The organism is Shewanella sp. NKUCC06_TVS (assembly GCF_019345515.1).
Taxonomy (GTDB): domain Bacteria; phylum Pseudomonadota; class Gammaproteobacteria; order Enterobacterales; family Shewanellaceae; genus Shewanella; species Shewanella oncorhynchi.
Window position 1 is genome coordinate 173,015 of the sequence record NZ_JAHKQX010000003.1, and the last position, 171,687, is coordinate 344,701.

Consider the following 171,687-nt stretch of genomic DNA (forward strand, 5'->3'; position numbering starts at 1 on the left):
GAACGGTTTATCATTGGCAAAGGTGTTATGTGACATAAAAAGTAGGCCCGAAATAATTAAACTAAAGGTGGCTAATTTTGTTTTCATTCTTTACATCCCCTTAAAAAGTAGCGTCCTTTGTAACCATTTCATCGTGTAATTTCAATCATCTCCTTGCCTGTTGGTTTTATTCTGGCGACAATGATGCCAAATCACAGGGACTATAAAGTGCAGCCATTTTTGCAAATCACCTCACATTACATTCGTCTTTGCTTGTTTCTGAGTCTGATTTCAGTCACATCAGTCGCGGCAGCAGATGATTTTATCAAATTATCTGTTACAGGCGTGAATGAAGCGCTTCGAAGCAACATAGTTGCTCACTTAGGCGCTTTACCTGAATCTGAGGTGCAGCGCCGTGCCTTTTTGTTTAATGTCGATGACAATATCAGCACCGCCTTAGAATCCATGGGCTACTATCACGGTGAAGTAGAAGAAAAGCTGATTGAGCATGACAAGGGACCGTGGGAATTAAAACTTGAAATCAGCCCCGGCGAGCCAACCATTGTTCAGTGGGTCGATATTAATTTTAGTGGTGAAATGCTTGATGACCGAGCCTTCGATCAATGGCTCGCAAAGGTCAACATTAAACCCGGCGATGTGTTAAATCACGGTGTTTACAGCGACGTAAAATCGCAACTGGTCACCTTAGCCTTGGCACGAGGTTACTTCGATGGCGAATTTACTGAATCACAAATTAAAGTTAACCGCGATATTAATACCGCACAGGTAAGTTTGCATTTTGATTCAGGCAAACGTTACCGATTTGGCCAAGTCAGTTTCGATGGCCATAACTTAGAACCCGATATATTAGAGGATCTTATCCCCTTTAAAGAAGGTGCTTCATACTCAACTCGCCGTGTAAGCGCCTTGAATCGTCAGTTATTAGATACTGGTTATTTCGCCAATATCAAAGTGATCCCGCAAATCGATAACGTCGAAGATAACCATATTCCAATGCGAGTCGAATTAACACCTAAGGCAAGTCACGCAATTGAACTCGGTTTTGGTGGTGATATTGGCAAAACAGATCAAGCCTTTGATCCGAGGGTGCGCGTGACTTGGCGTACACCACAAATCAATAAATACGGGCATTCCCAAGAAACCAGTCTCGAATGGTCGCCCGATAGACCAAAGTTATTAACCACTTATACGATTCCGCTCACGCATCCCTTAGACGATCAATTGAAGATCCGCCTCGGTTTGCTGCGGGACAAATACGGTGTGACTCAGGTATATGATGCCGAGAATCGTGATTTTAGTAACACAGGCCAGCTCGAGTCGACTAAGTACCTTCTGGGACTATTACGTCAGCAAAGACTAGAAAATCAATGGCTAATGAGTTATTCGTTGGAGGCCATACGCGAAGAATATACTCAGTCTGACGTCGATTATATGCCGTCGTTTTATCTGGCAGGAATTAACTTTTCTCGGACTAGCCGGGGTGATAACTCACTGGATCCTAAATCCGGGTTTAGACAAATTTACAGCCTAGACTATGCCGATCCCTATTTAGGATCAGAAACCCGCCTAGCCCGCTTGCAAGCTAAATTTAAATGGATTGATACCTTCTTCGATAACCACAGAATCGTCGCTCGTATTGATTTAGCTGCCAACTTAGCTAACGAGAATGATCTTGCCTCTATCCCACCATCACTACGCTATTTTGCCGGTGGCGATCAGAGTGTCCGCGGTTATGGTTATCAAGAACTCGGCCCCTATTTAGACTATGTTGCTGACGATGGAAAAACCAATCGCGAGGTTATCGGTGGCCGCTATTTAATGGTTGGTAGTTTGGAATATCAATATTATGTGACACCCACTTGGCGGGTCGGCACATTTATCGATGCGGGTAACGCCTTCGATAATAATCAATTTGAACCTGTCGTCTCTGTCGGTGGCGGTATCCATTGGATCTCCCCGATTGGTCCAATCAAATTAGATTTAGGGGTCGGATTGAAAGAAACTGAGACCATTGAAAGATCATGGCGAATTCACCTAACCATGGGGACAGATCTATGAGCCAGCCCCCAGAGCATAATAAGCCAAGCGAACAAGATATCGTTGATAATCCCATCATTGAAGCCAATGAAGCCGAAGCCACTGAAACCATAGTGACCTCTGTCACCCCATCGGTGTCATTCATTCAAAGACTGTGGCGGCAGTTCAAACTCTGGACTCGGATTATTATCTATGTGCCATTGGGGCTTTTAGTGTTAATCGCCCTATTACTCGGCACTGAATTTGGCTCGCGCATTACCGTGGGTTTAGCCGATCAATTTGTACCCGATCTTGAACTGACTTATACCTCTGGTTCCATTAACAAAGACTTAGCCCTATCTCACGCGGCTTGGTCTATGGCCGGAATGAACGTGCAACTTGAGGATCTGCATTTACTGTGGCAACCCGCCTGTTTGCTGCAGAAACGCTTATGCGTGAATAGCTTATCTGCGGCTAAAGTCGATGTCACTATTGATACCCTAGCGCTTTCTGCAGACTCAAACGAAGCGCCAGTCGCGCCACTTGATGAAGAACCCAGCGAGCTCCTATTACCCTTTGATATTGTTTTAGATTCTGCTGAACTCAATGGTGTTAATATCCAAGTGGATGATATGCAATTTACCGCTAATCGTCTTAACGCAGAAGCACAATGGTTTACCGAAGGTTTGTCGGTTAAACAGCTATCCAGCGAAGGATTATTCATACTGATCCCTGCATCAACCGATGTAGCAACGCAAGCCAGCACGGCAGCGGTAACGAATGCAGCAAATCCCAACACTGCTAAGAATACTACACCGACACCATCGGCCAGTCCGTCGCTAACAAAAGAGGCTGAGGCTGAATGGGCTTTAGCACAATTGCCACAAGTATTTATGCCTTTCCCTGTGACAGTCAATGCCCTAACGTTAGACAACACCACACTGCAAATCGGCGATCGTAAAGATGTTTTTGGCCATGCAGAACTACAAGGCAGTTTCCGTGAATACCAATTGACCTTAGACCATCTTGCCATCAGCCACACCGATGGCAGCGTCGATATCACTGGCAGCCTAACACTTGATAAAGATTATCCACTCGATTTAGAGGCAAATCTCACCCTTAACCAACTAGTCGAATTGCCAGATCTCACTCATCAAGTATTAACGTTAAAGCTGAGCCAAAGTTTAGGGCAACTTCAGGTGAATGCCGTCGCCAAGGGCGATGCCGACTTTACGCTAGATGGCCAAATAACACTGCAAGACCCTAACCTGCCCTACAAGGTGAAACTTGAACAAACACGGCTTCAGTGGCCACTGAAGAACCCTGAATACTCGGTAAGCAATGCCACACTCGATAGCCAAGGCGACCTTAATCGGCAAGAGGCGAGTCTTACTGGCCAACTGATCACACCCTTTCACAAAGTGCTCGACATAGACACTGACATCCAACATCAAGATGCTAAGTTAACCATCAATAATCTTGATGTAATGGGCGCGATTGGTAAGGTCAAGCTCACGGGCGAACTCGATTATCAAAAAGCCATTAGCTGGAACGCCAATCTCTGGATCAATGACGTCAAATTACAAGAAATACAGCTGCCACAAACGGATACAGCGCAAAGTACAACGGGTTTACCGGACAGTTTGATTTCAGGAAAATTACGCACTAAAGGCTCATTTGCAGCCCCCCGTTGGCAAGTATCCCTGAGCGATACTGAGCTCACTGGCACTTTGCAAGGTTATCCCTTCGATATTACAGGGGATATCAGTGTGAATGATTCCCTGTATGTCAGTGCTAAGGGGCTGAACGCCAAAGTACTAGGTTCAACTCTGGCACTTAAAGGCGAAGCCAATGCCAACTGGGATCTCCAAGGTGAATTACAAGTGCCCGACTTTGGCCTGTGGTTACCTAAGGCCAGCGGCCAACTACAGGCGCAGATCAATGTCACTGGTGATGAGAAACACCCCCAGGTCGAGCTTACAGCGCAGCTGGCAGAACTTTACTATCAAAACATTAAACTGCAGGAATCTAATTTAAAGGCCTATTACAAGCCGCTAGATCAACATGAATTTGCTATCTCGCTAAAATCAAAAACCTTACAGATTGCAGAACAAAATTTAGATACAGTGACACTCGGGGCGAAAGGTACCATTAACGCTCAAAAACTCACCCTCAATGCCACGGGCGATCTTGGGCTCGATGCAACGATGAGCAGCCAATACGATGTGAAGAAGTCACGACTACAGCTCGATGTTGATCGTTTAAATCTCAACACGCCCGTAGGCCTATGGCAGCTCGATAACACCATTAATCTGGCTTGGGACCAAATCAAGAATCAAGGCAGCATTACGCCCTTTTGCCTCATGAATCCCAATAGCCGTATCTGCCTAAACAGTAATACACCAATAGGTAAAAAAGGCAGTGCACAGGTGAGCTACTCAGGTAATCCAGGGCAATTACTTGTCCCAATATTACCAACGAATATGCGTTGGAACGGCCCTGCATCGCTATTAGCCAATGTTGCATGGGCTGCTGGCCGTAAGCCTACTGCCGATGTGAACTTTGATTTTGCCCCCGGCAGCATTATGCTCAAACGGGATAAAAATCGTGAAGTCACCATTAATTACCAAAACCTGTCATTAAAAGCGACCTTAGATGCAAAACGGCTGGCGACGGTTTTAGATTTTGAATCAGAAGGCGTGGCCAGTTGGCAGAGTGAGATTAACGTCAATGTCACACCCGATCGCACCCTGTCAGGTTATGCCAATATCAAGCAAATCAACTTGCAGCCACTTGGAGAGTTTTTTCCTCAATTAAATACAGTGCAAGGTTTGCTGACGAGTCAACTTAACTTTGCGGGTAGTCTAGATGCGCCCGAAGTATCGGGGAGCATGGCCTTAACTGAGGGCGCCTTAGCCCTAACAGCAAACCCAACATTAATCGACAAAATTGACATGTCGATGTCATTTGCGGGTCAACAAGCGCAGCTTAAGGGACGCTGGATGATGGGCAATGGTTTAGGCAGAGTGAATGGTCAACTGCAATGGCCCCAAGGTCAATTTAGTGGCGAGTTAGCCCTCGAAGGCGATAAGCTCGCCGTGATCCAACCACCACTGGCTATTCTCGATGTCTCCCCCGAGATCAACTTAACCTTCAACAGTAAGCAACTAGCAGTAAAAGGAAAAATAGCGGTGCCTTCTGGCAACATTAAAATTGTGCCATTAGCGGAAGGCGGTGTCGCAGCCTCCGAAGACGTGGTATTTGACGATTCCATTGCCGCCACTCAGCCTAAAACTAGCCCCTACGCCATCGTTGCAGATCTGAATATCAGTGTGGGGAACGAACTCAGAATTGATGGTATGGGTCTCAAAGGTAAACTCCAAGGGACCTTAAAGCTACAGCAGCAAGCTTTCCGTCCTCCTTTGCTCTTCGGTAATATCAAAGTCAATCAAGGTAGCTACAAGTTTATGGGCCAAACCCTAAAAATCCGTACTGGTGAAGTGCAATTTGTGGGGCCAACGTCATTACCAAACCTGAATATTGAAGCGATACGGGAAATTAAGACTGAAGACTTAGTGGCAGGTGTACGCGTCACAGGCACGCCATCACGCCCAGTGGTGACCTTATTCTCCAATCCCGCCAAAGAGCAGGCCGAAATCTTGTCTTACATTATCAAAGGCAGTGGCTTTAACAGCGCCAACAATGAGCAAAATAACTCGCTGATGATGGGCGCGGCACTCGGTTTAGGCTCACAGGTGGGCGGTGGCGCAATTAACAACCTAGGGAATACTGCGACAGGACTCATTGAAGAATTTGGTTTCTCTAACGTGCAACTCGACACTAATGATGAAGGGCGTGTGGCGATCAGTGGCTTTATCGGCGATAACTTAATGGTGAAATACGGAGTAGGTGTATTTAACCCTGGTTACGAAATGACAGTCAGGTATTACTTGCTCTCACAACTCTATCTAGAAACCGTGTCAGGCACTTTAGGCCAATCACTTGATATCTATTACAACTTCAATATCAAATAACCATATGAATACCAAAATATTGATACTACAAAATTAGCATCCAATTACTCTAGCCAAACAACCTCAAAATACGAGTTACAGTATGTTGAGGTTGTTTGGGTAAAGCCTAAGTGTCTACCTATAAATACAAACAACTAAAAATCAGCCACAAAAAAAGCGCCCTTAGGCGCTTTTTGCTTCAGTTACGACAATTAAGCGTAAACGAAGTCAACATGTTCAATGATTGGCTTGAACACGTGGCGTTGCATAGCTTGTGCACGAACACCCACTTCTTTACCATCAACAACGATAGTCAGAGTAGAAGTGTAGAAGTCAGCATTAGCTTGAATGTTAATGATATCTTTGTGATCAAAAACAATAGAAACTGGCTCTTTGCCTTGGCCATAAATAACAGCAGGTACTTTACCAGCATGGCGTAGGCGGCGGCTCGAACCTTTCCCTATTTCAGTGCGGGTTTGTGCTTGGATAGTGTAAGACATGTGTTTCTCACTTAAATTTAGAGTAAAAAGTTGCCGGCATTTTCGACCAATGACGGCTCATATAAAGCGCGCGAATACTAACATAGATACCCAAAGCGCACAAGAATACCGCAAGCCCTCTATTTATCGGCGTCAGCGTTAGCAAAACAGACCGCTATTTATAAAATTGAGGAACTTGTATCTTGGCTGTTACGGCAGAGAAAAGGCTTTGATCTCAAACAAAAAACACGAGATCTAGATCACACTGGGAAATTGAGAAGCCTGTTAAGCTCGGGCAAATTTCGATAACTGCTGTGTCAAAAAATGCGTCATGCGCTATACCAGTTACAACAAGAAAATAGACTTTCATGCCAACTGGCCCGTGAACTCGTCTCTCTTATCGAAACCGTTCCTTATCAGCAAAATACCCTCGAATTAAAATTCTTAGAATTGCTTGCCTGCACCCAACAAAAAAACCGCAGCTTGATCTTACTTATGCAAATTATTGAGTCTGTCGATATTGAGTCGCAGAGGCAAAGACAATATCAATTTTCACAACGTCTCAGCCTATTGATCTGTGATTGGCAACAACATAGAGAAATGAACAAACTCAATCAACAATTTATCCCGCTGCTCAGACATTACTTGATCGAATCGCAAGCCTTGGAACAAGATTTTTATCAGCAGATCCAACAACAGATCATTGCTACCAGTGCCTTACCGGACCACAATCGACGTGCACAAAGCCAGAATTAGGATAATAACCCACACCACCGAGTTTCAGGGATAAAGCCGCCTCTCTGAGGGTTTTTAGTTTAACGCTAGGGATCGCTATGTCCATCGCCATGCCGCGCATGTGATAACTCTTCTTAGCAACTCCGCCACTGTGGCTCACGAGCATGGCATTGGTTTTTGGTGAACGGTAACCAGAAATTACATGGATTTCATCGTTGGTATTCAAGGTTGTTTTGAGCGAGTGGAGTAAATCAAATAAGCGCTTATCCATAGGCGCTGCCACATTCTGACGATGATCCCGCAGCAAATGATTAAAATTGTCTAACACCTTGCTCTGATAATGACCATCTACCCAGTAACTACCATCATCGCGCTCGCCAGTATGACGATTAAACAAACTTAACTCGCGGATCCCTTTGGTTGAACGGCTGGCAACTGCTTTTGAGGGAATAAAGGAACATAATGCCACACCACTAAGGCCTAACAATAACTGCCTACGGGCAGGACATATTAAAGTCACATGATCACCTTTTGTATGCTTTTCGGTCACTAGTAAGGCAAATTATACTGAATAAGCCCTAAGATCAAGTTTTGCCAACCCCATTCTGAGTAGGATTTCAAAATGCCAAGCGAGTTCAGATGGTTATCTTGCTCAGCTTTACAGCACAAAAACGTTAATGTTGTTCCAAAACCGTGGCAGGCACAGCATTCGTCAGCTCAGGTTCCAAATGATAAATATCGCGACGGTATTGCTCCTGCCCACTATCGTCTAACCATGCAGTCCAGTAAACCAGATGCACGGGCAACTTTTCGGAAAGTGAAAACCACTGGGGTTCAGTAATACCAGGGGCTAACTTGTCCCATAAACGTTTGTCTTTTACTAAATGCTCTTTAAACCACTGGGCTAATTCAGTGGCTTTTTCAATACGAATACACCCAGATGATAGTGCCCTATCGTCCTTTTTAAAGAGACTTGGCTCAGAAGTTCCATGTAAATAGACACTGAAACTGTTATCAAAGTGAAACTTATATTTACCTAATGCATTCTTCGCCCCAGGGCGTTGTACAAGCTGATAGGGAAACGAAGCGCTGGCTAATGCCTGCCATTCCTCTGGCATGCGTTGCACCCGTTGACCGTTATAATCGTACACATCAAATTGACGTTCATTAAGATAATGACCATTTCGCTGAATTTGCGGCAGAATGTCCCGCCGTAAAATGCTGCTAGGCACTCGCCAACTAGGGTTAAGCACCACGCTAGAAATCTGACTGTCCAAAATCGGTGTTTGCCGAGAAGATTTACCCACAATAACCTTGGAACTTAACACTGGCGTACCATTATCGACCAACGTCATCTCAAAAGCGGGCACATTAATCAGCAAATAACTCGGCTCTAATTTACGTTCAAACACTCTTTGTCGAATAGTGTTTTTAGCTAATAGTACCGCCCTCGCCCTTGGCGATTGGTTCACCCAAAATAAGGTCTGCTTACCTATCACCCCGTCCTGTTTTAGCCCATGCTTTTGCTGAAAGCGCTTAATGTCAATCATAAGTTCTTCGGTATAAACTTGATTCACTCTAGGCTCAGTGGCTAAGTCTCCCAATATCCACATACGCTTTGCTATGGTATCAACGATTTGATGACTCATTCCTAAGGTTAACTTTTCATCTAGCACTAAAGTTTCCCATGGTTCAATTGTGTCCAATTGCACTAAATGGGCGATTTGCTTAAGCACCCTTTGATATTGGGGATCCACTGGAATAACGGATGAAACCGTCCCTGGGGCTCCAGCGTTGTTACATTCAGCGGATGTCATCACATAATGCCAGTAACCGGTAACATCAGCTTGGATTCGTACTAAATCAGCAGTAGATAAGGTATTAGGAGAAAGTGTTAAGTCACGATAATGCTGGCCAAATACTGGATTAACGCCTGCGAGATCCAATAGCAACACCTGTGGCACTAAGGCCGCAATCGGCAGCACAGCAGTAAGATCTTCAGCTTTACCCTCAAGATTTGGCTGTGCAGCAATACTCGAATTTGATGTCAGGGATTGAGCGCCATCAGCTGCACCTACCTTTGGCACTAAAATTATTGGAATACAGAAAAAAAGGCTGAGTAATAGTTGCGCTAGATTACGCCTCGTCGGCATAGGGTTAATCTGCAATGCTTTCAAGTTCGCGATGTTGAACTCCTGCTCTATCAATTTGAGTTCTCTCACGTTTAGCGCTACACGCATGGATGGGGGCAAATAGCGAATGATCTTTTTCAATATCATAAATACTCCCTTAGCTATTTTTAAGGTCACCTGAGAGCCAGCGGTTATATCAGTTAACAACACTGTTATATGACTATTCCATGGAGATCAATTAATTACTAGAGGTTAACTCCAGATAATGAAAAGAAAAATGCCACTGAGGTCGTCAGTGGCATTGATATCAAACAAACTCGCATAAATATGCTGAGCAAGTGCTCGTTAGCAAAAAGACACGAGATCTTCTTCGACAAATTGCTCTGGTAATTTCTGTAGGCTACGTAACATCAAAGGATTTGCCAACACCATCGCCATTTCTTGACGATTGAGTAAAGCTAATGCGCTCTGTTGACAACGAGCTTCATGCACCTTCACATGCACTATGGCTTCCATCGCTTCAATTGGTGTACCCGCAGCACGCAAAGGCTGTTTATCCACCATGGCTAAATGCAATTCCATCAACGCAGGGTCTTTAAGTACCTGTGCTAACGTCCAAGGCTCAGCAATGTGTCTTTGGTAAGCGGCGCGCGCTTCTTGCGCTTGCAGACAAATTTGCGCAGGGTTACGTTCTTCTGGTGTTGCAAGAATACCGGCACGCTTGAACACTTCGCCAATTTTAACTGAACCTGTCCATGCCGAAATAGGCACAGCAATCCACAGACCGATCAACGCCGGACTCATCCAAGCTAACAAAGTCAAAGAATCCAAAATAGCCGCATAACCTAACATCACACCTGCCAGCATATGCCAGCGGTGACGATAGATTAACGTCATCCAAGGCATACTGCCGTCATCACGACGTTGCGGCGACCAACCACTGTCACGCCCCATCAGAATTGACATCACAGCACCACAATGGATAAACATCATGATAGGTGCAATTAGCGCTGAAAGTATGACCTCAAAGATCACACTGAATATCGCTTTAATTCGACCACCAACACTGCGAGCAAACTCACCGTCTTTAAGCAGCAACAAGACCCCAAAAACTTTAGGGCCAAACAAAACCCCCATAGTAATGTAGAACAATCTTAATGCCCTATCCGAGTCCATGATGGGCCAAGTCGGGAACAATGAAAATTGATCGGTGAAATATTCAGGTCGAATAAAGTGTGCCTGCAGGGCTAACATCAAACCAGTCAAAATCAACATCAACCAGAAAGGAGATGACAAATAAGCCATGATACCCGTCAGTAAATGTAAACGGCTTACCCAGTGCAAACCTTTAGTCGGCAAAATACGCGAATGCTGCAAGTTACCTTGGCACCAGCGACGATCACGCACGGCTAAGTCGATAATCGACGGTGGACATTCTTCGTATGAACCCGGTAAGTCATAGGCAATGACCACACTCCAACCCGCACGGCGGATCAGCGCAGCTTCAACAAAGTCATGGCTCATGATATGACCACCAAAAGGTGGCTTACCCTTAAGGTTGGGTAATCCGGCCGCGGTCATAAAGGCTTCGGTGCGGATTATGGCGTTGTGGCCCCAGAAGTTACCTTCTTTTTGTACCCACCAACCTAACCCGGTACCAATAACCGGGCCATAAATACGCGCCGCAAATTGCTGTAAACGGGCCATTAAAGTGGTGCCATTGATCAACGACGGAATCGTTTGGATCAAACCCGCATCAGGATCGGCCTGCATGCGCTGAGCTAAGCCAGTGATGGTTGAAGACTCCATCAAACTGTCGGCATCAAGCACTAACAAGTGATCATAACGCGACCCCCAACGACGGCAAAAATCGGCTACGTTACCCGCTTTACGGGCGACGTTTTTACGACGGCGACGGTAATACACCCGCGAATGCTTATGGGTTTCTTGGCGTAACACCAGAAACGCCTGCTCTTCGAGCAAAGCAATATCGGGATCGGTAGTATCACTTAAGATAAACCAATCAAAAGCATGACCATGACCCGTTTGCGACAAGGTTTCAGCCATTACTGAAACCGCCGAGAATACCCTATCAGGAGATTCGTTATAGGTCGGCATCAAAATCGCGGTTCGCGTATGCAGTTCAGTCACTTGCAAATCTTTTGCCCGTGGTTTTCGCAGTAAAATTAAAAAACCTGCAATACCGCTACAAAACGCCAAAGCAATCCAGCAGAAGTTAACCGCAAACAGCACTAGCACTAAATATTCCAGAGGAGTAATTCCGCCAATGCTAAATACCGCCCCCATTTCATAGATAGCAAACAAAGATAATAATAAAGCCCCACCCACCACAAACACACGACGGTAGGTACGCGAGCGTACCCCATCAGCCACAGTGCTACGGCGAGGGAATCCCTCTGGCATCTTACTTAAATTTTGGGGTTCCATAGCGCCAGGCCGTTCATTTGGCATAGCACTACCACCCACGAGGACTTCCGTCTCGAGTACCGAGTTATCGGATACAGTCATATCATGTTGCTCCGTCATGAACCTTACAGCGTCCAGCGATAGAGCCAGGTTTCAACCTGACGAGGAGTTGGGAACTTAAGTTCAGCGCGCAGTTCGATAAGATCTTTATCTTCTGGCTCTAATTCAAAAGCTAAGCGATAGCCATTTTTAGCGGCATTACGGGCAATCACCACGTTCGTGACCACACCACCAGAAGCTTCAACTTTAGCGACTGGCATTTCATCTGTCATCGGACCTTCAACTTGATAGTCGACCACAAATAAACGTCTTGGAGTCGCCTTAGCAATATCGGCACGACCACTGGCAGAGCGAGAAATATGTACGGCACCGACTTTCGCAGCAGGTTCTTCACCCCAACTCATGCGATAGGCAAAATGAAATTCACCGCCAGCAGGAATAGGCTGACGTGGTTTCCAATAACTAACAATGTTGTCATGAATTTCAGACTCTGTCGGAATTTCAGTCAACACCACTGAACCTTGCCCCCAATTACCCACAGGCTCAATCCATAGGCTTGGGCGACGTTCGTAATGGGCTTCTAAATCTTGATATGACGCATAGTCACGCTCACGTTGGATCAGACCAAATCCCTGAGGCGAGTTGTCAGAAAACGCACTGACTTGTAACTGACGTGGATTAGCCAATGGGCGCCATAAATGCTCACCACGACCATTTAACATCAATAAACCATCAGAATCATGTACTTCAGGTCTAAAATCATCGGTGTCGTGACGACCATTGAGTGAATGTAAGAACATGCTAGTGCTGGGTGCTAAACCGACTTTGCTCAGCTCAACTCGAGGAAACAGTGTCGCTTCTACATCAATCAAGGTGTTATCACCGGGACGGACAGAGAAAGTATAGGCACCTGCTACGCTTGGGCTATCTAACAAGGCATGCACAACAATCAAGTTGCTGTCATTGTGTGGACGCTCAACCCAGAAGGCGCGAAATATCGGGAATTCTTCCCCTTCAGCGTCAGCCGTTTTTAACGCCAAACCGCGGGAAGATAAGCCATAGGCGTTACCTTTACCTAAAGCACGAAAATAACTCGCACCTTGGAATACCATAAGCTCGTCAAATACACCGTTAGTATTCAATTGGTTATGAATACGGAATCCTGAGTAGCCAATGTCATCATTTGGTAGCGCTTGAGTAATCACTTCACCTGCGGTGAAATATTTAGGCTCATAGGCTAAGTGCGTTGCATTCTGACCTTCTACAATCGCAATCTCGATCAGATCTTGAAAATAGAAACCACGGTGGAACATTTGCATTTGAAATGGCACACCCTGATCACGCCAAATAGACGCAGTCGGGTTAAAACGAATATCTCTGTACTCATCGTATGACAGTTTAGCAAGGCCAGCTGGCAAAGGATCTTTGAGGGTCACATAAGGTTTCGCTGCCAAACGTTTTGCAATCTTCACGACAGTTTCGCTATCAAAAGCGCCTGTCTTAGTGAATCTGATTTGATTTTTTGTACTGGGCTGAGAAATCACTTTCGGTGGAGTAACCACAGGAACTGCCTCGGCGGGTTTTGTCTCTTCAGCGTACGCGACACCAGACAGGGCGACTACAGCGCCTAGCGTCAGTGAACATATGAGTGACGAATAAGGTTTGGACGATGGGCAACGCAACAAGCTAACCATAGATAGGTAACCTAAAAAATAAACTAAGAAATCAATGTTTTTTATGTATACAGTGAATTTTTTTCACTCTGATTTAGGGATGAAAAAAAACAGTTGCTTACATATCGCGAAAGATATCAGAAGGAGAAAAAAACTCATAAATAAAGATGCAGTTAACCCCTTCTACACAATACTATTTGAGAATAAGCTTATACCAAAAATGAATATTAAAATAACATTATCATGCTTATTTCTGTTTTCAAAGTTACAAAAACAAATTAAGTGATCCAAATGCTACATTATTGAAAGTAAAATGAGCCTTTTTACACCTCAACTAAGTGTTGATGATCATAGATGAAATATCACAATAAGCGAATCAATCCGTTGGTAAGCCTAAGGATTAACACTAAGACAGCAGGAAAATTCAAAATTTTACCCGCTTAAATGTATCAAAACAACTGAGCTGATGTCACTGAAACTGCGGATCTATTTTAACATTTCATTGCCTGAACTATTTTGGCAGAAAAAGTGTCACAGATAATCCACCTTGATCCCTAGGCGCAATCACTAAACGACCTTGGTGCAATTCTATGATGTGATAACAGATAGACAAACCTAATCCCGCTCCTATGCCTTCATTTTCATTCACACGATAAAAACGTTCTGTCGCATTGGCAATCTGCGGCTCTGTCATGCCTTGGCCTCGATCCGCGACACAAATACAGATTTCATCATCCAAAGCATGGGCCGACACTGAAATCTCCGATTCCTGTGGACTGTATTTACAGGCATTTTCGATAATATTCTTCAATACAAGTAGCAAATAAAAACGATCACAGGTCACAGTTAGATTGGATGCGATATCAATATTCCATTCATAATCTGTGATTTGTGGCATTAATTGATTAAGCGCATCTTCGACCATAGGCAAAATGGCGTGGGATGACACATTAAGCTCATTAATCGAGTCCACCCTTGCTAATACGAGTAATTGTTCAACGGTATGACTCATGTGCACTACGCCAGCATCTATCGCAGCTAAATGGAATTTCTGCTGCGGATCATCATCAATCAGACTCTCTAAGCCATGTTGATGTAATTTAATCACAGATAATGGCGTTTTAAGCTCATGGGCCGCATCGGCGCTAAAACGACGCTCACGGGCGATAAATCGCGCGATACTATTGATATATAAGTTCAATGCGCGCCGAACAGGGACTAATTCTTTAGGCAATGACATAGTCAACGGGGTCAAATCGTTGGGCGCACGTCCAATTAATTCTCTTTCAAAGGTTTTTAATGGCCGAAACAAGAGATAAAACAAGAAGCTAACAATAATTAATGTTAAAGGCACTACCATTAAAGGTACGATCACGGCGTTATGCATGATTTGCGATACGAGCTCTTGGCGTACTTCATCCTGTTGAGCAGTGACAATCCAAACATGATTTTTAACCGAAAAAAAACTGAACACATGCCAGAGTTCTCCTTCGAACACTTTCTTATGATAACCCTGTACGAATCGACTGATAGGTTGATGACCAATATTATCCGATAAAACTAAGGCTTCACCCGCCTCACTCCAGATTTGAAACGCCAATTTATGCTCATAGGCCAGTTTCAGCGCATCGGCCTTTTCGGCAAAGGAACTGATCTGGCTATCGGGAACGTGGAGCACTTGGGGTATGACGAGATCCTGAGCTGTTGCATCGGGCTCAGTATGATAGAACAACTCCAACATTTTAGCGGTTTGGAGCATTTGCGCATCGAAGAGTTCTTCGATTTGATGCTTAGAATCCCGAGTACTCAACCAGCTAGACACAGCGACGGATACTGAAATACCTGACAAAATTAATAATGTCAGTACCAAACGCAGTGAATACACATCTAGCCCCTTTAATCGAATCACTTCTTTTTCCTAACGACTATGCTTCAAGTCATCACTGCGTTATCAGTACCCAAAAACGTGGAGCTTGTCACTTAACTCTTCAAATTAATTTATTTCAATCAAGGTATAGCCTATTCCACGCACGGTTTTGATTAATTCATTGGCAAGTTTTTTGCGCAGATGGTGGATATGCACTTCTATTGAATTACTGCCGACTTCATCCCAGCCATAGGTTAACTGTTCTAACTGGCTGCGGGTCAATACACGCCCTGCCGACTGAGCGAGTTCGAGCAGTAATTGAAATTCACGCCGTGAAAGCAGCACATTTTGATCACGAAAGGTCACTTCACGGGTATTTAAATCGATACACAAAGCACCAATAATCAAACTGTTGTGATCGAGCCCATACTGACGTCTGACGATAGCACGAATGCGCGCGGCTAATTCACGCACATCAAAAGGTTTACCGAGATAATCATCGGCGCCCATGTCTAAACATTCGAGCTTAGTGTCAAAATCCGTATTAGCGGTCAGAACTATTGTGGGAATTGACACTCCCTGCTGGCGCCAAGCTTTAAGTAACTCTTTACCATTACCGTCAGGCAATCCCAGATCGAGCACTATGGCACTGAAGCTTTCATTTTTAACCCCCAACAAGGCTTGCTGATAACTATTAAGGTGATCAACTTGCATACCCAGCTTCGCCAAACTCAAGCAAATTCCTTGGGCTAATAACTCATTGTCTTCAACCAACATAATACGCATTCAATGTCCTTAACTGAGCCCTAACGGAAAATACTGAACTTAACATCTTGTTGCTGTAAAAAATCTTCCGCGTCTCGCCCCTGCAGCATAGCCATAGTGGCGAGCATACCTGCAGTCACGCAGTTTGGCCCTAACACAGTCACAGAGCGCGGCGCATGGATAACGGGATAGCCAGTGCGTGGGTCGACAATATGGCCGTAACGCTTGCCATCGACTTCAAAAAATCGCCGCGTATCGCCACTGGTCGCTAATGCACCCTGACTAATCGCCAGTACACTCGCAGCGTGGTCAAGGTGTCGTGGATCTTCAATTCCCACTTGCCATGGCGTCACTTTAGACACGGGACAAGCGATATCACCGCCAAAATTCACTAACACTGGAATGTCTGGATAACATTCGGCTAACTCATAGGCGACTCTGTCGACCGCATATTCTTTTGCGATACCACCAAAATCCAATTTCATACCTGTTGGCATCTCAATATGGCGCGAATCAAACTCGATGCGCTCAAACCCCACTAAGTCTTTCGCGGCAAGTATGCGGCCATGTTCGGGCAATTGGGCTTTGGGATCAAAGCGCCACAGTTCCATTAACGGCCCAGCAGAAATATCAAAGAGTCCATCACTGAGCTGAAAACATTGTTTAGCAAAAGCCAATAACTGCCAGGTTTCTTCATCGATAAGCTGCTTATGACCATTGGCATGGTTTAATTGGTACAGACAATTCTGCGCGATAAAGCGACTGTATTTATGTTCGATACGCAGCGCCTCAGTGACAGCCATATCCAACATATCGTCTGCAATATCAAATTGATCGCACCCAATGAGTATTTCACAGGGACTTGCCATGGCCCTAAATTCGCCCACATAACCCCAATCACGGCGCTGCAACGAATAAGGTGCGGTCTTTAGGGATGATGTCGACATCATAAATCACCTCTTCACATGGCATCCCACTGGGATTGCGATTGAATAAGTTCAGGGGTAAATTGAGTATGGGTAGCTAAGCTACCCATACAGTTTAACGCCTTGCTATCTGAGCCAGTAGCATTATTTCGTATTAAAAAGAATAACTAAACTGTGCTGTAATTGCCTTCTGAGTCGGAAATAGATCGAAGTTTTGCAGCTCTCCAGGAATTGTAGCGCCGTTATTTTTCGGGTCCTGTTGGTAATACTCTAAGCGATACGACATTTCATGACCGCCCGATAATCTATGGCCAAATTTAACCCCAATCGTATAAGCTGACATATCACCGATACGATAATCGGCACTGGCAAACTCTGGCAGTGCCGTATCCGCCATCAAGAAAGGTTGATAGAAGTTAGCCGCAGTTTGTTGGTAATAGCGCAGATGTAATTGTCCATAGAAATTGCCCGTAAAGTAATACCGATAATGGGTTTCTAAGGTATGCGATGTGAGGTCCCAGTCATCGGTATTATAACGATAGGAAAAATCCACCACACCCGCATCTAATGCGCCTTTGGTCATCACGTAAAAACTGTGCTTCAAGCGCGAATCGGGGCGGCTTTCATACAATAAATCCTGAGTAATGCCGTTGTTATCCACCACACTGAGCACCTTGTAGGGATCCGTTAAATAGCCATTCACACTCGACAAGCCGTAATTGGCCTGCAACAACCAGCGCTGACTAAGCACTTGGGTGATACCTAACATCACATCCGCGGTCTGCTTATTATCACTGCCACCTTGACGAGTCGCATCGAATGCGCTTCGATAAGCTTCCTCACTGGTGAAGTTATCGCGAATGACCATCGAAGATAAATCCACCGGACGACCGCCAACGGGGTCAACCACATCGAAACTATAAGCCGTACCTAAAAATAAAGTGGTGTTGTCTTTATTAAACCCTCGCTCAATTCCGGCATTGATGCCCATTGACATATAATCAAACTCTTTCGAGCCATATGCGCCAACACTGAGTTTCCAATCTGGTGTTAGCACTTCACTCCAACCGACATTGGCTTGTACGCGAGTATCGTGAAAGGTGTCATCTAACGGCGTTTCCCCCGCTGAAACATGATATTGCCCATTACCTGATGGTCGAGTAAACGTTTGGCTGGTACTTTGGGCCACAGCGCCCGATGCTGAAGGTCCCGTTAGACTGTCAACCACGAGTTTGAGATCCAGCACACTGTCATCGCCAAAGGCTTTTTGCGCTGTGCCTATGGCTTCGATGGCTTGTACTCTATCTTGCTCACCGTAATACATTAACGCAGCATCGATCTTCCAGTCGTCAGCTTTTTTAGATAATTCAGTCGCATGGCCACTTGTTGCAAACAGTCCACAACTGGCTAATGCGAGAGCACCCGCTATCTGCTTCGATTGTCTTGTATTTATTTGGTTCTTTTTTTGGGTCATAGCTGACAACACCTGTAGGTCACTTCCATCTATTCAATACCGCGGGATTTCGCCCCAGATTTTAGAACATCTGCTCGTCACATTTGTTTTAGTACATCTGTTCATTACATCTGTGCGTTACATTTATTCGTAACATCTAAAGGCAAATAACACCAACGGAGAGTTTAGTTACAGCCACATCCGCCACCGGCAAATGCACGACCGCCGCTACTGCCTTCTTTACTAAAATAAATATGATCATCGAGTGCAAGATCGAGCTTTTCACTGTCGAGCGCCATATCGCTGCGGGCCAACTGGCCTTTCTCCCACGGCTGCACTCCTAAACTTGAACATCCACTCAAACCTATGATGAGCGTTACTGCGACTAATGCGGGTTTAAGCATAAATTACTCCTTCAGTAAATTGACGAGCTCTTGCTCGTATTCAGCGGTTTTATCGGCATAAAAGCCAACATGATGCTGTACTAACTGACCTTGACGATTGAACATAAAACTGCTCGGCATGCCCAGCAAATCGAAACTGCGAGCGACATCACCTTCGGGGTTAAAACGCACTGAAAAATTGGCAGGGACTTGTTTCAAGAATTCCTGGGCTAACTCGTTATCTGTATCTAGGTTGATTGCCACGACAGCTAATCCCTGATCTTGATACTTTTTTTGTATTTCATTCATCCAAGGAAACGATTTACGGCAAGGGCCACACCAGGATGCCCAAAAATCGACATAGACGACTTTGCCTTTAAACTCACTCAGGGAAACGGCTTGGTTTTGCGCGTTAAACACTTGATAGTCCAGCGATGGCGCGGCTTGTACGCCTGCGGCCAATAAACTGAGTAACAATAATATTTTCTTCATAGCATATTCCGCGTTAACGATTACGTTCGAATCTATTAACTGAATCTTAAGGTTTTCTTAAACAAGCTTATATAAGTTTAATTAACCTACTCGCCCAGACTCACCACGCGAATGAACCATAGTCATCTGCATCGCCTTAATCACATGAGTGCTGATTAAGTGACCGATTTCATCCAAAATGGCAAATGTGAGACATTTTGTCCCATTAGAAAAAGTGAAATTAGATCTGTGTCATGTTAATTAAATGTCAAAATCAGTTCGGTCACATCTCTTAAAAATTCTTGATATACATCAATAATCTTTACACTCCAACGGCCTAAACTGACACTGTCAATTATGTAAACCCTTACCAATTTACATTTAAATAACAAAAAGGTTGACCCATGGACACACATGCAGCCCTATATGAACAGGGAAAGGCGCGCTTAGATGCGTTACGCCAATTCGCTCCCCGTCAACAACAATCGCTGATTGAGAAAATGCAACAGCACGGTATTAGTCGCCGTGATTTTATGAAGTGGAGTGCCATGGTGACGAGCATGCTCGCATTACCACTCCCCTTTAGTAACTTAGTGGCCGAAGCTGCCGAATTAGCCGATCGTGTACCCTTAATCTGGTTACATATGGCCGAATGTACTGGCTGCTCCGAATCTTTAATTCGTACCGATACCCCCAATCTAGACTCACTGATTTTCGATCATATTTCCTTGGAATATCACGAAACCTTAATGGCTGCAGCGGGTTGGCAAGCCGAAGAAAACCTCGAACATGCACTCGAAACCTACAAGGGCCGCTATTTACTGGCCGTTGAAGGGGCGATTCCGACTGCAAATAACGGCAGTTTCTTAACTGTGGGTTGTAAAGGCCACACGGGTTTAGAAATCATCAAGCATGCTGCAGAAGGCGCCGCCGCGATTATCTCTGTCGGCACTTGTGCGGCGTTTGGTGGGGTGCAAGCCGCTTATCCAAACCCAACGGGGGCGAAAGGCGTGCATGAAGTGGTCAGTAAACCCGTGATTAACTTAGGCGGTTGCCCACCGAGTGAAAAGAACATAGTCGGCACTTTGATGTACTTCATCATGTTCGGAAAATTACCTGCGCTGGATATGTTTAATAGACCTAAATGGGCTTACGGCGCACGGGTACACGATAACTGTGAACGCCGCGGCCGCTTCGATGCTGGTGAATTCGTTGAAGAATTTGGCGATCACGGTGCGAAAGAAGGCTACTGCCTTTATAAAGTCGGTTGTAAAGGTCCTTACACCTACAACAACTGCCCAACCGAGCGCTTTAACCATCACACTAGCTGGCCAGTACTCGCTGGACACGGTTGTATGGGTTGCTCAGAACCTAACTTCTGGGACGATATGGCTGACTTTGAAAAACCCCTTGGCCGTCAACTCCTCCATGGATTGGATGCGACCGCAGATACTATTGGTGCGGTGATTTTAGGCGCGACTGTGGTGGGCATTGGAGCCCATGCCGTTGCCAGTATTTTTGCCAAACCGCTGGAGGAATAACCCATGAGCAAGCGCGTTGTTATCGACCCTATCACACGTATCGAGGGTCACTTACGTATCGAAGTCGAAGTTGATGAAAATAACGTCATCAACAAGGCTTGGTCATCCTCCACACTTTGGCGCGGTATTGAAGTCATTCTCAAAGGCCGCACGCCTATGGATGTTGGCCTTATTGTGCAACGTATCTGTGGCGTATGTACCTATTCCCACTACCGCTGCGGTACTGAAGCGGTTGAAAATGCGCTAGGAATTCAAATTCCATTGAACGCGAGATACTTACGTTCATTAATGCAAACCTCTTTATACATGCATGACCATATTGTGCATTTCTACCATCTACACGGCTTAGATTGGGTTGATGTGGTTTCTGCACTGAGCGCCGATCCTGCTAAAGCGGCACAAGTTGCCCTGAAATACACAGACCATCCCATAGCGGCGGGTGAAGGTGATTTAAAAGCGGTACAAGAAAGAGTTAAAGGCTTTGTCGAAACGGGAAAATTAGGTCCATTTGCCAACGCTTATTGGGGCAACGGCACCTATAAATTTACCCCAGAGCAAAACCTTATCGCGCTATCTCACTACCTTAAAGCGCTTGAAGTACAACGTGTTGCGGCAGAAATGCTAGCCATTTTTGGTGGAAAATCACCACATCCACAATCCGTTGTTGTCGGTGGTGTGACTTCGGTGCGCGACATGCTCAGCCCTGCTCGCCTGCAGGAATGGAAGCAAAAACATGCGACCGTGACTGACTTTATCCTGCGTGCCTATCAAGCAGATATCGTGATGGCGGCCGAAGCCTTTGGTACTGAACCTAGCGTGTTGGGCGGCGTAAACGTGAAAAACTTCATGGCGACCGATGACTTTGTGTTAGCCAATGGCGAATACATGTTTAATCAAGGCGTGATCATGAATGGCGACCTTGCCGGCGTCAGTGATGTGAATCCAGATTTGATTGCCGAAGACGTCAGCCACGCTTGGTATAGCGCCGATGCACCGCAACATCCCTATGACGGTACAACGATTCCTAATTACACTGGTTTTGTTGAACGCGATACAGTCTACGGCAAATTGCCAACACTGGATGGTGATGGCAAATACTCATGGGTGAAATCTCCCCGTTATCAAGGTGAACCCGTCGAAGTGGGTCCACTCGCCTGCCTATTGGTGAGTTATGCCCGTGGTAACAAGGTGGTCGTGGATTCGGTTAATGGCCTGCTCGCTCGCACAGGTCTACCCGTTGCCGCCCTATTTACCACTTTAGGTCGCACCGCAGCCCGTATGTTGCAGACAGTTATCGTCGCCCAAGAAGGGTTAAAAACCTTTGATGCGCTGCTGACGAATATCCAGTCCGATGAATCTACCTATGTAAAACCCAATATTGATCCAAATAAAGAGTATGTAGGTCACGCCATGATCGAGGCGCCACGCGGCATGTTAAGCCACTGGATCCGCATTAAAAATGGAGTGATTGAGAACTATCAAGCCGTCGTACCAACGACCTGGAACGCAGGTCCTGTGGATGCCAACGGTAAAATGGGTCCCTATGAAGCCTCTTTAATTGGCTTGAAACTGGAAGATCCTACTAAGCCCCTTGAGGTGATACGTATTATTCACTCATTTGACCCTTGCATGGCGTGTTCTGTACACGTAATGGATTTCAAAGGCCAAGCATTGAGCGAGTTCCGTGTCAGTCCCAATGGTCAATAATCGAGGGAGGGAACGCAAAATGAACCATTCTGCAACCCGCATTCGGACACTGATTTTTAGTCCGGCAATACGGATTTTTCACTGGCTCAGGGCACTGTCAATTCTGGTGCTAGTGATCACCGGATTCTATATTGCTTGGCCGTTTCTGGTGGCGCCTGAAAGTACGGACGTACTCGTACAAGGCTGGATCCGCTTCGCTCATCTGATCTGCGGTTTTGTACTAACCGCAATCACTTTAGTGCGCTTCTACCTGTATTTTTTCAGCCGAAGCGACATTGAGCGGCGCTCATTTCGCGATGTCATGAGCGTAAAAAGCTGGATCACTCAACTGAAATCTTACTTATGGATGGGGCACTTACATAAAGCCGGTGTCTATGGACCGCTGCAATTTGTGACTTATGTAGCAATCTCACTGGTCGCTCTTGTGATATGTATAACGGGTCTGGTGTTGTACGCCAATGTGTATCACCAAGGTTTAGGTGGCATGCTTTGGGGCAGCGCCGCTTGGATCACGGCACAAATGGGTGGGCTGGCACAAGTTAGGATTTGGCATCACTACCTCACTTGGGCATTTGTTATCTTTGTAGTTATCCACGTCTATATGGCGGTTTGGTCAGGGATACGCTTCAAACATAACTCAGTTGACTCGATTGTCTCTGGCTATGACTACCCAAAGCCAGACTCACACCACTAGGAGTCCAATGAAGATATTGCTACTCGGTATTGGCAATGTCCTGTACGCCGATGAAGGCATCGGCGTACATTTTGTCAATTATATAGCTGATAATTATCAGTTTACCCATGAGTCCCACCAGCTAAAGCTGCTCGATGGCGGCACCTTGGCTCAGGGACTTATCCCTATTATTTGCCAATACGATTATTTAATCGTGGTCGATACAGTTAATGCCAATGGCGTAGAAGCGGGCGAAGTCTATTTCTTCGATTTTGATAAAGCGCCGAAGGAAATCGACTGGCAAGGCAGCGCCCATGAAGTCGAAATGCTGCAAACCCTCAATATGATGGAAATGGTTGGCGACAGACCTAAGACCTTTGTGCTGGGAGTCACCCCAACAGTGCTCGAACCTATGGTGCTAGGCTTGACCCCTAAAGTCGCCGCCGCGGTACCTTTAATGGAATCAAGCTTGTTATCCCACTTAGCCTCCCTTGGGTTCACTGCGACGCGTGTTGCCGAGCATAGTATCGACTCGCTGATCCCTGACTCTTATAAACGTGGCGTTACTACTGGTGAAAGTATATAGAAGATGAAAAACATCAGATTTGATTTTACCTGCTCACGTCAGGTGCCTTTGTACGCGCATTTATGTAATCAATATCTAAATTATGATGAACTAAATATCAGCATAGGCTGTGATGGTCAATATAGCTCAGGTCAATATAGTGCAGGCCAACATGACTTTGGCCCTCAAAGCTATTTTATTGAAGCTCAGGGCGAGCAAAACCAACTAGAACAATTGGCCGATGCCATTGCCGCGGATTTTTTGATTTCCGCTTGGTTGATTGACTCTAGTATTAAAGTCATCGACGAGCCCCAAGGCAGTAGAACCTTACTGCCCTTTCCACAGTCTGGATCAAGCCCTGCCATAGTGCCTTTTTGCCAGCATTGTTATCCGTTGATTGGCGATAATCAGTCGGCTAAGTTTGGCACACTCGATTTAATTTGCCCTTGCTGCAAGGGCGAAACACAATTAACGTCCGCACAAAAAGCGTTAACCTTGTCAGATATTAAAGCCATGGCACAGGGACTGCTGACACAAAGCCCACTGACATTAGCGGCCGCCGATAATCTGCAAATCAGCCTGACACCGTTTGAGCAGCCCTTAAGCGAGCGGCCACAACTGTTAATTTGTAATCCCAATACGCTGAACGCCCATTTCTGCCTGAACGATGCGCAGGTGCTCGCGCTTTCGAGTATTGAAAAGCCACTTATCTGCGCGAGACCCACGCAAGAACACGACAAACTCAGTGCGCCACTGTACGACATTTGTTTTGCCTACAGCCGAGTGATCTTAGTGCTCGGGGAAGTATTACGACAAAAAGGGGTCGATTGGGTTTACATTAAAGGGCCGCATAATAGGCCGAAGCTAGCTTGGGTCGATGGTGCTTGGGCACAAATCGCCAGTCACGATTTAAGCTCAACACAGGTTCAAACCAAGCACTTTATCGCTCCAGAACCCTTAAGGGAAAAAGTCAGTCTTCACGGTTATCAAGCCCAATGGCAGGCGGCGAAACGTTCACGATCGCACCAAGGTGAACTGAGTGTGGCAGTATTGACTCAAGTACCGTCAAGTGAAGACAGTGATATTCATTGCACTAGTATGCTAAGCGATAATAATCAAAATACAGTCAACACAGAAAATCACACCCTTGCAGACGCTGCGCTATTTAGTGCGCTGCTCAACGGTAAATTTACCAGTCATAAACAGGCAAAAAATGCCGCGGTCATTTACTTAAGCCATACCCACGCCAGTCAAATTGTCACCTGCGATAATAAGGGCGACACTGAACTTTTCTTCGCCCTGCCCGAGCTGCCCGATAACGGTTACGAAATCTTCCATCAACTGGACAGCAGTCCGCAAAAAGCCGTAGCGCAAAAATTTAAGAGCCTATTCCCCGAAGATTACCTAAAACTTTTAAGCCTAAAGCTTCACGGCAGACGGAACAACTTACAAAGCCTGTGGGCGATTGCTGCCATATTAATTGGCCTTAATACACAAGAAGAGACTCAAAGCCAAGCAAGGCTCAGCGATGCACTCATGGCCGCCGCCATGCGCTACCACGGTGCCAATGCACCGCGTATCGATTATCCGCTAACCAAAGGTGAAGCCCACCGCAGCCTAAATTGGTGTAAAACCTTAGGCACAGTGTTAAGTTTTCGTATTGCGGGTAATGACGATCCGAGTCAGCTCGCCTTTGCGATGCAAGACTCGCTGGCGGACTATTTATCTAACTGGATCGAGCATATCGACTTAAATATCGGCGTGCACAATATAGCCTTAGCGGGCAATGAATTAATCAATGAAACCCTGTGCAAACGCATCAGCTTGCGCTTAGGCAAAAACTTTCCATTGGTGATCAATCGCAGCCTAGATTTAGACGGCGATAACTTAGCCGTTGGTGCACTTTACGTTAAGCAGCGACAACTAAATGCCCATGATTAGGAGGCCAAAAGTTAAGTCACAACGCATGCAGCCACATAGGCATAATAGTCGCCACAAAAAGCACAGTGGCCTGCAGATAAAACGAAGGCTCGCGTTGGAATACCTTGTCCACAAGGGAGCCACGTTAAAGCGTTGTCAGTTGCACGTCACTGGCATAGTACAAGGGGTGGGATTTCGCCCCTTTGTCTATCGTTATGCCCTTGAGTTTCAACTGACGGGTACTGTGCTCAACAATGCCAAGGGCGTGACCATTGAGCTGCAAGGTAATGATGAAAACCTCACTCGCTTTGTCACTGTACTCAATACCACTCCACCGCCACTCGCCCGTATCGACAATATCAGTCAAATACCACTGCCGATTTTATTAAGCGAAACCACGTTTGAGATTATAAAAAGCGACAGCCATGAGGACGATGACCCAAGTTCACCGATAGGTGCGCAAGTGGCGGTATCGGCAGATAAAAGTACCTGCCAAGACTGCATGAACGATATACATAATCCTGATGACCGCCACTTTGGCTATGCCTTTACCAACTGCACTAACTGTGGCCCTCGATACACGATTATCAATGCTTTACCCTATGATAGACACCACACCGCCATGGCCGATTTTGACATGTGTCCCGAGTGCGCCAAAGAATATCAAAACCCACTCGACCGTCGCTACCATGCCCAGCCCGTGAGTTGCCCCGCCTGTGGCCCTAGACTCAGTTTAAAAACACCGCAAGGGGAATACATCCTTCCCAGTGCCTCAAATGTCAGCGCACCTGAATTGAGTACGGACCTTGCGGTACTGACAGCAGCGGCTGGCAGATTACGCCAAGGGCAGATTCTGGCAATTAAAGGATTGGGTGGATTTCACTTAATCTGTGATGCCCGAAGTGACAATGCCGTCAACGCACTCCGGCTGCGAAAACAGCGCCAAGCCAAGCCGCTAGCGGTGATGATGGCGGATATCACCATGGCGCAGCACTATGTCACAGGGACGGATGCCGAGTGGCGAGTGCTGAGTTCGCAGGAAAGGCCCATAGTGCTGATGAGCAGCCGAGCCGAACATGATCTCAGCTTAGCTGTCGCCCCCAATCTGAATAAACTCGGGGTATTTTTACCCTACACACCGCTACATCATTTGCTATTAGGTCTCTTCAAAGGGCCATTAGTTGCGACCAGCGCCAATGTTTCCGGTGAACCTATCATCACTGATTGTGATGAGCTTATTAGTCACTTAAGCCATGTGGTGGATGCGATAGTCGATCATAATCGGCCGATTATTAATGGCTGTGATGATAGTGTGATGCAAGTGATCCAGCCGCAACTGGATTCCTCCGCAGAGGTGCAAGTATTGCGCCTCGCCCGCGGCTATGCACCGTTAAGTTTCCCCTTAGAGATACCGCTGACCCAATCAATTTTGGCCGTGGGCGCACAACAAAAAAATGCCATCGCCTTAGGCTTTGGCAATAATGTGTTTTTAAGTCCCCATATTGGCGACCTGTTCAGTGTCAGCGCCGAGCAGTATTTTGAGCGCACCTTAGCCACTTTTGCTCGGTTGTATCACTTTACGCCAAATCTTATTATTCGCGATAAACACCCAGATTATGCCCCTTCGCGCTGGGCTGAAATGCACTCAAACTCGAGTGTAAAACTCAGCGATACCAGTCAAAATCAATGTTTATCGGTGCAACACCACCATGCCCATGTGCTCAGCGTAATGGCGGTTAATCAATATCGAGATCCCGTATTGGGCTTTAGTTTTGACGGTACTGGGCTTGGCGACGATGGCAGTTTATGGGGCGGTGAAGTGCTATTAACTACGCTCGATAAAGCGCAGCGACTGGCCCATTTTGAGCCCATAGCCCTGCTAGGCGGCGAGCAAGCCATTAAGCAACCCGTTAGGTTGTTACTGGCATTATTATTCGAGCAAATGAGCCTCGATGCTGTACTCGCATTGCAATTACCTATATTAAACAACATGCGCCCAAACACTCTGACTAACTTACATAAGATCTGGCAGAACGGCAGCGCGATAAAAACCTCCTCTGTAGGGCGACTGTTCGATGCCCTCGCCTGCGCCTTAGGTTTAATCGAAACCACACTGTTTGAAGGTCAAGCGGGCATGTCGATAGAAGCCGCGGCCAATCGCGCCGATGCATTAGCCCTTGAAGTCATTTCGCTTAACTTACCTCTTGACATCGACCAGTGGCGAAGCAGTGAGATGTTCAAGCAAATTGTTGAATTGATTACAGCACAACCGCTAACAGACAATAGATGCTATGCCATCGCCCGTGCATTTTTACACACCTTAGGTGATGCTATTTGTGATTATGCTGCCCAGTATCAACACCTCCCAACCGTGCTCTGCGGTGGCGTATTTCAAAATAAATACCTCCTAGAATACTGCCTGAGCAAGCTCAGCGCCCAAGGAAATAAAGTGTTATCCAGTAAACAGATACCCATCAATGATGGCGGCATCGCCCTAGGCCAACTTTGGTATGGCATTCATCAGAGTCAATAACCTTACTTATTTGATAACCCCTGATGTTCGCTCGCCATTTTTATCCCCATAAACCTGACGAACATCAAAGATCCGTAGCGCAATTTGTATCACACTCAACATTAGCGTAACCAAATTAACGATTCGTACATCAATCATTATTTGTCAGGCAAAGTCCTCGTACTCTGCCGATACAAGGAGAGGTAAAATGTGTAAAGACTGCGGCTGCTCCCTTACCCGCCACGACCATGATCATCTAGGCGCGCATGCCCATAGCCATGAGCATAATCATGACCATTCACATACTCATGAGCATAGCCATCAAGAGTTACACACAAATCCTCAGTTAAACGATAAAAAAACCTTGTCAGTCATCCACAAAATTTTAGATAAAAATGATGTCGAAGCAGGTCATAACCGCGCCCACTTTGAGGCACATAACATTACTGCCTTCAACATCATGAGTAGCCCGGGCAGTGGCAAAACCACCCTATTAGAAAATCTCAAAGAATACACTAAGCTCAACTATGCGGTGATCGAAGGCGACTTAGAAACCTCCCGCGATGCCGACCGCCTCATCGCTAAAGGCATTAAAGCCTATCAAATTCAAACGGGCAGCGCCTGTCACCTCGACGCCTTTATGGTGCACGGTGCCCTACATCATCTGCCGCTTGAAGGACTCGATATTTGCTTTGTCGAAAACGTCGGTAATCTCGTCTGCCCAGCCAGTTATGATGTGGGCACTCACAAAAATATCGTGCTGCTATCAGTGCCAGAAGGCGATGATAAGATTGAAAAATATCCTGTGATGTTCCGCCGCGCCGATGTAGTTTTTATCACTAAGTGCGATCTACTGCCCTATTTTGATTTCAAGATGGACGAAGCCAGAGCGCAGCTTAAAAAACTCAATCCAGCAACTCAAATTATTGAAGTCTCAATTAAAGATGGCGACTCCATGCAGGCTGTAGCCGCTTGGCTTAAAGACAATATTCGAGGTGCACAATAATGTGCTTGTCCATACCTTCCCAAGTGGTGGCGGTCGATATTGAGCGCCAGAGTGTCACCGTCGATACCTTAGGCGTGCGCCGCGATGTCAGCAGTCATTTAATGAATGAACCACTGGAGATTGGTGACTATGTGCTTATTCATATTGGTTTTGTGATGAACAAAATTGATAAGGAAGATGCGCAGCAAAGCATTGATCTATACAAAGAAATCGTCACTAAGCTTGAAAATGAAGCCATACACTGACCATCAGCAGTGCAGGATTAAGTCGCAAGGCGCACCCCTATCGAGTGCACCGAGGAAAAAGCATGCTTGAACTAAGACACCTCTATCAAGGCTTTCGCGATCCCCAAACGATTGCCAATTTAGCACGGGATATTCAGTTAACCGCTAAATTGGTTAAGCAACAAATCAATATCATGGAAGTCTGTGGTGGCCATACTCATACGATTATGAAATACGGCTTGCTAGATTTACTGCCGGATAATATTGAATTTATCCATGGTCCTGGCTGCCCAGTGTGCATTATGCCTAAAGAGCGCATCGACCAAGCCGCGGCGCTTGCCTCCCAAGAAAATGTTATTCTTGTGACCCTGGGCGATATGATCCGCGTGCCCGGTTCTCAAGGCTCTTTAGCCAGTTTTAGGGCCAAGGGCTGCGATATTCGCCCAATTTACGATCCCTTAGATACGCTCAAAATTGCCCGCGACAATCCCGATAAAACCGTAGTGTTCTTCGCCATTGGCTTTGAAACCTCAACCCCAATGACAGCAATTTTGTTACAACTGGCCGAACAAGAAAAACTCGAAAATCTACTATTTCATATCAATCATGTATTAGTGCCACCCGCAATTGATGCCGTGATGCACGATCCAAAAGCGAGGGTCAACGCCTTTATCGGCCCAGCCCATGTGAGCGTGATCAGTGGCGCAAAAATCTATCGCAGCACAGTCGAAAACTATGGCACGCCAGTGGTTGTCGCAGGATTTGAGCCCGTCGATGTGATGGAGTCGATTTTACGGATTGTGCGCCAAAAAGCCGCGGGCAAAGCTGAGCTCGATATCCAATACAGCCGTGCAGTATCGGAGGACGGCAACCTCACGGCGCAGGCCAAAGTAAATCAATTCTTCAATGTCAGACCGCAATTTCGCTGGCGTGGACTAGGCCCAATCCCCAATTCAGCGCTGCAGCTTAAACCCGAATATGCCCATAGAGAGGCCGAACTGCGCTTTAAAGACCGCCTACCTGTGAAGGAAATTGACGATCATAAAGCCTGCCAGTGCGGCGATATACTTCGTGGGCTTGCTAAACCAAAGGACTGTAAAGTTTTTGGCCGCGGCTGCAATCCCGAAACGCCCTTAGGCAGTTGCATGGTCAGCTCCGAAGGTGCCTGCAATGCCTATTACCGCTATCAAGGTATCGATATCAAGGAGCCACATCATGGCTGATACGCTTAAAGATAAATCCATTCAACTCAGCCACGGCGGTGGCGGCAAAGAAATGAATAAACTGATCCGTGATCTGTTTTTTGCCGAGTTTGATAACCCAATCCTTCGCAGCGAAGAAGACGCTGCTAAACTCGATTTGCACGGTGCCAACGCCTTTACCACGGACTCTTTCACCGTATCCCCTTTATTTTTTGCCGGCGGTGATATCGGCAAGCTCGCCATCGCAGGCACAGTCAACGATCTCGCTATGATGGGCGCAGAACCTCAGTTTTTGAGTTGTAGTGTGATCATCGAAGAAGGCTTTTCTATCAAGGATTTAACGACGATTGTCCGCAGTATGGCGAAAGAATTAAAACACAGTGGTGCACGGATAGTCTGCGGCGACACTAAAGTCGTACCCAAGGGGTGCGCCGATGGTTTATTTATTAATACCTCAGGCATTGGTCGCATCTTGCGTCCCAATATTTCCTCGGCGAATGTCACCGTGGGCGATGCCATTATTGTCTCCCGTGATATTGGCTGCCACGGTGCAGCGATTTTAATGGCGCGTGAAGGACTCACGCTCGAATCAGCATTACAAAGTGACTGCGCGACGCTCTGGCCGATAGTCGAGCAATTGATCGCCGCCAATATTCCCATTCATGCGATGCGCGATGCGACTCGCGGCGGCTTATCGGCGGTGCTCAACGAATGGGCCGTCGCCTCCAATGTCGGCATCACAGTGAATGAAGCCAGTATTCCCGTTAGCGATGAAGTCAAAGGTCTGTGCGAACTCTATGGTTTCGAAGCCATGGATCTTGCCAACGAAGGCACTTTCATCCTCGCTGTTCCCAACGACATCGCCTTAGGCGCGCTCGAGATCATGCAACGCTTTGGGCGCTGTGAGCATGCAGCGATAATCGGCACTGTGAGTGATGATTTAGTGGGGAAAGTCGTACTAAGAACGCCTTGGAATACTAAGCGTTATCTCGATCTTCCCCAAGGTGAACTGCTGCCAAGGATTTGCTGATGCACGAATATTCGATTGTGAGTGCCCTGATTGAGCAATGCGAACAGCACGCGCTGGCCAATCATGCCGATAAAATCACCCGAGTGGATATCAAACTGGGAGTCATGAGCGGGGTTGAACCTAGCCTGCTACAAACGGCCTTCGATACGTTCAAGCTCGATGGGATTTGCAAAGAAGCCCTACTCAATATGCAAATTCAGCCGCTAGTGATACTTTGCCAAGACTGCCAGACTGAATCCGTACTGAGTGAGCGCACGGTCGTCTGCCCTGCATGTCAAAGCTTTCGTACTCGCGTACTCGATGGCGAAGATATGTTACTGATGCAACTTGAGATGGAGCAGAACGAGGATTAATCATCCACGATACGCATTGTTAACGACAACGCTATTGATAAAACGCTCTATAAATAAAGAATGCTATCAATAAAGAACGCTCTTCAACACAAAAATGGCTTCGAGCACACAGCGCTCAAAGCCATTTTAAACCACACTATTTCAGTCACGCTACATCAGCTGTAGATAGAAGCTTCACCCTCTGGGCGCGTCTTGAGCACCCGCAGGAACCACATATACTGCTCTGGATAAGCTAAGATAACTTGCTCGACCACTTTGTTCAGTGCCAACGCCTCGTTTTCCTTGCCGACCATGTCTTCGGGCGCAACGGCCGTCATCACAGTGAGATCAAATTGGCGTGTCGCTTGGTTGTAGCCAATCTTTACTGGCAGCACTTGGGCATTACCCGCCTGCGCTAAACGCCCAACAACAGGTAGCGTTGCCTTCACTGTGCCTAAAAAAGGCGCAAACACGCTTTGTTCAGGACCTAAGTCTTCATCGGGAAGATAAAAGAAACTGTTACCGCGCTTAAGCTCAGCCAATAACGCCCGAATGCCCGCCTCGCGCATATACACATGGCCACCACAACTGCTGCGTACACGATTACTAAACCAATTGAATAACCCGTTTTTATGGGCTTTGGCCATAGTCACCATAGGCAACTCAAGGTTAAGGCGTAAACCAGCATAATCAATTGGCCACACATGGGGCATGATGAAAATGATCGGCTGCCCCGCAGCCTGCGCTTTAGTCACATGCTCAAAGCCGATTAAATTAACTCGACGACGTAAATGCGCTTTTGAGCGCACCAGCAATTCGCCCTGTGCTAACAACACCAAAACGAAGTTTTGCACGTTCTCACGGATTAACACTTCAATCTCGGCGGTGGATTGTTCTGGAAAGCACGCCCTTAAGTTGGCTCTTGCAACACTAATAGGCTTTTTGGCAATTGGCATCACTATTTTTGCCAATAATCTTGCAATAGGATCACGCAGCCATGCGGGCATGAGTCCGAAAATCACTAATAGACCAATCACTAACCAAGTGGCCCAGTATCTAGGGTGTAATAAGGCGAGTTTAAAACGACGGTCAAAATGTTTGGGCTGTCTTGACAAAGAATTCACCTCAGACAGTGGATAAAAACAATGGAGATATTGCACGAAAAAATAAACAGGAAAGCCACTCTCTAAGGAGTGGCTTTCCCATCAAACAAACGAAATTACTTACCCGTGTTTGCTGCTTCTACACGAGTTTTCAGCTTTTGGCCGGGACGGAAAGTCACGACACGACGAGCAGAAATTGGGATATCTTCGCCTGTTTTTGGGTTCCTTCCCGGTCTTTGATTCTTGTCCCTAAGGTCAAAGTTGCCAAAGCCAGATAACTTGACCTGCTCACCACTTTCAAGTGCGCCCCGAATCTCTTCAAAGAACGACTCAACCATCTCTTTGGCGACACGTTTGTTCATTCCGAGTGTTTCAAAAAGATGTTCTGCCATTTCGGCTTTGGTAAGTGCCATACTTTAATCCCTCAACGATGCGTTGAACTCGGACTTAAGGGCAGAAACGACTGAACCAACGGTCTCAGCAATCTCTTTTTCCTCAAGCGTACGAGTAGTGTCTTGTAATGTAAGTGCTATCGCCAGGCTCTTCTTGCCAGGTTCAACACCTTTACCTAAGTATACATCGAACAAGTTTATGCCAACCAACTGATTTTCGCCAACTTTTCTTATCAATTTCATTACATCACCTGCAGATACACTCTCATCTACTACGACTGCGATGTCACGACGATTAGCTGGAAACTTAGATACAGCTTGGGCTAGCGGCAAACTGGTATGCAATAAAGCATCCAATTCCAACTCAAAAACGATGGTTTTACCATTGAGTCCAAAAGGCTTCTCCAAACTAGGATGGATTGCACCTATATGACCGATCACTCGATCATTTCTCAATATTTCAGCACATTGCCCCGGATGGAGAGCAGAATGCGTCGCTCCTCTAAAGCTAAATTCTGATGCGGAAACTGTCAAGCCGATAATTGCTTCTAAATCACCTTTAAGGTCGAAAAAATCAACAGTTTTCGATTCCATAGCCCAATGTTCATCATTTTGGAGCCCAGTAATGACACAAGCGAGCATTGCTTGCTGTCTTACACCGGATTCTGCATTGATATCAGGAACAAAGCGCAGGCCAGTTTCAAAAAGTCTCACGCGACTCTGTTGACGACTTTGGTTGTAGCCAACGGCGGCCAATAAACCGGTGAACATTGACAGGCGCATGGCCGACATTTCACTGGAAATTGGGTTTGGTAACACCATAGCGTCTAAACCAGGGTGAACCAGATTTTGCAGTTTTGGATCGACAAAGCTGTAGGTTACCGCTTCTTGGAAACCACGAGCGACCAATAAGGCACGCACGCGTTTTAGGCTTAAGTCAGATTCTTTATGATCTGACATACGCAGTGCGGCAACAGGCGCCGTATTCGGGATATTGTTATAACCGTAAATACGGGCAACTTCTTCGATCAAATCTTCTTCAATCGCCATATCAAAACGATAAGTCGCGGTAGTGACCTGCCAACTATCTTGGCCAACAACCACACTAAAACCTAAACGTTGTAGGATTTCAACGACATCGCTATCAGGTACATGGTGACCTAAAATTCGATCTAACTTGCTGCGACGTAAAACGATTTGTGCAGGTTTGGGTAAATCAGCCTCTGATTTAGCCTCAACTACAGGGCCAGCTTCACCGCCACAGATATCCAGAACTAAACGCGTAGCACGGTCGATAACCTTGTGTTGCATCTCAGGGTCAACACCACGCTCAAAGCGGTGTGATGAATCTGTATGCAAACCTAAACGACGTGACTTACCCATAATGGCAAGCGGCGCGAAGAACGCACATTCAAGCAGTATGTCTTGGGTCGTGTCGCTCACGCCTGAATATTCGCCGCCAAACACACCAGCAAGGGCTAATGGACGCGCATCATCGGCGATCACTAAGGTATCGCTTGGGATGGTCACTTCGCTGCCATCAAGCAGGGTGATTTTCTCTTCGCCAGTGCCTAAACGCACTTGGATATCGCCTGTTAATTTGGCCAGATCGAAAGCGTGCATAGGTTGACCGAATTCAATCAACACAAAGTTAGTGATGTCTACGATAGGATCGATAGAGCGAATACCGCTACGGCGCAGTTTTTCCTGCATCCATAATGGCGTAGGCGCTTTCACATTGACGTTTTTAACCACACGGCCTAAGTAACGTGGACACGCTGCAGGCGCGTTAACGTTAATCGTGACCTTCACATCTGTCGTTGGCGTGACGGCTTGCCACTGTGGCTCAACCACAGCTTGGCGGTTTAACACGCCTACTTCACGGGCAAGACCTACCATGCCTAAGCAATCGGCACGGTTAGCCGTTAAATCTACATCGATAACGGCATCATTAAGTTGCAGATAATCGCGGATGTCAGTGCCAAGTGGCGCGTCCAATGGCAATTCGATGATGCCATCGCTTTCTACGTTAATGCCAAGCTCGCTGTATGAACACAACATACCTTCTGATGGCATGCCACGCAGCTTGGCTTTCTTGATTTTGAAATCGCCAGGTAATACGGCGCCAACCATAGCCACGGCCACTTTAAGACCCTGACGGCAATTTGGTGCACCGCAGACGATATCGATAAGTTCGCTACCACCAACGTTGATTTTGGTCACGCGCAGTTTATCGGCATCGGGATGCTGACCACACTCAACCACTTCACCAATCACCACACCGCTAAAATCGGCAGCTACGGCTTCAACGTCATCGACTTCGAGACCGGCCATAGTGATCTGGTGGGATAATGCTTCACGGCTGACTGAAGGGTTTACCCATTCACGAAGCCAAGATTCGCTAAATTTCATGCTATTACAGCTCCGTTATTTAAATTGCTTCAGGAAACGTAGGTCGTTTTCAAAAAACGCACGTAAATCGTTTACGCCGTAACGCAACATAGTTAAGCGCTCGACACCCATACCAAAAGCAAAACCAGAGTATTTTTCTGGATCTATGCCAACGCTGCGCAGCACATTCGGATGTACCATACCGCAGCCAAGCACTTCTAGCCATTTACCATTTTTGCCCATCACGTCCACTTCCGCTGAAGGTTCAGTGAATGGGAAGTAAGATGGACGGAAACGCACTTGCAGATCTTCTTCGAAGAAATTACGCAGGAAGTCATGCAAAATGCCTTTCAATTCGGCAAAGTTCACATGCTCATCAACCAAAAGCCCTTCCACTTGGTGGAACATAGGCGTGTGAGTTTGGTCGTAATCGTTACGATAAACACGACCAGGAGAAATAATGCGTAATGGTGGTTTTTCAGTTTCCATAGTACGGATTTGCACGCCCGAAGTTTGGGTACGCAGCATCAGTTTAGGATTGAAATAAAAGGTATCATGATCAGCACGCGCTGGATGGTGCTCAGAGATATTCAGTGCGTCGAAATTGTGGAAATCATCTTCAATTTCAGGGCCCTGCTTTACCGAGAACCCTAATTCCCCGAAAAAGGTTTCGATGCGCTCAATGGTTCGAGTCACAGGATGTAAGCCACCGATCTCTTGGGTGCGGCCTGGCAAAGTCACATCAATCTTTTCAGCGATTAATTTGGCTTCCAATTCCGAACTCTTCAGACCATCGATGCGCTCAGTTAATTTTTGTTGAATCGCCTGTTTAGCATCATTGACCGCTTGGCCAAAGGCTGGCTTTTCTTCAGGGCTTAAGCTACCCATCATTTTCATCATGTCGGTGATCTTACCTTTCTTACCAAGGTAATCGACACGGATATCATCCAGTGCTTTTAGATCACTGGCCTGGTCAATAATGACTAAGGCTTGTTCTACGATCTCAGTTAACTGCTGCATTTTCTCTTCCACTGCATAGTCGCGCTTGATAAACAAGTGCTATGGGCGCCAAACTTTCAGGCTATTTGGGTGCTCAGGTTATCGGGCGTTAATGCCAGACGCTTTGCTAGCTATAACGAAATAAAAGGATAGAAATTTTACGCGAGCGAGCGGCATATTACTAGGGCTTATTGGGGGTTTTTATCATGCAAATTCATGTGTTACCCCAGTTCAGAGCCTGAGTTTTGCTCAAGGGGAAACCCAAACCTCGATTCTGACGTAAACAACTTCCGCTTTCAGCCACTAGCAGCATTTGTAACTAAACTGTAAACTCACACCTGTACCTTGCCAAAATTGCAGCAAACAACACAATAACGACTGCAATTAGACTACATTAACCATATAAATCATTACAAAACAGAAAACTATAAAGTCTATGGCAAACTGACCGATATAAATTCGGTTTATAGCCCATTTTATCGAGGCACTCATGAAAGAAGTAAAATTTCGCTGGATAGATCAATATCTTATCCATATGACCTTAAAAACTAAATTCGCTATTCTCTCTATCGTTCCCATGTTAATGATTGTCGGACTGGCGCTTTTCCTAGATAACCAATCCCAGCAAACCTTAATTCAAGGACAGCTCAACAGTCTGCAAAATGCTTCACAACAAATCAACCAAGTCACTGGCAGCTTATATAACAAACTACCAGAGCCAGAACGCCAAACTATCCTTAGCCAGCTAAGTCGCGAAATCAAAGGTAATGTCAGCATTGTTTTGGTAAATGAAGCCGATAGCAAAGCGCAATCCATCGCTCGCAGCGGCGGTGGTATCGATGACAGCGGTAAGCAACCTAGAGCTGTGAGTCGGGTTAACGATCAAAATCTGATCACGATTATTCCCCTAGACGGCAAAGAAATTGATGCCTTGCTCGCCAACGATAACCTGCTGGTTTATGGCCTAATGGCGGCACTCTTGTTTGTGCTATTTTTGTTCAGCTATTACATTTCAACCTTCGTAGGCGGCGCACTTTATACGACAGTGATGGCATTAAAACGGGCCGCATCGGGTGATTTAACGGGGCGTTTAAACTTCTTCGAAGTAAAAGACGAGTTCAGTATCTTAGCCATCAGCATAGATACCTTAGTAGAACGTCAACATACCTTAGTCAAGCAAATCGCAGAATCGACCGCTAAAATACGCGAAGTTGTATCATCGTTTCGTAGCACAGCGCAGCAAGGTCAATCCTTGGCGGTAAACCAGAGACAACATCTGGACTCCTTAGCGACGGCAATGGAAGAAATGACTGCCGCAGTGAAAGAAGTTGCCCGCAATGCCGAACAATCCTCAGCCGAAACCCAAGAAGCCAATCAACAGGTTAGCGCAGGCGGGAAAGATATTGAAACCACAGTTAAGGCCATCGATGTGTTATCGGATGAAATCTCCGCGGCCTCAAATGCGGTAGGTGTACTCAATGACAACGCCAGTAAAATTGATGAAGTGGTGTCAACTATTAATGCGATTTCCCAGCAAACCAACCTACTGGCCCTCAACGCGGCGATTGAAGCGGCGCGCGCCGGTGAACAAGGTCGTGGCTTTGCCGTGGTGGCAGATGAGGTACGTACTTTAGCGGGGAGAACTCAGGCCGCAACGGTTGAAATCAAAACCATGATCGAATCACTTCAATCGGGTACTCGCAATCTGACACAAGTGATGTCGCGTACTGTGAATCAAGCCAATGAAGGTAAACAACACGTACTGCAAACGGGTAAAGACTTAGAGTTTATCGCCCACCACAGCAACAAAGTGTTTGAAATGAGTGTGCTAATTGCGACCTCGGCCGAAGAGCAATCGGCAGTGGCCAACGAGATTGCAACTAACTTAATGGAAATTCGCAACCAATCACACGATGTGGAGCAATCGGCCAACCAGTCGGTTTCAGGTTGTGATGAGCTGCAAGCAACAGCTGGTCAACTTGATCAGTTGATGGTGGGATTAAAAATCTAGTCGAGCATTATTTGATGGAATTTGAATTCACTTAACACCCAAAATGCACAAGGGAGCGATAATCGCTCCCTTGTTGTTTTCATTCTGACGGTCACTTTCCAATCAACAAGTGTCGTTTCAATTAATAAGTTAATTTTCAATCGATAACGCTACGGCAAAATGAATTCACGTCTGTTAATCCACGTCTTTAAGTGGCCATAGCACGATATGATCTTCAATATCCTTTACGCGTCTTTCATCCACCACCTTGCCTTGGATCGACATACCCGCTAAATGCATCGCTTCTTTGGAGCCTGTGAGCAGCGGGTGCCAGCTCGGTAGCTCACGCCCTGCCGCTAGGCGGCGATAGGCACAACTGTCGGGCAACCAAGTTAACTCATGGATATTATCAATCGTGATCACTGTACATTGGGGGACATGGGTGAAACGGTCACTGTAATGCAGACAGCCTGCCGTTTGATGATCAAGCAAAAGGCAAGCTGCATTGGTGTAATACAAGTCTTCGGTTTCATCATCTATCAACTTGTTTAAACAACATTTACCACAACCGTCACACAGGGATTCCCACTCGGTTGTGCTCATCTGCGCTAATGTTTTACTCTGCCAAAATGCCATGATTAACTGTATCTTCTTAATAAAAAACCCGCTCAATGCGGGCTATTTTACACTAATTTGTCGTCAGATACGCAATGCCACTGAGATTAACGAGTGTGGTTTGACGCGCCTGAGCTCATTAGCAGCGTCTTGATGCTACCTGGTTAATCTTTGATCCCAAGGCTCAGCTTATGCTCAGCCAATAAATTCACCTGAGGTGGTGGAATTTGTAAATAAAAGCCATTTTCTGCCATTGCTGCTCTGACTTTATGTATATCTGCCATTCCTAACGCGTCGCGTTTAGCGATAGGAAACACCATCACCAACTTTGGCACGCCAAACATTTCCATCAAAGGCACTGGAACATCGTCAAAACAATCTCTTTTCTTCACAAATAAATAAGTATCAGCCTTTCGGCTACTTTTATAAACGGCACATAGCATAAGAATCAAATATCCAATAGTTCAAACTTGCCAGTCAATGGGGCACACTATAACATGGTCGCCTAGTAATTTAATTGTAAAATCAGCGAACCGACTGATGATTTCTGGAGAATAGTGCCGGGATGTCAAAACCTAGCTTAGAGTTAAAAGGCGCTTCTTTTACTCTTTCAGTGCTTCATATTAATAGCAGCGATTTACAAGCTGTCATGACTGAATTAGACCATAAATTGGCACAGGCTCCTCAGTTTTTTCTGGGTGCTCCTTTAGTCGTCAATCTGAGTGCCATTCAGCACGACAGCTTGAATTTAAGTGCGTTAAAGGATCTGCTGATCTCACGTCAATTAGTGATTGTTGGTATAACGGGCGCCACAACCGTACTCAGTAAACAGGCTAAAGACTTAGGCCTTGCCATAGTCAAAGCGGGAAAACAGAGCAGTACCCCGCCGCCGGCCCCGCGCCAAACTAAAATAGTGAAGCAAAATATTCGTTCAGGCCAACAAGTCTACGCAAAAAATGGTGATTTAATCATATTTGGTGCGGTAGGCAATGGCGCAGAAGTCATCGCAGATGGTAGCATTCATATCTATGGCGCATTACGAGGGAAAGCCATGGCAGGCGCCGCGGGCGATACCAGCGCCGTTATCATTGCCCACTCTCTGGAGGCCGAACTCGTTTCAATAGCAGGGCAATATTGGCTCGCTGAAAATCTACAACAACATAGCTCAGATAAAAGCGGCTGCATTCGCCTAAACGGTGAGTCGCTTATGGTTGAATCATTGCCCCTCTAAATGGCAGAACAAAGGATAGAGAGAAACATGGCACAAATTATTGTTGTCACTTCAGGTAAAGGCGGCGTAGGTAAAACCACATCGAGTGCTGCAATTGCGACCGGTCTTGCCATGCAAGGACACAAGACAGTCGTTATTGATTTCGATATAGGTTTACGAAACTTAGACTTGATCATGGGTTGCGAGCGTCGTGTTGTTTATGACTTCGTTAATGTGATCAATGGTGAAGCCAATTTAAATCAAGCGCTGATCAAAGATAAACGCTGCGATAAGTTATTCGTTTTACCCGCTTCACAAACCCGTGATAAAGATGCACTGACCAAAGAAGGTGTTGGCCGTGTTTTAGACGATTTGGCCAAAGACTTTGAGTTTATTCTGTGTGACTCTCCCGCAGGGATTGAGCAAGGCGCTATGATGGCATTGTATTTTGCCGATATCGCCATTGTGACCACGAACCCAGAAGTCAGCTCAGTGCGCGACTCAGACCGTATTTTAGGTATGTTGCAAAGCAAATCACGCCGCGCAGAACTGAATCTAGAGCCGATAAAAGAATATTTACTCTTGACTCGCTATTCACCGAGCCGTGTAAAATCGGGCGAAATGTTGAGTGTTGACGATGTTCAAGAAATTCTGGCCATTGAGCTACTCGGCGTTATTCCTGAGTCACAATCTGTACTGAAAGCCTCTAACTCAGGCGTACCTGTGATTATCGACCAAGAAAGTGATGCAGGTTTAGCCTACAGTGATACAGTCGCACGCTTACTGGGTGAAGATGTACCAGTACGCTTTATTACGGAAGAAAAGAAAGGTTTCTTACAACGGATATTTGGTAGCTAATTATGTCTTTACTCGACTATTTCAAAAGCAAGAAAAAGCCTAGCACTGCGGTAATGGCAAAAGAGCGCCTACAGATCATCGTGGCTCATCAACGTGGACAAAGGGACACTCCCGATTATTTCCCACAGATGAAACAAGAGATCATTGCCGTTATTCGCAAATATGTGCCGATTTCTGATGATCAAGTTTCTGTGCAGTTAGATCAAAACGACGCCAACCTGTCGGTACTCGAGCTTAACGTCACTTTGCCTGACAGATAAGTCGATGACACAAAAAATGTCATCTTCAATTGAAGATGACATTTTGATGTGGATGTTTTTCAGCGATAGCTTCAAGTACGGAATATTAAGCACTAGACCTCAAGCTTTGCTAAAGCCTCAGTTGCCAATTCCCCTCGCCAACCGCATAACACTGCCGGTAAATCCCCTTGTTGCTTATCCCAACGCCATTGCAAAAACTCATGGATATGACGTTTAGAACCGAGCATTTCCTGCGGCACATCATGCTTTTCGCATAATTCGACCAAACAGCTTTTAATCGCTTTAAAGGCCGATTTGTAGCCTGATTTTAACGCCAATACATCCACTAACTCGGGTAAATTCACCAAATCCGCAGTTTGTAGCACACGTAATAAATCTTTGCCGTGAATGCGTTTTTCCTGTTCGGTCAAGTCATTGAGCTTAAACAAATCAGCCGAAGTTTTAGGTTGCTTCTTCGCTAATGCAATAAGACCATGATCTTTGATCACAAAACCTAAGGCTAAATCACGAACTAAGGCTTTTTCGAGGCGCCATTTGGCGAGCACTTTAAGGTAAGCCAATTGAATTTCAGTGAGTTGAAAAGCATTTTTCACTTTCAAATAGGCTGTATCGAGATCAGGATCGGCAAGCCTGCCCTGAGTCATCCTTTCCCCTTCCTCGTATAACCAAGCTAAACGCCCTTGGGCGCTGAGTTTCGCTTCAAGTTGAGGATAGAGCTGATACAAATACAGGACGTCATTGGCGGCGTAGCTTAACTGGGCTTCCGTTAAAGGACGACGGATCCAATCTGTACGCGATTCACCTTTATCGATTACTTCACCAAGGCAAGTTTCAACTAACTTGGCATAACCCACACCGTGGCCCATACCACACAAAGAGGCGGCAATTTGGCTATCAAACAAAGGCGTAGGCTGACATTTGCCATAGTGGGCAAAAACTTCTAAGTCTTCACTGCAGGAATGCACTAGCTTAACGATATTCGGGTCCGATAACAGCGCCCAAAATTGGGCTAAATCTGGTAAAGCCACCGGATCAATCAAAGCTAAGGTTTTACCATCATAGGCTTGGATCAAACCTAACTTGGCATAATAAGTACGAGTACGAACAAACTCGGTATCTAACACGAGTATCTTACTCTGTTTATATTGGGCAACGAGGGCATTAAGGCTTGCTTCATCACTCACATATTGAAACGCTGACAAATTCTTCTCCAGATCCTGTGGGTCAATCACAGTCCATAAAAACAAAAGCCGGCAAATGCCGGCTTCAATCTTACGCGCGCTTAGCTTCGTCTCTAAGCTCTCGTCGCAAGATTTTACCCACGTTGGTTTTAGGTAACTCGTCCCTAAATTCTACCAGCTTCGGCACTTTATATCCCGTTAAATGAATACGGCAGTGCTTAATGATGTCTTCAGCGGTTAAAGATTTATCTTTTGCCACCACAAATACCTTCACTAACTCACCACTGGCGTCGTTTGGCACACCAACGGCAGCCACTTCAATCACTTTTGGATGAAGTGCAACCACTTCTTCGACTTCGTTAGGGAATACGTTAAAGCCTGATACTAAGATCATGTCTTTCTTACGGTCGACAATATAGAAGAAACCTTTCTCATCCATGTAACCAATATCGCCCGTGGCTAACCAGCCGTCAGTGTCGATCACTTTGGCGGTTTCTTCAGGACGTTGCCAATAGCCTTTCATCACCTGAGGACCTTTACCAAAAAGCTCGCCGGTTTCGCCTTGGGCTAATACCTTGCCGTCATCATTACGGATTTGGATCAGTGTCGAAGGGGCAGGAAAACCAATTGAACCGTTATAACCGTCTAAGTTATATGGACAACAGGTTAATAAGGGTGAGGCTTCCGTCAGACCATAACCTTCAAGTAAACGGGTTTTAGTAATGGTTTGCCATTTATCCGCCACGGCTTTTTGTACCGCCATGCCGCCACCGATAGAGAGTTTTAAGCGTGAGAAATCCAACTGGGAAAAATCATCACTGTTCACTAAAGCGTTAAATAAGGTATTTACCCCAGTTAATGCGGTGAAAGGGTACTTTTTCAACTCAGCCACAAATCCTGGGATATCGCGAGGATTGGTGATGAGTAAATTCTGACTTCCTTTGTGCAAAAACAGCAGGCAATTCACGGTCAAGGCGAAGATGTGATACAGCGGCAAGGCCGTTACGACAAACTCACTGCCATCGTTTAAAGCGGGAGAATATGCACCATCGGCCTGCAATACGTTTGCGACAATATTGCCATGGGTCAACATAGCGCCTTTAGAGACCCCAGTGGTGCCACCTGTGTATTGTAAAAACGCTAAATCATCGTTAGTGACTTCAGGTTTGATGTATTGCATGCGACGACCCGTTGATAAGGTATCGCGCATTGATAAGGCATGGGGTAAATCGTATTTTGGCACTAACTTCTTGATGTACTTCACCACAAAGTTCACTAAGGTACGTTTTGGTGCACTTAATTGATCACCTAAACTGGTGATAATCACGCTTTCAACGGGAGTTTGATCAACCACTTCTTCTAAAGTGCGGGCGAAGTTTGACACCACCACAATGGCTTTAGCGCCAGAGTCAATCAACTGATGTTTAAGCTCGCGCGGTGTATAAAGTGGGTTAACGTTAACAACCACCATACCTGCACGCAAAACACCAAACAGTGCAATGGGATACTGCAACAGGTTTGGCATCATCAAGGCGACACGGTCGCCCTTTTCAAGCTTTAATTCATTTTGTAAATACGCAGCGAATGCTCGGCTGCGTTCTTCCAATTTACGATAGGTTAGCGTGGCACCCATGTTGATAAATGCAGGTTGATCTTCATACTTAGCCACCGCTGTCTCGAACATATCGACAAGCGATGAGTATTGTTCCACATTAATTTCAGCAGGCACATCTTCTGGCAAATGATTAATCCAAGGCTGATCCACTACTCTCTCCTAAATCCCCACAACTGCGGAAACAATATCCATACAAGCGTCAAGACTCGATAAATACCGAGTTAAAATACCGGCTTACATTTTATAGTTATTGATTTACTCGTCATAAATCATACGAGCGTTTTAATTTTGATCATCATCACATAAAAAAAACAAAAAACCTAGCGTCTTTTTTATACCCATATAAGCAACCTATTAAACGAATTTGCGGATCAAACGTGCAACGCCTTCGGCATTGTCCATATGCACATGATGATCGCCCTCAATTATGTGCTCAGACAAATGCTTAAACCACGTTCTGGCCTTAGGTATCGCGCTCTGCAACTGACTAAATCCCTGTTTGCCACAAATTAATAAGGTTTCGACATTGATGTCCTGCATCAAGGCATCAACTTGGGCGAAGGTTAATCGTTGGGGTGAATCTAATCTTAATCGAGGATCACTACGCCAACCTATGCCATCACCTTCGGGCTGCATATTACGATCGAGCAACAAACGACACCAAGGTTCGGCAAGTCCTGTTAAATGTGCCCTCGCCCGCACCGCAGTATCTATACTGTCGTAAATCTTTGCCTGCCCATGTTTCTGAGTTAAATACTTCTCATGCTGATAGAAGCTTTTTTTCAATCGCGCCTTAGCTTGCGTTGGCAACTCAGACAAGGGGCTTAACGCTTCGATCAATACCAGCTTGTTAACCTTTTCGGGAAACGTCGCCGTATAAGCAGAGGCAATAATACCGCCAAGCGAATGCCCAATCATTGCCGCTGGCTTTTGCGGTAATACCGTTAACAACGCGTCTAAATCATACAAATAATCAATCCAATGCAGCGGATAGTGTCCCGGCCTATGTGCAGAAAAGCCGTGTCCCGGCCAATCAATGGCGAGCACTTGATAATCGAGTAAATGCGCTGCTAAGGGTTCAAAACTGTTGGCGTTATCTAACCAACCATGTAAGGCAAGCAATAAAGGTTTATCCTTCGCCCCCCATAATCGGCCCGCGACCGTAATATGAGGTAATACAAATTCGATTTGATTTTTGGGGGCGAAAGATTGCCACATAATGCCTCTGATGTCAGGTAATTAAGATGATTTTTTGACAAATTTAAGTGTCATACGGTCACTTTCACCGATAGCTTGGTATTTTTCTTTATCGGTATCACCCAAGGCAAAAGAGGGCGGTAGCGTCCAAACACCTTTGGCATAATCTTTCGTATCTTTGGGGTTCGCATTGATTTCTGCACTTTCAACTAAGGTAAAACCTGCTTTTTTGGCTAAAGCAACCATAGCAGCTTGATCCATATAGCCAGTGCTGAAGTTCATTCCTTCGTTAGCTCTATGCTCTACCACGCCAAAGATACCGCCGTCCTTCAACACTTTATAAGACGCGGCAAACACGTTTTCCAACTGATCTGTTGATGCCCAGTTATGTAGATTTCGGAAGGTTAATACCAGATCAGCACTGCCATCAGCGCCTAAATCCATCTTATGTGGAGGATCGAAGGTAACAATCTTAGCATTGCCCATGACGTCTTTATTGGCCGTCATCCACGCAGCATACTTAGTACCCGCGTTCGCGCGATAACGATTTCCGGGAGTATCTGTCGCAGGAGCCGTTTCGAAACTGGCTGCGATATATTGGCCCTCTTTAGCAAGATAAGGCCCTAATATTTCACTGTACCAGCCATTGCCCGGCCAGAGTTCAATCACAGTCTGTTTTGGGGTAATGCCAAAAAAAGTTAAGGTTTCAGCGGGATGACGATAAACGTCACGACTGGCATTTTTAGCCTGACGAAAATCGCTTTTTAAGACTTTATCTAAGCTTTCATCGGCATAGGTAACACTCGAACATAAACCAGCAAGCAGCAGACTGGCAACTAAGGTGACTTTTTTCATTGTAATTCTCCATGGATACCGAAGGCTTAACCTAGCAGCCAATGGCCAAAAATCCAAGGAATAGAAGTCGGAAAACTAAGCTTTAAGCGACATAAGTGGTTATAGCTCAAAGTGATGAGCAAAATCACCTTTACCTAAATCAACAAAGTTCAAAGCAGAAAAACGATGGGGAAAACACTAGACGACTGAGGCCTTAAACAAGCTTGAGAACTAACGACTTGCGGCATTATCTACACGGCGCCACGCAAAATACAAAGCGCAGGCACTGGTTAATAACCATAATCCCACCCAAATCCACGCGGGGATCCAAGAACGCTCGGCCAACATCACTGCATCACCTTGACCATCAAGCCCGAGCAACACTGTCGGACTCGCAAGTGCATTAAGCATGATAATCAAGCCAATAATACGCAAAAACTGAGTCAACATTTTGTTTTGACTGAGTTTAAGCGGTAACAACAAAATAATAGTCAGCACAGCTAAAATCGCTAACGTGAGAATATCCCTGCCCCAAAGCAAGCCGCTTAGCACAACTAAGGCACCTAGCAAGGCAAAACTCACGCGGATCCCCTTTGGCCAAGTCGCTAATAAATAGATTAAATATCCCCAACAGGCTGCACCAAAATACCCAGCAAAGCCAATAAACATCGGCGAGCCGCCTTGGCTAAAACAAAATCCTGCGCCGTTCGGAAACAACTGAATATGACTGACCACGCCCGAGCTTAAAATCGTTGCAATGGCATGGGACAGTTCATGAAAATAGCTTTCAAGCCATTTAAACGGCACGCTCAAATAGGGAATTCGAGTTATCAATAAAGCTAAAACTAGCTCGATAATAAACAAACCACGGCTTGGTACACCGCTTGTGGCTAAGCCTGTCAGTTTAGAAGAGGAAAATCGCGAGGTTGAACTAGAAGACGTTTTTTGATGCTCAAGCATACAAGTCCACACCCACCATTTGCTGAATTTCATCGCGTTTGGCGGCATGTTGGGTTTGTAAATATTGGGCAATCGCTCCCTGATGGCCGCGAGTATCTTGCTCATACTCGAGGTGCGCACCAAGCCTTGACTGTAAATTTCCTGCTGCGCTTTTACTTTTAGGCTGAGTATCTAAACTAAGGGCTTCGACGGCATCTTGCTCAATCACTGGGCGTGACGATTCAGGCGCAGTCAGCCCCTGAGCGATAGCGGGTCTATTACTCGCTACAGCATTCGTCAAACTCATTTGATTCACATTAACTTGCATCAAGAAGCCTTAAGTTTGCACTATTCATCGTTAAGCCATTCATCGTAAAGCCATTCATCGTAAAGAATGCTTAGCATTAATTGCCTGAGATTCTATCGCAGATACTCAGGCAAAGAACAGCTTATTCACGACCGGGTAACTTTTTCCATGTGACTGTATCACGTAAGTACACAGGTTCAAGCTCATCGACCGAGGTTGTCAGTCCAGCTTTTATGCCTGCTTCAGCCAATATCAGCATAGCCTTTGCATCGGGATATTTCACGGCCTCGAGAGCTAAAATCCCCTTGCCGAGTGCCAGCAAATCGGGATAAGCATCAAAACCTGTGCCGCAGCCCACAATTGGCGCTTGAGTATCGAGCTGAAGTTGTACGTCCGCAGGTGAACTGACCACTTCTTTACCGACAAGCGTTGCAATACCGTCAACGGCCACAAACTGGCCCCAATACACTTCGCCCATGCGCGCATCAATGGTGCACAAAACTTGCTCGGCTTGATGCTCGCTAATCGCCATTTGTGCCATTGCCGCTAAGGTTGAAATACCAATCACAGGCAAATCTAACCCCAGTGCCAGACCTTGCGTCATGCTAGTGCAGATGCGGATCCCCGTAAAACTGCCAGGGCCTCGTCCGTAAGCAATCGCAGTCACTTTATCTAAGCGAATGCCCGCTTGCTTGAGCACTGAATCGACCATAGGCAGCAGACGTTGACTGTGTTCACGCGGTGCATCGGCAAGTTCAGCATAAATCTGACCTTGGTATTGCAGCGCAGCTGAGCAGGATTCGGTACAAGTGTCTAAGGCAAGAATACAAGCAGAGTGTTCATGTGTTATTGTCATTTCAAAACCGGATTAGCGGGCAAGATTTCGCATCAAATTTACATAATCTGTATTGCGCGAATATGCCATGAGAAAACTGGCGCAAATAATAACATCAAATGCCCGAAAACAAAGGGCTAAGCAAGCAACTCAGCTAAAATAGCGCTCGCATGATATTCAGTCGCAAATCTGGACGAGATGGATTTATGTGATCTAAGTCAATGATCAATAAACTCATTAATGAATATAGCTCGCTTGGGGAAACTTTTTCAACTTTGATTGTCAGAGCAGAAAAGTAAGGGGCGAATTTATCCCTTGCCATTCCCTTAGTATTGTACGATTGCTTTAACCCGCCTTCGATAAGGACATTTCATGTTAAACACGCCTCCATTGCGTCGCTTAAGACGCTTACGTAATTCAGAAGCAATGCGCGATCTGCTGCGCGAAACCCATATTTCGCTAAGCGATCTTATCCATCCCCTGTTCATTGAAGAGCACATCACCCATGCTGTGCCTATCTCCACGCTACCTGGCATCAGCCGTTTACCTGAGAGCGCACTGGCGAATGAAGTTCGCGAGCTTTACGCCCTTGGGATCCGTTATGTGATGCCCTTTGGGATTTCCCACACTAAGGATGATAAGGGCAGCGATACATGGGACGACAATGGTTTACTCGCCCGTATGGTTCGCACCATTAAAGCTACCGTGCCTGAGATGATGGTAATCCCCGACATTTGTTTTTGTGAATACACAGATCACGGCCATTGCGGCGTCGTACACAATAATGAAGTCTGCAACGACCTCACAGTCGAAAATTTAGTTAAACAATCAGTCACTGCTGCTAGAGCGGGCGCCGATATGTTAGCACCATCGGCCATGATGGACGGTCAAGTGAAAGCCATTCGCCAAGGGCTCGATGCCGCAGGTTTTGAACATGTGGCGATTCTGGCCCACTCAGCAAAATTCGCCTCTTCCTTCTACGGTCCTTTTAGAGCGGCGGTAGATTGTGAACTCAGCGGAAATCGCAAGGGATATCAACTGGATTATGCTAATGGTCGTCAAGCCCTGTTAGAAGCCTCATTAGATGAAGCCGAAGGCGCCGATATCCTGATGGTTAAACCCGGCACACCCTACTTAGATGTGCTCAGCCGTTTAAGACAAGAAACCCACTTGCCACTCGCCGCCTATCAAGTCGGCGGTGAATATGCGGGCATTAAATTTGCCGCCCTTGCGGGCGCGTTGGATGAGCGTGCTGTGGTGACTGAAACGTTTATCGGCTTAAAGCGGGCGGGTGCAGATTTGATTGTCAGCTATTACACCAAACAATACGCCCAATGGTTAACTGAAAGCCGATAGTTGCGTCGGTAGCTAATCAAAAGTTACGCTAACCGTTAAACCGATAGCTAAGCGGCTTGTTAAGAAAACAACTAGGTTTTGCATTTTAGAAACCCCATAAAAAACGCCACCTTTATTGGTGGCGTCTTTGTATTTAACACCCTGTGCTAAATCGCTTAAGCCTTCTGTAATCTTGCAAACAAGGCTTTTACTTTTTCCACTTTAGGACGCACGACCATCTGACAATAGGGCTGCTCACCGTGTAAAGCGAAGTAGTCGTTGTGATAATTTTCAGCGGGATAAAAAGTATCAAACGCTGAAACCTGGGTCACTATCGGCGCATCAAAAACCTTGGCTGCTGCTAACTGAGCAAGCATAGCGGTAGTTTGCTCTATCTGCTCAGCATTATGGGTAAACACCACGGAGCGATATTGTGGCCCCTTATCATTACCTTGGCGATTAAGCGTGGTCGGATCATGGCTCTCAAAAAAAACCTGTAATAGCGTCGTAAAATCAATTTCCTCTGGGTTGAACTCGATATGCACAACCTCAGCATGGCCGGTTTGGCCCGAGCAAACAGATTTATAATCGGCATCATGGGCTTCGCCGCCGACATAACCTGAAGTGACATTCACCACGCCCTTTAGGCTTTTAAAAATCGCTTCGACGCACCAAAAACACCCTGCACCAAAAGTCGCAAAGTGATTCGGTGCTGGTTCAACAGCATCATCCATCCCTTTGAAAACCATAGAAACTGAGTTAACACAGTGACGGATATTGTTAGGTGTTAACATTTCACCTTCAAAGACATGCCCCAAGTGACCGCCGCACTGGCTACAAACAATTTCAGTTCTGCGGCCGTCGGCGTCTATGTGGCGGGTTACAGCGCCGGCAATTTCATCATCGAAGGCTGGCCAGCCACAATGGGCATTAAATTTATGCTCAGAGCGATACAAGGGGGCATGGCATTTTTTGCATAAATACAAACCCTTAGCATCGTGCTCATAATACTCACCACTAAAGGGGCGTTCAGTGCCTTTCTCTTCGATAACATAGCGTTCAAAATCGGTCAGTTTATTCATATTAATGCCCTTTCGACTCACGTCGTTGTGTATTTCGATATTCTTTGATTAAGAAGCTGATTTATAAGGAAGCCAACATAAGACCCACTCCAAGCAAGATTTCTTGCACTCGGCTTCAAAATGCGGCTGACATCAATCCAATCACAACAAATCTAATGCCCATACTAACGGATTTAGTGACTAAAATCTTACCACTCAAGTAAGTACTAATATAAGTGCTCATATTAAGTACTCATATAAGCGACTGCATAAATGACGGAAAATACGGCAGTTGATCCAGATCACAGTCGCTGAGTATTTGCACCCACATCAGCGCACGGCTACACTTGCAGCGGGTCAAATTACAACTAAATATAACAAGTAGAAACCAAAATGAAATTAGAAACCATTGATTACCGCGCTGAAGACAGTGCCCAGCAATTCGTTGAATCACTTCGGGAAACTGGCTTTGGTGTTTTATCTAATCACCCGATTGATAAGCGCTTAGTTGAAGACATCTACACCGAGTGGCAAGCCTTTTTTAATTCAGAAGCCAAAAACGACTATATGTTTAAAAAAGAAACCCACGACGGTTTCTTCCCTGCGTCGATTTCTGAAACCGCCAAAGGCAACACAGTCAAAGACATTAAAGAGTACTACCACGTGTACCCTTGGGGCCGTATCCCCGATTCACTGCGTGCCAATATTCTCGCCTATTACGATAAAGCCAACGCACTGGCTGCAGAACTATTACAGTGGATCGAAACATACTCACCAGAAGACGTAAAAGCCAAGTTTTCGATGCCATTGCCAGAAATGATCGCCAACAGCCAAAAAACCTTGCTGCGCATTCTGCATTACCCGCCGATGACGGGCAGTGAAGAAATGGGCGCCATTCGCGCCGCAGCACATGAAGATATCAACCTTATCACAGTGTTACCTGCAGCCAATGAGCCTGGATTGCAAGTGAAAGCCAAAGATGGCACTTGGTTAGATGTTCCAAGCGATTTTGGCAACATTATTATCAATATCGGTGACATGTTACAGGAAGCCTCTGGCGGCTATTTCCCATCGACGTCACACCGCGTCATCAATCCTGAAGGTACGGATAAAACCAAGTCGCGGATCTCTTTGCCGTTATTTTTACATCCAAACCCTGCTGTAGTGCTATCGGATCGATATACCGCTGACAGCTATCTGATGGAAAGATTGCGCGAACTCGGGGTGATCTAAGCCTTAATTCAGCCTATTAATCCAAGCAACAATCGCAAGAGACAGTCAAGGATTAAGCGATTAAAGCGCCTTAGGGCGCTTTTTTTATGACATTCGCCACCTTCAAGGTAGAATAGCCGTTCTTTAAGTTATTTAGGACAAGGCGTTATCATGGCAATTCAGTGGTATCCGGGGCATATGCACAAGGCACGCAAGGAGATTGAAGAGGCAATGCCTCAAGTCGATCTTGTTATCGAAGTGCTGGACGCGCGTATTCCCTACAGTAGCGAAAACCCCATGGTGGCTCAGCTTCGAGGCGACAAACCTTGTATCAAACTGCTCAATAAATCTGATCTGGCCGATCCAGAGATCACCGCACAATGGATTGAATACTTAGAGCGTGAGCAAGGTGTCAAAGCCACGGCGATCACAACGCTGCAAGCGGCAATGGTGAAAAAAATCCCTGATCTCTGCCGTAAGCTAGTGCCAAGTCGCGATACAACCGAAAAAGACATTCGCACTATGATCATGGGGATACCCAATGTTGGGAAATCTACCATCATCAATACCTTAGCTGGCCGTGTTATTGCCAAAACCGGTAACGAACCTGCGGTAACCAAAACCCAGCAACGGATCAATTTACGTAACGGTATCGTGCTGTCGGACACTCCGGGTATTTTATGGCCCAAAGTGGATAACGAAGCGAGCAGCTATCGCCTTGCCGTCACTGGAGCGATTAAAGATACGGCGATGGAATATGAAGATGTGGCCCTGTTCGCCGCCAAGTATTTCTTAACCGCTTATCCAAAAGAGATTTGTGAGCGCTATAACTTAAGTGAATTACCCAAGGATGATGTTGCACTTCTCGAGGAAATCGGCCGTAAACGTGGTGCGCTGCGTCCCGGTGGTCGCATCGATATGCACAAGGCATCAGAGTTATTACTGCATGAATATCGCTCGGGGAAAATAGGCTTACTCTCGCTAGAAACGCCTGCGATGGCAGAGCTTGAAAAGATTGAAGTCGCCCGTATCATGGCCGAAAAAGAAGCCGAGAAAGAAGCCAAATTGGCAGCAGAGAGACTTAAACGTTCAGGCAAACGCCATAACGACTAGTCAGCCCGCCACTCTGCATTTGGAATATAAGGCGCAGAGTTTGTTAAAGACGTTAAAGACAAGACGCTGATGACTTTTATATTCCAGCTTAATGGCGCTCATTCATCAAGTTTAAAGTTAAAGCCAGTATATTGAATATACTGGCTTTTTATTATCAGAAACGGAAAGCTTGCGCTAAAAAACACTTTACGCCAATGACTTCTGCGTGCCTGGTATAAACTCTCAATATCCGCCAGTCATCCTCCTCTTGGCACAATACACCAAGGAGCCATCTTGGGTTTGACTGCACGGCAAAGGTGCTTTAGTCGCGGGATAGATCTACCACTTCTTTCAAGTTTTCTAATGGTACCCACCCTGATTCTTCACTGACAGCTTTTATACACCATACCCAGCCATTCAACATTCGTGTGCCAATGAGTTGTTCCCCTTCATGCACATTAAGTTCTCTTGCCGTATAGTCCTCAAGCGCCAGCCCGTTGGCATTTTTTAGGCGCTGAATCACTTGACCAGGAACCCAACCAGCATCTTGCCCTGGCGTAGTGCAAAGGAACCAGAGATCCCAGCCTTCAGGACCTGCATATTTTTCTCCAACGATAAGAGGATCACCTTTTTTGAACGTAATGGGGTTAGGAAACTCACTTTCATGTGGATTGACAACGATATATTTCTTAGTAGTCATGTATTCAGCTAACCTTTTGATAAATATTCGTAAAAATTAACTTTGTTCGCTTATTAAAGCACGCCCAATTAACGCTCGGTTTGAGTGAAACTTATCAGTTTTCTATCAGACATACTATCCGACAACACACGCATGCACAGTTTTCAAACTAATTATCAGCATAAAAAAACTGTAATATTTTGATTTTAAATACGATGACAATAAACTGCATTATGAGTAGGAAAATACCAGTTAGCGTAATATGAAGGTATATTCAGTTAGCCAAAAACCGCGCCAATTTGCACGCGGTTTTCAATGGAAATTAACGGCAAGCTAATGAATAATTACAACTTTTTTAACTTATTTTAAGGTCTTCCAAAACATGATCTGCAGCCTGGAATGCCAACGCTGCCAAAGTGAGGGTTGGATTACCCGTTGCAACTGTTGGAAACACTCCGCTACCGACTAAAAACAGATTGCTATGGTCCCAAGATTGCTGACGAGGATTCACCACCGACGTATCTCTGCAGTCCCCCATTCGATACGTCCCCACAATGTGTCCGGCACCGTAAAACGTAAAATTATGGCCCTGATATTCAAAATTATTCGACGTTACTTGACTCTTATCACCATAAAATACCGGCGCAGGCGGAGCCTTGGTATATTCCCGAGCATCAAGGGCGTCAAAGAGTTTGGTCGAAATATCTTTAGCCGACACGAACGCATTGCGCACATAATCCTCGCGTACACGATAGGTTAATTTGGGGCGCGGCAAACCTAAGTTATCTTTCAGCGTCTCCGACAACTCGACACGGTTTTCCGGATCAGGTAATTGTTCAATTAAATAGCCCATACGAATTTGCCGTGTGTAAATACCATTCAAGGTATTCACCAGTGAGGCACCAAATAAGGCGCTATTCGCAGACATGGCGGGATCAAACCGTAATGGAATCCCCTGCTGATTGACAGAATCCCCATTTAATTGCGAATTATTTTGCCCAAATACAAAATCAGCTAAGGTCGTGAATGGATCATTTGCTGCCCACTGCCAACCTTCATTGCCGATTTCAATACGATAGGCGGCACGGTCTTTACGAAAGGCGCCATCACGTAAACTTTCTATACCCGCAGTAGATAAAGGCCCCCGAAAACCATAGACAGGATCTTTCGCCAGACCCCAGGCCAAATACATAATGTGATCCATCAAATTACGCCCCACTTGATCGCTATGGTTGGCGACGCCGTTCGGACAGGCTTTATTACGTTTAGACATGAGCAATAATTTAGGCGTCTCAATCGCGTGAGCTGCAATCACATATTTTTTACCCGTAACGGTACCGCCGCCCGTCGCTATCCCCCCGTGAGTTTGATAGGTCACATAATCAATACCAACAACATCCTTTGTATTTTCATCCACTTGAACATTTGTCGCAACGTGACGATAAAACACATCTACATTGCCGGTTTGCAATGCTCGCCCGAGCGTCACAGTGGCATCGTATTTGGCTTGGATAGGGCAAATAGGAATACAATTTGTATTCCCCGCACATTGACGGCGTTCACCCGGTAATGAATTGCGCCCCTGAGGGGTTGGCGTGACTGACAATTGAATATTGTCGTACACCATATCGCTCACCGCTTGTTCATATTGTAGATCGACTAAAGATGAAACAATGCCAGGCATGGGATAATCGTAATTCGCGCCATAAACGCCATCCGGTGAAACATTAAATCCGCGATAGAGCTGATCCATCGCCTCTTTGTCACCGGCGACGCCAATCTCATTGGTCGCCTGTTCATAGTAAGGAACCAGCGCTTGGTAAAATTGTTTTCCACCGGGCCAATCCACGCCCTGCTTATACTGGGTTTGCAACTCAAAATCATTGGGCAATAAATGCAAACTGGTTCCTAGCCAATGCCAAGTTGTGCCGCCGCCAATACGCTCATAGGAACTAGCAAAAGCAAACTTTGCTTCAGGGCTGTCAGGTTTCAAATGTTCAGGCTGCGGCGTGTAGTCGAAATAACATTGCTTTGGATTACGCCATGCGCCAATTTGCAACACGGTATAACGCGGCACATTTTCCTTCGCAGGATCAGGCAGCCCGAGTGGATTATCCGCCGTCGATGCCGCTGGATTTTGCGTGGTTGGAGGATAAGGTGACTCAGGTGTTTTAGCATTGGCTTTAAAAAAGGTTTCCATGTAACCACTGCGGTCAACAGGCACTTCCTGCCCTGCTTCGAGGATTAATACTTTTTTCCCCGCCATCCCCAATTGATAAGCCATGATAGAGCCGGCAATACCTGATCCCACAATAATGACATCGTAATTGGTTTGAGTGCTCATACTGCACCTCCTTGATGACCCGTATATGCCGACAGTGCAGCGGGTGGTTTCGCCCAATAGCCATAGCGATAATTTGAATCCCCCATCGGATGCGCCTGCATAACTTGCCAGACTAGACCCGTGGTATAACTTTTAGCCGAAATCATATCGCTAACCGTGGTTTCCGGCTCTGTATCCGTCGCGGGAATAATGGTTGGCCATGCACCTGAGTACCACATAAAAATCAATTTACGACAGGCCAACACAAAATTAGCCCCGTTGTCTGGCACCAGCATTTGCGTGCCAATTTGTTGATCTGATAATTGCTGCGCTTTTAACGCCGCAAATTTTTGCAGAATAGTTGTAACTAAAGTTAGGTCCTTCGATTCTTCGGTTATTTTTTGCGTAAACACGGCTAAGTATTCGGATTTAATATCCACGGGATCCAATGTAGGGGCAATAATACTGGTAGCAAAGCCGGTTAATACCGCGCTCAAACCAATAAAATTATTCATAGTATCGGCAGTCGCGCCTGTAATATCAGTCATGATGAGTTCCTTTCGTAAATTATTGCGCGCGTTGCAGCAAGTAAGTGAAATCTGCAAAATTACCGTTAGTGGTTGCCGCATTATTGTGACAAGCCATACAGCTGCTTGATGTTTGCTTTACCGAACCTTGGATATAAGTTTCGAGCGTGGTGTTCGCTAAAAATGAGGGAGTAGGCACGCCCGTTGGATCGGTGGGATTTTTGGCATCGGTAGGCCATTGCGTACTGACCAATTCGTAATTCATCCATACCGATCCCGGCACTACAGCGTCGAGTACAGCGTGATAACTGGCATTTAAGGCTTTAGCGTCGGCAGTGATAGGAATGACGCGTTCCACTTGAGTTGGTTTAGTGTGCGGGTTTGCCGGATCCCACGGGCGTGCTGGTGGTTCATTCACTTTGCAGTCAGTACATTTAGCATCGTAAAAATTATATGCCGACAATGATGCTGACTCACCTTGGGTTGGCGCGTTAGCGACATGCTCAAAGGTAGACCAAATCCATTGTGGTTCACCCGTGGTTTTGTGAGCAATGTGAAACCCTACTAACCCGACTTGCTCAAGCGCACAAGCTGGCTTAACCCCGTGTTGCTCTTCGGGATTGTTATAAACTAGCGCGTAAGTTGTATAGTAATTCGTCGCATCAAACTTGCCGCCCATTTTTATCCATGAGGCCTTAAGCATGATAGAACCTACCTGCCCAGTTTTACTGTCGCTCGCGGTAAAGTCGACATCGGCATTAAACTGTTTCTGTCCTTTTTTACTGTAAAGGTTATTGTCCAAAATAAAATTGAACATGGTTTCATTGGTTAATATTTCATAACGGGTATAAAGCCCGTTTTGATCAATCAATGGACCCGTTGTAAAAGGCTCACCACTTTCATCCAACACATTCGGGGTCTTCCCTACTTGCGTTAAATAAATAGTCCCTTCAGGAATGGACTTTGGATCAATACTTTTGCAAACATCCGGCACATTATTGGACTGATCCCACCCAGGTGGTTTTACGCCATCGGGTAAAAAAATCTCCCGGCTTTCCTTCCAATGCAACCACACGACTGGCTGGTTAGTTTTTTGCCCAATGGTGGACGTGGTATTAGGTGTGCCATCGGCATTTGCTGGCCAGTTAAGTGCAATAAACGATTGCCAAGAAAAATCATCAAAATCATGTTGCAGGCTTTCGAGTGAGAACGGGGGGTTTGCTGTGATTTCCAGTGGCATAACAGGGCTTAACGTGGGTAGCGTTATAGCTGTTTTTGTCTCTACTGGTGCTTCTGCATGTACAGCAGCACTCATACACAAAAAAAGCGTACTGTAGCTAAAAGATTTGATAGACATGAAATTAACTCTCCTTGTTATTGGGACTTATTCAATGCTTAAAACGTTTACAACTCCACTTTCTTTAACGACTTAAAATCAGGGCTTTCACAACACTCGCCACTGCAGGCGTGATGTCACAATACAAATAGCGAACAAAACTTGACCTCAACCAAATCCCAATAAATGGGTTTCGATATTAAAATTGAAGTTTGCTGTTTTGATCGTAGTCTCTGGCTCACTGAGCAGGTCTGAACAGAATGATTGATACGGATAAATATTAACGTCTTTCATTGAAATTCCTTTTCATGATTGCGTTTTATCACGATACCTTGAGCCTAGATAATCCATTGAGGATCACCTCAAATGAAACCTAGTTATCTCAGTGGAAGGGTTAAACACTCCTGTGTTCCCGTAGTGAAAATAATTCTATTCTGCAGAAAGAAAAGTAACCTTCTGAAAATATTCTATGTTAAAAGATTGTTTACGTTTCACTTATTGTCAAGCGTGAGGCAGGAGGTTTATTTTATTTGCAAAAAAGCTCGCCGCACGACACGACGATAACAGCGGTAAAAAGCATAATGTGATATCAAGAGTTCAACATTGATCTGAAGTCTGCGAGGACCAAGCGTGGACAGGAACTAACTAAGCGATCGTAAAATCGGTCGCAACTACGCGCGGCCTATTCTTATTTGGTAGCCATTGATTCAACAATAACTGTCAAAGTTTGGAAGATTTCGACTCATTTTCATCATTAGATTCTGTAAAGAGTCACTCAGCATCTGATTATATGGCCTTGCTAATGACTTTATAAACACTTTGACTGAAACAGAACACAACTTGTTCTTACTGTTGAAACAGGAAATCTATTTTCTTGTACTGACGAAAACTCTAAGATTAAAAATGATGCCATTTGGGGATGCTTTGACCTACTTAGGTAGCCCTGTGAAATATGATCATATCGTTCCACTTGCTTCCCACAATTGAGCCGCAGTGTACCTTCACAAACTTGTTATTCACCGATGTTTGTGCCCATAACCAATACATTTATACCTTTATAATTCACTTGTTCTATAGGCTTAAACCCATGATGTAAGTACAAACCTCCAGTTAAATCTTCTGTTTGAAGATATAATTTTTTCACACCTATTTTATGTGCTAGCGATATTATCTCTTTCACAAGTTTTGAGGCGACACCCTGTCCCCTAGCCTGCTGAGTGACGTAAACACCACCAAGCCAAAATTCAAATTCTGGGTATATGTCCATTTCTCGAATTTTTAGCTCTGCTGAACCAGCAAGAACACCATTTACTTTTCCAATGATCAGAATAGGCGCGGTATCTCGATTTATTGATGCAGAGACTTTTTCAACGACTTCCTCCTTGGTATAGCTACCATTGTCTTGGCACCATTCGTTGAAATACCAACTAGCTACCGTGTCTATCGCAGAGGGATTATCGGCAAGTAATGAAATTTCCATATATGTCCTTAGATGTACAACGATTTGATTTTCTTTATGAACAACATCTTACCAACTTAACCTTGTAAGGCAAGCAGCCCACAACCATTGATGTTTGTAGTCAAACTATACTGATATCTATTAATGACTTTATGATGATGTTTACTTTGCTGTGGCTTTATTGAAAGTTCGGACTGGCATGACTTCTAGGTTGAAAGTAACCTCATCACATTAGCTTTTTTATAGCCACAACTTTATTCGCCCTACTTGCATTTTAAACTTTGAAACAAGCTTTGGGGCATTTTAGAGTTAACCGATTTTAAGCACGCCACGCTTTAATCGCTTCTGTTGCTAAACCAGCTAGCTGTTTTGAAACTTCACGACCTTTGTAAATTGACGTTGTGTCTTTTGCGATTGGAACAGAATAATGAATATCGTGAGCAAGATTATTTAGATACTCGCGGCCACCACCTTCATAATTTTGCAGTTCCTGACCATTGAGCTGGATCATATAGCTATAGCCAAATGCACTCATGTTGCAATTTGCATTCAAGTACAAGCGACCTTCATGCTCCAAAAAGAACCATACTCGGTTTTCAGAATCCATTACTTTCATCGTCATCTCGCATAAGGGGATTTACCCGAACTTATCATAAAACCCAAACCGTAAATGGAAATACGCATCTCAACGGAACTTTTCGGTTAATTGATCTAATAAAGCTTCCATACTCTGCTCGAGGAGATCGAGCACTAGTTCAAAACCCTGTGCGCCGCCATAGTAAGGATCTGGTACTTCCGTTATTTGCGTATCAGCATAGGACAACATTAACTGTAACTTGTGTTGATACTCAACCGGACAACGGCTAAGCATATCCGCCAAATTGGCATTATCCGCAGCTAGAATTAAATCAAAATGCTCAAAATCAGCATTCACCACCTGCCGTGCCCGCATGCCCTCGAAACTAAAACCCCGCTTTTTACCAGCCTCAATAGCGCGGCTATCGGGCTTATCCCCTTGGTGATAACCAATAGTACCCGCCGAATCCACCTCAATATTAAGCCTGCGCTCAGCAATCTTAAAACGACAAACCGCCTCTGCCGTCGGTGAGCGACAAATATTACCCATACAAACCATCAATATTCGCCGTACACTTTGATTTTTTAACATGAATACCTCATAGCTTAGTATTATCAATAATTTATCTAGTGTGCTTAAACCTAGATGTAAACTTAATATGATAAGCAGCTTAATACATTAATTATTTACCTATAAATACAACATGTTAAACCTAGAAACACAAAATATTCTTACGCCAAACCATTATCAAAAATAAAATGCGCGCTACGATCCGAAAGTTAAGGGTGTCACCTCAGCTAAAATATTCCCCTTGAGCCATATACATACCAAGCACACACAAAATTTAACCTAACCCGTAAAATATACGATAAACAGCACAGAAACAAATTAGCCTCCTTGCTAAGGATTTTTTATCGACTAGGTTTATATGTCAGAGTACGGTTTAAAATAAAACTGAATGTTCACCGCATACTCGCTCAAATAAAAAATACACCACAAAGTACAAGAAGAGGAAAAGTAAAATGGATTTTATTGAACGAATCGATGTTCTATCAAAACGCATCCCTCAAATTGCTAATAGCCTTCAAACTGAGGAAGCGACTAAGAATGCCTTAGTCATGCCATTTTTGCATACAGTTCTAGGATATGATGTTTTTAATCCTAGCGAAGTTGTCCCAGAATTTACGGCAGATACTATAGGTAAAAAAGGTGAGAAAGTTGACTACGCATTAATTAAAGAAGGTGAAGTGCAAATCCTTATTGAATGCAAAAAGTACAATGAAAAGCTGTCCATAAAGCATGCGTCACAACTATTTCGTTATTTTTCTGTCACAAACGCACGCTTAGCTATTCTTACAAACGGTACTGAATATCAATTTTATACCGATCTTGATGCTCCTAACAAAATGGATGAAAAACCATTTCTGATCTTAGATCTTGAAAATATTGATGAACACTTAATTCCTGAAGTTAAAAAGCTGACTAAAAACTCGTTCGACGTTAACTCAATAGTCAGCGCGGCAGGAGAACTAAAATACTTGAGTCAGATAAAACGTATTATTAGTGAGCAATTTAAAGAACCTGAAGAAGAGTTTATTCGCTTTTTTGCCTCAAGGGCTTATGATGGGGTTCTTACACCTAAAGTAAAACATCAATTTGCTGAAATTACTCATAAAGCACTAAGACAATTTCTCAACGACAGCATTAATGAACGTTTAAAATCCGCTATTGGCAATGATAAACCAACTGATGAAAACAAAAATTTAATCGATACCCCAATCCCATCCAATGATGAAAAAATTAAAGTAGTTACTACTGAAGAAGAAATTGACGGTTTCAATGTGATAAAAGCTATATTGAGGCAAAAAATAGAAGTTAATCGAATCATCGCAAGGGATACCCAAAGTTACTTTGGCATACTATTGGATGATAATAACCGAAAACCCTTATGCCGCTTACACTTCAATGCTAAACAAAAGTATCTAGGATTAGTGGATGAAAATAAAAATGAAACTCGTCATCCTATTAACTCTGTAGATGATATTTTTAATTTCAGTGAACAACTATTATCGACAGTCGCCTATTACGAATAACACTATCAAAATATCAATTGCGCATTACTCAGCGTAAAGACTTATGCGCAATTTGATTTACTAGGAACGGCTACTCAGTTTCAACATCGGTTCTTACCCGTAAAAAACTGGCAAACCGCGGTAAACCGTTAACGGTAAGCCCAAGGTATTTATAGGTGATGATAGTGCCCACTGCGGGGGGATGTTGGCGCTCTGCGAGACTAAAACCTGTGCCAATACTAAAAATTCGGCCGTCTGGCGTTTGCACTTTTAATGAGCCCATCTGCCCTGCAAATTGACCTTTACCAGGGATATAAGCGATAACAGTAGCTTCAGCATCATAATAAGGTTTTAGCTTCATCAAATGAGGATTGCGGCCACTGATATAAGTCGCAGAACTGCGATGCAGCATCAAGCCTTCGGCGCCTTTTGCAACTAAGGCATCGAGTTTTTGATACAGGGCTTCAAGGCTTTCTACTTGGAACTGCACTATGACTTCAAGATAATTCGATTTGCCACTCAGTTCAGTCAGCGCAAATTGATAGCGATGCTGAAAGTCGCCACTCGCCTTGGGGACATCGAACACCATAAATCGCACTTTGCGCCAATCATCATCCTTAGCCGAAGTTTGTCGAACTAAACTCGACATCGCTTCAAACTGGCCTCGCCCAAGCCATAATTCACCATCGAGGGGATAATTAGGAAAATTCGCAGTAAACCAAATGGGTGCGGCGATGGCATTTCCCTGCCGAGTGAATAATTCCTTGCCATTCCAGTAACCTCGAACCCCGTCGAGTTTCTCACTAATCAAAAAATTTTGAATATTAATATCTTGCGAAGTTCGAGTCGCATCAAACTCGGTAGCAAGTTGTATGGCAGGAGGTGAGGTGTGTGCGTTAACCGAAAGAGTTAAACCGCAAATTATAAGCAAGCTGAGCTTAAAAATACTAAAACGGATGAACTGATTAAATGTTAAATTTCGTAACGGGTTAGTATGAGTCATTCCCTTGCCCACGCTGCAATATATCCTTCATCAAGCTTAGGCCGCACGGCTAAAGTTGCACTAAAATAACCGCAAAAGTCACTAACTCCCTAAGTTAACAACGAATGTTGATGATCAAATTTGCTCAGTTAATTGTTTATGCACTTTTCATCTCAGGCTATACTGCGGCCAAATTTATGACTCAGTCAAATGTTAACAAAGACAACAGTAGGGTTTATTCACCCTGTTTTGAATGAGCAGAACCTCAGCGCTTTGTCGCTAACGTCAATTGGAAACACTATGAAACCAGCCAATAATCACGGTATTAAGCGCATATTCAGAGCGACGGGATTTTCGATGAAGGGCCTAAAGGCCGCTTGGATCCACGAAGCCGCCTTCAGACAGGAATTAATCTTGACGATAGTCATGTTACCCGTAGCCTTATGGGTTGATATCAGCACTATTGAACGCCTTATGCTGATTTTCACGTTGTTTATCGTGTTGATTGTTGAGCTATTAAACTCGGCGATTGAAGCTGTGGTTGACCGTGTCGGCAGTGAAATACACCCGTTAAGTGGCCAAGCCAAGGACATTGCCTCGGCTGCCGTCTTTATGAGTCTTGCGCTTTGTGGATTAACTTGGCTGGTTGTATTAACGCCGCTAGTGCTTTAATTCTTAGTTTCTAAACCGTTGTATGAGAAACCATTGAGCCATCGTCCCTTAAAAAGTCGATGGCTTGTTTGATCTGGGCTAAGCGGTCATTCTCAGCCCAATACGCAAGATACACATTTCGTGAAATGGCATTCGCGCCGCTGACAAGATGCAATTCGCCGCCGCGCAATGCATGTTGCACTAGATGCTCAGGTAAAAATGCGCAGCCGCCATTATTCAAGATGAAATCTAACGCAATACGTGCTGAACTCGTGTGCAGCGTTGGCACTGGCAGCGAGGCATATTCCTGCGCGTGAACAATATTGAACGCCGTACCCCAATCGACTTTTACATATTGCCCCGGCACAACCGCTTTTACCGTTTGACCTTTTAAGCTCGACACCAGCAACAAATTAATTTGCCCCAGTTGTACTATCTCAAATTGATCAAGCTTTGGCGGATCGAATGAAATCGCAATATCTAAGGTGCGGTCCATTAGCTGACGCGTCATTGCATTCGCGGGTAGCACTTCGGTGCGCAACGCCACGCCAGGTAAACCGACATGCAATCCCTGTAAATAACCTTGCAAGTAAGCGTCCCAAATATTCGGCCCTGCACCGATGGCAAGCTGCGTTGTCTGTAACTGGCTGAGGGAAACATCTTGCTTAGCCCGCTCCCATGCTGTTAACACCGCCTCGGCATGACCAAGCATACGTTCGCCTGCTGGCGTGGGCTGAATATTATTACGTTGCCGTTCAAATAAGGCGACACCCAAAATGCTCTCAAGCTGTTTCACCCTAAAACTCACAGCGCTTCGGGTGAGGTAAAGATTCTCAGCCGCTTTACCAAAATGGCGAGTACGGGAGACTTCGAGAAAGGTTTTTAGTAAATCGGTATCCATAAAAATTCTTGACCAACATAGGCAAATTTTTTTGATTTATAAATCAATAATACTAGCCAATACTCCAGTTGCAAATCTTTGTATATCAAAAACTAGAGGGTATCTGCCATGTCTGAACAGTCTTTTTTTAACGCTAACAAGGGTTCTGAGACGTTTAACGGCTCAGTTGCTGCCAGTTTTGTCTCTCAAAAACGTTTCTACGACGATGCTAATTTCCCCAAAGGCTTTAAACGAAGCGGCGATTTTACCAATAAAGAAGCTGAACTCCTTGAATTGCATGGTCATGCGATGAAGAATTTAGCGGAAGGAAAAACGCTGCCTTGCACCTCTGATGAAGCCCAATTTGTGGAAGTCGCCAAAGGAAATATCGCCCCCAGTAGCTTGTTAGAGCAGATCTGGGTAAAGTATCGCAGGCTCGCCATGGGGAAACCCTTTTATGCCGTGGTTGGTACAGTGCATTTGCCTGCAACCAAGCCCGAGATAGAAATAGAGACTGAGGCTGTATTTGATATTGAAGATGATGTTCAGGATGAACCTGAACCCGAGGATAAAGAATGAAGATTAAGGTTTGCTACTAAATGCGTGGTTGGATTTTATATAAAGAAACCGCGACTCAGCTAAAACCTGAATGGTATGAAATTGAGCGTCTACTGGCGGCAGCAAAAGCCGATAACATAGAGTTGGAAGTTTACGCACCTGATGAATTTGATCTGACTGTCACCAGAGAAGATAACAAGAGTATTTTATTGAATGGGCAAGCCGTCGAGCTGCCCGATTTTATCATTCCGCGAATGGGCTCAGGCACGACCTACTTTGCTTTAGCCATTATTCGTCACTTAGAAAGATTAGGGGTATATTGCCTCAATCCATCTAAAGCCATTGAAATCGTTAAAGACAAGTTATTCTCCCAACAATTGTTGGCCGAGAAAAATCTGCCTACGCCTAAAACCATGTTGGTTAAGTTCCCCGTCGATATCGCCCTCGTAGAACGCCATCTCGGTTTTCCTGTGGTGATAAAAACACTTTCAGGCTCACAGGGCAGTGGTGTGTTTTTATCCCATAAGGCGCGTGAATTTGACGATTTAATGCAGCTGATTGAAGCGACCAATAAAAACGCTAACATCATTCTGCAAGAGTTTATCGCTAACAGTCATGGGCGCGATCTACGCGTATTCACTATTGGTGGTCGTGTGGCGGGTTGCTATGAAAGGCGTGGTCAAGAAGACAGTTTCAAAGCCAATGTCAGTGCCGGTGGTTCAGCGCGTCCATTTCAGATCACTCCTGAAATTGAATGGCTTGCCACCCAAACAGCCAATATTCTCGATCTTGATGTTGCAGGTATCGATTTATTGTTTGATAACGGCCATTACAAAATTTGTGAGGCTAACTCATCTCCAGGGTTTGAGGGCTTAGAGTCCTGTTTGAATGTGGATATTGCCGCGCAAATTTTGCATTTTATTCGCATCCGTTTAGGCATGTTTAATAAAGATGAACCAAGTAGCCCAAAAATCGTGGCTGATAGCGTAGAGGCTGAGACTTCTACCCCGTCACCTCTATCGTCCTCTATCGAGACGAAATAGAAGTACTAGGACATATCAATATCTAGCGGGATCGTACCGCTAGATATTCTCAATATTGATGATTCTCCACCATGTTTGTGTCTATATCCATTTGTATCTCGCCCCATCAACAACGCAACAATCCTAAAGCCGTTCAGGAAGGAAACACTTGCCCTTAGTCTTTCAATCCACAATTGATGTGATCGCTCACTCAAATTTCATTCAACCTCACGAGAACCAGCCCTACTTTTGTTTTGAATCACAATTTTTTGCATTTTTTAAAACATTTTGTTCACATTGAAAAATTTGCTGTTAAACTCCAAATGTTGTTTTTTTATGGCACTAAATTCTGACCTTATCGCTAAACATAATAAGAATAATGCAGGAGTCACTCCTTAACATGTCGATCCGCCTATTACCCCTAATCATAGCGTCACTGCTCAGCACTCAAGTGCAAGCCGATGATTTTACTATTCAGTTAGGCGGCTTTTATTCGCAATCAGACACCAATATGGAAGTCACTAACCCTATTTCGGGTAATAATTTCACCTTAGATTATGAGTCCGATCTACAACTTGCAGAAAACGAATTTTTACCCTTTATCGAGTTAAATTATCACTTTAACGAACGACACAATATCTACCTAGACTGGAAACAGCTTCATCGTAACGCCGAAACCCAAGCCTTAACGAAACCCTTCCAGCTCGAGATTAACGACACCATTTATGATATCAAAGCAGGCGGTAATCTAAATTCAACCTTAAACATTGATGTACTGCGCTTCGGCTATGGCTATGATGTATTTCAAGGCAGTAACTATGATGTCGGTCTATCACTTGGTTTACATACTATGTTTATCAAGACAGGTTTTGAAGGGGTGATTGGTGTTTGCGCTTCATCGGAATTACTCAATAATGTCTGCGGTAGCCAAGCAATTCCGCGCATTGTTGACGAAAATGTCACTGCGCCACTGCCCGACATTGGCATATATGGTCAGTATGAATTTGTTCCCGGTTGGCAAATCACCAGCCATGCACAGTATTTTTACATCAAACTCAATGATGTCAAAGGCGAACTGGTTGATATTAAAGTGGGGGTTAATGCACAAATCACCCCAAACTGGCGTATGAGCGTGGCCTATAACTACTATAAAGTTGACGTTGATATCGCCCAAAATTCGCCGAATAAAGATACTCAAATCGCCGATTACAACATCTATTACAATTTTATTGGCCCTATGCTTTCTATCAGCTATTCCTTTTAATTCTATAAAAATCTCTTCCCATATTGTATTAAACACCCCTTCTCGCTCAAACAGTTGCCCGAACCCTAGCCCAAATTAGTGCTAAAAAATAAGGGCGCCTACTGGACGCCCTCATGATCCAACCCATTAAACCTATTTACGGCCATCCTGCTCACGTTTGGCTTTAAAGTCTGATGATTCAAGCCAATGGGGCCAATCTGAACCATTCGCTAAAGTGGTTATCATACTGGCGATCAAGTCTAGGTCTTGACTTACGCCCTCCAACGTCCAATTTGGATCATAATCATCGGCTCCTTGGTGATATTTATGCGCAATATAGTCAGGATCTGTATCCCCAAGACTCATAAATAACAATCCTGGTACACCTTGCTGGGCCAGCGCAAAATGGTCTGATCTAAACATCAATCCATTCTGTGGTCTTGGATCCGCTTTTACCGAACGGTCTTGGGCTTTGGCGGCTTTATCTAAGTATTGCTCCAACTCAGATACCCCTTCCCCATAGCGCAAAATGTAATCCACGCCTTTATTTACATTCATGCCATCGATATTTAAAAAGGCGACGATATTTTTGGTTGGCACACTGGGATGCTGAGCAAAATGCTGTGCACCAATCAGGCCCGTTTCTTCTGCAGTAAAAGCACTGAAGAGCACCGAGCGATCCAGTGGCGCCGTGCTAGCTTGCTGTTTGAAGTAACGCGCTAACGCTAAAACCCCCGCCACACCGCTGGCATTATCGACCGCTCCGTTTAAAATCTCTGACTTACCGTCTTCAATCACAGTGCCAAGGTGATCCCAATGGGCATGCATCATCACCACTTCCTCGGGGCGCGTTTTACCGGGCAGTAAAGCCGCAACGTTATGGGACTCGGCGCGTTCAATTTTATTGTTTAACGTGAGCTGCGCGCTCAGCTTAAGTGGGATAGCCTTAAAGTTTGGCTTGGCTGCTTGCCGTTTTAAGTTATCGAAATCCAATCCCGCTTTGGCAAAGATTTTTTGTGCGGTTTCGTGCTGAACCCAGCCCATCACGCCCACTTGACCTTGGTTATTATTGGCATCGACCAGAGTAAACTTAGTGCCCGTGTTGGAGTTTTGCACCACTCCCCAGCCATAGGCGGCAGGCGCTGTTTCGTGAACAATAAACACGGCCTCAGCGCCTTGACGCGCCGCTTCCTCATATTTATAAGTCCAGCGACCATAATAGGTCATAGCATTGCCTTTAAATATTGTTGGATCTTGGGTCGCAAAGCCGGGGTCATTCACGAGTACGATGACCGTTTTGCCTTTTACATCTAACCCTTGATAATCATTCCAGCCATATTCGGGTGCATTGATACCATAGCCAACAAATACCACATCGCTTTTATTCAAGCTGATTTTTTCGGCGATTCTTTGGGTTCTCGCGGTAAATTCACTGCCATTGGCAAATTTAAGTCCGCCGATATCAAGCTGCATGTTTTGATCGGCACTAATTTGCGCCAAAGGAACCGCCTGTAAATAGCTATCGCCAAATCCGGGTTTGAGACCCATATCTTTAAATGCTGTCACTAAATAGTCTAAAGTTAAGGTCTCACCTTCAGATAAGGGCGCGCGTCCCCCAAAAGCATCGCTCGCTAAGGTTTTCACATCGGTTCGGTATTGCACGAGATCGAGACTTTTCACAAATGCCGTTTCAGCAAAGACAGGTAATGAGATAGTGGCCAACAGACTTGTGGTTATGATTAAATTTTTCACAACTTTCTCCCAAGTTATTATCATTATTTGGTTTTAAGGATAGACTTTACCATATCATCTTTAATTTATGATGGAAGTCTTAGCGCAAACGGAGTCGCTGCATCCAAGAGTAAACGGTAATCATGTCTCCATCTGACCGATATTCTTGTCGTTGACCTAAATCTGACTGCAACAGAATAAAAAATAGCGAAAATTTTAAAATATCCGTGTATTTTCATTGAGTAAGGTAACAATATGTCGCTAGAGTTATTACAAGCTGCTGCACTGAACCTCAAAAAAGCAGTGCCTCTGATGCTCAAACATAAAATTCCGACCACACCCGTCAACTATGCGCTTTGGTACACTTATGTTGGTGAACAAAATCCCGAATTAAATCAACAACTCGATACTGTTATTGCCCAATACAACACTTGCCCTCCAGTCAGTAGCGAAATCTTGTATCGCCAATATGTTGCCGACCCAGTTGAACTCGATGTCAGAGAAATGCGCCAAAATCTGGATGCTATGGTGACTGAGCTTTCCCAATCACTCAAAGATACCAATCTAGATGCCAATGACTTCCAGTCGCGTATCGAAAGTAATTTTGAAAAGCTCAACCGCATCGAAGACGAAGGCTTTAGCGTCGAACAAGTACTCGATCTGGTCCGCAGCTTAGTGAAAGAGTCGGACAATATTCGCTCGAGCACAGAGTTCTTTACTGGTCAGCTGCAGAAGGCTCAAACCGAAATAGACGCACTAAAGAAAAAACTTGAACAAACAGAAAAAGACGTTCTCTACGATGCACTGACGGGCTGCTTTAATCGCCGCGCCTTTGACACTGATTTTGCAGGAATGATAGCCCAAGCCCCCTTAGGCACTTGTGTGATCTTGGCCGATATCGACCATTTTAAAGTGTTTAACGACACCTATGGCCACCAACTCGGCGACCAAGTGTTACGCGCCGTGGCGAAACGACTACAGGAATCCTGCCGCGATGGCACGAAACTGTATCGTTTTGGCGGTGAAGAATTTGCGATTATTGTCCCTAAAAGTCAGCTACGTATCGCAAGGCAACTGGCCGAAGCTATGCGCCGTGGACTCGAAAAACTCAGTTTAAAAGACAGACGCAAAGACGAACGCATCAATAATATCAGTGCTTCCTTTGGCGTCGCCCAATGGCAAGAAAAACAAACGGGTATGCAATTGATTGAAGCGGCAGACAAATTACTTTATGAAGCCAAACGCTTAGGACGAAATCGTGTGCTGCCTATCAGTAACTGATGGTTATAACTTAGCCTGAAGCCGATAATTCAGCTTCAGGCTAAGATGATTAACAAAATAGCATTTTTTTGAAAGCTAAGTGAATGATTTAAATTAGATTTCAGATTAATGTTTGAAACTGCGTGAAACAGTTCCAATATTCCCTTGCACGCCACTCCCTATTGAAACGGATGCATTCGTACCGTGTGTTTCCATCGACTCATTTTCGACGGGGATCGCCTGCACCACAAACCGCAGTTCAGCACCACCTTGAAGTGAATCGAAGGGATAACACGTAATTAACGTTAAGCGATTATCATCGGATGGCGCCATAAATTGAGTTTCGGTTTCATGTACGACCTGAGTCGCCACCACTTCATAAATAATGTGATTGCCTTTAAGCGTTTGTAACGATAATCGACGCCCCACCGCCATGCCATTAAGTATCGCAAAATGCGTGTCCCTGTGGCCGGCAATCACAGTATTGCCTTTTTGCCCCGCTGGCGCACTGGACAACACCAAACTCGGACCAAAGGCCAAATTGCGCCCAGAAGCCCCCGCAAGAACGTATAAACTGTCATTAAGCTCTGCTTCAATATTGTTGTTCGCCGCCACTTGCTCACGATGAATAGACAGCTTTGCCACGGGATAAGTATCCGCCCATGACCAAGGCTTATGGGATTGACCATCAGCCAAGGTTTTAGTCCACGCCTGTTCAATCAAATACTGGGCAAAGTGTGCTTTAGCTTGCATATAGAGTCCCTTTCCTAACAATGTTGCGCCAATTAAAAATAATCCCACCACTAAAAATCGCTGTGTTCTGCTTTTGCTCATCGCGCTTAACTCATCGTTCACTGGTAAGTGCCACCAAGGCCGCCTTCTCTTCCCGTCTTTGTCGAAGAATCGATCCCGTAAGAATCAAAGCGAGTAGCAAGGTCAGTGCACCTAATAACATATCCAAACGGCTTGACGTCGCGGTTTGCGGCAAGGCTCCAAAAGGTTGCCAACCTAAGGGCAAGTGTTGACGAACCACGGCATCACGGCTCATTGCAGTTGAGTCAATTGGGGTTAAGTCCACCGCCACTAAGCTGGTATAGGCGCTGACTAAGTGATAATTCATTGATAAGGCCGTCACTTGCTGTTTGACCTTGTCATCATTCGCGCCATTTTTACTCAACTCCAATGCACCAATCTGTTTACGCGCCCACAGTAAGTCTAAACCCGCACCTTGATGGGTCATCAATCCTGCAGAGTTATCCTGCAGCGAGAGCGACTGTTGCCAGTTTTGATGCCCTTGGCGTCCTGAAATCACTAACTCCTGTGGCTCACGGGCGCTGCGCTTTAAACTCACGAACACTGGCTCACCGCGGTACAGATCAGCAATCGGTGATGGCCAGTAATCGGGCACACTGCCATCATCAAAACGCACTTGAATATCGGTTAACACCGGATATTGAATTTTGCTCAGTAAGGCACTGATCTTCTCATCGACTTCATCCACTTTGCCAATATAGGTAAAAGTGCCACGACCGAGTTCAGCCGCCCTTTGCATAAAGTGAGAATTAGGCGCCGAACCTATGCCGACAGTAAATAGTCGGCTTTCACCTATTTGATAACGGATCAAATCAAATAACGCTTGTTCATTGCCCACAGAGCCGTCGGTCATAAAGATCACTTGGCGCAAAGGCTGCGTTGCATCAAGCGATACACTGCCCAAGGATTTTGGCAAGGCAGCGTCCAGTGCTAACGCCATTTCAGTGCCACCATCGGCCTGTAAACGGCTCACAAACTGACGGGCCCGTGACAAATTCGACGAAGTCCCCGGTAATGACACTGTTGAGAACTGAGACAAACTGGAGTTAAATTCGATAATGTTAAAACTGTCCTCCGGCTTCAGTCCTTTTAACGCGTATAACAGTGCATTTTTAGCTTGAACGATAGAATCCCCCGCCATAGAGCCCGAAGTATCAATCACTAAAATTAATTCACGGGGCAAACTCGGCTGAGTACTCTTTTCAACCTTAGGAGGCAACACCATGACGAGACTGTAATTATCATCATTTACGCCGCTGGTTTTACTTGTCTCAAGTGTATCCTGAGACAGATTTTCGCCATCAAGCTTATGGGTTTGACCTTGCTGATTAAACACCCAAGCCATTGGGCTAGTGCCCTGCTGTACTCGCCATTGCAGCACAAAATCACGATTAGCGGGCACACGTTGCGCCAGCGATACATCGACCGCGCCGCTGTTGTCTTGCTTGAGTTTGATGTCATGGTAAGGACTCTCAATGGACGCTTTATCAACCCCTTTTGCGAGTAAGACTTGAATGTCTGCCTTCAGCACAGGATCGCGTCCACTGGCGCCGTCCCGCACTGGTGCCACAATCCGGTCAGCATCAAACACCTGCGAACTTGTCACTCGGCTTGATTGGCGCACCTGTGCCATAGGATCATGTGAGTCGCTAGCACTTGAATCCGATGTTAATCCCGGAATATAACGGGGCGCGACCACCAGCGGAAAACGTAAACTAAACAAACCATCTTCATATTTAATGGTCTCCTGATAGCTGATTTCTACAATCAGCTCCTCTTGAGGTGCTAGGTTTGCGACTTCGGTCGTGAACATATTAGGCCGCTCTTGGCTCACTAAGCTGGCACGTTTGCCTTCAGCTTTCGCTTGCTCAAAAATCTGCTTGGCATCGGCCTTAGGATGAATTTGCCCTTCGATCACTCTCTGGCCTATATGTAATCGCAACGAATCCACCGCAGCCTCATTGGGCAGCGGGAACAAATATTGCCCATTCAACACAAATTCAGTATTGTTGCGAAAAACCTGTTTCACGCTCACGCGATTACTTAAGCCAGATACTTGCATCGACACTTGTGTATCGAGCGGCAAAGATGGCACCCAAGCACCGCTCGGCTGACGATAAAGTAATAATCCCTGAGTAATGTCATCGTAATTAATGATGTGTGACTCTGCCGTTCTGTGAGCACTATTTTGCCCGACCAATGCCGAAGCCATATTCTGTGGCGCAGATAATGTGCCGGTACTATTCGGCGAAGCCAATGCCACAAAGGGCAAACCCCAACACACGGCGGCACTAATCAGCAATACCGCTACCGCTTCACTCACTTCTTTTACCCTTTTCCCTGTGATCATCACAAAGGCTTCCTCTATTAACAAATATGAACTGATGTTGGTTGTCGTTAATATGAACGACATAAAATGGACTGCTTAAATTGACCGCTAGTCAGCAGAGTGCCTTGCCGTCAAGGCCAAATGAGGCTGTAGTGTTAATGTCACGCGGCGGTCGAACACATCTGATTCTCTGTCTTGGTCGGCTTGCAAAGGCGATAAAGCGCCAAAGGCTTGAGTGGTCATGCGCTCGGCAGTGACGCCTTGCTTAATCAGGTAGCCACGCACCTCCAGTAGACGCTGCTCAGAAAGGGCTTGGTTGTAACTCTCATCACCACGGCGGTCTGCATAGCCCTTCAGCTCAAGATTGAGTTCTGGTGACAAATTCATCACCTCAGCCACATCATCTAATTGAGGTAAAAAATGCGATTCAACCTCAGAGGAACCGGTACTAAACTGTACGCTAAGCCCCAAGGCGAGTTCACTGAGCAATTGACGTTGCGCTGACAGCAACTCATCAAGCTCTTGCTGCGCCTTGGTATATTCGCTCGCCCGTTTTTCGGCGGCTTGCTGTTTTACACTCCACTCGGATAACTGGGACTCTTGCAAATGGATCTGTCTTTGCTGAACGTGCAGTGTGTCTGTATCGCTGACTGATTTGCCAATTAAGGTGCCAGTGAACGCACCAATAATAGCCCCCACTGGACCACCGACTAACGCCCCTACTAAGGCTCCACCACCGAGGCCAATTAGGGCTTCCGGTTGTTCGTCCTCGCTTGCGTATTCGTCATCCATCGCGATACCGCTAGCATAGGCATCATTTTCTAGGGTGAGGTCTTGTCCTATCACTTGGTTTTGCAGTGAAACCCGCGCCGACACACTGGCTACAGGTGCGCTTAATAAACTCAAAACCAATAGATTAATTAGTGTCTTTTTCATCATCTCATTCCTTTTTGATTATTAGCTGAGCTTGGACTCGTACCTGAAGCAATCCACTCAACACCACATCAGGTCAAACGGGTACAAAACTGAATGGGGCTATTAAACACAAGTGGAATGGCATGAGCAGGGATGGAAGATGGCAATACAACTATCAATTGTGGCAACAAAATGGCAATTACATTTGTGGCCTTTTTTCTCGGGTAAAATCCTGTATAGTCACGAAAACTTACTCCCCCAAGTCAATAGGAATACGGCTCTATGAAGCGTATCGCCATAGTGGAAGATGAAGCGGCCATTCGCGAGAATTACAAGGACGTGCTGCAGCAACACGGTTACAGCGTGCAAACCTACGCCGACAGACCATCGGCCATGCTAGCCTTTAATACCCGTTTACCGGATTTAGCCATTATCGACATCGGCTTAGGTAATGAAATTGACGGCGGCTTTATGCTATGTCAGTCATTGCGCGCCATGTCGAGCACACTGCCGATCATCTTTTTAACCGCCCGTGACAGTGACTTTGATACTGTGTGTGGCCTGCGTTTAGGCGCCGATGATTACTTGAGCAAAGAAGTGAGTTTTCCCCATTTAACCGCACGCTTAGCCGCATTGTTTCGACGTTCTGAACTTGCGGCCAGCCAAACGGCGCAGGAAAACTTGCTCGAACGTGGCCCACTGACCATTGATGCCAACCGCATGCAAGTCTATTGGAACCAGTTACCAATCGAGCTTACCGTAACCGAATTTTGGATGGTGCATGCGTTAGCCAAACATCCTGGCCATGTACGCAGTCGCCATGAATTAATGCAAGAGGCTAAAATCTTTGTCGATGACAGCACTATCACCTCCCATGTGAAACGCATTCGCAAAAAGTTTATCGCTACCGCGCCAGAGTTTGATTGTATTGATACTGTCTATGGTATGGGTTATCGCTGGGACAGCTTAGCCTGATCTATGGCTTAACCAACCTTTAAGCGCGCGGTGTTGAACCAGATAACCTTGGATGAATGAACTTTTAAACCCATTAATGCTGATCCCTAACTTATGACACGTTTCCCCTTTGGTCTACGCACTAAAGTCATCGGCCTTAGCCTGTTCTTGCTCTGCCTTCCTTGGCTGGGGTACCAATATGTGTGGGAAATGGAAAAGTATCTTCGCCACGGCCAAGAACGCACCTTAGAAGGCACCACTCAAGCACTGGCCACTGCGCTGCACGAGCGGCCGAAATTGTTCGATGGGCAAGCGAGTTTTTTAAAGCAAGTGGAAAAAAGCCGCGATCTATACGCCTATCCACTGGCGGGGGCGATTCTACTCGACGGCAAACTCAACGAATGGCAGGAATATCAGCACAGATTTATCCAATACGGTGAGGCGCACCAAATTATGCGTGCCGATCCGAACGCTCCCCTGACCTTAAGCTTTACCCACATGGTCGGCCAATACGATGGTTATCTGTATGCTTTTTTTCAAGTCATTGATCCAACCGTGGTACTGCGGGGTAAAAATGCCCTAAGTGTTGATAGAAACGATCATCTCTCGATTGCGACACTCGCGCCCGACAATAAATTCAAACGCTATATCGTTGCCACGACTCAACCCGGCTGGATCAGCGCCTTCGAATTACCCGCTAATCCTAAGCAAACTGTGCCTGTTACACCTGAGGTGCGTATCCAAGGACAATGGGCAACGACAGATGTGGGCTACAATGTCGAGCTGCGTATTCCCTTAGACATGGTCGGCAGCAAACTCGGATTTGCCATTGCCGATGTCAACGACAGCAAATACCGTGATGTCGCTGCAGTTGTCGGCACCTCGGCCTTAGATACGGTCGACAATCTCGGCACTGTGCTGGTACCATCACCGGAAATTGAAAGTATTATCAAAGGCATGAGCCACTATAGCTCACGTATTTGGGTGGTCGATAAACACGGTCGCGTACTGGCAAAATCCGGTGACATTCGCGCTAATGACAGTGTATGGACCCGCACCTTAGAAGATGAAAAGAGCACCGCGCTGTGGGATACCTTCAAGCGTGATTATCTGCATCCGCTGTACTATAAAATTCTCACTAAACCGCCCAAAGACTTTATTGATTCCTTACAAGATTCCACCGAGCTTGACGGCAGTCATATCCAAAAAGCCCTCGCGGGTCAGCAAAGTTCGACTTGGCGGTTAACCCCAGACAACAAAGCTGTGGTACTCGCCGCTGCGAGCCCCATTTGGATTGATAACAATGTGATGGGGGCCGTCGTCGCCGAAGAAACCACCCACGGAATTCGAACCCTACGCAACCGAGCGCTGGAAAAACTCTTTAACGTGATTTTGACCATAATGAGTATGGGCACCTTGGCGCTGTTCTTCTTCGCCTCGAGTATTTCTAACCGCATCCGTAAATTGCGCGATGAAGCCGAAAATGCCATCGACAGCCAAGGCCGTGTGCGTAATCACCTCAAACCGTCGAAGGCTCGGGATGAAATTGGCGATCTGTCCCGTAGCTTCTCTAGCATTGTGGGGAGACTGGGGCAGTACACTCACTATCTAGAAAACATGTCGTCGCGCCTGTCCCATGAGTTACGTACGCCCGTGGCTGTGGTGCGTTCATCCCTTGAGCATTTAAACCTGCAGACCTTAGATAAAGACACGCAAAAATATGTCGACCGCGCCCAAGAAGGTGTCAGCCGCTTAAGTATGATTTTAAACAACATGAGCGAGGCAACACGCCTAGAGCAGAGTTTAACGCAGGCCGATATCACTAAGTTCCCACTCTCCCAAGTGGTCAGCGGTTGTATGCAAGGTTATCAAATGACCTATCCAGAACAAGGCTTTAGTGTGAAAGTGCCCGAGCAACCACTGATGATGCAAGGGGTGCCAGAATATATCGCCCAGTTAATGGACAAACTTATCGCCAACGCCATTGAGTTTTGCCATAAAGACAGTGCTATCGAAGTCACGCTCACCCAAGTGGGTAAGCAAGCAACTCTGCTTATCAGTAACTTAGGGCCTGAACTGCCCATTGATATGTCGGAGCAGATTTTCGATTCCATGGTGTCGGTACGGATAAATCAAGCCCAAGATAAACCCCACCTAGGCTTAGGTCTGTATATCGCGCGATTGGTCGCCGAGTTCCACCAAGGACAAATCCTTGCCCGTAATCGCAGCGAACATAATGGTGTGGATATCCTTGTTACCTTACCTTTAAATTAAGAACATACGGCCTTTAAGTTAAGCGTGTTACAGCTTTTAAGCCCTGCGTCATAATCTCAACAGCTAAAATACAGGAGGCCAATAACATGAGCCAAACTCATCACGCGCCTCCTGTCATTTATGCGTGCAGATGCTAAGATGACCGCCATAACAATCGATAAGAAACGCCAATTATTCTCCCAAATTGTTCAACCTATTCGTTCAACCTAAATGCCAAGGTAATGATCCAATGACAGATAAACATCATCAAGCCACCCAAATCGTCAGCTTAGGTCGAGACAAAAAATGGACCAAAGGCGTGATCAATCCGCCCGTCTTTCGCGCTTCGACTATCGTATTCGAAACCATGGATGAAATGCGCCACGCCGCGAAAAATAAAACCAATGGCGAGATGTTTTATGGCCGCCGTGGCACCCCAACCCATTTTGCCTTTCAGGCTGCGATTGCCGAACTAGAAGGCGGCGTCGGTACGGCGCTGTATCCTTCTGGCGCTGCGGCGATCAGTGCGGCGCTACTGTCATTTTTAAAAACGGGCGATCACCTATTAATGGTTGATAGCGTGTATGAGCCGACGCGGGATCTGTGCACCCATATTCTCGGCGGTTTTGGTATCGAAACCACTTACTACGATCCGCTGATTGGCGCAGGCATTCGCGACCTCATTCGCCCCAATACTAAGGTACTGTTTTTAGAGTCTCCGGGCTCCATCACCATGGAAGTGCAAGATGTACCGACCTTGTGCCGCATCGCCCACGAACATGGGTTGATCACTATGCTGGACAACACTTGGGCCTCGCCCATCAATAGCAAACCCTTTGAAATGGGTGTAGATATCTCAATTCAAGCGGCGACCAAATATATCGTCGGTCACTCAGATGTGATGATAGGCACGGCCACGGCCAACGAAAAATACTGGCCACAATTACGTGAACACAGTTATTTGATGGGACAAACCACATCGCCAGACGATGTGTACCTTGCTGCCCGCGGCCTACGTACCTTAGGCGTGCGTATGGCGCAACATGAAAAAAATGCCCTGCAAGTGGCCAACTGGTTGAAAACCCGGCCAGAAGTCGATCATCTACGTCATCCCGCGTTTGATACATGCCCCGGGCACGAATTCTTTAAACGCGACTTTAGTGCCTCCAACGGCTTGTTCTCCTTTATCTTAAAACAGGGCAATGACGATGCGGTCACCGCACTGGTTGAAAATATGAGTCACTTTAAGATGGGCTTTTCTTGGGGCGGCTACGAGAGTTTAATCCTCGGTATTTTCGGTATTGAAAAAATCCGCTCTGCAACTCAATGGGATGCGAGCAAACCTTTGATCCGTTTACATATTGGTTTAGAAGATCCCGCTGATTTAATCGCCGATCTCAGTGCTGGGTTTGAACGCTTTAACGCAGTATTGGCGGCCAAAGCTAAGTAACGATATTTAATGTGCTAAGTGCTAGCAGAATATAAAAAAAAGGGGCGGAATAAATATTCTGCCCCTTCTCTTATCGGTACTGATACAAATACGAATTTTTATTGCAATATCATTATGCTTATCGCAAATAAACCGCTAAACCATAAACTCTACAGCGATTAATTCGCTTTCGCTCCAATGCTTAATGCAGGATCGACCCAAGCCGCAGAGCCATAAAGCGGCACTGTTGAGAGCGCATGTTTATGGCTACCATTGGTCTCTTTCGTCGAATAGGACAAATACAACAGAGTCTGATTTTGCGCATCATAAATTCGGCGCACTTTTAATGACTTAAATAAAATACTCAGGGACTCAGTGAAAATCACTTCGCCGTGTTTTCCCATGTCTATCTTCGCCAGATCGGCCGCAGTAATTGGCCCAGTTTGACGGCAACTGATCCCCATATCGGACGGATCAGCAAAATCTAAATTGGCTTCGATACGACTGATATGGCAAGTCACCCCAGGTATTTTAGGATCGTTTTTAGCATCAATAATCACATCTTTAGTGGTAAAAAGCCCTAAGCTCACCTTACCCACATCGTCACCACAACCCGCAAGCAATAAACCTACAGAGGCCGCAAACGCACACTTCAACAGAGTTTTCATTATTACTTCCTAAATATTACGAACTAAGTAAAGTATAAAAAAACAAAACTATCTCTTACGGATTTCAAGTGTGACATCTGGCGCATCTTCCCAGTTAATGGGTTTAATATCAGTGACACAAGAAACGCCTGGACGAGTACTTTTATAGGAATTTACACCTGTAACTTTACCATCGAAAAACCAAAATATACGGTAATCATGATAACCAAAACCAGACCCAGTTTTACAAAATTGCCATGCCTCATTCTTTCCTTGGAACTGACGATCATCAGGTGGCCCCATAATATTAAGCACTTGTTCCTTGGTATCTCCAGCATTAACTAAAATAGATTGCTTATCGAGTGAACCACAACCTGAAAGTATGATGAAGATACCTAACAATAAAATTCGATACATAATAACTCCCTGTTATATATTTAAATTCTAAGCTAATTCATTTTGCAAATAGCTTTTGTGCCCAGCGGGTTAATCCGGCTGTCACTGAGCCAAAGTGATCGCCGACCACGACCGGAATATCGGGATAGATACCAGCGATTTTCGCATAAATCGCAGGGCTTCGTGCCGTACCACCCGTCACATAAATCACATCGGGTTTACACTCTGCTTCAGCGGATAAATCCTCTGTTGCTGAGCGGTTTACCGCGACATTTGTTGCAGCCAAAGTTTTTGCAGCTTGCGTGAGCGCTTGGTGCATCAGGGCTTCCACTTTCGTCAGCGACGGCTCAATGGCATTTTCAAACAATTCACGACTCACACCCGCGTGCAGCGCCGCTTCGATAAAATCCAGATTAACATCAGTATTATCGGTATCTGACAGCGCAATTTTCGCACGCTCGGCTTGGCGAACCAGTTGATAGCTTAACTGCTGCTGTTGCACCTTTAACAATCGCTTCAGTAACTGTGGCTGCTCGGCTTCTTTCACCAATTCATCAATCAATTTACGGCTACTTAAGGTACTGAATTCTCGCTGAGCGCTAATATCATTCACTGCTACCGCATTCCAAAAGGTTTTACTGGGCATAGGTTTGCCATTGATCATCAAGGAACCTAAACCAAAGTGCGGCATAAAGGCATTCATTGCAAGGGCGATATCGAGATCGTTACCGCCGATACGCTGACCACTATGGCCGAGGAAATCTTCACTGCGATCCGCTTTTTGTTTATGGGCGGGTCCCATTTTTACCACAGAGCAGTCTGTTGTACCGCCGCCTACATCGACGACCAATACCGTTTTGTTGTCGGTCAAGGTCGCTTCATAATCCATCCCCGCCGCTAACGGCTCGAACAGAAAATCAACATCGATAAAACCCGCGCGTTTTGCCGCTAAGGTCAAAATAGCTTCGGCCTGACGGTTACTCTCTTCACCGCCTATGCCTTGAAAGTTCACCGGACGACCAATAATCGCATGGGTGATCATCGCAGTGCTACCCTGTTTCACAAGGTCTTTTTCAACTAACACAGATTCGGCGCGCACTTTAATGTGCTGCATCATCAAGGTAACAATATCTTCAAACAGGGCAACTTGTTCGGGTCTAAGCCCTGTCGCGCCTAAAAAGGATTTTGGCGAACGGACATAGAATCCCTCCTCCGGCATCTCTAAATACGCGCTCACCGCCTGCTCGCCAACAAATACAGCCTGAACATCGGCATCGAGATCTAACTCATGGCGCACCATACGGGCACGACTCAATTGCGCGGCGCGCTTTTTGGCGTAATCGGCTTTCAATTCAGTGGGAAGGCCACGATAAACCGCCTCGGCGATCAGTTCTCTGTCCATCGCGTATAAGGTCGAAGGCAAATAAGCTGATTGCTCTGATAACGCCAATAACTGCACACCATCATCCAGCATGATCCCCACGGCGCAGTTAGCACTACCATAATCAAATCCAACAAACATACCTTCTACTCCCGCGATAAAAAAGCCGAGCAAGATAACATAGTTTGCGATAATGCCCAAGGAGTTAACACTGACGGATTTATTCTCAAGGAAGCCACGCTTACACAGTTTCTCAAGACTTAAATCGCAGTAACGCGAACAGAGTTTAAGCTCAATCCAAGATGATCATCATAAGGTCATATTTCTGTCACACTCGTCATCAAGTTGACATATTTCCCTCGTATCTTTATCCCAGATAAATCCCAGACTGATTTTGGCGTGTACGCAATATTTATCATTGAAATTCCTTCACTTGTCGGCAGTAAATCTGATTGCACAACGGCGGATGAATGCTATTGTATATTGCGCCATGACGCTTGCTTAAAGGAGCTGTGCAGTGTCCCCGAATACCGATAAACTTTCGATTGATAAAGAACTCTCTTGGTTGTCTTTTAATGAGCGGGTATTGCAAGAAGCCTGCGATCACAATGTTCCCTTAGTGGAGCGAGTGCGCTTTTTAGGGATATTTTCCAATAACATGGATGAGTTTTTTAGGGTGCGTGTGGCTGCGGTCAGACGCTCCATTTTGCTGTCATCCCTGCAGGAAGGTCGCAGTAATAGCCGCCATTTAATGGCCAAGATCCAATCGAAAGTGATGGCATTGCAAGAAAGGTTCGATGGCATATACACGGATTTAATGCGCGAACTTGTACGTCGTAATATTTTGTTAATCAATGAGAAACAATTAAGCGAATTCCACAGCGACTGGCTGAAAAAGCATTTTAGAGACCATTTCAAACGCCATATCGCGCCGCTTATGGTCAATAATAATCGCGATCTGATCAAGCAAATCAACGACGACGCCACCTATTTATGCGTGTGTTTATTCACTAAGGCGCGCCGCCAATACGCCTTAGTCGAAGTACCGACTAAAAATGTACCGCGGTTTATCGAACTCCCAGCCGAAAAGAGTAAAGCGAAAAAATATCTGATTTTATTAGATAACATTATTCGCCACTGCGTAGATGAACTCTTTGGTCCCTTCTTCGAGTACGATGCTATCGAAGTGTATTCGATGAAGTTAACCCGCGATGCCGATTTTGATATCACTGACGAGCTTGAACAAACCCAGCTTGAGAAAATGACCAAGGGATTGAAAAAACGTCTTACCGCCGAACCTGTACGCTTAGTGTACGACAAAGAAATGCCTGAACACATGTTGGTGATGCTCAAAGAAAACCTGAACATCAGCTCGACCGAATGTTTGATCCCAGGCGGGCGTTACCACAGCTTTAAAGACTTTATCGCCTTCCCCAACCCGAGCCGCGACTACCTCGAAAACGAAAAACTGCCGGCGCTCAATAGTGCAGGTTTTGGCCGCAGTGCCAACAGTTTCGATGCGATTCGGATGGGCGATATCATGCTCAATTATCCGTACCATAAGTTTTCCCACTTTACCGAAATGGTGCGCCAAGCGGCCTACGATCCGGCGGTGCGCTTTATTCGAATTAATTTATATCGAGTGGCGAAAAAATCCCATGTGATGCAATCGCTTATCGATGCAGTGAAAAACGGCAAACAAGTCACCGCCGTAATTGAACTCAGGGCCAGATTCGATGAGCAATCCAACATCGAATGGACCCGCATCTTGGCCGAAGCGGGCGTCAAAGTTCACCATGGTATCACCAGCTTAAAAGTGCATTCCAAGTTGTGTTTAATTGGCCGCGAAGAACAAGGGGAAATCAAACTCTATTGTCACGTCGGCTCAGGCAACTTTAACGAAGGCACGGCGCGGGTCTACACTGACTTGTCGCTGTTCACCGCCAATCAAGAAATTGCCCGTGAAGTGGAGCAAGTGTTTGACTTAATTGAGCATCCGTATCGCCGCGATAACTTCCAGCATTTAATCGTGTCGCCCTACGATGCCAGACAAAAACTGAGTCACTTGATTGATAATGAAATCGTCAATGCCCAAAGCCATATGAAGGCGGCGATTACCTTAAAACTAAATAACTTACTCGATGAATCCTTAGTACAAAAGCTCTATGAAGCCTCGGCGGCTGGGGTCAAAATCAAGTTACTTATTCGCGGCATGTGTTCGCTTATCCCGCAAATTCCGGGGATCAGCGACAACATCGAAGTCTATAGTATCGTCGACCGATTCCTCGAACACTCGCGGGTGATGCTGTTCCACGCGGGTGGAGAGAACAAACTCTTTATCTGCTCCGCCGACTGGATGAGCCGCAACATAGATAATCGCGTCGAAGTGAGTGTGCCGATTTATGATCTGCGCCTAAAACAGATGATAATGGATATTTTATCCTTACAGTTCAATGACAACACTAAAGCACGTGTCATCAACAAGGAACAAAGTAATCCTTATCGGAATCGCGGTAACAAACGAAAAGTGCGTTCTCAAATTGCCATTTATCAATATCTGATTAATTATGAGAAGCGCCAACTGCAAGAATTTAATGCCTTACGTATGTCCACCCATGAGGGTGACGCTGAGCGAGAAGTGAAAACTCAGCCTGACATAACACCTGAGTTACGGGCCAAAGCCAGCTAATCGCTGGCTTTATATCACTTTGATTGCCTAAGGATAATCCGATTGGTAACCACATATTCGCACACACAGTCACATGCTACGCCCTGCAATGTACTCGCAAACTCTAAATCGCGCCACTTTGTCGCCATCGATATGGGGTCGAACAGTTTTCATCTGGTCATTGCCCGCGAGCAAGATGGCAGTTTGCAGATTTTACATAAAGAAAAACAACAGGTTCAGCTCGCCACTGGACTCAATGCGCAAAATATTCTCGACAATGACGCCATAGAACGTGGGCTCAATTGCCTACGGGATTTTAACCAACGATTTTCCAATCTCGACCAAGCGCAAGTGCGATTAGTCGCCACCCACACTCTGAGAATCGCCAAAAACCGCGATCAGTTTATCGAGGCGGCGCTCGCCATCATGCCCTATCCGGTGGAGGTCATTTCGGGCCATGAAGAAGCGCGTTTGATTTATAACGGTATTGCCCAAAGCCAAGTGCTAGGAAAAAGTAATTTAGTCATCGACATCGGTGGCGGATCTACCGAAGTGGTGATCGGCCAGAAAAATACCCCAACTCAGTTATCTAGCCTGCGCTGCGGTTGTGTGAGTTTCAATGAGCGTTTCTTTATTGATGGGCTCATCACCCCAGCCTCATTTCGCGATGCCCAAAGTGCGGCCGATAAGCAGTTCGCGTCGCTCTCAAAGGAATATTTCGCGGGTGGCTGGGAACTCACCTTGGGTAGCTCAGGCACAGTAAAAGCCATCTGCGAAGCAATTCAAGAAGAGCACGGCGACGAAACCATCACGCTGCCACGACTCAAACAGCTCAAAATCAAGTTAATCAAATGTGGCCATATTAGCCAAATCCAATTTGCCAACGTCGATGATAAACGCATTCCCTTAGTGCCCGCCGGACTTGCCATTTTGATCAGCTTTTTTAGGCGCTTACCGATTCAAAAACTTGAGTTTAGCCCAGGAGCACTGCGTGAAGGCGTACTCTATGAACTGGCAAAGATTGGTCAATATCAGGATATTCGCCACCGCACCGTCGACAGTATTGCCCAGCTTTATCATATCGATATGGCCCACGCGGCTAAGGTACGCGACACTGCTATGGCCTTGTTTGAACAGGTCGCCGATGAATGGCAATTAAGGCCCCATGCGCGCTTGCTTGCCTATAGCGCGACTTTACATGAAATCGGATTACACATTAATTCAAAATCCCTGCACAAACACGGCGGTTACATTATCAGTAACAGTGACTTACCTGGGTTTAGCGAAGCATTACAGCTGGATTTAGCGCGACTTATCACCAACCACAGAAAAAAGCCTAACGAATTAATGCTCGCTGAACTCGATCCCAACCATAAGCTCACGCTCAATCGCCTACTCAGCCTGCTTAGGCTCGCTGTCTTGCTCAATCTTGGCCGTATCGCTAAGACGCTGACCTTAGATCATATTAAAGTGATCCCCGATGGACTCATGCTAGTACTACCAAGCCATAAGCGGAAAATCAGCTTGTTTATGAAAGATTTACAGCGAGAACAAAAACAAATGCTCACCCTTGGAATGAACCTGCGTTTAGTGTCTAGTCTGACTTAGCTGTTACGGCGTTAGCTCAGCCTAACGTGGCCGAGGCGAGTGTGGGTTAACTCTGTGTGAATACGTTTAGCGAAGAATTCAGCACTGAAATATGCCCTTAATCGAGGGCCATTATCTCGCCTAAAACAAGGTTAAGTTAGCTGTCAATCTGGCTAGGTAACCGGATTTCAACAGCATAGCGGTAGACTTAATCCATGCGCCACAACAGATTAAAGTTTAAAGGATTTTTAACCCTTCACTAAAGCACAAATTCCTGCTCGCGCGTTTGCCGCTGAGTGGGAATTTCTGCTATCATCCACGGCTGACTAATCATAATTCCACGAATTTAAAGATAATCAGAGTCAAACCCTTTTTATCTCGCGATATCAGCCCCATCGCCTGCAGGTACAAGTATGATTAACCACTTTAGTGTGCTTGGTATAAAACCCAGTGCCAAAGAAGACGACATTAAAAAAGCCTATCGACGGCTGTCAAACAAATATCATCCCGACAAGTTGTTAGGCGCCTCGGAAGAGGAAAAGCAGCAAGCCGCCGTACAACTTGAACGCGTTAAAAATGCTTATGATGTGTTGTCCGATCCTAAGCGACGTAACGCGTTTATCAAAGATTTCAATAACGTCATAGTGACCGATCCCGCGAGCGCTATGCGCGAGCTGTGGGATCAATTTTATCCTTGAGCGTTTTCTAGAGTAGTGTCAAATGGTCAAAAAACTGAATATCTCACGCATTAATGAGCTAAAAAATAATGCCTACGACAATATCGAGTCCTACGACGATCCCGATACACCTAAAGCGCTAGAGCAATTTACTAGCCAAATCAAAAAGGTGTTAGAAGCCGATCCTAAGATGCTCGATACTGTGCCTGAGTACCTGCCTGTCGCGCTTTACGGTCGAATTAAGTTTCCCGCCGAAGCCAAACTCAAGTGGGCACATTGGATAAACACGGCAACTCAACCCGAGTGGGATGAGTTTAAAGTCACGATTGGCTTTAACAATGCTGATTTACCTTTAGTGTTAGCCGTGCGTGGTTACTCGGAAACCTTACTAATTGAAAGCTGCGCCGTGCTGTATTTACTTGAAACTCAAGGTAAAGCAACGCCAGCAGCAAAACATCACGACGATGAAGATGATGACAACGATTATGTTGGCACCTCAGATAACGACGACGATGATGAAGGCGAAGAGGAAGATGGCTACTACGATCACTACGATGATGAGGACCGCTAATGAACACTAGTCTCATTGAGATTACCGTCGCCGAAATTAAAGAGTTGGCGGACGTAGAGCCAAAACAAGCGAGCAAACGCTTTGAAATCATTGCAAATACCATGAGCGACGAGCAATTAGTCGAAGTTATCGAACACATGGATATCGTCACGCTGACCCAAATCAACAGTCATCATGATATCTCTTGCCCTTCGATCATGTCTGAACTCATGACCCCAGAACAAATTCGCGACATCGTCTGTCAGCAACCTTTGTACTGGGAAGAAAAAATCAAAAACAATGCCGAAGAGCTTATTCAGCATACCTTTGATTTTTTGACCTATTTAATTCGCATCCAAGATAGCGAAGAAAAGCAAACTGCGATTCTAGAATGTATAGCCGAAGATCCTGCGGGCCTCTTCTACCTGTCGATCCCTTTCATCGAAATGATGTTAGGCGAAAAGCATGAAGATGAAGACGGCTACACAGATCTCTATGATGACGAAGAAGACACTGAAACCATCGGCTACGACAGCCGCGTCGCCAGTGAAGATGCACACAGCCTCAGCATAGACGACCCACGCAGCCTAATGGCCTTGATCCACGAGCTCGCGCCCGATGTGGAAAAAGCCATTAAGAGTCTGCTGCGTAACGAAAGCTCAGGTTGGGAAATGATCATCAGCAAGTTTGTCAACGAGCTGGTTATTCAAGCCAAAGAGAAAAACCAAGTGACGGATGAATACGCTGAAGTCGATGATATGTTTAGCTTTTTGGATTAAGGAATTATTTGATGCAACTGGTACTGCGTGATGTAGATCAAGGCCCCTACCTGAGCAAGGTATTGATCCAAGGCCAAGCAGACGAAACGCTGAGCGGTGAACAGCTGTCACAAATCAAATCCAAAGCCATTTTGATGAGCCTCAAACTGGCCGATAAGTTTTACAACAAGTACAAAATGCACCTGCTTGAACAAGCGGCACACGATGTCATTGGTGTGGTGAGCCTTGGTTTGATGGAGTTATCAAACCAGAATCCGCAGCAGGCAATACGCCTGTTGATCACCGCCGATGGCGTAGTCAAATGCTTTCAAAAAGGCTGGAGCATGCTCAGCACTGTCAGCAAGCACAAACTCGTCAACGGCAAGTCACTGTACGGCGATGTCGACAAGTTCTTGCTTGAACAAGTGTCTAGCCCGCCAGATGCGGAAGAATGGTTAGGCTATGAAGCCTATCAAGATGCCCTGCTTGAACATCAACGCCAACAGTCGATAGCGGCCCTATTGGCACAGTTTTACGCGCAATCGAGCTATGATCCGCTAGATTTTCTCAATCTAGAGAGTGTATTAGCCGAAGCGGTACTGTATCGATTGTTGTTTGATGGCGCCAAAGTCAGACAGGATTTGAAAAAGCGTATCGGCAAAATCACCTTAAAAGAGGAATGGTTTACCCGTGAGCATATCGAATTGGAAACCCAGAAAGCGTTAGCAGAATTACCCGCAGAACTCGCTGAAACCATCAGTAAAGATCTCGGTAAAAACTTTGTCCCCGCCCTACTGCGTACCCTGCACTTTGCGAAAAGCTACCGCGAACTCTTACTCAGCGACGCTTCACCCGAGCGCTTAGAAAGATTCGAACATAAAGAAGGTCTCGTCGGCCTCCTTGGCTGGCCACTCTACATAGTACTTTGATCGGTACTTTGATTGGGACTTTAATCAGTACTGTGTTCAGTACGTTAACGAGTACTTAAGTCGTTTTAAAATGAGTGCTTTATTGAAAAATAAAGCACTTTTTAATGTCTTGTTTCTCTATGTCCAATCCCATCAATCAGTATTTAGGTCTCAGCTTTGAGTGTTTTTAGCTTTAAAATAAGTAACTTACATAGATATAACTCTTCAGTTAGATAAATTCTGGAGATTCATCCCTCCTCAGATAACCCCAAATCCGAAACATACCATTTTCTATTGAATAAGGAATTGAATATTGGGCTAATTGTGCACTTACAACATCAGAAAAGTCCGTCAATCGATCCGCCACTAATCGGCCTAGCCATTCTCTTTTGAATGGATCAACTTCTAACCACTCAATGGTTTCTGCTATTTCAAGTAACTCATGCCACCACACAGCAGTAAAACCTGCATTTGGATTTTCATCATAAATCAATTTGTATCGCACATAGGGAATAAAGTCTTCAGATCCATTTAATGCCTTTTCAAGCTCGCACCACTTTGTTTTATTCATTACAGACGAAAGCTGATGCTCATTTACATACTTCAAAACTTCAGAATTCATTTTTTAGTGTCTCAAGCGACTAAGTGAAAAACTAAATGATATCGCTTTAATAGATATATATTGCCAATAAAAACTAATTAAAATGACAGATAAAATGATGGGTAATAAATTAGGCCATCCATTTTAAACCGTGGGGCGCTTATTGGTTTGACCTACTCATATAAGCTTGCCATAGCATTTGCTCGTCGACAGGGTGAATAGAAGCCTAGGGATTCTAAGTTTATGAACGAGAGCCATGGAGGTCAAACTGGCAGTTAAGCATGGATGTTGTTCCAGTCCATCCTAGAATGCCCGACCGCCCCATCCATGGGGCGGACGGTCGTATCGCAAATCACCACGGCTCACCTTTCGAGCATTCGCGTAACCTGTAGGTTTAAAAGGCATACGTAACATACTTTTGGACAAAACCTTGTTAGATAATTCACTCTGCTTAGTCAGATTCGGATTAGCTATTAGTAACGTCTCTGTTGACTGTAAATTAATCAACTCTCGATATTACTAGTCGGAATAGGCATAGCAGGGACATGAATCAATTCTATAAAGATTTGATTCATCTCAAGGGAAAAAAGCGCCCCAGAATAGCTGCAAACGGGGCATTGGGGATAGCGTGAATCAGTCTGATGTAGAGTGATTCACGGGCACGATTTTTAGTTAAACAACCATGAGGAAATCGATGGCTAATGCTCGACTCACCGAGCAGATTTAGTTGGTCGCTCTTTAGACGTGTTTTTTGCACTAAAGCTGACAACTACTATGCTTTTGAATTTATCAATCAACAAATATAGATTCTTCTGAAGAATCAGCATCAAGTAACATTTGAGCAAGGACTTTATCTACCCTTTTACCGTCCATATCCATAATTTCGAGTCGCCAACCTGCAACTTCAACAATATCTGTGGTTTGAGGTATTTTCCCTAATTCATACATTAAAAATCCATTTAGCGTTTGATAACGCCCATCCTCTTCATTTGGCAATTGCTTTATACCTAAAGCGTCTTTTAGGTCAAAAATAGGGATTAGACCATCTAGTAATAATGAGCCATCTTCCCTTTTTATCACCATCTGATCATTCACATCTTCCTGAAAAAACTCACCAGTCAGTGCATCCATCATATCTTGAAGCGTTACCAGCCCTTTCAAATCACCATATTCATCAACAACAAACACCATCTGCGAGCCTGTAGTACGAAAATGCTCAAGTAGCTCCATTCCAGATAAGCTGTTGGGTACAAAGTTACAATTCTTAACGAGATCCACCAATTCTAAACGTTCACCCGCGATAGACTGTGAAAGGAGTTGTTTAGCTGAAATAATACCCACCATATCATCGACATTGTTACGACAAACAGGAAATCGTGAGTGAGGAGACTGCATAACAGTTCGCAGATTTGCATCAAGAGGCAGGTTTAAGTCGAGAAATACAATATCAGACCGTGGCACCATCAATGAAGAAATAGTACGTTCATCTAATCGAAAAACGTTTTTAACCATCGCATGTTCATTGTGCTCAATCACCCCAGAAGATGAGCCTTCCTGCAACATTGCCTGAATATCTTCCTGAGTTACATTGTCGTCAAGTCTATGCGAAAATCCCATTAGACGCATAAGAGCATGAGTTGAACCGGATAACATCCATACAAATGGTTTGGTTGCTATTGCTAGAAATACCATTGGTTTAGCCATTAGACAGGCAATCCTTTCCGCACTAACTTGACCAATTCGCTTGGGAACTAACTCACCAATGACAATTGACACATAAGTGACAATGATAACCACTAGAACGGTTGAAAAGATGTTGGTTAAATCTGGACTTAGACCAAAAGTCTGAAGCCAAAGTGACAAAGGTTCGGCGAGGATGGATTCACCAAATATTCCGTTTAAGATCCCTATTGATGTTATGCCTATCTGAACAGTTGACAAGAATTGCGTTGGATCTTCTGCCAGTTTGAGTGCTGCTTTAGCAGTGCTGCTACCGCCATGAGCAAGGGCAGTTAGCCGTGACTTGCGAGCAGTCACAATGGCGATTTCCGACATAGCAAATAAGCCATTTAACACAATCAAACCAATAAGAATAAAAATTTCCATAGTCGTGGCTCTGGGTTCCGCTTTAAGTTGAACAAGAAAAAATGAATAGACAATTGATACTGAAACTCAATGAGCTCAGCTAAATATCGAAAGATAGCTTAGATACAACTCATGAAATAATCTTCTTAAAAAACAAAAGAATATAACGAAAGGACCTTTCCCAGAACGGGCTTGGGGTATGATTTGAAATTCTCAGAACAAACCATCTACTACCTGCTATCAACTTTTTGATTAGCCGTGTATTTGATTGTGTAGATACTTGTCTTAACTCATTGAAATAAATGGAAAGACAATGCTTATTGATAATGGCTGCAACAAATGAAGTTACAGCGTATCGTCGGTGAGGGTCCATAATCCTACATAAAAAAGTGATTGTAATTCGCATATTAAACGAAAAGAGAGAGTTGTAAAGTATTAGTAATTAACATAATTAGTACGAATACTTAAGCTCTGATATTAAAAAATTATAGCTTAAGTGTATGAGTAGTGAAGACTACTTAGGTCATCAGTTGTATGGAGCACTTACGTTTTTACCTTACTTAAGCACACTAAGGTTAACAAAAATTTAAGAAAAACACCTAAATTTTAATGAAGCTCTAGTTGATTAGAATAAAACCAAAAGGCATAGTGCGCACATAGATTTTAACCGTTATCACATTGAAGTGAATTTTTGCAAAGTGTCCTTATCCTATCTCCAATAACAGTGGCACTGAGTGAATGATCCATTTTGTGAGAGTGTAAAAATGCTATACATAAAAATTTTGGGCAATGGATGCACAAAATGCACAAGTACAGCAGCGTTAATCACTACTATAGCGACTAATCGTGGCATCAGTATTAACTTGATTATGGAATCAAATCCAGAAGTGATGATGGACTATAGAGTGGTGAGCTCACCAGCAGTTGTTATTAACGAAAGATTAATGCATTGGGGCTCTACTCCCCAACCATACATGGTTGAATCATGGCTAAACATTTTACGCTGAATTGTTGCATTATCACTGCTCAATAAATCAACAGATTACTTTCTTGTTTTACCGTCACCTCAGATCCCAATTAACGTTCTATACATATAGAAAACAAAGAAAAATCACACATTATTATTTGTTGATTTGTTACCTTATTTTTCCCAAATAGCTGTAAGCACAACAATACTCATTAACAAAGGTCAGTCAATATCCAAGCTTGATACGACGAGTCTACTGGTTTCAATTAAGAATGGGGCAGAAGCGCTTTAACCCAAAGCTAACGCCAAATACTAGATTTTGCTCCCGAGAATCACTTCAAAGTCTTATCAACTGTAACGGTTTATGAAATCCCTGATGGTCAGGCCTTACTTTTTGGTAGTCATTACTTTATGTATCTCAAATTATCAGACAACAAATGGCTGAACTTCAAGCTGTGGTAAACTTTGGGGCAATAGCTTTTTAGCTAAACGAACAGCAGAAGAGTTAGTTAAGATTGGCATTGTTGCACCTGTAACCTTCTAAAACAGGGATATTTTGTTAGAGCCCTCAGGGAGGCTTCTTGTTAAATAAAGAGGTGATGAGTCACTGGGGAAACAATGAAAATTGATGCGTCACAACTGACAACAACTTTATTTTGCTTTTGGGCAAAAAGAAAAGCCCGCGGCTGCGGGCTTGGCGTCACTTTAAATATCAGCGGAATAAAAGGACTGGCTTAACGGTAAGTCAGCGTTGTGGTATCCGTTAACTTGTCGTTATCTTTAACGGTCAGTTCAACAGTGTGTTGTCCACGGCGGGCAAGGCGCAATACCACTTGACCGTTAGCACGGGTGCCATTGTCGAACGTCCACTTATGTTGTTTGATCACACCATCGGTATCATAGCTAGTCGAGATAAACATATCGACTAGCCATAAATTAATACGCTGAATTTGCGCAACGGGTGGTTGTTTAACATTGCCAGCAACCACTGTCACCATTTGCGACGTGCTATGGGTTAGGCCGTCATTATCAGTCACAGTTAGCGTGACCAAATACTCGCCGCTTTGGCTGTAACTGTGGGTCACAACCTCACCCACTGCCACAGTGTTATCACCAAAGCTCCACTCGGCTGATACGATTTGTCCATCACTGTCGGTTGAAGTGGATGTCAGTTGCACCGCGGCGCCATTCACCACTTGAGTGAAACTGGCCACTGGCGCGACTTTTTCCGCTTCGAGCAAGAGTGAAATCACCACAGGATCGTGATCCGATGAGCGGTAAGCATCACTTGCGAATAAGTCTTGGATTTGAGCAGGCGTCTTAAACTCTTCGTTGTAATCCAAAACGCGTGGTTCGTCGGTATTGATATGCCACTGCGTCACATCCACCACTTTATCCACCAGGGCAGCGTTTGCTAAAGCATGGTCCAACTGACCCGATTCAGCCGAGAATACATAGGAATAAGGGTTCGGTTTTTCAAGTTTGGCAAACAGCTCACTAAAGCCTGCATTACCTAAGGCCGTTAATGGATCTTCCTTCGCATAGGCGTTCAAATCACCAATCAGCAGCACGCCTTGATCTGGATATTGCTCGCTAATCCATTGACCTGCAGCCGTCGCCGCACGGGTACGAGTGATATTACAGTTGCCTTGACCGTCGTTAAGATCAGGTTCGCCCGCACATTCACTGCCCTTAGATTTAAGGTGATTAACCGCAACAACCACGCCTTCTTCACTGCCGTTCACGCTAAAGGCTTGCGTCAGCATTGGACGGTTTTTGCTATCGTCAAACAGGGGCTGTTGATCGCTATCTAATGGCGAATTCGCACTGGATAAAATACGCGCAGCACCCTGCGGCGTAACTTTATCGCTGCGATAAATCAAGCCAACTGTGATGGCATCGGTGCCAATCGCATTCATGCCTGTTGGCGCAATATAAGCGTAACGTGCTTCACCCACAGCAGCATTCAAACCTGCGACTAAATCAGCAATGGCTGAATTGGCGCCAAAGCCATCGTTCTCGATTTCCATCAAACCGAATACGTCGGCACTAATGCCCACCATGGCGCTGACAATCTTCGCCTTTTGACGCTCAAACTCGCTTAAGGTATTGGCACCACGCGCGGTTGGGAAACCTGCACCTTGGCCATCACCATTGAAGTAGTTAAGCACGTTAAAGCTAGCGACTTTTAGATTACCACCCTCAACCAATGTGGGCGCAACTGGGCGTGGGTTTTCCGCCACAAAGTTCACCGTTTCGATTGGCATAATGCGATACAGATTAAAGCCATAGTGCATTACACCCGTAAGCGATGTGGCTTTATCGCCTACACGCACTGTGTTTGATGCGCTCAAACCAGGAGCGGGGAATTGCACAGGATCAGGATTCTGCGCCGTTAAACCGTCATCCAGTAAAATACTGTCACGTTGGTTGGCTGCACTCACCGCCAGCGCATCCGCGCCCGGTGCAGCCACCTGCGTACCAATAAAGTGGCGCTGACTGCCTAATGAAATCTCACCATAACGACCGAGGTTATAGACTTCATTCACCACTAAATCTTGGCTAAAACGAACACGCATGCCCTCAAAGGGCTCAAAATCATCACTGCTGTTAACAGGTAAGGTCACTAGCGCGGCCGTTGGTAACGTTTGTCCTGTGGCACACAACTTGTGATCAGATAAAGTCGTTAGTTCAGTTAAGCCTTGATATTCAGTGACTTTGGCTTTCAAACGAATACGATCGCCTGCCACATAAGCTGTGGGCGCAGTGCCGGTATACACAAACACACCTTCCGAGGTTTGGGGATCGCTATCGGCTTCGTTATCAGCCATTTGCACGAAAATGCCCTTAAGACCGGCTTCTTGATTACTGATGACAACCGCCTCAACCACCAAAATTTGACCATTGAGAGGGCTGGCAGCGCCCGCGCCTTGAAGCGCATGAATTGCTGTGGCTTCTTCGCCGCACACTAAAGAGCTTGGTGGAGGGTCGACTGGATCGGTTGGCGTACCCGCACTGAACTTACCAAGATCAGAAACATCGTCCTTAGCAAAACCTAGCCAAGTGCTAAAGCTTACTGCATCGGTACTGATAGGATCGGCAATCAGCAGCTCAGGATTACGGCGCAGGGTATTATCTTGAGTGGAGAGATCACCACTGCCCCACTCGGCACCGGGATCAACACCGACTTGGCCTAAACTATCAATGACTTGATTTTGATAGGTCAGTTCAATCGCATCGTCGCCGTTAAAGAAGCTGGCGCTACTCTGTTGATTTGTGACCGCAAGGATATCGGCAGAAGAATCATTATCGGCAACCACATAAGTCGCCCCCGCCGCTAATGAGCCAGTGAGCGCAATGGTCGTACCGACATTGGTGCTGCCATTAAAATAGAAGCGCAATTGGTATTGGCTTAAATCAATAACGCCCGCGGTTGGGTTATACAATTCGATAGCTTTATTATTGCTGCTGCCTTCGACGTATTCAGAAATGATCACATTATCCGCGCCATGGGCAAGCCCACAAACGCTGCTGATGGCTAACGCCAGCACAGTTTTAGTGTTAAACATTGAGACCCCTAAATGTATTGTTTTAATATTTAGTATTTAATTGATGCGCTTAGATACCTCAAGGTGATGTCACCTCGAAGACTTACGATACTATAGGCGGTCAAAGTTACGGATTAGTTACATCAAAGTTGCAACTTAAGGTGGATATTATTCGTACGATTTAGCGGTCAGTACTAGGAAGAAAGCAGTACGGGAGATGCTGGCCGCACTACACAGTGCGGCTAGAGATAAATCGAGATTAATCAAGTAAGCAGAACAAATGGATGGCAATCCTGATAATCCTGACACAGGGTTATAAGGGCTGAAGCTTTTCATCGAGTAAACTGACGAGCAGTAACTCACCTTGCAAATTCACTCTAAACTCACCGTATTTAGCTGCACTAAAATGATCGGCTTGTCCTTCTTCAAAGAAAAAGCTGTTCGATGCGAGCTTAATTTGATTACCACGGACACGAAACTGCACTCGTAGTTGATCTTTACCGAGTGCTTGGTCGGTATAAAAGTCCACAAAACGCGCAACTTTTTGCCCATCGACAGCCAGCAATAACTGGCCCTGCATTTGTTGCGGCGCTAAGGCACTACGCACATCGCGCGCAATGGCATATTCAAGCGCCATGTAATCACCCTGCATTAATGAGCGCGGATCGACCGGTGCTAATGCAAAACGCACCACTTGGCCGTGATTAAGCAGTTGTTCGAATTTGAAAATGCGCCAATTCACGCCAGCGAGAATCGCCACTGTTGTGAACAGTACGAGCACAAGCGCCCATTTATGTGAAGCCGACAGTTTTCCCATCACATTGCCCATCACACAGTCTCCTTGGCATTTTCATTGGCAGGAAATAACCGCCACATCACTAACCTTGCCACCAACAGCAAGGCGCCTAAGCCCATCAAATAACCAGATTTAAGTAACAGAGTCGTTTCTAGGGAATAATAATACCCGCTGACAAATAACAGCGCCGACACCATTCCCATACCTTTCAACCAAGACTCGTTGCAATAATGACCAAGCAAAATCAATAGAATAGCCGTTGATAAACCCTGCATAGGTAAGGATAAACCGCTAACGATGACTAAACCGATAACACACCCCAGCGCCGCCAGTGAGCTTAGTGATTGATGGCGCTCGCGCAAGATTGTCACCAATAAAAATCCGCAAATAGCGAAAATAATCAACAGATGAGTCAGTGTCAGCCACAGGCTTTGCTGCCATGGGCTAAATAAGGCTTCAAAAATACTATCCATACTAAAAGCGTGCATCAACTGCAACGAAAGCAACGAGAGTGCAAAACCATAGATGAGCATCCGAGCCCTGCGATAATGACGCCCGAACTGATTGATATTTAATAACACTAGACTAATGACTACAGCAAAAAGGCTTGGGCTAAAATTGAGCAGTTCAAATTTTGCCATCAGGCCAATCACGCACCAACTTAAGCAAAAAGCGAATACAAACTGGGCTAGCCCATGGGCAATCAAGCCCCACAGTAACAATGTAATACCCGCCATACAGAGATACCATGTGAGGCTAAAATCATTGTTAATTAAATCAAATAATCCCCATGCCACACTAATCAAACCACTCAAACAGGCGGCAAAAGCAAATTGTTCAATAAAAATCTGTTGCCGTGGTAAAAAATACAGCCCAATCCCCAAGGCTAAATAGGTTAAGCCGATAAATAAAATGACATCTTCTTCAACATGCTCAAAAATGGCACCAAACCCAGCCATCATAAAGCTCAATAAAAACAACGCTGCTATCCAAGCAGCAAACGCCTGCATAGTGGCAATATACCAAGGGATATCATGGTCTTCTGGCATTTGAACTGCACTAACATTGCCTTCGGCATACAAAGCTTGCCAGAGTTTGATTAGCCTTAATTCACTCGAAGCGTCGATTGACGTAACACTATCAGTGCAGGGTCGAGTGATCATTTCGCTATCCTGTAAACCATTATTGTTGCTCATGAACATCTCCCACGCCCACGCTCCCTTGGGTGGCGATTCCTACAAACTGTGGTTTAAGTTTCCGGCTTAGCTCCCTCAACCAAATACTCAAACCTGTGCTTGCCAAAATGATATAAAGCCCAATAAACAAAAATCCACCTATGGGGTCATTATCCTCAAACATCAGCTTTATCAGTAACGCGGCGCCTACGGCAATCAAGCTAAAACCGCCCAAGGCCAAGGGATATATGCGTGGTAATCTATAACGAAAAATAACGAATCCGAATATCAGATGGGCAAAATAACCACAGAAGATCCCAGTGCTGAAGCTATCACGTTCAAGGAAATCGTCGAAAATAAGCCAAGTGATTAACCAAGTAAAACAGCCCATAGCAAACAATGAACAGACATATTCAAGGATTGGCGCATGCCAGCGCCCCGCGACTTTGTGGTCTAAAAGTACAAAAGCATAATAGATAACTAAATTCAAACAGATAAAGATCAGCAATTGTCCTTGAGCGCCCCAAAATAATCCCCAGAAATGGGTAAAGGAATCCAGAAATATCCCTATGCTGAGGTTTAGCAATCCCACCAGCAACAGCCACAAACCATCAAATCCCGCCACCCAAGCAAAGGGTAAGATAACGAATGCCCATAGCGCGAATAACTGCCAAGGATCGGCGCCCGTTTGATAGGTTTGCCCAACTAACGCTAATAAGCCACCGACTAACACACTTGCGGCCAGTAGCACACCATTGGCGGTCGTCGCACCAAAAGTGCTGTCTTTACGATAAGAACTAACAGGGGAATAAATGTTGGCACGATAATAGAGCCAAGCAAATGCGCTGATAGCGAGTATTATCGCCACTTGAATCAGTCCAAATTTGGCAAATCGCCCCAAAGATTGCCAATTATAGGCAAAGAAAAAAACCACCCCACAGGCAAAACTTAACGCACCGAACCAGAGTAATAAATGAGCGATTAAGCGACGCCAACTCGACCCATCCGGCAAGACTGTCACCTGTCGATAAAGCTTATTCGCCTGCTCTTGCGTGATATGTCCCTGTTCAACCCAACCACACACTTGAGATTTTATCTTGCTCAATGTGAAATCTCCCTCATCCTGTTTGCGCTAGCTTACTATGACAGATTTAAAATTCGCACTTTATCGACAGCATTGAACAAATTAAATTGTGTATACTTGTAAAAAATCATTCATGCTAAAAATAACAAGGGGTGACTATGATATTGAGCCAGTTGTGTCGTCTACTCTTTTGTTTAGCCTTAAACATTAGCGCATTTACTGCGGCTATCGCCCAAGATAAAGTTCAGTCGCCAGCGATTCCCAAGTCAATTCCGACAATTCATGTCGGTGGTTATCAATTTGCTCCCTATGTCCATCAACAACAAGACGGCCGTTACACAGGTCTCACACTCGATATCATTAATGCATTAAATCAAGTACAACAAGAAGTGGTCTTTAAATTTGCCGTCACCAGTATTGAGCACAGATATAAAGCCTATTCCTTAGGTCGCTTCGACATGATGCTCTTTGAGAATCCCGCTTGGGGATGGCAAAAAATAGCGACTCAGTTTATTCCGCTACATATGATAGATGGTGAAGTCTTTATTGCACTTAAAACTAAAGCTCATAACCAAAGCTATTTCAAAAACTTAACCAACAAGTCAATTGCCTTCATCAAAGGATATCACTACCAGTTTGCCCACTTTGAAACCGATGCGAATACGCTGGCAAAGCAATTTCGTCCCTTGTTCGTCAGTCACAATAACGCCTCTATCGAAAGCATTCTACGTGAACGCGCCGACCTAGCGCCCGTGACTAACTCTTACCTACAGTATTATTTAAAGGTTCATCCAGAAGATAGAAAATTACTTTTAATATCAGATAAATGGGACCAAAAATACGCCAATGGCATTTTACTCAACCCCAGTTCACAGCTCGATAGCAAAAGGCTCTCACACTGGATTGAACTGCTCATCAATAATGGTAAGCTCGCTGAACTCGCCGCCCAATACGGTATTCAATTAACCCCATAATTCGCTGTTTGTTTTTCAAACTCTTACGCTTCAATCGCGATGATTTACAAACTATCATGAGCAATTTACGCGGCAGACAAGAGTGGCCCTAGCATAGCCAAAATACCAATGAGCAAGAAAATCAGCGCTTGCACTATGATCATCTGGCCACTATTTGGTGGACTCAGAGTGGCAATATAAAACTGCCAAATCGCAAAGATCCCATAGTTCATCCCGAGGAATAACAACAGGCTAAAGGCATACATCCCAGGGATCACCTTTAATGCACAGGCTAAAAGTGCAGCCGTTGAAACCACAAAAAATACCGATTGGCAGTGAAATAAGCACAGTAGCATTTGCTTGCTTTGCTGTGACACATTCGCCTTCAAGAGTGGTGCTAATAAAACCCGCTTACCATAGATTAAATGGTAGCCACAGACTCCAGCACTCAAAACAGTCGCTGCCATTATTGTTAATACCATAGTGCTCCCATTTAGTACTCATATTTGATTATCTTTGAATATCGTAAACTGAACTAAGAATTTAAAACTGGGGAGAATTTAAACCCAAGGCTTAAATACTTGACCATGTAACTAAGACCCTAAAAACTGCGGTTGAGTTGCAGCCAAGCGAAAATAAGCAACTTGGTTCTAAGCCCCTAAACCAAACGAGGCTAAAATCTATGGGGAAACCGACTCAATATGAATGACCCCATCAGCTCCTTAGTGCTTGTACTTTAAAGCAAAAAAGGAGCCATCAGGCTCCTTCTCTTCACAATCCGTAAACGATTACCCTGACTAAAACCTACGATTACATCGTCGCCATAGTCCAATAATTTAAGCGCTTTTGTGGATCGGCTAACAGGTTTTTACATTCTTCTTTATATTTACCCATTAACGCACCTAAGTTACTTGAGCCCCCTAAGCTTTCGATTTGACGCGCTTTCGCGTCGGCAACTGCTTGAGTCACTTCAGCTTCAGAGCTGTATTTCTTGGCTAAATTCTCAGATTCAATTTTAGAGCTTTTTAAACGCTCACCCACAGCCTGCATTTGCGGTGCATTCATCGCCCCAATAGCTTCTGAGCTAATTTGGTAATAAGCGGCACACTCAATGGCTTCTTTACTAAACGCTTTTTCTGCTTCATCAGCCCAAACTGCGGTACTGGCACTCAATACTAAACCACCTAATACCAATGTTTTTACCTGAGTTAACATGTTACTTTCCTTTTAATCGTCATAAATAAACCTACTCAAGCCCTGGGTGGATCTCAAGCTCGTAGATATAAAAATCTTGGTTACGCACAAAGCCTAAGCCTTCATACAAGCCCTGCGCGCGCTGGTTTTTTTGCTGTGTTTCTAACATCAAATAACTCATATTATGCGCTTTGGCATAACTGGCGGCCTGCTGCACTAGCGCTCGCCCAATACCGACACATCGAGCATGTTGAGTCACATACACATCATTGAGGATCAACATTGGAGCCATACGTAACGATGAAAAGCTGGGATACATTTGCACAAAGCCTAATCCAAGCCCTTGATTATCTTTGGCAATAAATATCACCGATGACTCATCTAACAATCTTGCATGAATAAACTGCTCCGCGGCCGCTACATCATCCCTGCGCCCATAAAACTGTCGGTACTCATTGAATAACACTGCAACCTCATGGACATGAGTCACATCTGCTCGAGTTATAATGCTTGCCATGGGCCTTTCCTTTTTATCGTTAAAGTGTTGGCGGTCGTTGTCGCAATCGAAATTGCAGACTGTTTTTTACCGCTGGCCACTCAGCATCAATAATGGAATACACCACAGTATCGCGAATTGTACCGTCTTTAAGAATTTTGTGATTACGCAACACACCATCTTGCTTAGCACCCAGTCTCGCAATCGCTTGTCTGGAGGCTTGGTTATGCCAGTGAGTCCGAAACTCAACAGCAATGGCATCTAAGGTTTCAAAGGCAAAGGTCAATAACAATAACTTAGCTTCGGTATTGATCCCCGTACGCTGGGCACGTTTTGCATACCAAGTGTAGCCAATCTCAAGGCGACGATTTTCAGGCTCCCAGTTGCAAATTCGCGTGCATCCGACAATTTCACCGGACACTCTGTCCCGCACTGCAAAGGGAAAACTCTGACCCCACGCTTTTTCTTCGAGGGCTTTAGTCACATAGGACTTCACCTCGGCGGGTTCTGGCACACTAGTAAACCACAAACGCCAAAGTTGACCATCTGTCACCGCTAAACTCAATGCCGCCACATGGGACAGAGATAAGGGCTCAAGCACAATATGCTCACCCGTTAAACAACCTAAGTTATCTTCACTGCCCACAGTCTCGCCTCCGTTAGATGATAGAAAAGTGTGTTGTTGCGCACATTTTTATCTAGCCTAACATTAAACGAGAATAAAAAAACACCCTATTTTCAGCATGATTGGACAAATTTATCCCATTGTCGGCGGCTTAGATTACCTAAAGCTTAAGAGTGTAAAAAAATTTGAAAAAATGAGTAGAAGGCAGTTAAATCAGATTGGGATAAATACTGCTGCGAAAGAATAAGTCACGAAATGGCCAATCAATATCCGATAAATAGCCAATGACATTGCGTAGTCGCGATTAGTGATTAGTGATTGGTGATGACCAAAAGCGACAATCGAGAGCAAAAACACCTAAACCTGTGGGCAGCATTTAGGCGTTTGTTTTCAGGTGAAGTTAAAAGCTAAAGTTAAAAGCCATGAACACTGTTACTGACCCTAAACCAGCCCGCAATGCTATTACGCTGAGCCAAGGTTTTGGTCACTTCATGGGGAAAACGCTCACTGAGGAAAATCACAAAATGGCCCATTTTAGGCGCGATGCGTTCAATCTCAATGTCAGCTTCATCATAGATAATCAACTCACCACAATCTGCCGCTTTCCAATCAGGATTTAAGAAAAACACTGTGGTTAAAATACGATTTTGGCTGCCCTTAAGTGCATCAACATGTTTTTTATAAAAGGCCCCAGGCTGATATACCGCATAGTGGCTTTCATAATCGAATAAGCCCATAAACAAGCGACGATTCAAGCCATTTTTGAGTTGTGTCATCAACTCAAGATACTGGGCATCGGGCTCATTTTGCTCTTCTAGCCACTGTATTCTGTCACGACGAATGTCTGGATTTAAGTGCTGTTCAGAACCTCGACCAATAGAGGCAGCTTTTAATTCATATATTTCAGTTGATTGAATTTTTTCCAATAGTACTTGGCTAATACAGGAAGGAACTAAGTCAGATAAAAAGATATAGCCTTTGTCTACCAAGGCATCAGCGATCACGTCCAGCATTGCTTCACTTAATTGCGAAACCATTATGCTACATCCAAAAAAGGGCTACGCTTTTGCTGTACTCAAGGGCTCAAGGAGGGATTAAGTGAGCCTGATTTTCGAGGGGCGTCGATAAGAGATATGATTGCCATATCTCAACGATAAATTTTGCGAAATTCTAGATTAAAGAAGACGGAATTACAATAAAATAAAATCCAATATAAACAATAGGTTAAGATTAACCAAACAGTTCAACAGGCTCATCATCTGGGCTGAGCTGCAAACAACGCTCAAAGTGTAATCCAAGTTTGTTCAGCAAAGCTTTTGAAGCACTATTATGGGCGCTCACAATCGCGACAATACGCTCAATACCTAAACTTTTACCTAAGTCAAAAGCGGCTTTAGCCGCTTCGAATGCATAGCCCTTGCCCCAATATTGCGGCAAAAAAGCATAGCCTATATCGACATTGTCCAGTGTCGGCCGTTTGATTAAACCACAGATGCCAATAGTGAATCCATTCTCGGCGAGCACTACAGCATAAAAACCAAAACCGCACTCGGCATAACTTTTCATCGGTCCATTGACGATATAATCCTTAGCCTGCACAAGTGTGCGTACTCCTCTATCCCCGATATTCTCTATAAAGCCTTGGCTATTGAGCAAGACTAGCATAAAAGAAGCGTCGGCTGGGGTTAACTGCCGCAGGATGAGTCTAGGAGTACGCGCAACTTGCATAGAATTTCTCCACTAAAAAAGAGGGCGGATTTATAAATAACGGACGTACTGACTGCCGTCCTTTTGCGGTTTCTTAGGAGCAGTAACGGCTGGCGTACCCACATACAAAAAACCGACAATTTGATCGTGTGGCTCAAGACCTAGAGCAATATTCACATTCGCATCAAAGGCAAAATCCCCTGTACGCCACACTGCACCTAAACCTAAGGCAAAGGCAGCCTGCTGCATCGCCATGGTCGTACAACCCGCTGCAATGAGCTGTTCAAGTACGGGGACCTTGGAATGTTGCTGCGTTTTCGCCACGACAGTAATCACCATAGGCGCGCGCATTGGCATGCCCTTAGCTTTATTGACAAAATCCTCATCGGCGCCGCTCGCTTTCGCTGCCTCAACAAAGATATCTGCCAAGGTATCTAACCCTTTTCCTACGGCAATAATAAATTCCCATGGCGCTAAAGCGCCATGATCTGGCACACGAATGGCAGCATCTAAGATGATTTTTAATTGACTCGCATCTGGAGCAGGAGCAGTTAATCGTGGGGTTGATTGGCGAGTGAGTAAAAGTTCAATAGCGTCCAAGTTCTTATCCTAGTTCGATATAAATTGCGCTCAAGCATAGCAAATTGCTGACAAAGAGGCATAAAAAAATCCCACCGCTTGAGTGGGATTTAACTTGTTGAGTGCACTTAACAATCGAGTGGGCTTCAAAATTAAATGCGCTTGAAAATCCGATACAGTTAACAATTGGGCCCGCTTGAGAAAGACTTACTTAATCCCACAGCGCTTAGCGATGAAATAATCTAGGCTAGTGTAACGACCACCGCCTAAGGTAAAAAGCGCCAGCAACATAATAAAATAGGTGATCGCAAACTCAATCCCATTATTAAGCACAGCTAAGTTACCTGAGCTAGTCAGCCAGTCATAGTTACCGTGCTCCTGCAATATTTCTTTGGCTTTTGCCAGTTTATCCCCAGCCTCAAGCACTCTGTCGTTGGCTAGCCAAGAGCTACCATCGGCAATCGCTAACCAACCATTTGGCCAATGCACAGTCAATGCGGCGACCAACATAGTGACCATTAAAGGGATAGAAATCAGTCGCGTCGCGAGCCCAAGCAGTAACAAGATAGCGCCAAAGAACTCAGTTCCCGCCGCCAGTCCTGCCATTAACGCCGGCATTGGCAGACCTAAGCCCCAATCGGGATTGGCAAACCAAGCAACCGTATCTTCAAAGTGAGCGAGCTTGTTATAGCCTGCCTGCATTAACACAGGTGCAAGGTAAATCCTAAGGGCTAATGGCGCTAAGCCTTCGAAATAGCGGCTCATATTGAGCAGTTTCTGATAAAGGGATACGAGTGGCATAAGGTCTCTATTTAGTCGTTAGTAGGCTGATTTATTGGCTTGCAGGAATAGACCCTGGCAAGGCAATAAATCTTTCATGGCCTAGGCTTCTTTTTCAATCGCTTCCTGATTCAGTTCCTTGAGATCTTGAATGAGTCCACCTAACTTTTTATAAAAATGCTTAGACTGCTGCTCCGATAAGCTCGCATTCATCGCCAACAGCAAAGTCCCAAATGCCTCAGTATTTTTACGTAAAAACACTTTATGTTGCTCTGACTTAAGCTCATCGGGCTGCGTCATCAGCAAGGTCAAACGCTCGGTTAATAATGCTTTATCAGCGCGCTGACCCAGTGCAACCTCAAACTGGCGTAACCATTCGTGCCTGTACTCAAGCCACATATCTAAGGTGGATAAACGCTGTTGATTATATTGGTGAATAAGCACTTTTTGCTCCGCAGTTACACTTCCAAGCCAATCATCAAATTGGGTTTGAAGGTTTTCATCGGCATCTTTTTGTAACTGTTCAGGGGTTTTACCCGCAAATTCTTTAACGAGCTCCTGCTCTTCCTCCCGTAATTTTGTGAGGATCTGCTTCACCTGTTCATCGGACAAAGACATTATGATAGGTAGAAGCTCGGGCAAGGCGAACTCAAACAATCGAAACCAATGCCGCTTAGCAATATTCACATGATCTGCCCATAGCACTGGCGTTAACGTATTGGTTTTTATGAGGCCTTCGACTTCGGTCAATTGCACCACATAATGAGCTAACTCTTTGGATTGGTGCCAAATGACAAATTTTTCAATGAGGGCATCGAATGCCTTTTGCTGAGATTTATCTAAGGTAACATAATCCTCTTGCTCCCAGCCGATGGCCCAGTCGAGGAAATGGTAACTGAATTTAGTGGAGCAGGCGCTTAAGCCTAAGAGACACACAAGTAGCATCACGCCTTTTTTCATACTGAATAATCCATCCTAGAATTGTTGCTAATAAGACGCTTGAGACTATATAAAGTTGCTTTTTATATCAAACAAGTTTGTCTAATAAAGGTTTTCAGTATGTTCTACCCGCATGTCCCACCATAGCGCGGTCAATGCCATAAGGGAATGAACCATTATCATCAGATGGAAACTAAGCACACGCAATAATGACTATTTGGGGGTGATCAGCGGCCAGAAGCAATCAAACCAAGCAAGGTAGTCAACGCTACGACTGGGTTCTGTTTGCGCTGCCATCAATAATGCCCAGTAGCAAGCAAATACCCAATACATGTCAATAGCGGCAGGCACTGCCGTTACGGCTTGTGCAGTAACATAAGGATGTCCACTCAGATACTGTTTCACCAAAACACTTTGCTGATAGGGCGTTAACGCATGGGTCGCTAACACTACAGCCAACTCACACAGTGGATGCGACGCCGTCGCATACTCAAAATCAATACAACACAAGCGGTTATTTTTAAGTAACAAATTATGGGGATTAAGATCGCGATGGCAAAACTGCGGCTTGATTATGCAGGCTGCTAACTCATCACACCAATGTTTAATTTCGATTTGAATTGCAAGCAGCTTAGCCACCCGCTCATTCCAATCGTGAGTATTGCTATCACCAATATCACTACCCTGCTTCAATGGCACAGCTCGCCTTAATACTGGCTCACGAAATGTTGCAGAAGCCTGATAGGCAAGTATTTGCTGGTGATATTCCTGCCACTGCTCAGTGATACTAATATCATAAGGCCCTGTAGGCAGATCGCGTAATTGCAGCAATAACGCCAATAGCAAACAATGGGCTTGGTTAGGATGCGTTTCTTGTTCTGCTGCCGGATACTGTAAATAATTAAACGTCGATTGCCCCAGCACAAAATCAGCTGCACTCGTTTGGCGTTCTAACGCTGGCCAGTGGATTAAGCCTTCGTTTTCAATATCGTCACTTTCAATATAATCACTTTCAATAAAATCACTGAGGTAATAACGCTCATCTTCGCTCACCCACAACAGTTCAGGAGCAAGTTTAGCTTGAGCCAATTGCTGCCAGTAAAAACGCTCCTGCTGGCGGTTGCAAAAACTGTCCGCCGCATCGGCATTCACCCGCAGCACATAACTGCCTGCGGGCGTAGTGATTTTATAGTTGTGATTACTTAAGCCGCCCGCAAGCTCATGAATACTTAACACGTTAACTAGCCCTGCACTTTTGAGTATGGGGTAAAGTGCTTTGAATGGCTCGCCTGCTGAGCGTTGCATCGAGGCGTTTATATCGAGCATTAACTGAGTAACTTCAAGGTATTAGCTTCACGGGCATCGGCTAACGCGGTTCGCCACAGGAAATACCCCACGACCGCCAGACCCACATAAAGCACGAATAACAAGGATGTCAGCATCAAGCCTTTGCTGAGATAAAGGTAAATCGACACTATGTCGATAACTACCCAATAAAGCCAATTCTCAAGTACCTTTTTTGCCACTAAATAAGTCGTCATCACGGCGAAACAGGTTGTCGCCGCATCTAGATACGGGAATGCGGCTTGGGTATACGTCGCCATACCGTGACCAACCAAAAGCGAAATCACGCCCGTCGCTGCGATCAACTTTAAATGGGTTTTCAATGGCCAAGTGGTCACTTTTACGCCTTGATGCTTATCACCACCTTGGGTCCAGAGCCAATATCCATAGAGCGCCATAGCCATGTAATAGACGTTAAGCACAGACTCCATCAGTAGCGACACCTTCCAAAACAACACAGTGTAAATGGCGGTACTGGCAAAGGCCGCCGCCCAGCACCACACACTGGCCTTCATCGCCAGCAGTAAATATGCCATCGCCAGCAATACCGCGAGGGCTTCCCATACGGTCATCACATGGACTTCACCAAAGGCCGTATTAACGCTCTCGACCAAGGTTAACCATAAATCTGTCATAGTGTTGTTCTCATTGCCTATTTGTCGCTTACATGGCGGTCAATCATTATTCGCTGTGGGCTAAATTCAGCTCACCACCGATAAACTTACACACAAATACCGCCTTGCCCCACTTCTCATGGGCCGCTTGCATCTCGGTCGCCAGCATAGTCATCACATCTAAATAATCGCCGCACACTTGAGTTGCCATCGCATTAGTCACGCGCTCGATATTGGGATAACTATCCACGCGGCCAATAAACCACTTGATAGGATCGAGGTAATTTTCATTAAAGGGATACATGCTAATTTCTGCGGTCAGTTTCATTTTAATTCCTTGATATTCTGAAGTAAGGCTGTAGCCCAAATACTGGGCTACAGTTCAGTTAACACTTAAATGATTATGCTCATTTTAAAATGAGCTATTACATAAACTTAACGTTAAAGGTTACACCAATCTGACGCGGATCGCCGTAACGAATATATTGCTTTTCCGCCCAACCGTTATCTGGCTCATTGCCAAAATAGAAGCCACGCACACCGTATTCTTCATTAAACAGATTGCGTCCCCACAAATATGCCGACCATGCGCTCGCCTCATAACCTACGCGGGCATTGACGATAGTGTAGGGTTCAGAGCGGGATTCATTGCTGTCTGAATAATAGAATTCACTCTTACCGCTAAGATTCAGGTTAGCAAACCAACCCGAATTAGCACGATAAGTCCCACCAAGGCTGTAGGTAAGATGTGGAGAATGGGCCAGATCGCGGCCAGTTAAATCCACCTCAGTACCATATTTATCCTGATACTGGTAGTCACCGTAGGCCGTTTCTAACCAACCTAAGCTTGAGTAAACTTGCAGATTATCCGTGGCATACCAGGTTGCATCTAACTCAGCGCCATAGTTATTCGAACTGCCTGCATTTTCAGTGAACAAGATAAAACGCTGTGGTTTATCGGGATCTTGCTGTGATGCAGCCACCTGTTGATCTTGTCTGTCCATATAGAACAGCGCCAAATTAGTATCGATAAGTCCAGCTAACCAATGGGATTTAAGGCCGATTTCATAGTTATAGAGCGTCTCAGTACTAAACTCTTTTTTATCGTTCAATTCGACGGGCAAAGTCATGTTGAAACCGCCCGCCTTGTAACCGCGTGCGACTCGGATATAAGCATTGTGTGAGTCGTTCAGCACTTTACTCACAGCAATATGACCGCCCCACATGGTTTCGCTCGGGTCGAAATTATCGTTATTCGTATCAGAGTAATGACTGTTGCGACGCTCTAAACGTAGACCCACAGATAAAGCATAATTTGAGCCCAAATCCGTATCAAGCTGGCCAAACAGTGCATAGTTTGTCGCTTCATACTCTGAGTCTAAGACTTCATCCGGCCAAGTATTGTATTCAGAATACAATTGGTTATCTTCTTTCAGATTCATGGCATACACACCAAGCAACCAATCAGTACTCTCTGCAAAAATACGGCCCTGCTCGGTAGAACTTAGGCGAAACTCCTGCGACGCGGTTTTACGCTGACCCGTTTTATCCCAAAAATAATCGTATTGGCACGGCGCCAGATTGCCATTGTCATCATTACATTGCTTAGAGGCCCAATATTCTGAGTTAGCCCAATCGCCATCGTAACTGTAATGGTGATCGGTATTGGCAAAAGAGGTTAACGAAGTTAATTCGAAGTTTTCTGCGCCAGAATAGGTCGCTTTAAAACCCGCGCCTGTGGTGCGCTGACTATCAACACCCGGTTGATCCGATGTTGTCTGAGTTGGTGAATTGGTTAAACTCCACACATCATAGCCATTATCAAAATCGGCATGCAGCACAGTTAAATCAAACTGCAAATCATCTGTCGCATACCAGCGCAGCTTAGCGCGGCCGCTGAATTCATCGCGACCATTGGTATCATCACGGCCTAAATACAGGTTATCGTGGTAACCATTTTGCTGATGTTGCTGCATTGACACACGATAAAGCAGCTTGCCAGAATCCGTTAATGGGCCAGAACTGAAACCACTAAAAGTGCGCAAATCATCATCGCCTAACGACACTTCGCCGCCATGCTCAAACACATCAGTTGGATCGTTACTCTTCAGATAAATCAGTCCCGCTAAAGCATTCGCGCCGTAACGCGTCCCCTGCGGTCCACGAAGCACTTCGACCTGCTGTAAATCGTACATGCTCGACACCATACCAATACCGGATAAATCGATATCATCTATGATGTAACCCACGGAAGAATTAGGTGCGCCTTGGTATTGTTCCTGTTCCCCTACACCGCGAATTTGAAAATATTTCGGCCGAGAGCTTCCACCTGACCAGTTAAAATTGGCGATAGAATTAAGCAGATCTTCAAAGTGTTGCGCACTTTCATCTTGAATTTTTTGACTGTCGATAACGGTAATGCTTGAAGGCATTTTTTCTAAACTTGAGCTGCGAAAATCCGCCGTCACCACCATGACTTCCATCTCAGTGCTGGGATCGGGTTTATCGATAGCGTCGGTTTGTGCAAAAACAGGGGTGCTCAGCGCTGCGGCGATGGCTAATGCCAGCGGCGCTCGGGCTAAAAATAAGCTTGGCGATACGGTTGAAAATGGGGATTGATGGTTTGACGTTTTACGGTTTGACATAGGACCTCAAATATAATGTTTGAGATCCGGCAACGAATAAGCGATTCAGAAGTGTGCTGTTAATTGGCCCATTCCTACGCCGGTATTAGCCGGATCAGGTTCTAAGGGTTCGTCAGATGACATCTCAGTTTGCAGCCGTCAACGTTAAAATCAGAGTAACATTAATGCACAACAAACACCCCTTGGCGGCGCCTAGTATACATGACGGAAATAAAAAGTGGGCACTCTTATCTCTGCGATTCAATTAAATGTCGCGAAAACCACTGCCCTTCACTTCGTATGATGAAAATGTCTTTAGTATCAGCCTAAATCCTTTCGTCCATTTGACCGCCTATCATGATAATGCTATAGAAGGTCGCAATTTCGAACACAGTAAGAGGACAATAGTCGATGCAGCTAAAACCTTTATCGAAAGGACGTTATAGCCAGCGATGGGAGCAAGACTATCCACTTATTGAAGCGGTTGTACTTAGCTGTATCAGCGAAATAAAAATGCTCAAAAAAGGCGCTCACCTCATGACGCAGGGGGAAGCGATGGCATCACTTGTATTGGTGAAGCAAGGTCGAGTATCACTCGGTCATACCGCGAGAAATGGTCGGTGTTTTCAATTAGGTACTATTGATTGTGATTCACAACTGTTTGGCGAAATGGAGTTCTTCACCCAGTACCACTGTCAACTAGACATTATTGCCAGTGAACCCTTAGAAATCATGTTGATTAGCGCTGAAAAACTGCAACATTGCCTCGGTCAACATCCTCAACTCGCGCTATTTTTCGCTAGTGCAATTGCGATTGACTACCAAGACACAGTGGATATTTTTACTCGGCGACTGCTCTATCCTATCAGTTATAACGTGGCATTTGATATTTACCATGAATACTTAAATGACTTGCCCGTAGATGGCTTTAGTAAACGCTATTTAGAGGCTGAACGATTTGGCACTACCGACCGAGTCTACCGTCGGGCGCTACAAAATCTTGAGGAACGAGGCTTAATTGAGCGGAAAAAAGATGGCATTCGGATTTGTGATCTCAACGCACTCAAGAAATTTGTTGAAGCAGGCATATAACCGCTTTCAACATAACCCACACTCGACTTAATTTAACAACCGAGTGTGGGATGGATGCACAGGTAAATTAACTTACCGATGGCGAGTGTTGTTCCATAGCCGATTTCATCCGACTTGAAACGATCAATAGCATAAATATCGCTGCGTAAAGCAAAGGAATCACATACATCACTGTTTGTAATCCGATAATACGTTCAAAGAAAGAACTGATGGCTGGGCTAAACATCGCCCCTGCACTTCCGCTAATAAGAATATATGACACATTTTTGCTGCTGGCTTTTTTTACAAAAGACACGCCATAAGCAATAAATGCATTATAAAGCGCGGCACACACAAAACCATAACCATAGGTTAAATAAGCTATCCAATTAAGATTATTGGTACTGACAATGGCAGCGGTGATCACCATAGCTAAAGCAATAATACCGACTAAGAAATGGTGAATTTTTACACGAGTCACAATCACAGTCGAAATTAACGCCCCAATTAGCGCAGCGGACCAATACTGGGTAATAATATTACCGGCATCTTCAAACGGAATATCAAATTTTTGTTTTACAAATAAAGGTGCCCAAGTTAAAAAAGTATATAAAGCCAGCATTCCTAAAAATAAACCAATACCTCCACTAATAATACCGAGATTCCATTCAGACTGTTGTTTCTCTTGTGTTGTAGAAGATTGCTCACAAATAGAGAAATGAGTGAACAAGGTAATAATGACTGTACCAAACGCCACTAAACCTACGGCTAAATAGCTATAACTCCATGATAATGAATTTGTTAATGCATAAGTCGTTATCAATGGAAAAATAACGCCTGCAATATTAAACGTTGCATCTTGCACCACTAACATTGTGCTTTGTAATTTATCTTGCCACACAGACACCACAATCGTACCAGCAATACATAGACCGATACCGCCACAAAAACCAATCAAGGTCATTGCTACCATCACAACTTGTAGGGAACTGGTTAAATGTAAAGCCAGAGCAGAAAGAGCAACCAGACTGTAACTTATCAAGGTCATTCTTTTGATACCCATTTTTTCAATAAAGAAAAATGCTGCAATCGTCCCCGCGAGTGCACCACCATTGAGCAATGAAAAGATTGATGCAACTTCGTTAACATTAGCGGCAAATTTCTCAGCTATGGGTTCAATCAACATCCCAAATTGGGTCGCAAAGCCCGCCATAATAAAATTGGCGAGAAAACTGATGGCTGTTAAAGTAATTTTATTATTCATTATGTCATTCCATAAGTGAAATGCTAAGGGTTCAAAGGATGGCTTTAAACCTAATTGAGGGCGGTTTCTAACGCGAGCTCGATCATATTATTAAAAGAGAGTTGGCGTTCTTCGGCCGTTGTTTCTTCACCGGTTAAACAATGATCCGATACCGTTAAAATGGCTAATGATTCGATACCTTGTTGGTGTGACAATCCATAAAGCCCCGCCACTTCCATATCAATACCTAATACCCCAAAACGTTCAAGTGCGGGGATCATATCTTCATCGGGATCGTAATAAAGATCACCACTAAAGATATTGCCAACTTTTACACTAATACCTTTCTCATTCGCTGTTGTATAGGCTTTATGCAATAAAGAAAAGGTCGCAGAAGTTGCCATTTGGTAGCCGCTACTACGCTTAGCGTTAGTGGGTGAATCCGTGCCTGCGGCTTGGGCTAAAATGACATCTCGCATTTGTACATGTTTTTGTGTTGCACCTAAACTGCCAATACGAATAATGCGTTTCACGCCAAAATAATTAATCAGCTCATGACCATAGAGCACCATAGATGAAATCCCCATACCATGACCCATAACGGAAATGCGCTGTCCTTGGTAAAAGCCCGTGTAACCAAGCATATTGCGAACATTCGTGACTTCTACGGCATCGGTGAGATAGGTTTCAGCGATATATTTAGCACGGAGTGGATCACCCGGCATAATAACAGTTTCAGCAAAATCAGTAGGTTGAGCATTAATATGAGCAGTCATCTTTCTATCCTCATGTGGTAATATGCTGATAGTAGTGCTCAATCACTGAATGTATTTAGGACTAAAGTCCGGATTTCATCTTGCCGTAAACCTTTTTGCTTAAAAATGGGTAATTTATCGCAACTTTCAAGGTCAAAAAGACGAAAGCTAATAACATTTGAGTGACCTTAAGGTCATTGAACGTTGATGTAAAACGAATAAAAAGGCTTACTCCTTAAAAGAAGTAAGCCTTTTTAGAACGGGTTTAATATCAAAAAATCAATTAAACACGGAATAAACTAAACAGAAGCAAACTCAAGCTTAGTTTGAAAAGGTTTCACGCACGTATACATCAAATTTAACCACTTGGGCATTAGGTGCAACAGCGCCGACTTGCAATTGCTGTTTACCGTGTAATTTCACTGATTTCCAGCTGGTCGCTTCATCTTCGATAGTAAAGCCGCTGGCATCGTACCAAGTGAATTTATATTGCACACGCATATCGGACGAGGATTTGCTAACAATCAACGCTGAGCCCTGCACTAAATCACCGACTCGGCGCGCATCCACACTCTGTACCGCAATATCTCTGGCAAAGCTGGAGTTATCGACGCGGGTTTCACCCAGTGAGCTCACTGAAATCCCTGCGGTATGTGAGGCACAAGCACCTAAGGTAAGCGCTGCGGCCAGTAATAACCCTGTATAAACTTGTTTCATATATTTCTCCTAGTCACGCCAAAAAATACGCAGCTAGCGCATCATTTCCCATTAAACGACAAACTAATCGAACAGTGCTGAACTCATGCTTAATAACATAGGTTAAATAAAGCATTCTCAATCTAAAATAGTGAATCAGTCATGCTTCATCAATCTAAACTTAATCAGATTAATCAATCAAAAAATGTGCCCGTGCCGTAGCAATAAGCTGCTTACGATTGGTTTGCCAACAATCAATATTCACGTTGGCGACTCGTCGACCCTGACGGGTAATACGACACTCAGCAAAACTATCCTTGTGCAGGCCTGCACGTAAATAGTCGATTGAAAAATCAACGACTTTAGGCACCTTTGCCGTTTGCATAAATACCATTAACTGCACTATCGCCGACATTTCCATAAAGCCCGCAATCACGCCACCATGAATGGCGGGCAACACAGGATTACCGATATTGTCGTCTTTAGCGGGCAATTTAAAAATCAGTTCATCACCAAAACGCTCCACCTTCATGCCAATAAATTTGGCATAGGGAACGTGCTCAAGTAAATGGCCAAAATCATTAAGTTCAGTGGCGCGTTTAACTATGCCTTGCACATCAATAGGCGCTTTAACCTGTGCGTTTTGAGTTGTACTGGCTGCATCTAGTATCGAATTATTTGCGCTCATCACTCTCTCCTATCGCAGGCACGGCTTCACCCATTAACGCTTGCCTAAAGGCATCACCAACCATTTCAGGGCTGATCCGCATAAAAGAGCCGACGGCATGGGCGATGGGATCGTCAATACTGTCTTGGTAAGCAATTGCACGGGTAAAGGCAATATTAGAAGACAACTTATAGCATTCTGCAAAACCAAATACAGGCTTATGGGGCTGAGCGGGCTTCATGTAGTCCACCCGTAAATCGAGCGTAGGTGAGATTTCTAACAATTTGAATTTATGGAAAATAGCGCTCACGACTGCACTGCCACAGGCAGTATCCATTAAGGTAGTGATCACTCCACCATGGATAACGCCCGTATCGGGATAACCAATTAATTCAGTGCTGTAGGGCAACTCAATCAACACATGGTGCTCACTCGCCTCCAATACGGTTAAACCGAGACGGCGACACTGAGCTAGTTGATCCACAAACCGCTGCGCCATTTGGGTCAGCGGGAAAAAATCCGAATTGACCTTCATTTGTCTTGGCTCAACATGGGCCCCAGAGGCTCCCCGCCCACAAGGTGGAAATGAATGTGATAGACTTCTTGTCCACCGTGTTGATTGCAGTTCATGATCAGTCGGTAGCCATCTTTAGCGATACCCGCTTCCGCCGCCAATTTAGCCGCAACCGTCATCATACGGCCAAGTACCGGCTCATCAGAGGCTTTCATGTCGTTCGTCGTTGGGATCAAATGATTCGGCACAATCAAAATATGGGTTGGCGCCTTAGGGGAAATGTCTCTAAAGGCTGTCACAAGTTCATCTTGATACAGAATATCCGCGGGAATTTCGCGACGAATAATTTTGCTGAAAATCGTTTCTTCGGCCATGGGGCGTCCTCCTTGGGTTAGTTGGCATAGTATACTAGCAATTCAATACTTTGTGTCTGCAGATATTTTGCTTTTCATTTGCCAGTTGCAGGCATTTTTGGCAGCATGGCCACCATTAAAACACTCAGGTTTTGCAGGATAAATATGATCCATTACCAGATAATCCCCGTCGATCCGAAAGCCCATTTATTCGCTGTCACTATGACATTATCACAACCCAAGCCAGTGCAGGTCTTTAGCCTACCCGCTTGGCTGCCCGGCAGTTATATGGTGCGCGACTTTGCCAAAAATATCATTGAACTCAAGGCACAAGATGCACAAGACCAAACGCTTAAGCTCACCCAACTAGATAAGCAAACTTGGTCGGTTGATAATAATAGCAGCGAAATTATTCTGACTTATCAAGTGTATGCTTGGGATCTGTCGGTGCGCACCGCGCATTTGGACATGACCCACGGCTTCTTTAACGGCAGTAGCGTATTTTTATCTGCCCATGGTTTTGAAGACACTTTACACACCGTCTCTATAGATCCACCCACTGAGTCAACATTAAGTGACTGGCGCCTTGCGACCAGCATGACCCGCACCAGTGGTGACGATTTTGCCTTCGGCCAATTTTCAGCTAAAAGCTATGACGAGCTCATCGATCATCCGGTGGAAATGGGCTTATTCACCTTAGGGAGTTTTGATGCCTGTGGCGTGCGGCATGATATCGTACTCAATGGTCGCCACCGTGCTTGCATGCCAAGGCTCTGCCAAGATTTAAAGACCATTTGTGAGTATCAGATTAACTTCTTTGGTACACCTGCACCGTTTAAGCGTTATTTGTTTATGACCACAGTATTAGACAATGGCTTTGGCGGTTTAGAGCACAGAGCTTCTACTGCATTAATGTGTTCACGCAAAGACTTACCACTGTCGCTAGATATGCCAATCAATAATGACTATCGCACTTATTTATCCCTGTGCAGCCACGAGTATTTCCACAGCTGGAACGTTAAGCGCATTAAGCCTGAATGCTTTTTACCCTATAAACTTGAGGCCGAAACCTATACGCCACAATTATGGGCCTATGAAGGCATCACCTCCTATTACGATGACTTTCTTACCTATCGTGCAGGTCTGGTAGATGAACAAAGCTATTTAGATATGCTGAGTGATACCTTCACCCGTGTCTATCGCAGCCAGGGGCGCTTTAAACAAAGTGTTAAGGACTCAAGCTTTAATGCTTGGACTAAGTTCTACAAGCAAGATGAAAACGCACAAAATGCCATCATCAGTTATTACACTAAAGGGGCTCTGTTTGCGCTGTATTTAGATTTAACCCTGCGCAGCGAAACCCAGGGCAAATACAATCTCGACCATGTTATGCAGATTTTATGGCAGGAATATGCTCTGCAAGATAAAGGCACCACAGATACTTGCCATCAAGCCATCGTGGAACGACTCCTTGGTCGTGATTGCCAAGATCTGTTTGCCTACTTAGATAGCACTGACGATATTCCGTTAGCGGCTTTACTCGCCGAATTTGGGGTCAACTTGAGTCTTCGATCCAGTCAAGGTGCGCAAGATGTGGGCGGTGGGCAAGCGAAAGGTTATGAGATTGCATTCGGCGCGAAAACCCAAGCAGCACCTATAGGATTAAAAATCGTGACTGTCACCCAAGGCAGCCCTGCACACCTTGCAGGGTTAAGTGCAGGTGATGTGTTAATTGCCGCGGATAACCTACAAGTCACAGGACAATTTGAGGCGCAGCTACAGCAGTATCCGCTGGGTGAATCGTTGAATTTACATTGGTTTAGACGGGATGAATTGATGACGGGTGAATTGATGATAACTGCCGCGCCTAAGGATACTGCCGCCCTATCCATTCGTGACAAAAGCAAAATAGCGGCTTGGCTTGGACGTTAATAGACTTTCGGCTTAAGAACACTTTTGAGAAATAATAAAAGGGGCATTAGCCCCTTTTATCTGACATAAGACTTAACTTAAACGTATATCCGTTTGTATATCAATACTGATATCGACTTAAACCACCACATCGTGCAAATAGGTTTGTGCCCACGCAATCGCTTGACCACGGCTAGACACTCCAATTTTACGGAATACTCGGTACAAATGGGTTTTTATCGTGCTTTCACTGACAAACAACTGATTGGCGATATCTAAATTAGTACTTCCCGTCAACAATGCTTGTAATACTTCACGCTCACGGATAGTTAACGGTTCAGTGTCTTCGAACAACCCAAAATCATCATTTACCCCGTTAATGAGCTGTATTGGGATGACCCTATGACCTCGTAAAATATTCGAGAGTCCTAGGCTTATCTCAGTTAAACCTGCATCGAGATAAAACACCCCTGCAGTTGTGGCAGCTTGCATTAAGAAACGAGCATCCACTTGTTTAGGGAACTGTAAATAGACAACTCGCACACTCGGTTGCTCACGGGCAAGTAAACGTTGAAATTGATGGGCTTTTTGAAGATCAACAGTCGCTAAATCGATCACGACCATGGAGGCATTATTATCTTTGATTTTCTCACACATCTCATCAGGGCTGACTTGGGTCAACTTAACGAGAAACTCCTGCGGCCAACGTCCTGCGAGCAATTCCATCAATACTTGCGATCGTGACACTACAATCCAATGTAATATTTTGAACATCCTGCTCACTCCCTGTCTGATTAACGATTATTCACTTTAAGGATCTAAGATCCTCCAAATACGACTTCAACATCCGTTCAATAGACTTCCAAGTCTACCGTGGTCACGATATTAGCATTAGATAAAACAGATTAAAAAGACTTACGTAAAAAATATTTACCGTACGCAAATCAAAAACTTCTAACACTTTCGTTGAATACACTATCAATCAGAAGTCTTAATTGAAACTGAAAAAAGTTACTGAAATTTTAGGATAAAAGCGTAAGATCATACCAACACAAAAAATAAGGAAATTCCATGTCCAGCAGTAACTCCACCGCTTTTGAAATAAAATCCTATCCTGTGTGGGACAAACCGACGCGATTATTTCATTGGATTAATGTCATTCTTGTGCTCGCACTCATCTTAGTCGGTGGCATCATGATGTATCGCACTGAGCTAGGCATATCTGAGTTAACAGGTAAAATTGGCTTGAAAACTTTACACGTGTGCATAGGATATGCGTTTGCAATAAACCTCATCGTCCGCCTTGTGTGGGGTTTTATCGGTAACAAATATGCGCGTTTCAGCCACATGTTTCCCAATGCTAATAGCAAAAGCGAATTAATAGCTTATAAGACTGAATTAGCCGCGGGGAAAAATCCGCAGTATTTAGGTCATAACCCTAAAGGTAAATTTGCCGTGCTGGCCATCATGTTGCTATTAGTGACCATAATGATCACTGGACTTTTGCGTGCAGGTACAGATATTTATTATCCGCCGCTAGGTAGTGCTGTACAAAGTTATCTTGCTGATACCAATGTCGAACCAACAAGCTTAAAACCCTATGATGCAACGGGTGTGAATGCAGAAAAAGCGGATGCACTTAAACCAATGAAAGGATTGGCAGGTCAAGTGCACGTCTATGCGGTTTATGTGTTGTTACTGCTGATGTTATTACATGTATTCGCGGTGATTTATACTGAAGTAAAACGTCAACCAGGGATTATTTCAGCCATGTTCTCCGGCAAGAAGATCATCCAAGGTCAGCCAAAAGACGAGTAATCGGTTAGTAAACGGATAAAAATAACGCCAGCTATTCGCTGGCGTTATTTATTTAGACATGAAGGTATATACCAACTTTTCTAAACGTATTTTTGAGATTATTTTTTCAGAACAGTTGCAGGGGTACGGCCATCATCATGGCAGCTTTCACAGGTAGGTTTTTGACCGACATTCATATCATGTACCGCATGACAATCTGCACAGACTAAATTACCGTCATGTGGCTTATGCACAGCGTCCATTTCAGCATAGGTACCATGACAACTTTGGCACTGTGCAAATTCAAAGGCACCATCCGCAGAAGGTGTACCATCTTTATGACAGCTTTCGCATCCACCTGACTCAGCATGGAAATCAGACAATTTTTGATCTGCAGCAAATGCGGTTGGCGACAGCGCTAACGCTGCAAGACTTGCCCCGAAAAGTGCACTTAATAGTTTTTTGCTCACAATAGTATCCTCCAATGGCGATTGTCAGTGGAAATTCTTGTCAGGGTGACTTCCATCTCTCAACCAAAATAAATAGCACGACTCGATATAACTTAGCTAAGGATGAACGAATAAGCAAACCCAAACTAAGCGACACAACTTTATCAACATACTCAAGGGTAAAATGTGCGCTGCATCATGTAACCACATGCTTATATAAGAGTTTTACATCTACCTAACCTAGAGGCTACATAATGTAAATCCCTAAACTGGCAAGCGACAGAATAAATCCCCCTTAATCTAAAACTAAAAGCTCGATTCATGGTGATACTTAAGACAAAGTGATAATAAAAAGGAATGACAATAAGTGAATGGGTACAGAGTACTAGACGAGGATGCTTTAAATTGTGAAGGCACAACATTCAACCCAAACGCCTCTGGCACTTAATTCAAATGCCAAGAGGAATTAGCGATAACGGTTAACTCGCCCACTATAACCAATAATACAAATAGCGGTTAAACAGGTAAGCATCAACTCGCATCAAGTTTATTGTCAGCCTCAAGCTCTGTTTTAGGCCAAGCGTTAATCACGGCTTTGACCAACGATGCCAATGGAATGGCAAAGAATACTCCCCATACACCCCATAAACCGCCAAAGACTAAAACGGCCGCTATGATGATCACCGGATGTAAATCCACCGCATCGGAGAACAAAATAGGCACGAGTAAATTACCGTCGAGCGCCTGAATAATACCGTAACCCAACATTAAATAGCCAAATTCAGAACTAAAACCCCACTGAAAAAATGCCACTAGGGTGATAGGTAATGTAACTAAGGTTGCACCGACATAAGGGATCAATACCGATAACCCCGTTAACACACCGAGCAAAGCCGAATATCGCAGTCCCATCAAGGCAAACAAAATATAAGTTGCGACACCAACAACCACGATTTCGATCACTTTGCCACGAATGTAATTAAAAATCTGTTGGTGCATTTCAAACCACACTTTACGCGCTAGCTGGCGATTTGCAGGGAAAAATCGCTTACTGCCGCTAATCAGTTGATCTTTATCTTTTAAAAAGAAAAACACCAGTAAGGGCACTAAAATCGCGTACACCATCAAGACGAGTAAAGAAGCTGAATAACCGATTAATTGCTTAGCAATATCCAACACATGTTGAGTATCGAGCAGTTTTTTAAGCTCACCAACCATCAGATCTAACTGCTCTGGATTGATAAATCGTGGATATTGATTGATCAGCGTTTGTATTGTCAGCAAGCCTTTATCAATCATGCTAGGCAAGTCGGCAATTAAGCTAACACCTTGACGCCACACACTCGGAATTAAGCCAAATGTCAGTAAAACCACGATTCCCAAAAACAACACAATAACCAAAGATGCACCAGCGGTGCGATTAATCCCCAATTTAAGCATTTGCGCCACAGGCCATTCCAATAGAAATGCCAACACAAGAGCGACCAACAGCGGAGCAAGTAAACCTGCCGCAAAATAAATCACTAGCGCGAGCCCGACAAGAATAGCCATTAAGGTCACAGCTTGCGGATCACTAAAGCGCTCTTGGTACCAACGAGAAAAAACAGTAAACATGGATCATTCCAATAGTGATGGTTGGCGAGGCTTCCCAAACGCTCAGGAAAGTTTATTTATCATGATGCTATTCGAGACTTTACTCAGTTAGACTTTCGCTCCTACACGTCAGCTAAATCAAAAAATAAACTGATAGGAGTAAACAACCGAGCCTGAGCGGCACTCTGGCTCAGAATTAAGCGATTAATGTTAGTCTAAGAGGATTTAAACATAAAAATCCTCAATTTATCCCTGAGATAGATCAACTTTGGTGACCATCAAGGCTAACAGACCTGCATCATTACGCAACTCTTGCACGACATGCCCTTGTTTTTTTAAATATTGGGGAACATCTCGCCGCGAACCAGAGTCTGAGAGTAAGATATGCAACTGCTCACCCTCTCGCATTGGCTTCAATGCAAGCTTCACTTTCACTAAGGGTACTGGACAACGAAAGAGCATTAAATCAATAAAAATCATAATGAACTTGCTATAGACGAACTTGGGCCATTATCCTAAGTTGCACCTCAAACTACAAGCTAAGTGCAGTATCTGCCTTTAGTTGAGATAATTAGAAATAAAAGGATCCGCTTGCGTAACTTGACTTTTTTGACTCGATTCAAACCTTTTGTTGCAGGCGCACTCTCCTTGATGCTGCTAACCTTCGCCGCCAAAAGCTTTGCCAACAATGACTTACCGGATTTAGGTACGGCCGCAGTTAACACCTTCAGCCTTGAAAAAGAAATGGTTTACGGTGATGCTTATATGCGCATCATTCGCTCATCGGCACCTATGCTAAATGACCCCGTGTTGAGTCAATATCTTACCGAGCTTGGCAATAAACTGGTCGCCCATGCCACAGGCGTAAAAACGCCGTTTTATTTTTTCCTATTACAAAATGATGAAATCAACGCCTTCGCCTTCTTTGGCGGCCATGTTGCCGTGCACACAGGCTTATTTCTCAATGCCGACAATGAAAGCGAACTGGCTTCAGTATTAGGCCACGAAGTGACTCACGTTACTCAACGTCACCTTGCCCGATCCCTTGAAGCACAGCAAAAAAGTAATCCTGCAACAATTGCCGGTTTACTTGGCGCCATTTTGTTAACTATTGCAGTACCACAAGCAGGTATGGCGGCGCTTGCGACAACCCAAGCCATGGCGACACAATCGAAAATCAACTACACCCGTTTGCATGAAAAGGAAGCCGATCGCATCGGAATGCAAATTCTAGTGGATGCAGGCTTTAATCCCAATGCTGCGGCGGATTTCTTTGGTAAATTAGCTAGTCGTTATCGCTTTACCACAACACCACCACAAATGTTATTAACTCACCCATTGCCTGAATCGCGGATCACTGAAGCCCGTAACCGTGCCGAGCAATACCCTAAACGTTATATCCCTGATAATCTTAATTTTCAGCTAGCAAAAGCTCGTATTCAAGTCCGTTTTTCCAGCTATAGCGACGAAGCAGTATTAAGCATGTTTGATCGGCAACTCAACAAACAAACCTATAGCTTCAAAGAGGCGGCACTTTATGGCAAAGCGCTGGCTTTATATAGATTGAAGAAGTTTAATGAATCAGAAAAAATCGTCGATGAGCTGTTAAAAATCGATGATAACAACCTGTTTTATATAGACACTAAATCTGATTTACTGATCGAACGTAAGGACTATGCAAAAGCGATTACTATGCTCGAAGCCCAACGTAAAATGAAACCAACGTCTCAAGTGATCAATGCCAACTTAGCCAATATATATATCGAAGCCGATCAAGCCCCCAAAGCAATCCCTTTGCTGGAAGATATGATTTTCCTCGATAAACAAAATGAACTGCCCTATCAATTGTTGACTATGGTGTATAAAAAAACCGGCAATCAAGCATTGGAATATTTTTCCACCGCAGAGCTGATGGCCTTAGGTGCTAATTATAAGGGCGCAATCGATCAACTTAACTTTGCCTACCGTGCATCCGAAAATAATCCATTACAGCTTGCACGTATTGAAGCACGTATTCGCCAGTTTAAAATGGCTGATAAAGAAATGGATGCGCTTAAGTAATAAGTTGTTTTACAAATAGATTAAAGACAATAACCCATTTATGCGCCCCGAACACACTGACGGGGCGCGGTTTTTTCTGTTATTATCCGCGCCATTGTTATTTCAGCCCGTATTGAGCCTCTAGTACTATGACCCAAGTGACGATTTACCATAACCCACGTTGTTCAAAAAGCCGTGAAACCTTAGCTTTACTCGAGCAACAAGGCTGCGACATTACCCTAGTGGAATACTTAAAAAATCCCCCTACGGCTAAAGACATCGGCGACATTCTGGCTAAACTAGGCATCAGTGCTCGCGAATTAATGCGCACCAAGGAAGCAGAATATCAAGCCTTGGGACTTGCAGACTCATCACTAACAGAATTGCAGTTGATTGAGGCTATGGTCAACACTCCTAAACTCATCGAACGGCCAATTGTGCTCACCAATCAAAGCGCAGCCATCGGCCGTCCTCCTGAGAATGTGCTCACTATTCTTTAATCCATGATTTTTAAACCAAAATGGCTTTTATTTTCAACCCTTAGGTAGACTTATGACGTCCAACACCTTATTTATCCTTAGCCGTTTAGGCTACTTTGCGCTAGTGCTGCTATTAGGCGGTTGGTTTGTTGGCCAAGGGATTAGCGGTGAATACACCCTGCTATTTAGTCTCTTATGGATAGTGCCGTTATTACTACCCGCAAAGGGTGTTTTCCAAGGTAATCCATACACTTACGCTTGGGCAAGTTTTATTCTGTGCTTATATATGTTACATGGGCTCACCCTGCTTTATGTCACCAATGACGCCTTCGCTTTTGCCTTAATCGAAGTATTATTGATTGGCGTACTGCTAATCGCTTTCCCATTTTATGCCCGCATACGTGGTCGTGAACTGGGATTAGGCCTGAAGAAAAAATCTAAAGAATAGTCAGTTCAATGTATTTTCAGTGCCGTTTAACCTTGCTGGGTATAGCGGCACTTTTTATATTGCAAGGCCAAACCTTGGCTCAAATATCCCTTATGATCTCAGTCTGAATATCCATTTCAACCTTAGTTTCAACCTCTGTTCCGACGTCAATTCCCATCACGACAAAATTAACACTTATTATACTTACACTGACTTTTTGCAACTAAGTACCCGTGCTATAGTCAGTTTCTCACAGTATAAGCGTCCCATGACGCCACAAAAGTCTAAATAGCACAGCAGAGTTAGCAAGGGAGAATGGTGTAATGGGAATGTCGATACCACTGAAATTTTTCGGATTTATGGCTTGCTCTGGCCTACTTGCGGCATGCGGGGGCGGTGGTGATAGTAAACCAGATGATAGTGTAGTCACGCCCCCCTCCACCTCACTAGCACGCTGCACAGATAGCATTTCGCCACTCATTACCACCACGTCATCCTCAATTCGCTTTCAAACCGAGCAAAATTATGTGGCGGGTCAATCTAGTACTATCATTGCCAATATCCTAAATCGCGACAGCCAAGACTTAACCTTCCGTTGGCAGCAAATCGATGGCCCTAACATAGCACTCGTCAGTCAAAACAGCCCGGTATTAGCCCTTGATACTCCCACCACAGGCGGCTACCGTTTTAGCTTGCATGTGACGGGCAGTAATCTAGATGTCTCCGGAGAAATTGGTATTAATGTCGATCCCGCATCGACGGGTATGCTAAACGTCCGTCAAGATCACCAAGTGGTTGAAAGCAATAATGTGAGCTTAAGACTCGGACAACAATCGGAATTAATCGCAGCAAATATCTCTTGGTGTGTAGCATCTGGCCCAGATTTAATGGTCGATGTGAACGATCCGTTTAGACCCTTGTTTACCGCGCCAACGGTCACCCAGGATACAATCACTCGCCTCAAAGTGAATGCCAACGTCAATGGCAATCAGCTTAGCGATGATGTCTTTGTGCTAACAACCTCGGCGCCAGCGATCAGCTCACCATACTTCGATACCCCAGTTGCGCGCACCCATGCCTATCGTCCGGCTTCACCTTACGCCAATGTGCTAGCAAACTGTGTTTACTCCAATCAGCTTAATGATAGCTGCACTATCAATACCTTACCTTTGATAGGTCAAACCTCAAGCGATCTCAATCACGAGACGATTCTAAATCGAGTACTGGTTTCCCACGATTGGATGGGTGATAACTTTGCCGCTTTCTTAGCCCAGATGGACCCTAATAGCGATTTTGCCCGCCTGTTACAATCCGTTACAGCCGTGGTGATTAGCTATGATGTACGCCCTTCTTTCTATTGGGTAGTCACAGGGGCGATTTATCTCGATCCCAATGATTTATGGCTTACGCCAAGCCAACGCGACACTATTAATGAAGCGCCGGATTACCGCAGTAATTTCGGAAATGATCTTAACTTTGTGATGCCTTGGCGTTATGTGAAAGATAACCAATATGCCTCCCTTGGCGTGCCTATCACCGTCAGAGCAAACCGCACATTAGCGCAAATCAATCCCGATCTGGCCTCCTTGTTGTACCACGAGCTCGCCCATGCCAATGACTTTTTTCCACGCAGCGTGCATGCCACACTCACAGGGCCAAGACTGTTAGATGACTACAGCCGCCGCAATGCCAGCAAGAGTCTAATTTCAGATCAAGTCAGTAAAACCTACCCATTAACGAGCACTGAAATGATGGGACTTGCCAATGTTAGTTTCCTCGGCGCAGCGGCGAGTAATGTGCAAAAGACCTATCAAGCATCGGATGTCAGTACTTTCTTTTCTACCGATATCGCCAGCGACTTCTATGCCTATTCCAGTACCCGTGAAGACACGGCCATGTTATTTGAGGAAGCCATGATGAGTCATCGCTATCAAATATTGCGTGATGTCGCCATCACCAATAAACCTGCGATATTAACTGCGGATTCGCTAATTATTGACTGGGGACAAAGGGGACGAATTGCGCAAGACAGTCTAGAAAATCGCGCTGCGTTGGTGATTGATGAAATGCTGCCAGAGCTTAATGGGATCAGTCTGGTCGAAAGCCTACCCGAGCCAATTAATATGGTGCAAGGTCAAAGCTGGCATCAAACATTGGCAATATCGCCTGCGAATACGCAGCTCAAAAGCCAAAGCAATGCAGCTGCAATTAATGCCGAGTCTCGTTTTGAAGCCGAACTTCGCTTAAGTGGTGACCGTCACCAACATCCACAACAATAGCGTTTTAAATTTTAGATAAACAAAAGCCCGTATGTATTCAACATGACGGGCTTTACTCTTTTTGGCTTTAATGCCAGTAGGTTTTGTATCTTCAGAACGAACACAAACCATGCTGTATCTAAAGGTGTAGCATCTCTTTGGCAAACGGAATCGTGAGCTTACGCTGATGCACTAATGAGGCTTTATCTAACTTATCCAATACATCAAACAAGGTCCGCAAATCCCGCGCCATACGGTTCAGTAAAAAACGCCCGACATCTTCCGGTAATTGCAGGCCACGCATAGCGGCGCGGCGTTGCAGTGCGGCAAGTTTTTCATCATCTGCCATGGGTTGCAGTTGGTAATTCAACCCCCATTGCATACGTGAAACAAGATCTGGCAAGAGGAACCCAGCATCCGCAGGAGACGAGCTGCCGCTGACCACTAAGGCGCAATTCTTATTTTCTGCGACGCGATTGTAGAGATCAAAAATCGCCTCTTCCCAAACGGGGTGGCCGGCGATGGCATCGACATCATCGATACAAACCAAATCCAACTGTTCTAGGCCTTCAAGCAATGCGGTCGAAATACTCGCATGTATGCCTAAGGGAATATAAAAGCTGCGACGCTCCACTTCATTAGCGTGCGCGCAAGCAGCGTGCATTAAATGGGTTCGACCCGATTTAACTGGGCCCCACAAATAGATGGCGGCTTCACCATGCCCTTCGGCATTCGCTCTCAATTTTTGAATAAGTTCATCATTACCCGCGGCGGGGTAATAACTATTAAAGGTTTCGTCGTCTGGCAAATGCACAGGTAACGAGAGTTGCAGAGGTGAGTTTAAGGGCACTCGGTCTTCTCAATATTAAATAAAAACAATGCCGTGCTTAACTAAGCACGGCCGATAACATCTTAATGTAAACGCCATTCATACACAGGTTTGCCAGCTTGATTAGAGACAGGGCTAAATTCACCTGCACTCACAGGTGCGACCACAGAAATACGCGGCTCTAAGCTTAATAAGCGTTGTAAATCCGTCTCTGAGCCAAATAAATCTAACGAGAAAGTCACGGTGTTACCTTGAATATGCGTTAACGTGGCATTTTTAATCGCGCTGAGTTGCTTCAAATATTTTTCAACTTCAACTAATTGCGCCATTTTTTGGATATTAACGAAGGTAACACTCGCACCAAGCTGAGTACCAGTATCGGCAATCGCATACTTAGTAAAATAGTATTCACCTAACGCCGCCATCATAGCGGTAATCGCTTGGGCCGAATTTTCAGCAGTACCGTTGTAACTGAATAACGGTGGCGTCAAAGAGTCAATGGTAGCCTTAGTATAAAGATTTAAACGATAACGAACCTGATTCCCGGCGGCATCAATTGCCACTAGCGCCAAAAAGTCAGCTTGATAGCGGCCAGATACACTCGCCACGATGTCGGCAAACATCCCTTTAATATCGTTAGGATTTATACCCATCAACTCATCAAGATCTAAGATAGGCAAGAGTACAGGTATACCGCGGGCATAGGAAAAATCGCTAAAAATCTTACGTTCGGCTAACGCAGATGAGTCACCCAATATCATAGTGTCGCCATCACCAGGCATAGCGACCCAAAATAAGGTCAGCGGGCGTTGAGTTCCCCAAACAGGCAATTGTGCCTGGCGCAGTAACGCCACTATGCGGCGGTGCTCAAAACTCGCGGTCAACAGCAATTGGCCATTTTGCTCGATATAACCATACTGGCTCAGCAAGGTATCAGGATTACTGAGCTGAGATTGGATTAGGCTGTTATCGAGGGATCGCGCCGTCCCAGTGTTCTTGATAATGACTTGCTCAAGTGCACTTTTTAAGGCTTTGTCGCGTTCAGCAACTGCGCGCGAAGACACAGGCACATTGGCCTCATCTAATTTACTCACCTCAACAGCATTGACGCTATTAATCGTGAACAGACAATATAGAAATGCAATTAAGCTCGGCTTCAATAGGAATTTCAGCATCTTTGAGTAGTTGAAGTAGCGTCAGATGAGGCAAATTGTACCATAGTTAGCGCCTTAAGCGAGTCTTGCCAAAATTTAGCCCCATTTCCGAGCCTGCCACAGCACAGAAAACCCAAACAGTGATCAACGTCGGCAAAACAGGCGATTTTCTCCTGCTCAAAATCCAACAAACTGTTATCATTTGGCGGTTTACCCTAAATTAACGAGAATAATAAATGAGACGACTCGCTATCCCCCTACAGGGCGCGCAAATGCTATTTGTGGCCTTCGGTGCCCTAGTACTAATGCCGCTACTTACAGGGCTCGACACCAGTGTGGCATTGTTTACCGCAGGTATCGGTACCCTACTCTTCCAATTGATTACTAAACGCCAAGTGCCTATCTTCCTCGCATCTTCCTTCGCCTTTATTGCCCCCATACTTTATGGCGTGCAGACTTGGGGAATTCCATCCACAATGGGCGGCATTATGGCCGCGGGCGTGGTCTACGTCATGCTCGGCGCCTTGGTTAAAGTGCGCGGTACTGACTTTATTCACAGACTATTGCCCCCAGTCGTAGTGGGACCCGTGATCATTATTATCGGCCTTGGCTTAGCCCCCGTTGCGGTGAATATGGCATTAGGCAAGAGTGGTGATGGTAGCTTGACTTTAGTCGCTACAAATACGGCGTTATTTATTTCGCTCGCATCGCTTGGTACCACTATCGCAGTGGCGATTTTCGCAAAGGGTCTACTCAAAGTGATGCCGATTTTAGCAGGTATTATAGTAGGTTACAGCTTAAGCCTAGCCTTTGGTATTGTTGATTTTGCAGTCGTGACTGCCGCAAGTTGGATTGCTATTCCTAAATTTGTCGCGCCAGAATTAAACTGGTATGCCATCGCATTTATGATCCCAGTGGCAATCGCCCCTGCGGTAGAACACATAGGTGATATTCTGGCGATATCCAACGTCACGGGTAAAGATTTTATGAAAAAACCCGGCCTGCATCGCACGCTAACGGGTGACGGGATTGCCACAATTGCAGCCGCAGCCTTTGGTGGTCCACCGAACACGACTTACTCAGAAGTGACAGGTGCAGTAACCTTAACCCGAAATTTTGATCCTAAGATCATGACTTGGACTGCCATTACCGCCATCACTTTAGCCTTCGTTGGCAAACTAGGTGCGCTGATGCAAACTATCCCCGTCCCAGTGATGGGCGGTATTATGTGTTTGCTATTTGGTTCCATTGCCGCAGTTGGCCTCAACACCCTTATTCGTAATCATGTGGATTTATCTGAGCCACGTAATTTAAGTATTGTCGGTGTTACCTTAGTCTTTGGTATCGGCGGCATGGCATTTGGCATAGGTTCATTCAGTCTGACTGGTATTAGCTTGTGCGGTATTGTCGCTATTACCATGAACTTACTATTACCCGCGACTAAGCCACACAATAAACACCACGAGTCTGATGTGACGCCTCATTAATTACGGCTTGAAGACACGATCAATTTCGAAGTAGGTCGTTGAAAAATGACCACTTTATAAAATTGATCGTTTCTTAAGAAACCACCATAAAAAAGCCGCCGTGATATCAATCACGGCGGCTTTTTTATGAAGCAATATTTTTATGAAGTAAGAATTAACTCTTACTCTTCAGTCTTGATCTTAGCGGCAGCCGCTTTGATCAAAGGTTGTAATTCGCCTTTTTGGAACATGTCCACTACGATATCACACCCACCGATCAACTCGCCTTCAATCCACAATTGTGGAAAAGTCGGCCAGTTAGCAAACTTAGGTAATTCTGCGCGAATGTCTGGATGCTGAAGAATATCCACGAATGCAAACTGCTCGCCGCAGTTAATCATGATCTGAGCTACCTGTGACGAGAAGCCACAGCTTGGTAACTTAGGAGAGCCTTTCATATAAACAATGATAGGGTTTTCCGTGATCTGCTGCTTAATTTTCTCTACTGTTTCCATTTTGATTCCTAAGTAGGATGACGTTGACTCAATGCGACTATTGTACGTCAGCTAGACGCAGAACAAAATCCCACAGTTTGTAAGGTTATGTCGACATTTGATTTTTCGATGGCGTCTATCTAGTCAATTAGCTAAACAATGATTCACATCACAAATTTTATCGGTACAATAGTCCTAAGTGAGCACGTTTAAGAAACGATAACCTAAGACCATGGAGAGATACTAATGGCTTTCGAATTACCCGCATTACCATATGCAAAGAACGCACTAGAACCACACATTTCTCAAGAAACCATAGAATACCACTACGGCAAGCACCACAACACTTATGTTGTGAAGCTAAACGGCTTAATCGAAGGAACTGATTTCGCTGGTAAATCTTTAGAAGATATCATCAAAACTTCTACGGGTGGCGTATTTAACAACGCAGCTCAAGTGTGGAACCACACTTTCTACTGGAACTGCTTAGCCCCTAATGCTGGCGGCGAACCAACAGGCCCAGTTGCTGATGCAATCAATGCCGCTTTCGGTTCATTCGACGCATTCAAAGCGCAATTTACTGATTCAGCAGTAAACAACTTCGGTAGCGCTTGGACATGGTTAGTGAAAAAAGCCGATGGCACTCTTGCTATCGTTAACACTAGCAATGCAGCGACGCCACTGACTGACAGCACAGTAACACCAATCATGACAGTTGACGTGTGGGAACACGCTTACTACATCGATTACCGTAACGTGCGTCCTGACTATCTTGCCCACTTCTGGCAATTAGTTAACTGGGACTTCGTTAACCAAAACTTCGCAGGTTAATTCATTTAACCTAACGTTGTTTACTGCCGAATGAGCAGTGGGTTAATCCCAGTAAAAAGAGCCCTAGTGGCTCTTTTTTTATGCCCCTCGTTTGCCGCCCATCCCTTATCCTACCGATTTATCCTCCGCTAACTACAAGTGCAATAATTGCGTTTGCAACTATTTGTTATTGTTTTTATTTGATATTTTTTTGACACAGATAGTGAGTTTGTGTCTAAGATTAGAGTAGGAGGCTGGCTAGCCAGTTATCCGTTCCATGACATCACTGGCGTTTCAGGGGGTTTATATGGGCATTTTCGAGCATTACCAAAAGCGCTACGAACAAAAACTCGATGAAGAATATTCTTTGCAGGAGTTTCTGGACATCTGCAAGGGAGATCGCAGCGCTTACATGTCAGCATCAGAGCGACTACTGCTTGCAATTGGTGAAGCAGAAGTCATTGATACCGCAAAAAATCCAACACTTAGCCGTATTTTTTCGAATCGACTTATTTCACGCTATCCCGCATTTAAAGATTTCTTCGGCATGGAAGACGCCATAGAGCAAATTGTGGCTTACCTAAAGCACTCGGCTCAAGGATTAGAAGAATCCAAACAAATTCTATACCTACTGGGCCCAGTGGGCGGCGGTAAGTCATCACTCGCCGAAAAACTCAAAGCCCTAATGCAAAAAGTGCCCATTTACATTCTGAGCGCGAATGGAGTCCGCAGCCCAGTCAACGATCACCCCTTCTGCCTGTTTGATGTGGAAGAAGATGGACAGCTGTTAAAAGATGAATTCAACATTCCCAACCGTTATCTGAAAACTATCATGTCGCCTTGGGCGGTAAAACGTCTGCATGAGTTTGGTGGCGATATCTCCAAATTTCGCGTGGTAAAAGTCTTTCCATCCATTCTGGACCAAGTGGCAATAGCGAAAACTGAACCTGGTGATGAAAACAACCAAGATATTTCGTCCCTTGTCGGTAAAGTCGATATTCGGCAACTCGAACATTTCTCCCAAGATGATCCCGATGCTTACGCCTATTCAGGCGCATTGTGCCGTGCAAACCAAGGGGTGATGGAATTCGTCGAGATGTTTAAGGCACCCATTAAAGTGCTGCATCCACTACTGACTGCGACGCAAGAAGGTAACTATAACGGCACAGAAGGCTTATCGGCCTTGCCCTATAGCGGGATTATTCTGGCTCACTCAAACGAGTCCGAGTGGTCAACCTTCAAAAACAACAAAAACAACGAAGCCTTCCTCGACCGTGTTTACATAGTCAAAGTGCCCTACTGTTTACGGGTCTCAGAAGAGCTGCAAATCTATCAAAAACTGCTAATCAACTCTGAGTTATCGAAAGCGCCCTGCGCTCCCGGCACCTTAGAAACCTTAGCGCAATTTAGTGTGTTGTCACGCATCAAGCCGCCTGAAAACTCCTCCATCTACTCTAAGATGCGGGTATATGACGGTGAAAGCCTGAAAGATACCGATCCTAAGGCTAAGTCTTACCAAGAATACCGTGATTACGCAGGTGTCGATGAAGGCATGAATGGACTATCCACCCGTTTCGCCTTTAAGATTTTGTCGCGGGTATTTAACTTCGACCATTCAGAGATCGCCGCCAACCCAGTACATTTATTCTATGTCCTCGAACGACAAATTGAACAAGAACAGTTCCCCGGCGATACCGCCGAACGTTATCTTGAATTCCTAAAAGGTTATTTGATCCCTAAATATGTGGAGTTTATCGGTAAAGAGATTCAAACCGCTTACTTAGAGTCTTACTCTGAATACGGCCAAAATATCTTCGACCGCTATGTTACCTACGCCGATTTTTGGATCCAAGATCAAGAATACCGCGATCCAGAAACAGGTCAGCTATTCGACCGCGCCGCCCTCAATGCTGAACTTGAAAAGATTGAGAAGCCCGCGGGGATCAGCAATCCTAAAGATTTCCGTAATGAAATCGTTAACTTTGTGCTGCGCGCCCGCGCGAACCATGAGGGTAACAATCCGCTCTGGACCAGCTACGAGAAACTTCGCACTGTGATCGAGAAGAAAATGTTCTCCAACACAGAAGATTTACTGCCTGTTATTTCCTTTAACGCCAAAACGTCGAACGACGATCAACGCAAACACGATGATTTCGTCAATCGCATGATGGAGAAAGGCTATACCAAAAAACAAGTCCGACTCTTGTCTGAGTGGTATTTACGAGTTCGTAAATCTTCTTAAACTTGCGCTAACTAAGTACAGGGCTTTGGTGTTGCCAAAGCCTTCGCTGGGTTTTGGGAGGTGCGTATGGCGAACTTTATCGATAGACGGTTGAATGCGAAAGGAAAAAGCACAGTCAACCGCCAACGCTTTATCAATAGATATAAGCAACAAATTAAAAAAGCCGTCAGCGATGCAGTGACTCGTCGCAGCGTAACGGATGTAGATAAAGGCGAAAAAATCAGTATCCCAACACGGGATATCAGTGAACCTATGTTTCACCAAGGCAAAGGCGGCGTCAGGGACAGAGTGCATCCCGGTAATGACCAATTTACCCGTGGCGATAAAATTGACCGACCACCTGGTGGTTCAGGCGGCGGTTCGGGCAAAGGCGAGGCCTCAAACTCGGGTGAAGGCGACGATGACTTTGTGTTCGAAATCTCTAAAGACGAGTATCTAGAGTTATTGTTTGAGGACTTAGAACTCCCCAATCTACAAAAAAATCGCCTCAATAAACTGGTGGAATACCAAATTTACCGTGCTGGGTTCACCAATGATGGCGTCCCCGCTAACATCAATATTGTCCGTTCATTACGTTCATCCCTTGCTCGTCGCATTGCGATGTCGGCCAGTAAAAAGAAACTATTAAAAGAGTTAGAACAAGAACTTGCTGAACTGGAAAATATTCCAGGCACTAGGGCTGAGTTGATTTTGGATTTAAAAGCCCAAATTGAGGAGTTAAAACAAAAGATTGCCAGAGTGCCGTTTATCGATACCTTCGATCTACGCTTTAATAACTATTCCAAAAGGGAAATCCCTTCTAGTCAAGCTGTGATGTTCTGTTTAATGGATGTGTCTGGTTCTATGGATCAGGCAACTAAAGATATGGCAAAACGCTTCTATATCTTGCTGTATCTGTTCCTCACCCGTACCTATAAAAATTTAGAAGTGGTTTACATTCGCCACCATACCCAAGCCAAAGAAGTCGATGAACACGAGTTCTTTTACTCCCAAGAAACGGGCGGCACCATAGTGTCCAGTGCATTGAAATTAATGCATGAAATTCAACAAGCCCGCTACCCCGCCGATGAGTGGAATATTTACGCAGCCCAAGCATCCGACGGTGATAACTGGGCCGACGATTCACCTACCTGTAGGCAATTGTTAGAACAAAAAATATTGCCACTGGTGCGCTACTACAGCTATATCGAAATCACCAATCGGGCCCATCAAACCCTGTGGCGCGAATATGAATCCCTACAACAGCATTACGACAACATCGCCGTGCAGCATATACGTCAAGCCGAAGATATTTACCCTGTCTTTAGGGAGCTATTCAAGAAACAAGCGGTTTAAGGGGGCACTATGGGGATAACTAAATCAACATCTTGGACACCACTGAGCGATGGTCCCGACTGGAGCTTCGAGCTACTTCAGGACTACCTCAAGGAAATTGAGCGGGTGGCAGCGCTCTATAAACTCAGCACTTACCCAAATCAAATTGAAGTCATCACAGCAGAACAGATGATGGATGCGTATGCTGGCATAGGTATGCCCATAGGTTACACCCATTGGTCTTTCGGCAAACGTTTTATCGAAACCGAGCAAGGTTACAAACGTGGCCAAATGGGGCTCGCCTATGAAATTGTGATTAACTCTAACCCCTGTATCGCTTACTTAATGGAAGAAAATACCATCACAATGCAGGCGCTGGTGATAGCTCACGCCTGTTTCGGACATAACAGCTTTTTTAAAAACAATTACTTATTTAAGACATGGACAGATGCGAGCTCGATTATTGACTACCTTGTCTTTGCTAAAAACTACATCAGTGACTGCGAGCAAAAATACGGTGTAGAACAAGTCGAAAGCGTCATAGACTCCTGTCATGCGCTAATGAACTATGGTGTCGATCGTTATAAACGTCCCTCTGAAATCTCATTCAGGGAAGAACAAGCAAGACAAAAGGATCGCGAGGCTTACCTTCAAAGCCAAGTAAATGATTTATGGCGCACGATTCCGACCCATCAACATGAGCAGTCTCAATCTAAAAAACGTCGTTTCCCCGCCGAACCGCAGGAAAATATTTTATATTTCATCGAGAAAAACGCTCCTTTGCTTGAACCATGGCAAAGGGAAATAATCCGTATTGTGCGTAAAATGGCGCAATATTTTTATCCGCAAAAACAAACTCAAGTGATGAATGAAGGCTGGGCAACCTTCTGGCATTACACTATCTTGAATCACTTGTACGACGATGGCGTGGTCACTGACCGCTTCATGATCGAGTTTTTGCAAAGCCATACAGGCGTTGTGGCTCAACCCGATTACAACAGTCGTTATTACAGTGGCATCAACCCATATGCTTTAGGTTTTGCCATGTTCACCGATATTCGGCGTATTTGTGAAAATCCAACCGATGAAGATAAAGCTTGGTTTCCCGACATTGCCGGCAGTAATTGGATAGAAACATTGCATTTTGCGATGCAAAACTTTAAAGATGAAAGTTTTATAAGCCAATATCTCTCACCTAAAGTTATCCGCCAATTTAAATTGTTTGGTATCCATGATGATGAGAAACGCAATTATCTTTCGGTATCCGCAATCCACGATGAACGGGGCTATCAAGATATTCGCCAGTTACTATCACAACAATATAACCTGTCTAATATTGAGCCGAATATCCAAGTACATAATGTAGAAATCAACGGTGATCGATCCTTAACCTTACATTATGTGCCAAATAACGATATTCCCTTAGCCAACAGCCATAAAGAAGTATTAAAGCATTTACATCGATTATGGGGTTTCACTGTCACCTTAGAGCAAAAAAATGCAGATGCGAGTATTAGCGTCTTAGCATCCTGCCCTGAAGCCAATAAACCAGAATAATAAGCACAATAAAAAGGCCGTTTCCAATTGAAACGGCCTTTTTGTTTATTTAGCGCTATCTTAACGCGATATCACTCACAGAGTTTAATGATCTTGAGCAATAGAAGCCGGCATATCTTCGCGTAATTGTAACCACATCTTACCGCTATTCATGCCATAGGTACGCATTAGCGCAGAGACATCGAGGTAATTTTTCGCCTGAGCCAACAGTTCTAATTCTTTGTAAAAGTTCAATGCTAATAAACGCGCATCTGAGCTGGTAAAGTAATAACGACCAACTCGACTATACAAACCTTTAAATCCGTTTAATATCAAAACGTAAAGTGGATTTCCTGACGAAAACGCTAAGGTGTGATGCAGTAAGTAGTCAAATTCAGCATAGGATTCAGCCGTATCTTCAAGCTGGTGTATCTTTGCAAGTACCTCCACAGCGGTATCCGGGTTATAACGCAAAGCACCGCGAAAATAGATAGCACTGACGTTCGTTCTAGCTGACAAGAGTTGGTCAACCAATACCGGAAAACCCTCGGGATTCAAATCAGCAATAGTCTCAAGAATGTTTAAGCCTGAGGTTTCCCAAAAGTTGTTAACCCGTGTTGGTTTGCCATGCTGAATTTTCAACCAACCGTCACGCGCCAAGCGCTGTAGCACCTCACGCAAAGTGGTGCGAGTCACACCAATCAATTCTGAAAGCTCACGTTCAGCCGGTAAAATGGACCCTGGAGGAAATTTGTTTTCCCAAATTGATCTCACAATATACTTCTCTGCAAAACTTGCAGGTCCTTTGGCATTGATAATCATCAGCCCACTTATCCAGTTGTTGTGCGTCGTAATGGTCACTGATCATACCAGAGCGGTAAAAAATGGAAACCATTCACTTAAAATCACTGTGTTATCGCCGTGTAAATGTCACAGAATCGTTCAAAAAAACGACCAAGGTCAATACAGGATGGGCCAATTTTGCCGCTTAGCTCCGCTTTTTGAAATGTCGGTATCAGTAACTCATTACATTAGCTTTCTCTTTAGGCTAGACTCATTTAACTAACGCAGGTATTGATAATAATCACGTGCAATTTTTAACATAATTAGAAGAGAGGCTGCCATGCCGGCGACAATGAGTCAGGCGTTTATTGGGAACTTCTTAGGAAATTCTCCTAAGTGGTACAAAACCGCAATACTGTCATTTTTAATTATCAATCCAATACTCTTTTTCTATGTCGACCCCTTTGTGGCTGGTTGGGTATTGGTGCTTGAATTTATTTTTACCTTAGCAATGGCATTAAAATGCTATCCATTACAGCCCGGCGGATTATTGGCAATTGAAGCCGTCGCGATCGGAATGACATCGGCAAGCCAAGTCTTACATGAAATAGAAGCCAACCTCGAAGTATTATTACTCTTGGTATTTATGGTCGCTGGTATATATTTCATGAAGCAATTGCTGCTATTTGGCTTCACGAAAATCATTACTAAAGTGCGCTCTAAAATTTTAGTGTCATTAATGTTTTGTTTGGCTTCAGCCTTTTTATCAGCCTTCTTAGATGCGTTAACGGTTATTGCCGTCATTATCGCGGTCGCTGTGGGTTTCTATTCTATTTACCACAAGGTCGCTTCTGGAAAAGATTTCGGCGCTGATCACGATCATACCTCTGAAGGTAAAAATGATGATGGTGAAGATCAGTTAAACGAAGAAGAACTCAGTGCATTCCGTGGTTTCCTACGTAATCTGTTAATGCATGCGGGTGTAGGTACTGCGCTGGGCGGCGTGTGTACTATGGTGGGTGAACCACAAAACCTTATTATCGCCGCGCAAGCAAATTGGCAATTTGGTGAATTCGCCGTGCGTATGTCACCCGTTACTGTTCCTGTATTAATCTCGGGTATCTTAACTTGTTACTTAGTTGAAAAATTTGGCATTTTTGGTTATGGCGCTAAGTTGCCAACAGCTGTTCATCGGATCTTATGTGAATATGCCGCCCATGAAGATGCGCGCCGTACCAATAAAGACAACATGAAGTTAATCGTCCAAGCCTTAGTGGGTGTCTGGTTGATCGCAGGACTTGCATTGCACTTGGCTTCAGTGGGCCTAATTGGTCTTTCTGTGATTATTTTAACCACAGCCTTTAACGGCGTTACCGATGAGCATGCCCTCGGTAAAGCTTTCGAAGAAGCACTGCCTTTTACCGCGTTATTAGCTGTCTTCTTTGCGGTTGTTGGCGTGATTATCGACCAGCACTTATTCGCACCAGTGATCCAATGGGCACTGAGTTATCAAGGCAATACTCAGTTGGTGATTTTCTATATTGCCAACGGATTACTGTCTATGGTGAGTGATAACGTGTTCGTCGGCACTGTGTACATTAACGAAGTGAAAGCGGCATTGATTAACGGTCAAATCAGCCGTGATCAATTCGACTTGCTGGCCGTTGCGATTAATACTGGAACTAATTTACCTTCGGTTGCCACGCCCAATGGTCAAGCGGCGTTCTTGTTCCTACTAACCTCAGCCCTAGCACCACTTATCCGCTTATCCTATGGCAGAATGGTATGGATGGCATTACCTTACACTATCGTGCTGTCTATTGTAGGTGTCATGGCGATTCAAACGGGTTTCTTAGAACAAGCTACCCAATATTTCTATGATTCCCAGATAATCATCCATCACAGCGCGAGTGAAGTTTTAGAGCCGATGACTGGACATTAATCTTCTTTATTGACTGAACTTTATTTAATAAGTAGAGTCCAAAAAACGCCCCATGTCTGAGGGCGTTTTTTGTTGATATGGAGCTCACTTTGACTGTAATGACTCGCTTTGCCCATTCCCGTTCATCTTGGTTTATTCTCGCAGGCACAGCCCTTGGGTTAGAAGCAGCCGCCCTGTATTTTCAATATGTCATGAAACTAGAACCCTGTGTCATGTGTATTTACCAAAGACTCGCTATTTTTGGTTTATTGGCAGCAGGTCTCATTGGCATGACAGCACCCAAATATCGAATCGTCAGGATCTTAGCTGCCGTGCTCTGGGCCATCAGTGCAACTTGGGGATTAAAACTAGCCTTATCGCTCGTAGATATGCAAGCCAACCCATCCCCTTTTTCAACCTGTTCATTCTTACCTGAATTTCCAGCTTGGATGCCATTACACGAATGGTTCCCTGCCGTTATGATGCCTACTGGCATGTGTACTGATGTACCTTGGGTCTTTATGGGTGTAACGATGCCCGAATGGATGGTAGTGGCTTTCAGTGGCTTCTTAGTCGCTTGGTTACTCTTTATTGTGCCTGTCCTAAGTGGTTCAAATAAACCGTCTCTTTATAAATAACGAGTTTGAGATAAGGCAGGCATAAAACCTGCCTTTTTATTGACGATTATATTCCACTTATCCTATTCAATCCTCGCAACTTAAACATATGCCAATAGCAAAACAGTGAGAAAGCGCTACACTGGCTCAATGAAAAGTGGTGATTTGGAAACTGGGGATTATGGGAAAAAGTTCGACATCTGAGCCACACACGCCATTAACCCAATGGCAAAACAGTTTGCCATTCAAATTTAGCCTTATTCAGCTCGTCATTGCCGCTATTTTGATTTGTAGTACAGCTTGGGTGATGCTGAGCATTCAACGCCAACAAGTTCTTGATCAGCAAGCCGTGTTAAACCAAAACTATGGCCAGTTGATTATCGCCAAACTGCAAGAAATGACTTCACAGGTTGAAACCGTAGTCGACTCTATTTCCAGTATTGCCAAACTTTACCGCTATGATCATGAGCAACTGGTGAAAACCATTCCCACGTTGCTGAAGCTCGATAGTCAACAACGCATCATCTCTGGTGGCGGCGTCTGGCCGGAACCCGGCGCGTTTAATCAGCAAAAATTTCGAGATAGCCTGTTTTGGGCACACAATGTAAACGATGAATTAGTCACCATTGATTCCTATAACAAAGACACGTTCCCAAGCTACCACACCGAAGAATGGTATCGCCCGACGCGCTATTTTCCTGCAGGTAAAATTTTCTGGTCAAAATCTTATTTCGATCCGACAACCCATGAGTCAATGATCACAGCCTCAGGCGCTATGTGGATGGACCATCAGTTTATTGGTGCCGCCACTGTGGATATCAGTTTAGAAAAGCTCAATGTGCTATTACGCAATACTATGATTAATGTCAGAGGCTATGTCATAGCCTTAGATCATCAAAACCAAGTACTCGCCTATCCAGATGCCAATAACTATCTTAAGCATCAAACCAATACCAATCATTCTTTCGTCACCTTCAATCATCTCGCCAGCCAACAGCCAGATTTCAGCCCCGTCGAAGTCGCATTACAGAGTGCAGATAAAGCCTTTATAGAAGCGGCGATTGCCGAGCGCGTTTTTACCCAAGAACAGATGCAGCATCTAACGAGACTAAGTCATCAAAATGAGCGTGACATGTTAGCGGCCATCGTAAATAACAATGCTTTAAATCATTTTACTGCCCCGAAATTACTGACGTCGGTAACTTTGGCCCATGATCCAATCCTTAAAACGGCATCCCTCGTTTCGGTATTTCTCATGCCAAATACCTATTGGAAGGTACTTGTCGTCACCCCAATTTCACCGCTGCAGGATACCGCTAAACATTTAATCGAAAAGGTCGGCGTTTATTTAGTCTGTATTCAACTATTAGGCTTAATTCTATTATTCTTACTCCAGCACCGACTATTTATCACCCCCATTATTGAAATCGTCCAAGCCTTAAAACGTAATGATTCCGCCTCTATCGAACTCAAAGCCAATAACAGCCATGACGAAATTGGCTTATTGGCAAAAACATTCCTGTCGCGTACTCGACAGCTTGAAGTGGCAATGGCGAGCTTAGATGCGAGTAACCTGGCACTAGAACAGCAATTGCAGAGCCAAAACCTGTTTCAACTGGAGTTAAAGCGCCATAAAGAACAATTGAGGGCTTTACTTAAATTTTCTCAAAATCTCATCTATATCAAAGATCTTCACGGTAAATATATTCTCGTCAATGACAAATATTGTGAAATCTTAGGTATAGAACGCAGACGCATTATTGGCACCTCTGATTTTGAGATATTTCCCAGCCAATTTGCCCACGAGTATCAACAAAATGATCGACGCGTTCTGCATAATCATGAAGCCATAAACTTCGAAGAAGCTATTCCATCGCCCCTAGGCAATCTTATTTATATCGTGACTAAATTTAAGATCAAAGATGATGACGATACCGTTATTGCAGTCGGTGCTATCGCCTTTGATATCACCTTACAAAAAATTAAAGAGCAAGAACAAGAAAAGTTACTTTTAGGGCAAGTCGAGGCGCTTAATCACCTACAAGAACAAGTTCGCCTCAGTAATCAACATAACCATGAACTCCATCTGCTCCAAGACAAATCAACCCAATTACTTGAGAAGCATCAGCAACTCAATCTCAGTCGTGAACAAAGCCAACAGCTAATGCAAAATTTTCTAGCTGAAATGATGACGCAAATTATGCATGAGCAAGATCAGCTACTCGCCAAAGTGTGCCAACTTCAGCCAATAGATAATGCTAACGACCAAAATCAGATCACCGAAATCATGGTGACTCAGGCAGATAAATTGCGACATATTGCCCAGTTATTAACGAATCATCAAAACGATATTCGGCCACTGCATCTCGCACAATTTATGCGTCATCTTTTAGGGTTGCTAAAGGTACAGTTAGCTAAAACAAATGTGGAAATAGCGTTAAATTGTGAAGAAAATATCATTATTGATGGCCCTTCTTGGCAATATTTGCAGCTGTTTTATCGTCTAATCACCAACACGTTGAATCATGCATTTAAAGCTCACAATGAACAGCGTGAAATAACCATTAATATCGACAAGTCGAGCGAAGAGTTACACATCAGTATTATCGATAATGGGATAGGTATGACAGAGCCGCAACTCGCACAATTACGGCAAGAACTAGCGCAAGAACTCTGCCTTGGAACGCTGACCTGTATAAATCTGTGGCTTAAAAATGATCTCAATGGCAGCCTTAGCATCAGTAGCCACTTGAACCAAGGCACACACATTCAATGTCGTTGGCCACTGAGTACAGATTTAGAACCGCAATAAACAAAGGTGCGTTATTGATCTAACCATGCCTTGGCTTGGCTATGTTCATCGGCGGTAAATACCTTTACCGGACATGGCAGCATGCAGGCTAGCGCATTAACCATAGCATTTGTTTGAGTGGCATTAGCAATCATCACGACCCTTGAAAAATCACTTAAATGAAATAAACCTAATACCGCATCATCCCACAGGGCCCCAACGGATATACCTTCAAATTCAGGGGAAAACTCGTACCAAAGGCGAATACTGGCGTGGTCTTGCAGCTTGGCTTCTATGGCGGGAACCAAATAGCCTTCAACATCCCCATGGTTAACACGGCCAGATGCGACCACAGCCAATATATCATCAGCATGACCCGAAGAAATCGTTAGCATTGAACACTCCTTATCAATACATGAAGGGAAAAATAGTTAAAGCTCATACACTAAAGATACACAGACAATGACATAAATGCGGGAAAGATGGGCTTTTATTTTAAGCTAACACCATTTTATACATACACATCAGTGATGCAAATAACGTCAAAAGGAGCTAATCCACAGCGATAACTCGCATAACCCAGCAACAAAACTTAGTCGCAGAACTCGATGAAAAATGGTGACCATACGAAATAACATGAAGTGAAGCAAAGAGCAGATATTTACCTCACACTCAAGGCTACGACTGCTCGAGCTTAACAATAAGAGTGAGGAAACACATGGTACTCAAACGATGGTGATTTACGCTGCTAAAAAATAGTATTAGTCATGACTTACCTAAAATCATGCATTAATAAATAATCTAATTGCTATTCTGACTAAGCACTCACTTGAAGTTTAGCGATTTCTTGATCGAACAAATTCTTAATCAAACTAGAAAACTCGGTAATAAATAAAGTCTGTGCGGGAGTCGCTTTATGGTTGGCAACTGAAGCTAAAATTTCTTCTAAATCATACACAATTGCATCCACTTCACGGATAATCACATTACGTTGCGTAAAAGACAACGATGGATTTTGGCCACACACCATAATGATCTGTGCCGACAATTGCTCTTCAAATAATTCCATCACAGTATCGTCTGAAACTACCTCTGAACCTGGTGTTTCAAATAAGCCAAGATGTTCAGTTAAATACTGGACCAAATGCATGTAACCATCTTTATCTGTGACCATTTTTTACCCTTTAAACTCATTAACTTAATATCTATTGTGATGCTATTAATAGCACATCAGAAAATATCAAAGAAGCCAAAAGCTCGGCTTCTTATCAAGATCTAGCATACGCCACTTATTTAACTCTAGCCTATCTTCGATAACAGACGTATTGATCTATACCAATCTTATTGAAGTTACTGAGTTAAGGTTAGTACAAATGACACAGGAACAGCTTGACTAATGCTCGATAAACCCGCAATTTCACGTAATTTATCAATCCCAGCCACAAGATCAAACTCATTGGCATTAACAATTACCGGTTGAAAACTGTTCACTAAAAGTTTGTTATCAGAAACTTTAGTGATAATCACCGAAAAAGCCTTAGTTTGCGATTTGCCGTGTAACGCAATTTTTCCATCAATATCAAAAACTTTACTCTCACCGACGCCAAGATTTTTTAGTATCTTAGGGTCTACTTGTGATGACAGTTTAAGCTCTGGATACAAAGACACTTCAAACAACAAATTTTGCATCCGCTCATCGCGGACATCAATACCCGTTGCCACACCGATTAGTGGAATTGTTAATTCAAATTGACCGTTATCTTTTAGCGTACCTTTGAGTTGTTTAAAGTGATGGACTTCACCTATATCACCTTTCTTTACCGAAATAAAACTGACTCGCGAATCTTGTTCCATCACTTGCCATTGCGCGGCACAGCTAAAACTGGCCATAGCAGATAAGGCGACAATTCCCATCCATTTTTTCATCGTATCCGTCCTTAAATAGTGAGTTTAAAAGCCATGTCGTAAAGAAAATCGACATCCGCAACAGGCTAAAATCCTGCCCAGTTAAACGTGATCAACATCACCTAACTTAAGCTAAAGATACTCTGTTTATCCATTAGCGACCAGTAAACTATGATTCATACGCGCACTAACCATTTATCTAAGCTATTGGCAAAAGCCTGTTTATCTGCTTGAGAAAACGAATCAGGCCCGCCGGTGTGCACGCCAGAACCGCGCAAATCCTCCATAAAATCGCGCATCGTCAGCTTTTGTTTTATGTTATCGACGGTATAAAGCTCGCCACGGGGATTGAGCGCCAAGGCGCCCTTTTCAATGATTAAAGCCGCTAAGGGAATATCCGCGGTGATCACTAAATGCGTCGGTTCCACATGATCGACAATATATTGATCGGCCACATCAAATCCCGCACCGACTCGAATTTGGCTGATATAGGGAGATGGCGGTACGCGGATCATTTGATTAGCCACCAGCACCAGCGGCAGGGCTTTGCGCTCCGCCGCCCGGAACAGGATTTCTTTGATAGGATTGGGACACGCGTCCGCATCAACCCAAATTTTATAATCACTCAATGTCTTTTAACTCTGTTGTTAGGTTCACAAGCTCAGTTTTATGCCAAGCTATCGAACTATGCACCGTACTAAGGCGCTAAACGATCGATTTCCCACTCTGCATCATGGCGAGAATAAATAAAACGATCATGCAGCCTGTGTTCTCCACCCTGCCAAAATTCGATACTCGAAGGTCTCACTAAGTAACCGCCCCAAAAACTGGGTAAAGGCACATCGCCCTTGGCGAACTTTGCTTTCATTTCGAAGAATTTGCCTTCAAGTACTTGTCTAGCGCTGAGTTTACTCGACTGCTGCGATACCCAAGCCGCAATTTGGCTGTCCTTAGGACGGGTCATAAAGTATTTAAGCACTTCAGCGGTGGACAGTGCCTGCGCTTCACCGAGCACCGATACTTGACGCTCTAGAGGATGCCAAGGAAAATGCAAACTGACTTTATTATTAGCAGCAATTTGCTGTGCTTTGCGGCTGCCAAGGTTAGTAAAAAATACGAAACCTGTGTCATCAAAACGCTTAAGTAATACTATACGTTGAAAAGGTTGGCCGTGCTCATCCACCGTCGCCACACACATAGCGGTGGGATCGCTAAGCTCTGCATCCCTCGCCTGCGTCATCCACAGTTCAAACAAATCCATCGGGTTTTGCGGTAAGTCGGCACGTCTTAAGCCGCCTTTGGCATACTCGCGGCGGATATCACTGAGATCTGTCATAGGGTTTCCTTAAGCAAACGCCAAAAATTCACATGAGTTCAGGGATCAGCACTTCAGCCTGAAGCTGCTGATAGTGGCTAAAACCAATGTCATAACCTTGCTCGGTCGTTAATGAACACCGCCCTAAGCATAAATGGGCAGGAAATCCCTGCGTTGAGTCGTCGGTATTAAAGCGGATTGTGTCCCAACTGACAGGAGCAAACAAGGTTAATAGACGCGCTAATAGATCTTGCGGATACTGCGCTAAATCCAGATTCGTTTCAAAGCTCACATAGGAGCTAGCGCACGCATTCTCGCTTTGAGGCGTAATATGCAAAGTAACATAATATTTGCCCCAAAGACCGTTCATCGAAAAGCCTGACGGATCAAATAAATGGGCGTCAATCTCAAATTCAGGGAGTAAATCGTTAAGCTCGAGTGCGGCGCAAATCTCATCTTTACTCTGCGAGCCGCCATTAAGATAGTCGGCAAATTCGCCACGAATGTGGTACATCAACAGCTCACTGGTTTGATCATCATTTGGTGCTCGATAATCACTGTCAGAGCAGAAAAAATAGTGATGATGGCTGTCGAGATGGCCTACTCGAAAGGCTTTACCGGTGATACGTTGGCGCAATTTGCCAATATCCTCGGCAAAGCTCGTGGTTTGCAGATGAGCTTGGTATTCGTTTTTACGCTGATAACTCACCAATGCCATGGCAGGCACGCCAAGCGCGCCGATAAAGTAACAAGCGGCGTCCACTAAGGTACTGTTACCACAGGTGAGCATGACAAATCTGTCGTGCCATACAAACAAGCTGGATTCACTCAACAGATAGGCATCACAGTCCGCATTACTTAACTGCGACAGTATCTCGGCGTGGGCACAGTTGACTAAGGCAGACCAAAAACTCACATCGAGTTCGCGTAAATTCGGCGCAGACGCCGTCACGATAATCTCGAGTTTTTTTTCTGAACCTTCAAAAAACATCAACCCTTTGACCTCATGATCGTCACTCATCCTTTACTTGATCCTAGAACAACGCGATTTTACACGACTAAAACGGCAATAAAAGCGAAAAATCTGTCCTTATAAAAACAAAAATCAGCCGAGGTTACCCAAGGCTGATTTATTTTAACACGCTATAAATTAAGAAAAATCTTCTAAATAGGTATAGCCTTTCAGCCCTAGTTGCAATTCTTCTAAAATTTGTGCGCGTTCACCTTCGGCGATATGCAGATTCACTAACTCTTCATAAGTGCGCATAAAGGCCACCGCATCTAAGTTAACGTAACGCAATACGTCAGCAACCGTGTCACCCGCCAATACCGATTCGATGTTAGTCACACCATTATCTTCGATGCGAACCACTGCTGAGTTTGTATCACCAAACAGGTTATGCATATCACCCAAGATTTCTTGGTATGCACCCACAAGGAAGAAACCAATCAGGTACGGGCTATCCGCACTCCATGCTGGCACTGGCAGCGTGGTTTCAATCCCTTGACCATCAACGTATTGATCGACAATACCGTCAGAGTCACAGGTGATATCGAGCATGACAGCACGGCGTTCAGGGGCTTTATCTAGGCCCGATAACGGCAATACTGGGAACACTTGGTCAATACCCCAAGCATCCGGTAATGACTGGAATAATGAGAAGTTAACAAAGAACTTATCGGCTAACTTTTCATTGAGTTCATCAATGATAGGTCTGTGATAACGGTTTTTCGCACTCAATAGCCCTTGCACTTCATGACACACGCGCAGGTTAGCTTGCTCAGCCCACGCACGCTCCGCTAAGGTCAATTGACCTAAAGCGAATAGCGAATGCGCTTCTTGTAAGTCACTTTGGCTATCGTGGTAAATCTCAATCAAAGCACGTTGATCGGCGCGACCGCTGATCTCAGACCATGAATGCCACATGTTATGCAATAACTGTGGTGAATCTTCCGCTGGCGGTTGAATATCTTCAGGCTGATAGGCTTCAGTACCGATAACATCGGTAATAAGCACAGCATGGTGCGCCGTTAAGTAACGACCAGACTCTGAAATAATACGTGGCATAGGTTGCTCGTATTCATTACAGATGTCAGTCAATACGTTAACTATGTTGTTGGCGTATTCGGTCAGGCCATAGTTCATCGAGTTATTACTTTGGCTACGAGTGCCATCGTAATCCACCGCTAAACCACCACCGACGTCGAAGCAGTTAACGCTTGCGCCTAATTCACGTAATTCACAGTAGAAACGACCCGCTTCACTCACACCTTGGCGAATATCACGGATATTAGCGATTTGCGAACCTAAGTGGAAATGCAGCAATTGCAGCGAATCCAGCATATCGTGTTGCTTAAGTTGCTCTACAACCAGCAAAATTTGCGCAGCAGATAAACCGAACTTAGATTTCTCACCGCCGCTCGCCTGCCACTTGCCTTTGCCTTGGAACGCTAAACGTGCACGTAGACCTAAACGCGGTGTCACACCCAGACGTTTAGATTCAGCTAACACCATTTTCAGTTCAGACAGTTTTTCTAAAACGATGTAAACCTTGTGGCCTAACTTTTCACCAATCAGTGCTAAACGTATATATTCATTATCTTTATAACCATTACATACAATGACTGAACTGGCTTTTTGCGCCATGGCTAACACAGCCATCAGCTCAGGCTTACTGCCTGCTTCTAAACCCAGTTGTGGTACTTCTTTTGATGCCTGACTCGCCAGGATCTCTTCCACCACAGTTTGCTGTTGGTTTACTTTAATCGGGTAAACCAGCAAATAGTCCGCCTGATACTCGTACTTCTGTATCGCTTGGTCGAATGCTTGGCACAAACTGTTCACTCTGTGGTGCAGGATCTGCGGAAAACGAACTAGTACAGGTAAAGCGACTCCCGCCTTAACCATGTCTTTGGCTAGCTCATTTAAGCCAATCTTGTAATCAGGATTTTTGGGGTCCGGTGACACAGTCACCTCACCTTGATCGCTAATCCCATAAAAACCTTGGCTCCAGTGAGTAACATTGTACCCAGCACGAGCATCATCAATAGACCAATCATTCATTATTATTTAGCCCGTCTATTAAAAAATGGGTTAAACGGTTATGGCTTAATAGCACAACCGCCCGTTCGACAAACCCAGGCAAAGGGACACCTTACCTGACATACACGAAGGTAGATTTTACCTTCTCCTTAATGCCGCAACGTCACGCTAGTGTAAGTGACATTGCTGCGATTTTCATTAATAGCGCAAGAGACAACGCATCTTAGCGCAATACATCGTATCATATTGAAGGGAAAGCTTATTCCCTTACCTCAGTAAAGCTATCTTTACTTGCCTCGCTTGCATTTATCCTCAGGCTAAAGGGCACAAATACCGCCAAAAAGCCAAATAAGATCCTGAGTCGCATCCTTAAAACATCAAGCTAATAAGTAGCTTAAAGACGTTTGAAAGAGGTTAAGACCTTCAGAAACCGATAACACAAGTAGAAAACGAAAACCGATAACACTGAACTAGCGAAAACGCCAAACCAGCTTATCGCTAGGCAAGATTATTTTAACAGGGGACTATTGGCTTCTTCGCGGCCAGAATTGATGCGGATCAACGTGAGATGCTTAAGGCCAGTATCATCGTATGGTACGACAATCGAGCGTTGGCATTGTGACACTTTTAGGCAAAGTGCAAAAAATGGATGCTTGTGCATTAGCTAATAAAAACCCTCTTAACCCCATGTAAATCGATATGTTGTCAATTACACGGTTAATGACTGGTGAACCATAAAACCTTTATTACTCACGTAATATTTGTAATGTCTGCAACGAGCGGAATCGTTGAACGGCGCAATTAAACCGCGCAATGTCACAGAATGCAAGCAAGAATCTCATTTAATCTTTTGCATTAAAATATAATAAACACTTGCTTAACAACCACCCGCCACCCATTGGTTTTAAATAGAGTAATATTAGTTAGTTAACCCATAAACGTCGTACAAGTCTGTTCAATATTTTTTATATCACCTTTGTCACTTTTATTGACATTTACCCCTGCAAATATCCCTGATTTTTGTGTGTCACTCAAGTGATACACATTTGCCAACATTAAGCAAAGCCAAACAACCAATATCACAGCGCCAAACCCGCCACAAATCAGTGGTTCCTCCGAGACACAATGCGTGGTTAAGCCTGCGCTGAGTGACGGCTCACACATGCTAAGATAAAGCTCAAAGACAATAATGCTGCAGTTTCAGCACCGAAGTGTATAATCGCAACCGAATCACATTCCATTATGCACAGAGAGATCCATGGTACAGATAGGTAAAACCTGCAAACTTGAGGTTGTAAAACAAGTCAGCTTTGGCGTGTATTTAAACGCCCACGAATTAGGGCAAGTACTGCTGCCAAACAAAGTCACCCCAAAAGACTGCCAAGTCGGTGATCTGCTTGACGTGTTTCTGTATCTAGATTCTGAAGATATCGTGATTGCTACCACTCGCCGTCCATTGGCACAGGTAGGCGAATTTGCCTATTTAAAAGCCGTTGCAACCGGCCCTTATGGCGCCTTTTTAGACTGGGGCTTAGATAAAGATTTATTACTGCCCTTCGGTGAGCAACATAAGCCTATCGAAGAAGGCCGCTCATATCTGGTCTATGTACACGCCAACCGCGCCGATGAACGCATCATGGCCTCATCAAAAATCGATAAGTTCCTCGATAAGACTGAGCCAGACTACACAGTGGGTGAGCAGGTCGATTTATACATCGGCGGCACCACAGATTTAGGCTACAAAGCCATTATTAATCATGCCCATTGGGGCGTGATTTACGAAAACGAAGTGTTCCAAAAACTGCGTTTCGGCCAAAGACTCAAAGGTTTCATCAAACAAGTGCGCCGCGACGGCAAAATCGATCTTGTGCTGCAACAAGGCAGTAAACAAGAGTTAGATAAGCACGCCCACATTATCCTGATCAAACTCAAACAGGCTGGCGGCTTCTTAGCCCTGACCGATAAAACCGATGCTGAAATCATTTACGATCAGCTTGGTATGAGTAAAAAAGCCTTCAAAAAAGCCATAGGTGGCTTATTTAAGAATGGCCAACTGAGCATAGATAATGATGGTCTGCGTTTAACTGAAACAGCAGAATAATCAACTCTATTCAGGACTTAGCGTTAAAATTGTACAGTTTACCGCCACTAAGGCAAAGTTTGACTGACAACTCCTAGGATATTAAGCATGGCTCTGTTATAAACAAAGCCATGCTTTTTTCTTTGGAGCTTATATGGAACTCACGTTACACGAAGCCAGAGTCATCGGATGCCTGCTTGAGAAAGAAATCACCACCCCTGAGCAATATCCACTCTCGCTAAACTCTTTGACCTTAGCCTGCAATCAAAAAACCAGCCGCGAGCCGGTACTCGAACTCAGCGAAACCCAAGTGCAAATCGCCGTTGATTCCCTAAATCGGAAACGTTTGATCAGCGAACAGTCGGGATTCGGCAGCCGCGTCGTTAAATACAAACACAGGTTCTGCAATACCGAATTCAGCGAACTTCAACTGTCCCCCGCCGCACTCGCCATCGTCTGTTTGTTGCTATTACGTGGCCCACAAACACCGGGAGAACTACGGACCCGCAGCAATCGCCTACACGAATTTAAAGACGTGATCGACGTGGAAGATTGCATCCGCCAATTAATGAGCCGTGAAAAGCCCTTCTTAAAACAATTACCCAGAGAAGCTGGTCGCCGTGAATCCCGTTATGTGGAATTATTCTCTGCAGCGTCATCGCACGAAAGTGCTAGTCAATCCCATAGCACAAGCCATACCTTAGCCCATGTCGCTTTGTCTGTAGACGCAGAGCCGCTTGAATTAGTGAACAGAGTGACAGAGCTTGAACAACAAGTCGCCGAACTGACGCAAAAGCTCGATGAATTAATCGCCTCATTGAGCTAATTAGCGATAGATAATGACTGATAAATACCGATGGATAATAAGTGCTATGTGGGCAACATGGCACTTATGGACCAATCCACTGTCTACCCAAGGGTGAGAAACTGAACCGCACCAACATAGTCGCGCCAAGCACCATAGCCCCTGAACCTAGCGCAAAAAGAATAGAGACAGCACATGACCAATAATCCACCCAGCAGTTTCAACAACATGTTTATTATCGCCATGTTTGAACTGCGCAAATTTTTATTTAATACCCGCGGGATCATCGCCTTGGTCGCCTTTGGTTTAGTTTGGGGTGTACTTCTGCTTTACCCCATTCAAAGTGCATCGGCCATGTTATTGCAGCCCAATGTAAAAGATATCATCGACAGCTTATTTGGTGCCAATACCCTCAATGTGCTCTTTGAGTGGCCCGTGGCTGAAATGGCGGTATTTTGGTGTTTTGCGCTGTATTTGTTTCCACTGTTCAGTATTCTTATCGCCGCCGATCAGTTCTCATCGGATAAAACCCGCGGCACGCTGCGCTTTTTAACCATACGCACTAGCCGTGACAGCTTATTGTTCGGCCGTTTTCTCGGCCAAATTCTGATCCAAGGTTTACTGATCCTATTAACGATTATCGCCACTGTCGCCCTCGCGCTCAGCCGCGACAGCCAACTGTTTTTATCTGCGTTAACGTCTGGCGCCTTAGTGGGCCTTAACCTCATCATAGTGATCTTGCCCTACACGGCTGTGATGACTTTATTGTCCCTGTATGCGCGCACGGCACGCCAAGCTATGGTGTTTGCCACCATTTTATGGACAGTGATTTCCATCACTATCGTGGTGTTAGCGAATCAATCTAGCCTACTAGCACAACTCCAGTGGGTATTACCCGGTGCTCAACTGTCGGACATGCTCAATACCAATGGACTCAATAGCTTAGTCTATGCCCCTATTCCACTGTTACAAACCGCTGTGGCCCTCTTGCTCGGCAGAATTTATATGCAAAGGAGCTCGCTATGAGTCTGATCCAATGCCAAGGGCTGTCGAAGCTTTACGGCAGCAAAAAGGCGCTGAATGATGTGAGTTTCAGTCTTGAAGCGGGTGCCCCCATCGCCCTTGTCGGTCCCAATGGCGCGGGTAAAACCACGCTTTTTAGCCTGTTATGCGGCTATTTATCACCCAGCTCAGGAACCATAACCCTACTCGGTGAAGCCCCCAATAGCCCTAAACTCTTAGGCAAGATTGCCGCTTTACCCCAAGATGCAGTACTCGATCCCAACTTGACGATTGTCAGTCAGTTAATATTTTTCGCTCGCCTGCAGGGCATGAACGTGGAGCAAGCAAAGCAAGAGGCACTGCGCGTGTTGGCCTTGGTCGATCTAATTGATGTTGCCGAACAAAAACCGCCTAGCCTTAGCCACGGTATGAGTAAACGTGTATCGATTGCGCAGGCGCTGATTGGCTCGCCAGAATTAGTATTATTAGATGAACCGACGGCGGGACTCGACCCTGCCAATGCAAAAAAAGTCCGTGAACTGGTCAAAGCCTTATCGCCCACCACAACTTTTATGATCAGCTCGCATAATCTCGATGAGCTCGAAAAGCTGTGCGATCAAGTGTTGTATTTAGATAAAGGCCAACTGAGCCAAGCTGTGTCAATGCATGCGTCGACCGACAGCGATTACCTGACGTTAACCATGCAAAATTGTGAGAGCGATGCACTGCAAGCGGAAGTGGCAAAACTGGCGGGAGTGGTGAACATCAGCTCAAAACAAAGCAATGTGTTTATTATCCAGCTAGACACAAATACAGAAAAAGCGCACAACAGTGATATTGAGATGCGCCTATTCGCCCTCTTCAATCAGCATCAATGGCAATACAAGATGCTGCTGAAAGGTCGCACTCTGGAAGAAACACTCTTTTCATAGGCAAGCGTTAAAAGGGATTTCTCATCACCCAACGGTTGAATAGTGTTCAATCCATAGCCTAAGCGCAATACGCCTTGCGCTTAGGCCTTTTAACTAAGGTTTTAAACTAAGGCTTTCAATAAGCCTTTAAATTAAGTCAGTCACTTCGCCCAGTAAAATCAGCCCACCACTCAATCCGACAAACTTGTACTTACTTTAGCAACACACAATCACCAAAAGCTTCACAAGCCTGTCAATAAAACACCAATCAACTGCGCTGAGCTTGCTATGGCTTTCAATCTCGGGACGAGCTTGTTATAACTCCCCTTCGATTGAACCTAAGCTGACTTCAGAGGTTTCTATGAACAAAGCACAACTTATCCAACGTATTGCCGCCGAGCTCAATGCATCGCAAGCGAGTACTAAACCTGTGGTTGAGCAGATACTGCAACAGATCCACGTCGCATTGAGCGAAGGCGAGAAAATTTTCCTGCCACAATTTGGCACCTTTGAACTCAGATACCATGTCGCTAAAACAGGGCGTAATCCACAAACGGGCGAAGCCATAGAAATCGACGGTTACAATCAGCCCAGCTTTAAAGCCTCAACCGCATTGAAGCAGAAAATCAATAGCGGCGCTTAGCTTTAATGTGCAGGCACTATTTTGCGAGATTTTGCGAACATTAATCAGCAGCCTTGATAGAAATGAGCCTCAACATAATTTGAGGCTCATTTTTTATCAAAAGAAAAATAACCGTTCCGCTTAGGGGAAAGTCTTAAACAATTATGCAGTCGCTAAGTATTGCTCTCCTCACCTTGATAAAGTGGCGCAATATCGACATAGTCAGCAGCGTTTTCAGCACTTGGATCCTCGAGAAATGGCACACAACCAAGGAAAGGTGCTGTCATCATCTCTTTAAGGCTCGTCAGATTCTCCTCAAACATACTCATATTCGGGTCGACACGATTAGCAACCCAGCCTGCAATCTTAAGCCCATCGGCCAATATCGCCTCTTGAGTCAGCAATGCATGATTTAAGCAGCCGAGTTTCATGCCAACCACGAGTATCACTGGCAGTTCTAATCTCTGTACGACTTCCGAAAGATACCTGCCATCACCTAAGGGTAAACGCCAGCCTCCCGCGCCTTCAATCAAGCAAAAATCCGCTTGAGCAAATGCCACTAAATCTAAACTTTCAATAATAGCTTCAGGCGCTAAACTCACGCCCACTTGGGCGGCAGCAATGTGCGGTGCAATCGCAGGTTCGAAGGTAAAAGGATTGATGACGGAATAGGCCAGTTTTAGTGAAGATGACGTCATCAGCTGTAACGCATCGGCATTACGCAATCCTTCAGAGGTTTGCGCGCAGCCCGAGGCGATGGGCTTAACACCTAAAGTCAACATAGTGTTAGCCGCAAGAATACTCACAGCGGAGTCAGCATTGGCTATGAGCCCTAAACGATTCACAGCGGTTAATAATGCCGCCGAAACCAAAGTCTTACCGCTATCGGTATCTGTACCTGTTACAAAATACATATTAGATCCTTATCTGTTGCTATGAGTTCTGCTTTGTTAAGCCCACTCTCCATAAGCTAAATGTCCATATAGCTAACGATCTCTATACGTAATGTTAAAAATCCAACGTTTTCTAGATATTAGTGCTAATTAATAATGCCATGACTAAAGGCATAATCGGTGAACTTTAAAACCTACGCCGAGCACGTATTTGAACTATCTGGTAGGTTAACGGCAAACCTTGGGGTAAACGTAGCGATTCGGCTTTGGCCTGCATGGCCTGCCAATCTTGACGACCACGCAGCCGTGGAGTGAATTCTGAAGCACTCACTGTTGAACCTGAAACCCGAGTTGTTGAACTGGCGACATGTACAGAAGCCCCCACACCTTTAATTGAATAGAGTAGTGCCTTAAGAGTGTCAAAATACACTGTCATAGGGACGAGTCGCACTTCAAGTAATTCCCATGTATCGAGTTTAAATGCAGCCTTGAGTGCTTGCATCGTCGAAAAGTCATTCACTCTTAACCCTAATTCAGCTAATTGATTCAAACTCCCCTGCGCCACAAGGCTCAGATGACACTCGCCGTTCGGCTTAAGTACCCGCGCCATTTCGGCTACCGCAGCAGGAAAATCAGCACACCATTGCAGGGCTAGATTAGAGTAAATAACATCCATGCTGCCATTGGTAAAAGGTAAACACTGCGCATCGGCACATACGCCGAGATAATCGGGATAAGACTGTTTTAGCTTTTGTAGCATGCCAAGGGCAATATCCACGGCAAATACAGTTGTGGATGAATTTTGCGTAGAGAGATCCGCTGGTTGAGACACACTGTGATACCCAGAAAAATCCGTGCCAGGGCCTGCCCCTATGTCTAACAGATAACCAGCTGCCGAAAACTCACTGAGTAAACTGGCAGCGCTCAGGCGTTGTAATTGATTATGATCTTGGTAACTATGGGCCGCTGCGGAAAAACGTTCAGCAATTTGAGTCCCGTGCACATTGGACACAGTCCCCGCGAGAACGCCCCCATAAGAAACGCCCGCATTAAGCTCACTCAGCTTAAGATCGCAAGCTATAAACTTGTTTGACTCATGAGCAGACGCACTACAGCTTGGATCACTAGACTTTATCAGGCTTGGCATTTTAACTAACACTCAACCATAAAAACTTAACATTCAATAAAATAACGCGATCTATAGGGTACATTTATCTGTACTCATCGGTAGATTCTCGTTCACTGACAAGCGGAATACCAACACGACGGAGCACTTGGGCTAATTGCTCAACACAAGCAGCGATATCTTCAGCGGTATGGGTCGCCGCTAAGGTAATGCGTAACCGCGCCGACCCTACAGGCACCGTCGGCGGGCGAATCGCCCCAACCCAAATGCCCGCGGCTCTTAACGCTTCGGCGACTTGCAGGGTTTGCTGCGCATCGCCAATGATCAACGGCTGAATTGCGGTATCCGAACCTAAAAGGGGCACGGCAGCATCGAGGCATAACTGTTTGAATAGCGAAATATTCTCAAGCAGTTTCTGCTGTAACTCAGGATGTGCAGTGCAGTACCGAGTCGCGGCCAACGCTAATGCGGCATTGGCGGGCGATAAGGCGGTCGAATAAATATATTCGCGGGCATTACTGACCAAAAAGTCGATCAGCGCCTGACTCCCCAAAACCGCTGCGCCTTGGCAACCTAATGCCTTACCAAAGGTCACTACTTGCACATCGATAAGCTTGGCGGCTTTATCTCTTGCATCACTATTTTGATAGCCATCGAGCACCGCAAAACCATGGGCATCATCAACAATCAACCAAGTATTCTGTTGACGACAAAGCGCCGATAACTGCACGATCGGCGCACAATCCCCGTCCATGCTAAACACGCTTTCTGTGATTAACGCCGATACGTGATTTCGAGTCAGAAGCCGCTCAGCGCTCTCAAGCGAATTGTGTAAAAAACGTTTAAGCTGCGCACCGCTGTCCTGCAAACCATCGATAATTGAGGCGTGCACAAGTTTATCGGCAATCACAGTATCTTGCTGATCAAACAAGGTTTTCATTAACGCCGTATTGGCACTAAAGCCCGAGCAGAATAGTAATCCCGCTTCATGCCCCGTTAAGGCGCAGAGTTCACGTTCAAGTGTGACATGCGCATCACTGTACCCTGTCACTAAGGGCGATGCGCCGCTACCCACACCGTAGGTCTGCGCGCCAAGGTGCAGCGCTTCAACCAACTCAGGAACGCGGGATAAGCCTAAATAATCATTACTGCTAAAATTAACATAGGATCGCCCTTCGAACACAAAGCGCGGGCTCGAAGTGGGTGCGTTAACATCAAAGCTGTGATCAACACTCAGCATTTTACGTTGCCGTAATAAACCTTGCTCACGTAAGGCTTGCTGACGGGCGGCAATTTTCATCTCGAGCAGAGAACTCATCGATTTAGCCTCAAGAATGATTGTCTTAAAAATGCTGCTTGAAAAATGGAGTGCGGCCAATAAAGCTATCGGCCGCAATCAAAATAGGCTGCAGCCAACAAGGTTTACAGGCTATTCGACCTGTTTGTCGGACAACATGCGCTCAGCAGTATTACAAAGCAGCCGCGTCATAGAATTGTGCCGATGACTTATCTTGATAGGCCGCCGCTTTGGCTAAAACAGCACTTTCTTCTTCCAGTTTTGCCGCTGCGCCCTGCTCGGGACGTAAGCCTAAACGTCGAAATAGCCCCATATCATCGCTTTCTTCTGGGTTTGGTGTGGTCAGCAATTTACAACCATAGAAAATCGAGTTAGCGCCGGCAAAGAAACACATGGCCTGCAGCTCATCACTCATATTTTCGCGGCCTGCCGATAACCGTACGCGGGAAAGCGGCATTAAGATACGCGCCACAGCGATAGTGCGCACAAATTCGAGTGGGTCTAGGTCGTCAAGCTTCTCAAACGGCGTGCCCGCCACTTTGACTAACATATTGATTGGTACTGAATCAGGATGCTGCGGTAAATTAGCCAGCTGTTGTAGTAAGCCTGCACGATCCGTCGCCTTTTCACCCATGCCGACAATCCCGCCCGAGCACACTTTCATACCAGAAGCGCGCACATGTGTCAGTGTATCTAAACGATTTTGATAGGTACGTGTCGTGATCACATCGCCGTAATATTCAGGCGAAGTATCTAAATTATGGTTGTAATAATCTAAGCCAGCACTGGCTAAATCGTTCGCTTGATCTTCAGAAAGCATGCCGAGCGTCATACAGGTTTCCATACCTAAGGCTTTAACTTCTTGCACCATTTGTTTAAGGTACGGCATGTCTTTTTCTTTTGGATTACGCCAAGCAGCGCCCATGCAGAAACGAGAGGCACCCGCGGCTTTAGCACTGCGTGCCTCGGTCAGCACAGTTTCCATTGCCAGCAAACGCTCTTTCTCTAGACCTGTGTCATAGCGAGCACTCTGCGGGCAATATTTACAATCCTCAGGGCAAGCACCGGTTTTAATCGATAATAAACGGCTAATTTGCACTTCATTAGGATCGTATACCTCACGGTGAATACTGTGTGCTTTAAATAATAAGTCATTCATCGGCAGCGCAAATAAGGCTTCGATTTCTTCCCGCTTCCAATCATGACGAACTTGCAACTGCGACATTGAACACCCTTTTTATTCTGTTTTTTATCTTGGCTAGGATAACCTCAGCCCTTAAACTGTCAACGCCAACCAGTGAACCCAGTTTACTAATGGCTACTTTATCACCAAAAAAGTGAGCGTTTATGCGCAATTTACTCGATTTTGACTTTGATAGCGCCCATATTTGGCATCCTTACACCTCAATGACCCGATCTCTTCCTGTTTTTGGTGTACACAGCGCCAAAGGCTGTGAATTGGAATTAGTTGATGGCCGCAAGTTGGTAGATGGCACTAGCTCGTGGTGGGCCTGTGTGCACGGCTATGCACATCCCGAGATATTAACCGCGATGGAAAAACAGTTGCATCAACTGAGCCATGTGATGTTTGGCGGTATCACCCATGAACCCGCCATTGAACTGTGTAAAAAACTTATCGCTATGACCTGCGAACCGCTAACAAAGGTCTTTTTGTGCGACTCTGGATCTATCTCAGTCGAAGTGGCAATTAAAATGGCGCTGCAATATTGGCAAGGTCAGAGTGTACATGGAGAAGAGCGACCGCTAAAACAACGCATTCTTACCGTTAAGAAAGGTTACCACGGCGATACCTTTGCCGCGATGAGCGTATGCGATCCCGAAGGCGGCATGCACACTATGTTTGGCGATACAGTAACCAAGCAATCATTTGTGCCCGCGCCACAAACCGCCTTTGGCGAAGCCTTACAAGCCGATGATTTAACCGCAATGCGCGACATATTAAGCATTAATCACCATGATATTGCCGCAGTGATTATAGAGCCGATAATGCAAGGCGCTGGCGGTATGCGTTTCTACAGCGCAGATTATTTAACGGGTCTTCGTGCCCTATGTGATGAATTTGATGTCTTGCTGATCTTAGATGAGATTGCCACTGGCTTTGGTCGAACAGGTAAGCTTTTTGCCTATGAACACGCCCATATTACCCCTGATATCTTATGTTTAGGTAAAGCGCTAACGGGCGGTTACATCAGCCTAGCGGCAACGCTGTGTACCGATAAAGTTGCCCAAGGAATCAGCCAATCTCCCGCGGGCGTGTTTATGCATGGCCCTACTTTTATGGGTAACCCGCTAGCCTGCGCCGCGGCGTGTGCAAGCTTAGACATAATTAACCGTAATGAATGGCAAGCGCAAGTGGCTGCTATCGAACAGCAAATGCGCGTTGAACTTAACGATGCGATTGATTTGCCGAGCGTAAAAGATGTGCGAGTGCTCGGCGCTGTCAGCGTGTTAGAGATGCACGAACCCGTCAATACCGCAGAGCTACAGCAGCAATTTGTCGATTTAGGCGTCTGGGTGCGTCCCTTCGCCAACCTTATCTATATCATGCCGCCCTATATCATTAGCTCAGCACAATTAAGCCAACTCACCAGTGCGATGAAGCAAGTCGCAGCAGGCATTAAAGTATCATCAAGCAGTGCCGAGCCGCAGCTTATCAGCCACGGTTGATACTTTAACGCTTGGCCATCTTTTAGCTTAACGCTCTTTCAACTCAATAAGCCTTTAATGTCGAATAAACGAACCCCTGCGCACTGTGCGCTAGGGGTTCGAACTGCCAGGCTTATATCAGTACTCAGCAGCCCCTTCCCTTGTTCGAATCTCGCATCCTCTTGATAGATAAACGCGCTAAGGTTGCAATTGCAATATTGCTCACAATTTCCATTAATACTCTGTAATTTAGTGCATTTATTTAATTCGCCAACTGGAAATTTTATCAAAGCCAACGATGCTTATATCACTCACTTTACACAACATATCTTTCGCCAAAAGCTGACAACAACTTGAGCAGAGGGAATGGCTTAAATCGCTACACAAAGAAAAGGAGATCATATGTTCAAACTCGCTGACATCCCCGTTAATCGAAAACTCGCACTACAGCTCATTATCGCCCTCGCAGGTGCCTTAATTTTACTCACTATTTCCGTAACAGCCCTAAAGCACAACCTGATGGCAGAGCGTGAAGCACGACTTAATGCCGTATTGTCCCTCGCCAGCACCCGTATCCAAGCGTTGTCGCAATCGCTGCCCCTAGAGCAAGCACAGCAAGCCGCTAAAGACATGTTGAACGACATGCGTTTTGATGGTGATAACTACTTGTTTGTGATTGATGAATCGAGGCACGTTATCGTTCATCCCATCAAAAAAGAACTGGTTGGCCAACAAATGGGTAATCGAGGCGAAGAGAATTATTGGTTCGAAATGGTCGAACTCGGCCGTGATGGCAAACAAGGATTAGTCGAATACCGCTGGACGACGGCGAATGGCAAATCAGCGCAAAAAATCTCACTTGTCATGGGATTTAAACCTTGGGGCTGGATCTTAGGCTCAGGTATGTTACTCCAAGATATCGAAGCCACCATTTGGAATGAATACCTCACCATGGGAGGCATTACATTTGTCATTATTGTGCTTATGGCTTGGCTAGGTTATGCCATTAGCCGCTCTATTACTCAGCCATTGGATGATGTGAATCTGGCTATGCTCGCCATCACAAAAGGTGATTTAACGACTCAGCTAAAAATCTATGGTAAAGATGAACTTGGCATCTTAGCCCACAATATAAACCAAAGCATAGACTCCATTCGTAGCACTTTACTTCAAGCGAGTCATAGCGCTGACAATGTTGCACAGGCCTCGGCTCGGATCGCCTCAACTGCAGAGGAAACCAATCAAGCGGTAAATAATCAGCGGGATCAACTCGCCCAACTTGCCACCGCCATGAATGAAATGAGCGCCACTATCGCCGATGTCGCGAATAATGCGGAGAGCACAGCCAAAGATACCAAAGAAGCCACTTGGGAAGCTGGCCTTGGCGACCAAGATGTTCACGCCAGCGTAGATGGTATTCATGCTCTTGCCAAAGAAGTGGAGCAAGCGACGGATCAAGTGAATATGCTTAAAGAGGAAGTCATGCAGATCAGCGAGGTCACCTCTGTTATCAGCGCGATTTCAGACCAAACCAACTTGCTGGCACTGAATGCGGCAATCGAAGCCGCCCGCGCTGGCGAACAAGGGCGAGGGTTCGCTGTAGTCGCCGATGAAGTGAGGCAACTTGCCAGTCGCACTAGGCAATCGACCGAAGAAATTCAAAACACGATTTCATTATTGCAACAACGGGCCGTGAGCGCCGCTAAGGCAATGGATGCAAGCCGAGCTTTGGCAGAAAACAGTGTGAGTCAATCGGCAAAAGCGGGGAAGGATTTATCGCTTATCGTTGCTCATATAAAACATGTGAGTGACATGGCAACCCATATCGCCACCGCCGCAGAAGAACAAAGTGTGGTCGCAGAAGACATGAACAGAAACGTGTGCGGAATTAATAACTCAGCGCTCGAAGTCTCTGAATCGGCAACTTATTTGGCTCAAGAAAGTGAAAGTTTGGCCGAATTATCACTGAATTTAAACAATAAACTGGCCGTATTCAAACTCTAGTCATGTATTTAGTTACACCCACAAACCTGTGTCAAACCGTTTAGCCAAGATAAGCCGCATAAAAAATTACGCGATTATCTTGGCATTTCGTTAAACGTACCGACGTCACTAAACTCATGTTACCGAACACGTATACCAAGCTTATTTTACCAAGCTAGAAATCAAGGCACGTAGCGCGGCAGGTTTTATCATTTTCGCCATATAGTGATAGCCGCGGCGTTGCACATCTTCCACCAGCTCTTTGCGGGTATTGGCGGTAATCAAAATGCCGGGTAAATCTTTGCCATACAGGGCACGAATACCGTCCATCGCATCGACACCATTTTGGCCATCATCTAAATGGTAATCCGCGAGCACAATATCAGGCGCGACGCCTTTCAGTCCTAGTTTAATGCGTGCATCAGATAAATCTTTTGCACAGATAACCTCACACTGCCAGCGGCTTAATAAGCTTTCTAATCCAGCTAAAATGGCCTCTTCGTTGTCGATACACAACACTTTGATACCCGATAACGGCTGCAGCAGCGACGGTAACGCCTTCACTTGTGGCTGACGCACAGTTTCTCCAAGCGGCACACAAATGGAGAAGACCGAGCCGCGCCCTAAATGGGACGAAACCTGAATACCGTGTTCTAACACTTTACTAATGCGATCAGCAATCGCCAGACCTAAGCCCAAGCCGCTAACATTGTTGCTCTTAGGATTATTCAACCGCTTAAATTCTTTGAAAATTTCTTGGGTTTCTTTTTCATCAATACCACAACCCGTGTCTAACACTTGGATTTCAAGGTAATGACCTCGATGACGACAACCAAATAACACTCTGCCACCGCGAGCATAACGGTAGGCATTCGTTAAAAAGTTTTGCAGGACACGCCTTAACAGCGAAGGATCGGAATTAACGGTTGCGCTGCATGGGATCATCTTAAAACGAATTTGGTTATCCGCCGCCATCGCTTCAAATTCAACGGATAAGCCATTGATCAGTTCTGAAATCGCAAAGTCACGGCGATTGACATCCACCATACCTGAGTCGAGTTTAGAAATATCCAATAGGTCGGTGAGCAACTCGCCGGCAATTTTTAGCGAGCTATTCACATGGGATAAGGTGGTTCTGGCCTCACGATCTAGATTGGGATACTGAGATAACGACGCAGTAAACAGCCGCGCGGCATTAAGCGGTTGCATTAAATCATGGCCAACAGCAGCCAAGAAGCGACTCTTAGAGGCGTTGGCGATTTCTTCCTGCGCTTTAGCCTCGAGTAACTCACTGTTCAACATGGCTAATTCATAGGTTCGCTCATTAACGCGGCTTTCTAAGGTTTCATTGGCCTCGAGCAGTGCGCGCTCCTGCTCGCGATACTGAGTAATATCGGTAAAGGTCATCACAAAACCACCGTCTGGCATGGGATTACCTTGAATTTTAATCACTTTACCGTCTCTGCGATGGCGCTCAGAAGTGTGCGGCGTGCCATTACGCATATGCTGCACCCGCTGCTCAACCTGCTGTTCTATTTCCCCTTCACCACAATAACCCCGCGCCGCATTAAAGCGGATCACTTCACTGATGGGCATGCCCTGCTGCAAAAATCCATCGGGATATTGATACAGCTCCACATATTTGTAATTCCATGCCACAAGATTGAGATCGTTATCGATAACACTCATGCCTTCATAGGCGTGCTCAATCGCGCCGCGCAACATGTCTTGACTGAGCATAATCTTCGATGAAGCTTCATCGACCAGACTAAAGACTTCATCCAGCGCTAAATCGCGCCCTTGCAGCACGGAATCCATCACCAGCGCTGCGCTTGAGGCGCCAAGCACCCCCGCCAATAAACGTTCAGTGTGGGAAATCAACTCCGGCGGCGCCGCTTTATGCCAACTATCACTTTTTACCGCATCAATCGAGAAACGGCTAAAACTCTCATAGGCGCGCGTTGGGCTAACGAAGCGACTCGCCAGTATCAGTAAATCTTGCTGTGAAATCGGACCATTTTTCTTATTGGCGCTGTTTTTCAATTTGCCAGGGCTCACAAAAGCACTGGCCTGAATACGCTCAGCCACACCTGCTCTAAACCAAATAGAACCCAATATATAACAGGCGATATTAGCAAAAAGAGCCGTCAGCGCATCACGCACATTGGGCGTTATCGCATCTAGCAGGCCTTTCTCGCTCGCGACACTAGACAAGAACGCCGATGAGCTTTGCACATCTGTCATGCCCTGCAACATGATGTAGAACCACAGCGAAAAGCCCACGCCGAGTCCTAAAAATACCCCAGCACGATTGCCGTGTTTCCAATAGAGTCCACCGACTAAAGCTGGCGCGAGTTGGGCAAACGCCCCAAAAGACAACATGCCTAAATGGGACAAGGAATCACTGTCTGATAATGCCAAATAGCTGCCATAGCCTAAGCCAAGAATAATCACGATCGCCAAGCGGCGGGCATTAAGTAACAGGTGCGAGAACTGACTGAAGTTTTTCTCGCGGATATGGCCTGTGCGCAGCATCACTGGCACCAGCCATTCGTTACTTACCATCACACTGATAGTCACCACCGCCACTATCACCATGCCAGTTGCCGCCGAAAGTGTGCCAAGTAATGCAATCACCGCCAGCAAAGGTTGATCTAACGCCAGCGGTAAATTAATCACATAGGTATCGGCCGACACTGAATCGCCGAGGATGATCTTCCCCGCCAAGGCGAGCGGTCCAACGAATAAACCAAAAAGTGCTAAATAAATGGGAAACAGCCAACGCCCTTTTGACAACACGGACTCATCGGCGCATTCCACCACCATTACATGGAACTGCCTTGGCATACATAAAAAGGCCGCCATTCCGACGAGTAACTCAGGCATTAAGGCTTCAATACGTGGATTAGGATAATTAATTAGTGACTGCGCATTGGCCTGCTGCCAAATATCCCCAAAACCATCGAACACTCCGAAACTGATGACGATGCCGACCAACAAAAATGCGGCAAGTTTCACCAGAGACTCAAAGGCAATCGCGAGCATCATGCCGGGATTATGCTCGGTCGCATCGAGTTTGCGAGTACCAAATAAAATGGCAAATATGGCTAACAGCGAAGTGATCAGTAACGGAATCGTCACGCCATCGAGGGGATCGTCAGCGGGTTGAAACAAATTAAGACTGAACACCATCGCCTTAAGCTGCAGGGCGATATAGGGCATGATGCCAAACAAGGCAATTAAGGTGACTAAGGCGGCTAAGGTTTGAGATTTGCCGTATCGGGCGGCAATAAAGTCGGCCACGGAAGTGATATTTTGCGCCTTAGACACTAATACCATCTTGCGTAACATGCCAAAACCTAAAGTAAAAATCAGAATCGGGCCGATAAAAATCGGTAAGAAAGACCAAAAATCCTTAGCAGATTGCCCAACTGTGCCTAAAAAACTCCACGAGGAGCAATAAACCGCTAAGCTCAGACCATAGATCACGACCTGAAGCTTTTTAGTGATCTGAGTAAACCAACGCTCCGCCCCCCAAGCCAATAGGAATAAAAGTGAGACATAACAGACGGCAATAACAGCAACGACTAAGGTTAAATTCATACTTTGCTCTTTTTTCTGATTATTGTGCGATAAAACCTGTCTAAAATCTAGCCGGATTTTTAATGCAACAGACTAAATATAAAGGAAAATTTAACACTAGACCAAGGTCTAATGGAGTTGCCGCCCCCTTGCATACCATACTCAGTCCACGCAATTTTTCAAAAGGGAAGCCCTATGAGCTCGCAGTCTCTCTACAAAGTCTCCGGCAATATCGCTGCCAATGCACTTGTAAACAACGATAAATATAAAACAATGTACCAAGAGTCGATTGTCAATCCTGAAGGTTTCTGGAGAGAACACGGCAAGCGTATTGATTGGATTAAACCCTATACCAAGATTAAAAAAACCTCTTTTGATGACCATAACTTATCGATCAATTGGTTTTACGATGGCACCCTGAATGCTTCTGCCAACTGTTTAGACCGTCATTTAGCCGAACACAGTGATCGCGTGGCGATTATTTGGGAAGGCGACAACGCAAGCGAACAACGCAAAATCACCTACGGTGAATTACATGCAGATGTGTGTAAATTCGCCAACGCACTGCGCAGCCAAGGCGTGCGCCGCGGTGATATAGTCACAATTTACATGCCTATGGTGCCAGAAGCCGCAGTCGCTATGCTTGCCTGTGCCCGTATCGGCGCTGTGCACTCTGTGGTCTTCGGTGGTTTCTCACCGGATTCAATCGCCTCTCGCGTAATTGACGGAAAATCCAAAGTCATCATTACCTCCGATGAAGGTATGCGCGGTGGCCGTGCTATTCCATTGAAGCGCAACATAGATGATGCCTTAAAGCACCCTGATGTCACTACGGTTGAAAAAGTCATCGTACTTAAACGCACGGGCGGCAAAGTAGATTGGGTAGAAAGCCGTGATGTGTGGTGGCATTCACTGATGGAAACCGCATCAGAGCACTGCCAACCAGAAGAAATGGACGCCGAAGCACCGTTATTCTTGCTTTATACCTCAGGTTCAACTGGTAATCCCAAGGGCGTATTGCACACCACTGGCGGCTACATGGTTTATGCGTCTATGACCCATGAATATGTGTTCGACTACAAAGCGGGTGAAGTGTACTGGTGTACCGCAGATGTGGGTTGGATCACTGGCCACTCTTACATGGTTTACGGCCCCCTCGCCAATGGTGCGACTGTGCTTATCCATGAAGGTGTGCCGAATCATCCAAGCCCTGCCCGTTTAGGCGAAATGATTGACCGCCATAAAGTGAACATTCTATATACAGCGCCAACCTTAATTCGCGCGCTGATGGCCGAAGGTAAACAACACTTCGATAAGTTCGATGGTAGCAGCTTGAGGATCATGGGCTCGGTAGGCGAACCTATCAACCCAGAAGCATGGCGTTGGTACCATGAAGTCATAGGTCATGAGCATTGCCCTATCGTCGATACTTGGTGGCAAACTGAAACGGGCGGCATTTTGATCACGCCACTGCCAGGCGCGACCGATACTAAACCCGGCTCAGCTACCCGTCCGTTCTTTGGCGTTCAACCCGCCTTAGTGGATAACATGGGGAATATTTTAGAAGGTGAGAACGAAGGTAACTTAGTGTTACTCGATTCTTGGCCGGGCCAAATGCGTACTGTGTATGGCGACCATGAACGATTTGTACTGACCTACTTTAAAACCTTCCGTGGCATGTATTTTACCGGTGACGGCGCACGCCGTGATGAAGATGGCTACTACTGGATCACTGGCCGCGTCGATGACGTAATCAACGTATCCGGCCACAGATTAGGTACAGCAGAGGTTGAAAGTGCGCTGGTATCACACGAACTGGTTGCCGAGGCTGCAGTAGTTGGCTACCCACATGATATTAAAGGCCAAGGTATTTATGCGTATGTCACGCTAACCCGCGGCACTGAAGAAACCGAAGAGCTACGTCAAGAGCTGCGTCAATGGGTTCGTAAAGAAATTGGTGCGCTGGCAACGCCAGATCTCATCCAATGGGCGACGGGCTTACCTAAGACTCGTTCGGGCAAGATCATGCGCCGCTTCCTGCGTAAGATTGCCGCTAACGAAGTGACTAACTTAGGGGATGCATCAACCTTGGCAGATCCAGCTGTGATCGAGACCTTGATTGAATCACGCTTAAATCGTACTGAGTAATATCCGAGTTAAGAATAACGTCCACAACGCTTAGTCTATGCCCAATAGGCTAAGCGTAACCTGAACCTCCCTTTTTAAACCTCAGGTTAAAAGTGAACCCTGTTGAGAGAGTGTGTGTGATTGCTCCTTTCTCTAGCTTGCCCCTCCAACCAGGGGCATTTTTTTTGCCTGTTATGTTAAGCTTGCAGCCTCACTTTTATTCAGCATAGATTTTTTATCAGCGTGTCAGTCAAACTCAGAGACTATCAACAGCAAGCGGTTAATGCCGCCATCGCCCATTTTAGGCAAAGCCAAGCTTCCGCCGTACTCGTATTACCCACAGGCGCGGGCAAAAGCATAGTGATCGCCGAACTGGCGCGCATCGCCAAAGGCAGAGTCTTAGTGCTCACCCATGTGAAAGAATTAGTTGCACAAAATGCAGAGAAAGTCGGTTTACTGACAACCGAAGCCAGTATTTATGCGGCGGGACTCAATCAAAAAGCCACCGACGGAAAAACCGTCGTTGCCAGTATTCAATCGGCAGCGCGGGGATTAACGCAGTTCGATCAGCCGTTCTCGTTAGTCATTATTGATGAATGCCACAGAGTCAGCCTAGAAAAAACCAGCCAATATCAGCAAGTACTCAAGCATTTACGCACGAAAAATCCCCAATTAAGATTGCTCGGTCTCACCGCCACGCCCTATCGCCTTGGCACTGGCTGGATTTATCAGCAACACTATCACGGCAAAGTGGGGTCTCCCGAACATGCCGTGTTCGAACATTGTGTGTTCGAGCTGCCCATCAGGCCGCTCATTAAGCAAGGTTACCTCACAGCGCCAACCCTGTTTGATGGCCTCAGTGCCCAGTACGATTTCAGCCAACTTAAAGCAAACGAGAATAGCGAATATGCCGAAGCCGAGGTTAACGATTTGCTGGGGCATTACGGCCGCGCGACCACTGCGATTGTGAAACAACTCATTGAACTGAGCCAACATAGAAAAGGCATTATCATTTTTGCGGCAACGGTGCGCCACGCTAATGAGATTTTTGGCCTACTCAACCAAGCTCACGCTGCACAAAGTGCCATTATCACAGCACAAACTCACGACAATGAACGTGACGCGACGATTGAACGCTTTAAAGCCCAAGAGCTTAAGTTTTTAGTCAACGTTGCTGTGTTGACGACAGGCTTCGACGCGCCCCATGTGGATTTGATTGCAATTTTGCGCCCTACCGCCTCAGTCAGTCTGTTTCAACAAATGATCGGCCGTGGATTGCGAATCGCTGAAGGCAAAAAAGATTGTCTTATCATCGACTATGCTGCCAATGGTTATGACTTGTATTTCCCTGAGGTCGGCCAAGCGAAACCCAACAGTAAATCGGTCCCCGTGCAAGTGCATTGCCCAGTATGCGATTTTGCCAATATATTCTGGGGACTCACAGACGACGATGGCGACATTATCGAACACTTTGGTCGCCGCTGTCAGGGCATAGTCGAACAGCAAGGTAAAAAGCTGCAGTGCGACTTTCGATTTAGATCTAAATCTTGCCCTGATTGCGGCGAAGAGAATGATATCGCGGCGCGCATTTGCCAGTACTGCCAATCGACCCTCATCGATCCCGATAAACGCCTACGCCAAGTGCTCAGCCAGCAGCACCATCATTTATTCCGCTGCCAGCATATGAGCCTCATCGACGATGACGGCAATCTGAAAGTGCAGTACCTCGATATCGACGGCAATGAATTCAATCGCCGCTTTAAATTACAAACGCCGGCCCAGTGGCGAGCCCTATATGCCTTATTCATCTTTCCCCATAGCCGTACACCGGGATTAAAACCGAAAAAATACACTAAGGTGACAGAGTTAATCAGCGACGCGGATAAATTCCGCATGCCCGATCTCTTGCTGCTGAAGAAACATAAAAAAGGCTGGGATCTGCTCGAAAGCTATTTTGATTACCAAGGTCGCTATCAAACTGAAAATAAACTCGGCTGACATTATCAATTCACTTAGGCCTATGGTATAAAACGACTAAAGTAATCCTAAGGAGCTATTATGTTCGTTGTTATTTTTGGCCGTCCAGGCTGTCCTTATTGCGTTCGTGCTGTGCAATTATCTGAGCAACTCGTTGAAAAACGTGATGACTTTAAGTTCAGATATGTCGATATCCATGCAGAAGGCATCTCTAAAGCAGATTTAGAAAAAACTGTCGGTAAGCCAGTTGAAACCGTACCGCAGATTTTTGTCGATGAGAAACACATAGGTGGCTGCACAGATTTCGAGCAATATGTTCGTGAAAACAATCTGTTAGATTAAGCGTTATAGATATGTGATCCGCTTAATGCAAAAGGAGACCTAAGGTCTCCTTTTTAGTCTTTAACACAACCAAGTGGGATTAGAGCTTTCCATAAATAGTGCTCGGTACAAAACTGCCTAGACCCCCCCAGAATTATACGCACCATTGTCATCATCACTGCACATAATGTCAGCTTCAATATAATCGCCAAACTCAAGATACATTTCTTTTTAAAGATGCCGCATTAGTCGAACTTGCTAATGCCAATAATTATGTTAGAAAAATATTTTGCAGTGGAATAAGTAAAACGAAGGTATTAAATTCTGTACTCAGTATTGGAGTTTAACGAGGGACATTCAGGGGGAAATTCGAGAGAGATACAGCTGAAAAAATAAGTGGTGGGTCGTGAAGGATTCGAACCTTCGACCAATTGGTTAAAAGCCAACTGCTCTACCGACTGAGCTAACGACCCATCTGGTGTTGCACTGATTTATACACTTTCAGTAAAGTGGTGGGTCGTGAAGGATTCGAACCTTCGACCAATTGGTTAAAAGCCAACTGCTCTACCGACTGAGCTAACGACCCATGGAGTATAACGCTGATTTA

Annotated in this window: 151 protein-coding genes, 2 tRNA genes and 1 riboswitch (1 of these 154 running past the window's edge); of the genes, 63 read left to right on the top strand and 90 right to left on the bottom strand. The window is 45.1% G+C overall.

The features are described from left to right. Positions 1 to 87: the 5' portion of an isoaspartyl peptidase/L-asparaginase gene (locus KO531_RS04615; protein ID WP_028760160.1), read on the bottom strand. The gene continues 945 nt to the left of window position 1, outside the view; only the first 87 of its 1,032 coding nucleotides appear in the window; it begins with the start codon at positions 85 to 87; its stop codon lies off the left edge, out of view. 120 nt (positions 88 to 207) lie between these two features. Here KO531_RS04615 and KO531_RS04620 point away from each other — a divergent pair, with 120 nt between their 5' ends. Both KO531_RS04620 and KO531_RS04625 read left to right on the top strand, forming a co-directional pair. Beyond that, a complete protein-coding gene (locus tag KO531_RS04620; RefSeq protein ID WP_028760161.1) occupies positions 208 to 2,058 on the top strand; it encodes an autotransporter assembly complex family protein in 1,851 nt (616 codons plus the stop codon). After that, a complete protein-coding gene (locus KO531_RS04625; RefSeq protein WP_219250498.1) occupies positions 2,055 to 6,050 on the top strand; it encodes a translocation/assembly module TamB domain-containing protein in 3,996 nt (1,331 codons plus the stop codon). The genes KO531_RS04620 and KO531_RS04625 overlap by 4 nt, the downstream gene beginning before the upstream one ends. 191 nt (positions 6,051 to 6,241) lie before the next feature. On the opposite strand, the gene rplY is transcribed toward KO531_RS04625, so the two are convergent. Next, positions 6,242 to 6,529: a 50S ribosomal protein L25 gene (gene rplY, locus KO531_RS04630; protein ID WP_028760163.1), complete on the bottom strand. Its 288-nt coding sequence runs from the start codon at positions 6,527 to 6,529 to the stop codon at positions 6,242 to 6,244. A 303-nt stretch (positions 6,530 to 6,832) separates the two neighbouring features. Between rplY and KO531_RS04635 the strand changes: the two genes are divergently transcribed. Then, on the top strand, positions 6,833 to 7,264 hold the full coding sequence (locus tag KO531_RS04635; RefSeq protein ID WP_106650352.1) for a hypothetical protein: 432 nt from the start codon (positions 6,833 to 6,835) through the stop codon (positions 7,262 to 7,264). On the opposite strand, the gene KO531_RS04640 is transcribed toward KO531_RS04635, so the two are convergent. The 10 genes from KO531_RS04640 to KO531_RS04685 all read right to left on the bottom strand — a co-directional run bounded on the left by KO531_RS04640 (position 7,215) and on the right by KO531_RS04685 (position 19,421). Next, a complete protein-coding gene (locus tag KO531_RS04640; RefSeq protein WP_028760165.1) occupies positions 7,215 to 7,763 on the bottom strand; it encodes a DUF882 domain-containing protein in 549 nt (182 codons plus the stop codon). The two genes, KO531_RS04635 and KO531_RS04640, sit on opposite strands and share 50 nt — an antisense overlap. A 154-nt stretch (positions 7,764 to 7,917) precedes the next feature. Continuing rightward, positions 7,918 to 9,522 carry a L,D-transpeptidase family protein gene (locus KO531_RS04645; protein ID WP_251068839.1) on the bottom strand — a complete coding sequence of 535 codons (1,605 nt, stop codon included), beginning with the start codon at positions 9,520 to 9,522 and terminating at the stop codon, positions 7,918 to 7,920. A gap of 198 nt (positions 9,523 to 9,720) precedes the next feature. After that, complete coding sequence (gene mdoH, locus KO531_RS04650) at positions 9,721 to 11,904, bottom strand: glucans biosynthesis glucosyltransferase MdoH (protein ID WP_105252289.1); 2,184 nt, start codon at positions 11,902 to 11,904, stop codon at positions 9,721 to 9,723. A 23-nt stretch (positions 11,905 to 11,927) separates the two neighbouring features. Further along, entirely contained in the window at positions 11,928 to 13,556 is a 1,629-nt protein-coding gene (locus tag KO531_RS04655) for a glucan biosynthesis protein G (RefSeq protein ID WP_049821716.1), read from the bottom strand. A gap of 490 nt (positions 13,557 to 14,046) precedes the next feature. Next, on the bottom strand, positions 14,047 to 15,444 hold the full coding sequence (locus KO531_RS04660) for an ATP-binding protein (RefSeq protein WP_219250499.1): 1,398 nt from the start codon (positions 15,442 to 15,444) through the stop codon (positions 14,047 to 14,049). Positions 15,445 to 15,528: 84 nt separating this feature from the next. Further along, positions 15,529 to 16,188, bottom strand: a complete 660-nt coding sequence (locus tag KO531_RS04665) for a response regulator transcription factor (RefSeq protein WP_028760171.1) — start codon at positions 16,186 to 16,188, stop codon at positions 15,529 to 15,531. Between the two features lie 20 nt (positions 16,189 to 16,208). Further along, on the bottom strand, positions 16,209 to 17,117 hold the full coding sequence (locus KO531_RS04670) for an FAD:protein FMN transferase (protein WP_219250500.1): 909 nt from the start codon (positions 17,115 to 17,117) through the stop codon (positions 16,209 to 16,211). Positions 17,118 to 17,247: 130 nt separating this feature from the next. Beyond that, positions 17,248 to 18,567, bottom strand: a complete 1,320-nt coding sequence (locus KO531_RS04675) for a DUF3570 domain-containing protein (RefSeq protein WP_219250501.1) — start codon at positions 18,565 to 18,567, stop codon at positions 17,248 to 17,250. A gap of 164 nt (positions 18,568 to 18,731) precedes the next feature. Continuing rightward, positions 18,732 to 18,950 (bottom strand): DUF4266 domain-containing protein, encoded by a 219-nt coding sequence (locus KO531_RS04680; protein WP_028760174.1) that lies wholly within the window; start codon positions 18,948 to 18,950, stop codon positions 18,732 to 18,734. A gap of 3 nt (positions 18,951 to 18,953) precedes the next feature. Next, the gene (locus KO531_RS04685) at positions 18,954 to 19,421 is read right to left on the bottom strand and encodes a TlpA disulfide reductase family protein (protein WP_028760175.1); all 468 of its coding nucleotides are present in this window, start codon (positions 19,419 to 19,421) and stop codon (positions 18,954 to 18,956) included. 383 nt (positions 19,422 to 19,804) lie between these two features. Here KO531_RS04685 and hyaA point away from each other — a divergent pair, with 383 nt between their 5' ends. The 11 genes from hyaA (at position 19,805) to hypA (ending at position 32,133) form a co-directional block, all read left to right on the top strand. Further along, positions 19,805 to 20,941 (top strand): nickel-dependent hydrogenase small subunit, encoded by a 1,137-nt coding sequence (gene hyaA / locus KO531_RS04690; RefSeq protein ID WP_028760176.1) that lies wholly within the window; start codon positions 19,805 to 19,807, stop codon positions 20,939 to 20,941. 3 nt (positions 20,942 to 20,944) lie between these two features. Continuing rightward, complete coding sequence (gene hyaB, locus KO531_RS04695) at positions 20,945 to 22,648, top strand: nickel-dependent hydrogenase large subunit (RefSeq protein ID WP_028760177.1); 1,704 nt, start codon at positions 20,945 to 20,947, stop codon at positions 22,646 to 22,648. A gap of 19 nt (positions 22,649 to 22,667) precedes the next feature. Beyond that, positions 22,668 to 23,342 carry a Ni/Fe-hydrogenase, b-type cytochrome subunit gene (cybH, locus tag KO531_RS04700; protein WP_028760178.1) on the top strand — a complete coding sequence of 225 codons (675 nt, stop codon included), beginning with the start codon at positions 22,668 to 22,670 and terminating at the stop codon, positions 23,340 to 23,342. Positions 23,343 to 23,349: 7 nt separating this feature from the next. Then, positions 23,350 to 23,907, top strand: a complete 558-nt coding sequence (locus KO531_RS04705; RefSeq protein WP_028760179.1) for a HyaD/HybD family hydrogenase maturation endopeptidase — start codon at positions 23,350 to 23,352, stop codon at positions 23,905 to 23,907. 3 nt (positions 23,908 to 23,910) lie between these two features. Further along, positions 23,911 to 25,827: a NiFe hydrogenase gene (locus KO531_RS04710; RefSeq protein WP_219250502.1), complete on the top strand. Its 1,917-nt coding sequence runs from the start codon at positions 23,911 to 23,913 to the stop codon at positions 25,825 to 25,827. Positions 25,828 to 25,921: 94 nt separating this feature from the next. After that, positions 25,922 to 28,339: a carbamoyltransferase HypF gene (gene hypF, locus KO531_RS04715; protein ID WP_219250503.1), complete on the top strand. Its 2,418-nt coding sequence runs from the start codon at positions 25,922 to 25,924 to the stop codon at positions 28,337 to 28,339. A 187-nt stretch (positions 28,340 to 28,526) separates the two neighbouring features. Further along, on the top strand, positions 28,527 to 29,324 hold the full coding sequence (hypB, locus tag KO531_RS04720; protein WP_113939527.1) for a hydrogenase nickel incorporation protein HypB: 798 nt from the start codon (positions 28,527 to 28,529) through the stop codon (positions 29,322 to 29,324). Continuing rightward, positions 29,324 to 29,569, top strand: a complete 246-nt coding sequence (locus KO531_RS04725) for a HypC/HybG/HupF family hydrogenase formation chaperone (protein WP_028760183.1) — start codon at positions 29,324 to 29,326, stop codon at positions 29,567 to 29,569. Before hypB ends, KO531_RS04725 begins: the two co-directional genes overlap by 1 nt. A 62-nt stretch (positions 29,570 to 29,631) precedes the next feature. Continuing rightward, on the top strand, positions 29,632 to 30,771 hold the full coding sequence (hypD, locus tag KO531_RS04730; protein ID WP_219250504.1) for a hydrogenase formation protein HypD: 1,140 nt from the start codon (positions 29,632 to 29,634) through the stop codon (positions 30,769 to 30,771). Further along, positions 30,764 to 31,780 (top strand): hydrogenase expression/formation protein HypE, encoded by a 1,017-nt coding sequence (hypE, locus tag KO531_RS04735; protein WP_219250505.1) that lies wholly within the window; start codon positions 30,764 to 30,766, stop codon positions 31,778 to 31,780. The genes hypD and hypE overlap by 8 nt, the downstream gene beginning before the upstream one ends. After that, positions 31,780 to 32,133: a hydrogenase maturation nickel metallochaperone HypA gene (hypA, locus tag KO531_RS04740; RefSeq protein ID WP_028760186.1), complete on the top strand. Its 354-nt coding sequence runs from the start codon at positions 31,780 to 31,782 to the stop codon at positions 32,131 to 32,133. Before hypE ends, hypA begins: the two co-directional genes overlap by 1 nt. 155 nt (positions 32,134 to 32,288) lie before the next feature. On the opposite strand, the gene lpxM is transcribed toward hypA, so the two are convergent. From lpxM to pheS, 4 genes are all read right to left on the bottom strand, one after another. Next, positions 32,289 to 33,227 carry a lauroyl-Kdo(2)-lipid IV(A) myristoyltransferase gene (gene lpxM, locus KO531_RS04745; RefSeq protein ID WP_219250506.1) on the bottom strand — a complete coding sequence of 313 codons (939 nt, stop codon included), beginning with the start codon at positions 33,225 to 33,227 and terminating at the stop codon, positions 32,289 to 32,291. 104 nt (positions 33,228 to 33,331) lie between these two features. Next, positions 33,332 to 33,628, bottom strand: coding sequence for an integration host factor subunit alpha (gene ihfA, locus KO531_RS04750; RefSeq protein ID WP_006081370.1), 297 nt, complete (start codon positions 33,626 to 33,628; stop codon positions 33,332 to 33,334). A 3-nt stretch (positions 33,629 to 33,631) separates the two neighbouring features. After that, positions 33,632 to 36,019, bottom strand: a complete 2,388-nt coding sequence (gene pheT / locus KO531_RS04755) for a phenylalanine--tRNA ligase subunit beta (RefSeq protein ID WP_219250507.1) — start codon at positions 36,017 to 36,019, stop codon at positions 33,632 to 33,634. A gap of 15 nt (positions 36,020 to 36,034) precedes the next feature. Next, positions 36,035 to 37,018 carry a phenylalanine--tRNA ligase subunit alpha gene (gene pheS, locus KO531_RS04760; protein WP_006081368.1) on the bottom strand — a complete coding sequence of 328 codons (984 nt, stop codon included), beginning with the start codon at positions 37,016 to 37,018 and terminating at the stop codon, positions 36,035 to 36,037. A gap of 469 nt (positions 37,019 to 37,487) precedes the next feature. Here pheS and KO531_RS04765 point away from each other — a divergent pair, with 469 nt between their 5' ends. Further along, positions 37,488 to 39,008, top strand: coding sequence for a methyl-accepting chemotaxis protein (locus KO531_RS04765; RefSeq protein ID WP_219250508.1), 1,521 nt, complete (start codon positions 37,488 to 37,490; stop codon positions 39,006 to 39,008). A 174-nt stretch (positions 39,009 to 39,182) separates the two neighbouring features. Here the strand turns inward: KO531_RS04765 and KO531_RS04770 are convergent, their stop codons facing one another. Together KO531_RS04770 and KO531_RS04775 are read right to left on the bottom strand one after the other, a co-directional pair. Further along, the gene (locus tag KO531_RS04770) at positions 39,183 to 39,623 is read right to left on the bottom strand and encodes a YcgN family cysteine cluster protein (protein WP_219250509.1); all 441 of its coding nucleotides are present in this window, start codon (positions 39,621 to 39,623) and stop codon (positions 39,183 to 39,185) included. A gap of 143 nt (positions 39,624 to 39,766) precedes the next feature. Then, positions 39,767 to 40,045, bottom strand: a complete 279-nt coding sequence (locus tag KO531_RS04775) for a YcgL domain-containing protein (protein ID WP_028760191.1) — start codon at positions 40,043 to 40,045, stop codon at positions 39,767 to 39,769. Positions 40,046 to 40,167: 122 nt separating this feature from the next. On the opposite strand from KO531_RS04775, the gene minC reads away from it, so the two are divergent. Genes minC through minE form a run of 3 tightly spaced genes read left to right on the top strand, consistent with a single transcriptional unit; the run spans position 40,168 to position 41,930 of the window. Next, positions 40,168 to 40,833 (top strand): septum site-determining protein MinC, encoded by a 666-nt coding sequence (gene minC / locus KO531_RS04780; RefSeq protein WP_006086392.1) that lies wholly within the window; start codon positions 40,168 to 40,170, stop codon positions 40,831 to 40,833. 27 nt (positions 40,834 to 40,860) lie between these two features. Next, positions 40,861 to 41,670, top strand: a complete 810-nt coding sequence (gene minD / locus KO531_RS04785; protein WP_006086391.1) for a septum site-determining protein MinD — start codon at positions 40,861 to 40,863, stop codon at positions 41,668 to 41,670. 2 nt (positions 41,671 to 41,672) lie between these two features. Next, on the top strand, positions 41,673 to 41,930 hold the full coding sequence (gene minE / locus KO531_RS04790) for a cell division topological specificity factor MinE (protein ID WP_028760193.1): 258 nt from the start codon (positions 41,673 to 41,675) through the stop codon (positions 41,928 to 41,930). 92 nt (positions 41,931 to 42,022) lie between these two features. Here minE and rnd read toward each other — a convergent pair whose 3' ends face one another. From rnd to tsaB, 7 genes are all read right to left on the bottom strand, one after another. Next, the gene (gene rnd, locus KO531_RS04795) at positions 42,023 to 43,132 is read right to left on the bottom strand and encodes a ribonuclease D (RefSeq protein ID WP_028760194.1); all 1,110 of its coding nucleotides are present in this window, start codon (positions 43,130 to 43,132) and stop codon (positions 42,023 to 42,025) included. Between the two features lie 70 nt (positions 43,133 to 43,202). After that, positions 43,203 to 44,876, bottom strand: a complete 1,674-nt coding sequence (fadD, locus tag KO531_RS04800; RefSeq protein WP_028760195.1) for a long-chain-fatty-acid--CoA ligase FadD — start codon at positions 44,874 to 44,876, stop codon at positions 43,203 to 43,205. 204 nt (positions 44,877 to 45,080) lie between these two features. After that, the gene (locus tag KO531_RS04805; protein WP_198572731.1) at positions 45,081 to 45,944 is read right to left on the bottom strand and encodes an alpha/beta hydrolase; all 864 of its coding nucleotides are present in this window, start codon (positions 45,942 to 45,944) and stop codon (positions 45,081 to 45,083) included. A 21-nt stretch (positions 45,945 to 45,965) separates the two neighbouring features. Then, positions 45,966 to 46,778: a class I SAM-dependent methyltransferase gene (locus KO531_RS04810; protein ID WP_028760197.1), complete on the bottom strand. Its 813-nt coding sequence runs from the start codon at positions 46,776 to 46,778 to the stop codon at positions 45,966 to 45,968. A 210-nt stretch (positions 46,779 to 46,988) separates the two neighbouring features. Beyond that, positions 46,989 to 47,717 carry a M50 family metallopeptidase gene (locus KO531_RS04815; RefSeq protein WP_198572730.1) on the bottom strand — a complete coding sequence of 243 codons (729 nt, stop codon included), beginning with the start codon at positions 47,715 to 47,717 and terminating at the stop codon, positions 46,989 to 46,991. Then, on the bottom strand, positions 47,710 to 48,024 hold the full coding sequence (locus KO531_RS04820; RefSeq protein WP_131525917.1) for a hypothetical protein: 315 nt from the start codon (positions 48,022 to 48,024) through the stop codon (positions 47,710 to 47,712). Before KO531_RS04820 ends, KO531_RS04815 begins: the two co-directional genes overlap by 8 nt. A gap of 121 nt (positions 48,025 to 48,145) precedes the next feature. Next, the gene (gene tsaB, locus KO531_RS04825) at positions 48,146 to 48,859 is read right to left on the bottom strand and encodes a tRNA (adenosine(37)-N6)-threonylcarbamoyltransferase complex dimerization subunit type 1 TsaB (protein WP_131525918.1); all 714 of its coding nucleotides are present in this window, start codon (positions 48,857 to 48,859) and stop codon (positions 48,146 to 48,148) included. Between the two features lie 351 nt (positions 48,860 to 49,210). Here tsaB and hemB point away from each other — a divergent pair, with 351 nt between their 5' ends. Beyond that, positions 49,211 to 50,194, top strand: a complete 984-nt coding sequence (gene hemB, locus KO531_RS04830) for a porphobilinogen synthase (protein ID WP_198572729.1) — start codon at positions 49,211 to 49,213, stop codon at positions 50,192 to 50,194. Positions 50,195 to 50,349: 155 nt separating this feature from the next. Here the strand turns inward: hemB and KO531_RS04835 are convergent, their stop codons facing one another. Continuing rightward, positions 50,350 to 51,255 (bottom strand): bifunctional methionine sulfoxide reductase B/A protein, encoded by a 906-nt coding sequence (locus KO531_RS04835; RefSeq protein ID WP_212599826.1) that lies wholly within the window; start codon positions 51,253 to 51,255, stop codon positions 50,350 to 50,352. Positions 51,256 to 51,627: 372 nt separating this feature from the next. Here KO531_RS04835 and KO531_RS04840 point away from each other — a divergent pair, with 372 nt between their 5' ends. Both KO531_RS04840 and ylqF read left to right on the top strand, forming a co-directional pair. Next, entirely contained in the window at positions 51,628 to 52,467 is an 840-nt protein-coding gene (locus tag KO531_RS04840; protein WP_219250510.1) for a 2OG-Fe(II) oxygenase family protein, read from the top strand. A gap of 150 nt (positions 52,468 to 52,617) precedes the next feature. Continuing rightward, entirely contained in the window at positions 52,618 to 53,559 is a 942-nt protein-coding gene (ylqF, locus tag KO531_RS04845) for a ribosome biogenesis GTPase YlqF (protein WP_219250511.1), read from the top strand. A 301-nt stretch (positions 53,560 to 53,860) separates the two neighbouring features. Here the strand turns inward: ylqF and KO531_RS04850 are convergent, their stop codons facing one another. From KO531_RS04850 to KO531_RS04880, 7 genes are all read right to left on the bottom strand, one after another. Next, positions 53,861 to 54,238, bottom strand: a complete 378-nt coding sequence (locus KO531_RS04850) for an SH3 domain-containing protein (protein WP_219250512.1) — start codon at positions 54,236 to 54,238, stop codon at positions 53,861 to 53,863. 334 nt (positions 54,239 to 54,572) lie between these two features. Next, a complete protein-coding gene (locus tag KO531_RS04855) occupies positions 54,573 to 56,561 on the bottom strand; it encodes a GMC family oxidoreductase (protein ID WP_173245285.1) in 1,989 nt (662 codons plus the stop codon). After that, complete coding sequence (locus KO531_RS04860) at positions 56,558 to 57,088, bottom strand: hypothetical protein (RefSeq protein WP_219250513.1); 531 nt, start codon at positions 57,086 to 57,088, stop codon at positions 56,558 to 56,560. Before KO531_RS04860 ends, KO531_RS04855 begins: the two co-directional genes overlap by 4 nt. Before the next feature lie 19 nt (positions 57,089 to 57,107). Further along, complete coding sequence (locus KO531_RS04865) at positions 57,108 to 58,424, bottom strand: hypothetical protein (RefSeq protein ID WP_219250514.1); 1,317 nt, start codon at positions 58,422 to 58,424, stop codon at positions 57,108 to 57,110. Positions 58,425 to 59,415: 991 nt separating this feature from the next. Continuing rightward, a complete protein-coding gene (locus KO531_RS04870) occupies positions 59,416 to 59,883 on the bottom strand; it encodes a GNAT family N-acetyltransferase (protein WP_028760209.1) in 468 nt (155 codons plus the stop codon). Positions 59,884 to 60,181: 298 nt separating this feature from the next. Continuing rightward, positions 60,182 to 60,478: a hypothetical protein gene (locus tag KO531_RS04875; protein ID WP_251068840.1), complete on the bottom strand. Its 297-nt coding sequence runs from the start codon at positions 60,476 to 60,478 to the stop codon at positions 60,182 to 60,184. 69 nt (positions 60,479 to 60,547) lie between these two features. Beyond that, complete coding sequence (locus KO531_RS04880; RefSeq protein WP_219250516.1) at positions 60,548 to 61,030, bottom strand: low molecular weight protein-tyrosine-phosphatase; 483 nt, start codon at positions 61,028 to 61,030, stop codon at positions 60,548 to 60,550. 431 nt (positions 61,031 to 61,461) lie between these two features. On the opposite strand from KO531_RS04880, the gene KO531_RS04885 reads away from it, so the two are divergent. Continuing rightward, complete coding sequence (locus tag KO531_RS04885; RefSeq protein ID WP_131525545.1) at positions 61,462 to 62,532, top strand: type I restriction endonuclease; 1,071 nt, start codon at positions 61,462 to 61,464, stop codon at positions 62,530 to 62,532. A 70-nt stretch (positions 62,533 to 62,602) separates the two neighbouring features. On the opposite strand, the gene KO531_RS04890 is transcribed toward KO531_RS04885, so the two are convergent. Continuing rightward, complete coding sequence (locus KO531_RS04890; protein WP_219250517.1) at positions 62,603 to 63,514, bottom strand: DNA ligase; 912 nt, start codon at positions 63,512 to 63,514, stop codon at positions 62,603 to 62,605. 279 nt (positions 63,515 to 63,793) lie between these two features. Here KO531_RS04890 and KO531_RS04895 point away from each other — a divergent pair, with 279 nt between their 5' ends. Then, positions 63,794 to 64,165, top strand: coding sequence for a diacylglycerol kinase (locus KO531_RS04895; RefSeq protein WP_028760259.1), 372 nt, complete (start codon positions 63,794 to 63,796; stop codon positions 64,163 to 64,165). Between the two features lie 10 nt (positions 64,166 to 64,175). Here KO531_RS04895 and hdfR read toward each other — a convergent pair whose 3' ends face one another. Beyond that, positions 64,176 to 65,045, bottom strand: a complete 870-nt coding sequence (gene hdfR / locus KO531_RS04900) for an HTH-type transcriptional regulator HdfR (RefSeq protein ID WP_219250518.1) — start codon at positions 65,043 to 65,045, stop codon at positions 64,176 to 64,178. 108 nt (positions 65,046 to 65,153) lie between these two features. Between hdfR and KO531_RS04905 the strand changes: the two genes are divergently transcribed. From KO531_RS04905 to KO531_RS04915, 3 genes are all read left to right on the top strand, one after another. Beyond that, positions 65,154 to 65,603, top strand: a complete 450-nt coding sequence (locus KO531_RS04905) for a DUF413 domain-containing protein (protein WP_219250519.1) — start codon at positions 65,154 to 65,156, stop codon at positions 65,601 to 65,603. 20 nt (positions 65,604 to 65,623) lie between these two features. After that, a complete protein-coding gene (locus KO531_RS04910; protein ID WP_113941500.1) occupies positions 65,624 to 66,625 on the top strand; it encodes a RimK family alpha-L-glutamate ligase in 1,002 nt (333 codons plus the stop codon). 379 nt (positions 66,626 to 67,004) lie between these two features. After that, positions 67,005 to 67,868, top strand: coding sequence for a hypothetical protein (locus tag KO531_RS04915; RefSeq protein WP_028760263.1), 864 nt, complete (start codon positions 67,005 to 67,007; stop codon positions 67,866 to 67,868). Positions 67,869 to 68,000: 132 nt separating this feature from the next. Here the strand turns inward: KO531_RS04915 and KO531_RS04920 are convergent, their stop codons facing one another. Beyond that, the gene (locus KO531_RS04920) at positions 68,001 to 69,623 is read right to left on the bottom strand and encodes a M28 family metallopeptidase (RefSeq protein WP_219250520.1); all 1,623 of its coding nucleotides are present in this window, start codon (positions 69,621 to 69,623) and stop codon (positions 68,001 to 68,003) included. A 210-nt stretch (positions 69,624 to 69,833) separates the two neighbouring features. Between KO531_RS04920 and KO531_RS04925 the strand changes: the two genes are divergently transcribed. After that, positions 69,834 to 70,859 (top strand): GGDEF domain-containing protein, encoded by a 1,026-nt coding sequence (locus KO531_RS04925; RefSeq protein ID WP_028760265.1) that lies wholly within the window; start codon positions 69,834 to 69,836, stop codon positions 70,857 to 70,859. Between the two features lie 105 nt (positions 70,860 to 70,964). Here the strand turns inward: KO531_RS04925 and KO531_RS04930 are convergent, their stop codons facing one another. The 3 genes from KO531_RS04930 to pdsO form a co-directional block, all read right to left on the bottom strand. Beyond that, a complete protein-coding gene (locus KO531_RS04930; RefSeq protein WP_028760266.1) occupies positions 70,965 to 71,672 on the bottom strand; it encodes a class GN sortase in 708 nt (235 codons plus the stop codon). A gap of 10 nt (positions 71,673 to 71,682) precedes the next feature. Further along, a complete protein-coding gene (locus KO531_RS04935) occupies positions 71,683 to 74,001 on the bottom strand; it encodes a marine proteobacterial sortase target protein (RefSeq protein WP_219250559.1) in 2,319 nt (772 codons plus the stop codon). 87 nt (positions 74,002 to 74,088) lie between these two features. Beyond that, positions 74,089 to 74,919 carry a sortase-associated OmpA-like protein PdsO gene (pdsO, locus tag KO531_RS04940; protein ID WP_219250521.1) on the bottom strand — a complete coding sequence of 277 codons (831 nt, stop codon included), beginning with the start codon at positions 74,917 to 74,919 and terminating at the stop codon, positions 74,089 to 74,091. Positions 74,920 to 75,177: 258 nt separating this feature from the next. On the opposite strand from pdsO, the gene pdsR reads away from it, so the two are divergent. The 3 genes from pdsR to KO531_RS04955 all read left to right on the top strand — a co-directional run bounded on the left by pdsR (position 75,178) and on the right by KO531_RS04955 (position 79,552). Continuing rightward, positions 75,178 to 75,870: a proteobacterial dedicated sortase system response regulator gene (gene pdsR, locus KO531_RS04945; protein ID WP_006081337.1), complete on the top strand. Its 693-nt coding sequence runs from the start codon at positions 75,178 to 75,180 to the stop codon at positions 75,868 to 75,870. 93 nt (positions 75,871 to 75,963) lie between these two features. Beyond that, positions 75,964 to 78,123 (top strand): proteobacterial dedicated sortase system histidine kinase, encoded by a 2,160-nt coding sequence (pdsS, locus tag KO531_RS04950; protein WP_028760269.1) that lies wholly within the window; start codon positions 75,964 to 75,966, stop codon positions 78,121 to 78,123. 229 nt (positions 78,124 to 78,352) lie between these two features. Beyond that, positions 78,353 to 79,552, top strand: coding sequence for a cystathionine beta-lyase (locus KO531_RS04955; RefSeq protein ID WP_219250522.1), 1,200 nt, complete (start codon positions 78,353 to 78,355; stop codon positions 79,550 to 79,552). 158 nt (positions 79,553 to 79,710) lie between these two features. On the opposite strand, the gene KO531_RS04960 is transcribed toward KO531_RS04955, so the two are convergent. The 3 genes from KO531_RS04960 to yegD are packed head-to-tail and all read right to left on the bottom strand — an operon-like array spanning position 79,711 to position 82,096. After that, a complete protein-coding gene (locus KO531_RS04960; RefSeq protein ID WP_173496577.1) occupies positions 79,711 to 80,199 on the bottom strand; it encodes a CreA family protein in 489 nt (162 codons plus the stop codon). Positions 80,200 to 80,247: 48 nt separating this feature from the next. Then, positions 80,248 to 80,595 carry a hypothetical protein gene (locus KO531_RS04965; protein WP_219250523.1) on the bottom strand — a complete coding sequence of 116 codons (348 nt, stop codon included), beginning with the start codon at positions 80,593 to 80,595 and terminating at the stop codon, positions 80,248 to 80,250. Positions 80,596 to 80,632: 37 nt separating this feature from the next. Continuing rightward, a complete protein-coding gene (gene yegD / locus KO531_RS04970) occupies positions 80,633 to 82,096 on the bottom strand; it encodes a molecular chaperone (protein ID WP_219250524.1) in 1,464 nt (487 codons plus the stop codon). Positions 82,097 to 82,472: 376 nt separating this feature from the next. On the opposite strand from yegD, the gene ppk1 reads away from it, so the two are divergent. From ppk1 to KO531_RS05000, 6 genes are all read left to right on the top strand, one after another. Beyond that, positions 82,473 to 84,644 (top strand): polyphosphate kinase 1, encoded by a 2,172-nt coding sequence (ppk1, locus tag KO531_RS04975; protein WP_028760273.1) that lies wholly within the window; start codon positions 82,473 to 82,475, stop codon positions 84,642 to 84,644. Positions 84,645 to 84,686: 42 nt separating this feature from the next. Beyond that, the gene (gene ppx / locus KO531_RS04980) at positions 84,687 to 86,231 is read left to right on the top strand and encodes an exopolyphosphatase (RefSeq protein ID WP_275956684.1); all 1,545 of its coding nucleotides are present in this window, start codon (positions 84,687 to 84,689) and stop codon (positions 86,229 to 86,231) included. Positions 86,232 to 86,623: 392 nt separating this feature from the next. Beyond that, positions 86,624 to 86,908, top strand: a complete 285-nt coding sequence (locus tag KO531_RS04985) for a J domain-containing protein (protein WP_006081330.1) — start codon at positions 86,624 to 86,626, stop codon at positions 86,906 to 86,908. 22 nt (positions 86,909 to 86,930) lie between these two features. Further along, the gene (locus KO531_RS04990) at positions 86,931 to 87,458 is read left to right on the top strand and encodes a hypothetical protein (protein WP_115015148.1); all 528 of its coding nucleotides are present in this window, start codon (positions 86,931 to 86,933) and stop codon (positions 87,456 to 87,458) included. Then, positions 87,458 to 88,216 (top strand): hypothetical protein, encoded by a 759-nt coding sequence (locus KO531_RS04995; protein ID WP_006086363.1) that lies wholly within the window; start codon positions 87,458 to 87,460, stop codon positions 88,214 to 88,216. Before KO531_RS04990 ends, KO531_RS04995 begins: the two co-directional genes overlap by 1 nt. A gap of 11 nt (positions 88,217 to 88,227) precedes the next feature. Then, the gene (locus tag KO531_RS05000; RefSeq protein WP_006081327.1) at positions 88,228 to 89,124 is read left to right on the top strand and encodes a hypothetical protein; all 897 of its coding nucleotides are present in this window, start codon (positions 88,228 to 88,230) and stop codon (positions 89,122 to 89,124) included. 208 nt (positions 89,125 to 89,332) lie between these two features. Here KO531_RS05000 and KO531_RS05005 read toward each other — a convergent pair whose 3' ends face one another. Together KO531_RS05005 and KO531_RS05010 are read right to left on the bottom strand one after the other, a co-directional pair. Beyond that, positions 89,333 to 89,725: a DUF6678 family protein gene (locus tag KO531_RS05005; RefSeq protein WP_219250525.1), complete on the bottom strand. Its 393-nt coding sequence runs from the start codon at positions 89,723 to 89,725 to the stop codon at positions 89,333 to 89,335. 768 nt (positions 89,726 to 90,493) lie between these two features. Then, positions 90,494 to 91,810, bottom strand: a complete 1,317-nt coding sequence (locus KO531_RS05010) for a hemolysin family protein (RefSeq protein ID WP_219250526.1) — start codon at positions 91,808 to 91,810, stop codon at positions 90,494 to 90,496. 743 nt (positions 91,811 to 92,553) lie between these two features. Between KO531_RS05010 and KO531_RS05015 the strand changes: the two genes are divergently transcribed. Further along, positions 92,554 to 92,796, top strand: a complete 243-nt coding sequence (locus KO531_RS05015; RefSeq protein WP_028760280.1) for a thioredoxin family protein — start codon at positions 92,554 to 92,556, stop codon at positions 92,794 to 92,796. A gap of 694 nt (positions 92,797 to 93,490) precedes the next feature. Here KO531_RS05015 and KO531_RS05020 read toward each other — a convergent pair. From KO531_RS05020 to KO531_RS05035, 4 genes are all read right to left on the bottom strand, one after another. Then, on the bottom strand, positions 93,491 to 96,325 hold the full coding sequence (locus tag KO531_RS05020; protein WP_219250527.1) for an ExeM/NucH family extracellular endonuclease: 2,835 nt from the start codon (positions 96,323 to 96,325) through the stop codon (positions 93,491 to 93,493). 292 nt (positions 96,326 to 96,617) lie between these two features. Beyond that, complete coding sequence (locus tag KO531_RS05025) at positions 96,618 to 97,133, bottom strand: GDYXXLXY domain-containing protein (RefSeq protein ID WP_219250560.1); 516 nt, start codon at positions 97,131 to 97,133, stop codon at positions 96,618 to 96,620. Beyond that, positions 97,133 to 98,296 (bottom strand): DUF4401 domain-containing protein, encoded by a 1,164-nt coding sequence (locus KO531_RS05030; RefSeq protein WP_219250528.1) that lies wholly within the window; start codon positions 98,294 to 98,296, stop codon positions 97,133 to 97,135. The genes KO531_RS05025 and KO531_RS05030 overlap by 1 nt, the downstream gene beginning before the upstream one ends. After that, the gene (locus KO531_RS05035; RefSeq protein WP_219250529.1) at positions 98,283 to 99,380 is read right to left on the bottom strand and encodes a DUF2157 domain-containing protein; all 1,098 of its coding nucleotides are present in this window, start codon (positions 99,378 to 99,380) and stop codon (positions 98,283 to 98,285) included. Before KO531_RS05035 ends, KO531_RS05030 begins: the two co-directional genes overlap by 14 nt. Before the next feature lie 137 nt (positions 99,381 to 99,517). Here KO531_RS05035 and KO531_RS05040 point away from each other — a divergent pair, with 137 nt between their 5' ends. Next, positions 99,518 to 100,333 (top strand): transporter substrate-binding domain-containing protein, encoded by an 816-nt coding sequence (locus tag KO531_RS05040; RefSeq protein WP_219250530.1) that lies wholly within the window; start codon positions 99,518 to 99,520, stop codon positions 100,331 to 100,333. Between the two features lie 65 nt (positions 100,334 to 100,398). On the opposite strand, the gene KO531_RS05045 is transcribed toward KO531_RS05040, so the two are convergent. The 13 genes from KO531_RS05045 to KO531_RS05105 form a co-directional block, all read right to left on the bottom strand. Further along, positions 100,399 to 100,794, bottom strand: a complete 396-nt coding sequence (locus KO531_RS05045; RefSeq protein WP_105252761.1) for a hypothetical protein — start codon at positions 100,792 to 100,794, stop codon at positions 100,399 to 100,401. 328 nt (positions 100,795 to 101,122) lie between these two features. Then, positions 101,123 to 101,527, bottom strand: a complete 405-nt coding sequence (locus tag KO531_RS05050) for a hypothetical protein (protein ID WP_105252762.1) — start codon at positions 101,525 to 101,527, stop codon at positions 101,123 to 101,125. 31 nt (positions 101,528 to 101,558) lie between these two features. Then, complete coding sequence (locus KO531_RS05055; RefSeq protein WP_219250531.1) at positions 101,559 to 102,023, bottom strand: GNAT family N-acetyltransferase; 465 nt, start codon at positions 102,021 to 102,023, stop codon at positions 101,559 to 101,561. Positions 102,024 to 102,042: 19 nt separating this feature from the next. Continuing rightward, positions 102,043 to 102,648: a GNAT family protein gene (locus tag KO531_RS05060; protein ID WP_219250532.1), complete on the bottom strand. Its 606-nt coding sequence runs from the start codon at positions 102,646 to 102,648 to the stop codon at positions 102,043 to 102,045. 392 nt (positions 102,649 to 103,040) lie between these two features. Then, positions 103,041 to 103,664, bottom strand: coding sequence for a 2OG-Fe(II) oxygenase (locus KO531_RS05065; RefSeq protein WP_028760290.1), 624 nt, complete (start codon positions 103,662 to 103,664; stop codon positions 103,041 to 103,043). 193 nt (positions 103,665 to 103,857) lie between these two features. Then, positions 103,858 to 104,355, bottom strand: coding sequence for a GNAT family N-acetyltransferase (locus tag KO531_RS05070; protein WP_219250533.1), 498 nt, complete (start codon positions 104,353 to 104,355; stop codon positions 103,858 to 103,860). Between the two features lie 30 nt (positions 104,356 to 104,385). Continuing rightward, positions 104,386 to 104,934 carry an NAD(P)H nitroreductase gene (locus KO531_RS05075; RefSeq protein ID WP_219250534.1) on the bottom strand — a complete coding sequence of 183 codons (549 nt, stop codon included), beginning with the start codon at positions 104,932 to 104,934 and terminating at the stop codon, positions 104,386 to 104,388. Between the two features lie 186 nt (positions 104,935 to 105,120). After that, the gene (locus tag KO531_RS05080; RefSeq protein ID WP_219250535.1) at positions 105,121 to 105,714 is read right to left on the bottom strand and encodes a DoxX family protein; all 594 of its coding nucleotides are present in this window, start codon (positions 105,712 to 105,714) and stop codon (positions 105,121 to 105,123) included. 81 nt (positions 105,715 to 105,795) lie between these two features. Then, a complete protein-coding gene (locus KO531_RS05085; RefSeq protein WP_113938746.1) occupies positions 105,796 to 106,653 on the bottom strand; it encodes a DUF6279 family lipoprotein in 858 nt (285 codons plus the stop codon). A 192-nt stretch (positions 106,654 to 106,845) separates the two neighbouring features. After that, entirely contained in the window at positions 106,846 to 107,958 is a 1,113-nt protein-coding gene (locus KO531_RS05090) for a phosphotransferase (RefSeq protein ID WP_219250536.1), read from the bottom strand. Then, a complete protein-coding gene (gene pnuC / locus KO531_RS05095) occupies positions 107,958 to 108,611 on the bottom strand; it encodes a nicotinamide riboside transporter PnuC (RefSeq protein WP_028760296.1) in 654 nt (217 codons plus the stop codon). Before pnuC ends, KO531_RS05090 begins: the two co-directional genes overlap by 1 nt. A 46-nt stretch (positions 108,612 to 108,657) precedes the next feature. Next, positions 108,658 to 108,918, bottom strand: a complete 261-nt coding sequence (locus tag KO531_RS05100) for a hypothetical protein (RefSeq protein ID WP_028760297.1) — start codon at positions 108,916 to 108,918, stop codon at positions 108,658 to 108,660. Positions 108,919 to 109,015: 97 nt separating this feature from the next. After that, on the bottom strand, positions 109,016 to 111,235 hold the full coding sequence (locus KO531_RS05105) for a TonB-dependent receptor (protein ID WP_219250537.1): 2,220 nt from the start codon (positions 111,233 to 111,235) through the stop codon (positions 109,016 to 109,018). Positions 111,236 to 111,289: 54 nt separating this feature from the next. Beyond that, positions 111,290 to 111,428: riboswitch (TPP riboswitch) on the bottom strand. Positions 111,429 to 111,625: 197 nt separating this feature from the next. Between KO531_RS05105 and KO531_RS05110 the strand changes: the two genes are divergently transcribed. After that, complete coding sequence (locus KO531_RS05110; protein ID WP_012196926.1) at positions 111,626 to 112,306, top strand: Crp/Fnr family transcriptional regulator; 681 nt, start codon at positions 111,626 to 111,628, stop codon at positions 112,304 to 112,306. Positions 112,307 to 112,373: 67 nt separating this feature from the next. Here the strand turns inward: KO531_RS05110 and tsgA are convergent, their stop codons facing one another. The 6 genes from tsgA to hinT form a co-directional block, all read right to left on the bottom strand. Further along, a complete protein-coding gene (gene tsgA, locus KO531_RS05115; RefSeq protein ID WP_219250538.1) occupies positions 112,374 to 113,549 on the bottom strand; it encodes an MFS transporter TsgA in 1,176 nt (391 codons plus the stop codon). A gap of 50 nt (positions 113,550 to 113,599) precedes the next feature. Further along, entirely contained in the window at positions 113,600 to 114,304 is a 705-nt protein-coding gene (gene deoD, locus KO531_RS05120) for a purine-nucleoside phosphorylase (RefSeq protein ID WP_012196924.1), read from the bottom strand. A gap of 300 nt (positions 114,305 to 114,604) precedes the next feature. After that, the gene (locus KO531_RS05125; RefSeq protein ID WP_028760301.1) at positions 114,605 to 115,000 is read right to left on the bottom strand and encodes a YcfL family protein; all 396 of its coding nucleotides are present in this window, start codon (positions 114,998 to 115,000) and stop codon (positions 114,605 to 114,607) included. 169 nt (positions 115,001 to 115,169) lie between these two features. Further along, positions 115,170 to 115,667 carry a PaaI family thioesterase gene (locus tag KO531_RS05130; protein WP_168823948.1) on the bottom strand — a complete coding sequence of 166 codons (498 nt, stop codon included), beginning with the start codon at positions 115,665 to 115,667 and terminating at the stop codon, positions 115,170 to 115,172. Then, positions 115,654 to 116,181 carry a PaaI family thioesterase gene (locus tag KO531_RS05135; RefSeq protein WP_028760303.1) on the bottom strand — a complete coding sequence of 176 codons (528 nt, stop codon included), beginning with the start codon at positions 116,179 to 116,181 and terminating at the stop codon, positions 115,654 to 115,656. Before KO531_RS05135 ends, KO531_RS05130 begins: the two co-directional genes overlap by 14 nt. Further along, positions 116,178 to 116,534: a purine nucleoside phosphoramidase gene (hinT, locus tag KO531_RS05140; RefSeq protein WP_219250539.1), complete on the bottom strand. Its 357-nt coding sequence runs from the start codon at positions 116,532 to 116,534 to the stop codon at positions 116,178 to 116,180. Before hinT ends, KO531_RS05135 begins: the two co-directional genes overlap by 4 nt. Positions 116,535 to 116,678: 144 nt before the next feature. On the opposite strand from hinT, the gene KO531_RS05145 reads away from it, so the two are divergent. Continuing rightward, positions 116,679 to 118,445: a PDZ domain-containing protein gene (locus tag KO531_RS05145; RefSeq protein WP_219250540.1), complete on the top strand. Its 1,767-nt coding sequence runs from the start codon at positions 116,679 to 116,681 to the stop codon at positions 118,443 to 118,445. Between the two features lie 117 nt (positions 118,446 to 118,562). Here the strand turns inward: KO531_RS05145 and KO531_RS05150 are convergent, their stop codons facing one another. Continuing rightward, positions 118,563 to 119,198: a LuxR C-terminal-related transcriptional regulator gene (locus tag KO531_RS05150; protein WP_028760305.1), complete on the bottom strand. Its 636-nt coding sequence runs from the start codon at positions 119,196 to 119,198 to the stop codon at positions 118,563 to 118,565. Positions 119,199 to 119,495: 297 nt separating this feature from the next. On the opposite strand from KO531_RS05150, the gene KO531_RS05155 reads away from it, so the two are divergent. Beyond that, entirely contained in the window at positions 119,496 to 120,242 is a 747-nt protein-coding gene (locus KO531_RS05155; protein WP_219250541.1) for a cytochrome b/b6 domain-containing protein, read from the top strand. Between the two features lie 98 nt (positions 120,243 to 120,340). On the opposite strand, the gene KO531_RS05160 is transcribed toward KO531_RS05155, so the two are convergent. From KO531_RS05160 to KO531_RS05170, 3 genes are all read right to left on the bottom strand, one after another. Beyond that, positions 120,341 to 120,691: a cytochrome c3 family protein gene (locus KO531_RS05160; RefSeq protein ID WP_105252823.1), complete on the bottom strand. Its 351-nt coding sequence runs from the start codon at positions 120,689 to 120,691 to the stop codon at positions 120,341 to 120,343. 510 nt (positions 120,692 to 121,201) lie between these two features. Next, entirely contained in the window at positions 121,202 to 122,284 is a 1,083-nt protein-coding gene (locus KO531_RS05165) for an AI-2E family transporter (protein WP_131523891.1), read from the bottom strand. A 225-nt stretch (positions 122,285 to 122,509) separates the two neighbouring features. After that, positions 122,510 to 122,743 carry a sulfurtransferase TusA family protein gene (locus KO531_RS05170; protein ID WP_219250542.1) on the bottom strand — a complete coding sequence of 78 codons (234 nt, stop codon included), beginning with the start codon at positions 122,741 to 122,743 and terminating at the stop codon, positions 122,510 to 122,512. A 111-nt stretch (positions 122,744 to 122,854) separates the two neighbouring features. Here KO531_RS05170 and KO531_RS05175 point away from each other — a divergent pair, with 111 nt between their 5' ends. The 4 genes from KO531_RS05175 (at position 122,855) to KO531_RS05190 (ending at position 127,488) form a co-directional block, all read left to right on the top strand. Next, a complete protein-coding gene (locus KO531_RS05175) occupies positions 122,855 to 124,324 on the top strand; it encodes a M48 family metalloprotease (RefSeq protein WP_168823942.1) in 1,470 nt (489 codons plus the stop codon). A gap of 128 nt (positions 124,325 to 124,452) precedes the next feature. Beyond that, complete coding sequence (arsC, locus tag KO531_RS05180; protein WP_219250543.1) at positions 124,453 to 124,803, top strand: arsenate reductase (glutaredoxin); 351 nt, start codon at positions 124,453 to 124,455, stop codon at positions 124,801 to 124,803. 52 nt (positions 124,804 to 124,855) lie between these two features. Then, on the top strand, positions 124,856 to 125,230 hold the full coding sequence (locus KO531_RS05185) for a DUF2069 domain-containing protein (RefSeq protein ID WP_028760312.1): 375 nt from the start codon (positions 124,856 to 124,858) through the stop codon (positions 125,228 to 125,230). 302 nt (positions 125,231 to 125,532) lie between these two features. Further along, on the top strand, positions 125,533 to 127,488 hold the full coding sequence (locus tag KO531_RS05190; RefSeq protein WP_219250544.1) for a hypothetical protein: 1,956 nt from the start codon (positions 125,533 to 125,535) through the stop codon (positions 127,486 to 127,488). Between the two features lie 118 nt (positions 127,489 to 127,606). Here the strand turns inward: KO531_RS05190 and hda are convergent, their stop codons facing one another. Continuing rightward, the gene (hda, locus tag KO531_RS05195) at positions 127,607 to 128,317 is read right to left on the bottom strand and encodes a DnaA inactivator Hda (RefSeq protein ID WP_168823935.1); all 711 of its coding nucleotides are present in this window, start codon (positions 128,315 to 128,317) and stop codon (positions 127,607 to 127,609) included. 62 nt (positions 128,318 to 128,379) lie between these two features. Further along, the gene (locus tag KO531_RS05200; RefSeq protein ID WP_219250545.1) at positions 128,380 to 129,471 is read right to left on the bottom strand and encodes a DUF2066 domain-containing protein; all 1,092 of its coding nucleotides are present in this window, start codon (positions 129,469 to 129,471) and stop codon (positions 128,380 to 128,382) included. Positions 129,472 to 129,686: 215 nt separating this feature from the next. Here KO531_RS05200 and KO531_RS05205 point away from each other — a divergent pair, with 215 nt between their 5' ends. Beyond that, on the top strand, positions 129,687 to 130,937 hold the full coding sequence (locus KO531_RS05205; protein WP_028760316.1) for a uracil-xanthine permease family protein: 1,251 nt from the start codon (positions 129,687 to 129,689) through the stop codon (positions 130,935 to 130,937). Positions 130,938 to 131,098: 161 nt separating this feature from the next. On the opposite strand, the gene grxD is transcribed toward KO531_RS05205, so the two are convergent. Further along, entirely contained in the window at positions 131,099 to 131,431 is a 333-nt protein-coding gene (grxD, locus tag KO531_RS05210) for a Grx4 family monothiol glutaredoxin (RefSeq protein WP_011846572.1), read from the bottom strand. A gap of 225 nt (positions 131,432 to 131,656) precedes the next feature. Here grxD and sodB point away from each other — a divergent pair, with 225 nt between their 5' ends. The 4 genes from sodB (at position 131,657) to KO531_RS05230 (ending at position 137,333) form a co-directional block, all read left to right on the top strand. Further along, the gene (gene sodB, locus KO531_RS05215; protein ID WP_028760317.1) at positions 131,657 to 132,241 is read left to right on the top strand and encodes a superoxide dismutase [Fe]; all 585 of its coding nucleotides are present in this window, start codon (positions 131,657 to 131,659) and stop codon (positions 132,239 to 132,241) included. 286 nt (positions 132,242 to 132,527) lie between these two features. Further along, positions 132,528 to 134,462, top strand: a complete 1,935-nt coding sequence (locus tag KO531_RS05220) for a PrkA family serine protein kinase (protein ID WP_131523897.1) — start codon at positions 132,528 to 132,530, stop codon at positions 134,460 to 134,462. A gap of 66 nt (positions 134,463 to 134,528) precedes the next feature. Then, complete coding sequence (locus KO531_RS05225; RefSeq protein WP_219250546.1) at positions 134,529 to 135,797, top strand: YeaH/YhbH family protein; 1,269 nt, start codon at positions 134,529 to 134,531, stop codon at positions 135,795 to 135,797. Between the two features lie 9 nt (positions 135,798 to 135,806). Further along, positions 135,807 to 137,333, top strand: coding sequence for a SpoVR family protein (locus tag KO531_RS05230; RefSeq protein WP_173496550.1), 1,527 nt, complete (start codon positions 135,807 to 135,809; stop codon positions 137,331 to 137,333). An 84-nt stretch (positions 137,334 to 137,417) separates the two neighbouring features. Here the strand turns inward: KO531_RS05230 and fadR are convergent, their stop codons facing one another. Beyond that, on the bottom strand, positions 137,418 to 138,134 hold the full coding sequence (gene fadR / locus KO531_RS05235; RefSeq protein ID WP_028760321.1) for a fatty acid metabolism transcriptional regulator FadR: 717 nt from the start codon (positions 138,132 to 138,134) through the stop codon (positions 137,418 to 137,420). A 301-nt stretch (positions 138,135 to 138,435) separates the two neighbouring features. Here fadR and nhaB point away from each other — a divergent pair, with 301 nt between their 5' ends. From nhaB to KO531_RS05250, 3 genes are all read left to right on the top strand, one after another. Then, complete coding sequence (nhaB, locus tag KO531_RS05240; protein ID WP_028760322.1) at positions 138,436 to 140,037, top strand: sodium/proton antiporter NhaB; 1,602 nt, start codon at positions 138,436 to 138,438, stop codon at positions 140,035 to 140,037. 89 nt (positions 140,038 to 140,126) lie between these two features. Then, positions 140,127 to 140,654, top strand: a complete 528-nt coding sequence (gene dsbB / locus KO531_RS05245; protein ID WP_028760323.1) for a disulfide bond formation protein DsbB — start codon at positions 140,127 to 140,129, stop codon at positions 140,652 to 140,654. 160 nt (positions 140,655 to 140,814) lie between these two features. Next, positions 140,815 to 143,445, top strand: a complete 2,631-nt coding sequence (locus KO531_RS05250; RefSeq protein ID WP_219250547.1) for a PAS domain-containing protein — start codon at positions 140,815 to 140,817, stop codon at positions 143,443 to 143,445. An 11-nt stretch (positions 143,446 to 143,456) separates the two neighbouring features. Here the strand turns inward: KO531_RS05250 and KO531_RS05255 are convergent, their stop codons facing one another. From KO531_RS05255 to KO531_RS05290, 8 genes are all read right to left on the bottom strand, one after another. Further along, a complete protein-coding gene (locus tag KO531_RS05255; protein WP_028760325.1) occupies positions 143,457 to 143,819 on the bottom strand; it encodes an STAS/SEC14 domain-containing protein in 363 nt (120 codons plus the stop codon). Between the two features lie 422 nt (positions 143,820 to 144,241). Next, the gene (locus tag KO531_RS05260) at positions 144,242 to 144,598 is read right to left on the bottom strand and encodes a DUF3802 family protein (RefSeq protein WP_028760326.1); all 357 of its coding nucleotides are present in this window, start codon (positions 144,596 to 144,598) and stop codon (positions 144,242 to 144,244) included. A gap of 176 nt (positions 144,599 to 144,774) precedes the next feature. Next, on the bottom strand, positions 144,775 to 145,350 hold the full coding sequence (locus tag KO531_RS05265) for a YceI family protein (protein ID WP_028760327.1): 576 nt from the start codon (positions 145,348 to 145,350) through the stop codon (positions 144,775 to 144,777). A gap of 155 nt (positions 145,351 to 145,505) precedes the next feature. After that, the gene (locus tag KO531_RS05270) at positions 145,506 to 145,958 is read right to left on the bottom strand and encodes a YaiI/YqxD family protein (RefSeq protein ID WP_006081277.1); all 453 of its coding nucleotides are present in this window, start codon (positions 145,956 to 145,958) and stop codon (positions 145,506 to 145,508) included. A 68-nt stretch (positions 145,959 to 146,026) separates the two neighbouring features. Then, complete coding sequence (pdxH, locus tag KO531_RS05275; protein WP_131523902.1) at positions 146,027 to 146,665, bottom strand: pyridoxamine 5'-phosphate oxidase; 639 nt, start codon at positions 146,663 to 146,665, stop codon at positions 146,027 to 146,029. Positions 146,666 to 146,693: 28 nt separating this feature from the next. Then, entirely contained in the window at positions 146,694 to 147,635 is a 942-nt protein-coding gene (locus KO531_RS05280) for an adenosylmethionine decarboxylase (RefSeq protein ID WP_219250561.1), read from the bottom strand. Between the two features lie 159 nt (positions 147,636 to 147,794). Beyond that, a complete protein-coding gene (gene speA, locus KO531_RS05285) occupies positions 147,795 to 149,708 on the bottom strand; it encodes a biosynthetic arginine decarboxylase (RefSeq protein WP_028760330.1) in 1,914 nt (637 codons plus the stop codon). Positions 149,709 to 150,195: 487 nt separating this feature from the next. Beyond that, positions 150,196 to 150,348 (bottom strand): hypothetical protein, encoded by a 153-nt coding sequence (locus KO531_RS05290; protein ID WP_011846564.1) that lies wholly within the window; start codon positions 150,346 to 150,348, stop codon positions 150,196 to 150,198. Positions 150,349 to 150,945: 597 nt separating this feature from the next. Here KO531_RS05290 and KO531_RS05295 point away from each other — a divergent pair. The 5 genes from KO531_RS05295 to KO531_RS05315 all read left to right on the top strand — a co-directional run bounded on the left by KO531_RS05295 (position 150,946) and on the right by KO531_RS05315 (position 155,128). Continuing rightward, the gene (locus KO531_RS05295; protein ID WP_105252833.1) at positions 150,946 to 151,788 is read left to right on the top strand and encodes a S1-like domain-containing RNA-binding protein; all 843 of its coding nucleotides are present in this window, start codon (positions 150,946 to 150,948) and stop codon (positions 151,786 to 151,788) included. Between the two features lie 133 nt (positions 151,789 to 151,921). Continuing rightward, positions 151,922 to 152,593 carry a DUF480 domain-containing protein gene (locus tag KO531_RS05300; RefSeq protein WP_219250548.1) on the top strand — a complete coding sequence of 224 codons (672 nt, stop codon included), beginning with the start codon at positions 151,922 to 151,924 and terminating at the stop codon, positions 152,591 to 152,593. Positions 152,594 to 152,767: 174 nt separating this feature from the next. Beyond that, positions 152,768 to 153,598, top strand: a complete 831-nt coding sequence (locus KO531_RS05305) for an ABC transporter permease subunit (protein ID WP_113938767.1) — start codon at positions 152,768 to 152,770, stop codon at positions 153,596 to 153,598. Beyond that, complete coding sequence (locus KO531_RS05310; RefSeq protein ID WP_219250549.1) at positions 153,595 to 154,506, top strand: ABC transporter ATP-binding protein; 912 nt, start codon at positions 153,595 to 153,597, stop codon at positions 154,504 to 154,506. Before KO531_RS05305 ends, KO531_RS05310 begins: the two co-directional genes overlap by 4 nt. Positions 154,507 to 154,846: 340 nt before the next feature. Next, positions 154,847 to 155,128, top strand: a complete 282-nt coding sequence (locus KO531_RS05315) for an HU family DNA-binding protein (protein WP_219250550.1) — start codon at positions 154,847 to 154,849, stop codon at positions 155,126 to 155,128. 152 nt (positions 155,129 to 155,280) lie between these two features. Here KO531_RS05315 and bioD read toward each other — a convergent pair whose 3' ends face one another. The 4 genes from bioD to bioB form a co-directional block, all read right to left on the bottom strand. Continuing rightward, entirely contained in the window at positions 155,281 to 156,021 is a 741-nt protein-coding gene (gene bioD, locus KO531_RS05320) for a dethiobiotin synthase (RefSeq protein WP_219250551.1), read from the bottom strand. A 166-nt stretch (positions 156,022 to 156,187) separates the two neighbouring features. Continuing rightward, on the bottom strand, positions 156,188 to 157,147 hold the full coding sequence (locus tag KO531_RS05325; RefSeq protein WP_219250552.1) for a methyltransferase domain-containing protein: 960 nt from the start codon (positions 157,145 to 157,147) through the stop codon (positions 156,188 to 156,190). A 64-nt stretch (positions 157,148 to 157,211) separates the two neighbouring features. After that, on the bottom strand, positions 157,212 to 158,444 hold the full coding sequence (locus tag KO531_RS05330) for an 8-amino-7-oxononanoate synthase (protein WP_219250553.1): 1,233 nt from the start codon (positions 158,442 to 158,444) through the stop codon (positions 157,212 to 157,214). Between the two features lie 151 nt (positions 158,445 to 158,595). Then, positions 158,596 to 159,648 carry a biotin synthase BioB gene (gene bioB, locus KO531_RS05335; RefSeq protein WP_212599785.1) on the bottom strand — a complete coding sequence of 351 codons (1,053 nt, stop codon included), beginning with the start codon at positions 159,646 to 159,648 and terminating at the stop codon, positions 158,596 to 158,598. Between the two features lie 122 nt (positions 159,649 to 159,770). On the opposite strand from bioB, the gene bioA reads away from it, so the two are divergent. After that, the gene (bioA, locus tag KO531_RS05340; protein WP_219250554.1) at positions 159,771 to 161,111 is read left to right on the top strand and encodes an adenosylmethionine--8-amino-7-oxononanoate transaminase; all 1,341 of its coding nucleotides are present in this window, start codon (positions 159,771 to 159,773) and stop codon (positions 161,109 to 161,111) included. 381 nt (positions 161,112 to 161,492) lie between these two features. After that, a complete protein-coding gene (locus KO531_RS05345) occupies positions 161,493 to 163,094 on the top strand; it encodes a methyl-accepting chemotaxis protein (RefSeq protein WP_173245426.1) in 1,602 nt (533 codons plus the stop codon). Positions 163,095 to 163,235: 141 nt separating this feature from the next. Here KO531_RS05345 and KO531_RS05350 read toward each other — a convergent pair whose 3' ends face one another. Next, positions 163,236 to 166,676 carry a PAS domain-containing hybrid sensor histidine kinase/response regulator gene (locus KO531_RS05350; protein ID WP_212599782.1) on the bottom strand — a complete coding sequence of 1,147 codons (3,441 nt, stop codon included), beginning with the start codon at positions 166,674 to 166,676 and terminating at the stop codon, positions 163,236 to 163,238. Between the two features lie 174 nt (positions 166,677 to 166,850). Between KO531_RS05350 and acs the strand changes: the two genes are divergently transcribed. The 3 genes from acs (at position 166,851) to KO531_RS05365 (ending at position 171,101) form a co-directional block, all read left to right on the top strand. Continuing rightward, a complete protein-coding gene (gene acs / locus KO531_RS05355) occupies positions 166,851 to 168,803 on the top strand; it encodes an acetate--CoA ligase (protein ID WP_198572683.1) in 1,953 nt (650 codons plus the stop codon). A 222-nt stretch (positions 168,804 to 169,025) separates the two neighbouring features. Then, on the top strand, positions 169,026 to 170,780 hold the full coding sequence (locus KO531_RS05360; RefSeq protein WP_219250555.1) for a DEAD/DEAH box helicase: 1,755 nt from the start codon (positions 169,026 to 169,028) through the stop codon (positions 170,778 to 170,780). A 60-nt stretch (positions 170,781 to 170,840) separates the two neighbouring features. Next, complete coding sequence (locus KO531_RS05365) at positions 170,841 to 171,101, top strand: GrxA family glutaredoxin (protein ID WP_028760344.1); 261 nt, start codon at positions 170,841 to 170,843, stop codon at positions 171,099 to 171,101. Between the two features lie 376 nt (positions 171,102 to 171,477). Here the strand turns inward: KO531_RS05365 and KO531_RS05370 are convergent. Together KO531_RS05370 and KO531_RS05375 are read right to left on the bottom strand one after the other, a co-directional pair. After that, positions 171,478 to 171,553: transfer RNA gene (locus KO531_RS05370), tRNA-Lys, on the bottom strand. Between the two features lie 37 nt (positions 171,554 to 171,590). Continuing rightward, positions 171,591 to 171,666 (bottom strand) — tRNA-Lys (locus KO531_RS05375). Between the last annotated feature and the right edge of the window lie 21 nt (positions 171,667 to 171,687).

What these genes read in the sequence shown, in the direction of transcription:
- KO531_RS04625 (WP_219250498.1), top strand. Translation starts at nt 2,055, where the DNA reads ATGAGCCAGCCCCCAGAGCATAATAAGCCAAGCGAACAAGATATCGTT.
- rplY (WP_028760163.1), bottom strand. Translation starts at nt 6,529, where the DNA reads ATGTCTTACACTATCCAAGCACAAACCCGCACTGAAATAGGGAAAGGT.
- KO531_RS04635 (WP_106650352.1), top strand. Translation starts at nt 6,833, where the DNA reads ATGCGTCATGCGCTATACCAGTTACAACAAGAAAATAGACTTTCATGC.
- KO531_RS04645 (WP_251068839.1), bottom strand. Translation starts at nt 9,522, where the DNA reads ATGATATTGAAAAAGATCATTCGCTATTTGCCCCCATCCATGCGTGTA.
- mdoH (WP_105252289.1), bottom strand. Translation starts at nt 11,904, where the DNA reads ATGACTGTATCCGATAACTCGGTACTCGAGACGGAAGTCCTCGTGGGT.
- KO531_RS04655 (WP_049821716.1), bottom strand. Translation starts at nt 13,556, where the DNA reads ATGGTTAGCTTGTTGCGTTGCCCATCGTCCAAACCTTATTCGTCACTC.
- KO531_RS04665 (WP_028760171.1), bottom strand. Translation starts at nt 16,188, where the DNA reads ATGCGTATTATGTTGGTTGAAGACAATGAGTTATTAGCCCAAGGAATT.
- KO531_RS04670 (WP_219250500.1), bottom strand. Translation starts at nt 17,117, where the DNA reads ATGATGTCGACATCATCCCTAAAGACCGCACCTTATTCGTTGCAGCGC.
- KO531_RS04675 (WP_219250501.1), bottom strand. Translation starts at nt 18,567, where the DNA reads ATGACCCAAAAAAAGAACCAAATAAATACAAGACAATCGAAGCAGATA.
- KO531_RS04680 (WP_028760174.1), bottom strand. Translation starts at nt 18,950, where the DNA reads ATGCTTAAACCCGCATTAGTCGCAGTAACGCTCATCATAGGTTTGAGT.
- KO531_RS04685 (WP_028760175.1), bottom strand. Translation starts at nt 19,421, where the DNA reads ATGAAGAAAATATTATTGTTACTCAGTTTATTGGCCGCAGGCGTACAA.
- hyaA (WP_028760176.1), top strand. Translation starts at nt 19,805, where the DNA reads ATGGACACACATGCAGCCCTATATGAACAGGGAAAGGCGCGCTTAGAT.
- hyaB (WP_028760177.1), top strand. Translation starts at nt 20,945, where the DNA reads ATGAGCAAGCGCGTTGTTATCGACCCTATCACACGTATCGAGGGTCAC.
- cybH (WP_028760178.1), top strand. Translation starts at nt 22,668, where the DNA reads ATGAACCATTCTGCAACCCGCATTCGGACACTGATTTTTAGTCCGGCA.
- KO531_RS04705 (WP_028760179.1), top strand. Translation starts at nt 23,350, where the DNA reads ATGAAGATATTGCTACTCGGTATTGGCAATGTCCTGTACGCCGATGAA.
- KO531_RS04710 (WP_219250502.1), top strand. Translation starts at nt 23,911, where the DNA reads ATGAAAAACATCAGATTTGATTTTACCTGCTCACGTCAGGTGCCTTTG.
- hypB (WP_113939527.1), top strand. Translation starts at nt 28,527, where the DNA reads ATGTGTAAAGACTGCGGCTGCTCCCTTACCCGCCACGACCATGATCAT.
- KO531_RS04725 (WP_028760183.1), top strand. Translation starts at nt 29,324, where the DNA reads ATGTGCTTGTCCATACCTTCCCAAGTGGTGGCGGTCGATATTGAGCGC.
- hypD (WP_219250504.1), top strand. Translation starts at nt 29,632, where the DNA reads ATGCTTGAACTAAGACACCTCTATCAAGGCTTTCGCGATCCCCAAACG.
- hypE (WP_219250505.1), top strand. Translation starts at nt 30,764, where the DNA reads ATGGCTGATACGCTTAAAGATAAATCCATTCAACTCAGCCACGGCGGT.
- hypA (WP_028760186.1), top strand. Translation starts at nt 31,780, where the DNA reads ATGCACGAATATTCGATTGTGAGTGCCCTGATTGAGCAATGCGAACAG.
- ihfA (WP_006081370.1), bottom strand. Translation starts at nt 33,628, where the DNA reads ATGGCACTTACCAAAGCCGAAATGGCAGAACATCTTTTTGAAACACTC.
- pheT (WP_219250507.1), bottom strand. Translation starts at nt 36,019, where the DNA reads ATGAAATTTAGCGAATCTTGGCTTCGTGAATGGGTAAACCCTTCAGTC.
- pheS (WP_006081368.1), bottom strand. Translation starts at nt 37,018, where the DNA reads ATGCAGCAGTTAACTGAGATCGTAGAACAAGCCTTAGTCATTATTGAC.
- KO531_RS04765 (WP_219250508.1), top strand. Translation starts at nt 37,488, where the DNA reads ATGAAAGAAGTAAAATTTCGCTGGATAGATCAATATCTTATCCATATG.
- KO531_RS04770 (WP_219250509.1), bottom strand. Translation starts at nt 39,623, where the DNA reads ATGGCATTTTGGCAGAGTAAAACATTAGCGCAGATGAGCACAACCGAG.
- KO531_RS04775 (WP_028760191.1), bottom strand. Translation starts at nt 40,045, where the DNA reads ATGCTATGTGCCGTTTATAAAAGTAGCCGAAAGGCTGATACTTATTTA.
- minC (WP_006086392.1), top strand. Translation starts at nt 40,168, where the DNA reads ATGTCAAAACCTAGCTTAGAGTTAAAAGGCGCTTCTTTTACTCTTTCA.
- minD (WP_006086391.1), top strand. Translation starts at nt 40,861, where the DNA reads ATGGCACAAATTATTGTTGTCACTTCAGGTAAAGGCGGCGTAGGTAAA.
- minE (WP_028760193.1), top strand. Translation starts at nt 41,673, where the DNA reads ATGTCTTTACTCGACTATTTCAAAAGCAAGAAAAAGCCTAGCACTGCG.
- KO531_RS04805 (WP_198572731.1), bottom strand. Translation starts at nt 45,944, where the DNA reads ATGTGGCAATCTTTCGCCCCCAAAAATCAAATCGAATTTGTATTACCT.
- KO531_RS04810 (WP_028760197.1), bottom strand. Translation starts at nt 46,778, where the DNA reads ATGAAAAAAGTCACCTTAGTTGCCAGTCTGCTGCTTGCTGGTTTATGT.
- KO531_RS04815 (WP_198572730.1), bottom strand. Translation starts at nt 47,717, where the DNA reads ATGCTTGAGCATCAAAAAACGTCTTCTAGTTCAACCTCGCGATTTTCC.
- KO531_RS04820 (WP_131525917.1), bottom strand. Translation starts at nt 48,024, where the DNA reads ATGCAAGTTAATGTGAATCAAATGAGTTTGACGAATGCTGTAGCGAGT.
- tsaB (WP_131525918.1), bottom strand. Translation starts at nt 48,859, where the DNA reads ATGACAATAACACATGAACACTCTGCTTGTATTCTTGCCTTAGACACT.
- hemB (WP_198572729.1), top strand. Translation starts at nt 49,211, where the DNA reads ATGTTAAACACGCCTCCATTGCGTCGCTTAAGACGCTTACGTAATTCA.
- KO531_RS04835 (WP_212599826.1), bottom strand. Translation starts at nt 51,255, where the DNA reads ATGAATAAACTGACCGATTTTGAACGCTATGTTATCGAAGAGAAAGGC.
- KO531_RS04840 (WP_219250510.1), top strand. Translation starts at nt 51,628, where the DNA reads ATGAAATTAGAAACCATTGATTACCGCGCTGAAGACAGTGCCCAGCAA.
- ylqF (WP_219250511.1), top strand. Translation starts at nt 52,618, where the DNA reads ATGGCAATTCAGTGGTATCCGGGGCATATGCACAAGGCACGCAAGGAG.
- KO531_RS04850 (WP_219250512.1), bottom strand. Translation starts at nt 54,238, where the DNA reads ATGACTACTAAGAAATATATCGTTGTCAATCCACATGAAAGTGAGTTT.
- KO531_RS04855 (WP_173245285.1), bottom strand. Translation starts at nt 56,561, where the DNA reads ATGAGCACTCAAACCAATTACGATGTCATTATTGTGGGATCAGGTATT.
- KO531_RS04860 (WP_219250513.1), bottom strand. Translation starts at nt 57,088, where the DNA reads ATGACTGATATTACAGGCGCGACTGCCGATACTATGAATAATTTTATT.
- KO531_RS04865 (WP_219250514.1), bottom strand. Translation starts at nt 58,424, where the DNA reads ATGTCTATCAAATCTTTTAGCTACAGTACGCTTTTTTTGTGTATGAGT.
- KO531_RS04870 (WP_028760209.1), bottom strand. Translation starts at nt 59,883, where the DNA reads ATGGAAATTTCATTACTTGCCGATAATCCCTCTGCGATAGACACGGTA.
- KO531_RS04875 (WP_251068840.1), bottom strand. Translation starts at nt 60,478, where the DNA reads ATGAAAGTAATGGATTCTGAAAACCGAGTATGGTTCTTTTTGGAGCAT.
- KO531_RS04880 (WP_219250516.1), bottom strand. Translation starts at nt 61,030, where the DNA reads ATGTTAAAAAATCAAAGTGTACGGCGAATATTGATGGTTTGTATGGGT.
- KO531_RS04885 (WP_131525545.1), top strand. Translation starts at nt 61,462, where the DNA reads ATGGATTTTATTGAACGAATCGATGTTCTATCAAAACGCATCCCTCAA.
- KO531_RS04890 (WP_219250517.1), bottom strand. Translation starts at nt 63,514, where the DNA reads ATGACTCATACTAACCCGTTACGAAATTTAACATTTAATCAGTTCATC.
- KO531_RS04895 (WP_028760259.1), top strand. Translation starts at nt 63,794, where the DNA reads ATGAAACCAGCCAATAATCACGGTATTAAGCGCATATTCAGAGCGACG.
- hdfR (WP_219250518.1), bottom strand. Translation starts at nt 65,045, where the DNA reads ATGGATACCGATTTACTAAAAACCTTTCTCGAAGTCTCCCGTACTCGC.
- KO531_RS04905 (WP_219250519.1), top strand. Translation starts at nt 65,154, where the DNA reads ATGTCTGAACAGTCTTTTTTTAACGCTAACAAGGGTTCTGAGACGTTT.
- KO531_RS04910 (WP_113941500.1), top strand. Translation starts at nt 65,624, where the DNA reads ATGCGTGGTTGGATTTTATATAAAGAAACCGCGACTCAGCTAAAACCT.
- KO531_RS04915 (WP_028760263.1), top strand. Translation starts at nt 67,005, where the DNA reads ATGTCGATCCGCCTATTACCCCTAATCATAGCGTCACTGCTCAGCACT.
- KO531_RS04920 (WP_219250520.1), bottom strand. Translation starts at nt 69,623, where the DNA reads ATGATAATAACTTGGGAGAAAGTTGTGAAAAATTTAATCATAACCACA.
- KO531_RS04925 (WP_028760265.1), top strand. Translation starts at nt 69,834, where the DNA reads ATGTCGCTAGAGTTATTACAAGCTGCTGCACTGAACCTCAAAAAAGCA.
- KO531_RS04930 (WP_028760266.1), bottom strand. Translation starts at nt 71,672, where the DNA reads ATGAGCAAAAGCAGAACACAGCGATTTTTAGTGGTGGGATTATTTTTA.
- KO531_RS04935 (WP_219250559.1), bottom strand. Translation starts at nt 74,001, where the DNA reads ATGATCACAGGGAAAAGGGTAAAAGAAGTGAGTGAAGCGGTAGCGGTA.
- pdsO (WP_219250521.1), bottom strand. Translation starts at nt 74,919, where the DNA reads ATGATGAAAAAGACACTAATTAATCTATTGGTTTTGAGTTTATTAAGC.
- pdsR (WP_006081337.1), top strand. Translation starts at nt 75,178, where the DNA reads ATGAAGCGTATCGCCATAGTGGAAGATGAAGCGGCCATTCGCGAGAAT.
- pdsS (WP_028760269.1), top strand. Translation starts at nt 75,964, where the DNA reads ATGACACGTTTCCCCTTTGGTCTACGCACTAAAGTCATCGGCCTTAGC.
- KO531_RS04955 (WP_219250522.1), top strand. Translation starts at nt 78,353, where the DNA reads ATGACAGATAAACATCATCAAGCCACCCAAATCGTCAGCTTAGGTCGA.
- KO531_RS04960 (WP_173496577.1), bottom strand. Translation starts at nt 80,199, where the DNA reads ATGAAAACTCTGTTGAAGTGTGCGTTTGCGGCCTCTGTAGGTTTATTG.
- KO531_RS04965 (WP_219250523.1), bottom strand. Translation starts at nt 80,595, where the DNA reads ATGTATCGAATTTTATTGTTAGGTATCTTCATCATACTTTCAGGTTGT.
- yegD (WP_219250524.1), bottom strand. Translation starts at nt 82,096, where the DNA reads ATGTTTGTTGGATTTGATTATGGTAGTGCTAACTGCGCCGTGGGGATC.
- KO531_RS04985 (WP_006081330.1), top strand. Translation starts at nt 86,624, where the DNA reads ATGATTAACCACTTTAGTGTGCTTGGTATAAAACCCAGTGCCAAAGAA.
- KO531_RS04990 (WP_115015148.1), top strand. Translation starts at nt 86,931, where the DNA reads ATGGTCAAAAAACTGAATATCTCACGCATTAATGAGCTAAAAAATAAT.
- KO531_RS04995 (WP_006086363.1), top strand. Translation starts at nt 87,458, where the DNA reads ATGAACACTAGTCTCATTGAGATTACCGTCGCCGAAATTAAAGAGTTG.
- KO531_RS05000 (WP_006081327.1), top strand. Translation starts at nt 88,228, where the DNA reads ATGCAACTGGTACTGCGTGATGTAGATCAAGGCCCCTACCTGAGCAAG.
- KO531_RS05005 (WP_219250525.1), bottom strand. Translation starts at nt 89,725, where the DNA reads ATGAATTCTGAAGTTTTGAAGTATGTAAATGAGCATCAGCTTTCGTCT.
- KO531_RS05010 (WP_219250526.1), bottom strand. Translation starts at nt 91,810, where the DNA reads ATGGAAATTTTTATTCTTATTGGTTTGATTGTGTTAAATGGCTTATTT.
- KO531_RS05015 (WP_028760280.1), top strand. Translation starts at nt 92,554, where the DNA reads ATGCTATACATAAAAATTTTGGGCAATGGATGCACAAAATGCACAAGT.
- KO531_RS05020 (WP_219250527.1), bottom strand. Translation starts at nt 96,325, where the DNA reads ATGTTTAACACTAAAACTGTGCTGGCGTTAGCCATCAGCAGCGTTTGT.
- KO531_RS05025 (WP_219250560.1), bottom strand. Translation starts at nt 97,133, where the DNA reads ATGGGCAATGTGATGGGAAAACTGTCGGCTTCACATAAATGGGCGCTT.
- KO531_RS05030 (WP_219250528.1), bottom strand. Translation starts at nt 98,296, where the DNA reads ATGAGCAACAATAATGGTTTACAGGATAGCGAAATGATCACTCGACCC.
- KO531_RS05040 (WP_219250530.1), top strand. Translation starts at nt 99,518, where the DNA reads ATGATATTGAGCCAGTTGTGTCGTCTACTCTTTTGTTTAGCCTTAAAC.
- KO531_RS05045 (WP_105252761.1), bottom strand. Translation starts at nt 100,794, where the DNA reads ATGGTATTAACAATAATGGCAGCGACTGTTTTGAGTGCTGGAGTCTGT.
- KO531_RS05050 (WP_105252762.1), bottom strand. Translation starts at nt 101,527, where the DNA reads ATGTTAACTCAGGTAAAAACATTGGTATTAGGTGGTTTAGTATTGAGT.
- KO531_RS05055 (WP_219250531.1), bottom strand. Translation starts at nt 102,023, where the DNA reads ATGGCAAGCATTATAACTCGAGCAGATGTGACTCATGTCCATGAGGTT.
- KO531_RS05065 (WP_028760290.1), bottom strand. Translation starts at nt 103,664, where the DNA reads ATGGTTTCGCAATTAAGTGAAGCAATGCTGGACGTGATCGCTGATGCC.
- KO531_RS05070 (WP_219250533.1), bottom strand. Translation starts at nt 104,355, where the DNA reads ATGCAAGTTGCGCGTACTCCTAGACTCATCCTGCGGCAGTTAACCCCA.
- KO531_RS05080 (WP_219250535.1), bottom strand. Translation starts at nt 105,714, where the DNA reads ATGCCACTCGTATCCCTTTATCAGAAACTGCTCAATATGAGCCGCTAT.
- KO531_RS05085 (WP_113938746.1), bottom strand. Translation starts at nt 106,653, where the DNA reads ATGAAAAAAGGCGTGATGCTACTTGTGTGTCTCTTAGGCTTAAGCGCC.
- KO531_RS05090 (WP_219250536.1), bottom strand. Translation starts at nt 107,958, where the DNA reads ATGCTCGATATAAACGCCTCGATGCAACGCTCAGCAGGCGAGCCATTC.
- pnuC (WP_028760296.1), bottom strand. Translation starts at nt 108,611, where the DNA reads ATGACAGATTTATGGTTAACCTTGGTCGAGAGCGTTAATACGGCCTTT.
- KO531_RS05100 (WP_028760297.1), bottom strand. Translation starts at nt 108,918, where the DNA reads ATGAAACTGACCGCAGAAATTAGCATGTATCCCTTTAATGAAAATTAC.
- KO531_RS05105 (WP_219250537.1), bottom strand. Translation starts at nt 111,235, where the DNA reads ATGTCAAACCGTAAAACGTCAAACCATCAATCCCCATTTTCAACCGTA.
- KO531_RS05110 (WP_012196926.1), top strand. Translation starts at nt 111,626, where the DNA reads ATGCAGCTAAAACCTTTATCGAAAGGACGTTATAGCCAGCGATGGGAG.
- tsgA (WP_219250538.1), bottom strand. Translation starts at nt 113,549, where the DNA reads ATGAATAATAAAATTACTTTAACAGCCATCAGTTTTCTCGCCAATTTT.
- deoD (WP_012196924.1), bottom strand. Translation starts at nt 114,304, where the DNA reads ATGACTGCTCATATTAATGCTCAACCTACTGATTTTGCTGAAACTGTT.
- KO531_RS05125 (WP_028760301.1), bottom strand. Translation starts at nt 115,000, where the DNA reads ATGAAACAAGTTTATACAGGGTTATTACTGGCCGCAGCGCTTACCTTA.
- KO531_RS05130 (WP_168823948.1), bottom strand. Translation starts at nt 115,667, where the DNA reads ATGAGCGCAAATAATTCGATACTAGATGCAGCCAGTACAACTCAAAAC.
- KO531_RS05135 (WP_028760303.1), bottom strand. Translation starts at nt 116,181, where the DNA reads ATGAAGGTCAATTCGGATTTTTTCCCGCTGACCCAAATGGCGCAGCGG.
- hinT (WP_219250539.1), bottom strand. Translation starts at nt 116,534, where the DNA reads ATGGCCGAAGAAACGATTTTCAGCAAAATTATTCGTCGCGAAATTCCC.
- KO531_RS05145 (WP_219250540.1), top strand. Translation starts at nt 116,679, where the DNA reads ATGATCCATTACCAGATAATCCCCGTCGATCCGAAAGCCCATTTATTC.
- KO531_RS05150 (WP_028760305.1), bottom strand. Translation starts at nt 119,198, where the DNA reads ATGTTCAAAATATTACATTGGATTGTAGTGTCACGATCGCAAGTATTG.
- KO531_RS05155 (WP_219250541.1), top strand. Translation starts at nt 119,496, where the DNA reads ATGTCCAGCAGTAACTCCACCGCTTTTGAAATAAAATCCTATCCTGTG.
- KO531_RS05165 (WP_131523891.1), bottom strand. Translation starts at nt 122,284, where the DNA reads ATGTTTACTGTTTTTTCTCGTTGGTACCAAGAGCGCTTTAGTGATCCG.
- KO531_RS05170 (WP_219250542.1), bottom strand. Translation starts at nt 122,743, where the DNA reads ATGATTTTTATTGATTTAATGCTCTTTCGTTGTCCAGTACCCTTAGTG.
- arsC (WP_219250543.1), top strand. Translation starts at nt 124,453, where the DNA reads ATGACCCAAGTGACGATTTACCATAACCCACGTTGTTCAAAAAGCCGT.
- KO531_RS05185 (WP_028760312.1), top strand. Translation starts at nt 124,856, where the DNA reads ATGACGTCCAACACCTTATTTATCCTTAGCCGTTTAGGCTACTTTGCG.
- KO531_RS05190 (WP_219250544.1), top strand. Translation starts at nt 125,533, where the DNA reads ATGGGAATGTCGATACCACTGAAATTTTTCGGATTTATGGCTTGCTCT.
- KO531_RS05200 (WP_219250545.1), bottom strand. Translation starts at nt 129,471, where the DNA reads ATGCTGAAATTCCTATTGAAGCCGAGCTTAATTGCATTTCTATATTGT.
- KO531_RS05205 (WP_028760316.1), top strand. Translation starts at nt 129,687, where the DNA reads ATGAGACGACTCGCTATCCCCCTACAGGGCGCGCAAATGCTATTTGTG.
- grxD (WP_011846572.1), bottom strand. Translation starts at nt 131,431, where the DNA reads ATGGAAACAGTAGAGAAAATTAAGCAGCAGATCACGGAAAACCCTATC.
- sodB (WP_028760317.1), top strand. Translation starts at nt 131,657, where the DNA reads ATGGCTTTCGAATTACCCGCATTACCATATGCAAAGAACGCACTAGAA.
- KO531_RS05220 (WP_131523897.1), top strand. Translation starts at nt 132,528, where the DNA reads ATGGGCATTTTCGAGCATTACCAAAAGCGCTACGAACAAAAACTCGAT.
- KO531_RS05225 (WP_219250546.1), top strand. Translation starts at nt 134,529, where the DNA reads ATGGCGAACTTTATCGATAGACGGTTGAATGCGAAAGGAAAAAGCACA.
- KO531_RS05230 (WP_173496550.1), top strand. Translation starts at nt 135,807, where the DNA reads ATGGGGATAACTAAATCAACATCTTGGACACCACTGAGCGATGGTCCC.
- fadR (WP_028760321.1), bottom strand. Translation starts at nt 138,134, where the DNA reads ATGATTATCAATGCCAAAGGACCTGCAAGTTTTGCAGAGAAGTATATT.
- nhaB (WP_028760322.1), top strand. Translation starts at nt 138,436, where the DNA reads ATGCCGGCGACAATGAGTCAGGCGTTTATTGGGAACTTCTTAGGAAAT.
- KO531_RS05250 (WP_219250547.1), top strand. Translation starts at nt 140,815, where the DNA reads ATGGGAAAAAGTTCGACATCTGAGCCACACACGCCATTAACCCAATGG.
- KO531_RS05255 (WP_028760325.1), bottom strand. Translation starts at nt 143,819, where the DNA reads ATGCTAACGATTTCTTCGGGTCATGCTGATGATATATTGGCTGTGGTC.
- KO531_RS05260 (WP_028760326.1), bottom strand. Translation starts at nt 144,598, where the DNA reads ATGGTCACAGATAAAGATGGTTACATGCATTTGGTCCAGTATTTAACT.
- KO531_RS05265 (WP_028760327.1), bottom strand. Translation starts at nt 145,350, where the DNA reads ATGAAAAAATGGATGGGAATTGTCGCCTTATCTGCTATGGCCAGTTTT.
- pdxH (WP_131523902.1), bottom strand. Translation starts at nt 146,665, where the DNA reads ATGACAGATCTCAGTGATATCCGCCGCGAGTATGCCAAAGGCGGCTTA.
- KO531_RS05280 (WP_219250561.1), bottom strand. Translation starts at nt 147,635, where the DNA reads ATGTTTTTTGAAGGTTCAGAAAAAAAACTCGAGATTATCGTGACGGCG.
- speA (WP_028760330.1), bottom strand. Translation starts at nt 149,708, where the DNA reads ATGAATGATTGGTCTATTGATGATGCTCGTGCTGGGTACAATGTTACT.
- KO531_RS05290 (WP_011846564.1), bottom strand. Translation starts at nt 150,348, where the DNA reads ATGCACAAGCATCCATTTTTTGCACTTTGCCTAAAAGTGTCACAATGC.
- KO531_RS05295 (WP_105252833.1), top strand. Translation starts at nt 150,946, where the DNA reads ATGGTACAGATAGGTAAAACCTGCAAACTTGAGGTTGTAAAACAAGTC.
- KO531_RS05300 (WP_219250548.1), top strand. Translation starts at nt 151,922, where the DNA reads ATGGAACTCACGTTACACGAAGCCAGAGTCATCGGATGCCTGCTTGAG.
- KO531_RS05305 (WP_113938767.1), top strand. Translation starts at nt 152,768, where the DNA reads ATGACCAATAATCCACCCAGCAGTTTCAACAACATGTTTATTATCGCC.
- KO531_RS05310 (WP_219250549.1), top strand. Translation starts at nt 153,595, where the DNA reads ATGAGTCTGATCCAATGCCAAGGGCTGTCGAAGCTTTACGGCAGCAAA.
- KO531_RS05315 (WP_219250550.1), top strand. Translation starts at nt 154,847, where the DNA reads ATGAACAAAGCACAACTTATCCAACGTATTGCCGCCGAGCTCAATGCA.
- bioD (WP_219250551.1), bottom strand. Translation starts at nt 156,021, where the DNA reads ATGTATTTTGTAACAGGTACAGATACCGATAGCGGTAAGACTTTGGTT.
- KO531_RS05325 (WP_219250552.1), bottom strand. Translation starts at nt 157,147, where the DNA reads ATGCCAAGCCTGATAAAGTCTAGTGATCCAAGCTGTAGTGCGTCTGCT.
- KO531_RS05330 (WP_219250553.1), bottom strand. Translation starts at nt 158,444, where the DNA reads ATGAGTTCTCTGCTCGAGATGAAAATTGCCGCCCGTCAGCAAGCCTTA.
- bioB (WP_212599785.1), bottom strand. Translation starts at nt 159,648, where the DNA reads ATGTCGCAGTTGCAAGTTCGTCATGATTGGAAGCGGGAAGAAATCGAA.
- bioA (WP_219250554.1), top strand. Translation starts at nt 159,771, where the DNA reads ATGCGCAATTTACTCGATTTTGACTTTGATAGCGCCCATATTTGGCAT.
- KO531_RS05345 (WP_173245426.1), top strand. Translation starts at nt 161,493, where the DNA reads ATGTTCAAACTCGCTGACATCCCCGTTAATCGAAAACTCGCACTACAG.
- KO531_RS05350 (WP_212599782.1), bottom strand. Translation starts at nt 166,676, where the DNA reads ATGAATTTAACCTTAGTCGTTGCTGTTATTGCCGTCTGTTATGTCTCA.
- acs (WP_198572683.1), top strand. Translation starts at nt 166,851, where the DNA reads ATGAGCTCGCAGTCTCTCTACAAAGTCTCCGGCAATATCGCTGCCAAT.
- KO531_RS05365 (WP_028760344.1), top strand. Translation starts at nt 170,841, where the DNA reads ATGTTCGTTGTTATTTTTGGCCGTCCAGGCTGTCCTTATTGCGTTCGT.